Origin of the sequence: Calothrix sp. NIES-2100 (genome assembly GCF_963875285.1) — a bacterium.
In the GTDB taxonomy this organism is placed as follows: domain Bacteria; phylum Cyanobacteriota; class Cyanobacteriia; order Cyanobacteriales; family Nostocaceae; genus Aulosira.
This window is the reverse complement of the sequence record NZ_CAWNLA010000001.1, coordinates 881,107-1,059,737: the sequence shown is the minus strand read 5'-3', so window position 1 is coordinate 1,059,737 and position 178,631 is coordinate 881,107. Positions and strand designations below refer to the sequence as shown.

General features: G+C 42.2%; 147 protein-coding genes, 1 tRNA gene, 2 pseudogenes and 2 CRISPR repeat arrays (2 of these 152 only partly in view). Of the genes and pseudogenes, 61 read left to right on the top strand and 89 right to left on the bottom strand.

Features of this window, described 5'->3' with window-relative positions; all coding sequences use genetic code 11:
* On the bottom strand, window positions 1-906 hold the 5' portion of the coding sequence (locus AACU32_RS04275) for a CRISPR-associated protein Csx3 (protein WP_096598177.1). It extends 9 nt beyond the left edge of the window; only the first 906 of its 915 coding nucleotides appear in the window; the start codon lies at window positions 904-906; its stop codon lies off the left edge, out of view.
* A gap of 297 nt (window positions 907-1,203) precedes the next feature.
* Here AACU32_RS04275 and AACU32_RS04270 point away from each other — a divergent pair, with 297 nt between their 5' ends.
* Both AACU32_RS04270 and AACU32_RS04265 read left to right on the top strand, forming a co-directional pair.
* Window positions 1,204-2,619 carry a TIGR03985 family CRISPR-associated protein gene (locus tag AACU32_RS04270; RefSeq protein ID WP_096598175.1) on the top strand — a complete coding sequence of 472 codons (1,416 nt, stop codon included), beginning with the start codon at window positions 1,204-1,206 and terminating at the stop codon, window positions 2,617-2,619.
* A gap of 7 nt (window positions 2,620-2,626) precedes the next feature.
* Window positions 2,627-3,238 (top strand): HD domain-containing protein, encoded by a 612-nt coding sequence (locus tag AACU32_RS04265; protein ID WP_096598173.1) that lies wholly within the window; start codon window positions 2,627-2,629, stop codon window positions 3,236-3,238.
* Here AACU32_RS04265 and AACU32_RS04260 read toward each other — a convergent pair.
* From AACU32_RS04260 to AACU32_RS04245, 4 genes are all read right to left on the bottom strand, one after another.
* Window positions 3,198-3,992 (bottom strand): ABC transporter permease, encoded by a 795-nt coding sequence (locus AACU32_RS04260; protein WP_096598171.1) that lies wholly within the window; start codon window positions 3,990-3,992, stop codon window positions 3,198-3,200. The two genes, AACU32_RS04265 and AACU32_RS04260, sit on opposite strands and share 41 nt — an antisense overlap.
* Entirely contained in the window at window positions 3,993-4,766 is a 774-nt protein-coding gene (locus tag AACU32_RS04255) for an ABC transporter ATP-binding protein (protein ID WP_096598169.1), read from the bottom strand.
* A 593-nt stretch (window positions 4,767-5,359) separates the two neighbouring features.
* Complete coding sequence (locus AACU32_RS04250) at window positions 5,360-6,424, bottom strand: ABC transporter substrate-binding protein (protein WP_096598167.1); 1,065 nt, start codon at window positions 6,422-6,424, stop codon at window positions 5,360-5,362.
* Between the two features lie 33 nt (window positions 6,425-6,457).
* Complete coding sequence (locus AACU32_RS04245) at window positions 6,458-6,928, bottom strand: tetratricopeptide repeat protein (RefSeq protein ID WP_096598165.1); 471 nt, start codon at window positions 6,926-6,928, stop codon at window positions 6,458-6,460.
* 274 nt (window positions 6,929-7,202) lie between these two features.
* Between AACU32_RS04245 and AACU32_RS04240 the strand changes: the two genes are divergently transcribed.
* Window positions 7,203-8,462, top strand: a complete 1,260-nt coding sequence (locus AACU32_RS04240; RefSeq protein ID WP_096598163.1) for a GTP cyclohydrolase II — start codon at window positions 7,203-7,205, stop codon at window positions 8,460-8,462.
* Window positions 8,463-9,193: 731 nt separating this feature from the next.
* Window positions 9,194-10,432 (top strand): URC4/urg3 family protein, encoded by a 1,239-nt coding sequence (locus tag AACU32_RS04235; RefSeq protein WP_096598161.1) that lies wholly within the window; start codon window positions 9,194-9,196, stop codon window positions 10,430-10,432.
* Between the two features lie 248 nt (window positions 10,433-10,680).
* Here the strand turns inward: AACU32_RS04235 and AACU32_RS04230 are convergent, their stop codons facing one another.
* Window positions 10,681-11,067, bottom strand: a complete 387-nt coding sequence (locus AACU32_RS04230) for a pentapeptide repeat-containing protein (protein ID WP_339377488.1) — start codon at window positions 11,065-11,067, stop codon at window positions 10,681-10,683.
* Between AACU32_RS04230 and AACU32_RS04225 the strand changes: the two genes are divergently transcribed.
* Window positions 10,993-11,430: a PKD domain-containing protein gene (locus AACU32_RS04225; RefSeq protein WP_339377487.1), complete on the top strand. Its 438-nt coding sequence runs from the start codon at window positions 10,993-10,995 to the stop codon at window positions 11,428-11,430. The genes AACU32_RS04230 and AACU32_RS04225 overlap by 75 nt on opposite strands.
* A 3-nt stretch (window positions 11,431-11,433) precedes the next feature.
* Window positions 11,434-12,081 carry a uracil phosphoribosyltransferase gene (gene upp / locus AACU32_RS04220; RefSeq protein WP_096598157.1) on the top strand — a complete coding sequence of 216 codons (648 nt, stop codon included), beginning with the start codon at window positions 11,434-11,436 and terminating at the stop codon, window positions 12,079-12,081.
* A 62-nt stretch (window positions 12,082-12,143) separates the two neighbouring features.
* Here the strand turns inward: upp and AACU32_RS04215 are convergent, their stop codons facing one another.
* From AACU32_RS04215 to AACU32_RS04175, 9 genes are all read right to left on the bottom strand, one after another.
* Entirely contained in the window at window positions 12,144-13,076 is a 933-nt protein-coding gene (locus AACU32_RS04215) for an ABC transporter permease (protein ID WP_096598155.1), read from the bottom strand.
* 97 nt (window positions 13,077-13,173) lie between these two features.
* Window positions 13,174-14,217: an ABC transporter permease gene (locus AACU32_RS04210; protein WP_096598153.1), complete on the bottom strand. Its 1,044-nt coding sequence runs from the start codon at window positions 14,215-14,217 to the stop codon at window positions 13,174-13,176.
* A gap of 119 nt (window positions 14,218-14,336) precedes the next feature.
* Entirely contained in the window at window positions 14,337-14,603 is a 267-nt protein-coding gene (locus AACU32_RS04205; RefSeq protein ID WP_096607851.1) for a hypothetical protein, read from the bottom strand.
* A gap of 25 nt (window positions 14,604-14,628) precedes the next feature.
* A complete protein-coding gene (locus AACU32_RS04200) occupies window positions 14,629-14,865 on the bottom strand; it encodes a hypothetical protein (RefSeq protein WP_096598151.1) in 237 nt (78 codons plus the stop codon).
* A gap of 561 nt (window positions 14,866-15,426) precedes the next feature.
* Window positions 15,427-16,056 (bottom strand): YfbM family protein, encoded by a 630-nt coding sequence (locus AACU32_RS04195; protein WP_339377486.1) that lies wholly within the window; start codon window positions 16,054-16,056, stop codon window positions 15,427-15,429.
* Between the two features lie 28 nt (window positions 16,057-16,084).
* Window positions 16,085-16,261 (bottom strand): hypothetical protein, encoded by a 177-nt coding sequence (locus AACU32_RS04190; RefSeq protein ID WP_339377485.1) that lies wholly within the window; start codon window positions 16,259-16,261, stop codon window positions 16,085-16,087.
* Window position 16,262: 1 nt separating this feature from the next.
* The gene (locus tag AACU32_RS04185) at window positions 16,263-16,829 is read right to left on the bottom strand and encodes a zeta toxin family protein (protein ID WP_096598147.1); all 567 of its coding nucleotides are present in this window, start codon (window positions 16,827-16,829) and stop codon (window positions 16,263-16,265) included.
* Window positions 16,830-16,845: 16 nt separating this feature from the next.
* The gene (locus AACU32_RS04180) at window positions 16,846-18,336 is read right to left on the bottom strand and encodes an ABC transporter ATP-binding protein (RefSeq protein WP_096598145.1); all 1,491 of its coding nucleotides are present in this window, start codon (window positions 18,334-18,336) and stop codon (window positions 16,846-16,848) included.
* 42 nt (window positions 18,337-18,378) lie between these two features.
* On the bottom strand, window positions 18,379-19,431 hold the full coding sequence (locus AACU32_RS04175) for a BMP family protein (RefSeq protein ID WP_096598143.1): 1,053 nt from the start codon (window positions 19,429-19,431) through the stop codon (window positions 18,379-18,381).
* A gap of 177 nt (window positions 19,432-19,608) precedes the next feature.
* Between AACU32_RS04175 and AACU32_RS04170 the strand changes: the two genes are divergently transcribed.
* The 3 genes from AACU32_RS04170 (at window position 19,609) to AACU32_RS04160 (ending at window position 23,058) form a co-directional block, all read left to right on the top strand.
* Window positions 19,609-20,958, top strand: coding sequence for an FAD-binding oxidoreductase (locus AACU32_RS04170; protein WP_096598141.1), 1,350 nt, complete (start codon window positions 19,609-19,611; stop codon window positions 20,956-20,958).
* Between the two features lie 57 nt (window positions 20,959-21,015).
* Window positions 21,016-22,080: an RNA 3'-terminal phosphate cyclase gene (gene rtcA, locus AACU32_RS04165; RefSeq protein ID WP_096607850.1), complete on the top strand. Its 1,065-nt coding sequence runs from the start codon at window positions 21,016-21,018 to the stop codon at window positions 22,078-22,080.
* A gap of 330 nt (window positions 22,081-22,410) precedes the next feature.
* Window positions 22,411-23,058, top strand: a complete 648-nt coding sequence (locus AACU32_RS04160) for a hypothetical protein (protein ID WP_339377484.1) — start codon at window positions 22,411-22,413, stop codon at window positions 23,056-23,058.
* A 30-nt stretch (window positions 23,059-23,088) separates the two neighbouring features.
* Here AACU32_RS04160 and AACU32_RS04155 read toward each other — a convergent pair whose 3' ends face one another.
* The gene (locus tag AACU32_RS04155; RefSeq protein WP_096598137.1) at window positions 23,089-25,689 is read right to left on the bottom strand and encodes a molybdopterin-dependent oxidoreductase; all 2,601 of its coding nucleotides are present in this window, start codon (window positions 25,687-25,689) and stop codon (window positions 23,089-23,091) included.
* Window positions 25,690-25,894: 205 nt separating this feature from the next.
* On the opposite strand from AACU32_RS04155, the gene AACU32_RS04150 reads away from it, so the two are divergent.
* Both AACU32_RS04150 and AACU32_RS04145 read left to right on the top strand, forming a co-directional pair.
* A complete protein-coding gene (locus AACU32_RS04150) occupies window positions 25,895-26,131 on the top strand; it encodes a hypothetical protein (protein WP_096598135.1) in 237 nt (78 codons plus the stop codon).
* A complete protein-coding gene (locus tag AACU32_RS04145; RefSeq protein WP_096598133.1) occupies window positions 26,128-26,394 on the top strand; it encodes a type II toxin-antitoxin system RelE family toxin in 267 nt (88 codons plus the stop codon). Before AACU32_RS04150 ends, AACU32_RS04145 begins: the two co-directional genes overlap by 4 nt.
* Before the next feature lie 41 nt (window positions 26,395-26,435).
* Here the strand turns inward: AACU32_RS04145 and AACU32_RS04140 are convergent, their stop codons facing one another.
* On the bottom strand, window positions 26,436-27,227 hold the full coding sequence (locus AACU32_RS04140) for an FAD binding domain-containing protein (protein WP_096598131.1): 792 nt from the start codon (window positions 27,225-27,227) through the stop codon (window positions 26,436-26,438).
* A gap of 255 nt (window positions 27,228-27,482) precedes the next feature.
* Here AACU32_RS04140 and AACU32_RS04135 point away from each other — a divergent pair, with 255 nt between their 5' ends.
* Window positions 27,483-28,826, top strand: a complete 1,344-nt coding sequence (locus tag AACU32_RS04135; protein ID WP_096598129.1) for an esterase/lipase family protein — start codon at window positions 27,483-27,485, stop codon at window positions 28,824-28,826.
* Window positions 28,827-29,319: 493 nt separating this feature from the next.
* Here the strand turns inward: AACU32_RS04135 and AACU32_RS04130 are convergent, their stop codons facing one another.
* From AACU32_RS04130 to AACU32_RS04105, 6 genes are all read right to left on the bottom strand, one after another.
* On the bottom strand, window positions 29,320-29,520 hold the full coding sequence (locus AACU32_RS04130; RefSeq protein WP_096598127.1) for a hypothetical protein: 201 nt from the start codon (window positions 29,518-29,520) through the stop codon (window positions 29,320-29,322).
* A 475-nt stretch (window positions 29,521-29,995) separates the two neighbouring features.
* Window positions 29,996-33,400: a leucine-rich repeat domain-containing protein gene (locus tag AACU32_RS04125; protein ID WP_096598125.1), complete on the bottom strand. Its 3,405-nt coding sequence runs from the start codon at window positions 33,398-33,400 to the stop codon at window positions 29,996-29,998.
* Between the two features lie 680 nt (window positions 33,401-34,080).
* The gene (locus AACU32_RS04120) at window positions 34,081-36,789 is read right to left on the bottom strand and encodes a polynucleotide kinase-phosphatase (protein WP_096598123.1); all 2,709 of its coding nucleotides are present in this window, start codon (window positions 36,787-36,789) and stop codon (window positions 34,081-34,083) included.
* 93 nt (window positions 36,790-36,882) lie between these two features.
* Window positions 36,883-37,635, bottom strand: coding sequence for a tRNA(His) guanylyltransferase Thg1 family protein (locus AACU32_RS04115; protein ID WP_096598121.1), 753 nt, complete (start codon window positions 37,633-37,635; stop codon window positions 36,883-36,885).
* The gene (locus AACU32_RS04110; protein ID WP_096598119.1) at window positions 37,625-38,074 is read right to left on the bottom strand and encodes an ATP-binding protein; all 450 of its coding nucleotides are present in this window, start codon (window positions 38,072-38,074) and stop codon (window positions 37,625-37,627) included. The genes AACU32_RS04115 and AACU32_RS04110 overlap by 11 nt, the downstream gene beginning before the upstream one ends.
* A 188-nt stretch (window positions 38,075-38,262) precedes the next feature.
* Entirely contained in the window at window positions 38,263-39,645 is a 1,383-nt protein-coding gene (locus AACU32_RS04105) for a 3' terminal RNA ribose 2'-O-methyltransferase Hen1 (RefSeq protein WP_096598117.1), read from the bottom strand.
* 442 nt (window positions 39,646-40,087) lie between these two features.
* On the opposite strand from AACU32_RS04105, the gene AACU32_RS04100 reads away from it, so the two are divergent.
* Together AACU32_RS04100 and AACU32_RS04095 are read left to right on the top strand one after the other, a co-directional pair.
* Complete coding sequence (locus tag AACU32_RS04100; protein WP_096598115.1) at window positions 40,088-40,531, top strand: hypothetical protein; 444 nt, start codon at window positions 40,088-40,090, stop codon at window positions 40,529-40,531.
* A 47-nt stretch (window positions 40,532-40,578) separates the two neighbouring features.
* Window positions 40,579-41,370 (top strand): endonuclease/exonuclease/phosphatase family protein, encoded by a 792-nt coding sequence (locus AACU32_RS04095; RefSeq protein ID WP_096598113.1) that lies wholly within the window; start codon window positions 40,579-40,581, stop codon window positions 41,368-41,370.
* Window positions 41,371-42,301: 931 nt separating this feature from the next.
* Window positions 42,302-42,920: direct repeats of the CRISPR family, unit length 35 nt; unit sequence GTTTCCATCCCCGTGAGGGGTAATTAATTGAAAAC.
* A 386-nt stretch (window positions 42,921-43,306) separates the two neighbouring features.
* Here the strand turns inward: AACU32_RS04095 and AACU32_RS04090 are convergent.
* Entirely contained in the window at window positions 43,307-43,588 is a 282-nt protein-coding gene (locus tag AACU32_RS04090; RefSeq protein WP_096598111.1) for a hypothetical protein, read from the bottom strand.
* 97 nt (window positions 43,589-43,685) lie between these two features.
* Here AACU32_RS04090 and AACU32_RS04085 point away from each other — a divergent pair, with 97 nt between their 5' ends.
* The gene (locus tag AACU32_RS04085) at window positions 43,686-44,885 is read left to right on the top strand and encodes a DUF4336 domain-containing protein (RefSeq protein WP_096598109.1); all 1,200 of its coding nucleotides are present in this window, start codon (window positions 43,686-43,688) and stop codon (window positions 44,883-44,885) included.
* Window positions 44,886-44,912: 27 nt separating this feature from the next.
* Here the strand turns inward: AACU32_RS04085 and AACU32_RS04080 are convergent, their stop codons facing one another.
* Together AACU32_RS04080 and AACU32_RS04075 are read right to left on the bottom strand one after the other, a co-directional pair.
* Entirely contained in the window at window positions 44,913-45,401 is a 489-nt protein-coding gene (locus tag AACU32_RS04080) for a cupin domain-containing protein (RefSeq protein WP_096598107.1), read from the bottom strand.
* A gap of 191 nt (window positions 45,402-45,592) precedes the next feature.
* The gene (locus AACU32_RS04075; protein ID WP_096598105.1) at window positions 45,593-46,108 is read right to left on the bottom strand and encodes a DM13 domain-containing protein; all 516 of its coding nucleotides are present in this window, start codon (window positions 46,106-46,108) and stop codon (window positions 45,593-45,595) included.
* A 464-nt stretch (window positions 46,109-46,572) separates the two neighbouring features.
* Between AACU32_RS04075 and AACU32_RS04070 the strand changes: the two genes are divergently transcribed.
* Together AACU32_RS04070 and AACU32_RS04065 are read left to right on the top strand one after the other, a co-directional pair.
* Window positions 46,573-47,847: an ATP-binding protein gene (locus AACU32_RS04070; RefSeq protein WP_096598103.1), complete on the top strand. Its 1,275-nt coding sequence runs from the start codon at window positions 46,573-46,575 to the stop codon at window positions 47,845-47,847.
* A gap of 167 nt (window positions 47,848-48,014) precedes the next feature.
* Window positions 48,015-48,347, top strand: coding sequence for a hypothetical protein (locus tag AACU32_RS04065; protein ID WP_096598101.1), 333 nt, complete (start codon window positions 48,015-48,017; stop codon window positions 48,345-48,347).
* Between the two features lie 140 nt (window positions 48,348-48,487).
* On the opposite strand, the gene AACU32_RS04060 is transcribed toward AACU32_RS04065, so the two are convergent.
* Entirely contained in the window at window positions 48,488-50,104 is a 1,617-nt protein-coding gene (locus AACU32_RS04060; protein WP_096598099.1) for a cyclic peptide export ABC transporter, read from the bottom strand.
* A 296-nt stretch (window positions 50,105-50,400) separates the two neighbouring features.
* Between AACU32_RS04060 and AACU32_RS04055 the strand changes: the two genes are divergently transcribed.
* The 3 genes from AACU32_RS04055 (at window position 50,401) to hpnI (ending at window position 52,895) form a co-directional block, all read left to right on the top strand.
* Window positions 50,401-50,916 carry a helix-turn-helix domain-containing protein gene (locus AACU32_RS04055; protein ID WP_339377483.1) on the top strand — a complete coding sequence of 172 codons (516 nt, stop codon included), beginning with the start codon at window positions 50,401-50,403 and terminating at the stop codon, window positions 50,914-50,916.
* A gap of 137 nt (window positions 50,917-51,053) precedes the next feature.
* Window positions 51,054-51,239, top strand: coding sequence for a hypothetical protein (locus AACU32_RS04050; RefSeq protein ID WP_096598097.1), 186 nt, complete (start codon window positions 51,054-51,056; stop codon window positions 51,237-51,239).
* Between the two features lie 516 nt (window positions 51,240-51,755).
* Window positions 51,756-52,895: a bacteriohopanetetrol glucosamine biosynthesis glycosyltransferase HpnI gene (gene hpnI, locus AACU32_RS04045; RefSeq protein ID WP_096598095.1), complete on the top strand. Its 1,140-nt coding sequence runs from the start codon at window positions 51,756-51,758 to the stop codon at window positions 52,893-52,895.
* Between the two features lie 159 nt (window positions 52,896-53,054).
* Here the strand turns inward: hpnI and AACU32_RS04040 are convergent, their stop codons facing one another.
* Window positions 53,055-53,555, bottom strand: coding sequence for a DUF2656 domain-containing protein (locus AACU32_RS04040; RefSeq protein ID WP_339377482.1), 501 nt, complete (start codon window positions 53,553-53,555; stop codon window positions 53,055-53,057).
* A 1,129-nt stretch (window positions 53,556-54,684) separates the two neighbouring features.
* Between AACU32_RS04040 and AACU32_RS04035 the strand changes: the two genes are divergently transcribed.
* A complete protein-coding gene (locus tag AACU32_RS04035) occupies window positions 54,685-62,958 on the top strand; it encodes an ELWxxDGT repeat protein (RefSeq protein ID WP_096598091.1) in 8,274 nt (2,757 codons plus the stop codon).
* A gap of 99 nt (window positions 62,959-63,057) precedes the next feature.
* On the opposite strand, the gene hpnH is transcribed toward AACU32_RS04035, so the two are convergent.
* From hpnH to AACU32_RS04020, 3 genes are all read right to left on the bottom strand, one after another.
* On the bottom strand, window positions 63,058-64,074 hold the full coding sequence (hpnH, locus tag AACU32_RS04030; protein ID WP_096598089.1) for an adenosyl-hopene transferase HpnH: 1,017 nt from the start codon (window positions 64,072-64,074) through the stop codon (window positions 63,058-63,060).
* Window positions 64,075-64,187: 113 nt separating this feature from the next.
* The gene (hpnA, locus tag AACU32_RS04025; protein ID WP_096598087.1) at window positions 64,188-65,171 is read right to left on the bottom strand and encodes a hopanoid-associated sugar epimerase; all 984 of its coding nucleotides are present in this window, start codon (window positions 65,169-65,171) and stop codon (window positions 64,188-64,190) included.
* Window positions 65,171-67,912: an efflux RND transporter permease subunit gene (locus AACU32_RS04020; RefSeq protein WP_096598085.1), complete on the bottom strand. Its 2,742-nt coding sequence runs from the start codon at window positions 67,910-67,912 to the stop codon at window positions 65,171-65,173. The genes hpnA and AACU32_RS04020 overlap by 1 nt, the downstream gene beginning before the upstream one ends.
* 152 nt (window positions 67,913-68,064) lie before the next feature.
* Here AACU32_RS04020 and AACU32_RS04015 point away from each other — a divergent pair, with 152 nt between their 5' ends.
* The 4 genes from AACU32_RS04015 to AACU32_RS04000 all read left to right on the top strand — a co-directional run bounded on the left by AACU32_RS04015 (window position 68,065) and on the right by AACU32_RS04000 (window position 71,169).
* Window positions 68,065-68,937, top strand: coding sequence for a ferritin-like domain-containing protein (locus AACU32_RS04015; RefSeq protein WP_096598083.1), 873 nt, complete (start codon window positions 68,065-68,067; stop codon window positions 68,935-68,937).
* Between the two features lie 111 nt (window positions 68,938-69,048).
* Entirely contained in the window at window positions 69,049-69,345 is a 297-nt protein-coding gene (locus tag AACU32_RS04010; RefSeq protein WP_339377481.1) for a hypothetical protein, read from the top strand.
* A 44-nt stretch (window positions 69,346-69,389) separates the two neighbouring features.
* Window positions 69,390-70,106, top strand: coding sequence for a 5'-methylthioadenosine/S-adenosylhomocysteine nucleosidase family protein (locus tag AACU32_RS04005; RefSeq protein ID WP_096598079.1), 717 nt, complete (start codon window positions 69,390-69,392; stop codon window positions 70,104-70,106).
* A 484-nt stretch (window positions 70,107-70,590) separates the two neighbouring features.
* Entirely contained in the window at window positions 70,591-71,169 is a 579-nt protein-coding gene (locus AACU32_RS04000; RefSeq protein ID WP_096598077.1) for a Uma2 family endonuclease, read from the top strand.
* 86 nt (window positions 71,170-71,255) lie between these two features.
* Here the strand turns inward: AACU32_RS04000 and AACU32_RS03995 are convergent, their stop codons facing one another.
* On the bottom strand, window positions 71,256-72,422 hold the full coding sequence (locus AACU32_RS03995; RefSeq protein WP_096598075.1) for a glycosyltransferase: 1,167 nt from the start codon (window positions 72,420-72,422) through the stop codon (window positions 71,256-71,258).
* A gap of 244 nt (window positions 72,423-72,666) precedes the next feature.
* Between AACU32_RS03995 and shc the strand changes: the two genes are divergently transcribed.
* The 3 genes from shc (at window position 72,667) to AACU32_RS03980 (ending at window position 75,481) form a co-directional block, all read left to right on the top strand.
* Window positions 72,667-74,577 (top strand): squalene--hopene cyclase, encoded by a 1,911-nt coding sequence (gene shc / locus AACU32_RS03990; RefSeq protein WP_096607849.1) that lies wholly within the window; start codon window positions 72,667-72,669, stop codon window positions 74,575-74,577.
* 72 nt (window positions 74,578-74,649) lie between these two features.
* Window positions 74,650-75,042, top strand: coding sequence for a carboxymuconolactone decarboxylase family protein (locus AACU32_RS03985; protein WP_096598073.1), 393 nt, complete (start codon window positions 74,650-74,652; stop codon window positions 75,040-75,042).
* 313 nt (window positions 75,043-75,355) lie between these two features.
* Window positions 75,356-75,481 carry a hypothetical protein gene (locus AACU32_RS03980; protein ID WP_339377480.1) on the top strand — a complete coding sequence of 42 codons (126 nt, stop codon included), beginning with the start codon at window positions 75,356-75,358 and terminating at the stop codon, window positions 75,479-75,481.
* Between the two features lie 673 nt (window positions 75,482-76,154).
* Here the strand turns inward: AACU32_RS03980 and AACU32_RS03975 are convergent.
* Window positions 76,155-76,964: a M15 family metallopeptidase gene (locus tag AACU32_RS03975; protein WP_096598071.1), complete on the bottom strand. Its 810-nt coding sequence runs from the start codon at window positions 76,962-76,964 to the stop codon at window positions 76,155-76,157.
* Between the two features lie 101 nt (window positions 76,965-77,065).
* On the opposite strand from AACU32_RS03975, the gene AACU32_RS03970 reads away from it, so the two are divergent.
* Entirely contained in the window at window positions 77,066-77,983 is a 918-nt protein-coding gene (locus AACU32_RS03970) for an AEC family transporter (RefSeq protein ID WP_096607848.1), read from the top strand.
* 170 nt (window positions 77,984-78,153) lie between these two features.
* Here the strand turns inward: AACU32_RS03970 and AACU32_RS03965 are convergent, their stop codons facing one another.
* Window positions 78,154-78,393: a hypothetical protein gene (locus AACU32_RS03965; protein WP_096598069.1), complete on the bottom strand. Its 240-nt coding sequence runs from the start codon at window positions 78,391-78,393 to the stop codon at window positions 78,154-78,156.
* Window positions 78,394-78,634: 241 nt separating this feature from the next.
* On the opposite strand from AACU32_RS03965, the gene AACU32_RS03960 reads away from it, so the two are divergent.
* The 5 genes from AACU32_RS03960 (at window position 78,635) to AACU32_RS03940 (ending at window position 83,611) form a co-directional block, all read left to right on the top strand.
* Window positions 78,635-80,794: a Tex family protein gene (locus tag AACU32_RS03960; RefSeq protein WP_096598067.1), complete on the top strand. Its 2,160-nt coding sequence runs from the start codon at window positions 78,635-78,637 to the stop codon at window positions 80,792-80,794.
* Between the two features lie 586 nt (window positions 80,795-81,380).
* Window positions 81,381-81,704 (top strand): 2Fe-2S iron-sulfur cluster-binding protein, encoded by a 324-nt coding sequence (locus AACU32_RS03955; protein WP_096598065.1) that lies wholly within the window; start codon window positions 81,381-81,383, stop codon window positions 81,702-81,704.
* 292 nt (window positions 81,705-81,996) lie between these two features.
* Entirely contained in the window at window positions 81,997-82,395 is a 399-nt protein-coding gene (locus tag AACU32_RS03950) for a phage holin family protein (RefSeq protein ID WP_096598064.1), read from the top strand.
* A 122-nt stretch (window positions 82,396-82,517) separates the two neighbouring features.
* On the top strand, window positions 82,518-82,700 hold the full coding sequence (locus AACU32_RS03945; protein ID WP_096598061.1) for a YqaE/Pmp3 family membrane protein: 183 nt from the start codon (window positions 82,518-82,520) through the stop codon (window positions 82,698-82,700).
* A 248-nt stretch (window positions 82,701-82,948) separates the two neighbouring features.
* Window positions 82,949-83,611 (top strand): methyltransferase domain-containing protein, encoded by a 663-nt coding sequence (locus AACU32_RS03940; RefSeq protein WP_096607847.1) that lies wholly within the window; start codon window positions 82,949-82,951, stop codon window positions 83,609-83,611.
* 135 nt (window positions 83,612-83,746) lie between these two features.
* On the opposite strand, the gene AACU32_RS03935 is transcribed toward AACU32_RS03940, so the two are convergent.
* A complete protein-coding gene (locus tag AACU32_RS03935; protein WP_096598059.1) occupies window positions 83,747-84,544 on the bottom strand; it encodes a histidine kinase in 798 nt (265 codons plus the stop codon).
* Between the two features lie 293 nt (window positions 84,545-84,837).
* On the opposite strand from AACU32_RS03935, the gene AACU32_RS03930 reads away from it, so the two are divergent.
* From AACU32_RS03930 to AACU32_RS03920, 3 genes are all read left to right on the top strand, one after another.
* Window positions 84,838-85,062 carry a hypothetical protein gene (locus tag AACU32_RS03930; RefSeq protein WP_096598057.1) on the top strand — a complete coding sequence of 75 codons (225 nt, stop codon included), beginning with the start codon at window positions 84,838-84,840 and terminating at the stop codon, window positions 85,060-85,062.
* Between the two features lie 42 nt (window positions 85,063-85,104).
* The gene (gene petJ / locus AACU32_RS03925) at window positions 85,105-85,449 is read left to right on the top strand and encodes a cytochrome c6 PetJ (RefSeq protein WP_096598055.1); all 345 of its coding nucleotides are present in this window, start codon (window positions 85,105-85,107) and stop codon (window positions 85,447-85,449) included.
* An 87-nt stretch (window positions 85,450-85,536) separates the two neighbouring features.
* Window positions 85,537-86,553, top strand: coding sequence for an aldo/keto reductase (locus tag AACU32_RS03920; RefSeq protein ID WP_096598053.1), 1,017 nt, complete (start codon window positions 85,537-85,539; stop codon window positions 86,551-86,553).
* A gap of 320 nt (window positions 86,554-86,873) precedes the next feature.
* Here AACU32_RS03920 and metH read toward each other — a convergent pair whose 3' ends face one another.
* Window positions 86,874-90,404, bottom strand: a complete 3,531-nt coding sequence (gene metH, locus AACU32_RS03915) for a methionine synthase (protein WP_096607846.1) — start codon at window positions 90,402-90,404, stop codon at window positions 86,874-86,876.
* Window positions 90,405-90,628: 224 nt separating this feature from the next.
* The gene (locus tag AACU32_RS03910) at window positions 90,629-92,050 is read right to left on the bottom strand and encodes an MFS transporter (protein ID WP_096598051.1); all 1,422 of its coding nucleotides are present in this window, start codon (window positions 92,048-92,050) and stop codon (window positions 90,629-90,631) included.
* 71 nt (window positions 92,051-92,121) lie between these two features.
* Between AACU32_RS03910 and AACU32_RS03905 the strand changes: the two genes are divergently transcribed.
* A complete protein-coding gene (locus AACU32_RS03905; protein ID WP_096598049.1) occupies window positions 92,122-92,664 on the top strand; it encodes a phosphoribosyltransferase in 543 nt (180 codons plus the stop codon).
* A gap of 745 nt (window positions 92,665-93,409) precedes the next feature.
* Here AACU32_RS03905 and AACU32_RS03900 read toward each other — a convergent pair.
* The gene (locus AACU32_RS03900; protein WP_096598045.1) at window positions 93,410-94,294 is read right to left on the bottom strand and encodes a Uma2 family endonuclease; all 885 of its coding nucleotides are present in this window, start codon (window positions 94,292-94,294) and stop codon (window positions 93,410-93,412) included.
* 403 nt (window positions 94,295-94,697) lie between these two features.
* Window positions 94,698-96,048: a CRISPR direct-repeat array (repeat unit 37 nt; unit sequence ATTGCAATTAACTAAAATCCCTATTAGGGATTGAAAC).
* A 349-nt stretch (window positions 96,049-96,397) separates the two neighbouring features.
* Here AACU32_RS03900 and AACU32_RS03895 point away from each other — a divergent pair.
* On the top strand, window positions 96,398-97,894 hold the full coding sequence (locus tag AACU32_RS03895) for a GUN4 domain-containing protein (protein ID WP_096598043.1): 1,497 nt from the start codon (window positions 96,398-96,400) through the stop codon (window positions 97,892-97,894).
* Window positions 97,895-98,047: 153 nt separating this feature from the next.
* Here AACU32_RS03895 and pdxA read toward each other — a convergent pair whose 3' ends face one another.
* Window positions 98,048-99,151, bottom strand: coding sequence for a 4-hydroxythreonine-4-phosphate dehydrogenase PdxA (gene pdxA, locus AACU32_RS03890; RefSeq protein ID WP_096598041.1), 1,104 nt, complete (start codon window positions 99,149-99,151; stop codon window positions 98,048-98,050).
* Window positions 99,152-99,457: 306 nt separating this feature from the next.
* On the opposite strand from pdxA, the gene petM reads away from it, so the two are divergent.
* From petM to AACU32_RS03860, 6 genes are all read left to right on the top strand, one after another.
* Complete coding sequence (gene petM / locus AACU32_RS03885) at window positions 99,458-99,562, top strand: cytochrome b6-f complex subunit PetM (protein WP_096598039.1); 105 nt, start codon at window positions 99,458-99,460, stop codon at window positions 99,560-99,562.
* Window positions 99,563-99,960: 398 nt separating this feature from the next.
* Window positions 99,961-100,980, top strand: a complete 1,020-nt coding sequence (locus AACU32_RS03880) for an SDR family oxidoreductase (protein WP_096598037.1) — start codon at window positions 99,961-99,963, stop codon at window positions 100,978-100,980.
* 215 nt (window positions 100,981-101,195) lie between these two features.
* On the top strand, window positions 101,196-102,113 hold the full coding sequence (locus AACU32_RS03875) for an NAD(+) kinase (RefSeq protein WP_096607845.1): 918 nt from the start codon (window positions 101,196-101,198) through the stop codon (window positions 102,111-102,113).
* A gap of 349 nt (window positions 102,114-102,462) precedes the next feature.
* Entirely contained in the window at window positions 102,463-103,149 is a 687-nt protein-coding gene (gene nblR / locus AACU32_RS03870) for a response regulator transcription factor NblR (RefSeq protein ID WP_096598035.1), read from the top strand.
* A gap of 289 nt (window positions 103,150-103,438) precedes the next feature.
* Window positions 103,439-103,948 carry a DUF192 domain-containing protein gene (locus AACU32_RS03865; RefSeq protein WP_096598033.1) on the top strand — a complete coding sequence of 170 codons (510 nt, stop codon included), beginning with the start codon at window positions 103,439-103,441 and terminating at the stop codon, window positions 103,946-103,948.
* 511 nt (window positions 103,949-104,459) lie between these two features.
* Window positions 104,460-104,687: a DUF2949 domain-containing protein gene (locus AACU32_RS03860; protein WP_096598031.1), complete on the top strand. Its 228-nt coding sequence runs from the start codon at window positions 104,460-104,462 to the stop codon at window positions 104,685-104,687.
* Between the two features lie 469 nt (window positions 104,688-105,156).
* Here AACU32_RS03860 and AACU32_RS03855 read toward each other — a convergent pair whose 3' ends face one another.
* The 3 genes from AACU32_RS03855 to lpdA all read right to left on the bottom strand — a co-directional run bounded on the left by AACU32_RS03855 (window position 105,157) and on the right by lpdA (window position 107,956).
* Entirely contained in the window at window positions 105,157-105,405 is a 249-nt protein-coding gene (locus AACU32_RS03855; protein WP_096598029.1) for a DUF5340 domain-containing protein, read from the bottom strand.
* Between the two features lie 116 nt (window positions 105,406-105,521).
* Window positions 105,522-106,409 (bottom strand): indole-3-glycerol phosphate synthase TrpC, encoded by an 888-nt coding sequence (gene trpC / locus AACU32_RS03850; protein ID WP_096598027.1) that lies wholly within the window; start codon window positions 106,407-106,409, stop codon window positions 105,522-105,524.
* 116 nt (window positions 106,410-106,525) lie between these two features.
* Complete coding sequence (gene lpdA, locus AACU32_RS03845) at window positions 106,526-107,956, bottom strand: dihydrolipoyl dehydrogenase (RefSeq protein ID WP_096598025.1); 1,431 nt, start codon at window positions 107,954-107,956, stop codon at window positions 106,526-106,528.
* Between the two features lie 320 nt (window positions 107,957-108,276).
* Here lpdA and AACU32_RS03840 point away from each other — a divergent pair, with 320 nt between their 5' ends.
* Window positions 108,277-110,055, top strand: a complete 1,779-nt coding sequence (locus tag AACU32_RS03840) for an SWIM zinc finger family protein (RefSeq protein WP_096598021.1) — start codon at window positions 108,277-108,279, stop codon at window positions 110,053-110,055.
* A gap of 34 nt (window positions 110,056-110,089) precedes the next feature.
* Here the strand turns inward: AACU32_RS03840 and AACU32_RS03835 are convergent, their stop codons facing one another.
* The 24 genes from AACU32_RS03835 to AACU32_RS03720 all read right to left on the bottom strand — a co-directional run bounded on the left by AACU32_RS03835 (window position 110,090) and on the right by AACU32_RS03720 (window position 135,421).
* Window positions 110,090-110,431 (bottom strand): DUF5615 family PIN-like protein, encoded by a 342-nt coding sequence (locus tag AACU32_RS03835; RefSeq protein ID WP_096598019.1) that lies wholly within the window; start codon window positions 110,429-110,431, stop codon window positions 110,090-110,092.
* Window positions 110,432-110,434: 3 nt separating this feature from the next.
* On the bottom strand, window positions 110,435-110,761 hold the full coding sequence (locus AACU32_RS03830) for a DUF433 domain-containing protein (protein WP_096607844.1): 327 nt from the start codon (window positions 110,759-110,761) through the stop codon (window positions 110,435-110,437).
* A 152-nt stretch (window positions 110,762-110,913) separates the two neighbouring features.
* Window positions 110,914-112,887 (bottom strand): tetratricopeptide repeat protein, encoded by a 1,974-nt coding sequence (locus AACU32_RS03825; protein ID WP_096598017.1) that lies wholly within the window; start codon window positions 112,885-112,887, stop codon window positions 110,914-110,916.
* Window positions 112,884-114,209, bottom strand: coding sequence for an AAA family ATPase (locus AACU32_RS03820; RefSeq protein ID WP_096598015.1), 1,326 nt, complete (start codon window positions 114,207-114,209; stop codon window positions 112,884-112,886). The genes AACU32_RS03825 and AACU32_RS03820 overlap by 4 nt, the downstream gene beginning before the upstream one ends.
* Window positions 114,210-114,278: 69 nt before the next feature.
* Window positions 114,279-114,533, bottom strand: a complete 255-nt coding sequence (locus tag AACU32_RS03815) for a hypothetical protein (RefSeq protein ID WP_096598013.1) — start codon at window positions 114,531-114,533, stop codon at window positions 114,279-114,281.
* A gap of 606 nt (window positions 114,534-115,139) precedes the next feature.
* Entirely contained in the window at window positions 115,140-116,312 is a 1,173-nt protein-coding gene (gene moeB, locus AACU32_RS03810; protein WP_096598011.1) for a molybdopterin-synthase adenylyltransferase MoeB, read from the bottom strand.
* A gap of 165 nt (window positions 116,313-116,477) precedes the next feature.
* Entirely contained in the window at window positions 116,478-116,939 is a 462-nt protein-coding gene (locus AACU32_RS03805; protein WP_096598009.1) for a Mov34/MPN/PAD-1 family protein, read from the bottom strand.
* The gene (locus tag AACU32_RS03800) at window positions 116,940-117,299 is read right to left on the bottom strand and encodes a four helix bundle protein (RefSeq protein WP_096607843.1); all 360 of its coding nucleotides are present in this window, start codon (window positions 117,297-117,299) and stop codon (window positions 116,940-116,942) included.
* 257 nt (window positions 117,300-117,556) lie between these two features.
* Window positions 117,557-118,297, bottom strand: a complete 741-nt coding sequence (locus tag AACU32_RS03795; RefSeq protein WP_096598007.1) for a carbonic anhydrase — start codon at window positions 118,295-118,297, stop codon at window positions 117,557-117,559.
* A 249-nt stretch (window positions 118,298-118,546) separates the two neighbouring features.
* The gene (locus tag AACU32_RS03790; RefSeq protein WP_096598003.1) at window positions 118,547-119,275 is read right to left on the bottom strand and encodes an ABC transporter ATP-binding protein; all 729 of its coding nucleotides are present in this window, start codon (window positions 119,273-119,275) and stop codon (window positions 118,547-118,549) included.
* A gap of 210 nt (window positions 119,276-119,485) precedes the next feature.
* Complete coding sequence (locus AACU32_RS03785; protein ID WP_096598001.1) at window positions 119,486-119,713, bottom strand: indolepyruvate ferredoxin oxidoreductase subunit alpha; 228 nt, start codon at window positions 119,711-119,713, stop codon at window positions 119,486-119,488.
* Between the two features lie 163 nt (window positions 119,714-119,876).
* Window positions 119,877-121,361, bottom strand: a complete 1,485-nt coding sequence (locus AACU32_RS03780; RefSeq protein ID WP_096597999.1) for a serine/threonine protein kinase — start codon at window positions 121,359-121,361, stop codon at window positions 119,877-119,879.
* 30 nt (window positions 121,362-121,391) lie between these two features.
* Window positions 121,392-122,798, bottom strand: coding sequence for a protein kinase domain-containing protein (locus tag AACU32_RS03775; protein ID WP_096607842.1), 1,407 nt, complete (start codon window positions 122,796-122,798; stop codon window positions 121,392-121,394).
* Window positions 122,799-122,918: 120 nt separating this feature from the next.
* Window positions 122,919-123,608 carry a response regulator transcription factor gene (locus tag AACU32_RS03770; protein ID WP_096597997.1) on the bottom strand — a complete coding sequence of 230 codons (690 nt, stop codon included), beginning with the start codon at window positions 123,606-123,608 and terminating at the stop codon, window positions 122,919-122,921.
* A 205-nt stretch (window positions 123,609-123,813) separates the two neighbouring features.
* Window positions 123,814-124,671, bottom strand: a complete 858-nt coding sequence (locus AACU32_RS03765; protein WP_096597995.1) for a DUF2207 domain-containing protein — start codon at window positions 124,669-124,671, stop codon at window positions 123,814-123,816.
* Between the two features lie 281 nt (window positions 124,672-124,952).
* Window positions 124,953-125,468, bottom strand: coding sequence for a hypothetical protein (locus tag AACU32_RS03760; protein ID WP_339377477.1), 516 nt, complete (start codon window positions 125,466-125,468; stop codon window positions 124,953-124,955).
* 408 nt (window positions 125,469-125,876) lie between these two features.
* The gene (locus tag AACU32_RS03755) at window positions 125,877-128,570 is read right to left on the bottom strand and encodes an ABC transporter substrate-binding protein (protein WP_096597991.1); all 2,694 of its coding nucleotides are present in this window, start codon (window positions 128,568-128,570) and stop codon (window positions 125,877-125,879) included.
* An 80-nt stretch (window positions 128,571-128,650) separates the two neighbouring features.
* Window positions 128,651-129,775 (bottom strand): DUF1822 family protein, encoded by a 1,125-nt coding sequence (locus tag AACU32_RS03750; protein ID WP_096597989.1) that lies wholly within the window; start codon window positions 129,773-129,775, stop codon window positions 128,651-128,653.
* 28 nt (window positions 129,776-129,803) lie between these two features.
* A complete protein-coding gene (locus AACU32_RS03745; RefSeq protein ID WP_096597987.1) occupies window positions 129,804-130,526 on the bottom strand; it encodes a hypothetical protein in 723 nt (240 codons plus the stop codon).
* A gap of 397 nt (window positions 130,527-130,923) precedes the next feature.
* Entirely contained in the window at window positions 130,924-132,144 is a 1,221-nt protein-coding gene (locus tag AACU32_RS03740; RefSeq protein ID WP_096597985.1) for an ATP phosphoribosyltransferase regulatory subunit, read from the bottom strand.
* A gap of 207 nt (window positions 132,145-132,351) precedes the next feature.
* Window positions 132,352-133,317 (bottom strand): J domain-containing protein, encoded by a 966-nt coding sequence (locus AACU32_RS03735; RefSeq protein WP_096597983.1) that lies wholly within the window; start codon window positions 133,315-133,317, stop codon window positions 132,352-132,354.
* 194 nt (window positions 133,318-133,511) lie between these two features.
* Entirely contained in the window at window positions 133,512-134,324 is an 813-nt protein-coding gene (locus tag AACU32_RS03730; protein WP_096597981.1) for an inositol monophosphatase family protein, read from the bottom strand.
* Window positions 134,325-134,473: 149 nt separating this feature from the next.
* Window positions 134,474-134,995 carry a thermonuclease family protein gene (locus tag AACU32_RS03725; protein WP_096607841.1) on the bottom strand — a complete coding sequence of 174 codons (522 nt, stop codon included), beginning with the start codon at window positions 134,993-134,995 and terminating at the stop codon, window positions 134,474-134,476.
* Window positions 134,996-135,052: 57 nt separating this feature from the next.
* Complete coding sequence (locus AACU32_RS03720; protein WP_096597979.1) at window positions 135,053-135,421, bottom strand: 2Fe-2S iron-sulfur cluster-binding protein; 369 nt, start codon at window positions 135,419-135,421, stop codon at window positions 135,053-135,055.
* 94 nt (window positions 135,422-135,515) lie between these two features.
* On the opposite strand from AACU32_RS03720, the gene AACU32_RS03715 reads away from it, so the two are divergent.
* Window positions 135,516-135,602 (top strand) — tRNA-Ser (locus AACU32_RS03715).
* A 79-nt stretch (window positions 135,603-135,681) separates the two neighbouring features.
* On the opposite strand, the gene AACU32_RS03710 is transcribed toward AACU32_RS03715, so the two are convergent.
* The gene (locus AACU32_RS03710; protein ID WP_096597977.1) at window positions 135,682-136,062 is read right to left on the bottom strand and encodes a hypothetical protein; all 381 of its coding nucleotides are present in this window, start codon (window positions 136,060-136,062) and stop codon (window positions 135,682-135,684) included.
* A 119-nt stretch (window positions 136,063-136,181) separates the two neighbouring features.
* Between AACU32_RS03710 and AACU32_RS03705 the strand changes: the two genes are divergently transcribed.
* The 3 genes from AACU32_RS03705 to AACU32_RS03695 all read left to right on the top strand — a co-directional run bounded on the left by AACU32_RS03705 (window position 136,182) and on the right by AACU32_RS03695 (window position 138,597).
* Window positions 136,182-136,382: a hypothetical protein gene (locus tag AACU32_RS03705; protein WP_096597975.1), complete on the top strand. Its 201-nt coding sequence runs from the start codon at window positions 136,182-136,184 to the stop codon at window positions 136,380-136,382.
* Window positions 136,383-136,762: 380 nt separating this feature from the next.
* Entirely contained in the window at window positions 136,763-137,146 is a 384-nt protein-coding gene (locus tag AACU32_RS03700) for a hypothetical protein (RefSeq protein ID WP_096597973.1), read from the top strand.
* Between the two features lie 8 nt (window positions 137,147-137,154).
* Window positions 137,155-138,597, top strand: a complete 1,443-nt coding sequence (locus tag AACU32_RS03695) for a caspase, EACC1-associated type (RefSeq protein WP_339377476.1) — start codon at window positions 137,155-137,157, stop codon at window positions 138,595-138,597.
* A 301-nt stretch (window positions 138,598-138,898) separates the two neighbouring features.
* On the opposite strand, the gene AACU32_RS03690 is transcribed toward AACU32_RS03695, so the two are convergent.
* The 5 genes from AACU32_RS03690 to AACU32_RS03670 form a co-directional block, all read right to left on the bottom strand.
* Window positions 138,899-139,264, bottom strand: a complete 366-nt coding sequence (locus AACU32_RS03690; protein WP_096597971.1) for a four helix bundle protein — start codon at window positions 139,262-139,264, stop codon at window positions 138,899-138,901.
* Between the two features lie 104 nt (window positions 139,265-139,368).
* Complete coding sequence (locus tag AACU32_RS03685; protein ID WP_339377475.1) at window positions 139,369-139,617, bottom strand: transposase; 249 nt, start codon at window positions 139,615-139,617, stop codon at window positions 139,369-139,371.
* A gap of 350 nt (window positions 139,618-139,967) precedes the next feature.
* A complete protein-coding gene (locus AACU32_RS03680) occupies window positions 139,968-140,534 on the bottom strand; it encodes a thermonuclease family protein (protein WP_096607840.1) in 567 nt (188 codons plus the stop codon).
* A gap of 91 nt (window positions 140,535-140,625) precedes the next feature.
* Window positions 140,626-141,585 carry a trypsin-like serine peptidase gene (locus tag AACU32_RS03675; protein ID WP_096597969.1) on the bottom strand — a complete coding sequence of 320 codons (960 nt, stop codon included), beginning with the start codon at window positions 141,583-141,585 and terminating at the stop codon, window positions 140,626-140,628.
* A gap of 431 nt (window positions 141,586-142,016) precedes the next feature.
* A complete protein-coding gene (locus AACU32_RS03670) occupies window positions 142,017-142,262 on the bottom strand; it encodes a hypothetical protein (protein ID WP_096597967.1) in 246 nt (81 codons plus the stop codon).
* A gap of 309 nt (window positions 142,263-142,571) precedes the next feature.
* Between AACU32_RS03670 and AACU32_RS03665 the strand changes: the two genes are divergently transcribed.
* The 4 genes from AACU32_RS03665 (at window position 142,572) to AACU32_RS03650 (ending at window position 147,158) form a co-directional block, all read left to right on the top strand.
* Entirely contained in the window at window positions 142,572-143,192 is a 621-nt protein-coding gene (locus AACU32_RS03665; protein ID WP_096597965.1) for a hypothetical protein, read from the top strand.
* Window positions 143,193-143,251: 59 nt separating this feature from the next.
* Window positions 143,252-144,283 (top strand): hypothetical protein, encoded by a 1,032-nt coding sequence (locus AACU32_RS03660; protein ID WP_096597963.1) that lies wholly within the window; start codon window positions 143,252-143,254, stop codon window positions 144,281-144,283.
* 352 nt (window positions 144,284-144,635) lie between these two features.
* The gene (locus AACU32_RS03655) at window positions 144,636-145,628 is read left to right on the top strand and encodes a metal ABC transporter solute-binding protein, Zn/Mn family (RefSeq protein WP_339377474.1); all 993 of its coding nucleotides are present in this window, start codon (window positions 144,636-144,638) and stop codon (window positions 145,626-145,628) included.
* 273 nt (window positions 145,629-145,901) lie between these two features.
* Window positions 145,902-147,158 (top strand): sensor histidine kinase, encoded by a 1,257-nt coding sequence (locus tag AACU32_RS03650; RefSeq protein WP_339377473.1) that lies wholly within the window; start codon window positions 145,902-145,904, stop codon window positions 147,156-147,158.
* 48 nt (window positions 147,159-147,206) lie between these two features.
* Here AACU32_RS03650 and AACU32_RS03645 read toward each other — a convergent pair whose 3' ends face one another.
* The 4 genes from AACU32_RS03645 to AACU32_RS03630 all read right to left on the bottom strand — a co-directional run bounded on the left by AACU32_RS03645 (window position 147,207) and on the right by AACU32_RS03630 (window position 150,375).
* The gene (locus AACU32_RS03645; protein WP_096597957.1) at window positions 147,207-147,839 is read right to left on the bottom strand and encodes a Uma2 family endonuclease; all 633 of its coding nucleotides are present in this window, start codon (window positions 147,837-147,839) and stop codon (window positions 147,207-147,209) included.
* 117 nt (window positions 147,840-147,956) lie between these two features.
* On the bottom strand, window positions 147,957-148,373 hold the full coding sequence (locus AACU32_RS03640) for a DUF2358 domain-containing protein (RefSeq protein ID WP_445223159.1): 417 nt from the start codon (window positions 148,371-148,373) through the stop codon (window positions 147,957-147,959).
* A gap of 19 nt (window positions 148,374-148,392) precedes the next feature.
* On the bottom strand, window positions 148,393-149,547 hold the full coding sequence (locus AACU32_RS03635; RefSeq protein WP_096597953.1) for a glycoside hydrolase family 10 protein: 1,155 nt from the start codon (window positions 149,545-149,547) through the stop codon (window positions 148,393-148,395).
* 12 nt (window positions 149,548-149,559) lie between these two features.
* Window positions 149,560-150,375, bottom strand: a complete 816-nt coding sequence (locus AACU32_RS03630) for a DUF1206 domain-containing protein (RefSeq protein ID WP_096597951.1) — start codon at window positions 150,373-150,375, stop codon at window positions 149,560-149,562.
* Window positions 150,376-150,844: 469 nt separating this feature from the next.
* Here AACU32_RS03630 and AACU32_RS03625 point away from each other — a divergent pair, with 469 nt between their 5' ends.
* The 4 genes from AACU32_RS03625 (at window position 150,845) to AACU32_RS03610 (ending at window position 153,719) form a co-directional block, all read left to right on the top strand.
* Window positions 150,845-151,711: an alpha/beta fold hydrolase gene (locus AACU32_RS03625; protein WP_096597949.1), complete on the top strand. Its 867-nt coding sequence runs from the start codon at window positions 150,845-150,847 to the stop codon at window positions 151,709-151,711.
* Window positions 151,712-152,021: 310 nt separating this feature from the next.
* Window positions 152,022-152,477 carry a pentapeptide repeat-containing protein gene (locus AACU32_RS03620; protein ID WP_096597947.1) on the top strand — a complete coding sequence of 152 codons (456 nt, stop codon included), beginning with the start codon at window positions 152,022-152,024 and terminating at the stop codon, window positions 152,475-152,477.
* 200 nt (window positions 152,478-152,677) lie between these two features.
* Window positions 152,678-152,827, top strand: a complete 150-nt coding sequence (locus tag AACU32_RS03615; RefSeq protein WP_339377471.1) for a hypothetical protein — start codon at window positions 152,678-152,680, stop codon at window positions 152,825-152,827.
* Between the two features lie 457 nt (window positions 152,828-153,284).
* A complete protein-coding gene (locus tag AACU32_RS03610; RefSeq protein ID WP_096607839.1) occupies window positions 153,285-153,719 on the top strand; it encodes a CAAD domain-containing protein in 435 nt (144 codons plus the stop codon).
* 160 nt (window positions 153,720-153,879) lie between these two features.
* On the opposite strand, the gene AACU32_RS03605 is transcribed toward AACU32_RS03610, so the two are convergent.
* The 3 genes and pseudogenes from AACU32_RS03605 to AACU32_RS03595 form a co-directional block, all read right to left on the bottom strand.
* Window positions 153,880-154,929 carry an S-layer homology domain-containing protein gene (locus AACU32_RS03605; protein ID WP_096597945.1) on the bottom strand — a complete coding sequence of 350 codons (1,050 nt, stop codon included), beginning with the start codon at window positions 154,927-154,929 and terminating at the stop codon, window positions 153,880-153,882.
* 277 nt (window positions 154,930-155,206) lie between these two features.
* Window positions 155,207-155,338: a hypothetical protein gene (locus tag AACU32_RS03600; protein ID WP_339377470.1), complete on the bottom strand. Its 132-nt coding sequence runs from the start codon at window positions 155,336-155,338 to the stop codon at window positions 155,207-155,209.
* Window positions 155,316-155,534: pseudogene (locus AACU32_RS03595) on the bottom strand (TPR end-of-group domain-containing protein); the annotation flags it as partial. The gene AACU32_RS03600 and the pseudogene AACU32_RS03595, both read right to left, overlap by 23 nt.
* Window positions 155,535-155,768: 234 nt before the next feature.
* On the opposite strand from AACU32_RS03595, the gene AACU32_RS03590 reads away from it, so the two are divergent.
* On the top strand, window positions 155,769-156,305 hold the full coding sequence (locus AACU32_RS03590; protein WP_096597943.1) for a nuclear transport factor 2 family protein: 537 nt from the start codon (window positions 155,769-155,771) through the stop codon (window positions 156,303-156,305).
* A 371-nt stretch (window positions 156,306-156,676) separates the two neighbouring features.
* Here the strand turns inward: AACU32_RS03590 and AACU32_RS03585 are convergent, their stop codons facing one another.
* The 7 genes from AACU32_RS03585 to AACU32_RS03555 all read right to left on the bottom strand — a co-directional run bounded on the left by AACU32_RS03585 (window position 156,677) and on the right by AACU32_RS03555 (window position 168,658).
* The gene (locus AACU32_RS03585) at window positions 156,677-157,222 is read right to left on the bottom strand and encodes a GIY-YIG nuclease family protein (RefSeq protein ID WP_096597941.1); all 546 of its coding nucleotides are present in this window, start codon (window positions 157,220-157,222) and stop codon (window positions 156,677-156,679) included.
* Between the two features lie 38 nt (window positions 157,223-157,260).
* Entirely contained in the window at window positions 157,261-157,584 is a 324-nt protein-coding gene (locus AACU32_RS03580) for a hypothetical protein (protein ID WP_096597939.1), read from the bottom strand.
* A gap of 391 nt (window positions 157,585-157,975) precedes the next feature.
* On the bottom strand, window positions 157,976-160,588 hold the full coding sequence (bcsA, locus tag AACU32_RS03575; protein WP_096597937.1) for a UDP-forming cellulose synthase catalytic subunit: 2,613 nt from the start codon (window positions 160,586-160,588) through the stop codon (window positions 157,976-157,978).
* A gap of 133 nt (window positions 160,589-160,721) precedes the next feature.
* A complete protein-coding gene (locus AACU32_RS03570; RefSeq protein ID WP_096597935.1) occupies window positions 160,722-163,082 on the bottom strand; it encodes a cellulose biosynthesis cyclic di-GMP-binding regulatory protein BcsB in 2,361 nt (786 codons plus the stop codon).
* A gap of 134 nt (window positions 163,083-163,216) precedes the next feature.
* Window positions 163,217-164,473, bottom strand: coding sequence for a glycosyl hydrolase family 8 (locus AACU32_RS03565; RefSeq protein ID WP_096597933.1), 1,257 nt, complete (start codon window positions 164,471-164,473; stop codon window positions 163,217-163,219).
* 169 nt (window positions 164,474-164,642) lie between these two features.
* On the bottom strand, window positions 164,643-167,000 hold the full coding sequence (locus tag AACU32_RS03560; RefSeq protein ID WP_096597931.1) for a tetratricopeptide repeat protein: 2,358 nt from the start codon (window positions 166,998-167,000) through the stop codon (window positions 164,643-164,645).
* The gene (locus AACU32_RS03555) at window positions 166,997-168,658 is read right to left on the bottom strand and encodes a carbohydrate porin (RefSeq protein ID WP_339377469.1); all 1,662 of its coding nucleotides are present in this window, start codon (window positions 168,656-168,658) and stop codon (window positions 166,997-166,999) included. Before AACU32_RS03555 ends, AACU32_RS03560 begins: the two co-directional genes overlap by 4 nt.
* A gap of 307 nt (window positions 168,659-168,965) precedes the next feature.
* Between AACU32_RS03555 and AACU32_RS03550 the strand changes: the two genes are divergently transcribed.
* Window positions 168,966-169,754, top strand: coding sequence for a hypothetical protein (locus AACU32_RS03550; RefSeq protein ID WP_339377468.1), 789 nt, complete (start codon window positions 168,966-168,968; stop codon window positions 169,752-169,754).
* Window positions 169,755-169,833: 79 nt separating this feature from the next.
* Here AACU32_RS03550 and AACU32_RS03545 read toward each other — a convergent pair whose 3' ends face one another.
* The gene (locus AACU32_RS03545) at window positions 169,834-170,652 is read right to left on the bottom strand and encodes a hypothetical protein (protein ID WP_096597927.1); all 819 of its coding nucleotides are present in this window, start codon (window positions 170,650-170,652) and stop codon (window positions 169,834-169,836) included.
* A gap of 454 nt (window positions 170,653-171,106) precedes the next feature.
* Here AACU32_RS03545 and AACU32_RS03540 point away from each other — a divergent pair, with 454 nt between their 5' ends.
* Complete coding sequence (locus AACU32_RS03540) at window positions 171,107-172,780, top strand: cellulase family glycosylhydrolase (protein ID WP_096597925.1); 1,674 nt, start codon at window positions 171,107-171,109, stop codon at window positions 172,778-172,780.
* Window positions 172,781-173,166: 386 nt separating this feature from the next.
* On the opposite strand, the gene AACU32_RS03535 is transcribed toward AACU32_RS03540, so the two are convergent.
* Both AACU32_RS03535 and AACU32_RS03530 read right to left on the bottom strand, forming a co-directional pair.
* Window positions 173,167-173,619, bottom strand: a complete 453-nt coding sequence (locus AACU32_RS03535) for a hypothetical protein (protein ID WP_096597923.1) — start codon at window positions 173,617-173,619, stop codon at window positions 173,167-173,169.
* A gap of 179 nt (window positions 173,620-173,798) precedes the next feature.
* Window positions 173,799-178,631, bottom strand: a pseudogene (locus AACU32_RS03530) (DNA-directed RNA polymerase subunit beta'') (it continues 1,119 nt past the right edge of the window).

Genomic DNA, 178,631 nt, shown 5'->3' with positions numbered 1-178,631 from the left:
CAAACCTACCAAAACTTTTGCCAACGCTTGTACCATCTCCCTTTTGGAAACATCTTCTCCTCTGACAAGATAGTGAACTCTACCAGTCAACACAGGTAACTCAGACTCAATCACATCGTTTTTAGCTTCGATATCGCTGTGAATAATTGCAACTATTCGCAACCCCAGCGATTCACAAAATTCTTGCCATTGGGGAATTTTATCTTTCTCTCCAGATAAAATAACGGCGTGAGTCGCTTCTCGCATAATGACTCGATTTTCATCGGTGATTTGTCCCCCAACGTCAATGATATTTAGGGGTGTGTTTGCACTCCGCACCCAACCCGCAGCTTTTTGTGCAAACTCTGGGGTGAACTTGGCTTTATACTCAGCTTTCAGTCTTTTTGCTAATTCCAAATCACGCTGTGCGGCTTCAGAAAACCATGCGCCCTCGCCATCAGGACAAGCGGTAATTACATAAGGATAGGGTGCGCCTGCAATGTTAGAAATTGCTTGCTTTAAAGCTTCCCGCAAGCATGATTTTCCTGACTGTTGAGGGCCACAAATTACAACTTTTGGATTGATTTTATCCTTGTGCGGTTCGTCGGTTTCGATGAGTTCGCCTATTTTATAGGCTCGAGTGTGGGAAACTGCTGTAATAAAAGTTTTATAACCTTTTCTGCCAATCTTGGGGTCGAATATGGCGATCGCACTATAAAGATGAGATACTTTATGGGCTATCAGGTAACATACTGGTAGCGATGCTGGTCCATCAATTTTCAGCAACCGTCCACCCTTAATTTCTCCCGATTCTATCAATTCGTCTAAACGCGCTGCTGCATCACGAACTATTTGGTCACCGTAGGCTGCTGTCCCAAATCTTACTTTTAATACATCGCCTTCTAAATTAATGTGGTAAGTACTCATAGATAAAAGAGCCACCTCAAGTCATAATGGTGAAAATGCCCTGTTTTAGATAATTTTTGCGTGATTTTTCCCAAAAAATTAAATTAACAACTTAAGTGTCACAGTTTACACGCTAAAATGTATGTGATAGAAATCACATCTTTATCTAAGGCGGAAGGGAAAAACAACTGCACTGCATATATTTATGGGTAGCCATTACTTCCAGCTTTCAATTAATGAGTACATCATACAGGGTATTGGAAGAAGCTTATTCCAAAGTGATTTATGCTGGTGTAATACCTCAAATGTACTAGGCAAGTGTCTGTTGAAATTTTTTCTGATGTTCCTCAAGTAGAATTGCTGCAATGGTTAGCACGGGGTTCTCTCAAGCAAAACCTGCTGCGGGCGATTCGGTTGTGGGTATGGTTGCGTTCGCTTTATGGTGAAACTTCAGATCGCTTGCTGCTGGATGATTCTTTTACTTTTGCAGGCTGGCGGGATGCTTTTTTTACTCCCACACACCCTAAGGGAGAAGGAATTCCCCAGTTGCATGATGCTAATTGTCCTTGTGCGAAAACAACGGCGGAGTGGTTATTTAATACGAAAACAGGAATTTTGGAATCACAATGGAAGCGATCGCTCTTGGCTCATCTGAGTATCTCTAATTCAGTAGAGGACACAAAACCTTCGGCGGCTAAAAATCCTTGTTCTCTCAAGTCGGAATCTGATTTGGATGAACTATTACAGCGGCGTTTGTTTGGGGTAACTCGTCGTTCTCTGCAAGCAGATTTGGAAATTCTTGAAGAATTAGGTTGGCTGAAATATCAACAGCAGACATATCACCGCGTTAATAACTTACCTTCTCGTCCGATGACGACAAATTTAGCAGCAGCTTCTACCAAACTCCATAGTGATGAATTAAATTTTCTCAATCAAGAAGATTTAGCAGCGATCGCACAAAATCTCTCGCAAGAAATTTGTGGGATACGGCGCTTTTTCTGCCAACTTGATTATGTAATTCCTCGGACTACTATAGACTCTGTTGATGATTGGCAACACAAATTGAGAGAACTTTGGGGACAAACCCCCGTAAGTGCGATCGCTCTCAATTACAACAGCGCCAGGTTAGGACAATCTGTAGAATGTTGTGTTTACCCAGTCTGTATATATTATGTGCAACGTGCAGTTTATCTGTGTGCGTTTGGCGAAAGTCCTGATCGCAATACTGACTGGTATAATTTTCGCCTAGACAGAATTCAAAACATTACCCCCATTGAGTGGACAAATTCTGCTATTCCCCTGGTTTTACAACAACGTTACCAAAAAAGACAATTACCTACTCCCGAAGAAATTGAAAAGCAGATGTCTGATGCTTGGGGATTTGATTTCTACTTGCAACCTCGGCTGATGCTACTACGATTTGAGCGAGAGTATCATGAACGCTATATTCGCAATACTTTTCGTCATGATACCTTTAAGGCGATCGCTTACCCAAAAGCAGAACGTTTAATTCGGCAACAAACACCGCCATCCCAACAGCAAGAATTACTGAAAGTTCTGGCAAATCGTTCCCCGGAAGATGCTTACTATCGTGTTTACTATCGACACGGAGATAACAATGTGAGTATGCGTTTACGTGCATGGCGCCCAAAAGTTGAGGTGATTATGCCTTGGGATTTACGCCAAAGTATAGCAGATGATGTTAGCAAAGAATTTCACCTTTATCATAATTAACTAAACTATGAATTCAGTAAAATTGACCGAAAAATTTGAAGCAGCGTTAATTTATGCGACTCGTCTGCACGCTGAACAAACCCGTAAAATTAGTGGCGTTCCCTATATTACCCATTTATTGAGTGTAGCGGCTTTAGTATTGGAAGCTGGGGGAACGGAAGAAGAAGCGATCGCCGGTTTGTTGCACGATAGTATAGAAGACCAAGGTGGCAAACCTACCCGCGAAGAAATTCGCCAACGTTTTGGTGATACAATTGTCGCAATTATTGATGGCTGTACAGAGTGGGATACCCTACCTAAACCACCTTGGCAAGAACGTAAAAATCGTTATTTAGAAAACCTGCGTCATGCGTCTGCTTCCGTCCGCAGAGTATCTTTAGCAGATAAACTGCATAATGCCAGGTCATTATTAATAGACTGGCGATTATATGGTGACAGCATTTGGACTAACTTTAAAATTGGTCGAGAAAGGACTTTATGGTTCTACCAATCATTGTTGCAAGTTTATCGGGAAACAGGTTCTGATTGGATGACCGAGGAACTGGAAAGAATTGTTAGTCAGTTGTCCCAAGAAAGTACTAATTCTTATGAATCAAGTCCGATAAAGCACTCAAACTGACAAAAATTAACACACCTAACCCGGTCGTGAGGAATAATGCGGCGAACATCCGGGGAATTTGCAGGTTGTAGCTGGAAATTAAAATGCGATAGGCGATACCTGATTTTGCACCGCCAGTCCCAGCGACAAATTCGGCTACAACTGCGCCAATTAAGGCTAAACCACCACTGATTTTTAATCCCCCTAGAAAGTATGGCATGGCACTAGGTAGGCGCAGATACAGCAGTGTTTGCCAACGTGAAGCTTTGTAGAGTTGAAACAGGTTGAGTAAGTTGGGATCTACGCTTTTGAGTCCCAGGGTAGTATTAGAAACGATGGGAAAAAAGGCGACTATCCAGGCGCAAACTACTAAGGCCGCAAAGGTGTTATTTTTCAGCCAGAGAATGATTAAAGGTGCGATCGCGACTATCGGTGTTGTCTGTAAAATGACTGCATAGGGAAATAAGCTGCGTTCAATCCATTTGCTTTGGGTAAACAATATCGCTATCAGTAACCCAGAAATGGCAGATGCAATAAAGGCAACTACGGTAATTTGTAGGGTGATTAATAAGGATGAGAACAGCTCATTCCCATCAGTAATTAAGGTTTTAAATACTAAGATGGGGCCAGGGAGAATATAAGGCGGTAAATGTGTTACCCGCACGAAGATATCCCACAATACCAGTACCAAAAACCCGACTAATATTGGTGCCCAAATATCAGGCGATCGCAATTTTTTAAGTATAATTTTTAATTGTGGGCGACGAGTAAACATTCAAAATCCAGTAGTTTGAGGATGATTCATGGCGATCGCTAGCGACTGAGAAACCTCTCGGCAATATTCGCTATATACTGATGAGGTACGAAAGGACTCACTCCGGGGGTAAGGTGCATCAATTTCAATATCTGCAACTATCCGGCCGGGATTGATCCCCATCACCAAGACGCGATTTGACAAGTATACCGCTTCGTAAATATTGTGAGTAACAAAAACTACAGTCCAACGCTGTTGATGCCATAAATCTAGTAAGTCGCTGTTGAGTTTGCTGCGAGTAATTTCATCTAAAGCCCCAAATGGTTCATCCATTAAGAGGATATTTGGCTGAGTGACTAAAGCCCGAGCAATTGATACGCGCATTTTCATCCCACCAGATAACTCACGGGGGTAGCTACGCTCGAATTTCTCTAATCCTACCAATGCCAATGTTTTTTCTACCAAGCTATGAGCATCTTTTTGGGGGATTTTTGCTAGCTTCAGGGGGAGGCGGATATTTTCTGTCACATTTGCCCAAGGCATAAGTGCCGCCTCTTGAAACACAAAAGCTAGTTTTCGCGCTTGTGGAGTCAAACCCCAATCTATACTACCAGAACTCACCCGTTCTAGTCCGGCAATTAATCTCAGGACTGTACTTTTACCACATCCAGAAGGCCCAACTATACTGACAAATTGTGCTTCTGGGATCGCTAAATTTAAGTCTTGTAAGGCAACTGTGCCATTGGGGTAGACTTTGCTAACGTAATTGAGTGTAAGAGCAGGACGGTGATTCATTATCAGTATAAGGCAGAGGGGATGAGGGGAGAAGGGGGACAAGGAGAGAAGTCTGAGCGCCGGCGTCCGGCGTTAGCGCAGCGGTAGCGAGGTACGAGCGTCTGGCGTCTCCCCTTGGGAGACGCGCAAGGGACGCCAACGTCTACTCTTCGAGAACGACTTCGTCGAACGACGAAAAGAACTTCGGGAGGACAAGGAGAAATAATCAATGACTATTGCCTATTGCCTTCTTAACAAATTACAAATGACTATTTCAAGCTAGCCCCTCATGGGAAAACCCACAACCAAACATGAAAATATCTCTTATTGGTTTCCCTAGCCCTGGTTCCCCTAGTCCCTAACCCCTATTTTCAAGTTAGACGCTCATGGAAAAATCCCACAACCAAACATGAAAATCTCTCTTCTCTAACCCTGGTTCCCCTAGTCCCTAACCCCTATTTTCAAGCTAGACGCTCATGTGATAAATCACACAACGAGAGTATGAAAAATCTTACCTCTTTTGCCATCTGCCTCCTCACCGGTTGGTAAGCAAAGCCGAACCACTGCCTTTTTTTTCAGCTAGAAGCTAAAGTTCCCTACAAGTGAATTACAAATTACTTGTTGTAATAATCTCTGCCTTGATTGACAAAATCCAAGGTAAATGCATCTTTATATTTAACATTGGGCTGAGACAGTTTGCTATTGACCATGCTATCGAATAATAATTTCCATCTTGCGTCTGTCATTGCTCCAATTCCTTGTTTTTCTGCTTCCCCAGACAGAATAATTCCATATTCTTTGAGCTTTTGAATGCCGTAAGTAATTTGCTCATCTGTCATTTCTGGATTCTCTTTTTTGATTAATTGATTACCTGGTTGGGGATTTTCTAAGTAACTATACCAACCTTTGATGGAAGCATCCACAAATCGCTGCACTAAGTTTGGATTTTTTTCTACTAATTCTTTTCTGGTTTCAATAGTAGTTGCGTATGTTTGATAACCATAATCTGCTAGTAAAAACACAGTTGGCTGAAAACCACCTTGCTTGGCAATCGCGAAGGGTTCTGATGTGATGTAGCCTTGTTGCGCTGAGGTTTTGTCAGCCAAAAATGGGGCAGGATTGAAGTTATAAGGGCGTTTTTGCTCGTCTGTAAAACCATACTTAGCTTTGAGAACAGGCCAATAGGTGACGTTAGCGGCGGCGGAGACATAAATCGGTTTGCCTTTGAGGTCGGCAAGGGTTTTAATTGCTGTGTTGGGATGAATAATTATACACTGGGGGTCTTTTTGAAAGATTGCCGCTACCGTGATTTTCGGAATACCTTGTGCTACTGCGTTTATGGCATCAATGCCATAACCCATGAAAAAATCTACTGCTCCTCCCATCAATAACTGGGTACCATTAGGTACTTGGGGGCCACCCATTTTAATTGTGACATCCAGACCGTGGTTTTTGTAGATTCCAGTCGCGATCGCCTGGTAAAATCCGCCGTGTTCTGCTTGAGCGATCCAATTTGTCCCAAAGGTAACTTTATCTAACCCTAAATTTGTTGTTGCTGGTTGGTTGCTATGAGTACAAGCAGTAAGGAAAGTGCTACTTATACCAATGCAACTGTACTGAATAAACTGACGGCGACTAAGGCGATGAAATGCAGTTGATGAGCATGGAGACTGATTCATGGAACAAGATAACGCTCCTGAGGCTGTGATGTTTTAGCTGATTCTGAATGTACATTCTAAAATCAGCTTTTGGTTCACCACAGAATAAGGTTGAATTGTCAGCGCGCGTTGAAAAGCTTGGATGGCTTCACGATATTTTCCTAATGCGGCATAACACAAACCCATACCATGAAGTGCGCCGAAATGTACAGGATTGAGATTCACTACCATTTGACAATCGGCTAACGACTTTTGATAATCACCGATACTGTAGTAAAGAAAAGCACGACGATTCCATGCTTCGGAAAAATCGGGTTGTTCTTCTATCAGATGGGTTAGGACTTTTTCGGCTTCAGTAGTTTCACCAGCATCTAACAACTTTTGACTGTGGTCAATTTTCTCTAATCCATAAATCCCCTTTTGCTGAAACCAGATCCGCCATAATTTCTTAGTCGCCTGTTCCCGAACTGTGGCATCAGAATTTTTCAAATCCTCAAGTAAAGATTTGATCGATAAAGAATCCATAAATGTGTCTAGGTAATCGTATTTATATATCAACTTTCGCACAAAATTCTCTACTTAGTCATTTTTAAAGTTAACTTTAAATTCTCTTATTACAGTTGCAAATTCCGCAATTTCCGTGTTGTAATTTAGTTGTATTCAGTAATACTATTAATACTGATTTCAAAGACAAAATTCATGGAAAATTAGTCATTAGGACATCATATATTTAAGAATAGTTGATAAAACCCTATTGACTAATACTTGATAAAAACAGCACACAAAAAATTAATTGACTATGCCAAAGCAAAATAGCGGTTCTAGGCATATTGTTCTGACATCCCATCCAAATAATGGTGGGGCTAAACCAATTCCGATTCACTGGGGTGCTAGTGATCCTAGGGAACGTGGACCGATTATTGCGACTTTAACGAAGCAAGCACACAGAAATGTCATTGGCACTCATTCTGGTAGTTATGCGGTGTATCGTGCTTTAGCGGTGGCTAGTGGAGCTTTACAATCAGATCATCGGGCTGATTTGACTAATACATCGCCAGTGACACATATTGGCCCCCATCCAAGTTGGGCTGATCCTGATAAAATTGTTTCTCTTGACCCCTTTGGGGCGGTAGCGAGTGAGGTGTTTGCTTCATATTACGCTCAAGGATATGACATCCGGCCGACGATCGCGATTACTCAGGCGCATATTAATATGCCAGAACTGCAAGATGCGGTAGATAAAGGGCGCTTGCAGGTTGATGGCAAAATTATGAAGCCAGGTGGTGATTTGGTCGTGACGAAGGCGGCGATTGAGCCTGTGTGGTATTTACCGGGAATTGCCAAGCGGTTTGGAATTAAGGAAGCAGATTTACGCCGCGCTTTATTTGAACAAACTGGGGGGATGTTCCCCGAATTGGTAACACGTTCTGATTTAGAAGTGTTTTTACCGCCAATTGGGGGTGTCACTGTATATATTGTCGGTGATATGGACGCGATCGCCGATCCGAATAAACCCCTAGCTTTGCGGGTACATGATGAATGTAACGGTTCTGATGTGTTTGGTTCTGATATCTGTACCTGTCGTCCTTATTTAGTGCATGGAATTGAAGTTTGTGTCCAAACTGCACAGGAAGGCGGTGTGGGTGTAATTGTCTACTGTCGTAAAGAAGGACGCGCTTTGGGAGAAGTTACCAAATTCTTAGTTTACAATGCCAGGAAGCGCCAAGAAGGAGGCGATCGCGCTGATGCTTATTTTGCGCGGACAGAATGCGTAGCAGGTGTCCAAGATATGCGCTTTCAAGAGTTAATGCCTGATGTGTTGCATTGGTTGGGCATTACCCGGATTGACCGCATGGTATCTATGAGTAATATGAAATTCAATGCCATCACCCAAGCGGGGATTAAAATTGTGGAAAGAGTACCTATCCCAGAGGATTTGATTCCCCAGGATGCACGGGTGGAAATTGAAGCGAAGAAGGCGGCTGGATATTATACCACAGGTGAGGTGTTAGATGCAGAGAGTTTGGGTGAGGTGAAGGGAAGAGATTTGGAACGGTAAGGAAACTCCAAAAAATAAATTATGCCAAATTGTAGGGGCGGGGTTACCCATACGTGTCAACTTAACGTGAAACCCTTACCAAGACGTGATGAGCGAATTCTCTCACTTAACATCATGATCCGCGTCACCCCACCCCGGCTTTGCTGACGCAAAACCTCCCCTCCCCGTTTACGGGGAGGGGATTGAGGGGTGGGGTAAAATGCCTGTGGGATAAGCCTTTTAACTTAAGTTGACACCAATGGGGGTTACCCCGCCCCTACGAGTTGCGGGTTTGGTAGGTTAATGATTGGAATATTTTTTTATTTGGAAGTCCCTAAAAAAGGCAGTCGTTCGACTTTGCGGTAGTTGAAAGTAGTCGAAACTCACCAACCTGGCAGAAGGAATAACTCAGAAGTGGATTTGAATCCGGATGACTGGCTATACTCATAGCTCATTACTCTGTGTCCTCTGCGTCCTCTGCGGTTTGTAACAATGAGAACTTACTCCGCAACACAGGGCTACCTCTGCCTTATGTTAATAAAGTGTAAGTAGGGCGGTGCAATTAAACATAACTGGCGAGGACTGTCATTTGTCATTTGTCATTTGTCATTGGTAAGGGTTTCAAGCCAATTTACGTTTCTTAACATAGTTTGGTTTTTTTCCACCGACTTACTTAAAGGATGAAGTGTAAAGTTAAAATTTTTGGGCTTGATACTTCATCCTGATTTTTGCGGTTAATTAGGAGGTTAAGAATGGATATTGGAACCGCAGAGGCGCAGAGGACGCAGAGAGAGTTAGTTGCATATCTTCGTTCTCCGGAGGCGATTCGGGAACGGTGTGGGCAATTATTTTCCTGGGTGTGTGAGGGGAAGTCAGAGAATTTTGTTTGTGATTTGACGCAGTTGCCAAGGGTGGCGGATTATGTGATTGAGGTGATACGTAAAGAATACCCGAATCTAGATGTTCCGTTTCACAGTCGGTGGCGACATTTTGAAGCTGGGGGTGTGGGGCGATTAGCTAAGTTGGATAGGCTGTTGGCGGGGTTATCGCCAGAGGAAAAGGCGGCGGCGAAGTTTGATTTGGCAATTATTAGCGTGCTTTTAGATGCTGGTGCTGGGGATAGGTGGCATTATGATGAACAGGAAACTAATTTGAGGTTGGGGCGTTCGGAAGGGTTGGCGGTGGCGAGTTTCCACATGTTTTGTCAAGGGAATTTTGCTAGTAATAATTTACCCCAGGCTGATGCTTCTCGGTTACAAAAATTAACTGAGGCAGAATTAGCAACTGGGTTCCAGGTAACTGCGGAAAATCCTTTGGTGGGGATTGGGGGAAGGTTGAATTTATTGCAAAAGTTAGGACAAGTCTTACTGGCTTCGCCCCATCTGTTTGGTGATAAAAATCCTCGTCCGGGGAATTTGGTTAAATATCTTTTGGGTAAGTCGGAGAATGGGGAGTTAGCAGCTACAACTGTATTCAGTGCAGTACTGGAAGGGCTGAGTGATATTTGGCCGGGTAGATTAGAGATAGCTGGGGTGAATTTGGGCGATGTCTGGGAACATCCAGCGATTAGTGATGATGGTTTAGTCCCTTTTCATAAATTATCTCAGTGGTTGACATATTCTTTATTAGAACCACTGCAAGAACTTGGTTTGACAATTACTGGTCTAGATAAACTCACTGGTTTACCAGAATATCGTAATGGGGGATTATGTCTCGACTTGGGACTCATTAGTGTAAAAAACCCAGAGATTTTCCGTTTATCTCACTTAGTTGGATCAGCAGTTATAGTTGAATGGCGGGCTTTGACGGTGATTCTTTTAGATAGAATTGCGGCGACAATCCGCGAAAAATTGAGTATGAGTACTGAGGAACTACCATTAGTGAAAATCCTTCAAGGGGGAACTTGGACAGCTGGACGCAAAATCGCCGCCCAACTCAGAACGGGTGGGATACCCCCCATACAAATAGAGAGTGATGGGACGGTATTCTGAATATTGCTGTTACGAAGAATATTTAAACAAGTCATATAGCAGCATCGATTTACCGTAGATGCGATTATTCATTCTGCACAAATTTTCTAGATTGACAAAATCATCAATAATTGAAGTGGATATGGATGATACAGAAAAATTTGTCTAGTTAATTATGGTTATGAATTCTTTGAGAGCCTGGTTGTGAGATGGCGGCTATTTGATGTTGGGTTTCGTTCCTCAACCCAACCTACGAGCGATCGCACTTTTCACCCTTCAATACTCTCTTCGACAAGAATATCACCATTACCGACAATAGTATTTTGGAAATAAGCTCCGTGAGATCGACCGAAATCACTGAGGTAAGACCCTTTGAGATTAGCATTTTCAAATCTGGCACAAACTGCGTCAGCATCGGTCACACTAGCCCCTTCCAAGTTAGTACCAATGAACTTAGCCAGACTCAATTCGGCATAGCTGAGATTAGCCCCTCTCAAGTTAGCTCCACTCAAATTAGCAGCCAACAAATTAGCTTGACTCAGATTAGCCCCACTCAGGTTAACTCCGCTCAAGTCAGCCTCTTGGAAATTAACCCCACTGAAATCCCTCTCCCCAGCAGCGTACCTCTGCAACAACTCGTCAACAGTTATCCTCATCTATACAACTCCACATTAACCAACACATATAAAGATAACCCACTAAATCTCTTCGACCCCACCTTCAACATCAACTTCCAAATCGCCGACTTCCCCACAGGACAGCTAGTAGAAGCCCAAATCACCCAATTTGACTCCCTCGGTCGCCCCAACAGTGGCACAATCCTCATTGTCAACAACGCTGCACCCACAATTACCAATATCTCAGGCGATACAAATATTAATGAAGGTGCAGTTGCCAATTTCATAGCCACAGCCGCAGACCCAGGCAATGATACCATCACTTATACCTGGGACTTTGGTAATGGTGTTACCAAGACAGGTGAAAATGTCAGCCATGTGTTTGCCGATGAAGGCACTTAAAAAATGACTATTGACCAACAAAATCAAGTAACACTTATTGAACATCCATTGATTCAGCATAAATTAACGCTGATGCGGCGGGTGGAAACTAGTACAACGAAATTTCGGAATCTTGTTAAGGAAGTTAGTTTGTTGTTGGCTTATGAGGTAACAAGAGATTTACCACTGAAATATGAAGAGATTCAAACACCACTCGCCGTGATGAATGCGCCTGTGCTTGCGCCTGATAAAAAGCTGGTGTTAGTTTCGATTATGCGGGCGGGACAGGGTATTTTAGATGGAATGTTGGAGTTGATGCCTTCGGCAAGAGTGGGACATGTTGGTTTGTACCGCGATCCGAAAACTCTGATTCCGATAGAATATTATTTTAAAGTTCCCCATGATGTGGAACAGCGAGACATGATTGTTGTTGATCCGATGTTAGCTACGGGGAATTCGGCGGTGGCAGCGGTGGAACGGTTAAAATCAACTAATCCTTTGTCAATGAAGTTTGTCTGCTTACTTGCTGCACCGGAAGGAATTGAGCATTTCTGTGAGGCACATCCTGATGTACCTTTGTATACAGCCGCGATTGATGACCATTTGGATGAACATGGTTATATTATTCCAGGATTAGGCGATGCAGGCGATCGCTTATTTGGGACAAAATAATCAAGTCAGGGGGATTGGGCATTGGGCATTGGGCATGGCGACAATTGACTATTGACTATTGACTATTGACGATTTTCGCCAAAGTAGGGAGTACCTAAAGCTTTTGGTGGTGTAGATTTGCCGGCTAATCCCACTAATGCCAATAAAGCGATCGCATAAGGTAACATGACTAGAAACTGGTAGGGTATATTTGCCCCTAATGCCTGAATTCGCAGTTGCAAAGCTTCTGTTGCCCCAAATAGCAAACAAGCTAAGGCACTATATATAGGATGCCATCTGCCAAAAATTAATGCTGCGATCGCAATAAATCCTTTACCTGCACTCATCCCTTCTGCAAAAAATCTTACTTGCACTAAAGTTAAATAAGCACCGCCTAAACTCGCCAGACAGCCACCAATTACTACAGCGATATAACGTACCTTTTGTACCGAAATTCCTGCTGTATCAGCCGCTTTGGGAGATTCGCCTACAGCCCGCAAGGTTAATCCAAAGCTAGTTTTAAATAAAATGTATGTAGTTGCAATTACTAAAATTATTAGTAAATATACTAAAATATCTTGCTGAAACAACAGCGCACCAAGTAGGGGGATATTGGCTAAACCAGGAATGATCATTGCCTGAATTCCCGGTAATTGCTGTGTACTGCTACCACTAAACACCAGCCTTCCCAGAAATGATGTTAACCCAGCGGCGACGAGATTAATTGCTAGCCCTGACACCAATTGGTCAACGCGCAAAGTTACACATAAAAAAGCATGGAGTAATCCTACCAATCCCCCAGCGATCGCAGCCGCCAAAATACCAAGCCAGGGATTACCTGTATAGAAACTGCTAGCAGCACTAGTAAAAGCGCCAGTGAGCAACATTCCTTCCAAGGCGATATTTAACACCCCCGACCGTTCCGAGTACAATCCTCCTAGGGCAGCAAATCCTAAGGGTATGGTGAGACGCAAGGTTGCAATTAGATAATCAGAGAAAAAATTGAGATTATTCATAAATCTGTTTCTTGTCTCTATGCGCTCTCTGCGTCTGGTGCGGTTTAAATATCATTTATTTAACCACAGAGGCGCAGAGAACACTCCAGATAAGAGATTAATTTTGAATTTTGAATTTTGAATTTTGAATTGTTATCTGTCTTTCCACCGCCAGACTGACAGCAATAAACAACACCGTCAACCCCTGAATTGCATAAACTACAGTGACAGGCACACCTGCACTACGCTGCATCACATTGGCACCACTGCGCAGGGCAGCAAAAAACAAGGAAGTTAAAACTACACCGACCACACTACCACGACTTAAAAAAGCGATCGCAATGGCATCAAATCCATAACCAGGGGAAACTTGTTCAAATAGCCGAAATTTCAGCCCCATTACTTCACAACTCCCAGCTAAACCAGCTAAACCTCCGGCTAACACCATCACCAGCATAATAGTTCGTTCTACCGACATGTGAGCATAACGGGCGGCAATCGGGTTAAATCCTACGGCGGCGATTTGGTAACCTAAAGGCGATCGCCTGAACAACACCCACAATATCCCGGCGGCAATTAACGCTAATAAAATTCCCGCGTGGGCAAGACTTTGTGGTAATATAATCGATAGGCGGGCGGTGTTGGCAATTAGCGGTGAATAAGGACTAGGCGCACCTGGAGCCATTAACGGATTTTGGACAAGGTAGCTAACTAAATTCACAGCAATATAATTGAGTAATAAGGTAGTAATGACTTCATTTACTCCCCGCATGGCTTTGAGATAACCAGGAATCCAACCCCAAACTGCACCAAAAACAAATCCTGCCAACAGTGCTAAGGGGATATGAATCACAGCAGGTAATCCGGGTACGTATAAGCCAATTAAAGTACTTCCCAACGCACCCAAATAAATTTGTCCTTCGCCACCAATATTAAATTGTCCAGCCCGCAACGCTACTAAGACACCTAAACTGGTGAATAATAGCGGTGTCATTTTGGTGAGGGTGTTACCAAATCCAAAATGGGTAGAGAGAGATTCTTGAAATAAAGCTGTGTATGCGGTGAAGGGATTCGCCCCAGCTATGATGATGAGGATAGCACCAACGAGTAAAGCAGATGCGATCGCAATTAGCGGTGATAGGATTGGTAGCAGGAATTTCATGGGAATGAATTGACGCAATCAGGGAATTATCACCTATTTCCGCACTCAAAATGACTGTTCCTCCCCTGCTCCCCTACCTTCAGGTGATATAATCTTTTTTAGTTGGAAGTCTTTAACATCTAAGAGTCCTCAGATGAAACGTTGTTTTTAATTAAACGGTGAAACAGGCGACAAGGCCAAATGCAGGCTCCACAAACACTGACAGAGGCAATGGCAACAAAAACACGCCAGTTATCGTTAATTGGATTAGCAGACTTTGATTGTTGATCTTGCCTATCTTTGATTATTTCCGGTAATGAATGAGATAGCTGGCTGACTGTACTTACCCCTTCAATCGCCGCTCCAATTAGATAAGCTACAAGGGCAATACCTAGCCAGTGATTCATCATATTATATTGGTTAACTTTTGTTTTAATGATTCTCTTGCCCTAATGATAATCGCCCTTCAGCAGTGTCGCGAATTAGTGGCAGTTTAGATTGTATGTAAGTATTTAAGCTATTATCTGCCTGTGCATCAAGTCCTTGCTTGGCTTTTAATTGTTGCAGAAGCAATTGTACTAAAGCTACATCATCAAACTGGAGTAAGGTGCTGACATTAGTAGACTCGATTACAGCCCAAAGCTGTCGCATTATTTTGGCAGTGATCATGAGCCTGTAACCTCTTAAGCTTTTCTTTATATTTGCACAGTTTTTTTGTTTGTGCCTAATTTTGTGAAAGAATTAATCAATCAACATAATTACCAGAGAATCAAGACCTAAGTCGCTAGAAGACGGCAAAGTAAACGGATAGTGGTGTTGAATTGCTACAAGTCACCGCCTCCCCCTTTCCCCGCGTCCTCTATTCGCCCCAGCAATTAAAATCAGGATAACAGCGATGATGAAGGCGTGCTGCACCAACGCAATTATCGGTGATAAGTAGCTCAACATAATTAAACGTCAAATGTCATTACGAGCGGAACGCAGTGCAGCGTAAAGCCTTCGGCATAGCTTCGCTTAGCGCGTAGCGTCTCGTAGAGAAGTAATCGCCAGGAATCTATTTTACGTTTTTCAAGGTTGACCTACTTAGGATGGGTAAGTTTTGCAAGCGGAGATTAGGGAGATACAGCGATTGTTTGATAAATCAACCAGATTTTTAAATCTCACTTATTCGACGCAGTTGTCATCTTAGGGTAAGCGCAAAGAAGACTTGATAACTAAGTCTTTATGAAGTTAACTGAGATATAGCAACATAGCATTGCCTTTGTTAGCAGCATCTTGGTAATACTCCATAATTTCTCGTTTGATATCTATTAATGCGTCTAATACTTCATATTCCCACCAGACGGTAGATTTATAGATATCAGGATTTAGCATAATAGCTTGATGTAATCTTTCCTTTAAGCCTGCTTCTGTAATTTTGGGTAAAGCTTCTGCAACTTGCTTAACTTCATCATTGGTTAAGTACCTAACAGGTGGAAAGTCTCTATCATATTCTTCTATTACACTTCCCCCCATAATAGCATTTACTAAGGGTAGACCATCCCAATCCGAGTTTTCTCTCACTAAAAAATCTAGCTGACATGCTTCCCAAGAAGTGGAATCTTTAGTTAGTAAAAAATGTATGGCGTGCCAAGATTTTTCAATATCTAATTCTTCATTTTTACCTTCGCAAATAACTAAAGGAATATCTGCTTTTATTTGTTTGAATTCTTTTTTATAGAGGAAAATTCCCTTACGTTGCATTAAATCTGATTCAGATATCCATCTTGCATGAGTAAACACGCTAACTAAGCCAGGTTCTTCTTTTAATTTCTCCAATACATCATGAGATAGTTGCCTAAAAACACCGTATATTCCCATATGTAGCTTTCCTCGGTGCCGTTTTTTATTAACGGTGATTTTGTATCGTTGCAATCTCATCAGCAGTTAAAGTCACAACCTTGCCATCTTTCATAATACTAATCGATTGCCCAAGTTGGCGATGTCTTTCAATCGCGGCTGCAATTGCGGCTTTAACTCCAACATCAATTTTGCTATGTAGCTTTTTCATCTCTTCTTCAGTCATTTCATACCTCTATAATTTTATTCCAAATCTCGTTTATATAAATAATAGGCTGCTGATTAATAATGCGTTCAGCAACGAAAAGGGGAGAGGAGCTAGAGTTATCATAGATCATCCATCCATCGCACAAAGGTAAATATATAGAAATCAGGTTTTTTCTCCCCTGTTGATAGCGTCTACGAATAACATCGTTTGGAATTGAGTGTCCACCACTAGCAACTCTTGCGGCTACTCGTTCTACAGCTAATTCAACGCTTTGTAACCAAAAGTATATCAAGTTAATTGTGTAGCCTTTTGCTCTACAATCAATAATAAAAGGTGCAAAACTTCTAGCTGCTAGCGTAGTTTCAAAAGCAAAATCACTACCTGAATTAGATAATATCCGCAGTCGCTTAATCATTAATCTTCCTGCTTCCATAGCCATTGAATCTGGATTTAATGGAGATAATCCAGCCGCAATAGCATCTGCATTTACATACTCAAAGCAGTCGAGAAAATTCGGTAACAAACTCATCGCCACGGTAGTTTTCCCTGAACCATTTGCACCACCAATTATGTATAGACTTGACATAAAAGTTCTCCCCGCGTCACCTCATCCCCCCATCCCTGCGTCTTCTTCCTTCCCCAGCCATCAACAAACCAATCGCCTCTACAGTCGCCGTAGCTGCATCGAAAATAGCGACAAACTCACCTCTATAGATTACGGCAATGCGATCGCTCATTGCCATGACTTCTTCTAACTCGGTGGAAATATACAAAATTGCCGCACCGCGATCGCGCTCTGCTAATATGCGAGTATGTACGGCTGCTGTTGCGCCGACATCTAACCCGCGTGTAGGTTGCATAGCGACAATTAAACCAGGTTCCCGCGCTAATTCTCGCGCTAACACTACTTTTTGTTGATTTCCTCCCGATAGCTGACTAACTTTGATATCTTTCCCTGTGGCGCGGATATCAAATTCTTGGATTGCAGCTTGGGCATGATGTGCGATCGCTTCTTGTTGTAGCAGAAAACGGCGACAAAAGGGCAAATATTTAAAAGATTTCAAAATCAAGTTTTGGGCAATGGTAAATTCCATGACTAATCCCATTGTTTGCCTATCTTCTGGGATGTAACCTACTATGCAAGGGTGATGTCTAAACTCTATTTTACCTTGCTTTATTTTCCGCACAAGAGCTAAGGCATCAGCTAATTCTCTTTGTCCATTGCCATCGACACCAGCAACCCCTAAAATTTCTCCCCGCCGCAGTTCAAAGGATACATTATTGACAGTTGTAATTCCTCTGTCATCTGCAACTTGTAAATCTTGCACCGAGAGAATAATTTCTCCTGGGGATGTCGGAGTTTTATTTAATTGTAAAGTCACTTCCCGCCCTACCATCAAAGCTGCTAATTTTTGAGGTGTTTCAGCTTGGGTTGATGTTGTTGCTACTACCTTTCCCTGGCGCAAAACTGTGACTGTATCACAGAGGTTCATTACCTCATCTAATTTATGACTAATAAAAATAATTGTATTACCGGCGGCTGCCAATTGGCGCAAAATCTTAATTAATGATTCTACTTCTGGCGGTGTCAAAACTGCTGTAGGTTCATCGAGAATCAATAATTTCGCTTGGCGGTAAAGAACTTTGAGAATTTCTACCCGTTGTTGTGTTCCCACTGGTAAATTTTCTACTTTCGCTGTGGGGTCAATTTCTAAACCGTACGCTTGGGATAATGCAGCGATTTCTTGCTGTTTCTTGGGAATATTTAACCGCCAACTTGGTTTAGTTCCTAAGATAATATTTTCGGTAACCGTTAACTGGGGTATCAGCATGAAATGTTGATAAATCATGCCAATACCTAGTTTAATTGCCTCATTGGCTGAAGTAATTTTTATGGGTTGTTCTTGAATGTAAATTTTACCTGCGTCAGGTTGATAAAGTCCACTAATGATATTCATTAAAGTACTCTTACCTGCACCATTTTCCCCAAGAATTGCATGAATACTTCCAGACGCAACACTGAGGCTGATATTGTCATTGGCAACAAAAGCGCCAAAGCGTTTAGTAATATTTTCTAAGCGTAAATAGTTCATGTGAAGAAAATTTATAAATCGTAGTCAAGACTTCAGTCCTGACTACGATTTTTTGATGCAGCGTGTATCTTTACCAGCCTCTTTGCAGTTTTCAAAGATGATTTTCTTGTCAACAATCTCATCTTTAGTATTCAATGCTTGTTGCTGAACTTCCTCCGGTACAATCTCTCCAAATTTTCCTAAAAATAAGATATCTGGTCTTTCTAAACCAATTGTATATATTTGTCCTTTAATTGTTTTTTTCTTAGCTAAATCTGCTAAATAAGCGATTGCTAAATTTAAGCGTTTCACCGCACTAGTTAAGACTGCTTTTGGGGCGACATCTAATTGATCGTTCGTATTCCCAAAAGCATATACTCCCTTCTCACTCGCTGTTTGTAAGACAGTAGCCGAGGCATTATCTAACCATTGATAGATGACATCAGCACCAGAAGAAATTAGGGCGAGAGTTGCTTCCTTCGCTTTAGCCACATCATTCCAATCACCCGTAAAAGTAGAAGTAATTTGAATATTAGGTTTCACAGATTTTGCCCCTAATTCAAATCCCCGTAATTCTCCCTCAGTCGCGGGGAATTTCTCCCCAGCAATATAAGCTAATTTATTAGATTTAGTCATAGAAGCGCCGATAATCCCACATAAATAACTAGCTTGCAGATGATCTATTCTTAAAGATGCAATATTCTGACCTTTGAGATTACCATTCACACCGACAAAAAATGTCTTGGGAAATTGTGGGGCGATTTGTTCAATTGCGGCATCAAATTGCCCGCCATGCGCAAAGATAAGATTGTAGCCTTTACGGGCAAAATCGGTGAGAACTTCTGTTTGATCCGCCTGTGCTACCTTTTCCACATAGGCGGTTTGGGCACCTAGTTTTTCTTTGGCGAGATTGATTCCTTCATAACCAGATTGATTCCAGGCTTGATCGGTGATAATTCCCGGAAGAGCGATCGCTATTTTAAACCCTTCAGTACCATCCGTTGTTGTCGCTGTTGGTGTCGTTTGATCACTACTGCAAGCTTTCAGCAGTAAGCTAGTAGCAAACGCCGCTGAACCAAAGCCAATAAATTCACGCCGATTAAAATTTGTTTTCATAGTTATTTAGTCATTGGGCATTGGGCATTGGGCATTGGGCATTAATTATTTATCTCCTTTGTCCTCCTTGTCTCCCTTGTCTCCCTTGTCCTCCTTGTCCCCTTGTCTAATTTACTTTGCGCCTTAGCGTCTTTGCGTGAGAATAAAAAGAAATTTGCTAACTTAACGAAAATACTCATGAAAACTCTCAACTTAGATACCCTCACTGCTGCTTTTGCAGACATCGAAACTATCACTGACCCCGTCCAAGTAGCGAAATTATCCCAAGACTATCACACCTTTAGCCCCGTTCTTGTACCAAAATTAGCCGGAAAAGTCGGTGATATCGTCGTCCGTCCTGCCAATGAAGCCGAAGTTATCAGGGTGGCTGCAACTTGCGCCAAATACCGCGTACCTGTAACCGTCCGGGGTGCAGGGACAGGAAATTACGGACAATGCGTACCCTTACATGGCGGCGTAATTCTCGATATGACGAAAATGCACGAGATTCTCTGGGTAAAACCAGCAGTGGCGCGGGTAGAAGCTGGGGTGAAATTAGCAGCATTGGATAAAAAAGCGCGAGAAATCGGCTGGGAAATGCGCATGGCTCCCTCTACCTATCGTACAGCCACCATTGGGGGATTTATTGCCGGGGGAAGTGGGGGAATAGGCTCAATTCAGTATGGTTTATTAGGCGATCGCGGTAATATTTTAGGACTGCGAGTGGTAACTTTAGAAGAGGAACCCCAGATCATTGAGTTACGCGGCGATGATGTGCAAAAGGTCAACCATGCCTGGGGAATCAATGGTATTATCACCCAATTAGAACTACCCTTAGCACCAGCCTATCCTTGGGCAGAAGTAATTGTCACCTTTGACGATTTTATGACAGCTGCCAAGTTTGGTTATGCCCTAGGTAATGCTGATGGCATGATTAAGAAATTGATTAGTGTCTTTGCATCGCCAATTCCCCGATACTTTCACCCCTTACAGCAATACATCACAGAAGGTACGCACCCAGCATTGTTAATGGTAGCTGAACCGAATTTAGAATCATTACCAGGATTAGTACAACGATATGGCGGGCAAATTACCTATCAAAAACCCGCACAAGACACAGGTAAAGGCACTCATTTAGCAGAATTCACTTGGAACCACACCACCTTACACGCCCGCACTGTCGATACCTCAATTACCTATTTGCAAAGTATGTTTCCGCCAGATTCCAGTTTGCAACTCGTAGAACATATGTATCGCCACTTCGGTGCTGAAGTCATGATGCATTTAGAATTTTTCCGCGTGGGAGGTGCAGTTATTCCCGGTGCATTACAACTTGTGCGTTACACCACAGAAGAACGCCTCAACGAAATTATCCGCTACCACGAAGCCCAAGGAGTAACGATCGCCAATCCTCATACATACATTATTGAAGACGGCGGCAGAAAAGTAATTGACCCTGAGCAGTTAAAATTTAAAGAAATGGTTGACCCCTATGGATTAATGAATCCTGGCAAAAGCAAAGTATTAGAATTTAATATTCACAAATAATGCGTAGGCGTGGGGTATCCCCAGCCTGGGTATCCCAGTTCCAAATCACCAATTGCCATGATTGAAATTGACGGTTCCTACGGAGAAGGAGGTGGACAAGTTCTTCGTACCTCCTTGAGTTTAGCCGCTATCACTGGCCAAGCGATCAGCATTGCAGGTATACGTGCTAAACGTAAACGCCCAGGATTAGCAGCACAACACCTGACAGCAGTTCGGGCGGCGGCAAAAATCTGTCATGCGCAACTGCGGGGTGATGCTTTAGGTTCTATGAAGTTAGAATTTATTCCTGGTAGTGCTGTACAACCAGGACAATATACTTTTGATGTCACAGAAGCACAGCAAGGTGGTTCTGCTGGGGCGATGACTTTGGTTTTGCAGACTGTGCTGTTACCGCTAGCCTTGGCTGCGGCTGAATCCCAAGTGACTTTAAAAGGCGGCACTCATGTTCCCTTTAGCCCGACAATGACATACATTGAGCAAGTGTATCTACCGATGCTGCGCCGCATGGGAGTCAAGGCGACAGCAAAGTTACGTGCTTGGGGATGGTATCCCCAAGGTGGGGGAGAGATGCAGATTAAGGTAAATGGTGGTGGCACAATCAAAGGCATTACTTTGCTAGAACGAGGTAACTTACACCAAGTACGGGGAGTAGCAGTAGTGACAGAATTAGCTTCCCATATTGCCCAACGGATGGCAAATCGTACCGAAAATTTGTTGCGTCAAGCTGGATTAAAACCTGCTATCGAAGCCTTACGAGAAAAAGGTATTGCACCAGGGGCGGGTGTGTTTTTAACTGCTGAGTATAAAAATAGCTTAACTGGATTTGGTGGCTTTGGACGTTTGCGCTTACCAGCCGAGAAAGTTGCAGATATTGCTTGTCGGCAATTATTACAGTTTCATCATACAGGTGCGCCGGTGGACGAACATTTAGCAGATCAATTATTGTTACCAGCAACTTTAGCATCTGGTGCTAGTCAGTATCGAGCATCGGAGATTAGTAGTCATTTAACAACCAATGCGGCGATTATTGAACGTTTTGGACTAGCGCGGGTAACTGTAGATGAAGCAGAGAAAATAATTGCGATCGCACCTTGTGTTAGCCTGGACAATAGGGACGCTTAGGTTAGGGAAGAAGGTTTTTCATACCCTTGTTGTGCGATCGCTCTGCAAATTATACGCATTTAAACACAGAATCCGACAGATGCATCTTTCAAGGTGGGGTATCTGCGCCTTGAGTTTCCGCGTCCTCGGTATCAAAAATCTACTATCTCAAACAGTTGAATAGCTGACAAAAGAAGCAGGCTTTATTTTTACTTTTGAATATTGACTTTTGCCTTTTTTTATTATGGTGTAACAAGCATAGTAAAATCTTGATTAGTTACAAGTTAGATTAAACGCGAATCAGCAAAATTTGTGAATTATTCGCGGTTTATTTTTTTTACATAAAATATTATGAATTATTACAACCAAGCGAATAGCCTGATATTTCGGTTTTTTGCGTCCATGTTTCTACTATCTGGGTTAACATCTTGTGACCCTAACTCATTAACATCGAGACTATTTCCTTCACCAACTGTTTCAACTCCTCCTGTTACTCCTTCTGCAACCCCAACTCCTACGGGATCGTCTTCTCAAAAAGACAATCTATTGGGTATATGGTATTCCCAAGAAAGTTGTCCTGACTCAGATTATGTGATGACGGTAAGAGGAACAACTGAATATCTCAGAAATGAAAGTTCAAACTTCGTGGGGGAAATTATCATATCTGGGGAAGATGACGAACAACAGAAGGTGGAAATTACTTATGATGTAGTTTCTTCTGGCGAGTGGGTACTTGAGCAAAATAAACTCGTGGAAAAAATTGTTGATTTAAAGTCGAATAAAAAGTTTATCAAAGTAGGAGCCATTCAAGTTGATTTAAACCAAATCGATCCCAAGGAACTTGAAGATTTACCACAAATAGAAGATTTGATACCTAAAGGTTTATCTACAGAGTATACAGTTGTTGTTCTTGATAGTAGTAAGATGACCCTGAGAAATGATACAGGTTCCTGTAAGGGAGACATAGAATACGAAAAACGATCTCGCCACTTTCAATAAAATTGCGATCGCACACTGACACATCCCAGGTTAGGTTTGAGGGTGGTGGAGTTGTCGCCAAATTCGTTCTGGTGTCATGGGGAGTTGGCGAATTCTGCATCCGGTGGCGTGGGCGATCGCATTGGCGATGGCTGGCGCTGTACAATTGGTGGTAATTTCCCCTACGCCTTTGGCACCGAATGGCCCGTAAGGGTCGGCGGCTTCAACTAAAATTATTTCCATTGGTGGCATATCTGCGGCGCTGGGAATGCGATACTGGCGCAATGTAGGGTTGAGAATTTGTCCCTGTGCATCAAAGATTAATTCTTCCGTTAAAGCATAGCCGATTCCCATTGCAATACCACCGCTTGCTTGTCCGTAGCAGATGCGCGGATTGATGGCTTTACCTAAATCTATTGCTTGGACGCAGCGTAAAATTTGCACTTTGCCGGTTTGGGTATCAACTTCTACTTCTACTCCTTGGACGGCGAAGGTTAATGTTGATTCATCTGCTGTATAAATAACTTCAACGCTACTTTCACTTGAGGAAAGTAGTTTTTGGGCTGCTAGTTTCACAGCTTGTCCAGAAATATACATCGTTGCTGAAGCATAAGAACCGGCATCAAAAGGTGTTTCTTGGGTATCGCCGGCGATGATATCAATATCGCTAATGCTAACATTTAATACTGCTGCGGCTATTTGGCGCAAGGTTGTATCTGAACCTGTGCCAACATCAACGCTACCTGTTCTCAATTCATATTTACCATCAGTTAAACGTGATAATTTTACACTCGCCATGTGGATTTTACATAAACCACTGCCTTGCATAGAAACGGCGAATCCCACACCACGACGGCGCGAACCTTGGACGATGGGCGGTGTATTTGGCACATATCCTAATGCTTGAATAACTTTTTCCCAACATTCAGGAACGGCGTAGCTACCAATTAAGTTAAAGTGGCTATCTGCGTTGCCTAAATTAATTATATCTCCGGCTTGAATTAAGTTTTGCCGACGCATTTCTACAGGGTCAATTTTCAGCTTTTGGGCAATTTCATCAATTTGACATTCCATTGCAAAAGTCCCTTGAGTTGCACCATAACCGCGAAATGCACCCCCAGGCATGGTATTTGTATAAACGGCGAATCCTTGAAATCTTTTATTGGCACAACGATACAAACCTAAAGGTATATAACCTGATAAAAATACTACTGTTTGTCCATGATTGCCATAAGCGCCTGTGTTCCCAATTACTTGCATATCTTGAGCAAGAATTTTCCCATCTGCTTTCACGCCAGTTTTAATTTTAATTGTCATTGCATGGCGGCTATTGGTGGCGGTGAATTCTTCTTTTCTGGTAAATTCCCACTGCACAGGTTTACCTGTTCTTAGGGTTGCTAAGGCGCATAAATCTTCTGATAAAATTTCTTGTTTATTGCCAAATGCCCCGCCAATTTGGGCTTTATAAACGCGGATTTTATCTTTGGGGATGTTGAATAATTGGGAGAGTAAACGCTGACAGTGAAATGGTACTTGAGTACTGGAACGCACAACTAAAGTCCCATCTGCTTCTAACCAGCTAACAGTAACGTGAGGTTCTAAATGGACATGTTGAACTGCTGGTAAATTATAGGTATTTTCGACAATTAAATCTGCGGCTTGAAATCCCTGTTCCACATCACCAGATGCGAGAAATATTTGTCCAGCAATGTTGCGATTTTTATCAGGTATTTGGGTTGATTCTGGTTCATTGTGAATGATTACACCACAATCTTGCATTGCTGATTCTGGGTCGAGAATGTGGGGTAAGATTTCGTAATCAACGGTAATTAATTCACAAGCTTGTTCGGCAATGCTGGGTGATTCTGCAACCACAGCCGCCACGCGATCGCCAACAAATCTCACTTTATAATCTAATAGGTAATGATCTAGGGGATCGGGCACTGGTTCCGCATGACCGGCGGTGGTGTAAGCTATTCTGTTGACATCTTCATGGGTGAAAATCGCCACTACACCGGGGAGTGCTTGGGCTGTGGCGGTATCGATGTTGCGGATACGAGCATGAGCGTAAGGCGATCGCAGTACTTTAAGATGTAGTAACCCTGGTAATGAAATATCTGCTGTGTAGGATGCTTTGCCCGTGACAATTGCAGTACCATCTTGTTTGGGAATGCTTTCTCCCACAGTTCCACAGGGATGAACATTCAGATGATTTTGTGGTTGGTAATATTCCAGGATACTGGCAATAATTGCTTGATACCCAGTACAGCGACAGAGATTTCCTTTTAAAGCTAAACGTAATTCATCTTCTTTTAACTGCGGTAACTTCGCCGCACTCATAATCATCCCCGGAGTGCAGAAACCACATTGAAAACCTTGCGCTGTTAAAAACGCTTGCTGTATTGTTGCAAGTTCGCCATTTTGCGAAAGTCCTTCAATTGTAGTTATCGATTGCTTGTCAATTCGCATTGCTGGATAAATACAACTGTGAATTGCTGTGTCATTTACCCACACAGTACAAGCACCACAATCACCAGAATCGCAAACCCGATGCACTCCAAAATAACCTAATTGGCGTAATAAACTTAATAGGCTAGTTCCAGGGTGACAAGTTGCTGTATGAGGTTGATGATTTACATGAAAATCTAGCATATTTCACATCTTGCACCTTTACGCATAAACTATGACTCAACAAAAATAATGTTATGTATTTTATCTTCAATTACTGAAATTTTCACTAGACGGTATCCATAATCTTACTGGTGCTGTGCCCCTACTTATAAACGAATTAAGCTATGAAAACTGCTATAATATCACTCTTAGTGACGATAATGGTGATAATGGCTGAGGTTTAAACATGAAAACAGAACGCGAAAGACAAGAAATAATTGATGCTATCAACGTACTGTTAAACCAAGCTTACGACAGTACTTTAGATGAAATTCACGCATTACTTAAAAGAATTGAAGAAGAAGAAGAAGAAGCTGATTTAAAAGCTTACGATGAAGGTATGGAAGATATACGAATTAACGGGACAGTATCTTGGGAAGAAGTTAAGAAAGAAATGCAAGAAATCAAAAAGGATGTTGCGTGAGTTACGAAGTTAATTTGTCAAAAGGTGCATTAAAACAAATTAATAAATTGCCTCCAGAACTTCGACTACGCATACAAGCAAGGATTAATGACTTGGCTATACAACCGCGTCCAGATGGAGTCAAAAAACTCAAAGGAAAAGAAAACGGTTATCGTATTCGAGTAGGCGATTACAGGGTTTTATACAATGTTTTTGACGATGCATTTTCAATAACTATTGTGCGAATAGAAAATCGTAGCGATGTTTATAAATATAAAAGCTGATAAAGTTTATAATTCAATCGTTATTGCGAATAGCGAATTGTTTAATGTATTGTTCGCTGAATTAAAACTGCTGTAATTTCTCGGCGATAATTTGCACTTGCCCGCCCATCATCGATAAAATTTTCCTTGGCGAGAGATGTGATATATTCCCTCGCTAAAGTTTCTCTATTTTCAAACTCCAAAAGACGCGGTGCAGTCACACTCGCGGCAATTACACAACGCACTTGTTGCTGATGTTGGGCAGTGACAACAATTGCTAAAGCTGGATCGGTAGCTGCTATACTCAAGCGTTGATAATTGACTTGCCATGTTAAATGAGACAAGGGAATTAAAACCCGCTTGAGGATTTCTCCTGGTTGTAAAATTGTCTGACGCGAACCAATTTGAAAATCTTTGGCTGCAACTTGATATAACTCTCCCTGTAAATTACAAATTTCGTAACTGGCATTTAAAGCCACCATGAAAGGTGCTAAAGTTCCTACTGATAAAGCTAAACAAATATTGCCGCCAACAGTCGCAACGTTAATTACTTTTGATGACGCGGCTAGTGCAGCAACAGCAGCTTTTAAACCTGTAATTGCTGTCCATTCTGCTAACCAAGGATATTCTAATAATTTAATTAAAGGACAAGTAGCGCCAATAATTAAATTATCTCCGGCAATTTCAATTTCTGACCATCCTAACTGTTGGATATCTACTAGTACTTGGAGATGTGGTTGTGGTTCGGAAAATAGCCATGTTCCACCCGCTAACCAAGCCCAATCATTACCCCATGTAGTGAGATTTTCCAGGTGTTCGGGACGTAAATAAGTTTGAATATTCGGCAAATCCATAGTCAGTTGTTAGTTGTCAGTTGTCAGTTGTCAGTTGTCAGTTGTCATTGGTTTCAAAGTAACTGACTGCTGACTATAGCAAGAAAAATATTTATTTTATGCAATCACATCTTCGCAGATCCCCGACTTCTTGAAGAAGTCGGGGATCTTGACTAAGTTTTTCAAAGTTAAAGACAAGTTACAAATGAAACCTGAGATAATATGCCTTTGCGTAAAGTTGCTGTTACTTGTTGCCACATTACCTGAGAAAATTATATGCTCAGTAGTCCCAAAAGAAACCCAATTGTTCTGATTCACGGTTACTCTGCTTCCGGCGAATCTTTTAAAGTCTGGGAACAAAGGCTAGAAGCGCGGGGATATGATGTTTCGACTATCCATATTTGTAGTTATGTAACGCTAACTAACGAAGTCACAATCAAAGATATCGCTGAAGGCTTCAATCGCGCATTATCTATAGATGGTGGTTTAGCTGAGGATGAAGAATTTGATGCGATCGTTCATTCAACTGGGATGCTGGTAATTCGTTCTTGGTTAACAGCATACTCTAATCAGCGACGCAATCGGCTCAAGCACTTAATTGGACTAGCGCCTGCTACTTTTGGTTCTCCCTTAGCCCATAAAGGACGCAGTTGGCTAGGTGCAATGTTTAAGGGAAATAAAGAATTTGGCCCTGATTTTCTGGAAGCGGGAGATTTAGTACTTGATGGTTTGGAATTAGGTAGTAAGTTCACTTGGGATTTAGCACATAAAGATTTATTAGGTAGTGAAACTTTCTATGGAACCCACACTGACACGCCTTATGCGTTTACTTTTTGTGGTACAGAACCATATAGTGGTATAGCTAGATTTATCAGCGATCCGGGAACTGATGGTACTGTGCGCTGGGCTAGTTGTGCTTTAAATACTCGCAAGATAGTCCTGGATTTAACGAAGCAGCCGCAACAGGGACAACGGATTGATTTTGATGGTTCCAGCAATGGCGGGATTGCACCGACAGTATTAGTCAAGGGATTGAACCACAACACGATTATGAGCAATCCTAGCAAAGAACTTGTAGATGCAGTTTGTGAAGCGCTGCAATTCTCCTCGGAAAATAACATTCAAGATTGGTATACAAAAACTAGCGAGAAACTCACACCCAAGAATATTACTCCTTGGCAACAATTTGTTGTCCGTGTAGTCGATGAACGTGATGATCCTATCCCTGACTACCATATTCAGGTGTTTACTGAAGCGAATGGTGAATTTAGCGCCATTGAAAATTTTGGTGTAGATGTGCATACATATAGTAGCGACAAAAGCCTGCGCTGTTTCTACGTCAAGCTAGATGGAATTTTGAATCCGCATAATTTGCAGGAAACAATGTTGCAAAATTTGGCGATTCGCGTCATTGCTTCATCAGGATCGCAGTTAATCGATTACTTAGGAGTCAATAGTTCTTCTGGGGAATGGGATGCGCAAATGAATATATCATCCCTGCTACGGGATTGCAAAGTCAAGCTTTTCTGGCCGTTTACCACTACTTTAATTGAGTTAAAACTAAATCGGGAACCGCGTAAAGAAGTAGCACAGTTTTTGCAACGCTTGGCGAAGAAGTAAAAAGGGCATTGGGCATTGGGCATTGGGCATTGGGCATGAGTTATTGACAAATGACTATTGCAAGAGTGCCTTTTTGACAAATGACTCTTTTAAGAGTATTAACAGTTGTTGATTTTGCAATCTCTACGACAAACCGATACAGCGTCTACCCATTCCCAAAACATGATCTGTAGGGGCGGGGTCTCCCCCATTGGTGTCAACTTAACGTGAAACCCTTGCCTGGATATGATTTGATACAAAATCACGTACCACCAAGATCCGCGCTACCCCACCCCAGTTTTGCTGACGCAAAACGTCCCCTCAGAGTTTACGGGGAGGGGATCGAGGGGTGGGGTAAAATGCCTGTGGAATAAGCGTTTTGACTTAAGTTGACACCAATGGGTCTCCCCGCCCATTGCGATGGAATGCGATGTCTACAACAAGCCGATACAGCGTCTACCCATTGTAAGTCAACGCATTGTTAATGCAACTTTGAGCGTTAATCATCGTTTGCTTATCTGTCTTCTTCCAGCAGTACGGCTAACTTCACAGCAGCATCATGAGAATTAAATGCAGACCACACATGGTAAGTAGCTCCCGGTTGCAGCGATAATGCTTCTTCATCTGCTAGTTCTTGAACTAAAAACTGCATAACCTGTAATTTTTCTGCACGAGACAGATTGCGCAAAGTTGGGAATAATTCTGCTATGTTCATCTTCGCTTCAGATGATTAACTGGATATCATTTTAACTTGCTGCCATTCAACATTATTTCAATATCGATGTTATGGCATAACAGGTCGATGTATTAATATAACAAGCCGATGTTATGCCATAACAAGGCGATGTTTTAATATAACAGGGCGACGTATTAATATAACAAGCCGATGTTATGCCATAACAAGGCGATGTTTTAATATAACAGGTCGATGTTTTAATATAACAAGCTGATGTTATGCCATAACAGGTCGATGTTTTAATATAACAAGCTCATGTAATCAAATTACCGCCAGATGCGATCGCTTACAATGGGCAATAACTCAAACTCGCTCCCATGTGCGTAGACGCTGTATCGGCTTGTCGTAGACATCGCCTTCCCCCTTCCCCATTCCCCCTTCCCCTTTTCCCCTTTCCCCCTTCCCCTGCACCGTAAAAGCTGCCCATTCCTATCGCCCTTGGAGTTAGAAAAGTCTATTTAACAGGGGGAAGCTTTAGTTCGATGTTTAATTTGCTTCCTATTTCCATCACATTGTTGGCAAAATCTGTCATACCTGCGATTGGTGCAGCAGCTACACTAGCAGCAGTTAGTAAAGCTAGTAGACGCTTTCTGAGTTTGGGTATATTGCGTTCTTTTTCTGGCTTTTGAATTTCTACTTCTACATCATCAATATCAATAATGATGTCGTCGCGGATTTCAGGTGGGAATTGGGCGGCAGTTTGGCGCAGGTTGCCGATTAGTTGCAGAATTTCGTTAATGTTTGCGCCGCTTGTTTGAGTTAAGTTACCGACTGACTGACTGGCGTTGCCTTTGACTTCGGTGTCAATGTTGATGATGCCTACTTGTGCTTCTTTAAAGTTGTTTGTGTTTTCTGTCATGGGTTTAAAATCTCCTTGGTGATTGTTATTGTAAATCTGGTTGACAATTGTAAAGCCGCTTTCTGAATCAACTTTTTGTATGTTCTGACGTGATTCTAGTGATTCATAGCCATCTAAAAGTTGACGGATATTAATGTTTATGTTGAGTTTACCAATTGGATATTCAACAACGCGCATTCTCTCAAGTCCTAAAAGTTCTTGGTAGTCGAGGGGTGGATGTTTGGGGTGATTGGGGACAGGAACCCATTCGGTGATTTCGAGGTTGGGGAGACTTTTGTGGATTTTGTTGAAAACATCGCGGAGGATGCCGAGAAATAAGCGGCGGGTTTCTTTGCGTCCGCTAATGGTGATGAAGATTTTTTTGTCTTCGGGGTCGGCTTTGATACGAGCAATGTTATAGATTTCGTTGTGTTCTTGATATTGCAGCATTACGCCACTGCGCCAATAGATTTGGTTATGAATTTTTTCGTGGGTGATGACGATGAAGCGGGAGATAATGCTTTCGGGGAGAACTTTGTAATGGTATTGAAATTCTAGGGTTTCGCCTTCGAGTTCTGTTTCGTCTGGTTGGTCTTTGGGCAGAAGTCCCGCAATCAGAAATTGTGGTGGCTGACATTCTAGTGCAAAGCAAAGCTCAAATTTTTTCATCAGCTCGATCAGATAGCCGTGACGCTGGGTGGGGTAACGCTTTGGATTGAGGATGCGGGTGAGATCGGCGGGGGTGAAAATGCCTTTGGTTTTAGTTTTGAGGTTTTCATCGCTCAGGAGCGTGTAAATGCCTTCTGTCACCCAGTTGGGTTTGAGGACGTTGGTATCTTTGAGGATGGTATGCTCGCGGAAGTTGAGAACTAAGCCGAGTCGATGGAGGAGATCGATGAGTTGATCTTGGTTTTGTTCTTCGGGAATTTTGTTTTCGTGACAGATGCCGATGTAGCGGTTGTAGCTGATGAAGTCTTCAGTCATGGATTCGAGTTTTTGTTTAACCTCAAACCATGACAGGGGTAGAAGGTCGTAGACTTCTTTAAGGTTGGCAATTTGCTGAAAAATAGCAGCGCGAAGTTCATCAATGCCGATATTTTCTTGGCAGGAAGTTTCGATAATCGCTTGGATGTTAGGATATTTTTCCCGTAATGCCTTGCGGTTGATATCGAGGGGTTGTTCGTCTTTTTTGTTGCCAACGATAATCACGGGAGACTTTCCGCCGAAGCTTTCGATTAGTTTCAGCCAATATTCGATGCGGTTTTCTTCTTCGCTGGTGCGACAATTACAGACTAAGAGATAGAGGCTGCGCTTAGTCAGAAAAAACTGATGGGTGGCATGATAAATTTCCTGTCCGCCAAAGTCCCAAACATTGAGGCGGATGTCTTTGCTATTGACCTGCACATTCCAAGTTTCTACATTGAGTCCATCGGTTTGGGGTTGATTTTTGTCATATTTATTGCGGATTAATCGCTCGATGAGAGATGTTTTGCCGACGCTACCTTGTCCGACAAGCAAGAGTTTGGCTTCGTGTAATGGTCGAGTTTCACTTATGCTAATTTGCCTTAAATAATTCAAAATCTCTTTTGCATCTTTTGAATTAAGAATTTCTAATGGAATATTGGTAATTGAATTGCCACTGAGGTGAAGCTGCGTCAGATTGGTTAATTTCGCGATCGCCTCTGGAATCTGGGTTATTTGGTTGTAACTGAGGTGAAGCTGCGTCAGATTGGTTAATTTCGCGATCGCCTCTGGAATCTGGGTTATTTTGTTGTAACTGAGGTGAAGCTGCGTCAGATTGGTTAATTTCGCGATCACTTCTGGAATCTGGGTTATTTGGTTGGAAAAGAGGATAAGCTGCGTCAGATTGGTTAATTTAGCGATCGCCTCTGGAATCTCGGTTATTTGGTTGTTATTGAGGATAAGCTGCGTCAGATTGGTTAATTTCGCGAGCGCCTCTGGAATCTCGGTTATTTGGTTGTCATTGAGGATAAGCTGCGTCAGATTGGTTAATTTCGCGAGCGCCTCTGGTATCTGAGTTATTTGGTTGTTACGGAGGTAAAGCTGCGTCAGATTGGTTAATTTCGCGATCGCCTCTGGTATCTGAGTTATTTGGTTGTAACTGAGGTCAAGCAGCGTCAGATTGGTTAATTTCGCGAGCGCCTCTGGTATCTCGGTTATTTGGTTGTTACAGAGGTCAAGCTCCGTCAGATTGGTTAATTTAGCGATCGCCTCTGGTATCTCGGTTATTTGGTTGTTACTGAGGTCAAGCTCCGTCAGATTGGTTAATTTAGCGATCGCCTCTGGTATCTCGGTTATTTGGTTGTTACTGAGGTCAAGCTCCGTCAGATTGGTTAATTTAGCGATCGCCTCTGGTATCTCGGTTATTTGGTTGTTACTGAGGTTAAGCTGCGTCAGATTGGTTAAATTAGCGATCGCCTCTGGTATCTCGGTTATTTGGTTGTTACTGAGGTTAAGCCGCGTCAGATTGGTTAAATTAGCGATCGCCTCTGGAATCTCGGTTATTTGGTTGCTACTGAGATAAAGCCGCGTCAGATTGGTTAAATTAGCGATCGCCTCTGGTATCTCGGTTATTTGGTTGTTACTGAGGTTAAGCTCCGTCAGATTGGTTAAATTAGCGATCGCCTCTGGTATCTCGGTTATTTGGTTGTCATTGAGGATAAGCTGCGTCAGATTGGTTAATTTCGCGATCGCCTCTGGTATCTCGGTTATTTGGTTGTAACGGAGGATAAGCTGCGTCAGATTGGTTAATTTAGCGATCGCCTCTGGTATCTCGGTTATTTGGTTGTAACTGAGGATAAGCTGCGTCAGATTGGTTAATTTAGCGATCGCCTCTGGTATCTCGGTTATTGGGTTGTAACTGAGGTAAAGCTGCGTCAGATTGGTTAATTTAGCGATCGCCTCTGGTATCTCAGTCAACTTTTGTCCCGACAGATCTAACTTTCGCCAACCCTCCGCCGCCGCGCGATTTATCAGTAGCAATAACTCATCCTGCGTCATAATTCCACGGAAAAGGGTAAAAGGAAAGAAGATTTATGCAAATTATCTTAACTGATTCCGAAAAAATGCTACATTCTCGCTTTTTTGCGATCGGGGACTTGCATGAAAATAAAATAAGGAAAGTTTAACCTGTAGATCCTTTTGCGATCGCATTGTCACCCGATGCAATTCAATTACAGGGCGATGCATTAATATAACAAGCCGATGCAATTCAATTGCAGGGCAATGCATTAATATAACAAGCCGATGTTATGCCATAACAGGGCGATGTTTTAATATAACAAGCCGACGTTATGCCATAACAGGGCGACGTTTTAATATAACAGGGCGATGCAATTAAATTGCAGGGCGATGCAACTCAATTGGATTTAGATCCCCGACTTCTCCAAGGATGTTGACTGGTAAGACCCCTCAATACGGATACAAATAGTTTTCTCGCTTACCCGATAGACCGCCCGCAGGAACCGGTAGCCTGGGGCTAACGTTACGAAGCCTGCCTTCGCAGGCTAAAAATTGAGCCTGCGAAGGCAGGCTTTGTACGATTAGCCGCACCCTTCTAGGGTGACGGCGGTCTGTTGGATAAGCGAGGAGTCTTACCCCTAATTCGCCAGCAGTATCCTTGGAGAAGTCGGGGATCTGAGCAGGTGCAACTCAATTGCAAAGCTATCGCATTGTTTAAATTACAATCGCGGATCTACTGCTTCGCTCTCTAATGCTAAAATGCCGAAAACGCATTCATGGACGCGGCGCAAAGGATTTTGATTGACGAATCGCTCTAATGCTTCTACACCTAGCGCAAATTCCCGCATCGCTAGGGAACGTTTGAGAGATAATCCCCTTTGACGCAGACGTTGCAGATTTTCTGGGCTGGTGTATTCTGGGCCGTAGATGATGCGCAGATATTCTTGTCCCCGACATTTCACCGCTGGTTGCACTATGCCGCGATTACCTCGGATTATATATTGCATGGGTTTGATTACCATGCCTTCACCGCCGGCTTGGGTGAGTTGTTCCCACCAATGAACGCCTTCGGCTTGGCTGCTAGGATCTGTAACATCAATGATTTTATAAGCAGTCGCTAAAAGTAAGGCGGCATCCACTTGGCAAATTTTGGCAATTTCTTTCATGTGCCAACGGTGGTCTTTATCTGTATGCACCGCTCCCTCGGTTGCTAAAATATGGAAAGGAGCCAGCTTTAAGTCAGTAATATTGTTAACTGTCCAGCAGTAACGGCGATAAGCTGTTACATATTGCTGCGCCATCTCTGCGCGTTGTTGGTAGCGAGTGAGTTGGCTTGTCACATCCACACCGCGATCGCTTGCTTGTTGTAACAAAGATACGGCATCATTAAGAGCATGGCGTGATGATACTCCTACAGGTGCATACTGCGATCGCAATAATCCTTGCGCTTTCGCTGACCAAGGCATTAATTCACAATCCAAGCATACCCAATCAGTATTAAATGTTTCCCAAAATCCGCTTGCAGAAAGGGCTGCATTTACCCGCGCTAAAAGTTCTGTTTCTACTGTTGGTTCGTCAAAAAATCGCCTTCCTGTGCGGGTGTAGCAGATACCGATACCTTCATTAACTACCCCAAAGCGTTTTTCAGCAGCAGCTTCATCTCTGCAAACAATCACCACTGCTCGCGAACCCATGTGTTTTTCTTCGCATACTACCTCAGTAATTTCCTGTCCTTGATAATAAGCAAAAGCTTCTTTTGGATGTTCTAATAAACCGGGTAATGAAGATGTCGCCACTGGAGACATGGTGGGGGGTAGATAAATCAACCATTTGGGATTTGCTGCAAACCGGCTCATCACTTCTAAAGCCGCGATCGCATTTTCTTCGCGAATGGTAATGTTAGATTGCAGCCTGGTATTAATGATTCGCTTACCTAAGACATCTTCAATGTGCAAAACATCATCTAATTCTTGCTGAGATGTGCGGGTAAAAGTATTTTGCTCCAAAGGTTTGACCGGTTCGCAATAAGTACGCGCCGCAGGTACACTCACCAATTCTTTTTCGGGATAGCGCAAAGCCGTTAATTTCCCGCCAAAGACACAACCTGTATCAATATCAATTGTATTATTCAGCCATTCCGCTTCCGGTATAGGCGTATGTCCATATACCACCATTGCTTCACCGCGATACTCACCCGCCCAATTAAACCGCACAGGTAAACCAAATTCATCAATTTCCCCAGTCGTTTCCCCGTAAAGCGCAAACTCCCGCACCGCACCGGAACCCCGTCCTTGCATTTCCTGCTTCATCCCCGCATGGGCGACTACCAACCGCCCATCATCGAGGAGGTAGTGACTAACTAAAGAATCTAAAAATTCGCGCAATTCTTGAATAAAGGGTTCCCGCAGCGCATCCGGTAACGCTTCTATCTCCTGCAAAGTTTGCTCTAACCCATGATTCACCCGGACATTCTTCCCGCGTAGTTTCCGCAACAGCTTGTGTTCATGATTACCAGGAACGCAAATCGCTGTACCTGCTGACACCATATTCCGCACCAGCTTCACTGTATCTAAGATGCGGGGGCCTCGGTCTACCAAATCACCCAAAAACACCGCCTTCCGTCCTTCGGGGTGATGGTAAGTAGGCGCATTCCAGAAGCGAGAGGGGGGAGTGTGGGGAGTGTGGGGAGTGTGGGGAGATGAGGAAGCATTTTCTCCCTTGTCCCCCTTGTCCCCCTCATCCCCTTCATCCCCCTCATCCCACTTTTGACTTTTGACTTTTGACTTTTGACTTGATATGTCCCCCTCATCCTTCACATACCCTAACTGTTGCAACAATGTTTCCAATTCATCGCCACAGCCGTGAATATCACCGATGATATCAAAGGGGCCATGTTCATGTTTTAGGTTATTCCATAGGCGTTGACGTTCGATTTCAACTGAGTCGATGTCTGCTAGAGAATTGAGAGTGTAAACATAGCGGAAACCTTCCTTTTCTAAACCCCGTAGAGAACGCCGTAACATTTGGGTGTGACGACGCACGACATGGGAACCAAAAATGCGATCGCTTCTTTGTTGGTTGCGTTCATGGCATAATTCTTCTGGTAGGTCGAGAACAATTGCGATCGCAAAACAATGATACTCTCGTGCCATTTGTAACAAAGGTTTGCGGTCTTCTGGTTGCACGTTAGTCGCATCAATTACAGTTAATTTACCTGCTGCTAATCGCTTCGCGGCGATAAAGTGCAACAATTCAAAAGCAGCACCAGTAGCAGCTTGATTATTTTCATCATTAGAAACCAACCCACGACAAAAATCTGAAGATAATACCTCAAAGTTTTGAAAATGTTGGCGGGCGAAGGTTGATTTACCAGAACCAGAAGCACCGATTAAGACGACTAGAGAAAGTTCAGGAATATTTATTTTCATAGTTATTGGTCATTGGTCATTTGTCATTGGTCATTTGTCTTTTGATTATTAACTGTTGACCAAAAAGGCAAAAGTCAAAAGTAATTTTTAAGTCTAGATTAGTGCGGCGATAAATTGACTGTATTCATCCTTCATTGGTAATTCAAAATCGCGTTTTATGCGTCGCCGTAATGCTGGGACAAGTTCGCCTTTAATGGGATTAAATCCTGGCTTTTCATATGCTTCCCAATAAATCCCTATACCTCGTTTTTGCCAATTAGGAAGCTGATTAAAATTAATGCCATGTTGAAATAACAATTCGTTTTTCTCAGCCACAGATAATCCTTTCATCATACTGGTTGCTTGCGTGGCATTTTTCCCATCTCGACGCAAACACCAATAGCAATGAGCATTCAGGGCGTTTCTGTGCGCGTCTTCATTTCGCCAACGAAAATAATTTACTACCTCCGCTGAATTGGGAAGCTGGGAAATGCGACAATCAAAGCAGCCTAAAGAACCTAACATTAAAGAAAATTTAGCGCTTGCTTCACTTGCTAACACTGAGTTGAGTTTTCTTAATTTACGCCCAAAAGTAGTTTCATGGTAAGCAAAAAGCAGAGAGATTTCATCACTTTGGGTATAACCATAAGTAATCTCAATACCGCAATTCATTAAATGTTCTACCGTTTCCACCATCAAATCTCGAAAGCGGATATCAAAAGGAGCTTCAAATTGATGCACTTCTTTTGTCAGTCGCGTAAAGCCCCGTCCATCTAATCTCGCAACAATATAGATTCCCGGTAGCACACAATAATCATGTGCTGTCTCAAATATCCGCATTCGGCTATCAAGTTCATCAAATTTCACGCTTCCATTCCTCAACAATAAATGAATAATTTAATTCTGAATTCACTGTATAAATTGCATCATAGCCTTCTTCCCATGTAGGTAAGACTAGCTTTTTATAAGTTGCTAATAATCCTACTAAAGGAACAACTTGCTTAGGTGGTCTTTGATTATTCCGTTCCTTGCAATCTGATAATACAGCTGGAAAATAGTAACCCACAACTCGAAAACCTTGGGCTTTCGCGGGAGTAATATAACGCTTTCTTTCGTCAACAGTGGGATTAGTGTTATCCACGACAAAAGGCTGTTTAGCTTCCAAACAAGCTTGGAGAAAAATTTGCTCTCGATGACGGGTTTTGAGCATATCAAGGTTAATGCGAATGTGGGTATTAAAGAAATGATGGCGATAGAAAGTAGACTTACCTACTCCTTGGATACCGATAAAGATAATTGCTTCCATCTATCTGTAGTTTTTTAATTAGGAAAATATCACGCAGAGACGCAGAGAGTAGGAGATTTGTGAGTTTATTGAGTTACCTAAATATAGGATGATATTAAAACTTCCTTTGCGTCTTTGCGCCTACTCTTCGAGAACGACTTATCTACGAGACGCTGCGCGAACGTCGAATGCGTGAACTTTTATTCTTCCTAAGAACTAAACACCGCCATTTGTGTAGGTGAACCTACTTCTGAATCTTCCATCCCTACCGATTGAAATTCCACCGCATAAGCAAATTTTTCTGCTACTTGATTTGCCCATGTTTGAAACTCTAACCTTGTCCATTCAAAGCGATGGTCTTTATGTCGCAATTTCCCCGCCGGCAGTTTCTCAAATTTAACGTTATATTCAATATTTGGTGTAGTTACTACTATGATTTTCGGGTGAGTAAATTCAAATAAAACTCGCTCAAAGGCTCCTAATCTTGGTAAATCTAAATGTTCAATCACCTCAATTACTGTAGCTGCATCATACCCTTGAAAGCGTTTATCTTGATAGGTAAGTGCGCTTTGAATTAGCTGTAAACGTTCCCATTGATTGCGGGTCAGGCGCAGGCGGTCTAATCTTTCTTGGGCAATTTCTAAAGACCTGTGAGAAACATCTACGCCTGTAATTTTCTCAAAAAAGCTATCTTGTAGCAAAATTTTCAAGAGATTACCTTGACCGCAGCCTAAATCAATTACTCGTTTAGCATTGCTTTGTTTTAAAGCAGCAATTACCGCATTCATGCGCTGCTGATTTAAGCTAATAGGCTTTTCAACCGCTGCTTCTTCCTCAGCATGGCTTTCTTCTGCACTGTCGGGGTCGGGATTATCTTCTTCTGCTAACTGCGCTAAGGCTTCCCGAGTTAAGCGATGTTGACGTTTGAGGTAACGTCTGGTAATTTGCGATCGCGCTGGATGTTGAGTTAACCAACCTTCACCATGACGCAGTAATTTTTCGATTTCATCATCATTTACCCAGTAGTGTTTATCGTCATCTAATACGGGAATCAATACATAAAGATGACTCAATAAATCGCCCAGAGGTAAAGTGTGTTGCAATTGCACTGTAAAATATTGGCTTTGTCCCCAATCAGGAAATTCCTCATCTAACGGGTAACTTTGGTCACTGACTGTATAACCCAAAGGCTCAAACAATAGCCGCAGAAAACTTTCCCCACCACGACAGGGTAAGACAGAGATGTTCGCCACTAGAGGTATAGGCGTTTGCGCTAGTTCCGGTCTATCTTTGCAACGACCGGACAATGCAGTGCTAAATACTTGGGCGATCGCTACACTTAAAAATGAAGAAGCTACATAAGGGCGATCGCTCACATACTGCTCCAGTCTAGCACCCTTTCCCCGCACTAACTTCACCGGATCGACATCCAACAGCAACGCCGCCATACACCTTTCTGGCTGCGCTTCGGGGTAAAAAACATGCGCCTGTCCAAACGTCAAAGAAAAAGATTGACAACGGTCTGGGTGTTTATGGAGTAAAAAACCTAACTCCGTTGCTGGTGAATATGTGGTGGCGATCGTTAGCAGCATTCACTTAATGTATAAATTTAAAAAATGAGATAAATAATCTATACTGTTTCAGGTTACGCGATTACGGAAAAAAATGGTGGACTTGTAGCGGAATGTGAAGTTAGTAATTGTATTGAATTTTGACAATATGTGACAAAATTATGTATTTTCAAGGAAATGAGCATTACTAATTAATTGCATCGATATCTGATGCAAATACGCAAAGGAAAACACATAAAATTATCAGGTATTTATGCAACGACGGTAAATTTTATACTATTCTCACAGCTATTTTGCTATAACTATACTGGTTATCCCAATTCTATGTGAAACCGCGCCAACTTCTCTAAATCTCTTTCTTCTCCCAAGGGGAGACGCTGCGCGAAGGCGGACTTCTCTGCGAGACGCTGCGCGAAGGCGGACTTGGCGGTTCATCTTTTGTTTATTTCTTGAGAACCTAACGATGAAATATTCAATTTTATTCTTCTTAGTTATCATCAGTGCGATCGCTAGCAACAAAACTGCCCATGCTCAACAAGAAAATCTCTATACAACACCAGTAGAATATCATCAAATTGATCTAACAGCACCGATAATAGAAGCACCCAATCAAGCCGCTAATTTATTAACAGAACCAGCCACAATTGATAGTAAGTGGAAAAATGTCATCATCCAACCAACTAATAATAGTCTTCTCCCCACCAACAATAAAATTTCCGTAGTCCAGGAACAAGGATGTCAAAAAATGAATCCTTTAGAGTTCCTCGAAAATCCCACCGCTGCATTTGAGAAATGTCAGCAGCTAAACAATAATCAAACCCCTCCCCCCAGAAGCAGCGAACCAATTGAATATTTAAAAGTACCTAAACTAGATTCTGGTATTAGTGTAACTGTTACTAAATTTTGATTAAACAAAAGCAGAGGACAACAAATCAAATAGGAGCCTGATACAAAATGGTCAAAGTTGTCACGATCAACATTTTATTTGAAATGGACTTATGGGAACAGCGACGACAACTATTAGTATCAGGACTCAAAGCAGTTCAGCCAGATTTAATTGGCTTACAAGAAGTTAATTTGCAAGAAAATACAAGTGCTTGGCTAGCCGAACAGCTAGAAATGCCCTATGTATATTTAGTAGCTTATCAAGAGCGAGCTTATCAAATTGGCACCGAGTACGGAATTGCAATTCTCAGCCGCTATCCCTTTATTCAGCAAGCGCAACTCGATTTACAAAGTCAAGGAAGACTCGCTCAATATGTAGAGGTAAAAATAGGCGATCGCCCATTAATATTTTGTAATGGCCATTATTATTGGTATCCTGGCTCTACACCAGAACGGATGAAGCAGATACAGCTATTAGTCGGTTGGCTGGGTAAGCTATCACCAGAAATCCCCATCATCGCCGTCGGAGATTTTAACGCCACCCCCGACACTCCAGAAATTGCATTCATCCGCGAAAAATTTACCTCAGCCTACGCTAATTATCATGGCAAGGAACCAGAGTATACCTGTCCTACACCTTTGCTGAAACCAAACCGCAGCTTATGGCGTAAAGTTTCACTGCGGTTACTTAATTTATATACTAATCGCACATTTAAATCTTGGCGCGGCACTCTTGATTACATATTCATTAACAATCATTTAACGGTGCGTAACTGTCAACTCATTCTCACTGAACCCGCACCAGATAACTCTAATATTTATCCATCAGATCACTTTGGCATTGCAGCCGATTTAGATTAGTATTTTTATTTCCATCCCCGTGAGGGGTAAATTCAGGTAATTCGTAATTCGTAGTTCGTAATTCGTAATTAAACCGAGGGTAGGGGCGGGTTTATTAGCGATCGCCGTTAATCAGCGAGGATACCTGTAAACCCGCCCCTACGAATTACGAATTGTTAATTCAAGTTTTCATCACCTTTTGTATCTGGGATTTCAAGACTTGCTGTTTAATGGGTAGGGCAGGGATATTGCTACCCCTTTCCCCCCGACAAACCAGCGTTTTTCCATTTGACGCTGTTCCAGTCGGTAGTTCTCTCGGTTACGTTCACAATTTTTAGTTGCACCTAACTTTTCCCGATGAGTTTGGTTTCTGTTACTTAGAAATCAAGGGATTCACTCGCCACACGTTAGCACTCTTTCAAGTTGGTCATTCGACCTATCTGCCCAGTTATGTTTTCCTGTTACCTTTCGGTGTAGCAGCTTTCGCTTTTTGTGGCATCTTGCTCCCACTGGGGGATTAAAGCGAGATTACTCTCTTCTCTACTCGTAACATCTATCTAGCTACAAGACCCCATTGGGGTTCCTTCATATCACACGTTTGAGTTACAACCAGCTTGGGTTCCCTCTATACACCGGGGGTGCTGTTGATGTCCCTGTATTCCGAGGATAGGGCGGAATACCACCGCAGATTTTTACTTTGCTGACCCCAGTTTATCGTTTCAGTCGTTTTCGATAATTCCGCTTCACGGTGCCTCATCGAGGATTCACCAAAGTTAACCCGTTTCTGGTTTTACCCTAGCACTTGACCGACATTACGACTCGTCGATGTCGCGCATTTCACCCTCTAGCTTTGAAACATCGCAGTTACCCGCAATACCCCTTTGGGCGGGTACTGGTTTGGACATTTACCAGGAGTATCGAGATACTCACTCTCAACGTGCGACTGATAGTCACACCCATCCCCGTGAGGGGTAATTAATTGAAAACTGGTGACAATCTTTCTAAAAAGGAAGATTTTGTTACGTTTCCATCCCCGTGAGGGGTAATTAATTGAAAACCGCTTATTCATTCTTTGCAAAAACAACTAATTCAGAGTTTCCATCCCCGTGAGGGGTAATTAATTGAAAACCGTAGCGAAAGCTGACAAAGGTGTAGTAAGGGTAACTTTTGGTTTCCATCCCCGTGAGGGGTAATTAATTGAAAACCTGCAATTACTTGAAAAACGCATAAAGTTATTGCAAGAAAAGTTTCCATCCCCGTGAGGGGTAATTAATTGAAAACTTTGAAGTTGTTGACAATACTATGGGATATGCTGTTAAAGTTTCCATCCCCGTGAGGGGTAATTAATTGAAAACCAAAATTGTAGCTAGTGGTGGTACCGCTTCCGTAAGTTTCCATCCCCGTGAGGGGTAATTAATTGAAACCCAGATGAACAATTACAGGTTGCTAAACAATTTTGCAAGTTTCCATCCCCGTGAGGGGTAATTAATTGAAAACTTCATGTTCTAGTGAATTGATTTCAATCCTAGTTGATAGGTTTCCATCCCCGTGAGGGGTAATTAATTGAAAACCCTACCCTTATAGAACACTTGCTATGACTGGGTTTGAAAGTGCCATTTTAGCGGGGGGTCTAATTTTACTGTCAATAAGCATAGTTTACTGACAATAACTCCCACTTACAGACATCTCAAAGCCTTACCCAGTAAGCGATTCGCGGGGGTCAACGAAAGAATCAGGGTTTGAGCAATCGCTCTACCCCCGCGAAAAATTTACGTGTGTTTAGTCAAAACAAATACTTTTGCTTTCACTGGGAAACGTCAGATTAAGTTTTCAAGGTTCTGTGCATTTATCAAAGAGTATAACAAAGTACTCTGAAATTTTCACCAGCTCATTTACGTTTTATAATACAGTCTGGTTTATTTCCACTAACTGACTTCTATTATTCCCAAAAAAATACCTAAAACTCGTATTTATTGGCTTCAGAGTCGTATTGATTAGCTTCAGAGTCGTATTGATTGACTTCAGAGTCGTATTGATTGACTTCAGAGTCGTGTTGATTGACTTCAGAGTCGTGTTGATTAGCTTCAGAGTCGTGTTGATTGGCTTCAGAGTCGTGTTGATTGGCTTCAGAGTCGTGTTGATTGGCTTCAGAGTCGTGTTGATTGGCTTCAGAGTCGTGTTGATTGGCTTCAGAGTCGTATTGATTGGCTTCAGAGTCGTGTTGAGGTACGTGTTGCAAACATTATATTTCGGTTCAACAAACAATTGCTCCTCCAGTCAACAGTCAACCTATTAGTGCTAGAAATTGAAAAGAAGCATGAAACGGTAAAACAACTATGAATGCACAGGGGTCACGAGAACTACAGACACATCCGCGAGATTGGTCATGGCCGTTTTGGTTGGCTGTACCACTATACCCCTACGGCAAACGGCGGACAATTCGCACGGAAGTAGTTAAGGATACTATCTGGACATTCGACCAACTGCAAGGCATTCTCTACACTATCGTGCCCATTCGGATGACTGTAGTCAAGCTAGAAGCTGGGGGTTTGTTTGTCTATGCACCCGTCGCCCCTACGGCTGAATGTATCCGTTTAATTAATGAGTTGGTGGATAAATATGGTGATGTTAAATACATTATCCTGCCCACCAGTTCAGGTTTAGAACACAAAGTTTTTGTTGGGCCTTTCGCTAGGCGCTTTCCCCAAGCGCAGGTTTTTGTTGCGCCGCATCAGTGGAGTTTTCCCTTCAACTTACCTTTAAGTTGGCTAGGCTTTCCCCTCAGACGCACCCAGGAAATCCCAGAAGATAACAGCCAAGTTCCCTTTGCTGATGAATTTGACTATGCGGTGTTAGATATTAACCTGGGAAGGGGTTCTTTTGGTGAAGTGGCAATTTTTCATAAGCGATCGCACACTCTATTACTTACAGATACCATACTTTCTGTCCCCGAAGAACCACCTGCGATCGCCCAAATAGATCCCTATCCTTTATTATTCCATGCTAGAGAAAATGCCCAAGATGCGATCGCAGACAATCCCACCAACCGCCGCAAAGGATGGCAACGCATTTCCTTATTTGCGATATACTTTCGTCCTAGCGCCGTAGAAATCACCGAATTACCCGACATGTGGCGCGATATTTTCCAAGCTCCAAATCGGTCAAAAAAAGCTTATTTTGGTTTATTTCCCTTTCAATGGCGAGAAAACTGGCAACAAACATTTGCAGCACTGCGCGGCGATGGGCGGCCATTTGTCGCCCCAATTCTGCAAACCCTAATTCTTCCCCAAGCACCAAAAGCAGTACTAAACTGGGCTGACAAAGTTGCAAATTGGGATTTTCAGCAAATTATTAGCTGTCATTTTGATTCGCCAATCAAAACAAATCCCCAACAATTCCGCCAAGCATTCGCTTTTTTAGAGCAGAATTCCTCTGCAAACCAAGCCCTACCAGAAACAGATTTACAATTTATCAAAGAACTTGAGGCTAATTTACTTAAACGTGGTATCGCCACACCACCGAGAGAGAAAATATAAATCTCCTACCTCCTACCTTTCTTTTAATTATCCTTGAGAAGGCGGCGGAATAATTTCCAAACCATATTTGGGAGCAGTCGCCATAACTTTTTCGATATCTGCGGGACTAACAGCAGGTGAGTGTGTTATCTCTACTGCTGGTACACCTATTTCCATGAAAAATTTCTCTAACCCTGCCGGTGTTACCCAGCATAGCAACTTTGTAGGCTGGGTAGTGGTATTTGTAAACCTGTGGAGTTGACCTTTGGGAGAATGGAGAAAAGTACCAGGAGTCGCTACAACTATCTCCTCACCTAGCTGAAATTCCAATTCTCCCTCTTGAATATAAAAACTTTCGTTCTCGTGACTATGAATATGGGGTGGTGTACCGCCCTGTGGTTGAACGATAATCTCAACTAAAGCATAAGTTTGCCCAGTATCTTCGCCCAATGCTTTAAAAGTATACAAATCTCCCAGCACCCAGTATGAAGAACCCTGTCCTGGTTGCTGTACTACTCCAGATAAATTAACTGTCATTTTAATTACCTCTAACTATGATAATTCCCTACCAACCCACCATCCACAAAAAAGGGACTTCCAAATAAAAAAATATCCTATCGCTTTCTGGGCACAGGGGCAGGGGGAAAAATAAAAATATTATCTGAGGAAATTGGATAATTTATTTTCTGGAAGTCCCAAACCTAAAGTCAACAGTCAACAGTCAACAGTCAACTACTCAACTTCGCAGCCCCAAAAGTAGCATTGTACTTGCGACACAAAATAGCAACTGATTTGTAATCAGCAAGGTTAATGTTATTAGGAATAGTGTAACTTTGAAGGCCGCTATATTTTTGTAAGGGAGCAAGAATCACATAATCACGCTTGTTCAATGGATAGGATGGCCCCTGAGTTGAACCAATCACATTATCTGAACGATGTAGAATTACTACTAAATCTGGCCCCGAATTAGAAGTTTTAAAAGACTGCCCAAGCTCTAGAATAGATTTGCCATCTTTGGTTGTAATACTTACTGTACCTTGAGTTTTATGTTCTCCAGAAACAAAAGTTCCCAATTTCATAGCAGCAGTATTTTGAGAAATTACCGATTTAGTTAAAGACTTCGCCGGAGTTGATGATATGGTAACCGATGCATTTACAACACCCTGATTCTTGGATATCTGTCCAACACAGCTAACTACCATTAGGGAAGCAGCAGTTAATTTTAATAAATTTCCTAATTTCATGGCTTAATAGTCCTCACTGCATAAATCAGCAATTTCATTTTGTGCTTGAGCTTTGCTTTGAACTAATTATTGCTTGAATAATGTAGCAGAAAATTATGTCTATCTAAAAACTCACACCTAGAAAACTGATATTTTGGCGATAAACTTCTCATTAAATTCTCAGCAAAATTTAATTTTTAAGTCGAGTTTGCTAATTTCATGTTTATTTAAGAAAAATTTCATAATATTGTTGTATACGAATACCACCTATCTCTAGTAAAATCTTCCTATCAAATGAATGATACACTAGGATAACTTTTTTAGCTTGCAGTCAGCACTTGAGTTATTAATTCAATGCTAAAGCTGTTAACTAAATCCTCACAGTTACCCTGTAAAAGTTACTAGCTTGATAACCGTTTTTTAACAGACGAAATTTAGTATTTCATTTTTTGAAATTATTTTTATAAACCATGCATCAGGCATCCATGAGCAAAGCCAATTATGATGAAACATTATTGCCAAACCAAAAATGGCAACGTGAACGCCGGATAATAGAACTTTTATCCTCATTAAACTATCGAACTGGTGAGCTTAATTCCTATTTGCACAATATTGCCTGCGGAGTTAGTGAACTAATAGGAGTAGATTGGACAGTTGTTACCTATTGCCAAGAGGGATTTGAAACTATACTAGCAAGTAGTATCGAAATGGCTGAAGATGCACCCCGTGTTTATGAATTACATGGTCGGCTCATTGCTACAGTCATAGAACTTAAACGCACATTAGCTGTTGAAGATGCAATTGCTAATCCAGAATATGGTAGACCAGCAACAGGTTACCGAGCATATTTAGGGATACCTTTACAAACTTCTGAAGGTCAAGTATTTGGTACAATTTGCTCATTTCATCGACAGGCCCGTGAATTCACTAAAGATGAAATTCACATCGTCGAACTATTTGCTGAACGTGCAGCTACAGCAATTGATCACTATCATCTGTATCAGCAACAGTGTCAATTTAATCAAATACTAGAAGCTGAAGTTGAAAAACGCACAGCCCAATTGCAGACAGCCCAAGCCAAGCTAGTAGAACAGGAAAGATTGGCAGCGATTGGTGAATTTTCTTCCATAATTGTGCATGAAATTCGTAATCCCTTGACTACCATGATTATGGGATTGAAGTATTTTCAAAAAACAATTCTCACTGAAGCTGCTCAAGAGCGTTTAGAATTAGCACTCAGCGAAGCTAGTCGTCTAGAACGCCTGTTAAGTGAAATTTTGCTTTATGCCAAGCCGCAAGTATTGCAACTGCGGGAATTAGATGTCAATGAATTTATTGGTGAATTGCTGCTCACAATCAGGGAAATGCCCGAAGCTAGAAAAAGAAAAATTGAATTTATACCGACATTATCGGCTGTAAAAATTGTAGGCGATCGCGACAAACTCAAACAAGTGTTTATTAACATTATTCGCAATGCTTGTGAAGCAGTTACAACCGGAGATGTTGTCAAATTAGAAATAGATAATTCCCTCACCAATGAAGTTTTTATTAATGTCCATAATGGCGGAAATCCCATCCCCCCAGAAATCCTCTGCAAGCTTGCTCAACCATTCTTTTCTACAAAACCTGAAGGTACAGGATTAGGTCTTGCTATTAGCAAACGTATTATTAATGCTCATGGTGGAAAATTATGTATTCAGTCTCAGCCAGTAACTGGGACTATCGTCAGCGTTCAATTACCTCTCAACAAGCAACCTTGAAAAAAAGAATCATCAAGCAATCAAGCATTTTGCTGTCAGAAAACACCAAAATGAGAAAGAAATTTTGAGTTAAAAAAATTAACCCATTCGTAGGAGGTAATTAGCCAGTAAATGAGTGTAGCTTACAGATAGTTAGAAGCAGCATTCATGGAAGAGAGGTATAAATCATGTTGCAACTGATATTTCCCCGCTGCATCAAAGTCACAGCCTTAGGATTTTCAACAGCTTTGTTAGCGTTTGGACAAACTGCTGTTCATGCTCAGCAACAGTTACCTAGCCTGACTCCTGCACAAACTCAACATTTATCCCGTGACTTGGTTCCATATAATTCTCAAGAATTTTTCCGCCAAGGTCAAGAATTGATGGAAAGAGAAATTCAACTGCTCAGACAACGACAGACTTCTACAAATGAACCTGTTCTTAAGGTTAATTCAATACCACCAATCAAAAAAGAGCATCCACAAAAGAATGACTCTAACAGGGGGGTAGAGGGGGATTAGGAAGCAGAGGAGACTGTTGACTGTTGACTGTTGATTGTTGACTGTTGACTGTTGACTGTTGACTGTTGACTGTTGACTGTTGCTAAATTGACAAATGACTAATGACAAATGACTAATGACTAATGACTAATGACTAATGACTAATGACTATAGACAATTTTACCGTAGTCTAGCTTAACTACTCGGTCTGCTAAATGAAAGTAGCGATCGTCGTGACTGATTACTAGTATCGTTTTACCTTGATTTCTCAATTCTGCTAACAGTTGAGTGTAAAATATGTCTTTGAAGAGTGGGTCTTGATCCGCTGCCCATTCATCAAATAAATAAATTGGTCTGTCTTCTAAATAAGCTGTCAGTAAAGCTAGTCGTTTACGCTGTCCTTGAGAAAGTTCGGTGGTAGAAAGTTTGCCATTTTCGATTGTGACTTTATGGTCTAGCTGGAGTTGCTTGAGGTATTTTTGAGCTTTTCTATCTAAGTCAGGATTTTCTAATCCTAAAAGTTCATCAAATAAATAGAAGTCAGAAAAAACTACGGAAAAATGTTGGCGATACCATTCGCGATTTTTGTCACTAATTAATTCTTTATCCCATAAAATATCCCCTTTTTCCGGGATGTAAAGACCAGTAATTAATTTAGCTAAAGTGGATTTACCGCTACCATTGCCACCAACAATAAATACTATTTCTTGAGGATATAATGTCAAGTCTATGGGGCCGAGAATAAAGTTATTATCTTCTCGCTCTCTGTAATAAGTGTGGGTAATTCCTTTTAGTTGTAAACTCTGCCACGTAGTTTTTATAACTGGTGGTACTGTTGATGTTTCTTCGCGACTAGCTAGAGATAAATCCAATGATTCTATCTTTTGTAAAGCAACGTTCGCTCTAATCACTTGGGGCAAGTTATTAACTATATTATCCATCGGCAACATCAAATAAGTAAAAGTGAGGATGAAGCCAGAGAGTGTGTGCGGATTAATAGTAATTAAATTCGGCAAAGCGAATAACAGAAAACCCACCGCGAAGAAAAATATAAATCTGCCCCAACTTGTAGTGGTGGCGAACAGAGTCAATCCTTGAATATTATGATTCCGGTATCTAACAGCCGTTGATTTTAGTTGTTTTTCTAAGAAACTTTGACGGCGTTGATAGTTAAGTTTAAGTTCTTTGATGCCTTCGGTAACTGTGCGAAAATGCTTAAATAGGACATCTTGATCGTCACGAGCCTGGGCTAGCAATTTTCCCCCGCCGCGTAACAGCCAGTTACAACTCCCAAGTGCTACTACCATTAATATTAAAACTAGCAAAAATACTAGCCAGGAAAGCCAAGTTATATACACAAGGCAGCCAGCAACCATCGCTAAATCAATGCAGAGGAAAGGAATTAAGTAGACAGCATTAGCTAAAGTTTGTACATCCTCTGTCAGGGTTGCCAATATACGAGGATTCCCGAGGTGTTCCAAATGACTTAACTCGGAAGCTAGTATTTGATTGCTTAAGCTCATCCTTAATTGCAAGATGGCATTTTGTGAGAGGCGAACTAGCATTACCTGAGAAATTATACTGGTAATTAATGCAACTATTACCAATCCCACAAACCCCCAAGCTATGGATGTGAGGGATGACTGGTTACTAAGATTTGCCGCCGAACTGATGAGCGCAATTAGTCCAGCACTGCTACCACCACTCAGGAATCCGGTGACGATCGCGATCGCCACCATCCCCCATGAAGAACGTAAAAGAAAGTAAATCAGATTCATGAAAATATAATTAGCAATTTCACCGAATGCGCTCTGTTAGGGGTATGGAAGAACTTATCAGCTTCCAGCATATTATCTCATTCTATAAGTAGGATTTATCAGCGGTTGAGTCAATCATCTTGATTGAGTAAGAAATATTACCTAGAATTTCAGCATAAATCATAAATTTTTGTAAATTTTTCCTAAAAATCTGCATAAGACGCTGAAGGCGTACCTATTGATGTCAAGCGTTGGAAATCATTACCACGCTAACTTACATACACTGATGTGTATCAATTTATAATCGAAAATTGATTATGTCACAGTATCAATCAAAATCCGATCGCCATGAAGCGATATCGCCTCATGGTCAGTATTTGACACCGTTTCAACGCCAACTGCTACAAAAAAGGTTGCGGGAGGAATTACCCCAACTTTATCGTCAGCGGATAGCTATTATGTTGCTGGCAGATGAGGGAAAATCGCAAACAGAAATTTGTCAGACTTTGGGTTGTTGTGCAGCTACAGTCAGACATTGGATGCACGTTGCGCGTAGTGGGATGGCTCATCAATGGCAAGATTCTCCCAAGGGTCGTCCGAAAGCAGTGAACGAGGCTTATCTAGAGAAGTTACGGGAACTCATCAGCAGCAGTCCCCGTGAATATGGTTATAGTTTTCGGCGCTGGACGGTGAATTGGTTGTGTAAACATCTCGCCGATGAATTTGGGGTGAAGTTGAGCGATCGCCATTTGAAACGCCTGCTGAAACAACTAGGCTTATCTACTCTCGTCCGTCCTAGGGAACTCCAAAAAATAAATTATCCCAAATTGTAGGGGCGGGGTCACCCCGCCCCTACGAGGTTGCGGGCTTGGTAAGTTAATGATTGGGATGTTTTTTTATTTGGAAGTCCCCTATTTCCCCGAGACAAACACGAACAGCGTCCGATCATTACAAAATCTGCATTAATGACTTGGAATCTGAAGAAACTGCCGATAACTACGAATTTATACCTTTAAATCTACCCCAAACTTTTCCGGAATTAGATATTCATGGCGCAACATCTGTCCGCACAGTTCCTATTACCACAACAACTCAGGCAAACATTGGGTTACTCTCTGCCGTCAACCGATTTGCAACATTGCCTTTCCCAAGTTAAATATATTAATCTTCTTCGGAATTGTCGTGCTGCTGACGACGAGCGATCGCATTATTAATCGCATCATCTAGTAAATCATTAATTTCTACTTTTCCTGGTAATCTGTTCTGTTTATTATTCATTTTTTTGCCTTAAAATTTTTAATTTTATTTAGCTTTTTATCTGGGCTTAATTAAATAGTAGACAATAAAAAACTGAATGAAATAGGTTGCCAAAACTTAGCTGAGATACAAATCAATATTTTATGTCACTAAATAAAAGCAGATTTTTACCAATACCTGCAAAGCGATAACAGATAACAGCAAGAAAAACAACTGTACAGCTAAGGGTTCTCGCGTCTATAACAACTGATAACTGACACGCGAAGCAGAATAAATCAAATTGGATTACTATATGATATTTACTGGGGAGTGATGCTAAAAGTAAGGTTTATTTATCAAGCCAAAACAGAAACATATATGTCCCCAATTATTAGGCAGATTGTGGAGATAAAATTTAGGCGTGCTTGACTTGATGATGTCAATTATTAAGTTGTTACTGTTAATACTGTGTTTAGCAGCGATATTTTTTTACTGTTACAGCATATATGCAGCGATCGCTTTTTTTACCCAGCCCCAGACTATAGATCCAGCTTTCCATCCCCCTGTTACCATCCTCAAGCCTATCTGTGGTGTCGATCGCGATGCTGAGGAAAACTTGGCTTCATTTTGCCAACAAGATTATCCAGAATATCAAATTATCTTCGCTGTGCGCGATCGCCAAGACCCTGCCATAGTAGTTATCGAAAAAATTATCCAGCAGTTTCCTGATGTCGATATTCAGCTGCTGGTGAGCGATCGCATTATTGGCGCTAACCTGAAAGTGAGTAATCTCGCAAATGCTGTCACTGCTGCTAAACACGAAATTCTCCTCATCGCCGATAGTGATATTCGCGTCGGTAAAGACTATTTACAACGAGTCATCCAGCCTTTGAAAGATGATAAGGTTGGTGTAGTCACCTGTTTGTATCGTTCTTTAGCCCAAGGATGGGTAACATCTTTAGAAGCGTTGGGTATTGCTACCGGCTTTCATCCTAGCGTATTAGTTAGCAATCAATTAGAACAGATAAAATTTGCTTTCGGTTCTACTATTGTCATCCGCAAACAGGTGCTAGAAGCAATTGGCGGATTTGGCGCGATCGCAGATTATCTGGCTGATGACTTTCAACTAGGCTATCTACCAGCCCAAGCAGGTTATCAAGTTGTCTTATCTAATTATATAGTTGACCATATTTTAGCTACCAGTAGCCTCACAGAAGTCATCCAACGCCAACTCCGTTGGGTGCGTTGTATCCGCGTTTCTCGTCCTTGGGGCTATTTGGGCTTGCTATTTACCTACGGAACAGTTACTAGCTTACTTTTATTCCTGGTGACAAAAGGCTCAATATTAGGTTGGACTGGGCTTTTAATTACCTGGATCATGCGCTTGCTAATGGGTTGGATAGTTGGCGTTCAAATGCTCAAAGATCCGGTTACCAAACAAAATTTTTGGCTCATTCCTGTACGCGATTTGATGCATTTTGCTATCTGGTGCTACGGCTTTGTCGGTAACGCAATTACCTGGCGAGGTCAGCAATTGCGGCTAACTCAGGGGGGTAAGTTAGTTTTACTGGAATAATGATCTTATTTTCAGAACAAGATAAATTTGATCCAAATATATATAATTAACCCAGGAAATTTATGCATAGGAAAGGTTAAAGGTTAAAGGAGAAGGAATAAAACACCTTTACCCCTTTACCCTTTACCCTTTACCCAGCCAAGTTCCCTTGGCGAACTACTAGTAATTACTTGCTTGAGCTGGCTTTCGTTCAACTTTGAACACACTATCGGCAGATTTCTGGGCAATGGTGGCATCCCATGCGATCGCCTGCAAAAATGCCTCACCGCTTTGAGTCTCGACCACATCCACACCCCAGTTTCCTGGTTGCAGGGCATCCGGAGAGTCGCTAGTGGGGGGAGTAGTTTTGATACCTCCTAATACTAGAATCTCTGGGATAGTATCAGCGTTTAATTGTTGTTTGTGCCGCTTCTCTGCTAGAGCTTGAGCGCACAGTTCTCCGACTTGCTGGGGCGAAAATTCATTGGTAGGAAATAAAATTTCCACAGTCCAATGGGGATGATTCACCAGCCTACATTGCAGGTTGTCATAGGTACTCAAGCTCGATTGAAACACTTGGGCAAATTCTTCTCGACTGAGAGCTGGGACGATATCACCCGAGACATCAAAGTTGTGAGCGAGCAGCATCCGCCCGGAAATTGTATTATTCAAAATAGTCAAATTTTTTTGATCAAAGTTTCTAGTTTTTATTCTAGATGACTATTGCACTTTTTTCTTTTTTGTCAATCCTTTAACCCAATACAGTTGAGTTAGCCTGGGATGCAATACGTCGTAGGGGCACGGCACCGATAAGATTACTGTATACACCAAAAGATTGTGGATGTTCCCTACAATATCTCTTAACACCAAGCGTATTGTCTTTTAACCAAGTCACAAGGAATCAGCAACTAGCGTGGTGGGTAAATCAGCCCGCACCAGATTGCATCTCTTCTGCACTCGCAGTATGCCTCGTGCCTTCCACACTTACTGTAAATTTTCTGCACAAAGTAAATTAAAGTATAAAGTTTGAATGAATAAAAAGCTTAATCTATCCTTAATCTTTAAAGAGTTTACTAAGTTTGCGGTCAAATATACTTAACCTCACCTTAATAAATTATACTTTTTTTGATCAAATTATCTCTACCCAAAGATAGTAGATCCGTAAAACTATAGGACTCCTATTTGATTTTTGAAAAAATGATCATTACCTGAACCCCCTTTTTTCTTTCCCTACCCATCGCTCATAAAGCAGCCCTGCTTTGCTTTTCCTTTCGTCATAGCTAGTGGCGTTGCTTCCTGTTGTCTACCTCTACTTTGTAACTTCGTCAATCGAATAGGATGCTTATATATCACAAGTATTACTTTCAAATTGAAGTAATATTTAATACATTTAATAATTTGCTCAGCGTTGAGTGCAATGGAAAACTACCAAAATTATGGAGGTGGTTTTCCATAACCTCATGCCTAGTGTTACTTATGTATCCTCGGAATTTTTCAATTTTCTCTGCAAGACTTAGTGGTGTAACAAATACGATATTTCATTTAAAAGTATAAAATAATACATTTTATTTAAAGTACTAAGCATCGTTCACCAGCAAGAAAAATAGCGATGCCTTCTAGTGTCGAGACGCTGTGCAGTAAGCGTACTCCAAAGGAGAACCCGCAGGGTAGCTATGCCCGAAGGGTTTTACGGCAATGTCTACTCTACTTTTCGAGTTCTCTTTGAGGAGTACGACGAACGCACTCTTAGCATCTACCAACCTTTGATTTCGCCTGTGATTCTTACATAAAAATTTAAGGAAAAACGGTTATGACAACGGTTGATTTCGCCAGATTTATGCCTGTAGTACCTGTCAGTATTCAGCAAACAATGGATAGTGGCATTGTCTTCATTGATTCTAGAGTGGCGCAATATGAACAATTGGCGGCAGCTGTAACTCCTGGATTGGAAGTAGTGGTGCTAGATCCTCAAGACGATGGCGTTGCGGAAATTAGCAAAAAGCTATCGCAACACCAAGGAATCACAAGTTTACATCTTGTAGCCCACGGACAACCAGGGCAGATTACACTAGGGCGATCGCCCCTGAGTCTATTTACCCTTGATCTCTACAACAGTGCCTTACAGCAATGGAAAACATCTTTAGCACCGGGCGCTAACATTTTGCTTTATGGTTGCGAGGTTGGTGCGGGACACATAGGAATTAGATTTATTAACAGCTTAAGTCAATTGCTAGGAACTCCCGTGGCGGCTTCTTCTAGCAAAGTTGGTAACGCTGTTGTTGGTGGTAATTGGGATCTAGATGTGACTACAGGAAAAATCACCACTGCTCAAGCTTTTAGTCCAGAAGCAACAACAGCTTACCCCCATGTGTTGTCAGAAGAAACATCGATTAGCCTGCTCAAAGATATCAATACTAGTGGAGCTTCCTCTAACCCACAATATTTAACTAATGTCAACGGCACACTGTACTTTGTGGCTTATGACAGCAATGGCGGGACTGAGTTGTGGAAGAGTGATGGTACTGAAGCTGGTACTGTCAGAGTCAAAGATATTTTTGCTGGTATAGAATCCTCTAATCCGCAAAGTCTCACAAATGTCAACGGCACACTTTACTTTGTGGCTTATGACAGTAGTGGTGGGGCTGAGTTGTGGAAGAGTGATGGCACGGAAGCGGGTACTGTTAGAGTTAGGGATATCTTTGCTGGCTCAGGCTCCTCTAATCCATATAATCTGACAAATGTCAACGGCACTCTCTATTTTGTCGCCACTGATGGTAATGGCGATTCTGAGTTATGGAAGAGTGATGGGACTTCAGCCGGTACTGTCATAGTTAAAGATATCTTTGCTGGCACAAGTTCCTCTAACCCGCAAAATCTGACAAATATCAACGGGACACTGTACTTTTCTGCTACTGATAGCACTGGTGGGACTGAGTTATGGAAAAGTGATGGCACTTCAGCAGGTACTGTCAGAGTTAAAGATATCTTTGCTGGCACAGGCTCCTCTAACCCGCAAAATCTGACAGATGTTAACGGCACTCTCTATTTTGTCGCCACTGATAGCAATGGCGATACTGAGTTATGGAAGAGTGATGGGACTTCAGCCGGTACTGTCATAGTTAAAGATATCTTTGCTGGCACAGGCTCCTCTAACCCGCAGAATCTCACAAATGTCAACGGTACACTTTACTTTTCTGCTACTGATAGCACTGGTGGGACTGAATTGTGGAAAAGTGATGGGACTTCAGCAGGTACTATCAGAGTCAAGGATATCGTTAGTAGCACAGGCTCCTCTAACCCACAGAATCTCACGAATGTCAACGGCATCCTCTACTTTTCCGCTACTGATAGCAGTGGGGGACGTGAGTTGTGGAAAAGTGATGGTACAGAATCTGGAACTGTCAGAGTCAAAGATATCTTTGTCGGCACAGGTTCCTCTAACCCACAAAATCTGACGAATATCAACGGGACACTGTACTTTGTCGCCACTGACAGCACTGGTGGAACTGAGTTGTGGAAGAGTGATGGTACTTCGGCAGGTACTGTCAGAGTCCAAGATATCGTTCCTGGTACAGGCTCTTCTAACCCGCAAAGTCTGACGAATGTTGACGGCACACTGTACTTTTCTGCCGCTAATAGCAGTGATGGACGTGAGTTATGGAAGACTGATGTCTCCTCGGCGGAGACTGTCAGAGTTAAAGATATCTTTGCTGGGACAGGTTCTTCCAAACCCCAGAATCTGACGAATATCAACGGGACACTGTACTTTTCCGCCGCTGACAGCAGTAGTGGACGTGAGTTATGGAAGAGTGATGGCACTGAAGCCGGTACTGTCAGAGTTAGGGATATCCTCTCTGGCACAGGCTCCTCTAACCCACAGAATCTGACGAATGTCAATGGTATAGTGTACTTTTCTGCCACTAACAGCAGTGGTGGATATGAGTTGTGGAAGAGTGATGGCACTTCAGCAGGTACTGTCAGAGTCAAGGATATCTTTGCTGGATCAACCTCCTCTAACCCACAGAATCTGACGAATGTTAACGGGACACTGTACTTTACTGCTATTGACAGCAGTGGTGGATATGAGTTGTGGAAGAGTAATGGCACTGATGCAGGTACTGTCAGAGTTAAGGATATCGTTAGTGGCTCAGGTTCTTCTACCCCGCAAAATCTGACGAATGTCAACGGGACACTGTACTTTACTGCTATTGACAGCAGTGGTGGACGTGAGTTGTGGAAAAGTGATGGTACTCAAGCCGGTACTGTCAGAGTTAAGGATATCTTTAGTGGCACAAGCTCCTCGATCCCGCAGGATCTGACAAATGTTAACGGTACACTCTACTTTGTCGCCACTGATAGCACGGGTGGGGCTGAGTTGTGGAAGAGTGATGGCACTGACGCTGGTACTGTCATAGTTAAGGATATTTTCACAGGCTCAGAGTCTTCTAATGCATATGATTTGACGAATGTCAATGGCACGCTCTATTTTGTTGCCACTGACAGCACGGGTGGGACTGAGTTGTGGAAGAGTGATGGCACCGACGCTGGTACTGTTAGAGTTAAGGATATTTTCACAGGCTCAGAGTCTTCTAGCCCGTCAAATTTAACGAATGTCAACGGCACACTCTATTTTGTCGCCACTGACAGCAGCGGTGGTACTGAGTTGTGGAAGAGTGATGGTACTGATGCGGGTACTGTCAGAGTTAGAGATATATTCGTCGGGACAGAGTCTTCTAACCCGTCAAATTTAACGAATGTCAACGGCACACTCTATTTTGTCGCCACTGACAGCACGGGTGGGACTGAGTTGTGGAAAAGTGATGGCACAGCAGCTGGTACTGTGAGAGTTAATGATTTATTTCCCGGTTCGGCGGCTTCTAATCCTAGCGATTTGACTTATATTAATGGCAAACTCTACTTTGTTGCCGACAATGGTAACGTTGGTCAAGAACTGTTTGTGCTTAAACTCAACAGTGCGCCCACTGATGTAAGTTTGAGTAATAGCAGTGTTAACGAAAACGCGATCGCCAATACAGTCATTGGCAACTTGAATACCACTGATCCTGATTTAGGCAACACTCATACTTATACACTCGTTGCTGGTGCAGGTAGCGCAGATAACAGCAGCTTTAGCATTGTTGGTAATCAGCTACAGATCAATCTTTCTCCTGACTACGAAACCAAGAACAGCTACAGTATCCGCATTCGCACCACCGATCAAGATGGCTTATTTTACGAGAAAGCGATCGCGATCGCCATTAACAATCTTAATGAAGCACCCACTGGTACAGCTAGCGCCTCACTAATTGCGGGGACGGAAGATACCGATTACACCATTACTGCGGCGCAATTACTACAAGGATTTACGGATGTCGATGGTGATACTCTCTCCGTATCTGGATTGACTGCTAATAACGGCAGCATTAGCAGCAACGTTAATGGCACTACTTATACCTTCACCCCTGATGCTAACTTCAACGGCACAGTTAGCCTTAGCTACAACGTTGTCGATGGTAATGGTGGTGCAGTTGCTGCAACCCAATCCTTGAATATTACTGCTGTAAATGATGCACCCACTGGTACAGCTAGCGCCTCACTGACTGCGGGGACGGAAGATACCGATTACACCATTACTGCGGCGCAATTACTACAAGGATTTACGGATGTCGATGGTGATACTCTCTCCGTATCTGGATTGACTGCTAATAACGGCAGCATTAGCAGCAACGTTAATGGCACTACTTATACCTTCACCCCAGATGCTAACTTCAACGGCACAGTTAGCCTTAGCTACAACGTTGTCGATGGTAATGGTGGTGCAGTTGCTGCAACCCAATCCTTGAATATTACTGCTGTAAATGATGCACCCACTGGTACAGCTAGCGCCTCACTAATTGCGGGGATGGAAGATACCGATTACACTATTAATGCGACTCAATTACTACAAGGATTTACGGATGTCGATGGTGATACTCTCTCCGTATCTGGACTGAGTGCTAATAACGGCAGCATTAGCAGCAACGATAATGGCACTACTTACACCTTCACCCCAGATGCTAACTTCAACGGCACAGTTAGCCTCAGCTACAACGTTGTTGATGGTAATGGTGGTGCAGTTGCAGCAACCCAATCCTTCAATATTACTGGTGTCAATGATGTACCTACTGGTGTTGCTAGCGCATCCTTAAGTCTGGGAGTTGAAGATACTGTTTATACCATTAACGCCGCAGATTTGTTGCTTGGTTTTACAGATGTCGATGCTGATAGTCTCTCGGTATCCGACTTGACAGCAAATAATGGTGCATTGGTAGACAACGGCAACGGGATTTACACCTTCATCCCAGATGCTAACTTTAACGGCACAGTTAGCCTCAGTTACAACGTTATTGATGGTAATGGTGGTGCGATCGCTGCAACCCAATCCTTGAATATTACTGGTGTCAATGATGCACCCAGTGGTACAGCTAGCGCCTCACTGACTGCGGGGACGGAAGATACCAATTACAACATTACTTCGGCTCAATTACTACAAGGCTTTACAGATGTCGATGGCGATACTCTCTCTGTAGCCGACTTGACAGCGACTAACGGCGCATTGCTAGATCACCTTGATGGCACTTACACCTTCACCCCAGATGCTAACTTCAACGGCACAGTTAGCCTCAGTTACAACGTTATCGATGGTAATGGCGGTGCAGTTGCAGCAACCCAATCCTTCAATATTACTGCTGTCAATGATGCACCCACTGGTACAGCTAGCGCCTCACTAATTGCGGGGATGGAAGATACCGATTACACTATTAATGCGACTCAATTACTACAAGGATTTACGGATGTCGATGGTGATACTCTCTCCGTATCTGGACTGAGTGCTAATAACGGCAGCATTAGCAGCAACGATAATGGCACTACTTACACCTTCACCCCAGATGCTAACTTCAACGGCACAGTTAGCCTCAGCTACAACGTTGTTGATGGTAATGGTGGTGCAGTTGCAGCAACCCAATCCTTCAATATTACTGCTGTCAACGATGCACCCAGTGGTGTTGCTAGCGCATCCTTAGTCCCTGGAAATGAGGATACTGTTTATACCATTAACGCCGCAGATTTGTTGCTTGGCTTTACAGATGTCGATGCTGATAGTCTCTCGGTAGCCGACTTGACAGCAACTAATGGCATATTAGTAGATAACCTTGATGGCACTTACACCTTCACCCCAAATGCTAACTTCAACGGCACAGTTAGCCTTAGCTACAACATTATCGATGGTAATGGCGGTGCAGTTGCAGCAACCCAATCCTTCAATATTACTGGTGTCAATGATGTACCTACTGGTGTTGCTAGCGCATCCTTAAGTCTGGGAGTTGAAGATACTGTTTATACCATTAACGCCGCAGATTTGTTGCTTGGTTTTACAGATGTCGATGCTGATAGTCTCTCGGTATCCGACTTGACTGCAAATAATGGTGCATTGGTAGACAACAGTGATCGCACTTACACCTTCACCCCAGATGCTAACTTCAACGGCACAGTTAGCCTCAGTTACAACGTTATCGATGGTAATGGCGGTGCAGTTGCAGCAACCCAATCCTTCAATATTACGGCTGTCAACGATGCACCCACTGGTGTTGCTAGCGTATCCTTAGTCCCTGGAAATGAGGATACTGTTTATACCATTAACGCCGCAGATTTGTTGCTTGGCTTTACAGATGTCGATGCTGATAGTCTCTCAGTATCCGACTTGACAGCAACTAACGGCATATTAGTAGATAACCTTGATGGCACTTACACCTTCACCCCAGATGCTAACTTCAACGGCACAGTTAGCCTCAGCTACAACGTTGTTGATGGCAATGGCGGTGCAGTTGCCGCAACCCAATCCTTCAATATTACTGGTGTCAATGATGCACCCACTGGTACAGCTAGCGCCTCACTGACTGCGGGGACGGAAGATACCGATTACATTATTACTGCGACTCAATTACTACAAGGCTTTACAGATGTCGATGCTGATACTCTCTCGGTAGCCGACTTGATAGCGACTAACGGCGCATTAGTAGATAACCTTGATGGCACTTACACCTTCACCCCAGATGCTAACTTTAACGGCACAGTTAGCCTGAGCTACAACGTTGTTGATGGCAATGGCGGTGCAGTTGCAGCAACCCAATCCTTCAATATTACTGCTGTCAATGATGCTCCTGTGGCTACAAATGACACTTTCACGACTATTCAAGAGACAGCCATTACAGTTAGTGCAGCAACACTACTGAGCAATGATAGCGATGTAGATGTCACCGATATCTTAGATATTATTGCCATCACCCAACCTAGCCAAGGAACCTTAGTTAAGAACAATAACGGTACTTACACTTACACTCCTGTCACTGGCTATTATGGTTCTGATAGCTTCACTTACACCATCAGTGATGGATTAGGACTTACCAGCACTGCCACTGTCAACTTGACTATTAATCCCAATTTCAATGTGATTAATGGTACTTCAATTGCAGACAACTTAACTGGTACTGCCCAAAGAGATATGATCTCAGGTTTCCAGGGCAATGACACACTTTTAGGGTTGGATAATAACGACACCCTCAAAGGTGACGATGGTAATGATTCCTTGGATGGTGGAACAGGTAATGATCTGCTTTACGGTGGTAATGATAACGATAACCTCATCGGGAATTCCGGAAATGACACCTTGTTCGGTGATGCTGGTGACGATAGCCTCGATGGTGGTTTGGGAAATGACATTCTTGATGGTGGAGTCGGCCATGATACTTATATCGTAGACAACAGTAGCGATATAATTACTGAGGGCTTGGATGCAGGTACAGACTTAGTCCAATCTTCAGTAACTTGGACGCTAGGCACGAACCTGGAAAATCTGACTCTGACTGGCAGCACAGCCATTAATGGTGTAGGTAACAATCTTAATAACATTATTACCGGAAATACTGGGGCTAACTCCTTGAGTGGCGGAAATGGCGACGATACCTTAGTTGGTGCTTCAGGCAATGACACCTTGTTTGGTGAAGCAGGTAATGATAGCCTAGTTGGTAGCTCAGGCAATGACACCTTGTTTGGTGGTGAAGGTGACGATCGCCTCGATGGTGGTACGGGAAATGACAGTCTTGATGGTGGATTAGGTCATGACACTTACACTGTAGACAGCGTCAACGATCGCATTACTGAAGGATTGAATGCCGGCACTGATTTAGTTAATTCCTCTGTGAATTGGACTCTGGGAGATAACCTGGAAAACTTAACCCTGACTAGCGGCGGGCTAAATGGTACAGGTAACAATCTCGATAACGTTATCACTGGCAATAGTGTTGCTAACTCATTGACTGGGGGACTGGGTAATGATACCCTCATCGGTGGTTCAGGCGATGACAGCTTATTCGGCAACGAAGGTAACGATCTCCTCGATGGGGGTTCAGGAAGTGATATTCTCGACGGTGGAATTGGGGATGATACTTATATCGTCAACATTAGTAGTGATACGATTACCGAAGCATTGAATGCGGGCACAGACTTAGTTAATTCTTCTGCAACTTTGACCCTGGGCGCTAACCTAGAAAACCTGACTCTGACTGGAACTAGCAACATCAGCGGTACAGGTAACAGCCTCGATAACATTCTCACTGGTAACTCTGGTGCTAACTCGTTAAGAGGACAAGATGGTAATGATACCGTCTTTGGTGGCGATGGCAATGATACTTTGTTTGGTAGTGCAGGTAATGATGTACTGGTTGGCGGATTTGGTCAAGATCAGCTAAGTGGTGGCTCTGGTAATGATAGATTTGTTTTTGATAGTTTGGGTGAAGGCATTGATACCATTACTGACTTTATCCGTACAGATGATGTGCTGGTGTTGAAAACTCTGTTGACTAACTTGAACTATACAGGCACAAATCCCATTGCTGACGGTTATGTGAGAGCTATACAATCTGGGACAAATACTCTGATTGATATTGATACTGATGGTTTGGGTGTCAATGCTAGTTTTAGCAATTTAGTCATACTGAACAACTTTACTGCTAGTAACTTCAGTCAAAGCAACTTGATTTTCTAGGATTGTCTTGATGGGCGGGGTTTCCCCGCCCCTACAAGTGTTAACTTACGAAAAAATCATCAGGAATTTGGCGATCGCACATTGCACATTGCACTATCATTATTTACCAAATACAGTCCCCAAGGAACGGGCTATATTTTGCGGTTGCATTGCATCTACTGCGGCTGTTGGTTCATAGCCACAATGAACCATGCAATCGGCACATTTGGGATTACCGCTGGCGCGGCCGTATTGACTCCAGTCGGTGTCTTCTAGTAATTCTTTGAAGGTGGCATAATAACCTTCATTTAATAGATAGCAAGGTTTTTGCCAACCGAGAACGCTGTAACTAGGGCTACCCCAAGGTGTACATTCGTAGTCTTTCTCGCCTGTGAGGAAGTCTAAGAATAAGGGGTTGTGATTGAAATTCCAGTTTTTCTCACCCGATTTATGGGGGGCGAGAATTTCTCTAAATAAGGCGCGGGTTTGTTCGCGGTTGAGAAAATGATCTTGATCTGGTGCCCATTCGTAGCTGTAGCCTGGAGAAATCATCATCCCATCAGTGTTGAGGGTTTCCAGGAAGTCGAAGAACTCCTGCATTTCTTTGGGGTCAGTACCTTTAAAGATAGTGGTGTTTGTTGCCACACGAAAACCTTTAGCTTTAGCGGCGCGAATGGCTTGGACAGCAATATCAAAAACGCCTTTGCGATCGACACTTTGATCGTGCAATTCCCGCATTCCATCTAAATGGACGCTAAATGTTAAGTAAGGGGAAGGTTGGAATTTATGCAGGCTTTTTTCTAATAACAAACCATTAGTACACAAGTAAATATATTTCTTGCGTTCAATTAATCCCCGGACAATCTCATCAATTTGGGGGTGTAATAGAGGTTCTCCCCCAGGAATGGAAACCACTGGTGCGCCGCATTCTTCCACAGCAGCAAAGCACTGTTCTGGGGTTAAATTTTGCTTGAGGATTTCTACTGGATGTTGGATTTTACCACAACCATTACAGGCGAGGTTACACCGAAAAAGCGGTTCTAACATTAATACTAAGGGAAAGCGTTTACGTCCTTTTAAACGCTGAGTTACAAGATATTTCCCGATATCTATAGCTTGTTGTAAATTAATCGCCATTGACTCTGTTCACTCCTCGATAAAGTTGAAAAACACCACAAAAGAAGGATGAAGGATGAAGGATGAAGGATGAAACTTATTGATTTCACACTTCATACTTCAGACTTTATTCTTTATTTGACGTAACCCTTACTCATAAACCAATCGACAGCATCCTGAATTGCTGTTGTTAGGGAAGACTGAGGTAAGCCCAATTCTGTTACTGCTTTTGCAGGATTGTAATACATTGGTTGTTGAGCCATGCGCACACCATCTAAGGGAACTGAGGGTGGTTTACCTAAGGGTGCGAGAATTTTTTCATCAACCCAAGCAACGCTGAGGGGTAGCCAACTAGGTACAGCGTTTTGCGGTGCTGGTAAGCCTGTAATTTGGGCGAGTTGTTCGAGAAGTTGCTTGAGGGTGAGATTTTGATTTCCTAAAATATAGCGATCGCCTTTTTTACCTCGCTGTAACGCTAGTAAATGTCCCCAGGCTACGTCTCGGACATCAATGAAATTCAGCCCTGTATCTACATAAAATGGCATTTGTCGCCGCAAAAATCGCAGAATAATATCACCTGTTGGGGTAGGCTTAATATCCAATGGCCCTATCGGGCTACTAGGATTGACCACAACTATTTCCTGACCTGCACTAGCTGCTTGCATGGCTACTTGTTCTGCCAGAAATTTTGACTTTTTGTAGTGACCAACCAATTTTTCTAAGGGACTCTGATGAGTTTCATCTACGACTTTACCAGATTCCCCGACCCCAATGGCAGCGACGGAGCTAGTATATACTGTGCGTTCAATTCCAGCTTTTTGCGCGGCTGCTAATACGTTGCTTGTACCTTGGACGTTATGGCGGTAAAGTAGCTCTTGGTCTGTTTGCCACAGGGAATAGTAGGCGGCGACATGAAATAGGTATTGACAACCCAGCATTTTTTGCCAGAGATCGGCATCATTTAAATCGCCTTTGACAAGTTCCACCTTTAACCCGTCGAGGTTTGCTAAGTTGCTGCTAGGGCGGAAGAGTGCTTTGACTGCATATCCTTCTTGCAGCAACAACCTTACCAAATGGGCACCAATAAACCCAGTTCCGCCAGTGACAAAGGCTTGCATCAAGGAATCCACCTCTTGTGAAATCGGGGAAACCAATCATCTAAGATGGCGTAGACTACAGGCACAACAATTAAACTGAGCAAAGTTGAACTTACCAAACCGCCTGCGATCGCCACAGCCATCGGCGATCGCAATTCTGAACCTGCACCCAATCCTAAAGCAATGGGAACCATCCCTAAAATTGTCGCCGCTGTGGTCATCATAATTGGTCGGAGGCGCACTGGCCCGGCTTTGAGAATGGCTTCTTTCCGCTCCATTCCAGATTTACGCAATTGATTGATATAGTCCACAATCAAGATGGCATTCTTGTTGGCGATACCCAACAAAAACACCGAACCAATCAGGGAAATCATGCCAAAGTCGCTTTTGGTGATTAACAGCGCTAGCATTGCACCCACTAAAGCTAAGGGTAAAGAAATACCAATCACTACAGGATCTACCCAGCCTTTGAAGAGCAAAATCAGCACCACGACAATACACAAGGCTGATAAAGCTAAGGTAGTGCCAAAACTGCCAAAAACTTCACCTAAACGGGCAGAATCTCCGCCTAAGTCTAAAGAAACACTAGGGGGTAAAACTGCCTTAGCTTGTGCTACTACCTGATCAGTCGCATCACCCAAGGACATATCTTTGCCTAGGTTAGCGCCAATATAAGCTACCCGCTGATTATCCAGGCGCTCAATTTGAAAAATTTGCCCGTTTTGATTGTTTTCACCTGTTACAGTTACATCAGCAAATCCGGGTAGTTTGACTAATCGGTCTTTAATTGCTTTGGCTGCTTTGCTGAGTTCTTGGAGGTCATTACCTCTTAATGCCAACTGTAAAGGTTTTTGTCCACCAGTATCCACAAATTGAATATCTTCTACACTGGTAGTGACATTCGGTAGATTCGGTAAACTCTTCCGCAATTGCTCTTGTAATTCCGCAGTGGTGATATTGCGATCGCCTTTAAGTTTGACATAAATTGTGCCTTTATTCGGCTCGCCTTCACGGGAACCCACAGTAGTAAACACCGTTTGCACAACTGGCGATTTTCTCACCACATCTTCTAATTTCTTCGCCACCTTTAGCGAATCATCTAAAGGATTGGGAATTGGGATTCGAGAATTAGTTTCTCCGAAGGCTGAGCGAAGTCGAAGCCTGTCCCCCTGTCTCCCCTGTCCCCCTTGTCCTCCTAACACCGATTGTGCAACTTCATCCGCTGCTGACCGAAAAGCATCAGGTACAGTTGGTAAAGGAGCAGTGTAAGTAATATTAAATTCACCGCGATCCAATTTGGGAATAAAGCCTTTGGGAATCATGGGAATGATGGCAATACCCGCAATTAAGCTGAGTAACGCTAAACTCATGACTATTCGTTTATGATCCAAAGACCATGACAGTAAATCACGGTAACTTTGGGCAAACTTAATCCATGCTTGAGATTCACGCCGACGAGAACGAGATGAGGCAGGTTTGAGCCAATATATAGATAAGACTGGTGACAAAGTTCTGGCTACTAGCAAAGAAGCTAGCATGGCGGCGGAAACAGTGATACCAAAAGGTTTGAAAAACTGCCCAATCACTCCACCCATTAACCCAATTGGCAGAAACACGGCGACGGCGGTGAAAGTGGCGGCTGTGACTGTCAGTCCAATTTCATTGGTAGCAATCAACGCCGCTTCGCGGGGAGTTGCACCATCTTCGACGTGACGCATGATGTTTTCAACATCAACGATCGCGTCATCAACAATACTACCAATTACCAAAGCTAAGGCTAACAGGGTAATGGTTTCTAAGTTGAAGCCAAAAAACGCCATGACAATAAATGTCGCCAACAAAGATGTGGGAATCGCCAAGGCGGAAATTAAGGTAGCTTGCCAATTCCATAAAAATGGAAAAATGACAATTACCGATAACACAATGGCTTCAATCAAAGCGTCAATTGTGGAATGGGTAGCGTTGCGAATATACTCAGCCTGAGTCGCAGCTAAGGTGAGTTTGACATCTTTTAGGGAAGACTGAAGCTTTTGCACTTCCTCCTCGACGCGGCTGACAACTTCTAAAGTATTAGCTGTGCCCTTTTTAATTACCTGAAATGCCAAAGCATCCTTACCATTGAAGCGGACTAAAGTAGCTCCACCTTCCGGTAAAGCCGCCGCATTGGCTGATAACTGGGGAGGGGAATTACTAGGCGTACCCAACAGTACTACTTTTAACACTCCTGGCAGTTTTGCGATCGCGGGTACAATTTTATCCTTTGCCAACTTCGTCAAATCGGTGAGATTCCCGCCAGGACTCTCAATTGCATAACTAATCGCTGAAGACTCATTCAAGTTCAGGGGGATAATCTTATAACTTGCTCCCTGAGTCAGAGTTAAATTCTTCAGTCTATTCTCGACTTGGCGCGTCGATGTTTCTAAATTTGTACCGACAACAAAAGATAAACTAACAGCCGTTTGTCCCGGATAAGTAGATGAGCGAATATCCTCAATTCCTTCCAGGGATTTTAAACGCTGTTCTAGTGGTTGGGTGAGTTTGGTTTCTGTATCCAGAGCTGTGGCGATGGGGGCAGTAGCATTGACTACCACCACCGGAAAAGTAATATCTGGAAACAAAGCATACTTGAGGGAACTGAAAGCCAAAAGTCCAGCTACCGTCACGGCAATCCAAAAACTTACCGTCAGCCAGGAAAATTCTATCGCCAATTTAGAAATATTGAAGCGTTCTCGTGCGGATTTTGAGCTATTAGGCTTGACCATCTTGGAAAATCATCGTGCGGGTGACACAATTATTGTCATGCTACAGTAATCACTTGCAGTTTGGGAGTTCGGGTACTCCCCAATCAGCATTATTGCTGAAGTTTCTCACCTTGGTATGACTCAATCTTTTATACTCAATGGAAATTTGAGATATGAAACTTGGCTCTGTTGAACACAAAGAATTATTCTGCCACAGCTTTTTAAATAGCCACTTAGAATATGAGCCTGAGCATCTGCCCTGGCCTGATTTAAATGATGCAGATCTCGCGCGGTTACAAGCTATTCCCTTTTGGGAGAAAGCGCTGGATATTGAAAGAGAAGCTGGGGCAATGGTAAGTAGTTATGCTACCACTGTGACAGATCCCCTTTTGCATGAAGCGATCGCTCTCCAAGGCAGAGAAGAATCGCGCCACGCTAGGCTGATCGAGACACTCATTGACCGCTATAGTATCAACATGCCGGCACGCCCAGCGGTGGAAGTACCGCCCAATATTGAGCCAGCCTTCACCACCTTTGGCTTTGAAGAGTGTCTAGATTCCTTCTTTGCCTTTGGGCTGTTTGGGATAGCCCGTGACGCGAAAGTATTTCCTGAAGCACTCTTCACCATTTTTGATCCCATCTTGGACGAAGAAGCAAGACATATTGTCTTTTTTGTCAACTGGTTTACCTACATCCAAATTAATCGCCGTCAAGGCTTTTTACCTCTGCGGCTCGTCAGAACTCTTTGGTACTATGGCAAAGCACTGAGTAACTTAATTACCGCTTTTAGCGATGCCGATCCGAGTGGTACTGGCTTCACCGCCACTGGCGCTAGCACTTTCACCGACGACTTGAGCTTAGAAAAGTTTCTGAGTGTGTGCATTCAGGAAAATCATCAGCGCATGAGTAAGTATGATTCCCGATTACTCAAGCCAGAATTAATGCCTAAACTAGCGAGTATTGCCCGCCGTACTCTGCAATTCATCCCCCAGCAACGCCAGCCGCAAAATGTAGAGGCGAAAGGGGAATGGGGAATGGGGGGATAAGGGAGTGTGGGGAGTGTGGGGAGTGTGGGGAACTGATAATGCCTTTTGCGCCTTTGATATCGGTTCACGTTCATTATGATACCAATACGCTGGTAGGGGCACGGCAATGCCGTGCCCCTACGTAAAATGTATAAGTATCGGCGTTTTATTAACGAGGCTTTGAACTCCGTTAATAAGTCTTTGAACTCCGTTAATCAGGCTTTTAGCTCCATTAATCAGGCTTTGAACTCCGTTAACGAGGCTTTGAACTTCATTAATGAGGCTTTGAACTTCATTAATGAGGCTTTGAACTTCATTAACGAGGCTTTGAACTTCATTAACGAGGCTTTGAACTTCATTAACGAGGCTTTTAGCTTCATTAACGAGGCTTTTAGCTTCATTAACGAACCTTTGAGCCTGAAAGTTTAAGCTTGACAACTGACAACTAACAACTGACAACTGACAACTGACCAATGACAAATGCCCAATTAATCCTTGTCCCCCAAGGCGCAGAGTATCAAGCTGTGTGTCGTGGTTTAAGTCGTGTCACTAGCGCCAAGCCAACAGTAATTCCTGTTCCTGTTGGTATAAAACCTTTGACCACATATCTGCAAAAATTGCAAGCAGATGGACTGTTTCTTAATCATCCACAGACGAGAGTGCTGCTGATGGGTTTGTGTGGGAGTTTATCCCCCAACTACCCAGTAGGAAAAATTGTGTTGTATGAAAACTGTGTTTATCAGGGAAAGCGGCGAGAGTGCGACACTTACGGAGAAAGCACTTTCACAGCAGAGTTATACTCACAAATTAACTTAGTTAAGGGATTAACAAGCGATCGCGTCATTTGTTCCGCAACTGAAAAACGCCAGCTTGGTGAGACTCTAGGCGCTGATGTTGTCGATATGGAAGGATTTGCGGCGTTAGAGTTTTTCCATACCCTGGGTGTGTCAGTCGCAATATTGCGTGTAGTTAGCGATGATTGTCAACATGATATCCCCGATTTAACATCAGCAATCAGCGCCGATGGTTCTCTGCGTTCTTTACCCTTAGCGATCGCATTCATCCGCCAACCGATTGCGGCTACTCGTTTAATTCGCGGTTCTTTACAAGGATTGAAAGTATTGAGGGAGGTAGCTACCCTGTTGTTTTCTAGTGACAATTTGCTGCTTCCAGATCCCCCGACTTCTTAAAGGATACCGCTGGCTTACCCAACAGACCGCCGTCACCCTCGAAGGGTGCGGCTAATCGTACAAAGCCCACCTTCGTGGGCTAAATTTTCTTAGCCCACGAAGGTGGGCTTCGTAGCGTTAGCCCCAGGCTTCCAGCCTGCGGGCGGTATATCGGGTAAGCCAGAGAATTATTTGTATCCCCATCCTGAAAGGATACCGCTGGCGAATCAGAGGTCAGACCCATTGCTTACCCAACAGACCGCCGTCACCCTCGAAGGGTGCGGCTAATCGTACAAAGCCCACTTGCGTGGGCTAAGAAAATTCAGCCCACGCAGGTGGGCTTCGTAGCGTTAGCCCCAGGCTTCCAGCCTGCGGGCGGTATATCGGGTAAGCCAGAGAATTATTTGTATCCGCATCCTTAAAGAAGTCAGGGATCTAACTTTTCACCGAGAATATATATAGATATGCAGTACAGTCGGTGAGCAAAAAACCGGGAATTATCCTTATGACACCACTTACATTAAACCTCAATTCTGTAATTAAATTAACTTCAGAAGAGTTTTATCAACTATGTCAAGATAACCCTGATTTGAAGTTAGAACGTAACGCCGCAGGAGAATTAATTATCATGCCACCTACCGGGGGAGAAACAGGAAAACGTAATGTTAATTTAATTCTGCAAGTAGCACAATGGAACGAACAAAACCAGATGGGAGAAGTTTTTGATTCTTCCACGGGATTTACTTTACCAAATAAAGCTGACCGTTCTCCTGATGTGTCTTGGGTGGAAAAAAGTCGATGGAATGCTTTAACTCAAGAACAAAGAGAAAAATTTATTCCCCTCTGTCCCGATTTTGTCATTGAAATACTTTCCCCATCAGATAGATTGCAAAAAGTTCAAGAGAAAATGCAAGAGTATTTAGATAATGGCTGTCGTCTCGGTTTATTAATTAACCGAAAAAAGCAAGAATTAGAAATCTATCGCCCTCATCAACAAGTGGAAATTTTACCAGCACCTCAAAGTTTTGCCGCCGAAGATGTGTTACCCGGATTTATCTTAAATTTGCAGAAAATTTGGGAATGAAACCAGCGATAAGCAACTTGGTGAGGTACAGATTATTGTCAGGGCACAACAGTGTTGTGCCCCTACCAGCAAATTTCCGGTTTTAATTAACCTGGATAAACGCGCCCTTTCCAAGCACCACCGCGCCCTTGCCAGTGACGGATAGCGGAATCTACAGTCATCAGGGTATAAAGAAAAGCGATCGCAGGTAAACAAAAAGCTAACCAAGCCGGACATTTATAAAAGCGGATAGTTGGGTAGTAAGCTAAACTCATCAATAACCAGGCTGATAAACCCAAAAGTGCGATCGCTAAATTAAAGGTTAATGCACCAAAGATAGTTGCAAAGGGTGGTATTAAATAAATTAAGGTCATAGCTAAAACTGTGCCGACTAACAGCAATGGAGAATAATTGAGTTGGGTATAAGCAGTCCGCGCTACCATCTGCCAAACCGTCCGCAAATCTGGATAAGGTCGTAAACTCCGAGTTAAAGCACTCAATCCTAACCAAATCCGCCCTTTTCCCCCTTCCCCCTTCACAGCTTTTGCTAAGGCGCAATCATCAATTAAAGCTTGCCGAATCACCCCAAATCCGCCAATCTTTTCTAAAGCTTGTTTGCGAATCAAAATTGACCCCCCAGCCGCCGCTGCTGTAGAATTTTTGGGGTGATTCACCCAACGAAAAGGGTAGAGTTTTTGAAAGAAAAAGACGAAAGCAGGTATTAAAAGTTGTTCCCAAAAGCTTTGACATCTTAGTCGCACCATCACGGAAACCATGTCTAAATCTTCTTGTTCAGCTTTCGCTACTAATCGGCGCAGACTCCGCGAATCATGCTCAATATCCGCATCTGTGAGTAAAAAATAGTCTGGTGCAAAGTCAGTAGCCAGTTGAATACCTTGTTCCACTGCCCAGAGTTTACCACTCCAGCCCGGAGGTAAAGATTTACCAGAGATAATATGCAATTGATTGGGTTTATTTAAAGCGTAAGCCACCCCTTGGGCAAAGTCTGCTGTGCCATCTGTGCTGCGATCGTCCACCAAAAAAACGTTAAAATCACCAGGGTAGTCTTGGAGTAAAAGCGATCGCAAGGTGATGGGCAGTAATTCGGCTTCGTTACGGGCAGGTATAACTGCACAAATCCTCGGTAAAGAATGCAAAGGGATTTCTGCAACTTCTAATTGCTGGTCAGAACGCCAAAACTGTCCGCGTAAACTCAGTAATCCTATCCAAATGATTAAAGATAAAACTGTTATTACTAATACAACTGTCGCCATGACCTTTCACCCCTTCTCAATGTCTCAGACAGAATACTACAGCATATTTCAGGTACATGCAGTACATGGCTAAAACCCGCAACTTTCAAAAAACATGGGGGAGTGGGGGAGTGTGGGGAATTTTCTTCCCGATCTCTTCCCAATGCCCAATGCCCAATACTGTGTGTCTTGGGATTGTGGGAGAATATTTTTCACTCCTATTGAGAGATTTATTTGTTGTGGTGTAGAGGTTCAAGGATATTTGATGCAAACTCAAGATAGAGTCACAGTTAATCAAGTCGCAGAAGCGATCGCCGCTAGTCAAAAACATCTGCTGTCAATTCAAAAGCCCGCAGGTTACTGGTGGGCGGAGTTAGAATCTAATGTCACGATTACTGCGGAAGCTGTGCTACTGCATAAAATTTGGGGCACAGATAGCACCAGACCTTTACACAAAGTGGAAACTTACTTGCGTTCTCAACAACGGGAACATGGAGGTTGGGAACTTTATTTTGGCGATGGCGGAGAACTGAGTACTACAGTAGAAGCTTACATGGCTTTGAAACTCTTGGGTGTCTCAGGCGATGACCCAGCAATGCTCAAGGCTAAAGCTTTTATTCTCCAACAAGGTGGCATCAGTAAAACTCGCATCTTTACTAAACTACACCTGGCCTTAATTGGCTGCTACGACTGGCGCGGTATTCCTTCCCTCCCGCCTTGGATCATGCTTTTGCCCAATTCTTTCCCCTTCAATATCTATGAAATGTCGAGTTGGGCGAGATCCAGTACTGTACCGTTGTTGATTGTCTGCGATCGCAAACCGATTTTTCAAGTTGAGCCAGCAATTACTGTCGATGAACTATATGTAGAAGGACGCGATCGCGTTTTGTGGGAATTACCTAAACGTGGCGATTGGACTGATTTATTTCTTACCTTGGATCGTGGCTTCAAATTCGCCGAAAGCTTGAATTTTGTGCCTTTCCGCGACGAAAGCATCAAAGCTGCGGAAAAATGGATTATAGAACGCCAAGAAGCTACAGGTGATTGGGGGGGGATTATTCCCGCTATGCTGAATTCTCTGTTAGCTTTGCGCTGTCTCGATTATGACCCCACCGACCCCATTGTGGAACGGGGACTCAAAGCCGTCGATAACTTTGCCATTGAGACTGACACTACCTACTGCGTTCAACCTTGTGTATCCCCAGTTTGGGATACAGCCTGGGCGATTCGGGCTTTAATAGATTCCGGTTTCGCCCCCGATCATCCGGCTGTAGTACAGGCGGGAGAATGGTTAATTGACAAGCAAATTCTCGACTACGGAGACTGGACGGTTAAAAATCGTCAAGGAAAACCAGGCGCTTGGGCGTTTGAATTTGATAACCGCTTTTACCCCGATGTCGATGATTCTGCGGTTGTCGTCATGGCGCTACATCAAGCCAAACTCCCCAATGAAAAATTAAAACACGCCGCGATCGCCCGCGCTTTAAATTGGATTGCTTCTATGCAATGTAAACCAGGCGGTTGGGCAGCTTTTGACCTCGACAACGATCAAGATTGGCTCAATTCTGTACCCTATGGCGACTTAAAAGCCATGATTGACCCGAATACAGCTGATGTCACAGCTAGGGTATTAGAAATGCTGGGCGCTTGTAACCTATCAATAGATCATCATCATCTGGAAAGAGCGATCGCCTATACTCTGAATGAACAAGAACCAGAAGGTTGTTGGTTTGGTCGTTGGGGAGTAAATTACATCTATGGTACTAGTGGCGTACTTTCCGCTTTAGCCTTAGTTGCACCCAAAACCCAGCAACAAAGCATCGAACGCGGCGCAGCTTGGTTAGTACAATGTCAAAACCCGGATGGTGGCTGGGGTGAAACTTGCCGCACCTATAACGATCCTAGCCTCAAAGGACAAGGAACCAGTACAGCATCGCAAACAGCCTGGGCTTTAATTGGACTCATCGCCGCCGGTGAAGCTACTGGTAAATTTGCTCATCAAGCCATTGAAAAAGGAATAAACTACCTTTTGACCACCCAAAAGCCTGATGGTACTTGGTACGAATCATATTTTACAGGTACAGGCTTCCCCTGCCATTTTTATCTCAAATATCACCTCTATCAACAGTATTTTCCCTTAATCGCCCTCGGACGGTATCGGTCTGTTTTAGGGTAGAGGAGACGGTTGAATGTTGACCAATGACAAATGACCAATGACAAATGACCAATGACAAATGACCATTGACAAATGACAAACCTAATCGAATACGAACAAGCAACTGATGAAGTACGGGCGGTATATGATGACATCCGCGCCACCCGTAAGACTGAATATATCAACAATTTTTGGAAAGCGATCGCTAATCATCCGCCGACTCTGCAACGCACTTGGCAAGCTGTCAAGGAAGTGATGACTAGTCCCGGCGAGATTGATCCGCTGATGCGCGAATTAATTTACATCGCTGTAAGTGTAACAAATGGCTGTGATTATTGTATTGCTTCACATTCAGCCTCCGGGCGTGCCAAGGGAATGACTGATACTATGTTTGGTGAACTGTTAGCGATCGTGGCTACAGCAAACTCAACTAATCGTCTTGCTGATGGTTATAAAATTCCTGTGGATGAGCAATTTAAAACCTAGAATGCCGATTTTTGCGATAATTCTGGTATCTAGTTAGCTGCATCTCTTTGAAGATGAAGCGGCGACATATTTACAGCCTATAGCAGCTAAATAAAGGATATAGGTAGGGGCACAACATTGTTCATTGGTGTCAACTTAAGTTAAAAGGCTTATCCCACAAGCGTTTTACCCCTCCCCTTAATCCCCTCCCCGTTTACGGGGAGGGGACGTTTTGGCTTTAGACAAAACTGGGGTGGGGTAACGCGGATCGTGATGGTAGGCAATTTGATTCTAAATAACGTCTTGGCAAGGATTTCACGTTAAGTTGACACGTATGAACATTGTTGTGCCCTTTATTGATGTCAACTTAACGTCAAACCCCGATCCTCTTGATAATTTGTTGCCGATTGACAGTTTGACCATGCCAAAATTGCTGAGTCAGGAGCGCGATCGCTTCTAGGTAATTTATCTTATTTCAACTCTTACATCTTTATCTAAGCTAGAAATAAAATTAGGCTTAAAACTATTAGTGGTAAGCTCTTGGTGTTACCATCCTCAATAAAATACCGAGAAACTAATGATAAATATATAACTATTTTATTAATACAAACAGTATCTATTTAATACAAATTAAGTATGGAATTCTACCAAACAAATACTTTAACTTGTGCTAAATGTTTCTCTAAAAATTGCCGATTATTACTCAGTTTTCATCACTACAAAAAACTAGAATATTCATGCAAGCTGAGATATTTTTAAACCTACCGTAAGACAGATGATACTATTGCTAAATAAATATAGATTATTAGATATCACGCAAAGGGCATCACAAATCTTGAGGGTGCAGATACATAGGTAAAGACAGAGTAAAAAGCAAATTTTTTACTCTGTTTTAATTTTTATTGCGCTTTGCGTGTGATTTGTCAGTTTTTAGTGGTCAGTGGTCACTGAGATTCAAGGGACTTCCAAGGAAAAAAATATTTCCTTGCTATTGGTGACTGTTGACTGTTAACTGTGAACCGTCAACAACTTGAAAACACCTTTCCTACTAACAACTGACAACTGTACGGGCGGGTTCACAGATATCAAAGCTGATCAAGGATGATCTCAATAAACCCGCCCCTACTGACAAATTACTTAATTGTCGGTTTGATATTTTTGGCTTTGTAGAAAGTTTCCAAACTATCGCGATCGCCTACAAAACGCCAGTGCCACGGTTCATAACTGACACCTTGAGCATTATCCTGAGGAAAGGACATCTCAAAACTAAAACGGGCAGCATTTGCTTGTAACCACTGATAAGCTTTGGTATTATCAAAGTTAGCTTGGAGATTAGTTGCTGGTACGGCTCCATCGCCAACATCTACAGCATAGCCTGTGTGATGTTCACTATGACCGGGAGGCGCACTTAAAGCTGCTCTTTGGGCTGGAGTTTGATTTCGCTGCGCACCCACACCAAAAAATAACTGCTCCTGCTCTTTCACAGAACGAAAGCCAGAAATTGGGACTAAAATTACACCAGCTTTCCGTGCATCTTTTACCATCTCTTGAAATTTTTCCGCAGCAGCCTTTCGCATTCTAATTCGTCCAGAAACTACTGCTAGTTCAGATTCTGGCGCTTCTGTATATGCTAAATGCCCCAATATAGTATCGCTATTATTACTTTGAGAGTCTACAGAGCTTTCAGATGTTGGTGTTTCTGTAGGGGAAATAGTAGGTGTTGGTTGAGAATTAGCGATTTTTTTGGGTGAAACGAGAAAAAATACAAAGCCACTAGTAACAGCAAGCAGGACAAATGCGAATACTCCCCCAATCAGCAAAACTAGAGGTTGGACACCCACCTTAGGTTTTGGATCGGGAGTATCCCTTAAAGCTGCTGGAATATCATCACCAGAAGCAGCCGAAGAGTGTTGAGGTTCTCCAGAAAACCCAGCTTTATTCAAGAATTCACTCCTGCTTTTTTTCAATAGCCATAACAGATTTTAGACTGGAAAAAAATAAACGCAAGTGGTAGCATTTCACAGCTATATTTTTGGGTGCTATCTTGACAAATCTTTTAGAACTATATGCCAAGCTTGTGGGATTAGGCCTCTTAGGATTTATTTTGGGACGTAAGCTACCAAACACAGTTCCCTCAGGTTTGGCACAATTTCTCTTCTATGTGGGAGTACCGATAAGCATAGTATCTTTTTTATATCAAACTGATCTGAATGGACAGATTTGGATTGCACCTGCGATCGCTTACCTCGCTATTTTACTAGGAGCATTATTAGCTTGGGTGGCAATTAAATGGCAAGCCTACATGACAAATACCATGCCCCAACAACCAACGCAAGGTAGTTTGCTGTTGGCGGCGATGGTTGGTAACACAGGTTATCTCGGCTTTCCCATCACCTTAGCAATGGTAGGGGAAAAATACTTTGCTTGGGCTTTATTCTACGATCTCCTAGGGTCACTATTTGGGGCTTACGGCTTGGGAGTAGCACTAGCAGCGACTTTTGGCAGAAATGTTAGCAATTATTGGCAGATAACCAAGGCAATATTTATTAATCCTGCCCTTTGGAGTTTCGGTTTTGGCTTACTTTTGAGACAGGTAACAATCCCCAATTTAGTAGAATTCTGTTTAGATAAATTGGCTTGGATTGCCGTTGCTTTATCCCTTGTGTTAATTGGAATGCGACTGTCCCAGTTAAAGTCATGGAGCAGCTTACCACAAGTGGGCATCAGCTTGGCAATTAAAATGCTGATAGTTCCCTTAATTTTGGGAAGTATTTTACCACTGTTTGGTGTAACTGGTTCAGCAGCCCTAGTAATTGTACTTCAAATGGCAATGCCGCCAGCTTTTGCCACCCTAGTAATTGCTGAAACCTTCAATCTCGATCGCGACTTAGCCGTCACCGCCTTAGCCGCAGGAGCGATAGTATTACTGGTGACTTTACCATTTTGGCTATGGCTATTTTAACAGGGGCTAGGGGTTAGGGAGATGAGAGAGATGAGGGCGTGTGGGGAGTGTGGGGAGATGATGAAGACAAATGCCCCATGCCCAATGCCCCATGCCCAATGCCTGGTAGGCTGAGCGAAGTCGTTCGCGCAGCGTCTCGCAGAGAAGCCCCATGCCCAATATCATTATCTTTATTCGTTCTCTGTATTATTTCGTAAATTCGATTCATTTTTTGACAATAGCCTGTTAGTAATTACGAGGACAAGGACTAACATTAGTAGCTGGATTTGCCAAGGTGCTAAGACCAAACTCAAAATGAAGAACATGAAGCCAAATACACCAGCTATGTAAGCTATTTCATCAGTAGATTGCTTAACCAAATAGCCGGTTAATAAAGCTGTACAAAGTGGAACCAAGAAAAACAAAGCCATTTTTACTAACCTCTGAAATCAACCGTAATCACGCTGATATAAAAAGATGAAAAGGGAATTTGTCATTTTGGTTAATTTTACATCCCAGGCGGATTGACAAATCACTGGCTATGTAAAATAACGGTGTGGAAAATCAAGATTTTATAATCATCTGATAAATTAGCTTAACACTATACGCTTGCATGGGAAGTACGATCTAGCATATTACCTACAGAAGTCACGTTTTCCACTTAAACACCCAATGCTGAACATTCCTCAATTACTGGCAACTGAACTAGACCTTAAACCTTATCAGGTGCAAAATGCGCTGGAACTTTTAGCAGAAGGTGCAACAATCCCTTTTATCGCACGTTACCGTAAAGAGCGCACCGGCGAAATGGATGAAGTTCAATTGCGGGACTTATCCGATAGGTATACATACTTAACTGAACTGGAAGAAAGAAAAGCGGTAATTTTAAATGCGATCGCTAATCAAGGTAAACTCACTGATGAGCTAAAAGCGCAAATTACATCTAGTTTGCAAAAAACTGAGCTTGAGGATTTATACTTACCGTACAAACAAAAGCGACGCACCCGCGCCACTGTCGCTAGAGAGAAAGGTTTAGAACCATTAGCAGAGTTTATTAAGTCTTTAAATGTCAAAAATCCGGTGTCGGCTTCTCTAGAAACAGAAGCTGCAAAGTATATTTCGGAAACTCATGGTGTAAAATCTGCTCAAGAAGCCTTGAAAGGTGCGGCGGATATCTTAGCGGAGGAAGTTGCAGAAAAAGCTGAATCCAGGGCATATATCCGTGATTATCTCTTAGAATCTGGCGTATTTACCTCCCGGATTAAAGATGAACATCCTGAAGGAACAACAAAATTTGAAATGTACCGCAATTACCAAGCTAAGGTGCAAAATATTGCACCCCACAATATCTTGGCGTTGTGTCGGGGTGAAGCGGAGGGAATATTAAATTTTGAAATCGCCTTTGATGAGGATGTGGTACTTGCTTATCTAGAATCAAAGGAAATTAAAACCAAAGTCCGTGCTATTCGCGATTATTATCAGGCGATGATTAAAGATGCGTTTAACCGCTTGATGAAAGCTTCTTTGATGGGAGAAGTAATTGCCGAAAAGAAAGCCTATGCTGATTTTGAGTCGATTAAAACCTTTGAAACTAATTTACGTGAATTGCTACTATCTGCACCAGCGGGAATGAAACCAACCTTGGCAATTGATCCAGGTTTCAGAACTGGGTGTAAAGTAGCAGTAATTGACCAAACAGGTAAATTTTTAGAATACCAAGCGGTATTTCCCCATCAAGCAGCCGAACAACGTACAAAAGCTGCGCAAACTATCAAAAATCTGATTGAAAAATACAAAATTGAATTAATTGCCATTGGTAATGGTACAGCTTCTCGTGAGACTGATGAATTTGTCTCCCAAGTACTGCAAGCTAGCGATCGCAAACCGACAAAGGTAATGGTCAATGAATCGGGTGCATCTATATATTCTGCTAGTAAAGTAGCATTAGAAGAGTTCCCCGATTTAGATATTACCGTGCGCGGTGCTATTAGTATTGGTCGGCGTTTACAAGATCCGCTAGCCGAATTAGTGAAAATCGATCCCAAATCCATTGGTGTGGGACAATATCAGCACGATGTTGACCAAAAATTGCTGAAGAAAAAATTGGATGAAACAGTGGAAAGCTGCGTTAACTATGTGGGTGTAGACTTAAACACAGCTTCTAAAGAACTGTTAACTTTTGTTTCGGGAATTACCCCAACAGTAGCCAATAATATTGTTACCTATCGCAACCAAAATGGAGCCTTTAAAAATCGCCGCCAACTGTTAAAAGTTCCAAAGTTAGGGCCTAAGGCTTTTGAACAAGCAGCCGGATTTCTGCGGATTCGCAACGGTGAAAACCCCTTGGATAATACAGCCGTGCATCCAGAAAGTTACTCTGTAGTCGAAGCGATCGCATCTGACCTCAGCGTACCATTAAATCAAGTCACCCAAATCGCCGCCAAACTCCCAAAAAATAACCTGAAGAAATACGTCACCGCTACCATCGGCGAACCGACACTGCGCGATATCCTCAGCGAACTAGAAAAACCCGGTAGAGATCCCCGGGCTGAGTTTAAGTATGCCACCTTCAAAGCAGGAATTACAGAAATCAAAGATTTACAAGAGGGGATGGAATTAGAAGGTATCATCACCAACGTCGCCAACTTCGGGGCGTTTGTAGATATCGGCGTACATCAAGATGGTTTGGTGCATATCTCCCAATTGGCTGATAGATTTGTCGATGATCCCAAAAAGATTGTCAAAGTCGGACAAGTGGTAAAAGTTAGGGTACTGGAAGTAAATGAGAAATTGAAGCGGATTAGTTTATCGATGAAATCTGTGAAACAGTGACTTTAGGGACTTCCAAATAAAAAAACATCCCAATCATGAACTTACCAAGCCCGCAACTCGTAGGGCTGGGGTAACCGTAGCCCTACAATTTGGGATAATTTATTTTCTGGAGTTCCCTTAGGGACTAGGGGTTAGGGGCTAGGGGCTAGCGTTGCTTTGTTGGCTTGTGTCACTTTCCATTGGTGTCAACTTAAGTTAAAAGGCTTATCCCACAAGCGTTTTACCCCACCCCTCAATCCCCTCCCCGTAAACGGGGAGGGGAGGTTTTGCGTCAGCAAAGCCGGGGTGGGGTAACGCGGATCTTGATTTTAAGTGAGAGAATTCGCTCATCAAGTCTTGGCAAGGGTTTCGCGTTAAGTTGACACGTATGGTCACTTTCCCCAACCTACTTTTTGAGTTTGACAATACTAGGGAGATGGGGAGAAGATGATTTTCAGGCGATCGCACTGAGTAAGCAATCCCTCAGTGAACAATCGCCTCATATCCTCTTAGCTTAGGGACTTCCAAGTAAAAAAATATTCCCTTGTTATTGTTGAACGTCAACAGTCAACAGTCAACAGTCAACAGTCAACAACTTTAAGCGCAGATGGCAGTTTATCAAGTTCGGCTCATCAATCCGGTAATAGGGTTAGATCGCACCATTCAGGTACCAGACGATCAATATATTCTCGACATCGCAGAAGACAATGGTATCCGCCTGCCATCTGGGTGTAAACAAGGCGAATGTTCTGCTTGTGTTGCTAAACTCATCAGTGGTGAAGTGGATCAAAAAGAACAGAAATTTCTCCGTCCCCAAGAAGTTCAGGCTGGTTATGTTGTTACCTGCGTCACTTATCCCACCTCTGATTGCACTCTCGAAACCCATCAAGAACAAGTGTTATATAAGTCTTCGCTTTACTACAAGCAATAATTTTTTGTAATTAAACATCTCGGCATTTATTTATAAACTAAATATTAAATTCTCTGAGCATCAGTCAATCGCCACAAATTTAATAATTTCTTTATAAATCCTAATATACAGAGTTAGCCATTATAAAATTAGATTTTAGCAGTAACTAATAAAATAGTAAAATTAAAATCCATTTTTCAGCCGAATGGTAGAACCAGAATCTACCTTCATATTGATGTTCAAACAGATTGGTTAGTCGAAGATAGTGAAAGGAAGTTCACGTTATCGATGATCGGTTTGAGAGGTAAAAATCATGTTAGGACCAGTATTAACAGCAATAGCTACAGCTTTAAGCCTATTAATAGTTGATTTAGTTGTTCCCGGCGTTAATATAGCTAATTTTCCCGCAGCCATAATTGCAGCTTTAGTTATTGGCTTGATTAATGGTTCAGTAAAGCCTGTGATTTCTACTTTATCTTTACCACTTAATTTATTAAGCTTTGGTGCATTTTCCCTAGTTGTTAACGGTATTTGTTTCGCCTTAGCCGCTGCCTTAGTTCCCGGCTTTTCCGCCCACGGACTGATCGCTTTTATTCTCGGTCCAGTGATTCTGTCCTTTGCTAACACCTTCATTAACAACTACTTTGTGGAAAAGAATGTAGCTTTAGGCAGTGGAGATGTTCGTAACAAAGGCGAATTACCCTCTAGCTAACTATCTTTTAATATATCTGGGCGCTAGATATCAGTCATCGAATTAATTCCTGCGGTAGATTTGATAATTCGGTGACAGCCATACAAATGTAAGTAAACTAACCAATCATTAGAATCAAAACCATGAAATTAACTCGCTTACTTCTCGGTCTGTTATTACCTCCAGTAGGAGTTTTTCTAGAAGTTGGTATTGGCCCAACTTTGTTGATTAACATTTTACTGACACTGTTAGGTTGGCTTCCTGGTAGCATTCATGCAGTTTGGGTCATCGCCAAGCATGAAGAACAATTAAATAGACAGTACTAAAATCCGGTTGGCAAAATAAGCTGGGTTTAATCACAAAATATTGGTAATGGGTTTTTGGCACAGTCCATCTTTCCCATTACCAATTTTTATTACGCTACGCGTGTCAGTTGTCATTTGTCATTTGTTAGTTGTCAGCAATGCATCGCAATGGTATAGAATTTTTGGAAATTGGAAATGGGGATAGGCGAAGAATTACCAATGCCCAATGCCCAATGCCCAAGTAAGCTATTAAATTTTTACCCATGAGTATCGAGAGAGTATTAGAACCAGAAGTAATGGACACAATAGAAGAATCCGTTGCTTATGACGCAATGGATTTTTCTGAGGTAAATACTGCTTTTGTCAAAGAAGCGATCGCACTATGCCCTCAAGAACAAGCTACAATTTTAGATGCGGGTACTGGCCCTGGTCACATTCCCATCTTAATCTGCCAAATAAAACCACAATGGCAGGTAACCGCAATTGACTTAGCTGCAACTATGTTGGAGATTGCTGCCCAACACGTACAAAAAGCTGGTTTACAAGCACAAATTAATCTAGAATTAGTCAATGCCAAAAAATTACCCTATCAAGATGAGCAATTTGATATGGTAATTTCCAATAGTTTAATTCACCATTTACCCGATCCTTTACCATTCTTCTTAGAACTTAAGCGAGTGGTAAAACCTCACGGTGGGATTTTTATTAGAGATTTATTTCGTCCGGCGGATGAAGCGACAATTAATGATTTAGTTAACAGTATTGGGGTAGAATTTAACGCCATTCAGACAAAATGCTTCCGCGATTCTCTTTATGCTGCATTTACTCTGGATGAAGTGACAGAGTTATTTTCGCAAGCTGGTTTATCTGATGTAAAAATCTATCAAAACTCTAATCGCCATTGGACGGCTGAACGAGTTTGGAGTGAATAAGGCAGAGGGCAAGGGAAGGGGGATAAGGAAGACAAGGGGGACAAGGAAGACAAATGACTCTTTGAAGTTAGTTTCTCATGGAAAAATCACTCTTCCCTAACCCCTAGCCCCTAGCCCCTAGCCCCTATTTTCAAATTACCTTGGGGGAAGTTTAGGTTGATCGGAATGGTCTTTATCTTTAAACAACTCAGCCGCAGCAAGGAGTAACTCTCTTAAAGCTTGTTTTAGCTGACGTTCTTTTTTAGCGATCGCACTTCCCGCTTCACCCAGTTTATCATCGAGATGCGATCGCTTTTGTTCTACTTGGGCAACTAGATTTTCCGCTTGGGGACGAGCTTGATTATACCAGTGTTTAGCTTCTTCTAAGTAATCTTTTACTTCCTCTGAACGTCCGCCATAACGCGCAGCTAAATTAGCGCGGACAATCGCCAGTTGCGCTTGCAATTGTGCATAGCGTTTCTTTAACAAAGCTGCTTCTTCACTATCTTTGATACCATCAATTACAGAGTCAAGGACAGTTTTAGTACTAGTAGAAGTTTCTTTCCCTGTCTCTTCAATCTCCGCCAAAATCACATCAACATCTTTTTGCAGTTGTTCTTCTTCGGTATCTAATTGCGACTGGAGTTTTTTAATTTCGGTTTGAGTTTTGGCAATATTTTCGTGGCGTTTGCTATTCACCCCTTCCAACACACCTTCAATCGAAGCTGTCACCTCATCTTTGATTTCACTACCTCTTTCTTGAAAAGTTTCAATAACAGCGGAAACAGCATCCTTAACAATAGTCCGCAGTTCTAGAGAACCCGCCTTAAATTCAGAAGATACTTGAGAAACTGCGGCTTTGACAATTTCTCTAATCCGTTCACTTCGCAATTGTCCAGTTTCTTTAACTTGTTGCAGGTCAGTTTGAATTTTCTCTTTGATATTGTTAGTCATTTTCAATTCGGGGTATTTAGCTAATAAAATTTTCTACACATCATCCTCTATGGTCATTATGACCTAGCCTTTTGCAACCAGACACTTCCTTTAGATAGAAAATTACAGCCATATGACTGATTAATCCAGCTAATACCCGGAAAATACTCTCAAAATTCTCTTCTTCTTGGCGTACTTGGCGGTTCGTTAAACAGGCAATTCTCACAACTTAAGATATAGCTATAGCAATTCAGGTTTATCATATTTCCCTTTTGTGAGATGATGAATATCTGTTGATAGCAAATAAATTTCTTATGTGGCAGGTAAAAATCAATTGTTCTGGTGAAGCGTGGAAAACCTATGGCGCGACATTTAAAGCCCTCGCCGATAAATATTCAGGTAACTGCATCACTTCTAAAAAATTGCCGGACGGGCAGCGGATTATGGTATACAAAATCGAGGATGTGAGTGATGCGGAAGCTTTTGCAGAAGAGTGTCAAAATTTTTCTGGGTTCACAGCATATTTTGAATCTTTGTAGGATGAAAACTGTGATATATAAGCAAAAATTTATCTTGAGTATATGAAAAAACAATTATCCAAAATCATCAAATTGATATTACTTACTTGCTTAATTTTCACAAGTATGATTACACAACCTGCTACAGCAGATATAGCTAGCGGGGCGAAGATATTCGAGATTCATTGTGCAGGGTGTCATGAAAACGGTGGTAATATTGTGAGACGAGGTAAGACTTTAAAGAAAAAAGCACTGAAGAAATATGGAATGGATTCTTTAGAGGCAATATCAGCCATTGTCACCAATGGTAAAAATAATATGTCAGCTTATAAAGACCGCCTGACTACAGAACAAATTCAAGATGTTTCTGCTTACGTTTTAGAACAAGCCGAAAAAGATTGGCGTTAAATAATTAATCCTTCATCCTTCATCCTTCATCCTTCATCCTTCATCCTTCATCCTTCATCCTTCATCCTTCATCCTTCATCCTTCCCAATGCTACCAACAAACAGCTATCTCCAATTTACCCCTGATTTAAAAATCTGCCGCATCTTAAATGGCATGTGGCAAGTTTCTGGCGGACATGGACGCATTGATCCCAAAGCTGCCATTCAAACTATGTTTAAATATATCGATGCGGGCTTTACAACTTGGGATTTAGCAGACCATTATGGCCCTGCTGAAGACTTAATTGGTGAATTTCGTCGTCAAGTTATTGCTACTCGTGGTCAAGCAGCCTTAGCAAATATTCAAGCATTTACTAAGTGGGTTCCGCGTCCGGGAAAAATGACTAAAAAAATAGTCGAGGACAGTATCGATATTTCCCTGAGAAGGATGGATGTGGAATCATTAGATTTAATGCAGTTCCATTGGTGGGAATATCAAGATAAAAACTACCTTGATGCTCTCAAATATATGGCAGAACTTCAAACTGAGGGCAAAATTAAGCATTTAGCTTTGACTAATTTTGATACTGAAAATCTGCAAATTATTGTGGAAGCAGGTATCAAAATAGTTTCTAATCAAGTACAATTTTCCTTAGTTGATCGTCGTCCAGAAGTGAATATGATTCAATTCTGTCAACAGCACGACATTAAACTATTGACTTATGGTACAGTCTGCGGTGGTTTGCTATCAGAAAAGTACTTAGGTAAACCAGAACCGCGAGGATTGAGCCTCACTACAGTTAGCTTGAAAAAGTATAAAAATATGGTTGATGCTTGGGGTGGTTGGCTCTTATTGCAAGAGTTGCTTTCTACCCTCAAATCTATCGCCGATAAGCATAAGGTGAGTATTCCTAATGTCGCAGTACGTTACATCTTAGATAAGCCTGCTGTTGGCGGTGTAATTGTAGGTGCAAGACTAGGGATATCGGAACATTTAGCAGATAACGCCAAAGTATTTAATTTCAATTTAGATGCTGAGGATTTAAAAAAGATAGACGCTGTCTCGGAAAAATCACGAGATTTGTATGAGTTAATCGGCGATTGCGGCGACGAATATCGGCGGTGATAATAGAGAAACGAACCACGTTCGGCGAAGCCGTTCCCGCAGGGTAGACGCAAAGGACGCGAAGATAGGAGATATAGTCCGAGATTTTCTGAAGATGCGCTGAATTAACTTAGGAAGAAAATTAACCGCCAAGTACGCCAAGTACGCCAAGTAATAAGAGACTAAGAGAATTAGGCGCAGCTTCACAGAGAAATTGTATGAGATACGCATTGTCGCGAAGCCAAGGGCGGGGAAACCCCACCCCTACAATTTGCGTTTTTGGTATTTTTTAATATTATCCCCCCTCCTCGCTTGCGGGGAGGGGGTTAGGGGGTGGGGTTCTAAGCGCTAAAGTACTTCGCTACTGGGTGATAGGTAATAATCGCCGTTGTAGACTGTTCTGGATAAAGTTGCTCACTTTCATCCATATATAGACTAATCCTATCAGTCCCCAACAACTCCAGCTGCTTAAATTGATCCTGAATATTCGGACAAGCCGGATAGCCAAAACTATACCGGGAACCCCGATAGCGTTGTGCCAAGATATCCCGAATATTATCCGGTTCCTCAGCCGCAAAGCCTAACTCTTGCCGAATTCTGGCGTGTGTCCATTCAGCCAAGGCTTCCGCTACCTGCACCGCTAAACCGTGGAAATACAGATAATCTGTGTATTGATTATCCGCAAATAACTTCTGCGCGTACTCTGTCGCAATGTCTCCCACAGTCACCGCTTGCATGGGGAACACATCAATTATCCCTGACTCCTTCGGTGCAAAGAAATCTGCTATACAAAGCCTGGTGGAAGACTTCTGTCGAGGAAACTCAAAACTTGCTTTTACCTCTGTGTTCTCTGCGCCTTCGTTCGGTTCATAAACATACAAAGTATTCCCCTCAGCCTGACAAGGGAAATATCCATAAATCACCTGCGGATGCAATAAATTCTCCTCAAGAATTCGCTGTTTCCAATGTTCTAAAACTGGATAGACTTTTTCAGCTAAGAAAGCCTGATATTCTTCCTTAGTTTGTTCCTTTGGTTTGCGGAATTGCCATTGTCCGGCTATCAAAGCTTGCAAATCTAAATACCCGAATAATTCCTCTAAAGAAATATCTTCAGGCTGTAATAACTTTGTTCCCCAGAAAGGCGGTGTTGGACGTTCAATATCTACCGCCACAGCTTCAGAACGTCTGGTATCTATTGCTTGAGGATTAACTGAAGATTCTTTCACAACAGGTTTTGGCTGTTTGGTGATGATTTTTGCTTCATCCTCACCAACTTCATCTAAAAAGCCTTGCAAATTATCCCAGTTACCAGCAGCTTTGGCTGGCATTAATTTATCCATGAAATGCAAGTCAGAGAAAGCGTCTTTGCCATAAATTACTTTACCTTTATAGGTATTTTGGCAATCTTGATGCACAAATTTAGGCGTTAAGGCTGCACCGCCTAAAATCACGGGGACAGTAATGCCCTTTTCGTTGAAAGTTTCTAAATTTTCTTTCATAAAGGCGGTAGATTTTACCAGCAACCCACTCATAGCAATACAATCAGCTTGGTGCTGTTCGTAAGCTTGAATGATGTTTTCTACTGACTGTTTAATCCCCAAATTAATCACTCTGTAGCCATTATTAGAAAGAATGATATCCACCAGGTTTTTACCAATATCATGGACATCACCTTTAACTGTGGCAATAATCACCGTTCCTTTGCCATTATTCCCCGCTTCTGACTTTTCCATGAATGGTTCGAGGTAAGCTACCGCCGCTTTCATGGTTTCCGCCGACTGCAATACAAAGGGTAGCTGCATTTGTCCGGAACCGAACAACTCACCCACAACTTTCATCCCATCCAGGAGAAAGGTGTTGATAATTTCCAAGGGGGGATATTGTTCTAAAGCTTTGGTTAGCTGTGCTTCTAAACCAATGCGTTCGCCATCTATAATATGACGCTTCAGCCGTTCTTCGATGGGGAGGTTTTCATCTACACCTTTGTTGCGTTTTGTCGTCACCCCAGCAAAAACGGTGGTGAGTTCTCCTAAGGGATCGTAAACGCAGACATTACCCTCAAACCGCCGCTGATCATAAATCAACTGCCGACAAATTTCTTGATGTTGTGGTTCAATCTTCGATAGTGGTAAAATCTTGCTAGCGCTGACTATGGCTGCATCCATACCGGCTGCCATCGCTTCATGCAAAAACACCGAATTTAGCACAATTCGCGACGCTGGATTTAAACCAAAGGAAATATTTGATACCCCCAAAATCACATGACATCCAGGCAATTCTTGACGAATCCGCCGAATGGCTTCAATTGTCGCTTTGCCATTTTCCCTATCTTCTTCAATCCCGGTAGAAATAGGTAAAGCTAAGGTGTCAAAGAAGATTTCTGTGGCTGGAATACCATATTCTACAGCTTGACGATAGGCACGTTGGGCGATCGCAAATTTTCTCTCGGCAGTTCGCGCCATCCCTTCTTCATCTATTGTGCCAATGACTACCCCTGCACCATATTTCTTAGCTAATTCCAGCACCTTCAAAAAACGCGGTTCGCCATCTTCATAGTTAGTCGAGTTGAGTAAACACTTACCCCCCGCAACTTTTAAACCCGCCTCCATTTTTTCCCATTCGGTGGAATCGAGCATCAAGGGTAATGTCACATTATTAACAATGCGCGAAACGAGTTCGTGCATATCCTTGACCCCATCGCGCCCTACGTAATCGACGTTAACATCAAGCACATGGGCACCTTCTTTCACCTGGGATCTAGCCATTGACACCAGTCCATCCCAATCTTCCGCATTCAGCAATTCGCGGCACTTTTTGGAACCGCTAGCGTTGAGGCGTTCACCGACAATTAAGAAAGAATTATCTTGGTCGTAAGGTTGAGTAGTATAAATCGATGCCGCTGCCGGTTCTAAACTCGGCTGTCGAACCTTCGGCTTTAGATCCTTGGCAATTTCAGCTAATTGTTGAATGTGTTCTGGACGTGTCCCACAGCAACCCCCAATCACTTGGACACCCAAATCTTCAACAAAATGCATCAACGCCATCCGTAATTCCATCGGTGTCAAGCGGTAGTGTGCTTGACCGCCGACATTTTCCGGTAAACCCGCGTTGGGAATACAAGAAACGACAAAAGGTGAATGTTCTGCCAGATATTTAATATGTGGCTTCATCAAATCTGGGCCTGTGGCACAGTTCAATCCCAAGATATCAATGGGGTAAGGTGCCAAAATTGTCAGTACGGCGCTGATTTCCGTACCTACCAACATTGTGCCCATACTTTCCATTGTCACCGATACCATCAACGGCCGGCGATCGCCTTTTTTGGCAAAAACCTCTTCAATCCCATTGAGTGCGGCTTTAATTTGCAACACATCCTGGCAAGTCTCCACAATAAATATATCAACCCCACCATCCCATAAAGCTTCTGCTTGTTCAGCAAAAGCAGTTTTTAGGGTATCAAAGTCAATATGTCCCAAGGTAGGAAGTTTGGTTGTCGGGCCAATGGAACCCGCCACAAACCGGGGTTTTTCTGGTGTAGAGAATTCCGCCGCCACAGATTTGGCTAATTCGGCGGCTTTCTTGTTCAGGTAATATGTCTGATCTGCCAAGTCATATTCAGCCAAAACAATCGAAGTCGCACCAAAAGTATCCGTTTCAATCACATCCGCACCAGCAGCGAGAAAATCACGGTGAACTTTGGCGACAGCTTCCGGGTTAGTGTGGATTAAATATTCATTACAACCTTCATACTGCGCTCCGCCGAAATCATCAGCCGTCAGGTTTTGTGTTTGTAAGTTAGTACCCATTGCACCGTCAAAGACGATAACTGGGCCTTCTGGATTATGTAACCGTTCAAGAAAAGGATGAGTCATATTTTCACTGTAAAATTGGGCATGGGGCATGGGGCATGGGGCATTGAAAAACAGTCAACACTTCGGCTTCTCTGCGAGACGCTACGCGCTAAGCGAAGCTATGCCGCAGGCTTTACGCTCAGTGACCACAGTCAACAGTCAACCGTCAACCGTCAACAGTCAACCGTCAACAGTCTTCTCTGCCCCTCATCCCCATGTCCTTTGTTATTTATTATTAAATAAGCTTAATCAATTTTTTCTTGGCGTTGTTGAAGTTTCAGCATAATTTCCGCGTGCATCTCCCGCGTAATCGGATAAAAATAGGTCAAAACTAAACCAGCAATTAAACAAATTGTTGGTAAAGGCCCAACTGCAAGGCGGATAGCTAATAATGCAGACTCAGGTTGTGTGGGGAGTGCAGTTTGTCCAGTGACAGCTGCTTTAAAACCGTATGCTTCTAAAGCGTTTCCTACCAAAAATAAGCCAAAAGCTAAACCAAATTTTTGCAACAACACCATAAAGCCATAAAACACTCCTTCGCGGCGTTGTCCGGTTTGCAGTTCATCTAATTCAATCACATCTGGAATCATCGACCAGGGAACGAGATAAGCTGTAGATACACCAAAACCTGCCATGACTGCCATCACATACATTAAAACAAGTTGACCAGGTTGCAGGAAATAAAGCCCAGCAGCGGCGATAATCCATAAAATCATGCCCAGAAAATAGACAATTTTCTTACCAACTTTTTTACTTAAATTACTCCAAAAAAACAGCATTACCAACGCTGTTCCTTGAACCGCAATCATGACTGTAGGGACATCTGATTCTTGCAGACGCATACAGTAAACGACAAAATAAGGAATAATGCTGGCTGTAATTTGTACGCCTAACCAAGAACAAAGATAAATACCGATGACAAATAGAAAAGGACGATTAGTAAAGACGATTTTGAGTTGTTCAATGAAGGGAATTGCTGGGGGTTCTTCTAGCTGGATACGTTTAGCTTCAAAAGCCAAAACGCGATCGCGTGTGCCGTAAACGCACCAATACAAGGCTAATGTGGAAATTATAGTACAGATTGCCGCTAATACTAAATATTGCTGAGCGCGATCGCTAATTAGGGAAAAGACAATTTTCGACAAAATCAACGATAAAATACTACCACCGATGGAAAAGGTGAAGCGAAAACTGTTGAGGCTAGTACGTTCATCATAATCTTGCGTTAGTTCGGGAGTCATTGCCGTATAAGGCAAATTCACAACAGTGTAAAACACCTGAGATATCAACCCGATCGCCACGTAATACCAGAACAAACCCCAGACACTAAAGGGTGGTACAATCCATTGTAAGAAAAAGAATACTCCAAAGGGAATCGCCCCATATAATAGCCAAGGCAAACGACGACCCCAGCGCCGCGATTTAGTTTTATCGGTGAGAAAGCCGACAAACGGATCGTTAACCGCATCCCAAATTTTCCCAACCATCAAAATGCTACCAGCCAAACCCGCCGGAATCCCAGCGACGTTTGTAAAGAACACCAGCAGAAAAAATATCGAAATATTGGCAGTAATCGCCGGGCCTAAATCGCCTGCACCATAAGCTAGTTTCGTTTTAAATGGCAATTTTTCACTTACAGCAGAATTCTCAGCAGGGGAATCATTCATAATATTTTGCGCTCATATTAAAATAGAGACTTTGCATTTGCCTTCAGTATTCACTAAAAATTACTTACTTTATGCCAGACCTTTACGTTTCTTGGTCAGATTATCACCAAAAAATTGAACACCTGGCTGCTAAGATTTATCAATCCGGTTGGGAATTCAACCAGATTGTCTGTCTAGCCAGAGGCGGACTGCGAGTCGGAGATATTCTTTCCCGTATTTACCAGCAACCGCTGGCAATTTTAGCAACATCATCTTACAGTGGCCCAGGCAAGCAAGAAAGGGGTTCTTTAACCTTTTCACGTCATTTAACCATGACGAGCGAAAGTTTAGGTGAGCGGATATTATTAGTTGATGATCTGGTAGACTCTGGAGTCACACTCCAAGAAACTGTTCCTTGGCTAAAGCAAAAAAGTGAATTTGCGATCGCCGAAATCCGTACTGCTGTAATTTGGTATAAAGCTTGTTCAGTCATCGAACCCGATTATTATGTTGACTACCTAGCCGACAACCCTTGGATTCACCAACCCTTTGAACCCTATGAATATACAAACCCCGCAGAACTAGCAGCAAAATTCAGCCAGCGGAGTGAGGTAGCAACCGTAGCTGAAGTATGAAGGATGAAATTTCAGCCTACATTGTCACTACAAGCAAGCCGATGTGGAGTGCGATCGCCCTTTGATTTTACCGATTAATGAATTGGGGCGATCGTTTATTGAATTCGGGTAGTCGTTTAATGAATTGGGGCGGTCGTTTTTTGAATTTGGGTAGTCGTTTATTGAATTTGGGTAGTCGTTTATTGAATTCGGGTAGTCGTTTATTGAATTCGGGTAGTCGTTTATTGAATTGGGGTAGTCGTTTATTGAATTCGGGTAGTCGTTTATTGAATTGGGGTAGTCGTTTATTGAATTCGGGTAGTCGTTTATTGAATTGGGGTAGTCGTTTATTGAATTGGGGTTAGCGATTAGGCAATACGGTTCGGTTAAAGGGAAAAGGAAAGTAGTTAAGTACATGAGCAACAATATTTACAGTCATTGCGAGCGAAGCGAAGCAATCCCAGAGTCTTTGCGATTGCTTCGCTTCGCTCGCAATGACGTTAACCGAACCGTATTGAGCGATTAGGGATCGGCTAATGTGCCTGCAAGATTTCTAATGCGTCCAATCCTTCAGCACCAAATTATATGATGTCCGAGCAATTAACCATAATACCTGGAACCCCACCCCGCCGCTTGCGTCTCCCCTCCCCGCAAGCGAGGAGGGGATTAAGGGTTGGGGTTTTTTATACTACAACGTCCCCTTGTCTTATGTTTAAGGGTTGGGGTTTTTTATGGGTAATTCACCGGACATGATATTACTTCCTAATCAATCCTCTGGATTTTCTCCTAATTCTCGCAAACGTGCGGCTAAACGTTCAGCCCGTTGGCGTTCAGCTTCCGCCCGTTGAGATTCAGCTTCCGCCCGTTGAGATTCAGATTCCGCCCGTTGGGATTCAGCTTTCGCCCGTTGGTGTTCAGATTCCGCCCGTTGGAATTCAGCTTCCGCCCGTTGGCGTTCAGCTTCCGCCCGTTGGCTTTCAGCTTCCGCCCGTTGCTGTGCTGCTTCTTCCGGTAAGAAAACTAAATTTTCTTCGCGGTCATAAAATCGTAACCAAGAAGCAGTTTCTCGGTCTATCGTTCCTTCCCAAATTCCCAGCCAAAATCCTAAAGTTTCGCACCACAACCAACCTTGTTCATTGGTAACTAACGGCTGATAGCGAAAATTGACATCCAACCTCCATCCTTGCAAGGAACTGGAGTCAAAGGGGTCAAAAACGAAATAATCTCTAGTTCTAAAAACTCCTTCATAGAGATTCTTTTTCTCACCTAAATCCACATTTTTCGTTGAGGGGGACATCAATTCCACAATTACATCAGGATAGCGTCCGTTTTCATCCCAGACAACCCAACCTTGGCGAGAAGCTGTTCCTTCAACATTGAGAACCACAAAAAAATCCGGCCCTTTAAAATCTCGATTTCGCGCCTGTATACGACTATAGTAAACAAACATATTACCGCCGACAAAGTAATCATTGCGGTCTGACCAAGCCTGTTGTAGCGACCGGATTAAAACATTCATCGCAATGCGGTGGCGGTTACTTTCCAAGGGTTCTCCGTCATCAAAAATTAAATCTGTTGGTGGTGGGGTAGGTTCCCAATCTGGGACAGTAGGTGCAGGGAAACTCTGGTTTTCAGTGATGTTAGTTGACATGGCATAACCTGATACATTTACGCGATATTTGTCATTTGTGCTTTGTCCAGGTAGAATCCAATATGAATTATCTGTATTAAATATTTGTTATTTGTCCCCCTTTGCCTGTGCCCCTACTTTGTCCCTAGCTTCTAGTCTCTAACCCTTGACTCTAGCGTCAACCAGTAGGTGTACAAAAACAAGAGTCAAATTTCTCGCCCCAAAAGCTTACTGCCTCTAGTTTTGAACCTTTTTCACAGATTTTTAGGTTGACGCAAACTCTCTAATCCTTACTATACAAGCTTTTGAGCTTATTTTAGTTATGACACTCTTGACAACTCAATGCCCGAAAAGCTACTTTAGTTGGAGATTGACGAAACTGTACCTTGAAAACCAAATATACCAAGGCTTCCAACTCCGGGCGATTGCAATTAACTAAAATCCCTATTAGGGATTGAAACCAGGTAAAGCATAAGGATTTACCATTGTGCCAGGAAAAATTGCAATTAACTAAAATCCCTATTAGGGATTGAAACAATCAAAATACTATTAGCCAAGTACCAATAACTAATTGCAATTAACTAAAATCCCTATTAGGGATTGAAACATTCACTAATTTAATCTGTAGTGCTTATATAAGATTGCAATTAACTAAAATCCCTATTAGGGATTGAAACTAGCAGGTGTTGGTGGATTGACATAAACAAAATTTTGATTGCAATTAACTAAAATCCCTATTAGGGATTGAAACAACACCAGAGACGATCGCATTATTACAAAGCATCGAATTGCAATTAACTAAAATCCCTATTAGGGATTGAAACATCTGTAATGTGAACTTCTAGGGTCATATACCTCTGTAAATATTGCAATTAACTAAAATCCCTATTAGGGATTGAAACAAATTCCATGTTTGTCCATTGCCATCAACCCTGAAGAACATTGCAATTAACTAAAATCCCTATTAGGGATTGAAACGCAGAACCAGCAAGAACGGAACCAGCTTCATAATTGCAATTAACTAAAATCCCTATTAGGGATTGAAACCTCTGAGTACTGTTCATTGCAGGATTTGAACAACAAATTGCAATTAACTAAAATCCCTATTAGGGATTGAAACTTGGCTGCTTTGACTCCAGGTGAACGGGTACTGACATTGCAATTAACTAAAATCCCTATTAGGGATTGAAACTGAACCCACATTTATTTCCTTATTTGGGGCATCTGATTGCAATTAACTAAAATCCCTATTAGGGATTGAAACTCTACAGAATAAAACCCCCTAAAAACCCTTGCTATATTGCAATTAACTAAAATCCCTATTAGGGATTGAAACAAATTCATAAGGCGATCGCCTCATCCATCTCAATATTGCAATTAACTAAAATCCCTATTAGGGATTGAAACTCTCGCTTCTGCTATTGCATCTACTATGTTTAATAACATTGCAATTAACTAAAATCCCTATTAGGGATTGAAACATATGGTTTGTGTACCAACTAAGTAAACAGACATACATTGCAATTAACTAAAATCCCTATTAGGGATTGAAACTCCAAAAAACCGCAAGCAAGCGCGAGGAGACACGCAATTGCAATTAACTAAAATCCCTATTAGGGATTGAAACTATTCTCACCTTGGCGACTAGAACAGGATGCACGCCAGATTGCAATTAACTAAAATCCCTATTAGGGATTGAAACATCGCAATGGAATTACTTCGCTATCACAAAAGCGAAATTGCAATTAACTAAAATCCCTATCAGGGATTGAAACAACACAAATGATCCCAAGCCTGTCACTGCGATTGCTTCGTCGTTCCTCCTCGCAATGACAATTGGGCATTTTTTTACTGGGAATACTCTAAGTCTAATTTGGGCTTTGAAAACAGTCATTCCCTAGACCCTAGCCCCAAATAGCTACATTTATTCCGGAAACCTGTAACCCTCAGCCGTAGAAAGAGTTGTTTGTATCAATATGTGTAGCACAAAATACAAAGTATTCCTCTTCCTAGCCTTAAGATTTTTAATCACAGGCTGGGTTAAACCACTTTCAGGAAAATTCCCGAAAGTACTGGGTTAGGGGTAATCAAACTCTACTTGCAGTGGCAATAATATAAAGTGAGATGGTGAAAAACTGGGCGTTGGTTATTGGTATCAATCATTACGACTTCTTGCAACCGCTCAAATATGCGCAGCGGGATGCAGAGTTGATGCAGAATTTGCTTGATAATGAAATAGGTTTTGAGCGAGTTTTCTTATTTGCGGATGATTCACCCAGTCTTGGTGGTGAATTGACTCGTCCTCATCGCACTAACTTATTACGATTTTTACAGCAGTTATTTAAACATCCATTTCTAGAACCAGAAGATAACTTCTGGTTTTTCTTTAGCGGTCATGGGATGATTGATGCTGATCAAGATTACCTCATGCCTGCTGATGGTAATCCCAATGACATCGAAAACACCGGAATTTCTGTACAATACCTGATTGAATGCCTGGGCGGTTCTGGCTGTAAGAATATTATCCTCATGTTAGATGCTTGTCGCCATCAGCACACACAATCAGCGGCTGGATTTGGGCAACAAACACAACAGCTAGCAAAACAAACCGGAGTCATCAGTATATTATCTTCTAGTCCTAATGAATCTTCCTCGGAAATCGATACCCTGCAACAAGGTGTGTTTACCCATGCAATTCTCGAAGCTTTAGGGATTCAGGGACAATGCGCCACATTGAAACGATTACACCAATATCTCAGTTTCCGTGTACCAGAACTTTTGGCACACTACAAGTATCCTCTACAAACACCTAATATTAGTGCTGAGCCAGTTGCTAAGTTGCAGCAAGTGATTATACCTCAGTATGCAAATTTACAGGAAATAAGCGATCGCCAGATAAATTCCTTATCAACAGAAGTTAGTCACAGTCAGGAATTGGCACAACTAGAACAGCTATGGATGCGCACAAATACGGAAGTACTTAGTTGTGAGATTCACGCACTTAATACCAGCCACAGAATTACTCATGACAATTTTGCCTCCCAACCTGCTGTTTATGTTTCTCCTGTAATTGCACAACCTCAATATCAGTCAACAGCAACAATAACAGAACCCGCCATTGATTACCCCAGTTCCGAACCGGGAATAAATTACCAGCGATTAACCGAATTACTAGCCGCAGGTGATTGGAAAGCCGCAGATAGGGAAACTCTCACCCTGATGCTGAAACTGGCGAAGCAAGAAAAAGTAGGCTGGCTAGATATTGAAGCAATTAACAAATTTTCCTATACCGACCTTTGCATCATTGACCAACTTTGGGTGAAATATAGCCAAGGGCGTTTTGGTTTTAGCGTCCAAAAGCGCATTTGGTCAAGTATTGATGGTCAAGCTGATGCTGATTATCAGACATGGAGTAAATTCTGCGATCGCATCGGTTGGCGCGTCAATAAAAACTGGTTGTTCTACTCCGACTTGAATTTTGCGGATAATGCACCCGAAGGTCATTTTCCTGCTGCGGCAAATGTCGATTTGCTAACAGTTCATCAAGGTTGGGTAGTGGGTTTATTTGGTTGTCTGGTGGGATTCTGTGCCCTCACCGCCCGATTAGAGACTTACTCGTAAAAAAATATCTATTTCATGAAGGTAGGGGGGCAGGGGGGCAGAGGGGCAGGGGAAGCAGAGGAAGCAGGGGGGCAAGGGGGACAAGGAGGAAATAACTAAATTATTCTTCACTTTTGACTTTTGACTTTTGACTTTTGACTTTTGCCCCATGCCCTAATCAAGATTTGCGATCGCGCCATTACCTATTCTTTGTCTTACCAACTCCGCCCCTAACTCAATTGCGGCTTTCATACTCGTAGCATCAGCAATCCCTTTACCAGCAATATCAAAGGCTGTGCCATGATCCGGTGAAGTCCTCACAAAAGGAAGACCAATTGTAGTATTAACTGCCCGGTCAAACGCCATCAACTTGACAGGAATTAAACCTTGGTCGTGGTAAAGTGCTAAATAGCCATCAGCCGGATTTGGGCTGTGACTATTGCCATACCAAGCTTGACCAGGCTTAACCCACATTGTATCTGGTGGTATTGGCCCCTCTAGCTGCCAATTGGGGCGCTGTTGACGCTCTTGTTCTAGCCAGGGTATTAACCAATCGATTTCTTCGGTTCCTAGTTGTCCCTGTTCGCCACTGTGGGGATTTAAACCCGCGATCGCAATTTTCCCTTTTTCTATCCCAAAATCTTTTTCTAAACACTCCACCAGCAAATCCAGTTTCTTAGTTAATAACTGCGGTGTGAGAGTATCAGCTACTTGACAAAGAGGAATATGTGTGGTTGCAAGTAGAGTGCGCATAGTCCAACCAGTAAAAGGCGATCGCGCTACAAATAACATCCCAAAGCGGTCAACACCGGATTTTTGGGCTAAAAGTTCCGTTTGTCCGGGATAATTATAACCAGCAGCTTTCCAAGCCGATTTAGCGATGGGAGCAGTGACAATACCATCAAATTTACCAGCTAGTGTTTGGGCGATCGCATATTCCATATAAGCAAAACTAGCCGCACCACTGGCCTGATTACCAGTACCGATAATAATTTCATCTTTAATTTTTCCGGGCAATGGCACATCAATCACCGATAAATCGGCTGGATTTGCCAAATTAAGAGGATTATGAGTGACAGACAATTTGCTGTGAATTTCTATTAATAAATCTAAATTGGCGATCGCCGTCACATCAAAATTTTGACACACATCTGGATCTGCCAAAGCTTTTAAAATCACCTCAGGCCCAATCCCCGCCGGATCTCCTAACGTCAGCGCCAAACGCGGGCGATTCTGGGAAGATGAATTGACCATCTGATTTTGATGAACTTGATACATATAGCAATCCTAAATGATTTATGAAATATTTCGTGAAGGCTTGTTGACTGTTAACAGTCAACAGTCAACAGTCAACAGTCAACAGCCACAACGGATATTTTTCACAACTGAAATAGGATTGCTATAGTAATCACTTCTTGCCCGAAGACAATCCCACAGCAGTTGCAACAACGAAAGCAAACCAAAGCAACACACTACATCCTCTGCCTTTAACATAGCTGCCTTCTCATACTGCCAGTCCTACGAAAAGCCGATGGGCTTTCTGCTTTAATAGTTGTAAACCATTCGCTAAGGAGAATCACACCAATGGGCGGCGAAATTTTGAATGCAGCTTTCTTGTCCTTCAGTTTAATCTTTGTCGGTTGGGCTATAGGTGCTTTGTTACTGAAAATTCAGGGTGCAGAAGAATAATTCTGCTGCTGAATACCTTCGCCAATAACAGTGAAATGCCCGCAGGCTTTTAGCCTAGACCACAGTGGCTACAACTTTGGCAAAGCAACCTACTGCCTCTGTTAAAGGTACAAACCCCAGCAACCTGAGCTAAAATCCTTACAGCCTACGGACTTAGGCTTTGTTTGTATAGCCGCACCCTTATAAGGTGTCAGATTTTAGCCAAGGTATTGCTGGTGAAACGGTTTTCCGAAACCAGAGGCTTTCATCTGTCTGGAGAAATAGCTTGTCCGGTTTTCGGACAAAGCTTTTTTTTACAAAAATGTTGTATTAATTCTGAAAATAAATGTAAACTTTTGTTTAGTTGATGATTCTGTTAAAATTTCTTTCATATAAATTAAAAAATTGTTACAACCCTCATGACAATATTAATCGTCGGTGCCACTGGCACCTTAGGAAGACAAGTGGCTCGTCGTGCTATCGATGAGGGATATAAAGTCCGCTGTCTTGTTCGGAGTAGCAAAAAAGCTGCTTTTCTCAAAGAGTGGGGTGCTGAACTCGTATTGGGAGATTTGTGTTATCCCCAAACCCTTCCGGTAGCACTAGAAGGAGTAACCGCAGTCATTGACGCAGCTACATCTCGTCCCACAGATTCACTGAGCATCAAACAAGTAGACTGGGATGGCAAGGTATCATTAATCCAAGCGGCAAAGGCTGCGGGTGTAGAGCGTTTTATCTTCTTTTCGATACTAGAAGCCGAAAAATATCCAGAAGTACCCTTGATGGAAATTAAGCGGTGTACAGAACTGTTTTTAGCAGAGTCTGGCTTAAATTACACCATCTTACGCCTAGCTGGCTTTATGCAAGGGTTAATCGGTCAATACGGAATTCCGATTTTAGAAAACCAACCAGTGTGGGTAACTGGTGCATCTTCGCCTGTAGCTTACATGGATACTCAGGATATTGCTAAGTTTGCTATCAAGGCCTTGAGTGTCCCAGAAACCCAAAAGCAAACTTTCCCCGTAGTAGGTACTCGTGCTTGGAGTGCAGAAGAAATCATTAGTGTGTGCGAACGCCTCTCTGGCAGAGAAGCTAGAGTAACACGAATGCCAATCAATTTACTGCGGACAGTCCGGCGTTGTCTCAGGTTTTTCCAATGGGGATGGAATGTAGCAGACAGACTGGCATTTACAGAAGTACTAGCCAGTGGTACACCCTTAAATGCGCCAATGGATCAGGTATACCAAGTCTTTGGCTTAGATCCACAACAAACCACAACCTTAGAAAGCTACCTGCAAGAGTACTTCAGCCGAATTATGAAAAAACTTAAAGAGCTAGATTACGAAAAAAATAAAACCAAAAAGCAAAAGTCTAAAAAAACACCATTTAAACAGCCTTCAAAAATTAATAGTCAAGAGTCAAGGGTTAATGGGCAATAGTCAATGGTCAATGGTCAATGGTCAATAGTTAATTGACTTTGAACTCTGGACAATTGACTGTGGACAATTGACTGTGGACTATTGACTGTGGACTATTGACTCTAAACTATTGACTCTGGACTTTGGACTTTTAAATCCAAACACATGACTACGTTGTCAAAAATGTGTAAGGATGAGCATAATACAGAGCGTCTCCTAAACTTGGATATTTGAATGTGCCGAAAGCAGGCATTATCTACAATGACCTTAAACCGATAGCGAGTCGCATCGCTATTGAACTAAAAGACAAGCTAACCGCTGCCGGTTGGAATGTATGCATCACAACTAGTATCGGTGGCATACTGGGCTACTCTAATCCAGAAAGTCCTGTATGCCACACCCCACTCGATGGTCTGACACCACCAGGGTTTGACTCCGAGATGAAATTTGCTGTGGTATTGGGAGGAGACGGGACTGTTTTAGCAGCATCTCGTCAGGTAGCCCCCTGTGGGATTCCACTGTTAACAGTGAATACTGGTCACATGGGGTTTTTGACGGAAGCTTACCTCAATCAACTGCCTCAAGCACTGGAACAGGTGATGGCGGGTAAGTATGAAATTGAAGAACGAGCCATGCTCACCGTCAAAGTGCTACGGGGAGAATCAGTACTTTGGGAAGCACTCTGCCTCAATGAAATGGTACTTCATCGGGAACCATTAACCTCTATGTGCCATTTTGAAATTGCCATAGGCCGACATGCACCCGTTGATATTGCAGCGGATGGTGTGATTGTTTCCACACCAACTGGTTCAACAGCTTATTCTTTGAGCGCTGGTGGACCCGTAGTCACCCCAGGAGTACCTGCACTGCAACTAGTGCCCATTTGTCCCCATTCCCTAGCTTCTAGAGCATTAGTTTTTCCAGATACAGAACCAGTAAACATCTACCCAGTCAATATTCCGCGACTAGTGATGGTAGTGGATGGCAATGGGGGGTGTTATGTTTTACCAGAAGATCGGGTACATTTAGAGCGATCGCAATATAGTGTCCGGTTCATTCGTCTACAAGCGCCAGAATTTTTTCGGATTTTGCGAGAAAAATTGGGTTGGGGTTTGCCCCATATTGCCAAACCCACTTCGGTAGAATTACCTTAGACAGTCATTGGTCTTTGGTCAATAGTCATTAGTTGAAAACTTTGACTTTTGCCAATTAGCTTTTGCTTTTTTTGGTAATTTTCTTCCAGATCTGAATTATGAATGGTGAATTATGAATGATGAAATTACCCTAAAAATAAATTTAGGGAACAAAAATCAGCATTCTTCGCCAGATTATCTTTGTAGAGATAATTAGGTGTACCAGGTAGGGAAATAACTATGCCAGTGGAAACACTTGTGCAATCAGCTTTCCATCCTTTTGACTTTTAATAATAGAGGTATTTACCAAAATTATTGAAAATTCATAATTCATAATTCATAATTCATAATTCAACATCGCAATATTCATATGACAGCTGCTCACAGTCCTTGTGTTTTGGTGATTGAAACCGATGAAAGCCTAGCCGGTCAGCTGGCTTTCGATTTGCAAGAGGCTGGCTATGACTCTATTTTGGCTCATGATGCCATCAGTGGTTTACAATACAGTCGCGATCGCCAGCCAGCTTTAATTGTTCTCGACAGGATGTTAGCAGGCGAATCAGGACTCTCATTGTGTAAAAATCTCAGAAACTCTGGAATGCGCTCCCCTGTACTGGTGCTAATGGCACGAGATACAGTTGATGATCGCGTCGCTTGTTTAGAGGCCGGAGCGGATGACTATATTCTTAAGCCTTACCGTTCCGAAGACTTTTTAAAGCTGATTCGTCTCTACTTAAAACCCGATATCGATACCACAGAACAATTACGTTTTGGAGAATTGGTATTAGATATAGCTACTCGTCGTGCTATTCATAATGGACGGGTAATTGACTTAACCATGAAAGAATTTGAACTTTTAAAGTTCTTAATGGAACATCCCCGCGAAGTATTAACCCGCGAACAAATTCTCGAAAATGTTTGGGGTTACGACTTTATGGGTGAGTCAAATGTAATTGAAGTCTACATTCGCTACTTGCGCCTCAAAATTGAAGATGAAGGTCAAAAGCGTCTCATTCAAACAGTACGTGGCGTAGGTTACGTTTTAAGAGAATCTTAGAACCTAATGGTAGGAGTCACAAAGGTTACCCAACAATTATTTGCTCATCCCACCCTTAAACAAGGTGGGATTATTGTTTAAGCATGAGAGAGATGATCTGAGGGCAGAGGCGCAGAGGAAGCAGAGGAAGCAGAGGGACAGTGGGGGACAAATGACCAATGCCCAATGCCCAATGCCCCATGCCCAATGCCCCATGCCCATTGACAAATGACAAATAACCATTGACCATTGACCACTAACAAGCTTTGCACAGTAGAATCGAAATCTAAATTACAAAATTGGTACTTTTATGTGGCGCGGAATAAGTTTATTTTTAATATTTCTGAGTGTTTTCCTGATGGCCTGTTCTCCATCAAATACAACTAAACCATCTACCACCACATCCGATTCTGAAACTTCAGCACCAGTATCTGGGGGTCAAAAACTGCCGATTTCCGCCGAAGCTATTGTTCCCAATGGCACAAAGATTCAGTTGGAAGTGGCACAGACACCGAAACAGCAAGAGATAGGGTTGATGTATCGGAAATCATTACCGAACAACCAGGGGATGTTGTTTAAGTTTCCTTCACCACAACCAGCCAAGTTTTGGATGAAAAATACGCTGATCCCGTTAGATATGGTTTTCATGCAGAATGGCGTTGTCAAATATATCCAAACTTCTGCTCCTCCTTGTACCAGCGACCCTTGTCCTAGCTATGGGCCTAATGTACTGATTGATACGGTAATTGAATTGCGATCTGGAAGAAGTTCGGAATTAGGATTAAAGGTTGGAGACAGTATCCAAATTAACAAAATATAATCCGAAACATCACTTACGTAGGCAATGCGGGGTTACTTTTTGAAGTGATTGTGAAATCTTAATAAATAATGTAGAGGTAAAAAAAATATCTCCTATGATAGTATAATATGCTATCACAAAACCACTATTGAAAATATAGCCAATCAGCGGAAACTTTTCTGTCTCTGTCGTGGAATCAGGTTTTGAGGATTTATCCTTAAAAGATCTTTCTTTTGGCGTACGTGTAAATAGTCGTTGATCGGAGACTATAAGCTAAGGAATATTTGTTACTAGATGTGTAATTAAATAAGATACTTCCTGTACTAAAAATAAAACTTATTTAACCTGAGGAAAGTGCTACTTGATTATATATCAAGCAAGTAGCTTGAGAGTAGAAGATTTTCCCGAACCGCGATCGGGGCAATTTCTTTAAGGTAAATTTAGACAAAATTTGCTGTGGTATTTAAGTATTAATGCCATAGTGACAGATGAGATACTGGCTACTGGTTACGGAGAAATGGTGAACCGATATATGACAATACACTCTGCACAAGGAGGTGAGATACAAATGTCACCATCAAAGTATTCTCGGCTGATTCATTTTTTGCAAGAAGATATGGCAATTTCTACAGCTTCTTTGGCTGTGGCGTTGCGACATCGGGAGCAAGATCCTGGCCCTTTGCCGATGATTCTTTGGCAGTATGGTTTGATTACTCTTGATCAGTTAGAGCAAATTTATGATTGGCTGGAGACAGCATAGATATGAATAGCTCATGTAGGAGAATTGAGTTGTGTCAAATCCACTATGTCTGTTACCAAAGCTCATAGATCGGGAAACAGACTTTTACTCTTACTATTTGCGGAAATTTAAATCAAAAGAGCGAGTTGAATATTTAACTCGCTCTTTTGATTGGATGTCAGTTCATTTGAAAGCGGCTGATTGCTGTATAAATCATGACTCAAGACAAAGAGCATCCAAAATTGTTTGACAGATTATCATACCTTCCGCCCACTTTTCAAACATCCTTTTAGATGAACAATTATCAAATTTTTTATACTAATTTAAAATTTTTTAGGGCAAGGTTTTCTTTTTTACAGCGGCAAATACGATCGCAAAGTCAATTAGGCGAAGCCGATTTTCGCCCAAATCTGAATTTAAGTATATTTAGAAACATCTCCCCCAATGTATTCGGCATCACAATACAGTGGGGGAATGATGTCAAGAGTATTTACTCAGGAGTAACAGCTTTTCCTGCATGATGGTTAATCGACCAGCGATGGTCAATTGCTACAGAGGAAAACTGGCAAACTTCTTCCAGGTGCTTTTGTTGGACTGCTGCTTTACGCAGAGTAATAATTAGCTGATTCACCTGATGACGCAAATCCGGGTTTTGACTTACTGCTGACATAGTTTGTCTTTCTAAGAGTTGCAGTATCAGCTCGTAGTGGACAGGTGAGGGCAGAGGAATTTGCTCCATGAAGTTAATTTGCTTTTTCAAATAGGGGATTTGGGGAGAAGCGAAGATTTTTTGTCACTAATTAAATTGTTACATAGGCAACCAGTGTTTGCTCAACCCTGAGATAGATTAAGCTATCAAGATTTGGCAAAGAGATTTGTAATAGCTAACTCTGGATCTGGTTGTTTGACTAAAGACTCACCGATGAGTACGGCGGATGCACCGGCTGTTGATACTAAATTCAGATCCTCTTGTTTATGTAATCCTGACTCGCTGACAACTAAGATGTTCCGGGAAAGCAACTGCTGACCTCTTGTTGCTAGCAGTTGACAAGTTGTTTGCAAGTCAACAGAAAAATCTTCTAAATTGCGATTGTTAATTCCTATCAAAGTGACGCCATCTAAGGCTAACACACGATCAAGTTCTGCTAAACTATGGACTTCGATTAAAGTTGCCAAGTTGAGGGAATTGGCAATTTTGATGAAGTACTGCAAATATTGATCGCTGAGTATAGCGGCAATCAATAAAACTGCATCTGCCCCCCGAATCCTTGCTAAGTACATTTGATAAGGATAAATGATAAAATCCTTACACAACAATGGTAAATCTACTACACTGCGAACCTTAGCTAAATTGTCAAAGCTGCCTTGAAAGAATTTTTCATCTGTTAGTACAGAAAGACAGCTAGCACCACCTTGTTGATAAGCAAGTGCGATCGCAGCTGGATCAAAATCTTCCCGTAATACCCCTTTACTCGGTGAAGCTTTTTTGACTTCCGCAATCAACGCTGGTTTTGTCTTACCTTGGCGTAGCGCCCCGACAAAATCGCGAGTTGGCGGTGTTGTGAGTGCTTGCTTTTGCAATTCTCGTAGCGGTACTCTTTCTCGCATTTTCTCAACTTCAATTTCTTTATGCCAAACAATTTCTTCCAAAATGTTGTTTGGCTCTGCACCTGGCACAACAACCTGATAACTTAAATATGATATGGAAACAGGTGTACTAGGCGAAAGACGACGGATTTGCATATTTGTCAAGGGTCAGTGGTCAGTTGTCAACAGTCAACGGTCAACAGTCAACGGTCAACAGTTAACAGTCAACAGTCTTGACTATTGACCTTGGACTATTGACCTTGGACTCTTAATTAATGAGCGATCGCTCTTTTATAAGCTTCATCCAGTACTTCGGAAAGTGTGGGATGGGCGTGAACTAAATGGGCGAGGGTATTTACAGATTGGCGGTTAGCGATGGCGGCTGAGGCTTCGTGGATCAGATCTGAGGCGTGGAGTCCAAAGATGTGGACACCTAAGACTTCTCCTGTATCTTTGCGATACACTACCTTGGCGATACCATCGGCTTCGTTTTCTGCTAAGGCTTTAGAATTCCCTTTGAAATAACTCTTGCTAGTGGCGATTTCAAAGCCCTCAGCTTCACCTAATTCTTTAGCTGCTGTTTCCGTTAAGCCTACATAGCTAATTTCTGGGTGGGTAAAAGCAGCGGCGGGGATGCTGCGATAATCTACCTCACGCGATCGCCCGACAATATTTTCTACGGCAACGATACCTTGGGCTGAAGCCGCATGAGCCAGCATCATTTTACCGTTAGCGTCGCCAATCGCCCACAGATGGGGCACTACTTCCCCACCAGATAATACGGCCATGCTGTCATTCACGGGGATAAAATTCCGGCGGTCGAGTTCCACACCCAAAGATTCTAAACCGAGATTTTTCGTCGCTGGGATGCGTCCAGTAGCTACTAGACAAGCATCGACTTCAATTACATCTAAATCTTCCTTAGTTTTGAAATCCGCTAACTCAATCACCACTGGCGAACCAGGGATGACTTTTTTGGCGTATATCCCTACCTTCGTTTCAATATCGCGGGGAGTAATTAGCACCCGTTCGGCAAGTTTAGCAATATCGCGGTCAAATCCTGGCATTAATTGATCCAGGGCTTCAATCATCGTGATTTCACAGCCCAAAGCCGAGTAAATATCCGAAAATTCCAAGCCGATGTAGCCACTGCCAATAATTGCCACCCAGTTTGGTAGCGATTCTAACTTTACCCCTTGGTCGCTGGTAAAGACAGTTTTGCCATCTACTTCAATACCTGGAGGCACAAACGGCACTGAACCAGGAGAAAGAATGATGTCTTTAGCGGTGATACTTTTTTCACCACCATCCCCAGTAATACTGACTTTTTGCGTACCGACTAATTTACCCCAGCCGCGAATAATATCAACTCCCAGACGCTTGAGGCTGTTAGTTAAATCGCCTTGAATTTTGCCGACAAGATTTGTAGCATGATTAGCGATCGCTTCTCGATCAAACTCCACACTACCCACTTGAATTCCCAAGGACTTGAGGTGGTGGGCATTACGTAACTCCCGCACACGTCCCGAAGCCGCCAACAGCGCTTTCGAGGGAATACAGCCCCTGTTAACACAGGTTCCCCCCATATCAGCCGCTTCAATAATCGCTGTTTTCAAACCGCAACTTACGGCGTGTAGGGCTGCTCCATGTCCACCTACACCAGCGCCTATAATGACTAAATCGTAATCGAATCCATGACTCACGTTAGTTTCCCCGTGTGCTCCGCCTATATATTCTCAACTTGACCAGCGATTCAGTGCAACCCCCTTGAGGTTCGGGAGTTACTATATTTAAATTTATGATTTACGCTAGCAGGGAAAGGACTGAATATCTTCAGTATCACAATCAAAGTTATATACTTGACGTATTTTATACTGAAATGGGGCATTGGACATTGGGCATTGGGCATGGGGCATTGGGCATTGGGCATTTGTCCCCCTTGTCTTCCTTGTCCCCCTTGTCCCCCTTCCGTTGTCCTCCTCATCCCCCTCATCCCCCTCATCCCCTGATCCTCCATCCTTCGATGTTAATTCCCAAGTTAAGTGAATTTACAATCCGCCGGAATGCTAACGCCAAATCTTTTCAACGAGGTGAGGCATATTTTGAGGCGAATGCGGTGCTATCCCTTACCCAACGAGGTAATCTACTTCAAGCAGAAGTAGACGGAAATCCAGATCACCCCTATCAAGTCAGTCTCAGTTTTAATAGTGAAGGATTAACCTCAGTTAAATGTACCTGTCCCCATAATACCGATGATGGCTGGTGTAAACATATTGTGGCGACGATGCTTGTTTGTATGCGTCAGCCAGAAACCATCGATAAGCGTCTGACTTTAGAACAACTCCTGAATCGTCTCGATCATTCGCAAACTCAAAAGTTAGTGCAACAGTTGGTGGCAGAATATCCCCAATTGATCGACGCAGTTGATCGCCATGTTCATTGGATTACATCTATTCCTGTCAAACACCGAACCAAAAAATCTCTCCGCCGCCATACTATCAATCCACAGCCTTTTCGGGAAAAAGTACGCCAGATTTTCCGCGATGCAGTGCGGGCTTGGGAAGATGGGTATTTCAACTATTATCTCAGTGAAGAATTACAGAGTTTATGGCAAACTGCTGTCAATTTGAGCGAACGGGGAGATGGGAATAATGCGATCGCAATTTTAGAGGCCATGACCTCTGCCTGTGTAGAATATTGGGATGATGTCGCCGATTACGGTGAGGATAACTATGAAATTGTCCAAGATTTGAATAAAGCTTGGTGTGAAGCAATTCTTACGGCGAAACTCTCTATCGAAGAAAAAGTTGATTTACAAATCAATTTAGAAACATGGCAGCATCAATGGGATGCTGATTTTGAATTAGCCTCGGAAGCTTTACGCCAAGGCTGGGATGACCCATTTTTAGTGCAAGTTCTTCTCGGTAGTATCACGGAAATGGGAGTTTGGGAAGAAGAAATACCAGACTATGCTGATGATTTAGCATTGATTCGCTTGAAAATTCTCGATCGTCAGGAACGTTACCAAGAATACCTGCATTTAGCAGCAGCCGAAGGACAAACCGAACAATATCTGACAATGCTGGGGCGCTTGGGGAGAGTAGATGAAGCTATCATCGCCGCCCAAGCCCAAATGAATACAATGGCGGAAGCTTTTGCTTTAGCGAAAACTTTAGGAGAACAGAATTCATTACCCGAAGCTTTAGATATTGCCCAAATTGGCTTAAATTTACCTGGTGATTGTCAGTATGAACTCGGCATTTGGACAAGTGATTTAGCGTTGAGATTAGGGAATCGGGAAGTTGCTTTATCCTCACTCATCGCTGCTTTCCATGCCAAGCCATCCTTAGATAATTACCACAAAATCACCGAATTATCCGGGGAAAATTGGGCAAATCTCAAGTCAGAATTGCTGGAACTTCTCCGCATAAATAGCGATTGGGAATCACTATTAGACAAAGTAGAAATTTTCTTATATGAACAGTCAGTTGAGGATGCTATTAAAATTGTCAGTGACTTTTGTGCTGATTATGCTGATTTAATTCACCGCGTCATGGATGCAGCAATATCTAAACAACCTGACTGGGTAATTGCTAATGCTAGTCGTCGTGCTGAGTTGATTATCAATGCAGCAAAGGCAGAATCTTATGATGACGCAGTTCAGTGGTTAAAAAAAGTCCGCGCTGCTTATTTAGCATCTGGGAGAAAAGCAGATTGGGATAGCTATAAAACTAAGTTAATGCAGCAGCATGGAAGGAAGCGGAAATTGATGGGATTATTTAAAGAACAGGATATGGAGTGAACATATTTATCCGTTGAATTTGTATCAGCTATTTTCAACTAGTAGGGCGAACAACGCGAATCAACTTACCTGTCAATGATTCTTCTTGATTAATTGCTTCATTAATTCGAGTTGCCATTCGAGACCTATCAGTATCATTTGTACAAACAATAATACCTAAATGTTCGGGTGAGCTTCTATGTAGTTTGATAAAATCTTGACGATTTAGTGTTATGACAGTTCGATTATCGCTGGTTGCAAAGGCTAACACCTCGTCATCCGGAATACCTAAATTTGCGTTACCAGCTTCCTGTACTGTCAAAACATCATGTCCCATTGTTCGTAACAATTCACTCACTTTGAGTGGGAACATTTCATCAGCGTATAAACGCGCCATGATTTAAGCAACCTCATTAGCAAGGATAGCTGCTTCAATTTCTTGGGGATAAGCATCTGCATATATCCAAGCATTAACTAAATCTGCTGCGCTAATATGAGGATAATCTTGCATAAGTTGGACTTCAGTAATTCCCAGACGACGTGCTTCAACTAATAGCCAAATCGCAATACGAGTTCCAGCAATACAAGCTTCTCCACCACAAATACCAGGTATTTTAGTGATACCTTTGGCTCCAATGTTGATGCTTTGAGTTAGGCTTTGGATAATTGCCGCTTTTTCTGTTGGAGGTAGTGCTAAGATTTGATTTTCTAGTTCTTGGAGAGTCATAGAGTAAATAGCCCAATTTGAATTGGTATTATTTATATTGTAGAAGTAGAGTTTTATCACTTCTGTGTCAGATGTGGGGAAGGGGAAAGAGCGATCGCTTTTAATTTGAGTTTTCGTTTTCACGACCATAATCAACTTTAATTGCTCATTCGCTATCCTTGAATCAATGCTTGAAAGCGCTCATCTTTCCGAATGCTATCAAAATCAGAGTCAGTTTTTGCCATTTCCCGATACTCATCAGGACTGAGATTGATGGCTTGTTGCAGATTTTCTAATGCCTGCTCAATATTACCTTGAAGTGCATAACAGCAAGCTTTGTTGTACCAAGCTTGGTGGTAATCAGGTTGAATATTGATGGCTTGTTCGTAAGCGGCGATCACATCTTGATTGCGTCCTAATTTCTGTAGCGCCACCCCCCGGTTGTTCCAAGCTTGGTGGTAATCAGGTTGAATTGACAGTGCTTTGTCATAGGATATGAGCGCATCTTGATTGCGTCCTAATTTCTGTAGCGCCACTCCCCGGTTGTACCAAGCTTCGTGGTAATCAGGTTGAGTTGACAGTGCTTTTTCAAAGGATGCGCTCGCTTCTTCATTGCATCCTAAATTCCCTAGGGCAATCCCCCGGTTGTTCCAAGCTTCGTAGTCATCAGGTTGAATTGACAGTGCTTTATTATAGGATGCGATCGCTTCTTGATAGCGCCCTAAATTCCTTAGCGCATTCCCACGGTTATTCCAAGCTTGGTGTAAATCAGATTTAATTGAAAGTGCTTTGTCATAGGAGGTAATTGCTTCTTCATTGCTTCCTAAATTCAATAGTGCATTACCCCGGTTGTTCCAAGCTTGGTGTAAATTAGGTTGAATTGAAAGTGCTTTGTCATAGGAGGTAATTGCTTCTTCATTGCTTCCTAATTTTTCTAAAGCCACCCCCCGATTATTCCAAGCGTCGTAGTCATCAGGTCGAATTGACAGTACTTTGTCAAAGGATGCGAGTGCTTCTTCATTGCGTCCTAACTTCCCTACTACCACCCCCCGGTTGTTCCAAGCTTCGTAGTCATCAGGTTGAATTGACAGTACTTTGTCAAAGGATGCGAGTGCTTCTTCATTGCGTCCTAAATTAACTAGTGCATACCCCCGGTTGTTCCAAGCTTGGTGTAAATTAGGTTGAATTGAAAGTGCTTTTTCATAGGATACGAGTGCTTCTTCATTGCTTCCTAATTTTTCTAGCGCATACCCCCGGTTGTTCCAAACTTCGTGGTAATAAGGTCTAATTGAAAGTGCTTTTTCAAAGGATATGAGTGCTTCTTCATTGCGTCCTAAATTAACTAGCGCATACCCCCGGTTGTTCCAAGCTTCGTGGTAATCAGGCTGAATTGAAAGTGCTTTTTCATAGAATACGAGCGCAGCTTCGTATTCTTTTGCCGAAGACAGCAAATTACCAAGTTCAAGTTGTAAGTTTACCTTACTATCTTCTGTCTGATGTTTTTCTGCCAATAAGTCTTGAATTTCTAAGACTTTTTCAATCTTTTGTTCTTGGCTAAGTTTTAAATACTGCTCATAGTCTCCTTCTAATATCAGCCGATTTGATTCTTGTTCTACCAATTCTGGTGTAGTTTGTAATTCAAATATTCCGGAACGCCAATCAAAAAAATCTGGGGCACGGTGGATAAAATAGTCTATGGAAAATGACCGCAAAAGAAACACAAAGCAAAATGGAAAATCATCTCTAAACCGTTCTCGCTGTTGATTTAAATGATTTAAAATATGCGGTACACTGGTCAAATTACGAAATTTTCCTTCGGTAATTTCCCCAAAAGTTCTTTTTTCATACTTGTATAAAGAATATTCCAAACCTGTAATTAATAAAATATCAATTTGCTTGTCTTTAACCAGAGCAGCTACTCGCTGATATAACTTATCAATCGACTCAAATAAGCGTAAAACTTCTATATGTTTCTGAGTAATATCCTGTGGCAGTTTAGCAATTAATCTGTCTGCTTCCACAGATGTACATTGGACAAAAAACAAGCCAAATCCTGATTTACGCTTGAGGGCGCGAACTAAATCTTGATAAACTTCTTCTGGTTCTGGGGGTAAATCATCATCCCATTCATCTAGATTTGGGTTCATGATAGTTTGGCTAAAGCTTCTTTAAATTCGGGAATTTTTGCAATTAATGGATGAATATCATACCACCGCTGGATCTCATCTTCATTATCCATAAAGCGGTATTCTAAAAGGCAACGGTTATACATCAAGCTGCGATATTTGTCATCATTAATAATACGTTTAGAACGATAGACTTCCGCTAAAAGACTCCATTGGTTTTCTTCTACAGTGCGGCGATAGGTATCTCTAGCTTTAGTAATTGCTCGTCGCACTGCTTTTTCTGTAATCGGTAACTCTTGAGTATTTGTAATAGCTTCTTGAGTTAACAATAGCAAATTCCTCGCATATCCGCCACTCATTAAACACAGTCCTTCTAAGGTGTTAGGACTATCAAAAATGTCTTTTTCTAATGAAAGTTCCGGTGCAATTTGCCGAACTCGCTTGCGAATTACTTCTTTAACTTTGTTCAACCCTGGTTGGTAAATTTCTCCATCGCGAGTTTTTACCATAATCATCGGTAAAATTAAGTATTCACCATAGATATCTCGAATATCAGAGCCGCTTTTAGAATACAGTAAGGAAATAGGTGCAGTGTAAATTAGATGGCAATCCAATCCTTTGAGTTGTCCGCTACGGTCTACAAAAACTTCTTCATAGTTGGTGCTATCTCCCTCCTTAACTAATACCATCCGGTCTAAATTATCGACAATTACCGCCAGTTTAGTGCAGCCATTAGGTAAATTTTGTTTAGCATCTTTAAGAAATTCATTCAACACCTGAATTAAAGTGACGGTGTGAGGATTAATTTTTTGGCGAATCTGTTGACGTAATTCGGGAACGCCTCTTAAATTTGCTGTTAGCTTGGCAAATTGAGCAATTTGCGCTTCTATTTCTAGACTTTCAAACTCTATGGGAGTCTGCGCCAAATCTTTCAACTCTCCCCACAGGCTTTTTAACCAGTTGAGTATGGGACGAGGATTAGCAATTTTCTGTAAATCTTTGAGCAAGCGGCGTGTACAGGCGAGGAGAATATCTGTATATTGAGCATCTTCGGAATCAATATCTTCTTCATCAGCCGCAAAATAGACAACATAGAATTGCCGATTTTCTAAATACTTCTTTAACCTGAGTAATTCTGTAGATTTCCCAGCACCCCGATGTCCAGAATATAATTGACAGGTATTAGTGTTTGCCAATCGCATCCGATTTCCCAAGTCTTGCAAAATATCCGCATCTCCCCGCACATCCTGACAATCTACATACCTAATGTCATCGGCGGGTAAGGGTTCAAAGGGGTTAAAGGCGTTGTAGAGTTCGCTAAGTAAGTCAGGATAATTAAGCATAAGTATTAAATATGGCAATTTTGCCCATTATACTGTCGGTAATAGCCCCTAACACTCGTTAATGAAGCTCTAAGCCTGATTAATGGAGCTAAAAGCCTGATTAATGGAGCTAAAAGCCTGATTAATGAAGTTAAAAGCCTGATTAATGAAGCTCGAAGCCTCATTAATGAAGTTAAAAGCCTCATTCACGGAGCTAAAAGCCTCGTTAATGAAGCTAAAAGCCTCATTAATGAAGTTAAAAGCCTCGTTAATGAAGCTAAAAGCCTCATTAATGAAGTTAAAAGCCTCATTAATGAAGCTAAAAGCCTCATTAGGGAACTCCAAAAAATAAATTATGCCAAATTGTAGGGGCGGGGTAACCCCGCCCCTACGAGTTGCGGGTTTGGTAGGTTAATGATTGGAATATTTTTTTATTTGGAAGTCCCTTAATTCATTGTTGATATTGCGTCGGTGCGTTGCGCAGCGCGACAATACACCAATACAGTTCAGTTAGGCTAGGATGCAATACACCGTAGGGGCACGGCATCCACAATCTTTTGGTGTATACAGTAATCTTATCGGTGCCGTGCCCCTACAATATCTCTTAACACCAAGCGTATTGGACAATACACCCTACATTTACTAGATTTACTACATTTACAGCCTTTTTCAGATAAATTAAATTCACGGGTAGGGGCACAACATTGTTGTGCCCTGAAGATTATCTCTAGCTCACCAAGTTAAAATCTGAATGCTGGGTTTGTGCTACCTGGCAACACACCCTGACATTTAAATTCTTTTATCGCTGGAAGTTAATAAAATAAGGGCACAGCATTGCTGTACCCCTACGAATCGCTGATATTTTCTGCAAATCAGTCAATCAAGAAAAAATCCCACAACTCAGCGATAAAAATCTCTCTTAACAGTCAACCGTCAACAGTCAACCAGAATTTAATATTCGGGAACTGAAGAATCTACTTCCCGACTCCATGCGGTGATTCCGCCTTTGACATTTGTCCCGACAATCCCAGATTCTTTAAGAATGCTCAAAGCTTTTGCCGATCGCCCGCCCATTTTACAATGAGCTATTAAGCGGTGACCGTTGAGTACTTCTTTTACCTTTTGCACGCCATCGCCATTTTCAATATCTGGTAATGGAATTAATACAGAACCAGGAATTTTGGCGATTTCGTATTCATGGGGGTTACGTACATCCAACAGTACAAAGTCTTTTGCACCGCTATCTAATAACTGTTTCAATTCCGTAACAGTCATTTCTTGAATTTCCTGCTGCTGTTTCGCTTCTTCAGCTTTAGCTTGGGGTATACCGCAGAATTCTTCGTAGTCTATCAGTTTTTCAATTACTGGGCGGATGGGGTTAGGACGCAGCTTCAATTCGCGGAACTTCATTTCTAAGGCGTTGTATAGCAGCAGTCGTCCACTTAAAGTATTACCCTGTCCGAGAATAATTTTGACAGTTTCCGTCGCTTGGATCACACCAATAATTCCGGGCAATATTCCTAATACCCCACCTTCGGCGCAGGAGGGAACCATTCCTGGTGGTGGTGGTTCGGGATACAAGTCACGATAATTCGGCCCACCTTCGTAGTTAAATACAGTGGCTTGTCCTTCAAAGCGGAAAATCGAACCGTAAACGTTAGGCTTGTTGAGCAACACACAAGCATCGTTAACTAAATACCGCGTCGGGAAGTTATCAGTCCCATCGACGACAATATCATAAGGTTCCAAAATACTCAGAGCATTTTCGGAACTGAGGCGAACTTCATGCAGATCAACCTGACAATAGGGGTTAATCTCCAGAATTCGCTCTTTAGCTGATTGAATTTTCGGTTTCCCTACCCAGGATGTACTGTGAATGACTTGGCGTTGCAAATTAGAAGTATCAACAACATCGAAATCAACAATCCCGATGCGTCCCACACCCGCAGCTGCCAAATATAACAGCAGTGGCGCACCCAGTCCACCTGTACCGATACAGAGTACACTGGCGGCTTTCAGGCGTTTTTGTCCTTCTAGTCCTACTTCCGGCAAAATTAGGTGACGGGAGTAGCGTTCGTAATCGTCTTTAGTTAACTGGATTTCTTCCAGATTGGGATTGAGCATAGCAATTTTCAGTGGAGGGCGGATTATTTATCGTAGCGAAAAATGATATCCGTATTAAATAAGGTTGTCATTTGTCATTTGTCATTTGTCATTGGTAAGGGTTTCAGGCTTGTTTAGGTAAGGTACATAGTTGTCTGGGATCGCCGACCTACTTACTTAGGTTCTTTAAATTATGTTGTTAATTGCTTCTGGTTGGAATTGATGAGTGTCGTCTAGACTCCAGCTTTGGAGTGTTTCGGCTTTGCCTTTTGGAACGGAAACTATTATATATGAGTATTCAGGCCAAGCATAGAGGCGATCGCATTCGGAAGGAATCGCCGGTGCATCCGGGTGGGAATGGTAAATACCGATAATATTAAGAGAGCGATCGCGGGCTTCTCTTTGAGCTTTTAACATCACTTCAGGTGCGATCGCATATCGTCGCCTTTGACTTTCTCCTGTGGAATAGCCTGGAAAATCAGCCGTTGCTGCTGTATTCCAGGCATTTTCTGTGGGCATAACTTCGACAACAGTTTTACCTTCACTCATCCCATGACCCAGAATTATACCGCAACACTCATCGGGGTAAGTGCTTTCGGCATGGCTGCGGATAATTTCCAGGTGTTGGGGAAGGAGTTGGAGAGTCATTCAAAAATTCCGGCTGAGTTTCTCAATCGTATTTTCCAGTAATTCTTTCACTTCTACCACACCACTAACCAGGCGATCGTAATCAGAAGGTTGCAGCAGTTCTAACTCATAGCAAAGCAGCAGGAAATATTCTACCTCTATGGCTGCATCCCTGGCCATTTGCAAAAAATCCAGTTTTTCTTCGCGATCATCGCGATGGCTTCCCTGAGCAATTTTAATCGGGACAGCAGAACAAGCTAAACGTATTTGTTGTGTTAAACCTAGTAATTCGTCCTCGGGAAAAGTTCTCGTTAACTCATAAACTGCAACTGTGAGTTCATGGGCTTTATCCCACTCAGGAAGATTTCTGAATTCTGACATTTTGATATAGTAACCCTGATAATTGATTAGGCGCGTCATGCGAGTGGTTCATCGCATTAATTTTGATGATTTCGTATTCACCACTTTAGTACTTTATACTTCAGGACTGAAGTCCTGACTACTAATTTATTCTCACTAGCAATGCCCACCCTAATACTATGGCACTGAGAGGTTTTTTGAAGTTTATATACACAATTTAAACTGATTATAGATATGTTAAAAATTTGACGTATTTTTTAACATACTGCCCATTAATCTTAGGAAACCATAGTCACTTTCCCTGTAGCCAGGTCGTAATGACCACCTACAATTTTCAGTTTGCCTTGCTTAATTAAATTGCCTAAAATTGTGGATCTTTGGGCTAAATGTTCGGCTTGATATTGCACATTCGCAATAACAGTATTTTCTACTAAATCGCCATTTTTCTTTCTGGCTATTTCCACAGCAGGTTTAATTTCTTCGACAAAAACACCAATTCTGCCAGGAAGTGGTTTACCCTCCACCGCAGCTTTTACCGCACCGCATTTTGTATGACCCAGAACTAAAATTAGTTGCGCTCCTAAAACTGATGTAGCATATTCCAAGCTACCGATCGCCTCACCAGAAGCGACATTACCAGCTACGCGCACCACAAATAAATCCCCTAATCCTTGATCAAAGACAATTTCAGCCGGTACTCTAGAATCAGCACAGCCGAGTATAGCTGCAAATGGATATTGAGCTGCAACAGTTTCTTGTAAACGAAATTTAGATTGGCGGGGATGAAGACTTTTCCCTTGGACAAATCGTTGATTTCCGGCTAGCAAATTGTTTAATGCTGCTTGGGGATTAACTGGTTTAGGTCTTTCTACAACATCATTAGATAGGTCTTCAGCCAAAGAAGGCTCTTTGTTCCACAATATACCGCCAGCACCAACAATAGCCCCAATACCAATGCTACCCAACCCGGCTAAATGTATAAAATTACGCCGCCCAATAAAACCATTAATTTTAGCCATTCATCTACCTGGCAACCGTTTCGTTGTTGCCTGGAAGATAGCAAAATTAAGCCAGACGTAAGAGTACCCGCTGACACGGTTTAAGAGTCATTTAATTTTTGGGCATTGGGCATTGGGCATGGGGCATTGGGCATTGGGCATGGGGCATTGGGCATTGGGCATGGGGCATGGGGCATTGGGCATTGGTCATTTGTCATTTGTCCGCCTCCTCTGCCTCCTCTGCCCCTCTGCCCCCCTGCCCCCTGCCCCTCAATGCCCTCTCCCCGCGCCTAGATACAGTTCTGCGACTTTGGGGTCATTCAACAATTCTTGACCTGGGCCTGATATAGCATCGCGTCCAGATTCTAGTACATAACCGCGATCGGCCATTTCCAAGGCTTTACGGGCGTTTTGTTCTACTAGGACAATTGCTGTACCACTCTGGTTAATTTGCTTAATTTGCTCAAATACTTGTGTAACCAGGATGGGAGATAAAGCCGCAGAAGGTTCATCTAAAAGCAGCAAATTCGGTTCCAGCATCAAAGCCTTACCCATTGCCAACATCTGACGTTCTCCCCCCGAAAGAGTACCAGCGCGTTGACGACGGCGATCGCTTAATCGGGGAAACATCGTAAATATTTTATCTTTCAGGGGTTTTAGGGGAATGTCACGCACAAAAGCCCCCATTTCCAGGTTCTCTTCAATTGTCAGGGAAGGGAAGACATTAGCGATTTGCGGAACATAGCACATTCCCCGTTGCACAATTTGATTTGACTTTAGCCCCGCAATATTTTCACCTTTAAAGGTAATTGTGCCTGTATGGGGAGTTAATAGTCCAAAAATGGTTTTTGCCAAGGTAGATTTACCCGCACCATTAGGGCCGATTACGGTTACCAACTCCCCCGCTTCCACCCGAAAATTCACACCTTGCAGGATATCTACATCTTTAATATATCCAGCATGGACATTTTCAACTTCTAGTAAATAGTCATTTGTCATTTGTCAATAGTCAATAGTCGTTTGTTATTGGGTATTGGGTATGGGGCATTGGGCATTGGGCACTTGTACTGAGCGGAGTCGAAGTATTGGGCATTGGGCATTGGGCATTTCTCTCCCTTGTCCTCCTTGTCCTCCTTGTCCCCCCTGCTCCCCTGCTCCCCTGCCCCTTACCTCTACTCCCTCGCCTCTACCTTAACCCTGGACTATGGACTATTCTGGCGTTTTTTGCAACTCTGGTCGTTCTTCTTGAACGATCGCTCCTTCTACTGGGCATACTTGGAAACAGATGCCACAATCAATACAAGTAGCAAAGTCAATCCAGTACCAATCGGTTCCCTTGAGGTTTTTACCTGGTCCATCATGAATGCAAGCTACTGGACAAGCATCTACGCAGTCAGCAATGCCTTCACAGACATCGGTAACAATTGTGTGTGGCATGTTCTTGATTCCCTCTGTTTAAAATCGGCTATTTCTAGCCTAGCAATTAGTGTTGTTCACTAGTAGCATAATTCCCAACTCTGAGGAAAACGTCTAATTGCAATTACAGGGATTGTCGGTATTGATGGAAACTGCTGCTATTCCGAATTTATGTATAATTACTCTATAATTGCCGATTTTTTATTTCCCATACCAACCATTCTTTTTCTTGCTGTGTCAAAAATGCACCGAATTTAAACAATTTCTTTTCATCAAAATTGTTCTGTTTCTTCTCAGAGGGTTTTTGATAGCTTCTCAAAACATAATGAATTAGAATCTGAGAAAATTTATAATGCCTATTACTTTCTAATTCCACCGAAATAATAATATCTAAAGGGTGAAGTTTTATTTGCTGAATGCAAAAACCCAGTAACCATTTTTCTAGGCTGATATAGTCTGGTTTAATTTTCAGTATGGTAGTTGATGCAGAATTCAGAAACAAAGTAATGGATGTAGATAAAGGTTTGCAAAATAGTAGTTTCCATAATAATTTTATAGTTGAAAAGATACATTCTGAAATGGGTATAAAAAAATTTATAATTATTATAGGAGTCCATAAAAAAAACCAGATAAATATGAATACACAGGAGAATAATATTAAGGTCATAATACCAAAATAATCCAAAAATAGAATCCAGTATATCAAACTTAAACCGCCAAGAAAAATTAGAGAAAAAAATAAAAATAAAAAACTGTAATTGTTGTAAAAACATCCTGGGGGAATATTTACGATTAAATAATCCTCAGTTTTCCTGACAATGACATGACTTTTCTTTGGTCGTCGGGGTATGAGTGCTATTTGACCTAATAATGTTGCTAAGGCTGCTTCTGCGGAAGGAAAACGGTCAGCACTGACTGGTTCTAACATTTGTTCTAACCAGTTGCTAAAATCTTGGGAAATATTAACGTAAGTACGGAAATCAATTTTGAGTTTACGCTGTGGTAAATCAGTGGGTGATTTTCCCGTCAACAAAAACAGTAGCGTTGTTCCCAAACCATATAAATCGGTAGAGGGAAAAGCTTGTCCGCGAAACTGTTCTGGAGCCATATAGCCAAAAGTTCCTACTACTGTACTACCGCCAGTCACAGTATTATGATATGTGTCCGCTACTGCGCCAAAATCTACTAAGAATAATTTCTGATGATCGGAACTTAAAATAATATTTTCCGGCTTAATATCACGATGGATAACTGGCGGTTTTAGTGAGTGTAAATAAATCATGATTTCCAGAAGTTGAATAGCAATTTGCTTCACTTCTTCTTCATCGGGAAGCCAGCCATTTTCTACCAGCATCGCCAAAGAATTTCCAGGCGCTAATTGTTGAACAATGTAAAAGGAACGATCAAAGTTAGTATCTACTTGAAAATAATCCAAGTAGCGAGGAATTGCTGGATGGTTGAGTTGAGAAAGAATTTTTGCTTCTCTTTCAAACAACTCCATTTTTTTCCATTCACTCATACGCCTCAATGATAAAACTTTCAGCGCTACTTGTTCACCGCTTTGTAAGTCAACGGCTGCGTAGGTAATACCGACTCCACCCTGTCCCAATTTACCTAAGATGCGATACCTTTGATTGATAATTTCTTCGGCTTGGTGTAATATTTGCATGTTTTTTTGTAATTAATTGCGTCCGACTATTTACTTAACAGAAAATCTTGAATTTGTCGCTCTCTCTTCACGCTCTCTCTCACGTTCTTTCCTTTCTTGCGCGGGAGTTCTGTCAAGTTTATTCTTGGCATTGACATCAGCACCCTTGGCAATTAGTACTTTTATTACGTAGATGTCTTCTGCTAAATGCAGTGGAGTGTTACCATCATTATTCCTAGAATTGACATCAGCACCTTTAGCAATTAGCAGTTTGATTACATCTATGTCTTCTGCCAAATGCAGTGGAGTGTTACCATCATTATTATTAGAATTGACATCAGCACCCTTGGCAATTAACAGTTTTACTACGTCTATGTCTTCTGCCAAATGCAGTGGAGTGTTGCCATAGTTGTTCCTGGAATTAACATTAGCACCCTGAGCAATCTGCAATTCTACAATTTGCTTGTTGCCTTGTTCTGCTGCTATATTAAGTATATTGTTGCCAGCTATATCGGTAAATCCAATGCTGCTTAAAATATCCCATTTATAGAAATTTAACAGGGTAATAGTAGTAATAGCAGTAACAGCAACTCCCACACCAACTATTTTTTGCCACTGAACCGAGATATTCGATTTCACAGTCAGCTTTCGCTTACCCTGTAAAACGTCCAAGGCTTTCTGTGCCGAAGGGAAACGATCTTCCGTATCTGGCTCTAGCATTTTCTCTAGCCAGTCGGCAAATTCATCACTAATTTCCACGCGGGGACGGAAATTAATTTTTAAGCCATCACTTTCCAAATCTGCGGGGGAACAGTGTGTTAAAAGAGATAATAAAGTTGCTCCTAAAGCATACAAATCAGTGGCAGGTACGGCTTGTCCGCGAAATTGTTCGGGAGCCATATAACCATAAGTTCCTACTACTGTACTTCCGCGCATAAAAGTTGTGTAATAGGTATGTTTTACAGCTCCAAAATCTACTAAAAAAACCTGCCCATCATCACGGCGAATAATATTTTGCGGCTTGATATCGCGATGAACTACAGGAGGTTTGAGGGAGTGCAAGTAAACAAGAATTTCTAATATTTGGATAGCGATGCGCCGCACCTCATCTTCACTAGTGCGCCATCCACTTTCCACCAAAGCCGCCAGTGTCTTACCTTCTGCCAGTTGCTGGACAATATAAAAATAACGATCTTCTAACGTTTCTATCTGAAAATATCCTAAATATTGAGGAATACTTAGATGATTGAGATGGGAGAGAATTTCTGCTTCTCGCTCAAACAACTCCATCATTTTCCAGTCAGTCATCCGGTGCAGCGATAATACTTTGAGAGCTACTTGTTGACTGCTTTTTAAGTCCTGAGCAAGGTATGTGGTTCCGCTTCCACCTTCTCCCAAGGTATCTAGAATCCGATACTGAGAGGCAATAATGTCTTCCTTCTGGTGTAACATTTCCATATAACTTTGTTCATTGATAGTATTAGGTGTAGTTGTAGATTGCGTTGCGAAAATGCCACTCGCTTTTAGCCAGTAACCCATGCACAGCAGTATTTATGGAGCAATTTTCTGGTTTATAAGTTAATCAATTAAGCCTGCTGCTCGAGCGCGAATTTTAGTAATGATTCTGATATTTTTGCCTTGATTTTTTAATTCTTCACCATCAATATCTAAAGCTGCGTAGAGCTTATCCCAATAGTGGCGTACCATGCGTTCTGATACACGAATATGTGCAGCGATCGCTTTATCTTGCAATCCTTCATTAAAAGCTAAACTTAGTAGTTTTAATACCTCTGGTTTATTGTTGAATTGTGCATAAATATTCGTAATTTCTTTAATATGAGTGAATCCTTTTAATGCTCCATCCACTCGCGAGAGCATTTCTTGGCTATCAAGACTTTTATCGGCGATGGTAAAGCCTCCCTTATGGGCAGTAATTAAAGATTTAATTTGCCCTAGTCTGTTAATAGCAGCGCTGTGGACAAGAATATTCAAGCTAGGATATTTTTGCATCACCTGCTGTAACAGTTGAATACCTGTATGAGTTTGTGCTACTACTCCAGGTTTTTCTGGGAGCAAAATATCCATAATTATCAGGTCTGGCAGCAAAATTGAAATTTTATGGAGAGCTTCATTTGCTGTTCTCGCACTGATAATTTTTCCATCTGGATAGCGATTTTTTAGCAATTCAACTGTTCCAGTTAGACAAATATCATAACTATCAACTAACACAATTTGCAGTGATACCTTTTCTGGGAAATCTTCGTTCATAGCGATAACTTACTCAATAGAAAACCGCAAAGTTTATGAGATAGACATCTAGGCGATCGCTTTTTAACTCGCTCAATGACTATCGGTAGCGAGAGTCAAAATAGACGTAATTTTTACATAAATTTACAAAATCAGGCATAAAGTCCGGAAGCAGAACTATGATTGTGTGTCATGGATGGTAGCCTCTACAGATTCTTGGTATTAGTTAACCGCCGCCGCCACAACCACCACCACAGCCACCGCCACAGCCACCACCTCCGCCGTCACCACCGTCACCACCGCCGCCACCGCTGTAACCACTACTACTACTGCTATCGGAGAAGAAGCTACCAAGGAAGAAGAGAAAGAATAATCCCCAAAAAAACCACCCAAACCAATTAATAGAAGATTTTGAACTTTGCCAAGAAGGGGTTTTTATGTCAGTACCTGTGCGATCAAATTTTACCTGAATTCCTAACTCTGACCCTGGCTCAATAGCTGTTTGCGCGATCGCTTCAATGGTTTTTGCATCAACTTTGCGGATATTTGCGGCTATGCCAAAGCTTTGGAAATCTTTAATCTTCGTAGCGAATTGTTCAGGAAATTCTACTGTTACTTTTGCTTGTTTGATAGTAGCTTTCCGGTCAGGAAAAATAGCTTTCCAATATACTTGTGCATCATTACCATCTACGGACAATCCCCCAACAACACGATATTTCAACACGAAAGTATGGCTTTCTGGTGGTTTTAATTGATGTTCCCAACGAATCCAAAATTGATTATTCTCTTGACTGGTTGTGCTGGGTAATATTTGACCATTTTCTGATACTGTTACTTCCGTAATTTTGTCTACTTTATCCAGAAGAATGTAGCGGTAACGTTGTTTGTCGTAGTCTGCGGTAAATGTATATTTTTGCGTTTCTGTGATTAACATATCACCGTTAGTTTGCACGGCGATATCAACATTCATCAATTCCCAATAGAAAGGGACTGGTTGGGCTTGGACATGATGGAAAGAGAATGTGAGGCTGAAAATCAAGGTTAGAAAAAATAGAATCAGCCTTGGAATTAGTTTACTGCACATGATGAATTACTCCCTAAATGGAAGAATTTTTGTATTTTTTAAAACGGCAGTCACGCTTGAGTCGGTAATCAATGTTAGATTTTAGATTCGGGATTTATTGACTTAAGAAGTCTGAAGTATAAAAAGTATAGAAGCAGATTGCCGGAGGCGCTTGATGAATTGAGGCATGAGTAAGCGTCTATGGGTGGAAAACATAAGTTTTTCCTGCTTTATGCTCTAGCCTTCTATAGGCAGTTAGTTTCATACTTTTGTTAACGAATCTAAAATCTAAAAACATTTACTTATCTAATCGGCTCTACATCTACAGCAGAACATTGGTTTCCATCATCGCAATTAATAAATACTGCTGGACGATCAGGCGGAATTGAAAAGAAAAAGTTGTCAGGAAGATAAATTGGATGCTTTGTGCGAGTTCCAGCATAGACGGGATTATAGCCCCAGATAAGTAATCCATCTGGATGAGGCTTGAGGTACATCGTTTGATCTACAGCTTCCGTCTTTTTTGAGAGGATGTTAAAAAATCTGGTTCTCATAGTTCCAGAATATCCATTCATTTTGAGAATGCTTTCATGAACAATTCCACCAACGCTATGTCTTAGCTTCCAACTTCCATAAATTGGAGTGACTAAATCTGATACTTGAGCAATTGTAACTTGCGAAGATTGAGCAACATCGTTCGAGGGTGTAGTTTTAGCTGCTTCTGTTTCAGCGTTTTTAGCATTTGCTGGCTCGACACCAAACAGCCCTATGCTACTAACTACTAAAATCCAAATCCAAGCAATTTTTTTGATATTCATAGTCGGGCGTTGTATATTAGTTATTTGAGTTGAAATGATGTACTTTGCAATGGTCATATTATTGAATGCAAAGCTTTTGCAAACGATAAAATCATTTGCAGAGTAGGCAATGAACTTGGGAAAATTCTGAGCTTTGTAGAGAAGAAAATTGCTGGGTGCTGATTGGATAATCAGAGCGATCCCTTTTTACCCTACAAAGGAATATCGGCAGCTAGAGTGAATATCTCCGAGATATTTACGTAAATTTACAAACAAGTCTGTTTCTGATGAGTAAATTTTAATTAGGTTGCGTCAGTCAGAGAAAATTATTTAAGCACAAGTTGCTGTTCACATCGCCGACTTCTTCAAGAAGTCGGCGATGTGAATCTAGGTTTTCCACCCTACACAATTTAATTTTTAGTTGATAAATTACTTCTGAGGGCAAGAAAAATTTTCGGCGAGTTCAAACGACAACTTTTTATTAACAGTCTTGACAGTAACGATCGTCTGCTTAAGCATTTCTGTGTTAGTTATGTTGCCAGTAGTAAATTCTATGCGATCGCCCTTCGCATCAAAACTAATGGTTAAGCCTTTAATAATATCACTAGATACTGCCATATTTGGTCTAATACCTGTCTCAGATAATTTCTGTCGAATGTCTGCTGAATTAACAGATGTACCTGATAGTTTAATAGCCTGTAAAATAGCTTGAACAGCCTCATATGCTAAGGCTGTTCTCCGATTCAAATCACCACCCCAGTAATCTTTAATCTGTTGAGCAAATTTGGCTGCACCACACTGCTTTGGATGCCAATCAACTGCCATAAATAAGCGATTTGCTACTGTGGTAACTTCAGCATCTTTAATAACTTTTTGGAGATAGAGGGTATTTGCACCTAAAATTGGTTTTTCTCCTTTGTTCAATTTGATGATATCAATCGCTTTTTGCAATGCTGTCTCATCTTTAGTTCCGCCATCGGGCAATACTACCAGAGCATCTGCATTCTTGACTTCTGGTGGTAGGTTCCTAGTATCAAAGTTGGAATCTGATAAATCAAAGCTAGCAATTATAGCTCCATTAAATGCTTTGAGAACCTCAACAAATTGCTCTGACAAATCCTTGCTAAACCACTCTTGACGGTTGTAAAAAACAACCACTTTAGGCTGATTTTTTCTGAGAACATCGACTAAATATTGCACTAAACTATGGGCTTCTACTCGAGTTGATGAAACGGTACGGTAGAATACTCTATTGGGATCATTACAATTCTGGTTTGATTGCAAGTTAACTACGGTGCTGGTGGGAGAAATCACCACAAGCTGATTTGGGGAATAAACCTTCAAAGCTGCACAAGTATTAGAAGAGGTATAATGTCCTACCACAGCCAGAATTTTCTTATCCTGGGAGAGTTTTTCAGCAATTTTTCGAGATTGATCGGGCTGATTGAGATCGTTAGCAATAACAACTTGTAAGTTAATTTTTTTTTCATTGACAGCTACATCCTGGGCTTGAGCGACACCAAATAGAATATCTAATCCAGCATTGAGATTCAATGGCGCAGCAGCAGCAATAGTGTAAATTGGTGAATTTGGGTTTTGTTGATGCCGAAAATTCACCTCAGCATTGTTACGATAAATCAGAATCTCCGGATCTTTTGTTACTTTAGTAGGAAGTTGCTGAAAAATTCTTACAGCATTGGCATATTGACCTTGGTTAAATGCTTTAATACCTTCATTCTTTAGTGTACGAAATGTGCGATACCCTTCACTTAAGGTGACTATGCTATCAGTAATTGGTTTTTTACCATAACTAATAAAGGTTGGCTCTATGTATGGCTGTTTACTATTGGGGCTGTGTAATAATGGCAAAGTTACGGTGATGATTACAGCTAAGGCGAAGGCCGTAAATCTAGTCACAATATCATGAGGAGGGAGGTAAGAACGCCAACGGGACAGTAGTAATGGACTAGTCCAAACTAACAATTGACGGAGGTAATAGCGCCAAGATTGGGCAGGCCAAACTAACTCTGGCTGACTTGGATTGATGCAAACTACGGGTAGCCAGGTAGCAGCGGGAAATTTACCTTGTAAAATTTCGAGGCGATTACGAGCCTCACGCACTGCTTTACAAAGGGGTGTACGCTGAGAAAATACCTGCAAAAATTCGAGCAAGAATATACCAGCAATGCGATCAGGTACTGGTTCCCGCATGACGATTACAGCTGGAACTTTCAATTCAGCCAAAAAATCTGCAATCCCTAACCCATCACAGGAATTGAAGATTGCTAACTTTAAACCTTTTTTTACCGCCTTCCTTAAGCTTTGATGTAATGCATCTAAGGGTAAAAATCTTCCTTGACTAATTTGAATTTGTCCACTTGTTGTTTGGCTCGAACTATGCCCGGCGAAAAACAAGATATCCCAAACTTTATCAAATAATAAATGAGAAAGCTCTTCTTCAGTTGGCTCTAATGTCCACGTAATTTTTGCTCCACGCTGTTCCAATAGTGCTAATGCTTTTCTATCTTGTTCTAGTTGCAAACCTCCCTGAGAACTGCCAAAAATTGCTAAAACTTTGACCTGTGCATTGAGGGTAGCTACTTGAGGATGAAATTTAGTGAATAAGGCAAATTCAGCATTGGGAAGCTCGGTAAATAAATTCCAGATATGCCAGGGTAGCCTACGTAAAATATTATTTTCTTGTTGATTTCTTGTCTGGCATCTAATGATAATGGGGACAGATTGATCCGATCTCACTCTGATATTTGCCCGAATGCAATCGCGTAAACTCTTAAACTCTTGATTCTGAAACCATGTTTTACAATAGTTCTCTAGCTCTTTAGTTCTTTGTCTCCAATCTTCTAGAGCTACGTTCGTCACTTGTCCTGGAACTGCTTGCAGTTGACGACTGTTCTCCAGTGATATATTTTGCCACTGCTGATACAAATGTGGTATTTCTAGCGCTGCCGGAAGGTCAGGTAAATCATCATCCTCTTGAATAGTTTTACCATCTTCTAAAATTGTCAGCGTCACAGAGAAGCCGTCATTAAAGGTACCGCCACTAATCTCAAGCACAACAGCGACATTTTGAGGGGGTTGAAGACTAGAGGAGGATGGCATCATAAACAACCGACGGAGAACATCTAGAAGTTAAGGATTTATTATTAGATAAGCACAATTCAGCAAAACTAAGCAATAGTTAGCTAAATAACAAATTCTTCAGTAAAGCTGGCATCATTGAGAACTACACGAGCACTGAAGCGATCGCCTGGGTCGGCTGTAAATTTAAACTGGATATAATCATCTTTCGGGCGCGATTCCACTTCAAAAAAAGCATTTCCGGTTTCATCCAATCCGATGAGCTTCAATCTTGAAGGTAGATGAGACAATTTTTCTCGCGGATAAACCCGCAGTAAAATCAACATTTTACTATCTGATTTTGGCAAAATCCCCACCATCAAAACTACAGAATGCCCTAGAAGATATATTCCTAAATCTTTGGCATTGATCACCGGACAAGCTTGATGTTGTGGATCTATTTCCCACAATAACTCAGCAGCTTGCCAGCGAATTTCATCATCCTGAGTTCTTTGGATCAGATTTACTAAAGCTTCCTGGGGATTGAAATCAACCAGAATAGATTGCATCAAATCACAAGATTGTCCGCGATAAAGTTGTTCAATTCGTTGGCGATAATGGTCATTACTTCGTTGTTTAAATTGCAGTTGTGGCTGCTCAAGCGGTATAATCATACCTCTAAAATTACTAAGTAATTCTTGCCTTGGTTGCCAATCGGATTCAAAGTTTCGTTGCAGCCATTGTCTGAGTTGTACGATTGGTTCTGCTGGTGGTTCTAATGTCAAACGCTCTAGCAATAAATCGAGTGGTTGAAAATAGCTGCGTGGTAGTTCTTTAACTGATACGGATTCGACAAATCCTAAAATTTGCCCTTCTTGGTATGGTTCATCAAGTTGCACAAATACGTAGCCAAGACGTTCTGTCCAAACTTCTGTTGGTATTTGACATTTGCGATCGCTCTGACGCAAGCAACGACACTCTAAAAAGCCGTGCAAACTAGGAATATACAAGTCCGCAATGTTTTCTATCAGGCGTTCCAGCGGATTCCAACTATGACTGAGTTCTAAATCGCTCTCGATACCCAACATTTGCAAATAACGCCCAGTCACTAACACAGCCAGGGTATTGCGATAAACTTGTTGCGATCGCTCTTGGGTTAGCTGCTGTTGAGCAAACTCATAAGCCTGTTTTCGATCTGTCGCCGTAATTGCAATTGCGATCGGTGGGAATTTAGCTACGGTATTCATCATAGAAAACGTTTGGAAACTGTTTGCAATATTATTGAGACAATAACTGTCTCAAACGAGGAAAACATCTTGTTCGACAAAATCTCCTCAGGGCTGTTGCTTCGACTGCATATTCTTGGGCGATCGCATTCCAAGAAAACTCCCCGGAATCTTGCAATACATTCAAGATATGCATCAACAACACCTGACAGTTGACATGGGGATGACTCTGCATTCGACAATCTTTGAAGATATGGGGATAATTTTGCACTAATTCTCGCCATTCTTGGATAGTTTCATACCATCGATCTGGCTCTGGCGCAGGCGGATAAATCCACTCACGATCTTCTTCCTGTGTTGGCGTTAACCGTCTTCTTTCTTCATCGGCTTGTTCGCGAATCACATCCTGAATCGTCCATCGCAGCTTTTGGTTAAACCAGGTGACAAAGCTAGCTTTTTCTGGGTTATACTTTCCCAGATTTTCCATAAACCATATCCAGGTTCTTGATAGCGCTTCACTATAGATATCCGGTGATATCCTCGCACCGTTCCAAATTAACCTGGAAGACTTCATCATCGTGATGATGAAATCCTTTACCTGATTTGGATTATCAGCTTGACATAATTGCTCAAATAACCATTGACGAGCAGGAAGATCATTGATGATTTCCTGGAGTGTTTTTTGTTGCTGTAATAGCCTGCTTCTTGCCATTGAATTACTTAAAGCCGCTTGCAGCAAGCTAATCACAGAGGAGTCACTAAAGTCACTACACATAAAGGTTATCCAGCCCAATAAGTTTAGGTTGGAATATCATGACAGCAGCTAACCTCCTCCTACTTGTTTGATAGGTTATCAGCTCTAAAGGCTGGGATAATTCAAATTGTTCACAAAACTTTAATGTTGCAGAATAAATTGAAGGGCACAACAATCTTCATTGGTGTCAATTTAAGCTCGAACGCTTACCCGATATACGTTTTACCCCACCCCTCAATCCCCTCCCCGCAAGCGGGGAGGGGAAGTTTTGCGTCAGCAAAACTGGGGTGGGGTAACGCGGATCTTGATGTTAAGTGAGAGAATTCGCTTATCACGTCTTGATAAGGGTTTCACGTTAAGTTGACACCAATGAACATTGTTGTGCCCCTATGATGGTTTATGTGTATCAGGGCTGGCGTTAATTGCTATGAGGCAATGATTCAATGATGGGTGAGCCATCAGCTTGTATCCAAGCGATTTGCGAGATACCGCGATCGCGTGCGTATTGGCGGATAGCCTCTTTTTCTCTTCCCCCCAAATCTATTTCTACCCGCACTATCTCACTAGAATCCCGCAGCTTTTGCGCGTAAGCAAAGGCGGCTGCATCAGCATTAGCTGTTTCTGGTACTACTAACCAATCGCTGGCTGGGGGAGTTTGCGGTAATTGCTGAGTAGATTGGATAATTTGGTATAAATCTTCAAGATTGAGGGCAAAGCCAATACCGGGGATGTTTTCTCCTTGGGGATGATATAGTCCCAAAAGCTGGTCGTAGCGCCCACCTCTGCCTAAAACCTGGGCTTGTCCTTCTTTATCGCTGACGACTTCAAACACGATCCCGGTGTAGTAATCGATGGTTTGAATCAAGCTGAGGTCGAGAATTAAGGGGTAATTTCCCGCTGATTCTACTAACTCTACTAGGGAAGTGAGGTTATTTACAGCTGCTTGTTGTGCTGTGTCTAGATCTAAGCTATTGACTTTTTGCAAGACTTCGCTGCTTGTACCGCGTAGATCTAAAATGAGTCGGGCGCGATCGCGTAGTTCCTCACTTAGGGGTAAATTATCTATGGCAATGCGGTCAAGATGAGCGATCGCATGACGAATTTTGCCTTGGAGATGAGTCGGAAAAACGCTCAACAGCGATCGGGTAATTCCCGCCTCACCTAAAATTAAATGCCATCCCTGTAACGACAGAGCTGCTAAACAATCAGCCACTAATAACAGTACTTCTGCATTGGCTAGCAATCCACTCGCACCAAGCAACTCCACCCCAGCTTGATAAAACTCTTGCTGACGGTTATGCCGATTTTCCCAGATGCGGCGAAAGACATTGGCATTGTAGTACAGCCGTTGGGGATAAGTAGCACCTGCCATGCGCGTCACGACAGTACGAGCAATTGAGGCTGTGAGTTCTGGACGCAAGCCTAATTCTTCATCTTCAGCATTTTGGAGTTGAATTACCGTCTGACGCTGAATTGCTTCCCCCGCCATCAGCGTATCCATGCGCTCCAACGTTGAGGTAATAATTCTGTGATAACCCCAACGATGAAATACTTGTTGTAACCTATCTTCAATCCAGCGTTTTTGAGCCACATCCAAAGGTAATAAATCCCTGGCTCCCGCTGCTGGCTGATACACCATTAATCCTCTCCAAGTTGCTGATTGTCAATTTTTATTGGGCATGGGGCAAGAGTCAAAAGTCAAAAGTCAAAAGTCAAAAGTCAAAAGTCAAAAATATTTCTGAATATTGATTTTGTCCCCCTTTCCTTGTCCCCTTTGTCCCCTCTGCCCCCCTGCTCCCTCTGCCCCCAGCCCTTCACCTAGATGGCACGATTCGTGAGTTGCTGACTATTTTTTCTTCCCACCAAACAAACCACCAAACAAACTACTACCTCCAGACTGATCTGATTGTTTACCAGCTCTATTAAAAACTGAATTTTTCTGAGAACCACCAGTTTGTTGCCCCAAAGACTTGTCTAGCTTTGGTTTCCATTCCAAAGCTATTTTGTCATTGGGATCTAATTTCAGGGCATTATCAAAATGAACCTTGGCCATTTTCAAGCGATTTTGCTTCAAATACACCAATCCTATCAGGCTATGGCACTGACTATTCTTCGGTTCTAGTTTTAAAGCATCTTGTAGTTCTACTTGAGCTTGGGGAAATTGGTTCTTGTCGATTAAAGTTTGCGCGCGCCGGATATAGGATTCCACTGAAGATTCAGTAGTGGCTGACGCTGGTGGTACAGTTGTTGTATTGAGTGCTGAATTTGACTTTTGTGATCCTGAGTTAACTGTAGGTTGAGTCAATTGTGGCGGTGTTGTTAATAATTTTTTGGTACTCCGCATTAAGTAAACTAAATTCAACTCACTAATTTGGGCAATGAGTTGGGGTGTTTCCTGTAACGAATCATACTGGGTTTCTGCAATTTGAGCGATCGCAGTTTTATACAGTTGATTGACATTTGCTTCTGGCGCCGTCGCTAACTGCTTACCTAAATTGGTGTGAATGTCTACCGAGGTAGATTCTTGTAATAAACGCTTACCCATTTGGGTTAGCACTATCATATATTCTGCGCGAGTCCGTTCCACAGAAAGTTTTTCATAAGCTGGGTTAACCAACTTGGATAAAAATTCATTAGCTAGCTTCTTGTCCGCCTCATCACTCGCAAGATTGGTATCAGGATGCAAACGACGAGCAATAATCAAATAGCGTTTGCGAAGCTCTTTGACATCTGCATCAACCGGCACACACAAAATTGCATGATGGTCTATGAAATCATATTTAAAAAGTCCACGATCTATTCTTAAAGCCATAAAACCCTATGCACCAAAGTCAGCAACTAATTTTTGATAGTTGAATTCGCTACATGAGCGAAGTGTCAGTAGTCAAAAGTCCAGAGTCAATCATCTAGAGTCGGTAGTCCAGAATAATTACCCTTGACTATTGACTATTGACTATTGACTATTGACCAGTTGACTATTGACTGTGGACTTAGTATTCCCATTTTTTATTTCCAAGTTGACAGTGGTGGAACATGTAATAATTCCTGACTGAGACTGTCATGAAGATAATTATTAGTAGCCAAAATTCTACCTGACTCAATGTTTAGGGGACTACCATCGTAAGCGGTGACTTTCCCGCCAGCTTCTTGCACAAGAATAATCCCCGCCGCCATATCCCAAGGAGAAAGTCCCCTTTCCCAGTAACCATCAAAACGCCCACAAGCAACATAAGCCAAATCCATTGCGGCTGAACCACTGCGCCTGACACCTTGAGTCAAATGGGTGAGGTGACAAAATTCTGCATAGTTATTATCAGAGGTTTCCCGGCGATCGTAGGCAAATCCAGTTACTAGCAGGCTTTTACCTAGTTGAGAAGTACTGGAAACTTTAATCGGGCGGCGGTTGCGTGTTGCACCTAAACCAGCCGCCGCCCGAAATAGTTCATTATGAAATGGGTTATAAATTACGCCTACTTGGGGAACGCCATTAATTAACAACCCGATAGAAACCGCAAAATAAGGGTATTGGTGAGCGTAGTTAGTTGTACCATCTAAAGGATCGATCGCCCAAAGGAATTCATTATCTTGATTTTCCTGTTTCCCAGATTCCTCAGCCAGAATCGAGTGTTGGGGAAAGTGGCGACGCAAAACTTCCAAAACTACCACTTCTGAAGCTTTATCAGCTGCTGTCACCAAATCACCAGGACGGCCTTTTTCTGTAATTGCGTCTTCTAATTTACCCCAGTAGCTTTGTAACACTTCACCACCAGCTAAAGCAGCTTCTGTGGCAATATCAAGAAAAATTTGTAGGTTTGTCATTTGTTAGTTGTCATTTGTCATTTGTCATTTGTCATTTGTTATTTGTTATTGGGCATTGGGCATTTATCCCCCTTGTCTTCCTTGTCTTCCTTGTCTTCCTTGTCTTCCTTGTCCCCCTTGTCCCCCTCATCCCCCTCATCCCTCATCCCTCATCGATACTGACGGCGAAACTCAGCCGGAGTCAGGCGCATGGGTTTTTCTGGTTGCCAAATTCCTTGTCCCATGATTCTCGCCCATTGTTGCGCACGTTCTAAACGCTGGTCATATTTGTGATTAGGCGATCGCGGTACAAATAATACATGCCCTTGTTTAACTAATTCTTCATTCAATAAAACTTTATCTTTCCACACATAAGCCAAAGTCCGGCCAATTTTGTCTTTGGTTTCGATGTCAAACTCTAGGGTGACTATTTGTTCCGCACCCCCAATTAAGGTTTCTAAGCCTTGTTTGGCGTTGTCTCCCCAGGGACGGTAGCGGATGTCTGGTGCATCAATACTAATTAACCGCACCTGGGAAATTAAATTTGGTTGTTCCGCCATCCCTAAAACTTCCAAACTTTGCCCACTGACTACCCGCGCTACTTTCACCTGCGCTTGATTAGTTGTTGGCTGTTTATTGGCTTGACAACTCACCAGGAGTAATAAACAAGCCAAAATTACTATTTTTCGCATTAATTCGCCAAAATAAGACCTATTAGCCGTAATTGGCACCTTTGCGCCCACCAAATCTTAATCCTCATCTAACGGTAAACCCGCTTTAACTTTCCCTTTGGCAAAATAGCGCCCAAATTGGAGTTCATAGACTTCATCTTCGTCTTGTGTCTCCACTTCCAAATCAGAACGGGGATAACTCACACATAATAAGGCATAACCTTTGCGCCGTAACTCTGGTGACAATCCAATCGCTTCTGGTTGGTAAATTTCTCCCGACAGCACCCTCACAGCACAAGTGGTGCAAGCCCCATTGCGACAAGAAAACGGTAGTTCGGTTCCTTGATGTTCAGCGCTGTGCAAAATGTAGCGGTCTTCTGGGACTTCTAGGGTGTATTCCTTGCCAGAAGTGCGATCGTGAACTCTAATGTTGTATGTTTGGGACATCTTGATTTGGGATTTTAGCTTTCTTCTCAAATGTCATTTTAATTATCTTTGCATTTTTTGCGATTTCATTGTATAGTTGTAAATCGTGGCACCTGGAGAGGTGGCCGAGTGGTTTAAGGCGCAGACCTGGAAAGTCTGTTATGCGGAAACGTATACGAGGGTTCGAATCCCTCCCTCTCCGTTTCAAAATGATACCCTGTAAAGCTTGTAGGCTCTACAGGGTATCTTGTTTTTAGTAGCGTAATTTACCCATGCTTAAACTATAAGGGTGATAACAGGTTAATCACTTCTTCCAGTAGTAACTTAGCCCTGTAAATAGCTAATAGCTTCTCTTGGTAATATCTTTGAGGGTATTCCATTCTCCTACCTTCAAAAGAAATTCTAATTAAGGCTATCTGTTCATCAGTGGGAGAGTTAATTTCATCCAGTGCTGTACCTATGGCTTGAACATTCCCAAATGATGGTAATCTTAATCCTCTCCCTTCCTCAAGCTGTTTTAGGGCGATCGCACTAAACGTCATGAGAGTTGTAATATAACTGGTTTTGTATGCCAAGCTACCAGTAGGCTTAACACCGTACCTTTGACAAAGATTCCTTAACTGAGGAATTGTCAAGACTTCTAATTCAGTTCGCGTGAACATAGAATGAAAGTGTTCAGTAATGGACATTGGTGGGTAAGACTTTTCCAGGGAAATACCCACCAATTAACTATTAAACATTTGTACACGCTTGTTTCGATAGTTATTTATATTTCTAAACAATGCCTAACCCTAAAGGTAATCCAGAGAGTTTACAACCGATTCAATCAGACAGAGAAAAACCATTGACAACAACCCTCAGCTTTCGATGCACTGAGGAAATGAAAGAGGAAGTCAAAGCAAAAGAAGATCCCCCAGAATTTTGTCGTCGTGCTATCCAGGAAGCATTAGAAAAGGATAAGAGCAATCAATCAGATACCTAAAATATGTCTAGAATTAATATTTAATTTTTGAACAAATACGTAGGGTGGGCATTGCCTAGGGTGTTGACTCTGTGCCTTTTTAGGGGGTAAAAATTCATGCAAAATATGTGTCGTCATTGCGAGGAGGAACGACGAAGCAATCCCAGAATCTTTGCGATTGCTTCGCTTCGCTCGCAATGACACCAGACAAAAATGGTATAAACCAAAAACCCCCAAATTCCATCAAAGTGAACAGCCTAGGTATTGCCCACCCTACAGATACTCAAATTTACGGAATTATCAACCTTGTGATTGATTTATTTATAGTAAACTGAGCTTTAAGCGTCAGTAAAAATACATTATCTACTAATTCTAGTATTTAAAATTACCTAATATCCACTATGGCAGACACATCAGACATTAAACTCACAATTACCTTTATTGACCAAGACTTAGATGCAGAGGAAAAGGACGAGGAAGCCGAAAGACTTCTAAGTCAAATGAAAGAACTCGATGAGGTAGAAGAAGTTAACCGAGTAGCTGAAATCGATGCGCCAGTGGGAAGTAAGTCAGTCACAGGCTATGTTGTCGGTCAAGTAATGGCTATTGTGAAATCGGAAAGTGTCCAGCAAGTTTGGGGTTTTCTGACTGATCGCTTAGGTAGCAAACCTATTGAAATAGAATTAGAACTAACCAAAGACAGCAAAAAAGTTAAAGTCAAAGCCAGCAGTCGCAAAGAATTAGAAGCCGCAGTTAATGCCATACAAGAAATTACAAAGGTGTAGATAGATACATGGCAAAGCTAGCATTGCTGATCGGGATTAGTGAATATCAACCAGGATTAAATGCTTTACCTGGGGCTGTACAAGATGTCAAAGCAATGCAGCGAGTCTTAAAGCATTCAGGAATGGGTGATTTTGCCGATGCTGATATTAGAGTCCTGGAAAATCCCCAACGTCAGGTAATGGAAGAAGCAATTGAAACTTTGTTTGATAATCGTCAAAAAGATGACTTAGTATTGCTGTATTTCTCCGGACACGGGATTAAAGATGAAGCTGGTAGATTATATTTAGCAACTAGCCAAACCTCTAAGAACCAGAAAGGCGAACTCAAGAAAACTACCGCCACTGCTGCCAGCCTGATACATGGGATGATGGAAAATAGCCGTTCTCGGCGACAGGTAATTATTCTTGACTGTTGCTTTAGCGGTGCTTTTGCTGAAGGAATGAGGGCAAAAGATGATAACAGCGTAGATATCAAGAATCAACTGGGAGGAGAAGGACGAGTTGTATTAACTTCTTCTACGTCTACCCAGTATTCTTTTGAACAAGAAGGGGCAGACTTATCAGTTTACACCCGCTACATTGTCGAAGGAATTGAGAAAGGCGCGGCTGACACTGATAATGATGGCATGATTTCTGTAGATGAACTGCATGAATATGCCCGTAAAAAAGTGCAGGAAGCAGCCCCGGCAATGAAGCCAGAAATTTATGCTGTAAGAGAAGGCTTTAAAATTAAGTTAGCGAAAGCTCCTGTAGGCGATCCGCAATTGCAGTACCGTAAGGAAGTAGCGCTATATGTAAGAAATGGTAAGGTTACGGTTATAGGTCGTCGCATTCTTAAACATCGGCAAAGTGAATTGAGTTTGTCAGATGAAATAGCAGCCCAAATTCAAAACGAAGTTTTGGAACCTTACCGCAAGTATCAAGCAAATCTCAAGAACTACGAAGAAGCGCTAATTGAGGCGGTTGAGGATGAAGGGACTCTGAGTCAGTGTACACGGGAAGAATTGAAGCGGTTTCAGCAACTTTTGCAACTAAGAGATGAGGATATTGCGGAAATTGAGGCGCGAGTTACCCCACCCCCAACCCCTCCCCGCAAGCGAGGAGGGGAGCAAGATGTTGTAAATAACACTAGCCCTAAACCACTTGCAAAGGAAGATGACCTCAGTTCAGAGAAAGGCGTAGACTATAGCAAACTGCGCGACTTGCTAGCAGCAGGGAACTGGAAAGACGCTGATATGGAAACATATCGAGTGATGATTCAGGCTTTAGGTAAGAATGAAGGTGATTACTTTGAGTCTGAAGAATTATTAAACTTCCCTTGTCCCGACCTCCGCACGATTGACCGCTTATGGGTAAAATATAGCAATGGACACTTTGGCTTCAAGATTTTTTACAAGCTCCTAAAGTACGGTAGAATCAGCATTTCAGATTTCCAATACCTGGCACAATAACAGTTCGCCTGAATAAATTTTTCTGCTACCTCATGCACCTCAGTACTCTCTGTTACTCTTTGCTTGTCCCAAGGTAAACTCATTTGTCCCGGTGACTTCTTCGACTTACCATCCTTCTTCATTGATGGCAAAAAACGACTCCCCCAATGATTCTTTTTTTCAGGCTTTGGCTTTGGGCGATAGTTCTTGCAAAACTTGCGATATTTAGCCGCACACTCTTCCAACGTCCTCCCCAATAGTAAAAACGCAGGATGCCAGCCCCTTCGGGGAAGTCAAAAGTCAAAAGTCAAAAGTCAAAAGTTTATTTTTCTAGCTTTCCTTTAGTCGTTACGATTGATTTAGCAATAATTTTAATTAACTGTTCACACTCATCTAAAAGGTTTTTTACTTGTGCCTCAGTCATCATTTCTGATTTAATTAACAGCCGCAACCAATATCTTGTTTCTTTTGCTTCTTTTAAGGCTATCGATTGCTTGCTGATAAAATCCCTATCACTTTCAGCAGACTGAGACTCTTCAATATTTGCGCCAATTGATGTACCTGCTCTGAATAACTGAGCAGCTAATAATCTTGGTGTTCCTGGTTGTTTATCTAAATAAGAACAAAGCATTGTTATCCTAACAGCAAATTCAAATGCCCTATCAGGAATGGGGATATAATTACTCATACTAACAAGTATATCAAAACTCAAGTATTATAGGACTTACGCAAAAACTCTCTGAAACTCTTATTCCATCGTGTCCTTTGCGTGCTTCGCGGTTCGTTTTTCCGTTACCTGTGCGTAAGTCCTGTATTATTTTTGACTTTTGACTTTTGACTTTTGACTTCCCCGAAGGGGCTGTGATTACTCATAATGCACAAAGCATACAACTTAAACCCATATTTTTCTTGAGCCTTCTTGATGGCATAAAGAAAGACTTCACGACATTCTAACCGCGTCAGGCGAAATTCCCGATTATTACAACGGGTTGTAATGTGATAACAAAAGCCTGGTTGAAAGTTACGTTGTGGGCGAGACATGAGAAAAACTGGTGTTATTGAAAGCGATCGCTGTTGACTCCACGCACGGGGTAGGGAACATTGCTCATTGGTGTCAATTTAACGTGAAACCCTTATGAAGAGGTAATTTTGAATTTACTCACGTACCATCACGATCCGCGTTACCCCACCCCGGCTTTGCTGACGCAAAACCTCCCCTCCCCGCTTGCGGGGAGGGGATTAAGGGGTGGGGTAAAATGCCTGTGGAATAAGCGTTAGAAGCTCAATTTGACACCTATGAGCAATGTTCCCTACGATGATCTATGGTTATGGCATAATTCTGTAAAATACGATCGCACTTTGACGCTACATGAAAATGCGATCGCCTTGTATTACTTGAAACTCCGATACTCCCAAGGATTGACAAACTTAGTATCGCCCCAAATCCCCCGCTTTTGTTGCTGCGCTTCGGCTTCGGCTTGTTGCACTAACTCTTTACTAGGACACTTATTTAAATAAGGACGATACACCTTGGCAAGTCCTTCCCTGAGTAAAACTTGTTGCACAAAAGTGCCATTTTTTAAGCGAACTTCTGCAACTTTTCTGCCATAGCGATCGCTATCGGTAATAGTTAAAGTCACGCGATCGCCTCCCTGCTTAACCAACTCCTGCACCCGTTCCTGTGCTTTAGTACCCCAATTAAATTGATTGCGATCGCTAGGGCGTTGACTTTGCTTTTCTTTATTGGTGTGTGGTACTTCTGGTGCATCCATGCAGGCAAAGCGGACGCTGAATTTGTTACCTTTAGAGTCCTTCACGGCTAGCGTATCACCATCACTGACACGCTCAACCACATCTCCAGAAGGAGCTAAAAACGGCAGGCGATCGCATCCCATCAAACCTAAAATAATGATTCCTGCACACAACCAAATCAGTGCTAGTTTCTGTAGCTTCTGCATTCCCATGCACCAAATTCCCTCTGGAGGATGATAATAGCAAAATTCGTTGACTGTTAACTGTCAACAGTCAACAGTCAACAATCAACAATCCCTAATTACCAGCCAATTTATCTAAGAAGGAGATGTTGACAGCTAGGTTGATGATATCTTGATTGGTTCTCCGATTTTTAATTTCCGCATTGTTAAGAGCCACAATATATGGTTGTCCATCAATCACGCCGATGAGTGGACCGCCAGAAGAACCGCCTGCCGTGTCACAATCATGAAGTAGAATGCCTTCTTCCTCTTTGACAATACTACATCCAGCCTGAAATCCTGCCGTCCATCCTGGCCCAGCGCTCAAATACTCATAGCCTTTTTTATTAGGATTGGGAAAGTCACCAGAGTAGCCGACAAAAAAGTATTGTTTCTTATTATTAATTAGTGCAGCAGGTGGTATAGACTTCCAGCCTAAATAACCATACTTGCGACCGAGGGGTTTATCAATTTTCATAATTGCCCAGTCGTTAGTTTGATTGCTGAGGTTATCACCAGTAAAGTTTGTACCATAAATTACTTGCTCTACTGTGGCTATATCTCTTCTATTGCTAACAGCACCATTAATGACATTGGGTAGAAATTGAATTTTTTGACTGAGTTGATGAGTTTCCGGGTCAATCACACAGTGGGCATTTGTTAAAACTATATCATCAGCAATTAAAGTGCCGGTGCAGTGATAGCTTTGAGCATCGGTTGTTGTTCCTTGTACCCGGCCAATAGTTGACCAAGGGTAATCGTGGCTAAGCATGGGGACGCGATCGTCTATACCATCAGGAATCCCTCGCCTACCGCCAGTTGGTTTTTCAGATTGTCTGAGTCCAGAAGGTTTAAAGGGGCTACCTTTACCTGGGATTTTTGATTCACCTGGTTGGAATTTAGTGAATTTAGGAGGAGAACTGGGTTGTGATTCTGTTTGTGCTTGCACGGATACCGAACCACTGAAAGCGATCGCACTCAAAACTCCAGTGACGAAAAGAGCGAAAGATTGCTTGTAAATTGATTTTGTACTCATGGGATGATTTCTCTAGGATTAAAAGTTGTCGAAGAATAGGGAATAGGGACTAGGGGGATGAGGATGACTATTGACTATTGACTATTGACCCAATGCCCCATGCTTTGTTGTATCCAAAGCGATCGCTTCATAAATCTGAGTGAGTTTGCTGATTTATACCTACGAGTTACTATATCTCTAGTGAATTGGAGCTTATGCAGTTTTTGGGAAGTTTACTTAATCTTTAAATTTCATCATCAAATATGTAGTGCAGGCACAGCATAGATAATATTTCCCTTAATGCAAAAGGCTTTTTGGGTTTGAAAACACGCCTTAACCCTTCAGAGTCAGCGAGAAGGGGAATCAGAAGTTTTTTTATGTGTTCTGGTGTACGCCTGGAATGATGGCTACCGATCGTTAACCAACTAAGCGATGCCTGCGGCGGGCTACGCCTACGCATTTGCCATTTCGGAGACTACAATTGCCATTTCGGACACTACAATTGCCATTTCGGGCACTACAATTGCCATTTCGGGCACTACAATTGCCATTTCGGAGACTACAATTGCCATTTCGGGCACTACAATTGCCATTTCAGGCACTACAATTGCCATTTCGGGCACTACAATTGCCATTTCGGGCACTACAATTGCCATTTCGGAGACTACAATTGCCATTTCGGAGACTACAATTGCCATTTCGGACACTAAAATTGCTATTTCGGCGGAGAAGTTTCAATATAGAAGGGTGTCGCAATGACATTCAAAAAAGTGGGATGCTCCCTGTGTTATGCCTGATAGTAAAAAAAATTTGTAGATAGAGAGAAAGCATGAGACCCAACGCCTTGATATATGTTGGGTTACCCTACGGGAAGCCGCTCCGCGTCTACGTTCCTCAATCCAACCTACGTCTACAAAATTTATTGCACTTATTGCAAAATCCACAGCTTGAAAAGCTGATTAATTCTTAAGGTGGGCAGTGCCTACGCTCATATTCATAGAACTAATATGGCATACAGCGATTTTAATTTAGAAAAAGTTAAACAGACTTTTCAAATAAATACTATTGAAGCGGCTGATATTTTTGCTAATGTCTCTGATTTAGAATGCAGCCAGTTGTTAAAAGAAATTCTGAAATATAATGTGCCCATAGCAACTGCTAGTAATAGTGAAAAAGCTCGCTCAGAAATGATTATTGCGCCAATTTTACTAGAGCTAAGGCGACAATTAAACGATAAGATAAATTTATTTTCTGGAGTTGAATTTAACGTTGATGTGGCACAGGGATTGAATGGAATTTGTGATTTTATTATTACAGATTCCACCGAAAGGCTAATTATTACAGCACCAGTAGTGGTGATTGTAGAAGCCAAAAAAGAAAACATTTCTGCTGGTTTAGGACAATGTATAGCAGAGATGTTAGCAGCACAAATTTTTAATGAACGTTCAGGTAATGAGAAATTAGCAATTTATGGAACTGTCACAACTGGTAGTATTTGGCAGTTTTTGAAATTATCCGGGCAAGAGATTCAGATTGACTTAAGTGAATATTATCTCAAAGATGTTAATAAAATTTTAGGAATTTTAGCTAATGGGGTCAGCTTAAACAAAATCAGCAATCATAACTAGTACCAAAGTCACAGATTGTGGCATAATAAGCCGACGCATACCCTACTCGGCAACCAGTCGTGGAATATAACGAATCGCTCAACGACATTGCTGCTGCATTGCAACAGCCAGCGGATCTAACCTTTGAACTGCCCGATCCTGAAGACGAACAGATTCTCGAGTCGGATTTTCAACAGCAGCTAGATGTAGCATGGCAAGTGTGCGATCGCTTTGATTTACAAACCGAAATCTGGCGGGGGCGAATTTTACGCGCCATCCGCGATCGCGAGAAAATAGGCGGTGATAGTCGGGGTACTGGTTTTCTCAAATGGCTCAAAGAACGAGAAATTAGTAAAAGTCAAGCTTACGCCTGGATTCAGCTAGCTAACAGTGCTGATACACTCCTAGAAGAAGGCAAACTTGACCCCAGCTCAGTTAATAATTTTAGTAAACGCGCCTTTGTCGAAACCGCCAAAGCTTCCCCCGAAGTCCAACAGATGGTGAGTGAAGCAGCCCAAAAAGGCGATCGTATCACTCGGCGCGAAGTCCGCCAACTCACCGACGAATGGACAGCAATGTCGTCAGACTTGCTACCAGAACCAGTCAAAATCAAAGCCGCAGATAACACCCTTCCCCCCCGCTACATCGCCCCATTGGTGAAGGAACTCGAAAAACTGCCAGAACCCCACCAAAAATACTTACAAAAAGAAATTGCGGCTAACCCTGATGTCGATACCTTAAAACAGGTAACCACAGAAGCCCGTTATCTGGCAAAATATTTGAAATCTGCTGCTCAAGTCCAAGCCTTAATCCAAGCAGACGTTGATATTGAAACCGCCTTAGAAGAAGCCCAAAGAATAGGCTGTTTAACCATCGCTGCTGACTTAGTTAATCAAGCATCCCAAATCGAACAAACCATCGGCAAGTTATACATGACTTGGAAGCGCATCAGCAATTTAGCCGATCGGTTATATGTAGATACAGGTGCAAGTACACCAAATTTGCGATCGCTCCTCAGTAGCATCGAACCCCTAGGCGGTGAAATCATGGAATTGCAACTGAGTGGCACTATTGAACATACTATTCGCTTGCAAATTCAGGAAATGAATTAGAGTCAATAGTCATTTGTCAGTTGTCAGTTGTCAGTGGTTCTTTGTCTGATAACCATCGACCATTAACCGTATCGGATTAATTTTGCAGTTTAAATGCGATCGCACTCAGGACTTGATTGCTGTAGTTTAAAGCACTCTCTGGGCATCGAATTAATGTTGCGGTTTAAATGCGATCGCACTCAGGACTTTAGTTGGTGGATTTTCAAACACGGAAATGGTGACTACAAACTCAGAAAAATTCAGCGCAGTAAGTCCACAATTTGGACATTAAACTCTTTCAAAAACAATTGACAACTGACAATTGACAACTGACAATTGACAACTAACAATTGGCAATCAGCCGGAGTGAATAATGTCAAGAAAATTACTAAATATTAATTGTTTACCTGCTGTGATGTTTGCTCTGTCGATAGGAGTTGTTGGATGTGGAAACCAAGCCACAAGCACTTCATTCACCCAAAGCACCACTAGAGTTAACTATAATCTTCCGCAAGTAGTTGCCACTACGAGTATATTATGTGATTTAACTAAACAAATTGCCAGGAATACAGTTAACCTTACTTGCTTGATTCCTCCAGATGCAGATCCCCACCTTTACCAACCAAAGCCGGAAGATCGCACAGCGCTGGAACAAGCTAATCTAATTCTGTATAACGGCTATAATTTAGAACCAGGATTGATCAAACTAATTAAAGCGACTAAAAGCAATGCATCTAAAATCGCTGTCGCACCAATTGCAGTTCCTCAGCCACAAAAGTTTCGGCAAAGTGGCAACATAGTCACCGATCCTCACATCTGGCACAATCCGAAAAATGCTATCAGGATGGTGGAAGTAATTAGCCGCAACTTGGTAAAATTAGAACCCAGTAATGCCGAAACTTATAATAGCAATCAGATAAAAATTAATGCCGAACTCACCCAATTAGATAGCTGGATAAAGTCTAGAATTGCTAGCATTCCCACCGATAAACGCACATTAGTCACGCCCCATAATGCACTGAGTTATTATACCAAAGCTTATGGTCTTTCATTAGTAGGGAGTGTCGAAGGTATTAGCACTAACAAAAGACCAACAGACACACAAGTAAAAAACTTGGCGAAAAAGATTCAGCAGACTAAAGTACCAACAATTTTTCCTGAGACAGCAATTAACTCTAATATTATTCAGTCTGTAGCCGCAGCAGCCACAGTCAAAGTTGCGGAAAGAACCCTTTATACTGATGGGCTAGGAGATGTAGGAACTGATGGAGAAACCTATCAAAATATGATGGCTGCGAATACACGCACAATTGTAGAAGGTTTAGGCGGAACTTACCTGATATTTCAACCCAAAGCCTCAAAGTAGTACTAGTACTTGCTAATTCTCCGCCCTCTGTCAATATAGTTGTTGGTAAGCGAGCGGGAGATTTATTAGCAAGGAACTACAAAAAACATTTGCACCTATAGATATAATTTCTAATACCAATTCTCTATAAACTTGCAATCTTCTGATTACCTCTGTTTTTCTTGGCGTACTTGGCGTACTTGGCGGTTCATTTATAAATATTAAGTGCATCGTCACAGAGAAATGGTATAAGTTGGGCATGGTGATTCAATCTGAGGTGTTGGAGGTAGATTGGTGGAATTTCTTTATAGCTTTTTTTACTCAGGAAATTTTATCCCTCATGGACATTGTTACCTGTGGAAACCAGATTTAGTAGGTTTACACCTGATATCTGATGCTGTGATTGCACTTTCTTATTACTCCATACCCTTAACTTTGATATATTTTGTCCGCAAAAGACAAGATGTACCCTTTAAGTTAATCTTTTTCCTGTTTGGAGCCTTCATCATTTCTTGCGGTACAACCCACATCATGGAAGTGTGGACACTTTGGCACCCTGTTTATTGGCTATCCGGTGTCATGAAAGCTCTAACTGCCATAATTTCTTTCTATACAGCAATCATCCTCATACCTTTAGTTCCCCAAGCACTTGCTCTTCCCAGCCCAGCACAACTAGAAGCAGCAAATCAAGCTTTACAAGCTGAAAATATAGAACGTAAGCGCGTAGAGCAAGAATTGAGACTGTATAAAGAAGGTTTAGAAGAGTTAGTAGAAAAGCGGACTGCTGAACTAGCAAAAACTAACGAACAACTTCAGCAAGAAATTATTCAACGTCAGCAATCCCAAGAAAGAATGGCTGAATTATTGCAAGAAGTAGAAAGCGCAAATCAAGAGTTGAATGATTTTGCATATATCGTTTCTCACGATTTAAAAGCTCCTCTGCGAGGTATTAGTTCCTTGTCAGAGTGGTTATTAATGGATTATGGTGATACATTTGATGATCCAGGCAAAGAATTAGTCAGGTTGCTGATAAATAGAGTCAAGAAAATGTACAGTTTAATCGATGGAATTTTACAATATTCCCGATTGGGAAACTTCAAAGAAGAACGACAGCAAGTTAATTTAAACGATGTGGTTACAGATGTCATCGAAATACTAGCTGCACCCGAAAATATCCAAATAGAAATAAAACATAGATTACCCATTGTTGACGCTGAAACAACACGCATCCGGCAGATTTTTCAAAATTTATTGAGTAATGCCATAAAATTTATCGATAAACCACAAGGTCAAATTATTATAGATTGCACTGAAAATAATAGTTACTGGCAATTTAGTATTGCTGATAATGGACAAGGGATTGAAGAAAAGCATTTTGTCAAAATATTCCAGATTTTTCACAAGCTATCGAATGATGAAGAATCCGATAGTACCGGAATTGGTTTATCATTGGTGAAAAAAATTGTAGAACTGTATGGCGGTCAAGTTTGGGTAGAATCGGAAGTAGGTAAAGGTAGTACTTTCTTTTTTACTTTGAAAAAATCAGCCTAGTGTTCATTTGCTTCCTTTCTAGTGGGGGTTTGCAGCCTTAATCAGCTATTACAAACCTTGTTCAAATTCGTCAATAGCTTGAATATCATCTGAAATCTGAACGCATTGTTCCAATAAAGCAATATTTAGTTCTGGCAATAATTCACTTGATGTAATCTGTTCGTATCCGTGGGTATCTAAAAACATAGATGGTGTTTCTTCGCGCAAATAATAAAGTCTGAGTCGATTGATGTGCCACACCCAAACCTCAGTAACTCCCAAGCGGCGATAAATTTCTAATTTTTCCAGGCTACCACTGGTAATAATCACTTCTATAGCTAAGTCTGGGATATTTTTCTTCTCACCAATGCAGTAGCATTCATCTGGTTCTACCCCAGCTTGTTTGAGTTGTTTTTTAATGGTAGAACTCCCCATAGGGCTGAATCGAATTCGCTTTGAGTAGAGATAGCGTTCTATGAGAATAGCCAAACGTTTTTTGAGATTTTCATGTCTAATAGAGGGCGACACAATTTCTAAAATTCCATCTAAGTAAGTGACACGGTAATGAGAGTTGTCTTCTAGTTTGGTTAGTAGCGCTTCATACATTTGCCAGCTTACACCACTAGTAACAAACTTTTCCTCTGGATCATCAATCTGAGCCAATTCTGACTCGTCTAAGAGTTCTTTAAGGCTGCTGACCATTGTGTTTTATCTCCTACTCAAGTTTCATTAGTTGCTTTCGGTCATGCCTTTTGCTTGTTAAGGTAAGTTCAATATATTTAATCCTTAATTGTAATTATAAAAGATGCGATTGCCTCTTTAGCTATGTCCACCTTTTTTCATAAACTGCCGCAAAATATCTGTTGGTTTGCGATCCCAAGTATCTATATGCTCATATATCAAATTATCTTGATTAAATTTATAATTTGAATAACCATTGAAAAATATCTTCGCTTGCCAAGGAACACGCAAAACCCCACGCACTGTCCATTTGGCTAAAATAGTATCTTCTGCTGACTGATAAACTTCATGTACATCAAAGTAAATTTGTGTAAAAAATAGCCGAGCATGAAATCGTAAAGTCCAAAATATAATCCGATAGTTAAATTTATATTTAAACTTATTTACTGGGTCGCGAAAATAGATATCTTGAGTATAAATATCATAAGAAATATCTTTCTCAAAAAGAGTCGGTAAATCATGTTTGAGAGTAGCAATTACCTGTTCTATCTGCATTAATCTTCCCCGCATCCGATTAAAAAAGATTTCTCAAAAACCGTTCTAACTTTTGCCAAAGCGACAAACTTCTCCGGCTATTCCCAGCACCTGCATTCAAATCAGCCAAAGTCGGAAATGATGCAGATTGAGCATAAATCCCATTACGCAGTAATTTAGCTAGGGCACGATCATTTTCTCCCAATCCCTCATAGAAAAAGAATACCTCTCCCTTAATACCGCGTTTACGGTTACATTCAATTGCCTTAATCAAATGTTCAGGCGTAATACAATAAGCACCAAGCTTCATTAAAATTCCTGGTGCTAACTTCGGCAATGTTGCATCTGTAAATTGTTCGGTTATCAATCTATTAACAATACATTTATAACTAAGAAAATCGCGGCGATAAATTTGCGGGTGAATCATATCCACGATTCCCCGATTTAGCCAGGTGACTGAATCTTGCAGATACTCTTTAAATCCCCAATCATAAATATTCGGGGACATGGACACAATTAAATTAGGATTAACTCTTTTCACTTGTTGATAAAGACGCGCTAAGAATTCCGTCAGAATATCCGCACGCCATTGTAGCCATTGTCTATCTTGATGGTTTTGTGGCGGATTTTGCTGGAACTGCTGACGGTAGAGTGCGATAGTTCCCTCATCGTAGCCACCTTCAGCGGGTAAAGCAGGTAAGCGATCGTCACCTTGAATCCCATCAACATCATAATTGTTGACAACTTCCAGCACCAAGTTCAACATAAACTCTTGCACTTGGGGATCAAGGGCATTCATCCACTCGAAGCCATTCTTTTGAAGTAGCTTACCATTGCGATCGCGCGCCGCCCATTCCGGTTTTGTCTGCAACAGCATCCCGCCATTAGAGTTATAGGAACTCGCAAAGCCGTATTCAAACCAAGGTATAACTTTTAACCCTACCCGTCGCGCTTCCACAATTACTTCTCTTAAAGGATCGCGCCCAATAAAACTGGGGTTAATTGCCACACCAAATATTTGCTGCATAATTTGGCTAGGATACAGAGTGACTCCCTGATTCCAAACCACAGGAAACACCACATTAAATCCTGTCTCAGCCAAAAAATCCATTGCTTCAGCAATGCGTTGCTTTGACCTAAGTACCTTACTATCGGTATTGGTTAACCAGATACCGCGTGTTTCTATTAAGCTCATCTGCCGCAATTTTTAATTCACGACTAGCTGACTATACCGCGCTTTCACCACCATATAAACACCATAGGCAACTAAACCCAATGCTACAAAGCCTAAAAGCCAAGGGCCATAAGGTTGTTGTGACAACGTCTGTAACGCCTCATCTAAGCCTCCAGCTGCTTGGGGATTATATTGGGTTGCAGCTTGAATCAGAAACCAGCCAGTAATAGAAAATACAATCCCCCTGGCTAGCAACCCAAATCGACAAATAGCCATCACCCACTTCCGTTCTTGATTGCTTAACTCAGTTAAATTGAGTTCTCTGCGAAACTTAGCGCTATAAGCTTGATAAAACTGATAAAAACCTAATCCAATGATTAACGCCCCCACAGTTCCTACTAACCATTGACCAAAGGGTTGAGAAAGCAAGCGTGCTGTCCAATCTTGGGTAGAGTTACTATTACTATTGCCTCCTGATCCCAACAGAATTTGTACAGCGCTATAAGCTAAACTTGCATATAAAAAACCATTAATTGCATAACCAACTCGCTGTGCCAAGCCTTTAACATCTTTGCCTTGATGCTCTGGATCTTTGATTGCTTGCACAAAGCGCCACAGCACATATCCAATTAAGCCAATTGCCACTAAAGCCAGGAGAAACTTACCAAATGGTTGTTCTACAATTGTTTGTAAAGCTCCTTTGGTATCAGTTGTTCTCCCACCTGTACCAAAAGCCGCTTGCGCTGCTAGTAACCCAACGATACCGTAAACTACTCCCTTAGATGCATAACCAAATCTTGCTAATCTCTCCACCCATTCTGAAGGGTGATGCATTAGATGTTGTGTCATAGTAGTTGCTTATATCAATAATTTTTTTTAGCAAGATTGAGGTAATCTCTACATCTATCTAATGGCAATGCTTCCAGATACTAAAGAAATATTTTTATTATTTTTAACTACATAACTATGATTAATATTTTTCTTTTAATAGATGTTACACCAAGTAATAACACAGCATAATTAAACCACATCTAAGCTGTTCCGCATTTAATTTGCATATCAGACGCGGGCAAGATGCCCGCACTACAAGAATTGTAAGTTTTTGGATTATACAAATTAAATGTGTTTTAGCTTATTTTGAGAACCATAGTTTTAAAAGTAGTGGGAGCAAGATGCTCCCTACTCCTAGTAGCGGGCAAGATGCTCCCTAATCCTAGTAGCGGGCATCTTGCCCGCACTACTCTAGGTTTCAAAATGGACGAGGTTTAAATCATTTCTGAGAGATTTTCACAGTATTTATCTAAATGGAGTAGGCTTCATGACATCTGTAATCCAACCTTCCTGGACACACGAATATATCACTACCAATGGCGTGAAATTGCATTACGTCACCCAAGGAGAAGGCCCTTTATTGTTGATGTTACATGGGTTTCCCGAATTTTGGTATTCTTGGCGACATCAAATACCAGAATTTGCCCAATACTTTAAAGTTGTTGCCCTAGATTTACGTGGTTACAACGATAGCGATAAGCCAAAAAATAAATCTGCTTATGTCATGGATGAATTTGTGAAAGATATTCAGGGAGTAATTAAAGGCTTAGGCTATGAAAAATGTGTGCTAGTTGGACATGATTGGGGAGGTGCGATCGCCTGGAATTTTGCCTATGCTCACCCAGATATGTTAGAAAAATTAATTATCCTCAATTTGCCTCATCCGGCAAAATTTGCTCAAGGTTTACTGACTCTACAACAACTAGTCCGTAGTGCATATATTTTCTTTTTTCAGCTACCTTGGCTACCAGAATTACTCATAAAAAGCTCAGACTATGCAGCAATTGAAAGAGCTTTTAAAGGTATGGCAGTTGACAAAACTACTTTTACGCAACCAGATATAGACGCTTATAAAAATGCTGCTGCTAAAACTGGTGCTATCACCGCTGCATTAAATTATTACCGCAACGCTTTACAGCAAAGAATATTTAAAAGAAATTGGGGAATTTTGGCAGTACCAACTTTGATGATTTGGGGTGAAAACGATACTGCTTTAGGGAAAGAACTTACTTACGGTACCCAAGCTTATGTCAAAGACTTTCAAATCAAATATATTCCCAATTGTAGCCATTGGGTTCAGCAAGAACAGCCAAAATTAGTCAATCAGTATATACGAGATTTTTTGAGGCTTTAAAGGCGCAAAATGGTTGATTTACAGTCATAACCAGCAGCAGCAAGATTCCTATTAAATTTTTCTAAAAAACTATGTCGATTTGTGCCAGATCTTCATAAGATTTAACAGGGCTTTAACAGAGTCAAGTTTTCCTGATTTTATTGGTCGAAAATCCGCCGAAACCCTTATTGATAGTGGATTTTATCGCCAACAAATACCTGGGTTGCCCAAATAGCTTATGTACTCAATTAACATTCATTGCAGAAATTTAGTGAGATAATAGAACTGTGAGGAAAAGAACGGACATAAGTTGAGTACAAAGGGGGAAATTATGAAACTCCAGCTATTAGCAGTTCTAGCCTTAGCAACTCCCCTATTTTTCACTACCGTAGTGAAAGCTGATAATCCGCAAGACTTGCAAAAGTTGTTGGCAACTGGGGAATGTATAGATTGTAATTTAGTCGGAGCAGACCTCAGTAGTGCGCATTTGATTGGTGCCGATCTCAGAGGTGCGAATCTCCAAAATGCAAATCTGAGTGGAGCTAACCTTGAAGGTGCTGATCTCACTGGTGCTAACTTAGCAGGCGCTAACTTAACTTCAGCGTACATAACCAATGTGAATTTAAAGCAAGCCAATCTCAATAATGCCAATTTGAGTCGTGCCAAAATTTACGATTCTAATGTTTATCAAGCATCAATGAATAACCTAACCATCACTGATGCCGAAATCTATCACACTGGAATCGGTATCGGCGGAGAAGATGCAGAAATTCCCGACTGGAAATAAGCTGAACTGACTAGGTATTAGCAGAACTTGGAGCTTGTAGATTTAGGATAAGAAAATCTGAATTAAGCGAACTAAATCCTAAATCTCTCTCCAACAATTACACAAATATTCTCAGCATTTTTGGCTTTGACATGTAGAACTTGAATTTTTCTGGCAGAGGAAAATTAGGTAAGAGTCCAGAGTCAAAGTACAAATAACCAATGACCAATACTTCGGCTTCCCTCAGTACAAGTGACCAATGGCTAATGAGGACAGGAAATTATGCCAAACTGGTTTATTTGCGATCGCATCACCAACCTAACTGGGGTAGCATAAAAGCAGTTTTCTGTCTAGTCGCTTCAAGCACATAAAAACTTTGATTCCGTATTAATATCACTACCAATGGGTTAAGTGACGAACACTGCTTAAGATAGCTTTAACATCCGACAAAATCGGGTTTTAGGCTTGTATAAATAAGAAGTGGACTGACTTTTGCATGATTTGTACTGCTAATGAGTACGATAATAGGCAACTGACATGACATGGGATAATAGCAACCTGAGGATTCCAGTTGATTTAAAAAACAGAACTCAGAAAGCTGACTTTTATAGCTCCTGCTGCCGTCTGACTTCATATCCTCCTACTGAATTGCTACTTTGTAGTTGATCAAGTAGTGGTGAAAGGACAATTATGGTGATAGGACACTCAAAACCCTTTTGAACCCAGACTCAGTTGTACTGATGCTCTCGTGTATCACCTAATCAACAGCCTTGAGGTTGTAATTGTCCAGATAGAGAAACTCAACTGTTACAATTAATGGAAGCAAAAATGCAAGAACCGGAATTCACAGAAACCAAGTCTTCAGAGACCACGATGACAGATATCAACAATCAAACCGGAACTATCACAAAACTCCAGCCTCCGGCGCAGTCTCAAGAGCAATGGCTAAAATACGGAGAACAAATCTCTGGCTTTTTAGGTACGCTACCTGAATACCTGGGAAACTTCTTTAATCAATACAAGCAGCCCTTAGTTTCCGTCGGTTTAATCGTAGGCGCAATTGTCGCTGTTAAGGTACTATTGGCAATCTTAGATTCCCTCAACGACATTCCCTTAGTAGCACCTACCTTTGAATTAATTGGTATTGGTTACTCAGCCTGGTTTGTTTATCGCTATCTACTCAAAGCTTCAACTAGGAAAGAGTTAACCAACGAAATTACAACACTCAAATCACAGGTTGTGGGCAAAAACTCTCTAGAGTAATATATTGCTGAACACAGTTTTCCTGCCTAATGTGCATCTTCAGTGGTGCAATTAGGAAGAAATATCCGTAAAACTGGTCACAATAAGTTTTAGTTAACTGTAGCCGCCACCCTCAAGGCGGCTACACACCCAAGAATCCCCCGACTTTCCCCAGGGATTTTCAATTCGGCAAGCGGACAATGTTTTTCGACGGAATTGGTTCCAATCGCCCCATTTTGACTAAAGCTTGATAGACCATAGCAGCTACCTCAGCACGGGTAGCTTCTTTGTTGGGTTCAAAGACTTCCAAGTTAGGATAATTGACAACCAAACCATTGATTGTCGCCGACGCTATCTTATCAGTGGCATATTGAGGAATATCTTTAGCATCTTTGTATATTTTTAAAACCTGCTCTGGGGATGCAGGTGTTTTGAGATTCATCCCACTCACCAAAGCAACTAACACTTGCACGCGGGTAATCTTTTGTTCTGGTTGAAAGGTTTGGTTAGGGTAACCTTTCAAAAATCCTGTACTGATAGCTTGGTTAATTGCAGTCGTTCCCCAGAATTTTTCTTTGACATCCTTAAATTTGAGTGTATTCTCACCAGCTTTATTTTCAAAAGCTTGTTGCAGAATGGCCGCAAATTCAGCACGGTTTACAGGCTGATTGGGTCTAAAAGAGTAATCTGGAAAACCCTTAATAATACCACGAGAAGAAAGAACATTAATAAAACGCCGACCCCAAAAATCAGCAGGTACATCGTCAAACGCTATTGGTGGTGGGATAGTTGACTTGTTCTTTGAGGGAGTTACCAGAGAGAATGGTTGAGAGAAGGGTTGACTAGAAGACAAAGGTGTCTGTACTGGCTCTGGAGTGCTGGGAGCGATCGCAGTTGGTGGTAAAACTGAGGTAGAAGGTTCGCGATCGATAGTTAATGGAGCAGTACTAGGTTCAACATTAGGTGTAGGAACAGGTGATGGTAAAGTCTCTGCATTTGGCTGCACTTGGGGAACAGGAGAAGGTAACCGTTGATTTAGCTGAGTATTGGGCGACGTAGTTGGAGATAGAGATAGTATCCCGTTGAAATTCCAGTCAGAATCTTTACGAGACAACGACCAAAATAGAATAGCTCCAATCGTGCTGAACGCAACCAGAACGGCGATAAACTCATCAAAGCCAAGGGCATTTTTTGCAGATGACTCAGGATCGGGAGGAGGCGTATTTGTCATCGTAAGTACCCAACTAGCGAAAAATCAGTATCTAAATATATTGAACAATCAAATCTTAATAGTTGGTGCAAGTATAGTCAAAAATAAACAGACGTACCCTTCGCTTTAATTTTTAGCTATTTTGCTGTAAGCCCTTCGCCAATTGCTTCGAGAATGCTTTTGTGAAAATATTGTAATAAATATTTACATCGGCTCAAACAATACCACTAGTACTGCCGTGAAGTCAAAAGTCAAAAGAATTGTATTTTTTGCTCTTGCGCTATTGTGAATAGTATGTTTATTTACGCCGTACTGCACTAGGAGTAGGGCGTGTTTTCAAACTCCAAATTAGACTTAAATGTAAGTTTGGTTGAGGAAAGAAACCCAACATTTGCGTTGGTAATATCTCAGCCACTTCTTGCAAACTCATTCCACGTTGCAGAAGTTTTGCGATCGTTTCGATTTTCTTGAATCAATGCTTGAAAGCGCTCATCTTCCCGAATGTTATCAAAATCAGCATCAGTTTTTGCCCATTCAAGACATTCTTCTGGATTGAGATTAATTGCTGATTGCAGGCTGTCAACTGCTTGCTCAATATTACCTTGAATAGCATAAGAGTAAGCTTTGTTGTACCAAGCTTAGTGTAAATCAGGTTTAATCTCTAAGGCTTTGTCCTAGGATGCGATCGCTTCTTCATTGCGTCCTAAATCATCTAGGGCAATCCGCTGGTTGTTCCAAGGTTCGTCGTCATCAGGTTGAATTTCCATTTCTGATTCAAACATTTGGAAAAAGTAAGAAACGTGTTTATCTAAACTTGATACAATACTCTGTTAATCAATTCCTTTTAAGGAAGTAGAAAAATGCACAAATCTAGAGTTTTAAGAGTTTTGTTACTCGCTATTGGTTTTGCCAGCGCAACAAATTTAACTGTTTCGGCGTTCAATGGAGTTGATGAATTACTATTGGGTAGTGTTGTTAACAAGTTAACGTTGAAATTCGACAACGAATCATTCTTAAAACGTCAGCCTACGCCTATTAAGGTGGTAGAGGAACATCTGAAGGCGTTAAATGGTTGTCAACTAGAGCGGCTCATGGCTCAGTATCCAAACAAAGCTGAGATTCATCTGCCTGATGGTGCCGTGGTTAAAGGGCGTACCGAGTTACGAACACTATTTACCAACTTTGTCAAGCCTCGTGAGCAAGGCGGTTTATGTGGTCTTACCTTTACTCCTGAGTATGTCAGCCAAGTTGATCAAACAATTAATGTTCAGTGGCGGGCTGAAGCTCCTTTCCTTGCAGAACCCTATCGCGGTTCTGACGCTTATGTAACGAGGAACGGGTTGATGTATGCACAGGTGACTACGTTTAACGGGTCAGACTTAAAGTTTAAACCTTAGAGATTTGCGATCGGCGCTAATTCTCGTTAATAAAGTTTTGAGACTAGTCGTAGGATGCGATCGCTTGTTCATGGCGTCCTAAATTCTCTAGCGCAATCCCAAAAACTCCACCTACAAGGGAATGGAGTTTTTCATGCATTTCCAGGTGGAACCTGGAAAGGATATTTTACAAGGGTTCTCGCTTAAGTTGATACCAATGGCAAGATGCCCATCCCACAAAACCAGCAAAATTATCTCGCAGTTATGCAACGCCAAAAATTTTACCCCTTCTGCCACGGCAGTTGACGACAGTTGCCTCAAGTCGGGGAACCCGCCCACGGCACTGTCTCCTTTATGCCGGGAAACCCGTACACCGCACTGCCTCCTCTGCCTTATTTCAAATCAAGCAGCCCTTCTTCTTTTAACTTAGGATTGAAACGAATTTCTATTTGGCAACCACGGGTTTCTAAAACAGCTAAAATTTCCGCCTCGACTCGCCGTGCTACATTTTTAATAATTTTGATTTGTGCCAATTCATCATTAAGCGGATTTTGATATTTTTCCCTTTCTTCAGCCGTCATTATCGCTTTAACATCAATCGGATTTGTCCATTTGTCTTTTTGCTCTTTGTTACCTAATGGTAAACTGCCATTTTCAGTAATCCAAGCCTGCTCGATACTTTCTAAAACAGAGCGTTTGGGTTGTTCAATGGTTTGAATTTTCACCCAATAGCATTTTTGCGGCTGACGTACCAAATGCTGCTTGAGGCTAAGATAAACATCGCGAGAATAACCTACAAATTGCAGCACTTTTTCTCGATCAAAAATTGCGTAGACACCGATTTTAGCCTGAAATTGTTCAGGAAGTTGACCATGCTCGTCAATGTAGGGGAAATATTCCAGCATTGCCAACAAAGGAATATTTGTTTCAGATGTCATAAGATTATTAACACTTAAATGATTACACTAACTATCTATTAGTTGATTTTTCGGTAAATTGCACAGAGGCGACTAGGCTGAAAGATTTTAGCATTAAACATAAAATTTGGTGGTACGTTAATAATGGCATAATCCTCAGATTGATAGTATTGTTCAAATTCTGCTGGCATTCCTTTAGGAGTGCTAAAGCTGTAGGGAACTGGCTGAAAAATTAATTCTGTAAATTCAACTTTGTCAACTGATATTTGCTGCGCGATTTGGGTTAAAAAATTTTCATTCTTTAATAATTTAAAGAGAATGTCTTGAGCTTCAGTGCTAAGGGTGAAACTACTATTAAAATTCTGGACGATTTTCAGAGGCATTTGCGAATTGGGGATGAGGGACTGAGTGACAATACAGGGTAGGCGACAGTTTGCCAGCCTTTTCTCAACAGGCCAGGAAAAAGGCTAAAAGACAAAGCCTGTATTCGCTACTAAGACGACCTTGGCAAAAAATCGCTACTCTAAGATCAGCTTATGAGATTATGTCACTTCTTCAACAGTCCCCACACCGATAAAGTAAAAAAATCAATTTAGCTGAAACAAAAACAAGCCCCACATCGGAGTCGTTCTCCAAGAGTGGGGCGGTGTGGGACGAACAGTCCGCGCAAGTCGCGATCGCCCTAACGTCTGATATTTGTAGGGGGTAGTTTTGTCGCCGTCCCCGCAACCTCGCCCACCCGATCATGTTGTCGGGTGGGGAATATTGCGATGACTACAGGACTTGCAACAGTTGTTTAATTTTGGTGTCTTGGCGTTGCTTGAATTTCTCGGGAAAATTCAACTCAATCGCCATTTTTCCATTGGGTTGTTCTTCTACCGATGTAATTTCCGCAACAAAGCGGCTGGATGAAAAATTATCTCCATCCTGATTCAACAGCAATCCAACCAGCGGTTTGACAGTTCGCATGGTCTGCCAATCATGCTCTCGCAGTATTCTGTTAGAGGATACAGCTTTGGTATCGTCTAATTCCAACCGTAAACCTGTGATCCCTAATTCTGTTGCCACTCCCGAGAAGAAGTGACCATCCCAATAAAGTTGACCCACAGTTTGTACCTGCTTGCGTACCTTTTTGCGGCTGGGTTGTTTGATATCGCTCAAAGAACGTCGCAAACTAGTAGCCAAAAATCCAAAGGAAGCCATAGGCCGATCTACATATTCCCGCTTTTGGGAATACCATTCTCGGACATCAGAGTACAACACTAAAGTTAAAGCATCCAGTTGGGCAGGATTAGGATTGATAAAATCCACAGCTAAATGTGTTTCGGAATCGTTAACCGGAGAAATACGGATAATTCTTGCGGTAAGGGTAGCAGTAGCGCTAAAGTCTCCCATCACCTCAATTTCCACTTCATCAGCTAAATTCGGCCAAGATTCCAAAGAAATTAACGCCCCGGTTTCTGAGATATTGATTGTTTCGCCCATCACTACTTGGTCGTCACTAGAAATAACCACATTCAGGCGTCGTTGTAAGCGGTGTGCAGAACGTACTTGCGGTTGTTCCAAGCCAACTAACAAAGCAGCTCCCAGCAAAATCAAATTAAAAGTAGACCACATCGTATTGACTAACACAGCTTGCCAATCTTCAGGGCGTAGTAGTAGCCAATAGGGAACAGATAGCAAGGAAACAATTACGACTCCCGTTACCAACAACAGACCCCGCATTGATTCCCAGTCAAAAATCCGTTGGCTAACAGACACTCCTTTATCAGTGACATTAAACGAACCCAACTTCGGATTAATCAGCGCCAACATCGTCACCCATCCAGACTGGAAAGCCATTGCAAATTCAAAAATTTCATTCCAGAAGGAGAAGCGGACGTGTTTGTAGATAATGTAATTTGCCGAGAGGGAGAGAATGATATGTGGGATAGCGTAAGCTAACGTTTCTAAACCCAAACCTTGGACAGAGTTAATCCCAAATAATAAAAATAGAGTAGGAGCGATCGCATATACTAATCGGGGATATCCATATAAAAAGTGCGAAGTTGCACTCATATAACAAATCCGCTGGGACAATGTCAGCTTCAGTTTGGGGTTAAATAAGGGATTTTCCAACCGCAATATCTGTGCCATTCCCCTAGCCCAACGTACTTGCTGTCCGACATAAGAAGAAAAGGTTTCTGGTGCTAAGCCAGCTACCATAATTTTGTCGTAGTACACCGACTTGTAACCCTTGGAATGCAACCGCAAAGCAGTATGACAATCTTCTGTCACCGTTTCCACGGCAATTCCGCCAACTTCTAAAGCGTGGGATTTCCGGATTAATGCTGCTGAACCGCAAAAAAAGGCAGCATTCCAAAAATCGTTGCCTTTTTGCAGTACTTTATAAAACAGTTCATTGCCTACGGGTATTTTACCGTGGGTGAGCAAATTGCGCTCAAAGGGGTCGGGGTTATAGAACCAGTGAGGAGTTTGGACAAAGGAGACTTTCGGATCGTAAAAGAAGCCCGCTGTATGTAACAAAAATTGCCGCGATGGGATATGGTCACAGTCCAAAATTAAGACCAAATCCCCTTCAGTTTTGTAAAATGCGGTGTTGATATTACCCGCCTTGGCGTGGTCATTATTATTCCGCGTCATGTGTATGCAGCCGATTTCTTGGCACATTTGCGCGATTTTTTCCCGTCTCGCCCGGAACTTTTCTCGACGCGGGTCATTTTCCGGATATCTTTCTGGACGACCATCATCAAGAATATAAACTTTCTTTTTCCCTGGAGTATAGTCGCAAGCCAAGGCTGCTAAGGCTGTCTTGCGCACAATTTCTACGTCTTCGTTAAAAGTTGGAATGTAGATATCAATGCTGAACCATTCTGCTTCGGGAATAGTAGATAAATTAATAGGCTGACGTTCTTTAATTTTGAGAGTTTGAAAATATGCCAACACTAAAGTCAGGATGGCATAAAGTTCCGCTGCTAATAACAGCAAACAAGCAATACTATTCACCCACCCATCAAAATTGAGGGTATAGCTGACACGGTAGTATAAATAACGCATTGTTGTTACCAGACTCAGCCAGACCATAAATAGATGGTAATACTGGCTGATATCAGCAGAAGATTCTTCGGTTTCCGCTTGAACAACTAACTGACCTAGTAATACTAAAAAGACAGCAACTACGCCCTGCTGCCAAACTTTTATCGGTGTAATAATTAGCGGCACTGAAAGCAACAATATTAGCGCAGCCAGCCACTTCAAATGTTTCATCTCCGCTTTCTCGAGAGTCCGCTCAAAGAAATTGGGGGTGAGGTCGATGAGCCAGTTCTTTAATTTGGGACGTTGGCGATCGCCTGGTTTACGAGGTGGTCTATATGAGGAAGATGACATTTCTGATGTTAAATTTTAGATGTGAGATTTTCGATTTTTACCGCAGTTGCACGCAGAAGAATGTTGGTTCTATCTGCGTACATTTGCGGTTTTTACTGCCAGCCAATCATGGCTATTTCAAATCAGCAACTTTCTACTTCTTTTCAGTATTAGCTAGCCGCTTGATATACAACTGAGAAATGCCGTAAAGCAGAACAGATAAACCAACAATTCCTACGGGTAGTAATATCCAATTTTCTTGGATGAGGCGCGACACCTTACTGAGGAGAGTTGTCTTTTCTAGGCGATGAACAGAAGGGGCACTTTGGAAAAAATTAAGTTGATAAGCATCAGAATCGTAGGGATTTGGGTTTTTTTGGTCACTACTAATCAGCACCGTATCTTGTTTGAGTTGGAAGAACCACGGGTCTTGATTGAGAACTTGACGCACTCGTTCTAAACCAGTTTCAGACTGAGCTGTCAAAGCCAGAAGCACACGTTCACCATTCCAAGGCGAAACAATTTGCTTAATCATCCCTTGACCATCCTGTGGGGTTTGAATCGTTGCTTGGGCTGATAAGCGAGAAAAGGCCTGACTCAAATTCAAGCCAGTAGATTGAAATACATCGGGAAGGGGAAACTTTTCCCTTGTGCCAATTCCTACTAAATTGTCATTCTTGCGGACTGTTTCTGGTAATGAATCTGGGGTGTAAACCTCTAGTTTGACAGCATCTGCCTGGCTAAGTCTTCCTAAGCGTTCGCTAAACGCCAGCACAGTTAATACATCTGTATCTGTGGGGTTTTGTGGGACGACAATCGCTGTTTTCGACAAATCCTGAGGTGCAGTAAACGGATAGCCAAATTTCAACAGGTTCAGATCTGGTAAATCTGCCGAAATTTCTCGCTTCAAGTCGAAACTAGTCTCAGAATGTACCGTACCTGTGAGTTGTTGATCGGGTGGCTGGAGACAGTTCTGTTTATCAAATGGTTCTCTGGAATTCATCCGGAAAAACACTTGCAGTTTAGAGTTAGGCTTAATCAGGTTTTCTGGCAAATTCACTTTCAGGTTTTTGCGATTTGCACCTGACTCGGAATCAAGACGGGCGCCACCGATGAATACCCCATCTAGTAGCACTTCTACAGCCGAGGTTCTAGGATTCATCTGCGGTCCATAGCTATAAACCAGGTTCATTGAACTACCGCGCAGAAAGCGATCGTCAGGTAAGGCGCGAAAATCAATATCAATTGCTGGTGCAGCAGAACCACGTACAGTGACATCGCTAAAAGGCTGACCGTTTACTTGGGTTTTAATTTCGCTGAGTTGAAATGTATTTTTCTCTGGTAAATAACGAGGCCATTGACGAGTTCCAGGTGTGACTGTGTCCTGAAGTTTATCGACTAAAATTACCTGACCTGTACCCATTTTCCGCACATCAGGCTGTGTCAAAAACTGTACTGCTTTAGCTACAGCTTTGCTACTATTCCCAGTAGCAATTAATACTGGAGCATTACTCTTATCAGTGCGGGCGATCATCAAGATACCTGTATCTTCAGGTACAGGGTTGTTATCGCGATCGATAATTTGAGAGCTAACGACTTTCAGGGGCAAATTCTTCCAAGTAGCTAGGGCGGGTTGTTCGCCAGGAGTACCAATAATTACTAAGCGTTGATTTGGCTTCACCTCTGAGACATTAGATACCAAGCTCGTTTCTATGGGGCGAAAATCCGCAATTCTACCGAGTGCTGCTTGCAAGCGAGCTGCCGGATTTAGCCAATTTTGACTCACCTGGCTAGGTTGCAGGTAAACAATTTGGTTGCTACCTAAGCCTAGTTCGTCAAACAAAGGATAGGGATAGCGACTAAAGTTGAGGGGAAACGGCTGCGGTTCAAAGTTAAAAATTAATTGAGAATCTGGCAGAATTTCTGTCCACAAATCTGCACTATTAGGGTCACTACATTCTAGAGAGTTACTCTGCTGGGCGACAATTGTTAATTCGTTATAGTCCTGAACTAACTTCGGTGATATATTTAACAACACCTGCCCAATTTGAGACTGTTTACGGTTAAGTGGCACACTCCCTACACTCGTGCCGTTAAGTAGTACTGTCAGGTTAGAGCGACTGGCATATAGTGCTGGCGAGTGTTGAAAGCGGATTAAAGCTTTCACCTGTCCGCGATCTAATTTCCAGCTACGGGGACGGGTAAAGGCAAGGCGAGCTTCCGAATAAGATCCCCGCAAGCGCATCCGGTTGCCGACAATCGGACTACTATTAAATGGGAGATTGTGAGTGATCAGATTTTTGGCATCAGTTGCTTCGGATGGGGAGTTTGTTGCTGGCTTTTGTGTACTCTTAGTCTCTGTATTTGCTTGTGCCAATAAAATAACTGGCTGTTGCTGGTTGTTAGCTTTGCTCTGAGCATTAACGCTTGATAATGAATCAGGAAACAATAAAAAGCAAGAAGTAGCAACAATTACTTTTGTGCCAGTAGGGAAACGACGAAACAACTGCTTCATAGTATAAGGTAATGGTAGATTTTCTTGGTTTTTGCGTTTAATTAATTAAGTAAAAATTCTGAATGTAGTTAATATTTAAATATCTAAAATCACTATCCTCTCCTCTCCTTGATGGCTAAACAAAAAACCTGCGGCTAATTACCTGCAATCAGTTCCCTAGGCTGTGAATCTGGAGACAATAACCCTAACCAAACTAGATTTTGGGTGTAATAAGTTGGGTGTTCTCCCCAAATTCCTTGCTTGTATTGAGGTAGCAATTTTTTCATCAGTACTTCTTGTGCTATTGTGGGTTTAACCAAGCGCATAGCAGCATAGAACATAGCGTATTGGGAGGTGGCATCGTAATCTACTAATGAGTTTCCTTGGAGATCTATGCGTGCTGGGAGATAGGATTTTTGATTCCATAGATTTTGCAGGTGCTGAGTAGATTTCTGTAAATATTGCTGCGCTTGTGGTGAATTGAACCAAGCTGCATCAAGTGATAACCGCCACCACACTCGGTAGGCATCAAAACCATACAAACTCTTCAGGGCACTAGAATTTGGCATGATCTGGAATTGATTTGTTTTCAAATCTAACGCCACCCAATCACTGGGCAAACCCACAGTAGAAAGCTGCACTGAATTTTCTAGAACTTGGTAGCTGCTGTCTACTAAACTCAACCAGTCATGTCCAGGGTCAATTTGTGCAAATATGCGAAAAGCATAAGGAGCAAGATAAGAAGGGTTGAGATAGAGGGTGGATTCATTCGGGGCAAATGCAGCAGCAGGGCCTGGAAGCAGATAGCGTTTACCTTCAGTCCCAGAAATACTAGAAAGCTTCCACAAATCTTGCAATTTGGTTTTTGCCAGTTCCATGTATTCCGGACGCTGCCAACGCCGTGATGCAAAAATTAGGGCAGTAATGGCATCTATATCACCATCACTGGCAAAGTTGCTATCGATAATACCCCAACTACCATCTGGCTTTTTTCCCCACTTCCAAGCCCACAAATTGTCTGTACGTTTGCCATTCTGTTGCCGCAGGAGGTTATTTTCTGCCCACTTTAAAGTCAGGGCAAAAGTTTCTGGATCATCAATGAATACAGCTCGCAACATGGCATAAGCTTGACCTTCACTGGTGGAATGATCGCTCGCTTCATAGTCGATTACCCGTCCATCACCTTGAATAAATTTGCGGCGGTAGCTATCCCAACTTTCAACTAGTAACTCCCGATTGGGGATGGATTGAGGTAAAGCTGCCAAAAACACTGATTTTTTTTCGCTACCATCTGTATTAGAGACATTGGCCACTGGAGTTTTATCGTTCGGTGCTTTGGGATTAACTACGAAGACACAGGCAGATAGACCGATTGGGCAGAGAATAACTGCCACTTTTGAGAGGTACCGCATCCTAAGAACTGTTTGGTTTGTGAAACGTTGACAAAGGGTGCAGTTCGTGAAAAAGAAAACCTAGGTATTTTGTTGTTCCTTATCACGAAACCTGCACTTATTGTTCCCCTCAGGTGGTTCACAATTAACTACAAATTGCTAATCTTCGATAAAGAAATTTTGGCGATCGCTAATTTTTATTTCGCCGTTGTGAGTCTTCCCACGCAGGTTGAAAACCTCGCCGCATGAGAAAGTCTTCTTGGATTTGTTGCCTCTGGCGATCTAGATCAGTATCCACAGATCCTTGGGAGATGGTTTCTAGTTGTAATTTTTCTAGCTGTGCTAATGCTGACAAGGGCTGATCAAGAACCGTACTCAAACCAGCTAAAGCGCGTCTAGTCTCTTTGTCATCCGGCTTTTGTCCCAACACTTGATTGTAAAGTTCTTGTGCTGATTCAAAGCGGCGTTGTTCAAACTGAATTCCTCCCAAGGCAGCCAGGGCATCTATGTTATCTGGTTGTTGTGCCAGAATCTTTTCATAAGCAGCGCTGGCTAGTTCCAAGTTACCAGCAGCACGAGCTAAATCTGCTTGTAACTGATATGAGTCTGGGCTATTAGCCAAACGAACAATCAACTGTTTTACCCTTGCTTGCGCTTGGGCAGGATTGCGTTGGGCGATCGCTTGCACCAACCGTAGTTGCAATGGGAGGTAACTGGGATCAATTTGCAACAGGTAATTATATAGAACTTCTCGTTGGGGGTCGGCAGGTAGCACGCCCACTAAACTGTATAGTTCGGAAGGCGTATTACTTGCAGGTTGTGTTGCTAACCAATTATTCAGAACGGCTTCTGCTTCTGGTTGCGAAATCCGTTTGGCTTGATAGGCAATACTGGTGCGTCCTAGTTGAGTCGGTAAATCTTGGGGATTGCGGGCTAGCAGTTGGTCATACACTGCTACAGCTTCATCAAGATTTTTTTGTTGCAACCGCACACCAGCCAGTCCCCGCAAAGCGCCATCAATAATATCACTACTATCGGGACGGCTAGCTAGTACAGCTTGGTAACGTCGGGCACTGGCTTCTAAATTACCCTCCCGGCGCTCAATTTCTGCTGCGAGTAATTGCGGGGCTAGATCCTGGGAATTTTTATTGCTAGCGGTGTAAGCTGCTAAGGCTTGCCTTGCACCATTGAGGTCGTTTTGCTGGATGTACATCTGAGCTAGACGGAAATTCAAAAACGGTGCGTTCACTCCTGCTTGCAAAATATTTTGGTACACAGATAGAAATTCTGGATCGGGAGTATTGATATTTACTAGGGCGTTAGCTAGTTGTTGTAGCTGCACGCGGTCTGTGGGCAGAGGTTGCAATACAGCCGCTAAACGTTGTCTTAAGTCATTTTTACCCACCATTCCCAGTTGAGATTCTAAGGCTAATTGCTGTACTAGCAGACCGCGATCGCCGGGAAACTGTAAAGCTACCTGTCGATAAAGTTTTAGGGCTGTTTGCCGTCCTTGGGGAAATCCACTAAAGACATCCGCAACTTCTCGCAGCAGCGTGGGGGAAGGGTTGGGAGTATTGTTTAGTGCCTGACTATAGAGATTGATAACTTGCTGTGTCAGGGTAGGGTTATTGATCCGTTTGCGAATTTCATTGAGCGATCGCGCTAAGGGTAAAACCGCATCTGCTCTACCTTGTAATGGATCTAATACTGCTAAGGCTTGTGCTTGCTGTTGATTGCTAAGGTAGGCAATAGCTAGTTCCTTACGAGTCTCTATGGCTAATGCATCAAGGCTACTTGAGCGCTTTAACTGGGCTTCTAAAACCTGTACCGCTCCTAAAGTGTCACCTGTTTCTCGTAAGGTGCGACCGTAAGCTACAGCTGCATAGCCAACAATTGGTTTTCCAGTGGTTTGGTAGCGGTTAAACAACTCCAATGCTTTGGGAAAATCGCCAGTGTAGCTATAAGTTTGAGCAGCACCAATGACGACATCTGGAGTTGGGTTATTTGCTAGTACAAGTTGGTAGTCTGCTAGCGACTCAATAAATTTTCCTTGGTAAGAGTAGAGTAGCGCACGGTAACCGAGAGCTTCTAGATCGTTGGGATTTGATTTCAGGAAAGTTGTCAAAGCTGTAATTCCCTGTGCTTGCCACTCAGGACGATAAGTACCCAGCAACCCAATCGTCTTTAAAGCTAGTTGGTTATTGGAATCTATTGCTACTACCTGTTGATAGGCATTCCAGGCTTCGGAAATGCGTCCAGCGCGGCGATAGGCGATCGCTAATCCTAACCTTGCTTGTAACGATGATGGTTGACCCTTGAGTGCTTGTTGGAAAGTAGTGATGGCATCATTTACCAACCCCTGATTTAACAAGGTAAAACCCTTTTTTACCGCCGGTGGTAAATTCTGTGCTTGGACAGGGGCAATGCTGCCTAAAGGTGGCACAGTTACTAAATAAGTAGAAAGGGACAACGAAAAAGTCAAAAGAGAAAGATATTCAATGACTTTACCTTTTGCCTTTAGGCTTTTGCCTTGTTTATTTAGACTCATCGAGCATTTCTCCCTCTTGGAGTCACATCAAACTCGGATTTTACTCTCACACCAAAAACTGTATCCGAGAAATCTTCTCGTTCTTGAAGTGTAAAACCTACTCGCAGATTGGGAACAAGTTGAAAATCGTAGTAAAGTTCCAACACATCCGGTCTATTTCCACTACGTAAGCCATCGTTCGATAAAGCACGCCCATAAGCTATTCCTAAGCGATCGTCTCGGGTAAATAGATCCACGAAGGTGGCTCCCAAGGAGTAAGTATTTGCACCCTCTCCTAGGTCGCGGTTTTCATAGCGACCGTAGCGCGCAAACAGTCCTAATTTCAAATTAGGAATAAACACTTCGGCATTCACACCATATGCTTCTTCGCGATCGCTTTTGATCGGCCCAAATTCATTATTTCCCCTAGCAATGCTATAGCTTTCCGCAAAGCTATCGCGAACACCACCATCGCGATCGGAAGCATAAGTACCACGAATAATCGCATTCCCATAACGAACGGCAACTTCTCCCGCAAATCCATCTAAGGAAAAGTCACTGATTTTGTCTGATGAGGAAAAAACTGCGGCTTTGGCTTCAATATTGTCGGTTACACTCCAGTTAACTAACAAACCAGGACGAGAAGAAATCCCGGTGGCTGATAATGCTGGGTTTGTTTGAAATACAGGGTTAAAAAATTGGCTAGCCCCGTCTTTAGCAAAGCTATTCCGGTCAAAATAAGAGGTTAAATCTATCTGACCAACCACAAATCGCAGATTAGGTACGCCGGCGATCGAAGTGGCTAAATAAAGCTCGTTGATGTTCAAACCTTCTCGTCTAGAGTCATCAAAGGTGCTACCTTCACTAGTTAAGTCTAGAGTTGCCCCAAATAAGGCTTGAGGAGAAATTGGATAAACGCCTGTGACTCTTGCCCGAGCTGAAGTATCACCTCCTTGAGTGACATATACGCCTTGTAATTGTAAAAAGGGTTCTTTTAAAGCACGACTAGTTAACTGTGGTTGCTGTTGAGAGGCGATTGTTTTTGGTTGTGTTGGCGTAACAGAAGTTGGGGTAGTTAGTAGTTGATTAAAAGTTGGGTTTGGTGGGGTGGAGAGGTTAGATTGTGGTGTGGTGGTGGTGTTTGGAAGTGGCGGTAATGGAGCTGCTTGTGAGTTAAGTAGTTGATTAAAAGTCGGTGATGTAGGTGCAGCGAATTCTTGAGCGACAACCTGGCCAGGAAGTGGCGGTAGTTGTTGCTGTGGATTTTCTCCCTGTCTGGTCAATCCCAAACCGAAGTCAGAAGTATCCCCACCTACTGCCGTCTGCACTACGGTTTTTGGCTTTGTCACCTGGGGTTTAGCAGAACTTCTTCTTCCCCTCACCTGCTGTTGAATAAAGCCACTCTCCTGTTGTTGGAGATTAATTACTGGTTGTTGCACAGTTTTTGGTAAGGGATTGGCGATTGGTGCGTAGGCGTAGCCTGCCTTTGGCATCGCTATACCATCTGCTGTCGGTGGGGGAGGCACTGTCTGCAATCCAACTACTGCTTGAGAAGCAGGTACAGACGATGGCGGTACTGGTAACAAGTTTGTATTACCTGCTTGCAGATCGTTTGCTTCTGGTTGAATCGGGTTTACTTGAGCTAAAGATGCTTCACTTCCAGCCAGTACCCAAAACATTGAGACGGCAACATTACTCAGCAGTAAATGCACCTTCTGGGGGTGTTTTGAAAAAGTAAGTCTTAGACAATCGAATACTTTTTGGCTCATGAGCCTAGTTGAATTTACTAGTAAGTTTTTACTTTATTGGATGTTGCCACTTTAGCAAATAATCTGAGTATTAACATCCATTAAGACAAATTTTGTACTTGCGAAAAAAACTTTGTTAAAAGTTGATAAACCTTGCATTTATTGCAGTTAAATTGGGCAAAATAAAGAAAAACCTCGGCTCAAACCGAATCGAAACCTAAAAATACCCGATTAATCCATGAAAAAGCTTAATTTGCAGGCTATTTGTCACAAAAAAACCAATTTATTTGCTGCTTCTCCCTTGGTATTTGCCTGTCTCATGCTGTTATTTAGCAATTACGGTTGCGTTCAAAAAGCACCAGTAGAAACCCAACTAGAAATTCAAAATGTTCAATCATCAGAAAGTGATATATTATACAAAATTACTGGAAGTACAAATTTGCCTGAGTCCAGTCGCATTACTGTGTCAGCAGTCCGCTATTTACGTCCTACAGCAGGACAACCAGGAGTATTGCTGAACTCTAATACCAGTAATAAACTTTCAATTCTCGCTCGCCAAGTTGTACAAGTGAAACAAGGAAAGTGGCAAGCCGATCTGAATTTGTGGCAAGTTGCGCCTGATGGTAGTTTTGAGGAAGTTTGGCAAGCCAATCAAACACAAATGAAACTGATGCCTGAAAGTGGCGTGACATTTATCGCTACTTTCGATCCCGCCGGTCAATGGGAACAGTCAGATAATCTTAAGTCGGAGGAAAAGCTAAAGCTAGAAAATCAGGAGCTTGAAGGTAAGTTAGTACGCTTTACTAACGAAGGCGAAAAGTATGCACAAGCAAGTCAAACTTTATTAATCTCTCCACCTACAGCTAAAACAACGCCACCTCTTCCACAAGCAGAAGATCTCAATGGCGGTTGGGGAAACCGATATCAAATTCTGCCGGAACCAAAAATCACTACAACGACATTAATACCACCAGCTAAATCTAGACAGACTAATGCTTCTTTGCTTCCGTCTGAGTTTATGCGTTAAAAGAAAATCTTGAGCGTAGCCCCACCTAAATATAAGGTGGGGTGTGTTTAAGCTGATACGCGCCTAGATCAAATTGTCACTAAAACTGTTTGCTGCTGGAAATATCATAGTAGACCTGAAATTTATCTGGAGCTTTTGGCGTAGTATTTGTGGGTTGAGGGATTACTTGCAAATTGTTCTGCATTTTTTGCATCTGCAACATCATCTCTCTAAGTTGTTTTTGTAAATCTTCAAAATCAGATGGTGTGATTGTGGTTTGATTCACTTGATTTGGTGCAATAGATTCTTCTTTATTGTTTGTGTTGGTTTGAGCATAGCTAAGGAAAGTTTGGGCAGATGCGAATTTAGCAGTAGCTGCAACAGTTCTGAGAGTTTTATTTGTCTTCTGTTGATCTACAACATGGGGCACCGCATGAACTGGCTGTTCATATACTACTGGTGGAGTTTGCACTACAACAGGTTGGGATAAGCTTGTAGGTAAGGTGTTGGAAAGGAAAGCGTTATCTAAAGGTACATCATCATCCAAAAAAGCCTTCAATCCAGTGACTTGCAGGCGAGACTCTGACTGTTTGAGTTCCTTCAGTAAAGCTTCTTTTTCCTGTAAGTGTTGCTCTAGATGAGATAATTCTTGCTGATATTTTGCTGATTTTCGAGAAGAGTGTCTCCATCCACACAAGGCGGCTGCTGATATCCCGGCACCGACACTAATTGTGGTGGATAATATGACGTAAGGAATAGCAACATCTCTCAGCTTGCCGTAAAAAATAGGTTCTTCTTGAAATTTAATAGCGATTTGCTTTTCCCCTAATGTTGCTAGAGGAAACGACATCAATGAAAATACACCACAAGAAGCGATAATAGGTGGAAGAAAAAATTTTTGCAATGCAGATAGAGACATATTTATAACTTGGGTTGTTTGTCCAATAAAACACGAGGTAGATTGCAGCATGTTTATTATCGCTGGTGAAATCTATCTTTGATAGCTCTCAGCGATTAGTGAATTTTTATTACTGCATTAATATCCAAATTATTCTCTTAATGTCTTATATGCAATATGAGAGTCATGAAGAACTCGGATAAGTAATTAAATTTTTCGTAAATTTAACAACTGATAACACTTGTATAAAAATAACTCACTACATACAGAGAAAACTTGAAAAAGCTTGATATATATAGATTTTAAGGATTTTTAAATGATACTATTATGACAGGATAAGGAACATTATATGCTAAAGATAACTCGATAAAAGCTAGTATAACTACGTGTAATTCGTAATTCGTAATTACCTTGTTAGCAGGGTTTCAGACATGGTCAAAGGGTGGTTTATTTACGCTGTAAGGTAATCAAAAAAATGCGACAGTTTCCGAGAAATAAAAAAAAGAGATTGCGATTTTGGCAAGGATTTATTTTATTTTTTTTGGCTTTAGTGGTGTGCTTGCTAGGGAATGTGACACAATTGCCTGCCCATAGCCCTATAAATGTGGCTAATGCGGCGATGCCTACGGCGGCAAGCTATGCAGTACAGCTACCGCTGTCAACCTTGGGTGCAAAAATTGTCGATGCCCGAGGCCAGGTTGTGCTATTGCGAGGTGTGAACTGGTTTGGCATGGAAACAGAGACACATGTGCCTCATGGGTTGTGGCAGCGAGATTATAAAGAGATGCTTGCCCAGATCAGGATGCTAGGATATAACCTGATTCGGTTGCCTTATTCTGTGGCGGCATTGAGATCATCTGATATCAGTCAAGTTAACTTTACTATTGGTAGCAATATAGAACTTCAAGGTAAAACTCCTTTAGAAGTGATGGATTTAATTGTTCAGGAAGCCCAAAAGCAAGGATTACTGATCCTTCTCGATAGCCATCGCCTCAATGATCAACGAATTCCCGAACTTTGGTACGGAGACGGTTTTACAGAAGCAGACTGGATTGATACTTGGAAACTGTTAGCGGAAAGATACAAAAATCAAGCTAACGTCATTGGTGCAGACTTAAAAAATGAACCGCATGGACAAGCAAGTTGGGGTACTAACGATTTAGCTACCGACTGGCGACTAGCAGCAGAACGTGCAGGTAATGCTATTCTCAGTGTCAACCCTAACTGGCTAATTATTGTTGAAGGTGTAGAAAAAAATGTCCCTGGTCAACAACTGAAGCAGCATTGGCACGGTGGTAATCTAGAAGGTGTCAAGCGCTATCCTGTACGCTTATCGCGTCGCCGTAAGCTAGTCTATTCTCCCCATGAATACGGCGCGGGAGTGTTCAATCAACCTTATTTCTCAGAACCTAGCTTTCCCAAAAATCTCATTCCTCGCTGGCAAATTGGCTTTAACTATATTTCTAGTCAAAATCTTGCGCCGATTTTGATTGGCGAGTTTGGGGGACGACAAGTAGACAATATTTCCCCAGAGGGTATTTGGCAAAATGAATTTGTGAAATATATCCAGAAGAATAACTTAAGCTTCGCCTACTGGAGTTGGAATCCTAATAGTGGTGATACAGGCGGTATCTTGCTAGATGACTGGCAAAATTACGATCGCAACAAGCAGCAATTATTATCTCAACTGCTGCCATCGATGGAAGTTACTCAACCAAATGTCTCATCTTCTCCCAGTCCTTCTATCGCCCCAACTCCTTTATTGCCATCGACGAAAGTTACTCCACAGGATGTCTCCTCATCTCCCAGTTCCGCGATCGCCGCAACTTCTTCATCTACAGCCCAGCTGCAAGTAACGACTAACATTTATGCTAATTGGGAAACGGGACTTTGCACCAACCTGAAAATTATCAATTCAGGCAATACTAAGGTGAATAACTGGCAACTCACATTTCATCTGAATCAAGCTAGGATTAATAACTCTTGGAATGCTAATTTTCAACAGCAAGGCGCAACACAATATCTTGTGACTCCTTTGGATTGGGGAAGGGTAATTGAGCCAAATCAATCGCGGGATATTGGTTTTTGCGCTCATAAGTTGGGTGCAGATTACCAGATGCGGGAGATAGAAGTGAAAATTCCCAAATAAAAATTCTGTGTTGATACTGATATTCAGTATCCGATAATTTTTTTATAGCTATCATCAGTTATTGCGGCATTTCCGGGTATTTCATATTGATAAGTAGCTCAACTTAATTCAACATAAAATGTCATTACGAGCGGAACGGAGTGTAGCGAAGTAATAGCGAATAATCTATTTTACGCTTTTTAAAGTTGACCTACTTATCAATTTAAGGTTGATACCATTGACTTCAAGTTAACCATTCAGATAAAGGTATGTGTGCATCTTCGGGATTATTAGCAATGGAACCGGTTTTCTAAAATATCTATTGGTGGCAAGTAATATTAATGTTGGGTTTGGCTTAGCTCAAGCCATTCGTATGATATAACCTTTTGTTGAAGCGCGGAGAATGCTCACATACCTAAGTGCAAAATATAACCATCACCATGAGCAGCTTGTTTCGCATATTCTGATAGCTTTTGCAAGTTTTCTACTAAGAAATCGCGGTTTAAACTGACTTTTATAAACTCAAGAGGATATTTAGCTCTCCCCTCATGATCGCATACAACTCCAGTTGTTATTTCAAATACTTCTGGGGCTTGGGAAAATAAATCTTTCCAAGCACAAATGACTCCATAAAATGTTTTAGCACCTTTTTCATCGATAATATTAGTCCCATATTCGTCTAATCCATAAGATTCTCTTTTATAAGGAAATGAAACTTGAATAGACTGTACCCATTGAGATGAATCACGAAGATAACGCATCACATCATCATGCAATACTGCATCTGGTTCCATCTGATTGAACTGAGAAAAACTTGAATACTTGATTTTCCCTTCAACAAAAAAGAAATTGTGTTTCATTTTATATTGTTCCTGAGATTATTGCCAAATGACATTTACCCCAAAGACTTACCTGCACTGCCTCTTGATGTTTTTTAATACGTCGAACTCACGTCACGTTAATCATTGCGCATTTATGCAACAGCAAAAAAGGCAAAAGAAAATCTTCTTTTGCCTTGATTAACTATTACCTTTGATGTTTATTCATCGAAATCGTCATCGTCATCGTCTTCGTAGTCGTCTTCTTCCTCTTCGTCTTCTACAAGATCGGTGATTTCATCAGCTATCAAATCATCGTCATCTAGAATAGAGCGTTCTGCACGTCTACTGCCAAATGTATGTTCGGTAAGAGAAGGCGCATCTAAATTGTAGGTGCGAGCTGTGCGGTCATCTAGCACCATGTCTAACGGATCATCGACTTCATCTAAGACGCTAGTACTTTCCAGTGCTGCGTAGTCATCAATTGCTCCTGTTTCTTCATAGGCATTGTACCCAGTTCCAGCAGGAATCAATCGTCCGATAATCACGTTTTCTTTTAACCCCCGCAGCCAGTCAGATTTACCTTCAATGGCGGCTTCGGTTAATACTCTGGTGGTTTCTTGGAATGAAGCAGCAGAAATAAAGCTGTCGGTGTTTAAGGATGCTTTAGTTATCCCTAATAATACGGGGGTATACTGTGCCCTAGCACCGCCAGTAATTGCCATTGCTTCGTTCACCTGCTCAACTTGGCGCAGTTCGACCAATTCACCGGGAAGCATGGTGGTGTCGCCACCATCATCAATCCGGACTTTATTGGTCATCTGGCGAACAATCACTTCGATGTGTTTGTCGGCAATATCAATACCTTGGGACTGATACACCAACTGTACTTCGTTCACCAGGAATGTTTGCACTTTTTGTAAAGCATGGCTAGCACAAGCATAGACTCCATCTTCGGAACCTAAGCTAAAGAAGACTTCCAAAATTTCGTGGGGGTTGCAAGGGCCATCGCTGAGGGGTTGTCCCGCCACTACATGGACACCATCTGTTACCACTAAGTTTTGTCCAGGACCGAGGGAATAATCGGTAACTACTCCATTGGGTTCTACTACTTTAACTGCGATCGCTTCATCGCCGTCGCCGTAAACTACCTTCACTTCCCCAGCCCGACGACACAAGATACAAGCTTCTTTGGGTTTACGGGCTTCTAGTAGTTCCTCAATCCGGGGCAAACCTTGAATAATGTCCCCTGTTTTGGCACGTTCAAATACCAGCAACACCAAGTTATCACCACGCTGTACCAAATCGCCATCTTCGATCTGCAATACAGCGCCAGGGCTGACTCGATAGGGACGACCAATACGGATAGAGACTGAATATTTTTGAGTACTAAGTGCTGAATCCTGAGTTGTCGCCGTAGCCGCAGCATTTTTGATGTCTACAACTTGCCCAGATTCTTCACTGAAGACTCCGGGAGCAATTTCTGTTCCGGCTACCACCAAATCACCCACTTTCACTTTTGCTTGGGCGCTAGTATTAATAGTCATAGTGTCACTAGGACGCAATACTAAACAGCGACGTACATTTTCTGTACCTTTCTGTACGCCTCTGACAATACCCCCTTCTTTACACAAGATTTGGGTACGGGCGACTACTGCACCTGGGGCGATGGTTAATCCGTCAATAACTTCTAGTGAAGTCTGAGTACTACCTTGGGTAGCATCAGCAGCGATGTCTCGACGAATTACCAAGGACTCCAAAATTACTAGCTGCAAGCGCTGAACTTCTGCATTGTCGGGATCGGTTACTAATTCAATATCGGCGGCTAGGGGAGAAGCATTGTGGTCTTGTTCGCCTTCTTGCTCGATTTCCAATACTAGTTGGGTACGCAGTAGTTCTACACCTTCCACAGACTTGACACGTTCGGAATCTTTGTAAGGTAGTCTTTGTACTGCCCGTAACTGAATTGAACGCCCAGTTTGTTGACTAACAGATGTGGTGGAAGGTACATCAGGGTTGCTGGGGACGGCAAACTCCACTACGGGACGACTCAATAAAGCTGGCCCTTCTGGAGATTCTACATACTGGATGTAGCGCAATTCGGTGGCAACTGTGCCTTGGAATTCCTCTCCTGGATTAATGAAGGTGTTGTCTCGTCCGATGACTGCTTCTGGATCGTCTACCATTAGCAGTTCACCTGGCTTAATTACAACTTCCCGCAAGATGTCGTTTTTCTGGGTGACTTCCACCACACCACTGTTTTGGCAGAAGATATCTTTAACTACTTCGGTGCCGGCTTCGACAAATTGTCCGTCTTCTACCAACAGTAAGGAAATGTCTTTGTTGACTTCGTGGGTTTCTTCGGGAATCCACAGCAGAGTGCCTCCCTGTACCACTTCGTAACCTAGCTTCGCCTTACCTTTTTTCTGAACTTCTACACCAGCGAATTTCAGGAAGCCCCCGGTGGTGGTGCGATAGCGGTCATCAATTAATTCGGCTACCACTTGACCATTTTGCACTTTTGTGCCTGGGGTGGCTCTGAGGTTAAATACTTGGTTGTTACCAGTAGAGACTAGGTAGCTGTTGCGACCTTGGGAGCTTTGAACGGTGACAGTAGCTTGGTCTAAGACTACAGAAGCGGTGATAATTTCAATTTCCCTGGTACTCTTGCCGGGAGTAGCTTCTGGTAAGCGGACTGTACCACCGTGTAAGGTTGTTAATTTGGTTTCTGCGAGTACACCATTGGAGGCGATCGCATCCCCATTTTTCACAACCAATTCTGCACCAGGTGGCAAGTTATAAACTTCCCCAGATAAAATCCAAATCAAACCACCTCTGGCGGCTGTGGTAGTGGTATTGCCTTGGCGGTCTGTTTTTTGTTCGGGTACAACTTCGGCAAATTGTACTTCCCCTGCTAAGTCGGTGGCGACATCTTTTACCGCTTTTTCAGTGTTAGCACGGGTTGTTCGTCCACCGAGGGCAACTTCTGCGAGTAATTGCCCGGTTTTTACCTGCTGTCCATCGGTGATGTATAATGTAGAACCTTGAGTTACATGAATCTCTTGGTGAACTCCAGTTTCAGAACCTTCTTTTTTCGGTTCCAAAACGATTACGCCGTTGGCTTCTACAAATAATGCATCTTCACCGTGACGGGTACGATATGGTCTGGTGCGTAATTTCCGTGGCAGACGGATAGTACCATTTGTTTTGGAACGCACTTGCTGTGCGACTTCCCCGGTAAATACACCACCTGTGTGGAATGTCCGCATGGTTAGCTGGGTTCCGGGTTCACCGATACTTTGAGCGGCGATAATGCCGACGGCTTCGCCCAAATCTACCATTTTGGCGTGGGCTAAACTCCAGCCGTAGCAGTGTTGACATACTGAACGTGCAGCTTCACAAGTCAGAGGCGATCGCGTGAAGACTTCAGTCACCCCAGATTTTTGAATTTTCGCCGCCAATTCATCTGATACTGGGGTATTGCGTGGCGCTATCACTTCTTTTGTTGTGGGATCAACCACATCTGCCGCTATTACCCGTCCATGTAAGCGTGTAGCTAGAGGAATTTTCGTTTTCCCGCCTTCTACCATTGCCCGGATGGGAATGCCTCTGGTAGTACCGCAATCAAATTCCCGAATAATTACATCCTGGGATACGTCCACTAGACGACGGGTGAGATAACCAGAGTCAGCCGTCCGCAAGGCTGTATCTACCAAGCCTTTGCGGGCACCGTAAGACGAAATAATGTATTCGGTGACTGTGAGTCCTTCGCGGAAGTTTGTTTTAATTGGTAAGTCAATAATTTCCCCTTGGGGATCTGCCATCAATCCCCGCATTCCTACCAACTGCCGGACTTGGGAGATGTTACCCCGTGCGCCGGAGAATGCCATCATGTACACGGAGTTGAGGGGATTGGTCTTTTTAAAGTGAACGACTACTTCGTCTTTCAGGGCTTCACTGGTACCATTCCAGGTATCAATTACTTTTTGGAAGCGTTCTACTTCCGTAATTTCCCCCCGTTGGTAACGGGCTTCCGTAGCGCGAATTTCTTCTTCTGCTGCTTCGAGAAGCGCTCGCTTGGAAGGTGGCACCATCAAATCATCCACACTGATGGACACCCCAGCTTTGGTGGCATAGCGAAATCCCAAGTCTTTCAATTTATCCGCCAGAACTGCGGTACGTGCTGTACCGTAATTTATAAAAGACCAAGAAATTAAATTCTTAAGTTGGCCTTTATCAACTACGCGATTGCGAAAAATCGTGTTTTCATTAGTCATTAGTGATTCATCCCCAAGTTAGCTTGCCAGTGCTTCCAGAATTGCATTGTTGTAAATAACGCGGCCTGGTGTCGTGCGGACATACTGAGACAGCAAATTCCCTTTAGCGTCTTGTCTGACTCGACGGTATTTATAGAGCAAAGTCCGGGTACCATCGGTATTTTCTGTCACTTCCAGCGGTTCTGTATCTGGTTGCTCTGATTCTACTTCCCCGTCAAAACGCACGTAGATATAGGCGTGCAAGTCAATTTGCTCTTGCTGGAAAGCCATAATGACATCTTCAAGAGAAGCAAAATACCGTCCTGCCCCTTTGGTTGCCCCAGGGTTTTCTGCGGTTAAATAATATGCTCCCAACACCATGTCTTGGCTGGGCGTGATAATTGGCTTACCCGTAGCTGGCGACAATATATTGTTAGAAGCCAGCATTAATAACCGGGCTTCTGCTTGACTTTCTAACGATAGGGGAACGTGTACCGCCATTTGGTCGCCGTCAAAGTCAGCGTTAAATGCTGGACAGACTAAGGGATGGAGTTGAATGGCTCTACCTTCCACCAAAATTGGCTCAAATGCCTGAATCCCTAGACGGTGCAGTGTTGGTGCCCGGTTCAGCAGTACTGGGTGTCCTTCAATCACTTCTTCCAGTACATCCCACACACTCGGATCGTTGCGAGAGATGAGTTTTTTCGCGGCTTTGATGTTGTTGACCATACCGCTGCGAATCAAGCGATTGATCACAAAGGGCTGAAATAGCTCAATTGCCATTTCTCTAGGCAAACC

Bases quoted from the DNA above. Each gene is read 5' to 3' on its own strand.
- AACU32_RS04265 (WP_096598173.1), top strand. From the start codon at position 2,627: ATGAATTCAGTAAAATTGACCGAAAAATTTGAAGCAGCGTTAATTTAT.
- AACU32_RS04260 (WP_096598171.1), bottom strand. From the start codon at position 3,992: ATGTTTACTCGTCGCCCACAATTAAAAATTATACTTAAAAAATTGCGA.
- AACU32_RS04255 (WP_096598169.1), bottom strand. From the start codon at position 4,766: ATGAATCACCGTCCTGCTCTTACACTCAATTACGTTAGCAAAGTCTAC.
- AACU32_RS04250 (WP_096598167.1), bottom strand. From the start codon at position 6,424: ATGAATCAGTCTCCATGCTCATCAACTGCATTTCATCGCCTTAGTCGC.
- AACU32_RS04245 (WP_096598165.1), bottom strand. From the start codon at position 6,928: ATGGATTCTTTATCGATCAAATCTTTACTTGAGGATTTGAAAAATTCT.
- AACU32_RS04240 (WP_096598163.1), top strand. From the start codon at position 7,203: ATGCCAAAGCAAAATAGCGGTTCTAGGCATATTGTTCTGACATCCCAT.
- AACU32_RS04235 (WP_096598161.1), top strand. From the start codon at position 9,194: ATGGATATTGGAACCGCAGAGGCGCAGAGGACGCAGAGAGAGTTAGTT.
- AACU32_RS04230 (WP_339377488.1), bottom strand. From the start codon at position 11,067: ATGAGGATAACTGTTGACGAGTTGTTGCAGAGGTACGCTGCTGGGGAG.
- upp (WP_096598157.1), top strand. From the start codon at position 11,434: ATGACTATTGACCAACAAAATCAAGTAACACTTATTGAACATCCATTG.
- AACU32_RS04215 (WP_096598155.1), bottom strand. From the start codon at position 13,076: ATGAATAATCTCAATTTTTTCTCTGATTATCTAATTGCAACCTTGCGT.
- AACU32_RS04210 (WP_096598153.1), bottom strand. From the start codon at position 14,217: ATGAAATTCCTGCTACCAATCCTATCACCGCTAATTGCGATCGCATCT.
- AACU32_RS04205 (WP_096607851.1), bottom strand. From the start codon at position 14,603: ATGAATCACTGGCTAGGTATTGCCCTTGTAGCTTATCTAATTGGAGCG.
- AACU32_RS04200 (WP_096598151.1), bottom strand. From the start codon at position 14,865: ATGATCACTGCCAAAATAATGCGACAGCTTTGGGCTGTAATCGAGTCT.
- AACU32_RS04195 (WP_339377486.1), bottom strand. From the start codon at position 16,056: ATGGGAATATACGGTGTTTTTAGGCAACTATCTCATGATGTATTGGAG.
- AACU32_RS04190 (WP_339377485.1), bottom strand. From the start codon at position 16,261: ATGACTGAAGAAGAGATGAAAAAGCTACATAGCAAAATTGATGTTGGA.
- AACU32_RS04185 (WP_096598147.1), bottom strand. From the start codon at position 16,829: ATGTCAAGTCTATACATAATTGGTGGTGCAAATGGTTCAGGGAAAACT.
- AACU32_RS04180 (WP_096598145.1), bottom strand. From the start codon at position 18,336: ATGAACTATTTACGCTTAGAAAATATTACTAAACGCTTTGGCGCTTTT.
- AACU32_RS04175 (WP_096598143.1), bottom strand. From the start codon at position 19,431: ATGAAAACAAATTTTAATCGGCGTGAATTTATTGGCTTTGGTTCAGCG.
- AACU32_RS04170 (WP_096598141.1), top strand. From the start codon at position 19,609: ATGAAAACTCTCAACTTAGATACCCTCACTGCTGCTTTTGCAGACATC.
- rtcA (WP_096607850.1), top strand. From the start codon at position 21,016: ATGATTGAAATTGACGGTTCCTACGGAGAAGGAGGTGGACAAGTTCTT.
- AACU32_RS04160 (WP_339377484.1), top strand. From the start codon at position 22,411: ATGAATTATTACAACCAAGCGAATAGCCTGATATTTCGGTTTTTTGCG.
- AACU32_RS04155 (WP_096598137.1), bottom strand. From the start codon at position 25,689: ATGCTAGATTTTCATGTAAATCATCAACCTCATACAGCAACTTGTCAC.
- AACU32_RS04150 (WP_096598135.1), top strand. From the start codon at position 25,895: ATGAAAACAGAACGCGAAAGACAAGAAATAATTGATGCTATCAACGTA.
- AACU32_RS04140 (WP_096598131.1), bottom strand. From the start codon at position 27,227: ATGGATTTGCCGAATATTCAAACTTATTTACGTCCCGAACACCTGGAA.
- AACU32_RS04135 (WP_096598129.1), top strand. From the start codon at position 27,483: ATGCTCAGTAGTCCCAAAAGAAACCCAATTGTTCTGATTCACGGTTAC.
- AACU32_RS04130 (WP_096598127.1), bottom strand. From the start codon at position 29,520: ATGAACATAGCAGAATTATTCCCAACTTTGCGCAATCTGTCTCGTGCA.
- AACU32_RS04125 (WP_096598125.1), bottom strand. From the start codon at position 33,400: ATGACGCAGGATGAGTTATTGCTACTGATAAATCGCGCGGCGGCGGAG.
- AACU32_RS04120 (WP_096598123.1), bottom strand. From the start codon at position 36,789: ATGAAAATAAATATTCCTGAACTTTCTCTAGTCGTCTTAATCGGTGCT.
- AACU32_RS04110 (WP_096598119.1), bottom strand. From the start codon at position 38,074: ATGGAAGCAATTATCTTTATCGGTATCCAAGGAGTAGGTAAGTCTACT.
- AACU32_RS04105 (WP_096598117.1), bottom strand. From the start codon at position 39,645: ATGCTGCTAACGATCGCCACCACATATTCACCAGCAACGGAGTTAGGT.
- AACU32_RS04100 (WP_096598115.1), top strand. From the start codon at position 40,088: ATGAAATATTCAATTTTATTCTTCTTAGTTATCATCAGTGCGATCGCT.
- AACU32_RS04095 (WP_096598113.1), top strand. From the start codon at position 40,579: ATGGTCAAAGTTGTCACGATCAACATTTTATTTGAAATGGACTTATGG.
- AACU32_RS04085 (WP_096598109.1), top strand. From the start codon at position 43,686: ATGAATGCACAGGGGTCACGAGAACTACAGACACATCCGCGAGATTGG.
- AACU32_RS04080 (WP_096598107.1), bottom strand. From the start codon at position 45,401: ATGACAGTTAATTTATCTGGAGTAGTACAGCAACCAGGACAGGGTTCT.
- AACU32_RS04075 (WP_096598105.1), bottom strand. From the start codon at position 46,108: ATGAAATTAGGAAATTTATTAAAATTAACTGCTGCTTCCCTAATGGTA.
- AACU32_RS04070 (WP_096598103.1), top strand. From the start codon at position 46,573: ATGAGCAAAGCCAATTATGATGAAACATTATTGCCAAACCAAAAATGG.
- AACU32_RS04065 (WP_096598101.1), top strand. From the start codon at position 48,015: ATGTTGCAACTGATATTTCCCCGCTGCATCAAAGTCACAGCCTTAGGA.
- AACU32_RS04060 (WP_096598099.1), bottom strand. From the start codon at position 50,104: ATGAATCTGATTTACTTTCTTTTACGTTCTTCATGGGGGATGGTGGCG.
- AACU32_RS04055 (WP_339377483.1), top strand. From the start codon at position 50,401: ATGTCACAGTATCAATCAAAATCCGATCGCCATGAAGCGATATCGCCT.
- hpnI (WP_096598095.1), top strand. From the start codon at position 51,756: ATGTCAATTATTAAGTTGTTACTGTTAATACTGTGTTTAGCAGCGATA.
- AACU32_RS04035 (WP_096598091.1), top strand. From the start codon at position 54,685: ATGACAACGGTTGATTTCGCCAGATTTATGCCTGTAGTACCTGTCAGT.
- hpnH (WP_096598089.1), bottom strand. From the start codon at position 64,074: ATGGCGATTAATTTACAACAAGCTATAGATATCGGGAAATATCTTGTA.
- hpnA (WP_096598087.1), bottom strand. From the start codon at position 65,171: ATGCAAGCCTTTGTCACTGGCGGAACTGGGTTTATTGGTGCCCATTTG.
- AACU32_RS04020 (WP_096598085.1), bottom strand. From the start codon at position 67,912: ATGGTCAAGCCTAATAGCTCAAAATCCGCACGAGAACGCTTCAATATT.
- AACU32_RS04015 (WP_096598083.1), top strand. From the start codon at position 68,065: ATGAAACTTGGCTCTGTTGAACACAAAGAATTATTCTGCCACAGCTTT.
- AACU32_RS04005 (WP_096598079.1), top strand. From the start codon at position 69,390: ATGACAAATGCCCAATTAATCCTTGTCCCCCAAGGCGCAGAGTATCAA.
- AACU32_RS04000 (WP_096598077.1), top strand. From the start codon at position 70,591: ATGACACCACTTACATTAAACCTCAATTCTGTAATTAAATTAACTTCA.
- AACU32_RS03995 (WP_096598075.1), bottom strand. From the start codon at position 72,422: ATGGCGACAGTTGTATTAGTAATAACAGTTTTATCTTTAATCATTTGG.
- shc (WP_096607849.1), top strand. From the start codon at position 72,667: ATGCAAACTCAAGATAGAGTCACAGTTAATCAAGTCGCAGAAGCGATC.
- AACU32_RS03985 (WP_096598073.1), top strand. From the start codon at position 74,650: ATGACAAACCTAATCGAATACGAACAAGCAACTGATGAAGTACGGGCG.
- AACU32_RS03980 (WP_339377480.1), top strand. From the start codon at position 75,356: ATGAACATTGTTGTGCCCTTTATTGATGTCAACTTAACGTCAAACCCC.
- AACU32_RS03965 (WP_096598069.1), bottom strand. From the start codon at position 78,393: ATGGCTTTGTTTTTCTTGGTTCCACTTTGTACAGCTTTATTAACCGGC.
- AACU32_RS03960 (WP_096598067.1), top strand. From the start codon at position 78,635: ATGCTGAACATTCCTCAATTACTGGCAACTGAACTAGACCTTAAACCT.
- AACU32_RS03955 (WP_096598065.1), top strand. From the start codon at position 81,381: ATGGCAGTTTATCAAGTTCGGCTCATCAATCCGGTAATAGGGTTAGAT.
- AACU32_RS03950 (WP_096598064.1), top strand. From the start codon at position 81,997: ATGTTAGGACCAGTATTAACAGCAATAGCTACAGCTTTAAGCCTATTA.
- AACU32_RS03945 (WP_096598061.1), top strand. From the start codon at position 82,518: ATGAAATTAACTCGCTTACTTCTCGGTCTGTTATTACCTCCAGTAGGA.
- AACU32_RS03935 (WP_096598059.1), bottom strand. From the start codon at position 84,544: ATGACTAACAATATCAAAGAGAAAATTCAAACTGACCTGCAACAAGTT.
- AACU32_RS03930 (WP_096598057.1), top strand. From the start codon at position 84,838: ATGTGGCAGGTAAAAATCAATTGTTCTGGTGAAGCGTGGAAAACCTAT.
- petJ (WP_096598055.1), top strand. From the start codon at position 85,105: ATGAAAAAACAATTATCCAAAATCATCAAATTGATATTACTTACTTGC.
- AACU32_RS03920 (WP_096598053.1), top strand. From the start codon at position 85,537: ATGCTACCAACAAACAGCTATCTCCAATTTACCCCTGATTTAAAAATC.
- metH (WP_096607846.1), bottom strand. From the start codon at position 90,404: ATGACTCATCCTTTTCTTGAACGGTTACATAATCCAGAAGGCCCAGTT.
- AACU32_RS03910 (WP_096598051.1), bottom strand. From the start codon at position 92,050: ATGAATGATTCCCCTGCTGAGAATTCTGCTGTAAGTGAAAAATTGCCA.
- AACU32_RS03905 (WP_096598049.1), top strand. From the start codon at position 92,122: ATGCCAGACCTTTACGTTTCTTGGTCAGATTATCACCAAAAAATTGAA.
- AACU32_RS03900 (WP_096598045.1), bottom strand. From the start codon at position 94,294: ATGTCAACTAACATCACTGAAAACCAGAGTTTCCCTGCACCTACTGTC.
- AACU32_RS03895 (WP_096598043.1), top strand. From the start codon at position 96,398: ATGGTGAAAAACTGGGCGTTGGTTATTGGTATCAATCATTACGACTTC.
- pdxA (WP_096598041.1), bottom strand. From the start codon at position 99,151: ATGTATCAAGTTCATCAAAATCAGATGGTCAATTCATCTTCCCAGAAT.
- petM (WP_096598039.1), top strand. From the start codon at position 99,458: ATGGGCGGCGAAATTTTGAATGCAGCTTTCTTGTCCTTCAGTTTAATC.
- AACU32_RS03880 (WP_096598037.1), top strand. From the start codon at position 99,961: ATGACAATATTAATCGTCGGTGCCACTGGCACCTTAGGAAGACAAGTG.
- nblR (WP_096598035.1), top strand. From the start codon at position 102,463: ATGACAGCTGCTCACAGTCCTTGTGTTTTGGTGATTGAAACCGATGAA.
- AACU32_RS03865 (WP_096598033.1), top strand. From the start codon at position 103,439: ATGTGGCGCGGAATAAGTTTATTTTTAATATTTCTGAGTGTTTTCCTG.
- AACU32_RS03860 (WP_096598031.1), top strand. From the start codon at position 104,460: ATGACAATACACTCTGCACAAGGAGGTGAGATACAAATGTCACCATCA.
- AACU32_RS03855 (WP_096598029.1), bottom strand. From the start codon at position 105,405: ATGGAGCAAATTCCTCTGCCCTCACCTGTCCACTACGAGCTGATACTG.
- trpC (WP_096598027.1), bottom strand. From the start codon at position 106,409: ATGCAAATCCGTCGTCTTTCGCCTAGTACACCTGTTTCCATATCATAT.
- AACU32_RS03840 (WP_096598021.1), top strand. From the start codon at position 108,277: ATGTTAATTCCCAAGTTAAGTGAATTTACAATCCGCCGGAATGCTAAC.
- AACU32_RS03835 (WP_096598019.1), bottom strand. From the start codon at position 110,431: ATGGCGCGTTTATACGCTGATGAAATGTTCCCACTCAAAGTGAGTGAA.
- AACU32_RS03830 (WP_096607844.1), bottom strand. From the start codon at position 110,761: ATGACTCTCCAAGAACTAGAAAATCAAATCTTAGCACTACCTCCAACA.
- AACU32_RS03825 (WP_096598017.1), bottom strand. From the start codon at position 112,887: ATGAACCCAAATCTAGATGAATGGGATGATGATTTACCCCCAGAACCA.
- AACU32_RS03820 (WP_096598015.1), bottom strand. From the start codon at position 114,209: ATGCTTAATTATCCTGACTTACTTAGCGAACTCTACAACGCCTTTAAC.
- moeB (WP_096598011.1), bottom strand. From the start codon at position 116,312: ATGCTCAATCCCAATCTGGAAGAAATCCAGTTAACTAAAGACGATTAC.
- AACU32_RS03805 (WP_096598009.1), bottom strand. From the start codon at position 116,939: ATGACTCTCCAACTCCTTCCCCAACACCTGGAAATTATCCGCAGCCAT.
- AACU32_RS03800 (WP_096607843.1), bottom strand. From the start codon at position 117,299: ATGTCAGAATTCAGAAATCTTCCTGAGTGGGATAAAGCCCATGAACTC.
- AACU32_RS03795 (WP_096598007.1), bottom strand. From the start codon at position 118,297: ATGGCTAAAATTAATGGTTTTATTGGGCGGCGTAATTTTATACATTTA.
- AACU32_RS03790 (WP_096598003.1), bottom strand. From the start codon at position 119,275: ATGACAAATGACTATTTACTAGAAGTTGAAAATGTCCATGCTGGATAT.
- AACU32_RS03785 (WP_096598001.1), bottom strand. From the start codon at position 119,713: ATGCCACACACAATTGTTACCGATGTCTGTGAAGGCATTGCTGACTGC.
- AACU32_RS03780 (WP_096597999.1), bottom strand. From the start codon at position 121,361: ATGCAAATATTACACCAAGCCGAAGAAATTATCAATCAAAGGTATCGC.
- AACU32_RS03775 (WP_096607842.1), bottom strand. From the start codon at position 122,798: ATGGAAATGTTACACCAGAAGGAAGACATTATTGCCTCTCAGTATCGG.
- AACU32_RS03770 (WP_096597997.1), bottom strand. From the start codon at position 123,608: ATGAACGAAGATTTCCCAGAAAAGGTATCACTGCAAATTGTGTTAGTT.
- AACU32_RS03765 (WP_096597995.1), bottom strand. From the start codon at position 124,671: ATGTGCAGTAAACTAATTCCAAGGCTGATTCTATTTTTTCTAACCTTG.
- AACU32_RS03760 (WP_339377477.1), bottom strand. From the start codon at position 125,468: ATGAATATCAAAAAAATTGCTTGGATTTGGATTTTAGTAGTTAGTAGC.
- AACU32_RS03755 (WP_096597991.1), bottom strand. From the start codon at position 128,570: ATGATGCCATCCTCCTCTAGTCTTCAACCCCCTCAAAATGTCGCTGTT.
- AACU32_RS03750 (WP_096597989.1), bottom strand. From the start codon at position 129,775: ATGATGAATACCGTAGCTAAATTCCCACCGATCGCAATTGCAATTACG.
- AACU32_RS03745 (WP_096597987.1), bottom strand. From the start codon at position 130,526: ATGTGTAGTGACTTTAGTGACTCCTCTGTGATTAGCTTGCTGCAAGCG.
- AACU32_RS03740 (WP_096597985.1), bottom strand. From the start codon at position 132,144: ATGGTGTATCAGCCAGCAGCGGGAGCCAGGGATTTATTACCTTTGGAT.
- AACU32_RS03735 (WP_096597983.1), bottom strand. From the start codon at position 133,317: ATGGCTTTAAGAATAGATCGTGGACTTTTTAAATATGATTTCATAGAC.
- AACU32_RS03730 (WP_096597981.1), bottom strand. From the start codon at position 134,324: ATGACAAACCTACAAATTTTTCTTGATATTGCCACAGAAGCTGCTTTA.
- AACU32_RS03725 (WP_096607841.1), bottom strand. From the start codon at position 134,995: ATGCGAAAAATAGTAATTTTGGCTTGTTTATTACTCCTGGTGAGTTGT.
- AACU32_RS03720 (WP_096597979.1), bottom strand. From the start codon at position 135,421: ATGTCCCAAACATACAACATTAGAGTTCACGATCGCACTTCTGGCAAG.
- AACU32_RS03710 (WP_096597977.1), bottom strand. From the start codon at position 136,062: ATGTTCACGCGAACTGAATTAGAAGTCTTGACAATTCCTCAGTTAAGG.
- AACU32_RS03705 (WP_096597975.1), top strand. From the start codon at position 136,182: ATGCCTAACCCTAAAGGTAATCCAGAGAGTTTACAACCGATTCAATCA.
- AACU32_RS03700 (WP_096597973.1), top strand. From the start codon at position 136,763: ATGGCAGACACATCAGACATTAAACTCACAATTACCTTTATTGACCAA.
- AACU32_RS03695 (WP_339377476.1), top strand. From the start codon at position 137,155: ATGGCAAAGCTAGCATTGCTGATCGGGATTAGTGAATATCAACCAGGA.
- AACU32_RS03690 (WP_096597971.1), bottom strand. From the start codon at position 139,264: ATGAGTAATTATATCCCCATTCCTGATAGGGCATTTGAATTTGCTGTT.
- AACU32_RS03685 (WP_339377475.1), bottom strand. From the start codon at position 139,617: ATGTCTCGCCCACAACGTAACTTTCAACCAGGCTTTTGTTATCACATT.
- AACU32_RS03680 (WP_096607840.1), bottom strand. From the start codon at position 140,534: ATGCAGAAGCTACAGAAACTAGCACTGATTTGGTTGTGTGCAGGAATC.
- AACU32_RS03675 (WP_096597969.1), bottom strand. From the start codon at position 141,585: ATGAGTACAAAATCAATTTACAAGCAATCTTTCGCTCTTTTCGTCACT.
- AACU32_RS03670 (WP_096597967.1), bottom strand. From the start codon at position 142,262: ATGGCAATTGTAGTCTCCGAAATGGCAATTGTAGTCTCCGAAATGGCA.
- AACU32_RS03665 (WP_096597965.1), top strand. From the start codon at position 142,572: ATGGCATACAGCGATTTTAATTTAGAAAAAGTTAAACAGACTTTTCAA.
- AACU32_RS03655 (WP_339377474.1), top strand. From the start codon at position 144,636: ATGTCAAGAAAATTACTAAATATTAATTGTTTACCTGCTGTGATGTTT.
- AACU32_RS03645 (WP_096597957.1), bottom strand. From the start codon at position 147,839: ATGGTCAGCAGCCTTAAAGAACTCTTAGACGAGTCAGAATTGGCTCAG.
- AACU32_RS03640 (WP_445223159.1), bottom strand. From the start codon at position 148,373: ATGCAGATAGAACAGGTAATTGCTACTCTCAAACATGATTTACCGACT.
- AACU32_RS03635 (WP_096597953.1), bottom strand. From the start codon at position 149,547: ATGAGCTTAATAGAAACACGCGGTATCTGGTTAACCAATACCGATAGT.
- AACU32_RS03630 (WP_096597951.1), bottom strand. From the start codon at position 150,375: ATGACACAACATCTAATGCATCACCCTTCAGAATGGGTGGAGAGATTA.
- AACU32_RS03625 (WP_096597949.1), top strand. From the start codon at position 150,845: ATGACATCTGTAATCCAACCTTCCTGGACACACGAATATATCACTACC.
- AACU32_RS03620 (WP_096597947.1), top strand. From the start codon at position 152,022: ATGAAACTCCAGCTATTAGCAGTTCTAGCCTTAGCAACTCCCCTATTT.
- AACU32_RS03615 (WP_339377471.1), top strand. From the start codon at position 152,678: ATGACCAATACTTCGGCTTCCCTCAGTACAAGTGACCAATGGCTAATG.
- AACU32_RS03610 (WP_096607839.1), top strand. From the start codon at position 153,285: ATGCAAGAACCGGAATTCACAGAAACCAAGTCTTCAGAGACCACGATG.
- AACU32_RS03605 (WP_096597945.1), bottom strand. From the start codon at position 154,929: ATGACAAATACGCCTCCTCCCGATCCTGAGTCATCTGCAAAAAATGCC.
- AACU32_RS03600 (WP_339377470.1), bottom strand. From the start codon at position 155,338: ATGAGTTTGCAAGAAGTGGCTGAGATATTACCAACGCAAATGTTGGGT.
- AACU32_RS03590 (WP_096597943.1), top strand. From the start codon at position 155,769: ATGCACAAATCTAGAGTTTTAAGAGTTTTGTTACTCGCTATTGGTTTT.
- AACU32_RS03585 (WP_096597941.1), bottom strand. From the start codon at position 157,222: ATGACATCTGAAACAAATATTCCTTTGTTGGCAATGCTGGAATATTTC.
- AACU32_RS03580 (WP_096597939.1), bottom strand. From the start codon at position 157,584: ATGCCTCTGAAAATCGTCCAGAATTTTAATAGTAGTTTCACCCTTAGC.
- bcsA (WP_096597937.1), bottom strand. From the start codon at position 160,588: ATGTCATCTTCCTCATATAGACCACCTCGTAAACCAGGCGATCGCCAA.
- AACU32_RS03570 (WP_096597935.1), bottom strand. From the start codon at position 163,082: ATGAAGCAGTTGTTTCGTCGTTTCCCTACTGGCACAAAAGTAATTGTT.
- AACU32_RS03565 (WP_096597933.1), bottom strand. From the start codon at position 164,473: ATGCGGTACCTCTCAAAAGTGGCAGTTATTCTCTGCCCAATCGGTCTA.
- AACU32_RS03560 (WP_096597931.1), bottom strand. From the start codon at position 167,000: ATGAGTCTAAATAAACAAGGCAAAAGCCTAAAGGCAAAAGGTAAAGTC.
- AACU32_RS03555 (WP_339377469.1), bottom strand. From the start codon at position 168,658: ATGTTTTGGGTACTGGCTGGAAGTGAAGCATCTTTAGCTCAAGTAAAC.
- AACU32_RS03550 (WP_339377468.1), top strand. From the start codon at position 168,966: ATGAAAAAGCTTAATTTGCAGGCTATTTGTCACAAAAAAACCAATTTA.
- AACU32_RS03545 (WP_096597927.1), bottom strand. From the start codon at position 170,652: ATGTCTCTATCTGCATTGCAAAAATTTTTTCTTCCACCTATTATCGCT.
- AACU32_RS03540 (WP_096597925.1), top strand. From the start codon at position 171,107: ATGCGACAGTTTCCGAGAAATAAAAAAAAGAGATTGCGATTTTGGCAA.
- AACU32_RS03535 (WP_096597923.1), bottom strand. From the start codon at position 173,619: ATGAAACACAATTTCTTTTTTGTTGAAGGGAAAATCAAGTATTCAAGT.